Raw genomic sequence first — 163,374 nt, forward strand, 5'->3', positions numbered from 1 at the left:
CCTGTCCCTCGTCACCGAAGCTCAGGCCAACGGCCATGTGGGTTTGAGCACTTACGTGGGGGTAGGTAACGAGGCGGATATCCGCTTCGACGAGTACCTCGACTACTTTGCGGCCGATCCCAACACCAATGTGGTGATTGCCTACGTTGAAGGATTAAAAGACGGCCGCCGCTTTTTGAACGCCTTGAGGCGTATCTCGACAGAGAAACCAGTTGTCATCTACAAATCAGGTCGGACAAGTGCCGGGCGCAGTTCCGCGAAGTCTCATACCGGTGCTTTGGCTGGCGAATATGCGGTTAGCGAGGCTGTGCTGAGGCAAGCCGGCGCTATTCTTGCACATCGCTCCGATGAGATCCTGCCGATGGCGGAGGCGCTGTCGCTTTTGCCGCCCCTGCGTTCGCGGCGCCTCGCCATTCTGGCGGATGGCGGTGGTCACGCGACAATTGCCGCCGACGCCTTGTCGGAGCGCGGACTGGCGCTCGCCCCGCTGAGCGAAGAGACGCGGCGACGGCTTGCAGCGATACTTCCTGCGTCCGCGTCTGTCATCAATCCTGTCGACGTAGCCGGAGGCACGGATTCGGACCCCTCGGTTTTTGCGGCTTGCGCCGAGATTCTCTTGCAGGATCCGATGGTGGATGGACTGCTAATATCAGGACTCTACGGCGGTTACGCCGTCCGTTTCTCAGAAGACCTGCTCGCCGCAGAAATCGATGCCACGAACCTCATCAGCGCAATGGTACGCCGGTTCGACAAGCCCGTGATCGTACACAGTCTATACGATGCGCTTCAGGCAGATCGGCGGCCGTTGCCCCTCCTCGAGATGCACCGCGCGGGGATCCCAGTGCATAGCTCCCTGGAAACGGCGGTGCGATGCATGCAAGCTTTGGCGGAGTGCGGTGAGGTGGGCCGCGCCTTTGCAGCGCTGCGGCCACAGCGGGCGCAGCACGGGAAAATCTTCGAGCAGGTTCTTGCGCGATGCAGAGCCGAGGGTAGGCGCGTAGTTTTGGAACACGAAGGGCGAGCTAGCCTGCGCGACTTTGGCCTGGATCTCACACCGGCTTTGCTGGCTGCGGATGAAAACGAGGCTGAAGAGGCTTTTCGCCGTCTCGGCACAAAGCCCGTCGCGATGAAAATCGTATCTCGCGACATACTGCACAAGACGGAGGCGGGCGGCGTCCATCTCAACGTCCTCGACGTCGCATCGGTGCGCAGTGGCTTCCATGAGATCGTCGCCAATGCCAAGGCTGCGGTAACCAATCCAAACATTGCAGGCGTCCTCATCACTCCGATGGCAGCCAAGGGGGGCGTCGAGGTCATCGTCGGCGTCGTGCGCGATGTCACATACGGTCCCATCATGATGTTCGGACTGGGCGGGGTCCTCGTCGAAGTTCTTAAGGATGTGGTGTTCCGCGCGCTTCCGATCTCAAGAAACGATGCCTTTGCGATGTTGGATGAAATTAAGGCGCAAGCGATTCTCGATGGCATGCGCGGGGGAGCGCCCGTTGATCGAGACGCGCTTGCAGGTTTCATGATGAGTATCTCGGATTTGGTTGAAGCCTTCCCGGAAATCGACGAACTCGACCTCAATCCCATCCATGCCTATCCCGACGGTCTTGCCGTCTTGGATGTTCGCATCCTTCTCACCGCGTCCTCCACAACGCGATCGGTAGAGAAGCAAGGGATTGAAGCATGACCGATCTGCCGAAATTCATCGACTCGAAACTCGAGGTTAGCGACCGCGTCGCTATGCTCGTGCTTGACCGCGACGACGTCCGCAACGAACTGACCGGGACGGCCCTGATCGACGATATCGTGCGGACGGTCGACTGGATCAATGGTGGGGCTGCCGTCTCAGTATTGGTCTTGACGGGAGCTGGCAAGGCATTTTCCGCCGGCGGCAACGTCAAGGACATGCGGGACCGTAGGGGAAGCTTCGCTGGCGATGTGTTGGAGGTGCAAGAACGCTATCGCCGCGGCATCCAACGAATTGCGCTTGCCGTGCACCAGCTGGAGGTCCCCATCATTGCTGCGGTCAATGGGGCGGCAATCGGTGCCGGTTTCGATCTGGCAACAATGTGCGACATCCGTATCGCAGCTGAGGACGTGGTATTCGGCTCCACGTTCATCAATTTTGGCATCGTACCGGGAGATGGCGGTGCCTGGTTCCTGCAGGATCTGCTCGGTCCCCAGAGGGCGGCGGAGTTGATCTTCACCGGCCGTCTGGTGCGCGCCGAGGAAGCTCTACGACTGGGAATCGTCCTTGAGATCGCGATAGCGTCCGAATTGCAGTCGCGAGCCCTGCAACTTGCTGCAAGCATTGCAGGAAAACCTCCTCAGGCACTTCGACTCGCAAAACGGCTTCTGAAGGCAGCGCGGCGATTGGACCTGCCTGATTTTCTCGACCTCTGCGCGGTGTTTCAGGGCATGTGCCACAATACACAGGACCATGTTGAAGCGGTCGGAGCCTTCCTGGACAAACGTCCTGCCCTCTTCCAGGGCAGCTAACCGCCGCCGGTATCACTTGCGTAGCGTGCAGTCTGTGCCACTCGAAGCAGTTTCTCGCTGGCAAGCGGTGCACCAACGTTCGGGTGCTACTCACCGCTGTCCAGGGCCACACTGGCTCGCGCCCCGCATTCTTGACCTTGTGTGATCCATACGATTCGCGGGCACAAAATAGAAACACTTGTTGCACACCAAACCAAAGTCGTGTATCTTGCGACAAGAAATGAGGAGCTAATCCATGAAAGTAGCCATTGCTGGATTCTGCCTGGAATCGGTCAGCTTCCTGCCGAACCTCACAACCCGGGAAGATTTCAAGCGCAACGAGTCGCGCGGAAGCGAAATGGTGGGCCATCACCGTGGAACGGAAACGGTCCTCGGGGGCTTCATCGAAATCTGTGAGCGAGAAGGCATTGAGATGGTGCCGATTGTCAGCACGTCAGTCGGTGCGGCCGGGCCGGCCGCAGATGACGCGTTCGACCATTATTGCCAAGTCATTGGCGACGGGCTGAGAGCGTACCACGGATCGCTTGACGGCGTACTCCTCGATCTTCACGGGGCATGCACAACTCCGACGCGCCTCGATCCCGATGGCGACATCGTACGCGTGGTACGCAACGCGGTCGGACCCGATGTGCCGGTGATGCTTGCTCTCGACTACCACGGCAACTTGGACGCGTCGACGATCTCCGATGCAACAGCCACCTTCGGCTACCATTATTCTCCGCATATCGACATGGGTGACACCGGCAGGCGAGCGGCGGAATGCCTTGTCAGGACCATGCGAGGAGAGATAAGCCCCGTGACGGCGATCGCCCGACCAGGCGTGATGGTGCCTAGCATCTTTAGCGCGACGACTTTGCACCCGCTTTCGATCTTCGTCGCCCGCTCGGTCGAGCTTCCCCACAACACTCCCGGACTGTTGGACGTCTCGATATTTGCCGGGTTCTCTTATGCAGACGTGCCGAACTGCGGATTCTCCGTCGTCGTCGTTGCCGACGGCGATCGGAGTCTTGCCGAGCGGACTGCAATTGATCTCAGCGAAAGCATACGCCAGGCCCGTCGCGAACTCCACATTCCTGGACTGGTTCGAAATCTGGAGGATGGTGTGGCTTACGTGCTCGAACGGACAAAGTCGGCCAAAGCGCCGGTTGTCCTGCTCGAGCATGCCGACCGGATGAAAGATTCCACTCACGTGCTGCGTGAGTTAATCCGCAAGGGAGCGAGCAACGCCGCTGTGCCCTTCCTCTGGGACCCGCAAAGCGCAGCCGCTGCATGCGAGGCCGGCGTCGGAAAAACCATTCACCTAAATCTCGGTGGCCGCTCGTCGCCAAGGTCGGGAGGGCCGATCCCCGTCGAGGCGAGGGTTCTGCAGGCGGGCGAAAAGCGCTATTCAGTGACAGGTACGATGGGTCGCGGCGCCGAAGTCGACCTTGGTCCGACTGCTGTGCTTGACATCGGAGGCATCATCGTGAGCGTCACCACGAATCCTGTCACGGCGATCGACGAGGACCCGTTCATACAGTTTGGTATGCGGGTGGAGGACTTCGCCATCATCGTGCTTCGCTCGAAGACCCACTTCCGGGCGGTCTACGAGCCTCTGGCAGAGGAGATCGTCATCATCGACACGCCCGATTGGGGGCCGGCGGACCTCAAGACGCTGCCATACCGGCACGCTCCGACCGCAACCTCTTATCCGTTCATCGATCATGCCTGACAACTATGTCGCTCCTTTCCGCTCGTGACCTCTCGGTCTGGTGTTGTCACGTTACCTGGCATGCGGTTGCTTGCGTGTCGGATTGGACGCAATTTTTGGGTGATGCGATGCAGATATCAAATATCGGTTCGAACGACCAGCGAGCTAATCGGACTGGGCACAAAGCCTTTGTCAATCCATGGAGACTTACGAAGCAAAGCGTATTGCGAGAATCTTATCGACACAGCTATCAGCCATGCTGGCCGGTTGGATGTGCTGGTTAACAATGCGAACATCATTACGCGCGGTATCATCCTCGAAACCGGCGACGAGCGAAGGTCATGGTTTCGTCGGATTCCGGGATCCGATTGTGGTCTCATGACTCCTGGTTATCCGACGCACGACGAATACTCATTTGCCGTAAGCTCGCGGGTGTAGCATTACGATGTTGCGATGAATACCTAGGCGGGCAGCGTATCAGATTGCATGACATCGCTAGGAACTTTGACAGGAGAATGAACGAATGCCATCTAACGCTGCTTTGGACGAGCGCCGCATCGCGGCGCTTCCCCTTGGGGTGTCTTGTTCGAACGCAATATATGCTGATCGCGGCGAGAACGCCGAGCTTTGGGACGTCGAGGGCCGGCGATACATCGACCTAGTCGGCGGAGTGGGCGCGCTTGCGGTTGGACATTGCCATCCGAAGGTTATCGCTGCAATACAGGCCCAGCTTGGCCGGTTCAACCACACGTTTTTCGGGACCATCCCCTATGAGGGTTACATTGCCCTCGCAGAACTCTTGAACGAGAGATGTAAGGTGGGCGGGCGTGCCAAGACGCTACTTGTTACTACGGGTGCTGAAGCGATCGAAAATGCTGTCAAGATCGCTCGTGCGTACACAAAGCGACACGGGATTGTTGTTTTTGGCGGCTCCTTTCACGGCCGCACCCTATTGACGATGGCGATGACAGGAAAAGTAATACCATACAAACAGTCCTTCGGACCGTTTCCCGGCGGCATCTATCGGGCGCCTTTCCCAGATCTGTATAGGGGCATTGATGTCGAGCACTGCCTTTCGGCATTGGACACGGTCTTCGAAACGGAAATCGAGGCAACTGCGATCGCTGCCTTCGTCATCGAGCCGCTTCAGGGGGAAGGTGGTTTCATCCCTGCCCCAGCCGAGTTTATGAAAGGTCTCAGAGGGCTCTGCGACCGACATGGCATAGTGCTCGTCGTCGATGAGGTCCAGTCTGGCTTCGGCAGAACTGGTTCTTTGTTCGCCGTAGAACATATGGGGATTGAGCCAGATTTGATCGCCATGGGCAAAGGGTTGGGTGCAGGCCTTCCCATCTCGGCCGTGGTTGGAAGAGCGGAGATAATGGACGCTCCTGGCGTCGGAGGCCTTGGTGGCACCTATGCCGGCAATCCGCTGGCGTGTGCGGCTGCGTTGGCGGCAATAGACGTTTTGGATGCGGAGGGCTTGCTCGATCGGGCCCGCGCAATCGGCGCTCGTTTCACGGCTGGCTTTCAGCGAATTCAGAATAAGCATCGTTCGATTATTGGCGACATTCGCGGCTTGGGTGCGATGATCGGCGTTGAATTGGTCAACGATGCCGAGACTCGCTATCCAGCGCGATCCCTCACTGCTCAAGTGATCAAAGAGGCCGCCAATCGCGGCTTGTTACTGGTGTCAGCAGGTCGACACTTCAATGTCATTCGCCTGCTACTTCCGCTGACCATTTCTGATGCACTAATTGACGAGGCCTTAAGTATCTTCCAGGATGCGCTTGATGCTGTCGTCTCCGAGGGCGGAGCTTCCAACTTCCCTGCCGCCGTTCAGGTCTAGTAGGAACTGTAGACCAACAAGACGCATCGGGTCCAATCAATCAGGTATTCGAAAGGGGAATGACGTATATGACGAATTCCATGATAAGAACCGGAATTCGTAATTCGCGACGATTGAAGCGACTTGCGACGGTTGGGACAGACACCTGACTTCCTACGGCTCGACATGTATCAGAAAGAGCACCCTTGGAGCTGCTGTACGCGACTCCAGGGTGGTGTTGTGCGTCTTAGTAAGCCAAATCACAATTCGGTATTCGGTGAACTACGAGGACAATAAAGCCAGAGGCATCCTTAGTCGGCTGTTCCAATCAGCTCATGACGGCTAAGATTTTGGGCTGGGTCCACGCGTCAGAATTGATGAGGACATAATGCACGGTTTTATTTTGCGGCGTCTCGGCGTGATGGCGCTGACTATGCTCAGTTTGACGCTGATAGTCTTTTACATGGTAAACCTAGAACCCAACCTTAAGAAGCTGGCGCTGAGTCAGACGAATAATCGCGCCAACGCCGTGGACGTAGAAAAATGGCTTCAGGCAAATGGCTATCGCGAGCCGTTCTTCAAGCGCTACGCCGAATGGGTCGGCCTGTGGCCCAAAGATCCTAGCCTCGATCCGAACACGGGCAATCCGACACTCAGATTCGGCTTTTGCAGCGGATCCGAGTCTCGCCAGTTTTCCGGCGTGCTACAAGGTGACTTCGGCTGTTCGACCAAATTCAGGACCACCGTTTCCGCCAAAATTGTACCAGCGTTGGTTGCCACAAGTAAGCTGATGTTCTGGGCACTGGCGACGATCGTGCCGATTTCATTACTGATGGGCATTCTTGCCGGAATGCGCGAGGGGACTCCAACAGACAGGACACTGTCCGTCATCTCGATTGTAACTACAGCCACTCCTGAATACGTTTCCGGCGTCCTCCTCACAGTGATCTTCGCTTCCTGGCTCGGATGGTTGAACGGATCGGCGGCTTCGGCGGCCGGACAAGGCCTTACCTTCTACAATTTCGCATTGCCGGTAATAACGATGGCCATCGCCGATATAGGCTACATAGCCCGCATGACGCGAGCGTCGATGGTCGAAGTGATGACGCAGCAGTACATCCGCACTGCTCGACTAAAGGGCCTCTCTTTTCCCAGAGTGGTGTTCAAACACGCACTGCGTAATGCACTGATCACACCTTTCACGATAATCATGCTTCAGTTCCCGTGGCTGCTCACCGGCGTGGTGGTAGTGGAGACGATGTTTCGCTACCAAGGGTTTGGCTTTATATTGAACGACGCAGCGGCCAACAATGACACTGACCTCCTGCTAGGCTGCTCACTGGTGTCGGTGGTGGTTGTGCTGCTGACTCAGCTGATCTCCGATATTGGCTACGTTTATCTCAATCCGCGCATTCGTGTGCAATAGGAGGCGTCTGTGCAGTTTCAGATCATGGGATGGTTCAACATAGGCCTTGGGGTCCTGGGACAGTTCTTGCCGGTCTGGATCGCCATGGCTGTTTGGCTTGCGTTCAGCATAGGCTTTCGTAAACAGCTTGGACTCTATGGCGACCTTTTCAGAACGGGCGTCGGCCTCTGTGGCGTTGTTATCTGCCTCTTCTGGGTATTTACAGCCATCTTCGCTCCTATCATCGCGCCCTTCGATCCCCTCAGCCAAGTCGCGGTCATGAAGGGGGCGTTGCCGGGAACCATCGTCCCTGACGGCAGCGGAGTTTACTATTTTGGCGGTGACATGCTTGCGCGGGATGTGTTCAGTCGCATGGTCTACGGTAGCCGAATTGTGATGTCGATCGCACCGGCCGCCACAGCTTTTGCACTAATTGCGGGGATCGGCCTCGGCTTACCAGCGGGATATTACGGCGGCCGCGTCGATTCTATTTTATCCTTCTTCGTCAATCTGTTATTGGCATTCCCCGTCATTTTGCTGTTTTACTTGCTGGTGACGCCGGATGTTCGTGAGCTGTCGTTCGACAATTGGTTCAGCGAGGCGACAGGCATTGGAATGTCGATTGCTAGGTCGTTCGCGGCGGTCATCTTTCTGATTCCCATCGTATTCTTTTTGACCTTATTCCATACTCGATTCAAAAGCCGTCCGGATCGGTACTACTTTCTTACCGGGATTACTGTTCTGATCGGCGTCTGGATGTATATTGGCGTGATCTTCGACGCCGACCCGCTTGGCGTCATACACGTTAGTGCGAACTACCTTAACATTTTTGTAGGCGTGGTGCTCGGCTCTTCACCCAGCGTGTTTCGCATCGTACGCGGCCTCGTCATGGACATCAAAACGCGCGATTACATCGCGGCTGCCCAGACCCGCGGCGAGAGCGCCTGGTACATCATGATTTGGGAGATATTGCCAAATACTCGAGGCCCGCTGGTTGTCGATGCCTGCTTGCGCGTCGGCTACACGACGATCTTGCTCGGAACCCTGGGCTATTTTGGGCTCGGGGTCCCGCCTGATAGTCCTGATTGGGGAACCGCCATCAAGGATGCGAGCCGGTTCCTGCGCGCCTATATCCATCCGGCACTACCTCCGGCGATCGCGCTCATGTCCTTTGTGCTAGGGCTGAACCTTCTAGCTGACGCACTTCGCGAAGAATCGCTCAAAGATTGAGAGGCCGCCTATGAACGAAGCTGTCAAACTGATGTCTGTCGCAAGCGCCCAACCCATCATCGAGATCGAAAACCTGTCGATCTCTTTCTTTACCAAGAGCGGCGAGATTCCCGCCGTAATGGACTTTTCCTGCACCGTAATGCCTGGGGAGTCCATGGGGATCGTGGGGGAATCGGGCTGCGGCAAGTCTACGGTTTCGCTTGGTATCATGCGCGACCTTCCCGGCCTCGGGAAGATTGTCGGTGGCCGCATTAATTTCCAAGGCAGGGACATGGGCGACATGTCTGATGTGGAGCTCCGTGCGATCCGCGGCCACAAGATAGCCATGGTATATCAGGAGCCCATGGCGAGCCTGAACCCCGCCATGAATGTCGGGGAGCAACTGATGGAAGTGCCTGTCCTTCACGAGAAAGTGTCGAAGCAGGAGGCGTATCGCCGCTCGCTCGACATGCTGAAGGCGGTCCGCCTGCCCGATCCGGAACGCATAATGCGATCCTACCCCCACCAGCTTTCCGGCGGTCAGCAGCAGCGCATAGTCATCGGCATGGCGTTGCTCTCGAAACCCGCACTGCTCCTCCTGGACGAGCCCACAACGGCCCTCGATGTGACAGTCGAGGCAGGCATCATTGAACTGGTCAGGGATCTCGGTACCCGCTTCGGCACCTCGATGATATTCGTGTCACACAATCTCGGGCTGATCCTGGAGACCTGCGACCGGATCACGGTGATGTATTCTGGCGAGGCGGTGGAGACGGGTACAGTCTCCGACGTGTTCGACAGGATGCGCCACCCCTATACGCAAGGACTTTTTCGATCGATACCTCGGCCAGGGGCGGACAAAAATTCTCAGCCGATAGTCGCCATCCCGGGCCAGCTTCCTCTGCCGCATGAGCGGCCGCGCGGCTGCAATTTTGGTCCACGCTGCCATCACTTCGTGCGAGGCCGTTGCGACGCCGACGAAATCCCCATGATCCCAGTTGAGGGGCACGAGGGCCACTATAGCCGCTGTGTGAGGTTCAATGAAATCGATTGGGCTGCGCTTCCTGAGGGCGCTGAAAGGGTGCGCGAGCCGGTGAAGCCGGGCGCGCCAGTTCTCAAGGTTAGTAGCTTGAAGAAATACTACCACGTCGCGGCGAACTCGATCTTCGGCAGGGGGCAAATGCGCACCGTCAAGGCCATCGAGAATGTCACCTTCGAGGCGAGGCAATCCGAGACTGTGGCTATCGTCGGCGAGTCCGGTTGCGGCAAGTCCACGCTGGCCAAAGTGCTGCTCGGGCTCGAAACCGCAAGCGCCGGCACCGTGAAGCTTTGCGAACAGCAAATCCAGTCGACGGGCATTGAGGCGCGCGACGTGCAAACGGTTTCCTCCATCCAGATGGTGTTTCAGAATCCTTTTGACACTCTCAACCCAAGCCATGCGGTAGGCTCGCAGATCATCCGCACGTTGGAGAAGTTCAACGTTGGGAACACGCGGGCCGAGCGGCGTCAGAAAATGCTAGAATTGCTAGATCTGGTCAAGCTTCCGCGAGCTTTCGAGAACCGCAAGCCCCGCCAGCTTTCCGGTGGACAGAAACAGCGAATTGGCATAGCTCGGGCCTTCGCAGGCGGCGCTAAATTGGTCGTGGCCGACGAGCCGGTTTCCGCTCTCGACGTCTCGGTGCAGGCGGCGGTGACTGAACTGTTGATGGACATCCAACGCAGGAACAAGACGACGTTGCTATTCATCAGCCACGACCTGTCTGTCGTCCGCTACATAGCTGATCGGGTGGTGGTCATGTATCTTGGCCACATCGTCGAACAGGGCACGACAGACCAGATCTTTTCGCCTCCTTACCACCCCTATACGGAAGCGCTCTTGTCGGCGATCCCGATCGCTGACACCAGCGTGGTGAAAAAGCGAATCGTGCTCGAAGGGGACATCCCTTCGGCGATGAACCCGCCGCCGGGCTGTCCGTTCCAGACGCGCTGTCGATGGAAGAAGTTTGTTCCCGAGAACCGCTGCGAAAGAGAGTTGCCGCCTCTAAGGGATCTGGGAAACAACCATCGCAGCCTTTGCTGGCTCGACGATGATCAATTGGCTAGACAGGAGCCAGTGGTTAGATTCACTGCGCACGCTGTGGATACAGAGAAGCCGGGGCAATCGATACCGCGATAAGGGCAGTCGGAGGAGTGCGGATTATCCGGCGTTTTCTTCTGCATGCGCTCCCTGACGGCTTCTACCGCATGCGCCACTTCGGCTTTCTCGCCAATAGCCACCGACGGGATCGGATCGATCTCTGTAGGCAGATTCTCGACCAGCCATCAAAGGGTCAGACCGGAATCGGTGGCCGGCTTCATCGGAATACGCAGGCTACTGCGCGATCGCACTCTGAAGTACTTCACAACGAGTTCGTCCAGATACCAAACATTGCCGGGCGCGCCTGCCGTCGCCGCAGGTTGCATACGATCTGGGGTCCGAACTTGGCCGTCCAAACGGGGGACCGTTTCATATGACATCGATTCCATGTTCGAGCAGCATTTCCTCAACTTCACCCAGACTCAGGTTGAACCGTAGGTAAAGCCAGACCGCGTGAGCAACGAGCGGCGGAAACCAAGGACGTTTGAAACTGATATCTGATGTCTGCATCGCCCAAAATTGCGTTCAATCCGACACACAAGCAACCGCACGCCGGTTAACCTGACACCAAGAGACAGATATGACGTTAGCGCCGGCTCCGACCGAGTTGAAGCTGGCCCTTGAACATGGTCATGACCCCTGGTTATCCGATCCACCATTAATACTCATTTGATGTTCGATCGGTCGCTGTCCTAGAGTTCCCGCTTCGCTGGCTAGCAGCATCGCAAGGACAAGCTATGAGGTCGCTATGAACGATACCAAATTGGTTTCACCAGGTCCGGATGGGCTGCTCCTCCGTGACAACTGGAGTGACCTGCGGCAGTTTCGACCAATGCCGGATATTGATTTTCGAAGGCTCGATGGATACCGGAAGGCTCGCATAAGAGCGGCAATGCGTGAAGCCGGTGTCGCGTTGTGTGTTATAGTGAGTCCAATTACCATTCGCTATGCGGTCGACTACAATACTTTCCCGTTATATCAGTCACATATTCCCAGCACCTATCTCTTTTTTCCCCTCGATGGGCCAATCACGCTTCACAATGCATACAGCAAAGGATCTTCCGCGGACGGCGTCAGGCCGGGGAGACCGATTTCGTTTTTTGACGGCGGCAACGAACTGGTGGACAACGCGAGAATTCTCGCGGACGACATTGTTGGGTTCCTGAGCGAAATCGGTACAGCCAATCGCAAAGTGGCCGTGGAGTATGTCAACCCGAGCATAACCCAAGCGCTGCTTCAGCGCGGCCTCGAGGTTATTGACGCCGTCAACATCATGGAAGGGGCACGGGTTATCAAATCGGAAGACGAGATAGCCTGCATCCGCTGGGCATGCGCCGTAGCCGAGCACGGCATTGCGCGTATGCAGGCGAGCATGGGGCCAGGCGTGACGGAAGTGCAGCTTTGGGGACTTATCAACTATACCAACCTCGCCAACCAGGGTGGCTGGCATGAGGGACGGATGCTCGCTTCCGGGCCGCGCATTAATCCGTGGCTGCAGGAAGCCACCCAACGAGTCATCGAACCGGGAGACCTGGTAGGATTTGACACAGATATGGTGGGGCCATTTGGGTATTTCTGCGATGTTTCACGGACATTCTACTACGGGAAGGATCGGCCTAGCGCTCGGCAGCGGCAGCTGTATCGATTCGCCTATGACGAATTGCATACAAACATGAAGCTCATACGTCCAGGCGTCAGCATGAAGGATCTGCAGGCGGCAGCCTGGCCGGTACCCGAAGAATTTCGGCAGCAGGCTTACAGCTGCGTGATCCACGGAGTTGGAATGTGCGACGAATATCCTCAAGTTAAACCATCATTCCGTGGTCCGGTAGCGTACGATGCGACTCTCGAAGCAGGCATGGTCATATGCGTCGAAAGTTATATTGGTGCCGTCGGCGAAAGGGATGGTGTAAAGCTGGAGGAGCAGCTCCTTGTAACCTCCGAGGGGTATGAAGTGCTTTCAACATACCCGTTTGAAGAGCGTCTCCTGAGCTGATTCCAACCGAGATACTATCTGGGGTGTTGTCAGGTTTTTGGGCGATGCAGACATCAGATATCGGTTCAAACCCCATTGGTTTCCGCCGCAGATCGTTGCTTAGGCGGTCNAACCTGCGGCGACGGCAGGCGCGCCCCGGCGATGTTTTGTATCTGGACGAAGTCGTTGTGAAATGCGCTGGCAGGCAGTTCTGGCTCTGGCGCGCGGTGGATCAGGGCACCGTTCTCGTGGAAATCTCGCAGAAGCGACGCGACAAGGCGGCGGCAAAGCGCCTGCTGGTCACGTTGATGAATCTCTATGGTTTTGTTCCGAAGCGGATCGTCACCGAAAGCTTCGCTCCTACGGTGCGGCAAAGACTGAAGTGGCGCCCGGTCTTGACCAATTGGTCGCACAAGCGCCTCAACAATCGCGCCGAGAACAGCCATCTGCCGTTTCGAAAACGCGAACGAACCATGCAAGGCCACCGACGGCCGGGAGCGTTGCAACGTTTCGTCTCATGCACTCAGCTACCCGCAACTGCTTTTCAGTTCCCTTCTGCCGCAGTGCTGCACAACCAGTTCGCTACCATCGCCTCGAGGTCTTCGATGCCTGGAAAATTGCGGCCTGCGTCGCCTGAAAACTAAAGACGCCTCAAGGCTTCTCAGGCAGAGCGACTTAACGTGACAACACCGGCTGCGATCTCCAGGATGGAAACCGGCTTTCCCCCGATCGGAACAGTTGACTCAGGATCATCTGTATGCAACATTTGTTTCAATCCATATTTTGGGGTAATTTAGCATGTTGAAACGGGCACAGCTCCGCGATTCGGTACGGGGCGTCGGTGCGCACTCTAATGGCGCCCGGCAAACCGCAAATGTGGGAGGTGTCGTCGCCGCAGGTTCCGGACCCGCTGCAGTCGCGGGAGCGGAGATGCTTCGGATGGGGGGCAATGCGGCGGATGCGGCCGTAGCGGCAGCAATCGCCATGACTGTCACCGACCCTGCCAACACTAGTCTTGGCGGACGCTGCCATATCGTCATCCTGGGTCCTGATGGGCAAGTTAACGTCATTGACGGACGCAGCGCGCTGCCGCACGCTTGGTTGCCAGAGCCCGCCGAAATCGGGGCTAGAACCGTTCCGGTTCCAGGCATTCCGCGGGCCTTTGAGAAGGCCGTAGCAGAACATGGCCGTCTTGGCCTCAATGAGGTGGTTCAGCCGGCTATATGCCTCGCCAGGGACGGGTTTATCGTTCGCGCTAATCTCGCTAATGCATGGGCGCTGATGGCGCCAAGGCTTGCAACGCACCATGCCACAAAGGCCTTATTCCTTAAGCCTGATGGATCGCCTTGGCGATTCGGCGAGACTTTCCGTCAGCCGGAACTCGCGGATACTCTCGCTGCCTATGGAGAAACTGGCTCGGCCAGCATAATGGTCGGTACCGAACTGGAAAGCCTTCTTACGAAACTGGTGGCCGCGGGCAGCCGTCTCACAATGGACGATTTCGCCGCCTACCAAGCGCTTGACGCGGAGTCGGTGGAGTTCTGCTACCGCGGCTGGAAAGGCTGGACGATTGGACAGCAGGGTTACGGCTATGAGCAAGCCCATACCCTCGCTCTCTTCGAAGCCTTTGATTTTTCCAAGCTGGCCGATCCGGACCGCTGGGCGGTGATGCTTTTGGCGCAATCCATGGCATTTCGGGAGGATGAAGCTGGACTCGTACCCGATGCTCAGTCTCTGCTTTTAGAAGAATATCTCTCCGCTCAGGCCGGCACAGTCCGGGCGCTCCTGTCTGGACGCGGTGACCTTGCGAGTTGCTTCCCGAAGGCGCGGGCGCAGGTCGGTATAGGCGACACTACCCACATTTCGGCGGTCGACGGCAATGGCATGGTCGCCTCGATCACGACTTCCATTGGAGAGTGGTTTGGCTCTGCGGTCGCTACACCGGGTGGCTACTTGATGGCGCATAGCTATCAGATGACCGACGGCCGACGGCGTGCAAGCCGCGATATCACTCATCAGGCGCCTACAGTATTGGAATCGCCCATGGGCGATCGCGTCGCGCTAGGCGCCGCTGGGTCCGAGAAGATCACGGGTGCGGTGCTGCGCGCCATCGTAAACATCGTCGACCGCAACATGTCCGCGCAAGGTGCGGTCGCTGATCCGGCGTGCGTGTTGATCTCTGAAGGCCTCGTGCAGATCAGCACCGAACTTGATCGTGCCGTCGGCGGAAGACTTGCCGATATTGGTCTGCCGCTCCTCCCAAAATCGCGGAGTACCGGAGAACATTTCGGGCTCTTGCATCTCGCCTATCGTGACCGACGTGGTCGGTTGAGCGGTGGTGCGGATACGTACTGGGATGGTGGTGTCGAGTACGCTTAGTTTCAAGGCCTTTAAGGTAATGATACATCCGCGGGTAAGCGGTTGACCAGATATTATCCTACACACGTGGAGGCCCGCTATGGCCAGTGGTCCGAGTACTGAGATGACTGAACCGGGCTACTCATCTGGGAATGCCGGCACGGCTGCCGCCCGGGCAGCCTTGGTGGCTTTCGCTGGACGTTTCGACGTGGTGAGTGAGTTTTTGGACGCACCTTTCGGTCGCCACAGTGCCGATCTGAGCTTTGTCCTCGACGTCATGCGTTCCCAACCAACGGCCGGCAAGTGGTTCACGATAATGACCAAGCCCTACAGTGAGTGGCGCGCAGCGCGCTGGTCGCCTGACGGCTTGGACATCGCCGAAATGGCGCCAGTCTGTTTTCGAACACGTGAGGATGTTGAGCGCTGGGTCTTCAAGCAGCGTTGGCAACATCTGATCGGTGCACTCCCACTGCAGGAAAGTGACGATGAAGTCTGATCGCCCAGTGATTCTCGCTTATGCAGATCGCGACAGCGTCAAACCGGGCGAAAGTATCGGTTTTGCTGTGAGCTGCGTGAAACTCGACAGCTTCGAGTGCGATTTCGTCCGCTTGCTTGGTTGCGATGCCGGACCGGAAATGCCGCCCTTTCAGCCGTCAGTGATGACGGAATGCAAGCGTTACCCTGGTCGGGAGCAACCTATCCGGGCTGGTTCCTACATTGAGGTCGAGAACTCGCAACGCCTGGCGGACCTGGGCCCGATAACGATTTGCGCTAACATCCTGCCGACCCTTGTTAACGGCCAACCTCGTTGTCTGTTGAGTACGCTGACTGCTGACGGGTGCGGGGGACTCGCCTTGCGGCTCGATGCCGAGGGCTGCCTGACCGCAATCCTTGCCGACGCCGATGGGGCGCGAGTCTACTGCCTCGATCGGCCCTTGTCCATGCGTCGCTGGAGCTTCGTTGCGCTAAGCTATGATCCCAAACGTCATCACTTGCTCGTTGCGGTGCATCGCCTCGCTTCTGGAACGCACGACCACGCCGGCGCCAGCTGGCTGGCTGTGGATGATGTGCAGCCGCCAGCAAGCGGCGACGGTCACCTTCTAATGGCAGCGGAGCGGGGTGGCGACGGCTTTCCTTGCCACCTCTTCAACGGGAAAATAGAACGTCCCCGTATCTTGAGTGTGGCGCTGTCCCTCGACCAAATCAAGGATTTGGCTGCACGCAAGCCAGCCGAACCGGTCGGTTGGCCCTGCCTGGCCGATTGGGATCTGATGAATGAACCCGCATCAGACGCGGTCCAAGATCTTTCAGGCTTCGGTCACGACGGCTTGTGCGTCAATCAGCCCGCCCGTTATGTCCAGGGTTCGAACTGGGATAGCTCGACCTTGGATTGGCGCCGCGCACCTGAACAATATGGCGCTATTTACTTCCACCACGATGATATTGAGAGTCCCTGCTGGCAAGAAGACCTGCGGCTCACGGTGCCCGTTGAGTGGCCGAGCGGTTGTTATGCCGCCCGTCTGCGGGGCGACGATGCTGAATTCTATGTACCATTTTACATCCGACAACCAGCTAACGCTTCCAGCGACGTTGCTTTCCTGGCGCCTACTGCGACCTACGCAGCCTACGTCAACATGTTATCCCAGCATCAGAGAATAGAGTATGGTCTCGGCTGCCTTGGCGTCACCTTCACCCCACTAGACCTCTTGGCTGTAGGTCTTCAAGGTCCCGGCAGATCACTCTACGATCCGCACGATGACGGCAGCGGGCGCTGGATCGGATCGCTTCGCAGGCCAGTTCTGAACCGGCAGCCGGGAGGCTGGCTCTGGAATTTTCAGATCGACCTTTGCCTTCTCGGCTGGCTAGCCCGAGCTGCGCCCGATCACAACGTATTGACGGATGAGGAACTCGATCGCGAGGGTCTGACGGCCTTGGAGGGTTGCCGCGTGCTGGTGACTGGCAGTCATCCGGAGTATTGGTCTGTGCCGATGTTGCAGGCCCTCGACGGCTTCCTCGCCAAGGGTGGGCGGCTCATGTACCTCGGCGGCAACGGATTTTGGCATACCATCGATTTCCATCCCAGAAAGCACGGCTTGGTCGAGCTTAGGCGCCGCAAGTCAAGTATGGGCCGTGTCGACGCGGGCGACGCCTACAGCAGCTTTACTGGCCGGCTCTGCGGCATTTGGAGGGATCTGGGCAGACCCGAGCCCTCACTAGTCGGCGTCGGATATCGGACAGAGGCTTTTGACCGCTGCAGTTACTATCGTCGCCTGCCGGCAGGTGACGATCCACGGGCGCACTTCATCTTCGACGGGATCACCGAAACCATCATCGGGGATTTCGGTATTTTGGGCGGAGCGGCTGGTCTTGAGGTTGACGTGGTGGACCAAGAACTTGGCTCCCCACGTCATGCGCTCGTGGTTGCCGCCTCGGAGGGCCATACGAGCTCGTACATGCGAGGGATGAGGGGAACCGAGTTCTTCACGGCTCTCTGGAACGAGGCACCAAAAGAGCCCATTCGGGCTGATATGACGTTCTTCGAGACACCCGCAGGCGGCGCGGTCTTTTCTGTCGGCTCGATAGCTTGGGGCAGCTGCCTTCCGCACGCCGGCTACGCCAATAATGTCGCCCGCGTTTCTGATAACGTGCTACGCCGCTTCCGCGATCCGAGCCCTTTTCAAATGCCAGATTGAAGGGGTTGTCGTATATCTGAACCGATCGATCCTTTGATATCCGCGCCGCCAATCGATCGTGTAAGCCATGAGTCTTCATTGAAACCGGGATTGAGGCCGATGCTCGTTACTTCCGTAGAGGCACGCGAACCGTCATAGGCTTCGGAACGGCAGGTTTCTTTCTCCGATGAGGAGTGAAGCCTCAGGATCATGTGACGGAACAAAGGCCAGATATCCAGCCGAGGTGTGATCTAGGTGAACCAACCACTGACCTGTCCTGGGCTAGTTTAAACATCAAGAATGAAGCATCTGATGGCTCAGACCCCACCGCCTCACTGCTGGATCTCAAAGCCCTTACTATCGAAAAGCCTCAAGCAGATCTGGCTAACGGAACATACACGGCACAGACGCGGTTGCCTCGGCCATGGCGGTATTCGGATTGGCTGCGGAGACGGGGGGTCGATTCAAAATCCTGCTTCGGCACAGGATCTCGTTGGCGTCAAACCGACTATTGGCTTGGTGCCAAACGCCGGTCTTTTACCAGGATCGGGTTACCGAGACGTCATCGGCCCGCACGCGCGATGTGTGCGCGACGCAGCCATTTGCTTGGATGTGATTGCCGGTTACACGTCAGAAGATCCCAAGACTCTTGCAGCCGTCGGGAAAAAGCCGAAGGGGGGTACACTTCCAAGCTAACGGTTGATGCGCTCAAAGGTAAACGTTTGGCGCTCTATGGCAGCGGCTGGCGCGATCAGCCTCTTTCTTTCGGCGGAGGCGAGAGAACTCTACGGCAGAGCGAAAGGAGACCTCGAAAAGCTCGGCGCAATTCTGGTCGAAGATCCATTTGCCGGCTCCGGTTTTGCGAAGCTCCGCAAGCCGACTCCTCCGCTACGGGATTTCGACGCGCGAGGCCTTGAATCCATCCCCTACGATCTCCATCGGTACTTGCAACGACTCGGGTGCCCTGATCCACCGCGCGCCAGAGCCAGAACTGCCTGCCAGCGCATTTCACAACGACTTCGTCCAGATANGGTGCCCTGATCCACCGCGCGCCAGAGCCAGAACTGCCTGCCAGCGCATTTCACAACGACTTCGTCCAGATACAAAACATCGCCGGGGCGCGCCTGCCGTCGCCGCAGGTTGCATGCGATCTGGGGTCCGAACTTGGCCGCCCAACGGCGGACCACCTCATATGACACTCGAGCAGCATTACCTCAACTTCACCAGACTCACGTTGAACCGTGGTAAAGCCAGACCGCCTAAGCAACGATCTGCGGCGGAAACCAATGGGGTTTGAACCGATATCTGATGTCTGCATCGCCCAAAAATTACGTTCAATCCGACACACAAGCAACCGCATGCCGCCGATCGAGGCCCGACAGGGCCGGCAGGCTTTAGGCTGAAAGCCATGATGTTGCGCCAGCGCCAGCCGTGATCGGTTGTAGACGATGTGCCCCTCGGTATCTTCGCCGATGGCTACAAAAGCTTGGCGGTGGCAACGCAGCAGCGTCTGCAGGTCTTGATGCAGACGTAGCATGCGAAGAATCGCCGGGCGAAGGAGCCATCCACATGGGGTAATCGCGGGAGCGACGCGCCCTGGAACCGATCATAGCCTTGGAGGGTGGCTGTTCCCCGATAAGATGAAATACGGGCTCACGACTGGACGCCGGGCCCAGCATCAACGGAGAACAGCCATGGAAGAACATATCGGTCTCGACGTGTCGATGAAAGAGACGGCAGTGTCGATCCGCCGTGAAGGCGAACGGATCTGGCGCGGGAAGTGCGCATCTGATCCCAGGATCATTGCCGAGCTTGTCCGCAAGCGGGCGCCGGCCGCAAAGCGCGTCGTGTTCGAAACCGGCCCGCTGTCAGTTTGGTTCTATCATGCGCTGCGCGCCGAGGGATTGCCAGCCATCTGCATCGATGCGCGCCATGCCAAAGCCGCTCTCGATATGGCGGCGAACAAGACGGATGCGAATGACGCCGATGGTTTGGCGCGTCTTGCTGAAGCAGGATTCTTTCGCGAGGTGCGCGTGAAAGGCTTCGACAGTATGTTGACCCGCACGCTCGTGGCAGCACGCACTCGGCTGGTCCGGATCACCGTCGAGCTTTCCAACCAGATCCGAGGGATCATGAAAACGTTCGGCTTGCTCGTTCCCGCCGGTAAGGGAACTACATTCGAAAAGAATGTCCGGAGCCTTCTTATCGATCAGAGCGAGCTTGCTCCTGTCGTCCTACCGATGGTGGAAGCCTGGCGCAGCATTCGCATCCGTGCCGCCGAGCTTGGGCGCCAGCTTGTCGCAGATGCACGTCAAAGCCAAGCATGCCGCATACTCATGTCGATCCCCGGCATCGGCGCCATTACCGCAACCTCTTTCGCCACTGCCATTGAAGATCCGGGCAACTTCAAGAAGTCCCGCTCTGTTGCCGCTTGGATCGGCCTGACAACTCGCCGCTACCAATCGGGAGAAGTCGATTATGACGGCCATATATCCCGACGCGGCGATCGACATTTGCGGGGACTTCTCTATGAGGCTGCGGCGGTCATCCTGACACGCAGCCCGATCGACAGCAGCCTGCGCACGTGGGGCCTCAAGCTCCGGGAGAGGGTTGGCTTCAAACGAGCTGCCGTGGCTGTGGCGCGCAAACTGGCGGTGATAATGCATTCGATGCTCAAGACCGGTGAGTTCTTTGATCGAAATGCAGGCGCCACAGCATGAAATCTTGCGAATAGCGTTCAGGATCTGAGCGCCTGAGACGTCCCTGCCGGGACGTGAGCCGAGCCATTCCGCTGATGGGGTTGCACCGCTGTCTCAGCAAAGTGCGTCGTCCACATTGAAGGCTCGTCCGCGGAGCTCCATCATGCGGCGACTGATGTCGACCGCGAAGACAACCATGCACCCGGCAGCGTCGTCTCGACGCAATTACATGCTTGACGTCCCAGCGGCGATTAGACAACACCGTCAATCGAACAGCTCTTCGCCATACCCAGGCGTTGGCACAGAAGGGCCGCAAGACGCATCGTCGCAGCCGTTCTGCCAACCGGTCGGCCAGGGCTGCATCAGGCGTGCTTCCAATTGGACGTAACGGACTCTCGGAGGAAGCCCTTAGCGACGCGGTGTCCCGTTTTAGTGCTCGAAGCCCGCATTTCTTTCCCTATTCCAGCAGCTTAGCAGGCAGGTCGCGAGGACAGAGAATGTCCCAAACCATGTCTGTTTTGCGATATTAATACATTTGACTCATAAGAAGCGATATGCAACGGTTGTTTCGACCTGTTGATAGGACTGATGATGGTGAAACGCGGACAATCCCTGGAGCGAGGCTGCGGCGTCGAGTACCGCTTTCTATCAAAAGGTGGCAGAGCACGCGGGCTAGCCACTACATTGCGGCAATGGAGCCAAGATGTTGTGGCGGCGTTGTCGCTGCGGGTTCCGAACTTGCTGCTGAGGCTGGGGCGGACATGTTCGAATGGGGTGGCAACGTGGATGCTGCCGTGGCGGGCATCTCTGACATCGACGGTTGCATCGCGCTGCCACAGGCTTAGTCAGTCGATCGCTGACGCAGCCTCGCCCCAGTTCGCCTACGAATTGGATCTCCCTCATAGCTGGGCGGAGGTTCCGGAAAGGCATTGTCTGCGCGAGTGCAATTCCACACACTGAACCGGTTTGATGAATTATCGTCGGCTAACCAACCACAATTCTTCGGAGATTCAACAATGGGATTTTTCAACGGGACGGGCAAGCCTATGCCCAAAGTATTCGAGGCGCTCGCCCAAGAGGCGAGGACGGGTGGCATGGACCGGCGCGAATTCCTAGCGCTCGCTTCTATCTTTGGCGCCTCGACAGCTATGGCATATTCGATGCTGGGTGCGACGCTCCCGGCATATGCTGAGGAGGCACCAAAGAAGGGGGGGGTCCTACGAATTGCTGCGCCGGTTAATGCTCCGAAAGATCCACGCGTAAATGATTATCCGGATGTCAGTAACATCTACCGGCAGTTCCTGGAACCGCTCGTGAAGTACACACGAGACCACACGTTCGGACCGCGTCTCCTCGAAAGCTGGGATGTCAACGACAATGCCACGGAATACACGCTACATGTCCGGAAGGGCGTCAAATGGAATAACGGCGACGATTTTACTGCCGATGACGTGGTGTTCAACTTGCTTCGGTGGTGTGACAAGAACGTGCCTGGAAACACAATGGCCACTCGCATGGCCACACTGATCGATGAAAAGACAGGCAAGGCGGCGCAAGGTGCAGTCGCAAAGGTCGACGAGTCCACGGTCAAACTTATGTTGCTGAGGCCTGACATCACAATCATCGCTAGCTTTGCCGATTACCCGGCTTTGGTGGTTCACCGTGATTTCGAAAAGAACGGCTCGAATCTGGTTACCCATCCCGTTGGTACTGGACCGTATGAGCTCGTTTCATGGGACGTAGGCCAAAAGGCCGTGCTGAAGCGTCGGACAAGCGGTGAATGGTGGGGCGGTGAAAGCTACTTGGACGAAGTCCAGTTCATTGACTATGGCCAGGACCCTTCCACTATCCAGAGCGCCTTCGAATCCGGCGAAATCGATGCGAATGATCAGTCGTACGCAAATGATATTGCCACATATGACAAACTCGATCTGGTGAAGTCTGAGGCGGAGACAGCGACTACGATCCTGTGTGCCGCAAACGTTACAAGAAAGCCCTACGACGATCAGCGGGTGCGAAATGCGTTACAGTTAGCGGTCGACAATAACGCTGTGCTGCAACTTGGCTACAATGGTCGCGGCACCATTGCTGCGAACTATCATGTAGCACCAGCGCATCCCGAGTTTTACCCGGTTGCGGAAAAGAAACGAGATATCGAGGCTGCCAAGCGTCTAATGACAGAAGCCGGTGAGATGGACTTCGAACACGAGATTATTAGCCCCGACCCGGGGTGGGTTAAGGATCCGGCCGATGTGATTGCCGCGCAGTTGCGTGAGGCCGGCTTCAAGGTAAAGCGGACAGTCCTGCCCACTAGCACGTTCTATAACGACTGGATGAAATACCCACTCTCGGTCTTGAACTGGAATGGGCGGCCACTCGGCGTCCAAGTGCTGTCCCTCGCCTATCGCACTGGCGCTGTATGGAACCAGACGGCTTGGTCAAACCCGGAATTCGACAAGCTACTAGATAAGGCCTTGACGGTGCCGGACCCAGTGGGGCGTAAGGTGCTCATGAAGGATATTGAAACCCTTCTGCAGGATTCAGGCGTCATCATACAGCCTTATTGGCTTTCTTTGTTTTGCCATTCGACTAAGCACGTCAAAGGTTACGAGATGCATCCCACTAACGATATCGATCTCGAGAAGGTTTGGCTCGACCAAGCCGGCTGAATTTGTCGTGTTCACCGATCAACGGCCATGGCAGCAAATAGTCGATCCAGCTTTGTGAGGGGCCGGCGACTTTGTGGGTCATATGTTGGTCTGAGGCTCGACGGCACTTTGAGGGAGTCATCGTCGGAGCAGTGCTCATTCAAAGGCTAACTCGACGTTCCCCGCTCGCCGCCTCGGCGGGCAAGGCTGCCTTCTCTTGAAGCGGGTGCATAAGCAGCTGTTCGAGCGATGTTGTCAGGTTAACCGGCATGCGGTTGCTTGTGTGTCGGATTGAACGTAATTTTTGGGCGATGCAGACATCTGATATCGGTTCAAACCCCATTGGTTTCCGCCGCAGATCGTTGCTTAGGCGGTCTGGCTTTACCATGGTTCAACGTGAGTCTGGTGAAGTTGAGGTAATGCTGCTCGAGTGTCATATGAGGTGGTCCGCCGTTGGGCGGCATTCCAACGTCGCGAACTTGACGGCCTCGAAGGAGCGCCAAGGTCCGCGTCGGTGGATCACTTCGGCCGTGTAGAGACCGTTGATCGTTTCGGCGAGAGCATTGTCGTACCTATCGTCGACGCTGCCGACAGAAGGCTCGACGCGCTCGGTGTATCGAATGCTGACGTATTGAGAACTTCTGTCCGAATGATGCACCAGGCCGCCACGATGGACGGGCCGCCGTTCGTGCAGGGCCTGTTCGAGAGCATCGAGGACGAAGCTCGCATGCGCCGTCCGGCTCACCCGCCAGCCGACGATTCGGCGGGCATAGGTATCGATGACGAAAGCCACGTAGACGAAGCCTGTCCATGCACCTTGCGAACGCCGTAGACGCGGAAGTTCGCCTCGAACACACGCTGGACCTCGTCCTTCTTGGTGGCGTCGGATTTCGCGCGAGCCGAAAGCCTGGTAGGATCAGCCCGCTTCGCGACATGGTCGTGGTAGGTCGACGGGGCGATCGGCAGGACCTTGCAGATCGGCTCGACCCCATGCGCCTCACGGTGATCGTCAATGAAGGCGATCATGGCCTGAACCGGCGGTCGAGCTCCGCCTGGGCAAAATACGCGCTCGCCTTGCGCAGGATCTCGTTGGCCTGTCGAAGCTCGCGGTTCTCGCGCTCCAAGGCCTTGAGCTTCGTAAGCGATGCGCCGAGGCACCTTGCAACAGACCGATGAACATGGAGGTTTCGGGCCATGACGTTGGAACATGCAAGGGGCGATATGGTCGCCGAGTTAAGGGGTGCCGCGGCGGCGGCCGAAGATCTTGCAACCGTGCCGGGGCGCGCGCGGCAACGAACGTATGGCTGGATCGAGCGATCTTGGAAATGAAACGCCCACGACAGGCTTTCAACCATTGTGATGAAGGAGGTGCAGCGCATTCTTGGCCAATGCGATGAGGCAACGGTGAGGCATGGATACCGCCAGTAAATGCTTGCTTCAAATTCACAAATCGAACGTACAGTTCGTCTAAATGTGCAATACGTTCGATTTGTGCAAGTAATACTTGGAAAAATGTTGCATAAAGGCAACGCCTAATATATAAAGCTGGCAGCTAAACTTTTAACTTGCACAAATGAGCGTCGCGGATATGTTCACGCTGTGAAGCATGCACTGCGATGTGCGTCTGTTTCGACCGTGGGGCAAGACGGTCGTCCATTGATGTTCTTCCCTTTTTTAACGAGAGGCACAAGTTGCAGCCGCAAGACGGCGCTAGTGGATTGATCGAGACAAAGGAGTCCCGCAGGGATTCCATCCTGGAGCGTGGCATGCGAGGCTGCCGGGATGCGCACAGGTATCGGCATCGACGTAACGGCATCGGATAGGACGCGGCTTGAGGCGATCGTTTTGGCGCGAAGTTCGCCCCAGAAGCATGTCTGGCGTGCGCGGATCATCCTGCTGAGCGCCGATGGTCTGGGCACCGTGGCGATCATGGCGGCGACGACCAAATCCAAGACCTGTGTATGGCGCTGGCAGGAGCGTTTCATGGCCGAAGGTGTCGATGGCCTGCTGCGCGACAAGACTCGGCCGCCTGGCATTGCGCCTCTGAAGCCGGGGGTGGTCGACAAGGTCGTGGCGCTGACGCTGGAGCCGCCCGATCACGAAGCGACGCACTGGACCGTCCGTGCAATGGCCAAAGCGGTCGGCATCGCGGCGTCTTCGGTTGTGAAGATCTGGCACGACCACGGTCTTGCGCCACATCGCTGGCGTCGCTTCAAGCTGTCCAATGACAAGGCCTTCGCCGAAAAGCTGCACGACGTGGTTGGGCTCTACGTCTCCCCACCCGCCCATGCCATCGTTCTGTCGGTCGATGAGAAAAGCCAGATCCAGGCGCTTGACCGCACCCAGCCGGGGCTGCCCCTGAAGCCTGGCCGTGGCGGCACGATGACGCACGACTACAAGCGCCACGGCACCACCACCCTGTTTGCCGCGCTCAACGTGCTTGATGGCTCGGTCATCGGGCGCAACATGCAGCGCCACAGGCACCAGGAGTTCATCCGCTTCCTCAACGCAGTCGAGGCCGAACTCCCGGCCACCAAGGCCGTCCACGTCATTCTCGACAACTACGCCACCCACAAGCAGCCCAAGGTCCGCGCCTGGCTGGCCAGACACCCACGATGGACCTTCCATTTCGTGCCAACATCGTGCTCCTGGCTCAACGCCGTCGAGGGCTTCTTCGCCAAACTCACGCGCCGCCGCCTGAAATACGGCGTCTTCCACTCCGTCGTCGATCTCCAGGCCGCGATCAACCGCTTCATCACGGAGCACAACCAAGAGCCGAGGCCCTTCATCTGGAAGGCCGATCCCGACGAAATCATCGCTGCCGTCAGGCGCGGGCACCAACCGTTGGAATCAATCCACTAGGTTGCGAGCATACGAAAACGCAACACATCGTCGTCCCCCAAACTTCATGTCTTCAACGCTCTTTCGGCGGCTTGCTGGGGGAATGCTATTGGGAAAGCCACATATGTCCGCGTCGACTGATCTTGGGGATGAAAAGCGCAAGACCGAGTTTTCAAGCTTTGTCATGAGGGAGGTGCAGCGCATTCTTGCCCAATGCGATGAGGCGAAGAATGGTGACAAGGCTGCTGTTGCGCCTTCGGGTTCTCCTTCCAACGAATTGACCGCCGTGGCCGCCGAATTTCTTGGTAGGCTCGAGGCCGAAGCAGCGCGACGGCTAAACGCCCAATCGGCCTTGCGGCGGGCCTTGGCGGCGGATGCGCCATGCGCCCTGTCGGGCACCTTCACACGGCGCGGCTGACCGTTGAGCTCGAAGAACACGGTGACCATGCCCTTTTCGTCGACATCGCCGATGGCAAGGCAGCGCACCACCAGCGTCTTGCCCTTCTCGATGTCGACGAAGATCTCGTCTTCAGATTTCATGCCGTAGAAATAGGTCGGCGTCGGCAGCACGCTGACGGGACCGTAGGTCTCCTGCGCGCCGGCGAAATCCGTAAACACCTTCGGGTACATCAGCCACGAGGCGAATTCGAATTCTGAGAGTTTGCGCTCGAGCTTCTCTTCGATCTCCTTGCGGTTGGCCTTGAGGTCCGCCGGCTTGAGCAGCGAGCCGGGCCGCACGGTGATCGGTTTGTCGCCCTTCAGCACCTTCTTCTGCAGCTTCTCAGGCCAGCCGCCGGGCGACTGGCCGAGATCGCCGCGCAGCATCGACACCACGGAGTCCGGGAAGGCGATGTCCCTGCTGGGGTTCTCGACGTCGGCGACAGTCAGATCCTGGCTGACCATCATCAGCGCCATATCGCCGACGACCTTCGACGACGGCGTCACCTTGACGATGTCGCCGAACATCAGATTGACGTCGTGATAGGTCTGCGCCACTTCGTGCCAGCGTGTCTCCAGCCCGAGCGAACGCGCCTGCTCCTTGAGATTGGTGAACTGTCCGCCCGGCATTTCGTGCAGGTAGACTTCCGAGGCCGGTCCCTTGAGGTCACTTTCGAAGGCGGCATACTGGTTGCGCACCGCTTCCCAGTAAAACGAGATCTTCCGGATCCACTGCGGGTCGAGGCCTGGGTCGCGGTCGGTGCCCCTCAGCGCCTCGACTATGGAGCCGAGACATGGCTGAGACGTGTTGCCCGAGAGCGAATCCATCGCCGCGTCGATAGCATCGACGCCGCTGTCGACCGCCGCCAGCACCGTGGCTGCCGACAGGCCTGACGTGTCGTGGGTGTGGAAATGGATCGGCAAGTCGGTCGCTTCGCGCAGCGCCTTGAACAGCATGCGGGCCGCTGCCGGCTTCAAAAGACCAGCCATGTCCTTGACGGCGATGATGTGGGCGCCGGCCGCCTGCAATTCCCCGGCCAGGCCGACATAATATTTGAGGTCGTATTTCGCCCGCGCCGGATCGAGGATGTCGCCGGTATAGCAGATCGCCGCTTCGATCAGCTTGCCCTCGGCGCCGACCGCGTCCATGGCGACGCGCATGTTCTCGACCCAGTTCAGNTCAGCTTGCCCTCGGCGCCGACCGCGTCCATGGCGACGCGCATGTTCTCGACCCAGTTCAGGCAGTCGAAGACGCGGAACAAGTCGATGCCGCCAGCGGCCGCCTGTTTGACGAAATGCTGCACGACATTGTCGGGATAATTGGTGTAGCCGACACCATTGGCGCCGCGCAGCAACATCTGCAACAACAGATTGGGCGCTGCCTCGCGCACCAGCGTCAGCCGCTCCCACGGATCCTCGGTGAGAAAGCGCATGGCGACGTCGAATGTTGCGCCGCCCCAGCATTCGAGTGACAAGAGCTGCGGCAGGGCGCGCGCGTAAGTCCCGGCAATGCCGGCGATGTCATGCGTGCGCATGCGCGTCGCGAGCAGCGACTGGTGGCCATCACGCATGGTCGTGTCGGTGACCAGCACCTCTTTCTGGTCGCGCATCCAGGCGGCGAATTTCTGCGGTCCGAGCACATCGAGCTTCTGCTTGGTGCCGTCAGGCACATTGCCGTTGAGGTAGGGCACCAATGGTGCGGCCGCATCGGCCTTCGGCTGCGGCCGGCCGCGCGTCTCGGGATGACCGTTGACGCTGACGTCGGCAAGATAGTTGAGCAGCTTGGTGGCACGGTCCTGGCGCTTGACCTGCTGGAACAGTTCCGGCGTCGTATCGATGAATTTGGTGGTGTAGGAATTGTCGGCGAAGCTCGGGTGGTTGATGATCGCTTCGAGGAAGGTCAGATTGGTGGCAACGCCGCGGATGCGGAACTCGCGCAGCGCCCGGTTCATGCGGGCGATGGTCTCGGCCGGCGTCGGCGCCCACGCCGTCACCTTCTCCAGCAGCGGATCGTAGAAGCGGGTGATGACCGCGCCGGAATAGGCAGTGCCGCCATCGAGGCGTATGCCGAAACCTGTCGCGCCGCGATAGGCGGTGATGCGGCCGTAGTCCGGGATGAAGTTCTGCTCGGGATCTTCCGTGGTGATGCGGCACTGCAAGGCATGGCCGTTTAGCCTTATGTCCTTCTGCACCGGCACGCCCGATTCCGGCGTGCCGATGGCAAAGCCGTCGAGGATGTGGATCTGTGCCTTGACGATGTCGATGCCGGTCACTTGCTCGGTGACGGTGTGCTCGACCTGGATGCGCGGGTTGACCTCGATGAAGTAGAATTTGCCGGTGTCGGCGTCCTGCAGGAACTCGACCGTGCCGGCGCCGACATAGCTGGTCTCGCGGGCGATCTTCAGCGCATGGCCGCAAAGCTCCTCGCGCTGCGACATTGGGAGATAGGGTGCCGGCGCCCTTTCCACGACCTTTTGGTTGCGGCGCTGGATCGAGCAGTCGCGCTCGAACAGATGCACGGCGTTGCCATGGGTGTCGCCCAGCACCTGCACCTCGACATGGCGGGCACGCTCGATCAGCTTCTCGAGATACACCTCGTCCTTGCCGAAGGCGGCTTTCGCCTCGCGCTTGCCTTCCGTTACTTCACGGGCAAGGTCGGCTTCGGCGCGGATGGCACGCATGCCGCGGCCGCCGCCGCCCCATGATGCCTTCAGCATCACCGGATAGCCGATTTCCTTGGCCAGTTTCTTGACCGCACCCATGTCGTCCGGCAACGGATCGGTGGCGGGGATCACCGGCACGCCGACCTCGATGGCGAGATTGCGCGCCGCGACCTTGTTGCCGAGCCGGCGCATCGTGTCCGGCTTCGGCCCGATGAAAATGATTCCTGCCTCGGCGCAGGCATCTGCGAATTCAGGGCTTTCCGACAAAAGGCCATAGCCTGGGTGGATGGCGTCGGCACCGGACAGCCTGGCGACGCGGATCACTTCCTCGATCGACAGATAGCTTTCGATCGGCCCCATGTCCTTGGCCAGATGCGGCCCGCGCCCGACCTGGTAGCTTTCATCGGCCTTGAACCGATGCAGCGAATATTTGTCCTCCTCGGCCCAGATCGCCACGGTTTTGAGGCCGAGCTCGTTGGCCGCGCGAAAGACGCGGATGGCAATTTCGGACCGGTTGGCGACGAGGATTTTTGAGATAGGCATTCGGCCCCTCCAAAGGATGCGCGTGAAGATGCCGTCTGCGTTGTCGGTGTACGCATTGAGCATTGATTAGGCTGCTTGTGGATGCGATCCGGCAATTCAGTGCCCCAAAGGACCGGCCATGCGCTCACGCGATTCGGCTGGATCGCCTTTTTGGAGAGAATTACCGTCTACATCGCGAGCCACCTTCCTAAGTGAGCCTTTTCACAAGCGGATCAGCATGACCGGCACGTTCTATCTGAGGGGAGCCCAGGGGGTGAGAGTTTCACGCTGGGTTCTGCGAGAGGCTGCTGGCGTGATTCCATCGCTCTACTAACTGCTGCACCTTGTGCATTCCTGCGCGGTCCCAGCGCAGCCTATCGCTCTATGCCACCGCCTGTTGGCCCGGCCGAGACGGTTATGGCGTCATGGTTAGCTCCGTAAACCACTTCGTCATCGCGCTGTTGAGCGCATTTGTCCCGGTGTACGTACAACAAGCCTCAAGTAGCGCCAACTGCGACTTGGCTTCGGCCCCAAGGCTGCCGATTGTGCAACACGACGACAATCGCCGGACATGAAGCCGGCTGGTACACCCCCGCCGCCGATTGCTGTGATTGACCACCGTCAATCCGTGCGGGCCGAATGCGACCGTTGCAAGCGGGCTGGCGATCACCATAGCAAAAGGTGACCGGCGCTGCTTGGGAGCTCTTGATAGCGCCGGCCAGGCGGATCAATGTCCGCCGTAGGCCCAACAATAGTTGAGAAGCCTTATTGTCGATCACTCAAGCACTCAGGCCTTAGCTGGCCTCTAAGAGGTCTATGTGATCCTTTTAATAGGAGGCCTCATCGATCTTTTCCCGTTCGCAAACGGCGTGCTCATCGCCGCGCGCACCATAAACCCAGGTTCTGTCCGTCACCGCACTCTCCCGGCAAGGTAAAATTGTTTAACGCGGTAGGCATGGATCGCTTCGGAGTGCTCTACGTTGCCCCTTGAATTGCTGCCCTGTTTAATCGAGACCATTGATCGCGCGGCTAGCAGCCTGATCATTTCGATATTTAACATCGCGATCCTTATAAAGAGCGGAGGGCTGCACGCAATTTACTTTTTGTCAGCCCCGGGATAACAATTACTCATGTTGAAGGATCATGACGGCTCACGGAATTCTTCCGGCACCGGCCAAGCCAACGTCTGGAGGTCCTTCATAGTAACGCCCGGGCGCACAAGCTCCATGTTGGTGTGAAGTTCGTCGTAGGCGTACCGGTAGAGTTGGCGTTGTCGGGCGGTTGGCCGGTCCTTCCCGTAGTAGAACGTCCGCGAAATATCACAGAAGTAGCCGAACGGGCCAACCATATCGGTATCAAAACCCACCAGGTCACCAGGTTCGATGACCCGTTGGGTTGCTTCCTGCAGCCATGGATTGATGCGTGGTCCAGACGCGAGCATCCGCCCCTCATGCCAGCCGCCCATATTGGAGAGGTTGGTGTAATTGAGGATTCCCCAGAGTTGCACCTCGGTGACACCGGGTCCCATGCTGGCCTGCATGCGGGCGATACCATGTTCTGCCACGGCGCATGCCCACCGAATGCATTCGACCTCATCAGCCGATTTAATAGCGCGTGCACCTTCCACAATGTCGACGGCATCGATGACCTCGATTCCGCGCTGCAGCAGCGCCAGTGTGATACTCGGGTTCACATATTCAATCGCAACCCTGCGATTATTGGAACCGATCTCGTTCAAGAACTGAACAATATCATCCGCGAACAGTCGGGCATTTTCCGTCAGCTCACCGCCGCCTTCGAAAAACGAAATCGGCCGTCCTGGCCGCGACACGTCGGCGGAACATTCATTGCCAAGCCCGGCATGCAGAGCGATCGGCCCGTCAACAGGCATGAACACGTAGGTGACGGGGATATGGGACTGAAAAAGGGGGATAGACGTTGTAATCGATCGCATAGCGAAGGCTGATAGGGCTCACCAAGACGCCCATAGCGACGTCCGCGTCACGCATTGCAGCTCTGAGGCGGTCTTTGCGGTACTTGTCTAGCCTTTGAAAGTCTATATCAGGCATTTGCCGGAACTGCCTCAAATCACTCCAGTTGTCCCGGAGAAGGAGTGTGTCCTCTGGTGAAATCGCTTTGAAATCGCTCATGGTTGCGTCTTTGCTGTTCGAGGTGCCGTTGGTTCTGCCGAAGCGTGCCGCCAGGCTTCGGCACCGGTACACCAACGCCAAGGGCAGTTTATTGTCTGTAGGCGCTTAACAAATTACATACGTGACCAGAGCTTGCCGCCCGTGGCCCAATTATTCGGAGCGTACTCATCGAAAACGACATGAATCTGTTCTGGCTTCAGGTCGGACTTTTCGCAGAACAACCTCGTGATCTCGGCCGCAATTTCGGCCTTCTTATCGTCGTCAGCCTTAAACGTCTCGATGTGGATAACCGGCATAACCCGCTCCTTCATTGTCCACGGATAAGCTTGATCACAGCTTGTCAGGGCTACTTTCGCGGATCGTAGCACGAGCTAGGCCATGCGCGGCCACGCAGAACGCCGCGATAATGAGCTATAGGCAGCGGCAATCCCTCATTCAAATGAGTATTACTGCAGGGCCGGATAACCAGGAGTCATGGCTGCGCCACGGTCCCGCGTGGCGTGGTAGGCGCGTCATGACTTCAGCTTGTCTGGCGCATGACTTTTTGGTCGCTTGCGGAGGACCGGTGCGGGGCCCTAGATCACGAACTCTGCCCGGCGGCATTGCCCGCTAGGCCTAATCGTTTTTACGGGCAATCGGCATATGACGCATTCCAAGAAGATAGTGATCATCACGGGCGCAACGTCGGGAATAGGCGAAGCCGTCTCAGAGGCCTTTGGCACAGGAGGGGCGACGCTTGTACTGGTTGGCCGCGACCGGGACCGAGGTCAACGGGCCTTAGAGGCAGTCGAAAAGCTGGGCTGCACGGCATTGTTGATGCTGGGTGATGTGACGGACTCTTCATTTGCCGACCATGTGATCAGGTCCGCCGTCGAGAGCTTCGGAAGGGTAGACGTTTTGGTCAATAGCGCCGGGATAATCCGGCGGGGAAGTGCCGTCGACACCACGGACGACGACTGGCGGCAGACGTTCGACGCGAACGTCAACGGGGTGTTTTACTTCAGCCGCGCCGCCGTGAAATCCATGCGCACGACCGGCGGCGGAAGTATTGTCAACATAGCTTCGAATGTTGGTTTGGTCGGCTGCCCTGGGCTGGTGGCATATTGTGCTTCAAAAGGTGCAGTCGTTCTTATGACGCAGGCCATGGCTCTTGATCACGCCAAGGAGCAGATCACCATAAACGCGGTCTGCCCCGGCGCTGTCGATACACCAATGCTGGTCTCGGCCCACAGCAAGCCTGTTACAGCAGCAGAAATCCTGCAGAGAAACGTCGATTCAATACCCCAGGGCCGGGTGGCGACGCCCAAGGAAATTGCCAGTTTGACGCTTTTTCTAGCGAGCGAAGGCGCCCGGCACATCACCGGGGTAGCTATTCCCATAGATGGCGGGTTCACGGCAGGATAGGAGGATATTTTGGCTAATCGGGTATCAGGCAAGGTTGCCATCGTCACGGGCGGGAACCAAGGCATAGGGCGTGCGATAGCGGAGAAGCTCGCAGAGGAAGGCGCCATCGTTGTTGTCGGTGACCTGCGCGACGATCGTTCTTCCGATTCCCATGGCGGCGAGGAAATTACCTCTCTCTCCCTCGATGTCACCAAGGAAGTTTCGATCCGCACATTCGTCGATGAGGTACTCCAGAAGTTCGGTAAGATCGACATTCTGGTCAATAATGCGGGTCTTGTCATGCACAAGTCCATTGATGACCAGACAGCCGAAGAGTGGGACCGGCTCATGGCGGTCAATCTTCGCGGCCCTTTCCTGATGGCAAAATATGTGGTCCCGGAAATGAGGCGTCAGGGCGCCGGTGCCATTGTCAACATTGGGTCGGTCGAAGGGTACATGGTCAACCCATGGCACACTGCTTACGCGGCCTCGAAGGCCGGCGTGCACGGTCTCACGCTCGGGCTGGCCGTTGACCTTGGGCCCGACGGCATCCGTGTCAACACCGTTTGTCCGGGCTGGATCGACACCGATCTTAATCGTGCATACGTCGAGATGCACCCCGATCGAAGCTTGATTGAGCGGGAGTTGGGGCAGCTTCACCCGGTGGGAAGGATTGGCGCTCCGAAGGAGATAGCCAATGCGGTCCTGTGGTTGGCCAGTGACGATTCCAGTTTTGTGAGCGGTGAAATGATCTCCATCGATGGCGCGCGCACCAAGAAGATTTCCTTGCCAGCGATTTTGGATGAAGAGTATCGGGCCAAGCTGACGAAAGCCCAGGCATAACGGTGAGCCGGCGGCCTGGAACGCGTAGCGGTGGGTTGTTTGGCTCGCTGGAAAAAGCGGGGACGCCCATCGACGCCATCTACGCTTTTGCCGCGCTGGGGCTGCAGCACCTGCCCAACGAACTCCCGCCGAACAGCTGTCGGCGATGAGGAGAAAGATCAATCCCAAGCCGGTGTTCCTCGGGATCGACACCGGCGGCACCTACACCGATGCCGTGCTGTGGTCCGAAACGCAAGGTAAGCAAGAGGGGCCGAACAAGGGCAAGGTGCTGGCCAAGGCCAAGGCGCTGACCACGCGGCATGACCTGGCCGTCGGTATTTCCGGCGCGGTCGACGCGGTGCTCGGCAAGGCCGGCACGGATCCAGCCAACATCAAGCTAGTGTCGATGTCGACGACGCTTGCCACCAACGCGCTGGTCGAAGGGCAGGGCGGCCGGGTGGCGCTGATTATGATCGGCTTCTCAGAGGCCGACCTCGCCCGTGACGGGCTAAAGACCGCACTCGGCACCGATCCGGTGGTTTTCTGCCCCGGCGGTCATGATGTGCACGGCAACACCGCCGGGCTCGACCTGTCCGGACTGCTAGCCGCATTGCCTGAGCTAAGCGTCTCGGTCTCCGGCTTTGCTGTGTGTTCCTATTTCGCCACCCGCAACCCGGCGCATGAGATTGCCGCCCGCGAGCTGATCCGCGAAAAGACCGGCCTGCCGGTCACATCAAGTCACGAATTGTCGGCCAAGCTCGGCGGCCCGCGTCGCGCGCTGACGACGTTGCTCAACGCCAGGCTGATCTCGATGATCGACCGGCTGGTGGCGGCGACCGAAGGCTTTCTGGAAGCGCGCCAGATCGCGGCACCCCTGATGGTGGTGCGCGGCGATGGCGCGCTAGTCTCGGCGGCGTTCGCCCGTCAGCGGCCGATCGAGACCATTCTTTCAGGCCCCGCCGCCAGCCTGGTCGGCGCCCGACACATGACCGGACTCGACAATGCCATCGTCTCCGACATTGGCGGCACCACCACCGACGTCGCCGTGCTTGACGGTGGCCGGCCCAGGCTCGATCCGGAAGGCGCCACCGTCGGCGGCTTCCGCACCATGGTCGAGGCTGTCGCCATGCGCACTTTTGGCCTCGGCGGCGATTCCGAAGTGGCGCTGGAGGATGGCGCGCTCAACCCAAAAATCCTGCTCGGGCCGCGCCGTTTGGTGCCGCTGGCGCTGGCCGGCATGGAGCATGGCGCCGCGGTCAGGTCGGAGCTCGAACGGCAGCTGCGGGCGCCCAACCCCGGCCGCATGGACGGCCGCTTCGCGGTGCGCACCGGCGTGCCGGACAGGCTCGCCGCCGGGCNTCGCGGCCGGCCTCACCGCTCCGGAGGCGCGGCTATACGAGGAGATCGGCGCCGTGCCGCTCGCCATCGACAAGCTTTTGACCTCCAACGCCCAGAACGCGACGCTCAACCGCCTGGTCTCGCGCGGGCTGGTGCACATTTGCGGCTTCACCCCGTCCGACGCGGCGCATGCGCTGGGTAAGCAGACGAACTGGGATCCGGTCGCTGCCCGGATCGGCGCCGAACTTTTTGCCCGCAAGCGTGACGGCCGTGGCCATCCCATCGCCGCGTCGCCGGAAGCTTTTTCGGAGCGTGTGCTGGTGACACTGACGCGCTGGTCGGCCGAGGTCATCCTTGAGACCGCGTTCACCGAAGACGGACTCGATGGGGCCGCAGCAGTAGCGCACGCACTGGTGCAGCGTGCCGTCGACGCGCATCCTGGCATCGCTCGGCTGAGTGTCGCGCTCGACCGCCCGGTCATCGGCCTAGGCGCCTCGGCGCCGCTACACTACGCCGGGCTGCGGGGCCTCGTCGGCAATGACTGCGTGGTGCCGGAGGACACTGACGTCGCCAACGCGCTCGGTGCGGTTGTCGGACAGGTGCGTGTGTCGGCCGAGGCACAAGTCAGCCAACCCAAGGAGGGACTCTTTCGCCTCGCCTCCGGGGGAAGGGTACGCGATTTCCTCGACGAGCCGGCAGCGATCGCGGCTGCCCAAGCCGATGTCCGCGCTATTGTTGCACACACGGCAAGGGATGCAGGCACCGACAGTGCTGAGATCGACGTCACCACCGAATATCGGGTTTCGACCGTGGAAGGTCAGCGCCTCTTCATCGAGGCACAGGTGGTTGCGGTCGCCTCGGGGCGCCCTAGGATCGCGGTGTAGCCTGTTTGTTGCGCACAGTTGCAGGCCCCTTAAGGCTTGAGCGCGCTCCTATAGACCGGCAGCACGCCGACTGCGGTAGTGCAAACGGTAGAGGGACGCCCGCACGCGCGTTCGTACGGTTTCCCCTGAGTGAAGCTGGGCTGTCACCTACACGCAGTCGACGCCGATTGGACCAGCGCGGGCTGCGAGACACAGGGAGCCCCGTTCTCAATCAACCGAGGCCTGGCCCGACCCAAGCTGGTAGCGCGATACGGCATTGCTGGGGCGACACACCGTGGAAGGTCCTGAAACACTTTGCAAAGTGGGAAGCAGAAATGAACCCACAGGCCATTGCGATATCAATTATTGGCAAGCTTGTACCTTCAATCAGGCGCTTGGCGTGCTCGACACGGATACGAAGGTAATGACGCACAGGGGGCATATGCACGTGGTGTGCAAACAAACGCTCCAGCTGACGTCGCGATATTCCGACTCTACGCGCAACCTCGCTCATGCTCAGGGGATATTCCACGTACTCTTCCATCAGCCGCATGGCCATCAGAAGCTTATCGCTCGCACCCGCAAAGGCCAAACCTGACGGGCCGGTCTGGCGATTCGTACCTGAACGTTGACCTTCAACCGTTGCGTACCGGCAAACCTCCTGGGCGGCTAACCCACCGACATGACCCGCAATCAGATCGACGGCCAAGTCGAAGGCCGCTAGTTCGCCGGCACATGTCGAAAACTGACCGTCTTTCACAAATAGTGCATCACGGATCTGAGTCTGGCTGAACATCTCCGAAAATGCGGCTAGTCGCGACCAGTGAATCGTGCACCGCGTGCCTGCAAGCAAGCCTGTCTGCGCCAGAAGCCAGGTGGCCGTTCCAACCGCGGATATCGCAATTCCGCGCCGTGCAAATGCCCGCAGGACGTTATTGATCTGGGCGGGTAGCCTCCGCACCACCGGTTCGCCGGCAATGATTGCAAGATGATGGGGTCCCCGGCCGCCGATACATGTGTCCAATTCGTCGATCGTCATATCGACGGCCACCGAGATGCCGCTGGCACCCTCGACCGGGCGCGAGTCTAGTCCAGCTATTCGCCAGCGGAACAGCTTCGCCTTCGCAAGCATATTGGCGATACGAAACGGCTCAAGGAATGCGTGGAGTGCCAGCTGCGAAAACCCTGGCACCAGCAAAACAACCAGCTCGACCGGGTTGCCACCGCGCAACTGATCGTCAAGCGTGAACAGCGGCTTCATGGCATTCATGTCAGGAGGTGCGTTCATCAGCTTCTTCCATACCTTCGGGAAGGACTCGCCCGGCATTTCCCCGGCAAGCCTGGTGCGTTTTCGGCTAAGTCTAGAGCAGGCGGTTCATCGGCGGGCGGCGGCAGCCAATCGCCGCCTGCGGCGTATGATCGTTCTCGGTGCGTAACACGCCCCTAGGTTTACTTCCGCCCGTCTAAAGGACAGCGTCGCCGATCTGAAGTTCCTTGCGTTTCATGAAGTCGAGAAGCTCTTCATCGATGGCTTCGTCAAGCGGCGGGCCCTCGTATTCCCTGAGTGCCTTTTCAGCGGCGTCGCGCCCTCGCGTGTCGGCGTCCCTTGAACCTGCAAAGGTCCACTGCTCGTAACTGTCGTGGTTCATAAGGTCAGGCACAAAAAACGCCTGCTCGAAATTCTTCAGCGTATGCGCGGTTCCGAGATAATGGCTCCCCGGCTCACTCTGTCGAATCGCATCGAGCGTCTCATCCAGTTCGCTCATCACCAAGCCCTGCCCAAGCTTGTAGAACATCACCATCTGCTCCGCATCAAGCATGAATTTGCTGTAGCTTTGGGTCAGGGCGCCCTCAAGGTAACCGGTGGTGGAAAGAACGAAGTTCGCTCCAGAGATCAGCACGCCGTACATATTGCGGGCTGCCTCATATCCGGCCTGTGCGTCGACCAACTTCGAGCTCGTGCACATGCCGCTGCAACGCCAGGGCAGCTTGTAATATCGCGCGAGCTGGCCAACCAACATGTTCATGTGGTCAATTTCCGGCGTTCCCGCCATCGGTGCGCCGCTCTTCATTGAAACGGTCGCCAACCACTGGCCATAGATGGCAGGGGCTCCAGCCCGGACGAGCTGCGCGAAGGCTACGCCGGCCAGGGCCTCGGCATTGAGCTGCGCGACGGCCGCCAGAGTGCTTGCCGGTGTGCTGGCGCCTGCTAACACGAACGGGGTAAACAGGATCGCCTGATTACTCGCGGCATAGACTTTGACGGCATCGAGCATCGTCGAGTCCCACACCAACGGTGAATTGCAGTTGGCAATCGACACGGTGACGGTTTTGTTGTGGACAAATTCGTCACCGAAGACGATTTTGGCCATCGATACGGTGTCTTCCGCCCGCTCGCGCGACGTCACCGCGCCCATGAACGCTTTGTCAGAGTACTTGATCAGGCTGTAGTTCATATGCAGATGCCGCTTGGGGACTGCAATGTCCATCGGCTCGCATAGGACACCGCCCGTCATATGCATGGCAGGCGCTTGATAAGCGAGCTTTGCAAAATTCACAAAATCGGCAATCGTCGAGTTGCGCCGCTTGCCTTCGAGATCCAGCACGTTCGGAGACCCGTATGCCGGCGTAAAGATGGTTCTCCGGCCGCCAAGGGTGACCGTCTTGGCAGGGTTTCGCGCGTGAACCGTGATGGTTTCTGGAGCCTTTGCGACAAGTTCCAGGAGAAGATTTCGATCGATCCTCACGCGCTGGCCGGTCACGTCGGCCCCAGCCGCTTGCCAGAGAACAATGGCCTCGTCATCGCGGAATTCGATCCCAATCTCTTCAAGTATCTGCATCGAATAGTCATGCAGCCGCTGCAACTCGTCCGCGCTGAGCAAATCCATATACGGCAGACCTCGGTCCATCGGAGGCATGTATGTTACAGCCCGTTCTGAACGCATTTTCTGACGAGCGTCCCGGCCACCTGATCGTGCAGACATACTTTTGATCCCTATTTGACGTTAGAATGTAATGCACAAACTAGCTGATCACTAACAATAAAAAATCATCTTGGTTATGAACTGAGGTTATGCGCATAGGCGCCTGACGGCCTAAAGTCTTTCCTGGATTCCACGCAATAGGGAGGATGCGGTAACAATTCCAACGTCAACTCCGGCCTCATCGACTACAACAAGCGGCATGTTTTGATTTCGGTTTGACAACTCAACCAGTTCCTTGATGGGAACGTTCAGCTTGATCCTTGGAGCGTCTGCCAGCGCGATGCCATCGCCGGAATTCTCATAGTCGCTAATGGGGAGAATGACCGACTCGGCTTTCAGGAGCTTCAGGCGGCTACTGCCTTGGACAAATTTCTCGACATACGGATCTTTCGGGTTGCCGAGGATGTCTTCAGCAGATCCGATTTGAAGCATTTTTCCGTCTTTCATGACCCCGATATGGTGGCCGAGCCGCACTGCTTCATCCAAATCATGCGTGATGAAGAGCGTCGTTTTGTTCAGCTTCGTTGACAGTTCCCTGAACTGATCCTGGAGCTCACGCCGGATAAGGGGGTCGAGCGCTGAAAATGGCTCATCCATCAACAATATGGCAGGATCGGCTGCCAGTGCCCGGGCTAGTCCTATGCGCTGCTTCATTCCTCCCGAGAGCTCATCAGGATACCTGTCGCCCCATCCGGACAACTGCACCAGCTCAAGCTTTTCCTCAGCTATTTCATGGCGCTGCCGAGCATTGATCTTCCGAAGCTCCAGGCTCAGGGCAACATTGTCGCGGACGGTGCGATGAGGGAGCAGAGCGACATTTTGAAAAACCATTCCCATTGAACGGGCACGGAGTTGTCGCATCTCGTCTTCTGACTTTAGATTGATGTCTTCTCCGCCGACAATAATCTGCCCGGCACTGGGTTTGATCAATCGGTTGACATGCCGAACCAAGGTCGACTTGCCGCTTCCGGATAGACCCATCACACAGAAGATCTCGCCAGCCTCGACCTTGAACGAGACTCCGGCCACGGCGACTACGCAACCATGTTTCTCAAGCAGCTCAGCCTTCGAAAGATTGTCGCCTTGGACGCTCGCAAGGTTGAATTTCGGGCTTGTCCCGAAGACCTTCCATACGTCTTTGAATTCTATTGCATGCGCTTTCAAGTTAAGCTCCAAGGTTGAGAGGTGTCGCCCGGTACCGCATAGGATCCCGGGCGACTATAAATCCTCGCAGTTCAGCTTACTTGGCGGCTGCCTGTTTCGCCTGCGCTATCCAGGCATTCCATTGGTCGAGATGGGCCTTCTTCCAGGCCTCGGCATGACCATGGATCGCCTCGTTGGTCTTTTCACCTTTGTGGATAAGCAGGTTCTCATCATCTATGTCCTGAATCGGTATCGTGACCTGTTCGAACCACTTGTTTGCGGCTGGATTTTTCTCCAGAAAAGCCGTGTTCGCAAAGACATGATGGCTGTTCACGGAGAAACCCATGTTTCCGATGCCCGGGACTACCGTGTCGGCCCCAGTCTGCTCATCCGGCAACGCCGTAAACGGTACCGTCAGCCAGACCACTTCCTGGCCATGCCGAAGAACCCCGTTTACCCACATTGGGACCCAGCCATAATACAACGTTGGTTTACCAGACTGAATTCTCTGGATGACATCCGCCAAGAGCGCGAAATACTCGCCCTGCTTGTGCGTCACCGTATCCCGCAGGCCATACGCATCAAGGTGGTGTTCGATGATACGTTCGCAGCCCCAGCCCGGATCACAACCATAAAGGTCGGCTTTGCCATCCCCATCGACATCGAACAGTTTGGCGAGTTTGGGGTCTTTGAGCTGATCGATCGTCTTGATGCTGTATTTGTCGGCTGTGGCCTTGTCGATCGAGTATCCTTGGATTGAGTTCTTCGCTAGAGTCCCAACCCGATGAGCCTTGGCGTCCCCGCCGGCCTTTTCGGCGAACGTTATGTGTAGGGGATACCAGTGCGGCGTGTAGTAATCGGCATCACCGCTAGCTACGGCCAGGTGGGCGAGAGGAATCTGCGCCGATGATGGCTCCTGGACCGTATAGCCCAGATCTTCAAGGCCGATTTTGACGATGTATGCCTCGAACATTTCCTCGGCAATGCCATTGACCAGAGGCTTTACTGTAACGCCTTTGCCCGGAAGATCCTCAGCAGAAGCGTACCCCGCAGATAAGGCGAGAGTGCCCAGCACGGTCAAGGCTGCGGTGAATCCCCGAAAACGCTTCTCAATTTTAACCCGATTGCTCATAAGTCGCTCCCATTAATGTTAGTCGTTGTTCGTCGCTAATTTCTGCCGACTGTTGTTTAATCCCCCATGTCCCGCCGGCGAGGTTTGGAAGTTCCTGAAGAAGGCGGTGAAGAGCGCGGCTGGGCCCCGCCTGTGCCACGCAACACCCGCAAAGCTTCGCCGCCGTGACATCGCGGATTGGGCCAAGCGATCTAGAATAACCGCCAGGAAGACAATGCCGATCCCGCCGGTTGCAGCCAAACCAATGTCTAGGCGTCCAATGCCGCGGAGTACCATCTGCCCAAGGCCGCCGACGGCGATCATGGAAGCTACAACAACCATCGAAAGCGACATCATCAATGTCTGGTTCACACCCGCGACGATGCTCGGAAGAGCCAGAGGCAATTGTGCTTTGAAAAGAAGCTGCCGGTTGGTTGCTCCGAAAGCACGCATAGCTTCGACCACTTCCTCAGACACCTGCTGGATACCCAGTGTTGTCAGTCTGATAACGGGCGGAAGCGCGAAGATGATTGTGACGATGACACCGGGGACGTTGCCGATACCGAACAACATGACCACTGGCACCAGGTAGACGAACGAGGGTATGGTTTGCATTGTGTCGAGGATCGGTCGGCAGATGGCAGCTGCGCGGTCGCTTCGAGCGGCGAGCACGCCCAGCGGTATGCCGATGATCGTGCATACGAGCACCGCAGTGAAAACCAGCGACAATGTTGTCATTGTTTCACCCCAGATGCCGAGGAAACCGATAATCACCAGCAAGCCTACGATCTGGGCAGCAAGCCGCCATCCAGCCAGTTGCCACGCGACCAGACCGAAGCAAACAATCGTGACCACGGGTGGAATGCCATTGAGTGCAAGATCAAATGCGGTCAGAAGCTTGTCGATGGGCCACTTCAAGGTTTGAAAGAACGGACGGTACTCTTGGACAATCCAGCCCAGTCCGGAATCTACCCAGTCACCAAACGGGATGTGCCACTTCTTGAACGGGTCTAGTACATCTTCAGCGTTCACAAATCGTCCTTTCAGCCAAGATCCGAAGGTGCGGTGGTGCAAGCGCTCAGGATTCCGGTAGCTAGCCTGCGGCCGCCGCTAAACCACGTCAACTTTACGGCTGGGAGCGCTTAAAGCTGAGCTAGCGCGGCATACCCGGACTTGGGGTATAGGTGTCCTGGCCCTGCACCGTCAGCCCGGTCGGCACCGGAGCTTCAGCAGGGCTTGAAGGCCTTCCGTCTGACTGTTCTAAGGACGCTACCGACGCGGTGGCTACAAAACAACCGTATAAAAAGTTATGCCGCTGAGGAATAAATGTTATCAGGATGATAGCCGTGGATCAGGGCTGGGCCGAGAGCCAGGGGGGCAGGTAAGCGTCGTTTCGGATTGCGTCACCGTACGTTTGATAAGCTACCTATCGCCATGACCCCTGGTTATTCCTCTCTGCATGAAAACTCATTTGAAACGAGGTGAGTGGCTGTTTATAGATCGGTCATGAGAGCCTCGCGCTAGGCTGGGCTGCCATTAATAGAACGGCTCTGGGGAAACACTTGCGCAATAACAGCCTATTGGATCAGGTTGTCATCGTAACAGGCGCCGCCGGTGGCATCGGGAGCGCAATTGCTTGGGTGTTTAACCAGTCGGGGGCACGCATGGTGCTGGCCGATTACGATCATCACAGCGTTTCCAGGTTAGCCACATCGCTGGACCCGTCAGCGGAGCGCGTGATCGCTATCAGATATGACGCTAGCAACCCGTCTGATGCTGATGCGGTCGTCTCGGCTTGCCTGGCTCAATTTCAATGTATTGATCACGTCGTACCCGCAGCTGGGATTTACGACGAACAGCCCGTGTCGACCTTGACGGATGCAGATTGGCGCCGAACCATATCCATCAACCTTGACGGAGTGTTCTATATCTGTCGACGGGCCATTCCCCATATGAGAGCAGGCGGGACAATTGTGACCATCGCATCAGGCGCCGCACATCAAGGCTGCTCGCCCGGCGGCCATTACGCTGCATCAAAAGGAGCGGTCCTTGCGCTCAGCAGATCACTAGCCAAGGAACTTGCTCCGGCAATAAGGGTCAATACGGTTTCTCCGGGCACCATTAACACCCCCATGATCGAGGATTTGCTCCGCCAGAACGGGGATAAGTTCCTGGACGCGACGCCCGCCGGTCGTGTCGGATCCGCCGAGGAAGTTGCTAATGTCGTAGCGTTTCTGTGCAGCAGCGCGTCTAGTTATATCGTGGGCGAAGCCATCCACGTGAACGGCGGATATTACATGGGTTAGCTCAGCACGGCCTCGCTCCTGCTGCGCGACGGTGGCGTTTTGTCCACTCCAATGCATGTGCCCGAGGCCACCAAGGACCATCCGGAGAAGGTCATTTTGTACCTTGCTGAGATTTCACCCTCACCGCCTGATAGCGCTACCGCATTGCTCAGACGATGGCTAATCCTCTGGCGGCAGGCCATGTTCGCTCGAGGTTGCCTGTGTCTGACTGATTACCATCGAGTCTGCAGCCGCTGCCGGCGGATTAAGGTCTTCGACCTGTGCAATCAACCAGTTGCGGAATATCTGAACATCTTCCCGCTCGATGGCTGTGTCTGGGATGACGAGATGATGTTTTCGCCCGGTGAGGCAGCTTTCAGTCAAAGGCCGGATCAGCGTCCCCTCTTTGAGGAAATCGCTGACCAGATGACGCCAGCCAAGCCCTATGCCATGGCCTCTGATCACCGACTGCATCATCGTTGGGTAGTTGTTGAACGTGATAATACGCTTGAAGTCTGACGAGATCCCGAACAGTCCGAGCCAATGGGTCCAATCAAAAGGGGACCATGGGTAGGCGGACCAATGCTGGTCATCCATAACAAGGAGGACCTCGTTTACCAAGTCCTCCGGAGTACGGATTCCCTCAGAATGGGTCTGATAAGACTTGCTGCAAACTGGGAAGACTTCCTCTCCAAACAGTTCCGTTGCCGTGAAGCCTGGGCGCGCCAGATACCCCATAACCACGGACACATCGAAACCATCTGTCGCGGGGGCCGGGCTCCGTTCAAGCGAAACCAGGTGTAGGTCGACATCCGGGTTGTTCGCTACGAAATCACCAATTCGATGGCTCATGAACAGCGTTGCGAACGACATTGGCATGCCGACCGTCAAGCGTCGGGCTTTCTCGCGTCGCTTCACACTGTCGAAGGCTGCTGCAATATGGGCGAGGCTCAAGGTCGCAGCTTCAAATAGCTCCTCGCCAGCCGGCGATAACGACACCTTTTGGTTACCGCGGTTAAACAGCTGAATGTCGAGATGGTCCTCTAGCGTCAGAATATGACGACTGACCGCCGCTTGAGTAACCGAAAGCTCGTTGGCAGCCTTGGTAAAACTCATATGCCGTGCGGCAGCTTCAAATGCGCGTAATGCGCTTAACGGAAGCCGTCGGTAGTTGGACATGGATAACTGTTACTCCTGCGCTGCATTGAAGTAAATTCAGGCCTCAGTTTTTCGCCGCGCCAGACCGTATGCGGCCGCCGGGCACTGAGTGCCCGAGCTAGTCATTGGCAGTTTTTTCGCTCTTGACCTGCGGTGCTTCCGGGTCGCCGCTCCATGGAATCCAGTTGAAGGCTGTCCACCCGCCATCAGGTACGATGACTTGTCCGGTTACGTAACTGGACCGGTCAGACGCAAGGAAGAGAACAGCTTCAGCAACATCACGGGGCTGGGCCAAATCGGCGCATTGGCAAACGGTCCATGTAGGCATCGACATCCATATGGCCGTCATCGACAGCCTTCCTGAGCATCTCTGTTTCAATCATGCCTGTGGCCACTACGTTTAGCGGATCGGGTAGCCGGCCCATTCGATGGCGAGCACCTTAGTCATTGAGATGACGGCGGCCTTGGCCGCGTTATAAGCGAGCCGCATTGGGACATTGGAGAACCCATTAATCGACGAAATGTTGACAATGCCTCGCCACCGCGCCCGCGCATAATGTTTCCAAATTCACGGCTGCAGAGAAATACGCCGGTGTCATAACGGCGAAGGACGCTTTTAGCAGGAAGCTCATGCTAGGCCCGATAGGGGCAATACCCGCATTGTTGACAAGGATGTCCACGCCGCCGTGATCGCGGGCGATCATTTGTGCGACAGCTACAACTTCCTGCTCACTCGTCACATCAAGACCATAGAATGGGATGCCGGCTTCGATTGCTGGCGGATCGCGATCGAGATTGATTACCTTACCGCCGTGGTCGGCAAAGAGCGCACAGATTGCGGCACCGATCCCTCGGCTGCCTCCGGTTACGACGCAGACCTTCCCTGCAACCTCGCCGCTCATCCGACCGCCTGTCGCGCACGCAGGCTTTTCGAGCGCCCTTCGATAACAAAGCCCCTGTAGCCGTCGGCCGCTACTTCCTCGCAGATCTTCTGGTAGGTTGGCACCCCGCCGACATAAGGCATGAACACAGCGGGTTTCCCGGGCACGTTAACGCCGAGGTACCAGGACTTCGCCTTGGTGTACAACGTGCCTTCAGCCGCCTGCCCGACATGCTCCATCCAACCTTCTTCGGCAGAGGCCGTTGCTTCGATAGTCTCTGCGCCCCGCGTTTTGAGGTAGGCCAGGCAATCAGCGATCCATTTGACATTATCTTCGATGGCTACGATCACATTAGTCAACACCGACGGGCTCCCCGGCCCGGTAACGATGAACAGGTTGGGAAATCCCGATGTCATCAGGCCCAGGTATGTGTTCGGGCCGTCCCGCCATTTCTCTTTTAGCGTAAGGGCTTGGCGACCGACGATTTCGATCTTGCTCAGCGCGCCGGTAATGGCGTCGAACCCTGTAGCGAGCACCAACGTATCGAGCTCATAGAATTGGGAGCCCGCGGTCAGGCCGTTTTCCGAGACCTCCTGTAGAGGATTGGAGCGCAGGTCAACCAGGGTCACGTTTTGCCGGTTGAACGTTGAAAAATAGTTTGTATCAGCGCAGATGCGCTTGCTACCGATTGGATGATCGACCGGCGCCAGGAGGTTAGCGACGGCGGGATCGGTGACAACCTCGCGAATTTTTTTCCGGACGAACTCAGCAGCTGTGCTGTTGGCGTCCTCATTCTTGAGCAAATCGGAATATGCGCCGGTGAATCCGGTGCCCCCTGCAGCCCAACGTCTCTCATATTCTAGCAGGCGGTCATCCGCAGATACGGCCAGCGCAGAATTGGTGCCGATGTCAGAAAAAATCCCCGCCGGCATCGTGCGGGCCGCCGTGCGCCGTTGCGCATAGCTTTGCTTCCACTCGGCTTCGTAGGCGCTGTCCATGGGCTGATTGCGTGCTGGGATACTGAAATTCGGGGTCCGTTGGAAAACGTGAAGATGTTTTGCCAGTTTCGCGAGCTCGGGGACCACCTGGATCCCCGACGATCCCGTACCAATGGCGCCGATTTTTCGGCCGGCCAGATCTACCGGCTCTTGGGGCCAATTTCCCGTGTGATAAATTTCGCCTTTGAATGTACCCAAGCCTGGGATGTTCGGGCGCTGGGCAGCGGACAAACAGCCGGTCGCCATAACGCACCATTTCGCACGATAATGCTCTCCACCATCGGTGGAAACCTGCCAGACATCCTCCCCTTCGTGGAAAATTGCGCTTGCTACTCGCGAGTTGAATCTGATGTCACGGAGAAGATCGAATTTGTTCGCGACGTGGTTTGCATACTTCAAAATTTCAGGCTGCGATGCGTACCGTTCGCTCCAGTGCCACTCTTGCTGCAGCTCCTCGCAGAACGAGTAGGAGTATTGCATGCTCTCGACGTCACACCGCGCCCCGGGATATCGGTTCCAGAACCAGGTCCCACCCACGCCCGGCGCAGTTTCCAGAATCGTGGCTGTGAGGCCAAGTTCCCTCGCGAGATGAAGCATGTACATTCCGGCAAAGCCGGCACCCACAATGATCACGTCAAATGAAGGCGCCCGCCGGGGTGAGGATTGAAACACCGTGTCTGGCTCCATCCGTTGGAAGACCCTGGGAAATGCCTCAGGCGTCAACGCTTATGGCGTTTCCTATCTTGACTCATGATGTTTGTCTACAATATGTCTATTATGAAAATTGAGGAGCCGCAATGAGCTTGGTCGAACCTGCCGCCTCGGACCGAAAGGGCATTCTTGCCGAAACGCTGGTGCATCGTATCCTGACGATGCAGCTCGAGCCGGGGGCGGTTCTCGACGAAGTCGCTCTCAGCGAGGAATTCGGCCTGTCCCGTCCGCCGGTCCGCGAACTCATGCGGCAGATGGCGGGCGAGGGTTACGTCGATCTTGAGGCAAACCGCGCTGCGCGCGTATCGGTAATGTCTTACCAGACGCTTCGGGATTTCCTGATCGTTGCACCGATGATTTACGTCGGAACGACGAAGCTCGCCGCTGTCAACCACAAGCTTGGAGACCTCGAAGTCCTCAAGCGCACCCAGCAGAAATTCCGGCAGTCCATTGCCGATGGCCACGTCGAGAACAGGGTGATCTTCAATCACCAGTTCCATCTCAATATCGGCAAGATGGCACACAACCCTTATCTGCTTCCCAGCCTAAAGAAGCTTCTCATCGATCACGCCCGGATCGGAAAGATCTTCTATCGCCAAAACGGCGGTCCCCGAATCCAGAAGGACCAGGAAACCGCCGCGCGGCAACATGACCAGATGATCGAGGCCATCGAAGCCAGGGACGCAGAGCGGGCCGGCGAACTGGTGCGCGCCCATCTTGAAATTTTCCGAAACGACGTGGCCCTCTATGCCGTGCCCAACGGCATGCAGGGCGAACTCGAGGGATAATCATTGCGAGTGTCAGTGGGACACGTGGGAGAACAGAAATGCTGAACAAAGTCGACTACAAGACGCAGGCAACCGCTCTCAAATTGCCGAACAGGATGATCGTGGACGGAGAGCAAACGGCCGCCCTCTCCGGTAAAACATTTCCGACGATAAACCCGGCGACGGGCAAGGTCCTAGCGGAGCTTCCGGCGGCTTCGGCGGCGGATGTCGACAAGGCGGTCGCTGCCGCTCGGCTAGCGTTTGAGGACGGCCGTTGGTCTAAGTTGCCCCCAGCAATCAGGAAGAAGGTGCTTCTTAAGCTGGCGTCCGTTATCGAGGATAACGCGCTCGATCTGGCGCTGATGGAAAGCCTCGACAGCGGCAAAACCATTAGCGACTGCATCAACATTGACGTGCCCGAGGCGATCAACAGCCTCAGATGGCATGCTGAAGCCGTGGACAAGATTTACGATCAGGTTTCCCCTGCAAACGATGCGTCGCTCGGCCTTGTTGTCCGCGAGCCGATCGGAGTTGTCGGCCTGGTCCTTCCGTGGAACTTTCCCCTTCTGATGCTCGCATGGAAGATCGGCCCAGCGCTTGCCGCAGGGTGCACGATTGTGGTCAAGCCGGCTGAGGAGACCTCGCTTACCACATTGCGCGTCGCTGAACTCGCTTTGGACGCGGGCCTGCCGGCTGGCGTGTTTAACGTCTTGACGGGTGACGGCCCGGACGTTGGTGAACCGATTGGCCGGCACCCCGATATCGACGCCGTTTCATTCACCGGCTCCACCGACACCGGCCGCCGCTTCCTGAAGTACTCCTCCGAAAGCAATTTGAAGGAAGTCGTGCTTGAAATGGGCGGCAAGAACCCTTGCATTGTCATGGACGATGTTCCCGATCTCGACGCGGTGGCCGCTCATATCGGCAACGGCGCATTCTGGAATATGGGCCAGAATTGCTCGGCGATCTCGCGCGTATTCGTCCACAATGACGTGAAGGACCGCCTCCTCGAAAAACTGACGGAAGTCGCCAAGTCCTGGACCGTAGGCGACCCGCTTGATCCCGACACGCGCATCGGCCCGCTGATCTCTGCCACCCATTTCGGGAAGGTTAGTGGCTATCTGGGAGGCGAGGGAAGGGTTGTGGCTGGCGGCAAGGTCTTCAATGGGACCACGATCGAACCCACGATCATTGAATTCGACCGCCACGATAGCAAGCACGTCCGGGAAGAGATATTTGGGCCAATCGTCTCTGTGATTGGGGTGCAGTCCCTCTCGGAAGCGGTCTCCCTCGCCAATGAAACTGAATATGGCCTCGCAGCGTCAGTTTTCACGGCTGACGGAACACGAGCACTGCGGGCCGCACGGGCGATCAAGGCCGGGACCGTCACCGTGAACTGTTACGGAGAGGGGGACGCTGCAACCCCGTTCGGCGGCTACAAGCAGTCGGGCTTCGGCGGCCGCGACAAGTCCCTGCACGCTCATGATCAGTATACCCAGACCAAAACGCTCTGGATCGACCTGAGCAGCTCAAATGAAGGTTTCTGAAATGTCATCATTCGCCTTTCCCGGCCTCAATCTCGCAATCACGGCGCCGTTCGACGCCAACGGCCGCATCGATTTCGTGCGGTTCGAGGAGCTCATTGAACGGCATCTGGCCGCAGGCGTCGACGGTTTCGTGTTCAGCTCCGGCACAGGTATGCACGCTTACCTGACACCGGAGGAATCGAGGTCGCTCATTGAGCGCGGTGCGCGCGTCGTTGCCGGGCGGGCCAAGGTGGTCGCCCAGGCATCTGCCTTGCTTACTGGCGACGTCGTCGAAAGAACCCGTTTTGCGAAGGGTTCTGGAGCAGACGGTGTGATGGTCCTTCCGCCATTCTTCGAAGGTCCATCCGACGATGACAGTGTCTTCGATTTCTACAGCGAGGTCGCTGGGGTCGGATTGCCTATTATTGGATATAATGTGCCCCAGGCGGTGGGTGTACGTATTACACCGCGTTTGCTGCGCAGGCTCTGCGAACTACCCGAATTCAAAGCCGTTAAGGACAGCAGCGGCGATTTGGTCGGCCAAGTCAGGTTGATCGATACTGGTCTCAATGTCATCAATGGGGCCGATCCGCTGGTGCCGTTCTCCCTGTTCGCCGGCTGCTCCGGCTTGATTTGGGGCGGTGCGAACATTGCGCCGCGCACCTGCGTTGCCATCGTCAGAGCTGCGCAGCAAAAGCGGTGGGACGACGTGCAGTCGCTCTGGAAGTTGCTGGAACCGATCATGTCGCTTCTCTGGGACGGTGACTATGTTCCGAGCGTTTATGCGGCTTCGGAACTCACCGGATATGGCGGCGGCAGCGCCCGGAAGCCGTTCCGCCTCCTTTCGTCGGACCGCATCTCCGCGCTTCGCACGGCCCTCGGCCCGCTGATTGAACAAGAAGCGGTATGATGGCCAGCAAGACTTACCGGGCACGTCGCCTTCCCGCCCACGGCGTGGAGTCCGGCTGGGAGGCCTTGCTCCCGGCGCGGATGTCAACACCCGCACTCGAACGCGCGATCACTGTCGATGTCGCCATCATCGGTGCGGGCTTCGCCGGATTGGCCGCCGCGGTGCGACTGGCCGATCTCGATCCCAAGTTGTCCGTGGCCATCATTGATGCTGACAAAGTTGGACACGGGGCCAGCGGCCGGAACTCGGGATTCCTTATTGACCTGCCTCACGACATCTCATCGGGCAGTTTCGGGGCGGACGCCGTAGCCAAAAGCCACAATGAGATCCTGGTCGCGCGGACCGCAATTCGACATTACGCCCGCCTGGCAGAGGCGCACGGCTGGGACGAGAACGTCTTCGATCCCAGCGGCAAATACAGTGTCGCCATGACCGATGCCGGTACGGAGCACCTCGAAGCGTACTCCTTGCAGCTCAAGTTCTTGGGGGAACCAAATCAGCTTCTTAACGCTGCAGAGGTCGAGGATATCACCGGGACGCGATCTTATAAGTCTGGGCTTTTCACCCCCGGTGCGGTCATGGTGCAGCCGGCGGCGCTCGTGAGGGCCATTGCGGATGTGTTTGAGGAACCCGTGAGGCTGTACGAGCGCACGCCCGCACTTGCTATCGAAACCTCCTTAAACGGCTGCTCCATCAAGACACCCAAGGGAGAGATTAGGGCGGGGCGGGTCATCCTGGCGACAAACGGCCACGCGGAAAGCTTCGGATTCGGAAAAGGTGAGCTTCTTCATGTCTTCACGCACGCCTCGCTCACTGAGCCGTTTGCTCCTTCCACGCTAGGCGGATATCGGAAATGGGGAGCCACGCCCGCTTCCCCAATGGGGACGACGGTGCGGCGCATTAACGGATCTGATGGCGATCGCATCCTGATACGGTCACGCTACACCTACCATCCAACCATCGAGGCCGGGGCGGCAACAATCAAAAGCGCGGGTGATTTGCATGACCGCAAGTTTGCGGACCGCTTTCCAGGCCAGCGTCACCTGAAGATGCAGTATCGATGGGCAGGCGCTATGGCGCTGACGCGGAACACAGTGCCGCTGTTTGGGGAAGTTGCGGACGGTATCTTTGCTGCGTGCGCCTGCAATGGCATCGGTGGGACCAAGTCTACCGCCGCAGGCATTGCGACTGCCGAACTCCTACTCGGGCACCGCTCAGAGCTCGGCGAAATATTCCGTTCGTTCGAAAAGCCGCAGACCTTGCCCCCGCGGCCTTTTACCGACGTGGGCGCTCGACTGAACCTGGCCTACAGAGAATGGCGCGCGGGACGCGAATAGGCGTGCCCACGGCATCGCTACGGAAAAGCCTCGACCGCAATTTGTTCCGACCGATAGTGAGGTACCTAGCTTTATCCATTTTGAGTGATCTCAAAACAGGATGGAAACGAAATTATGCACCACAAACTTCGCGAGACCTCCATTGAAAAGCATTGTCGTCCAAGGGCCTGCGGCTCCCATACCCCTGACGTTTCATCCGCGGATCATGAGGTCCGTGGTGGGAGGAGGATGAAGACTCATGGCTGTTAATTGCCGCCGCTGTCTGGTCGCCACGCGGCGGCGACCCTAAGCGCGGCACGCCCTGCCGGTGCACCTCCCCGCCGGCAGGGCTAGGTTCTCAACGCTGGATGAGGCTGGCTGCAGCGCGTCATGCAAGGCTGGAGAAGGAGAGCGACGTATGTTCGTACGACACCTCGAGCTTCTCCATGTCCGCTATGAAGATACTGCCGCCCCGTATGGACTGCGCCACATGGAGGCTGTGTCCAAATGCCCGCGAGACAGGCCACGGTCAGCCCCGTAGGCTGACATTTGGTGCCTGCGCGGCCGGGTGACGGTAACAGGCATATCGAGGCCATGGAGTTCATGGGATGGCGAAGGACATGCGAATTGTCTTTGAGACATTCCTGGAAAAGTTGTCGGCAAGTGTCGATGACGGCGACTTCCGTGCAGCCCTGGCCGATGTCGCCTCAAGTCTCGATCTACTCGCCTTTGCCTACATCTCCTTGCCGCCGGGGTCTAATGGCAAGCCCATGCTGATCTCGAATTATCCGGCGCTCTGGACAGCACGCTATCTTGAGAACCGGTATCAGCGTGTCGACCCGGTCATTGTGCGTGCACGCTCTGGCGAGTCCCCATTCCAATGGCGAGTTGATAGCTTTGATCTATCCAGGCCTCAGCTTAGGCTTTTCGAGGAAGCAGCGCAGTTCGGCATATGCTGCGGTGTGACGATCCCGATCATTGATGGCTGCGGCAATTTTGCGGCGGTGACCTTTGCCGCTGACAAGCCCGATCCTGCATACTTTCGCGTGGCGGAACGCTACGAACAAGGTCTTCCGCTTTTCGCGAGCTGTTTTCATACATTCGTCCGCCGCAGATTGTCGGGCGATCGAATAGTCGACGGTGTGTTGCTGACGCCGCGCGAATACGAGTGCTTACAATGGGCGGCCCGCGGCAAGTCCGATTGGGTGATCGGCCGCATCCTGGGGATCACGCGGCGCACGGCCGCGTTTCATCTGGGCAACGCTCGACGGAAGCTTGGGGTGACGACCACCAAACAGGCAATTGCGCGCCTAGCCGGTTCGGGTTTTTCAGTTCCCTGAACGTTAGCTTCACCTGTGAAGGGGAATTTTCCCGGCGAGGAGGCCCTTCGCGCCCCTGCTACGATGACCTTGCTGACGAACTGCATGCAATGCGTCGCCTACGATTTGGCGTCTTCAAGGAACGTCTCGACTGGGACGTGCGAGTCTATGGCGGCTATGAGGTCGTTTTCGTTTACGCGCTCATACCGCACTACCTCTTGCTGCTCGGGTTCGAGGGGCGGGTTCGAAGATTGCGTCCGCCTTCTGCGCCGGCGGGCCCTGCTATGCTTCCCGGCTCTTTTCCGGTGCTGTTGGAGGGAAGGCTGCACCTGAGGATCCGAGCGTCTGGGAAAGCAGCAAGTTTCGCGCTCGACATAGCTTCCTCCGCGAAAAAAGGGAGCGGACGTATTGCTCTCGGGAACTACGGGCTCTTCGAGTTCGGCCTCTCACGCCGGCTGAGCCATCCGTGAGGGCCGCCGCCGTGCACACGGAGCACATTCTTCGTCGCGCTGGCTGGCCGCTTGAGCGGATCGGGCGATCGGCGCCTCACGCGCACTGGCGGCCATCTAGAAGTGCCAAAGGAGACTCTACACCGTGCGACAGCAGCGGCATTAAGGGTCCAGTACTTGGACACCGGTGCTTCGCCGTGCGGCGTGATCTTTCCGGGCCGCTGGGGCGGGCAGGGTAGCGCGGTCATGCGCATCTGTAGCGACAGTGACCGATCCGCCCGACTGGTTGAAAGATCACGTTACTATACCGCTCAGCTAACGCTGCGTGCCTGAGCTTGGGAGTTCTTGCGGCGCAGTCCCACATTCCAGCATGATCTGCTTGCTGCGCGCCAGCAGGCCAACAATTTGTCGCGTCGAGCCACCGTCGACCTGATCGCGTCGGCCGGCACCTGTCGCGTTGCGGTGTTTTGTTTCGCTGAGTCTGGCGGGCGCAGTGCGGCCGTGTTTTGGTCTCCGCGCCGGTGCGCAAACGTGTTGCCGGTCATTGCGGAATAGCTGCCTGCATGGTCGACGATATTGCCGTTCTACCTGACGGCATTGCAATGTGCGGCGCAGTCCTGCTGATGCCGAAAAGAGAGTCAGCATCTTCTTCTTCGTCATGCGGAGCGCAACCTTCAATTCGCCGTCGTGGGCGCGGATACCTGCACCCTGTTTAGAGCATAACAGTCGGCGCTGTGCGTCAGCCGGCGAACAGTTCCTTGTAGCCGGTCGTCACCATCCAGTTCGCACGGTCGATATGGCTGCGAAGAGCCTTGAGGGCGCGGACCGGGTCAATGGACGGGTCGATGCCGAGAATGCGCTCGGCCATCTCCTTTTCGCTAGCATTGTCGGCGCAGGCATCCAGGATCCGCAGGTAGATCGTGAAATGCTCCCTGTCGTAGCTCGTAAGGTTCTCCGACCAGGGGACTTCGTCGGCAATGTTTGGGTTCATGTCCGCTCTTTCGCTGTTTGATCTCAGGCGGATGGTGGCGGGCGGCCGGTTGGGCCCGAGGGAGTCCGTTCACCAACTGGCCAACTATAAAGAATAGGAACGATCATTCCTAGAACGATAATTCCTTTTCAGCGCCTATCTCGCCCGTGGATCTCAAAGAGGTCATGGCGATTAACATGCGTCGCTTGCGCCATGAACAAGATCTGACGCAGGAAGAGTTGGCTGCACGCGCGGATCTTAGTATGCGCTATGTGGGCTCGATCGAGCGCGCCCGCGTCTCTGCAAGTGTGAGTGTGCTTGGACGAATCGCGGAGGCATTCAACGTTGACCCCTGCGAATTAATAAAGCCGCCGCGCAAAGTGTAGCATTCACAATCAGCTTCGACCGAAGACCGAAGCGGGAACTTCGGCCAGCTCTTAACGACGCCCGCGCGCCTTCGGTCGGGCGGTGGGCGCTTGTGAACCGGGCGCATTTCTTCTGCGCGCTGAGGCGGTCTCGGTCGTATGGTTACAGCGGCAGCCACAAGAGCCCAAAACAGGACCCATGGCGATTAAAACCGCCGAGGATCTAATCGCCACCCGATGAAAGTTCCGTGGAAGGCCAGTTGTGGTGAGCAATGCTCCACCAAGCGTGTAACTCAGGAATGACGTCTAGGAGACGTTGTCGGTAAACAGTCTGGCCGCAGCATTCCAACAACAACGGCAAAGCCATCCTGCTCCGAGGCGCGTCTAAGCACTTTGTTTCAGGCGTTAGTTGGGGCCACATTGAACAAGGCAACCCTCCTGGTCCGGTGAAAGCGGGGAGGCTCCGCCTTCCACAACGGCCTCTCAAGTACGCCCAAAAATCGGCTGCTATGCGTCGCGCGGTCATCGTTAAATTGATCAGAACGTTCCTCCTTTCGGATCACATCCCCCGTCTAAGGGATAAAAAGGCCGCCTCCTCGAATGATCCGGGTCGAGTCGCCTGCGCAGGGACGACCGTAAAAAGGGCGCGCAAGGCGCCCTTCATTTCAGATCGGCTACCAGCAGCCGCCTTCATTTTCGTGATCAGAAGCGGTAGGTGACACCTGTGCCAATCAACCAGGGATCGAGCTCCGCCTTCCCCGTCAGCTTCGCGCCGCCTACCGTGACGTCGAAGTCTGGCTTCAGGAAGAGCTTCTTCACGTCGAAGTTGATGCCCCAGTGCTGATCCACCATGTAGTCGAACCCGACCTGCAGCGCGGTGCCGAACGTGTTCTTAACCTTGAGTGCATCGGCGCTGCCGGTATCCTGGTTATAGAAGATCGTGTAGTTCACGCCGGCACCGAGATAGGGTTTGAAGGCGCCGAAATTGGTAAAGTGATACTGCAATGTCAGCGTAGGCGGCAGCAGCCAAGCCTTGCCGATACTGCCTAGCCCGCCGATCGTATCTTGGCCCCCGATGTTTGCATAGGTGGTGCCGAGTATGAGCTCGGCGGCGATGTTCTCCGTGAAAAAATACGAGATATCGAGTTCCGGAACCACCGTGTCCGAATAGGAAAGACCGGAGCCGGGCACCGTGTTAACGTAGCCCGAATTCTCAGTGATGACCCCCAACGCGCGAAGGCGAACCTGCCAAGGGTTTGGTTCCGTGACCGCGGCTCCCGGCTGCGGGACCCTCGCGGCTTGCGCAAGGTCGGCCGCGACGGCCTGCTGTCCCGCAAGCACCAGGATGATGGCCGCTATTACGCGACGTGCCACGCCCATTTGCTTTCTTTCCATGATGGTCTCTCCTTAATCGTCAGAAATGATACATTTCATTATGGCTAATCTTGCTAGGCCACCGCACCGCGAAGGAAATGGTGCCCAAGACAATGAATGCGGCCCACTCCCGATTATTCTTGCCGTAGCCGTGCCCGCCCGCTCCGAGCTCGTTGAACTAAGCGGGATAGCCAAAAGCCTGCAGCCTTTGCGGCCATCTTGCGCGCGCCGGCCGGGATGGACGCGGCTGTCCCGCCTCGTCGTGGCAAGCAGGATCGGCGGTCCCGGCGTCGTGGCGTGATAGGCGGAGATTTCTTTGGGAAATCCATTCCTCCGCCTGTCGCGATCGGCATATTCGTCAATCCAGCTCGCGCCCGCCCCAAGCTTGGTGTAGCGGCGCATATCGACGAGCGGCATTATGAAGAACAGCGCGCCGATCCGCCCAGGATAGCCAGTAAGCATACTGGCGATTAGAAGGGCGCCATTTGAGCCGCCCTGGGCGGCAATCCGCCTCTGCAGCGTAGTGCCCCCGTCGTGGTCCCGCTCGAATTGCGCTCCACCGAAGTGCTCCAGGGGCCTGGCCGACTGGCTGGCGGCCCAGTCAAGTGCCCGTTCGCCTTCTACATCTTCGATCCAAAGATAGGGATGGGCCGGAGCATTCGACGTTCGGCGGAAATCGAATGCGGTCACGTCCGGATAACCCGAAGAGTGATGTAGCCGGGAAAACAGGCGCAAAGCTTTCCGTGGGCCGGGGAAAGCTCAATTTTCGGGGCTGCGGCCGAAGGTTCGGCGAGCTTGATCATGGCATGATTTCTCCTCAGTGTTTGCCGCAGCACGTTTGAGGATAGCCATGCACGTGTCGTGCCAAGCGAGAAAATCATTTCAGGACAATGACGGGGACCAAATTGCGGTGTGTCTCACATCCGACTTTGTCGAAGACCCGACAACGAGCGCAGCCGCGACCGCCTGATCAAACCTCCTGTGCGAGGTCGCTGGGGAATAGCAGTGAAGCTCACCGCTAAAACTGGCCCAGCTTCGGATCGACATCGGGGACGGCGCGATCGACAGCCACTACGTCGCCGGTGTTAGGCGCGGCACGCCCTGAGGACTCCGCGCGGCGATCAAAATAACTGCCCTTTACGACGGCTCCATTCCTGGCCGACCGGTGGCCTGCACAAAACTGCTTTGCGGCCTCATCCCTCCACCTGGATTGAGTCGCAGGGACCGAAAGGCGTCGTGCTCTTGGACCGGCAGAGCAGTCATTGCGCAATTCTCTTCCGGGCTATTTTTACCGAGATCCAGTTGGGTGAAGGTCTCAGATTGCGCAATCATTGATGCACTTATGTCTGGGCATGCGCCGATCGGCAACCATCTCATCAAGAGCATCGATCCGACACCAACATAGACAATCGCTTGATCATAAGAGAGGGGTCGCGGCGGAAGGTTAAGTTACCGTCCGTTTATGAAGGTTCGTGCTGGTCTCAATAAGAGAAGTATTCTGGTGCAGAAACGTGCCCGATTTGCCATTCGAAAAGGCGATATCGACGTGAATATGGGCGCGGCCGTGAGCGTCCCACTCAATGTCGGATTTGCGACAGGACAGCAAATCCGCGAATCGTTGTCTAATAAGGCTTTCCTTCTCTGGCATGGCTTATGCGCGGAATTCTGCGAATGCATCAACGAGACGTCCTCAATGATCATGCGCACCGAAAATGCCGTCGCCGCAGTGAAACCGCGCTCTCGGCTGCTATCGAGTCGCCGAAAGGCCGGCGCGCCATGCTTGAGGCGGGCGATTGCGCCGGCTTCAAGCAGCTTAATAGACTTGGAAAGCGTCTCGCGTGACGGCGCGGGCATCCAGGTGGGCGGAAAGGACATACAATGACCCGTCGATTGTCACTGCGCTGGAATGCTCGAGTATACATGCGCCGACCCGAACGCGGTGGACAAATCCTCGCAAACCCGGTCGTCACCGGGGCTCGCAAACGGCTCGCGAGGAGCCCAATCGCTGTGGCCGATATTCGCCGCGAACAAGCCGCCTTCTGGGAAGACTCTATAGGAGGAAAGCAGGTGGAGTTATCTTGCGTTGGGATCGGTGCTGGGCCGTCCAATTTGAGTCTTGCGTGTCAAATACACGAGCAAGTTGGGCAAGGGGCACTGTTCCTGGATCGGCAGGTCGACTTCCGCTGGCATCCAGGCATCGCATTCGATTCCTCGGAGCTCCAGGTCAGCCACTTCAAGGATCTGGTCACGCTGGTGAATCCCCGATCAGACTACACTTTCGTGAACTTCCTGCACGAGAACGGGCGTCTGTATCACTTCCTGAACGCACAGTTCGAAGCCGTGCTCAGAGTTGAGTTCGAGCAATACCTGAACTGGGTCTTCCACAGGAACCCACTTGTGCGTGGCGGCGAGACGGTGCGCGAGATCCGCTTTGACGGCGAGTTTCGGGTGCGCACGGATAAGGCGGTTCTCGGCGCCAGAAACGTCGTGGTCGGCATTGGCAAGCAGGCGCAAATTCCGCCTCAATTTCAGGGTTGGACTGGACGCAACCTGTTCCACTCATCTGTTTTACTGCACATCCATCCTGAGGTGCGAAGAAAGCATGTCTGCGTGGTTGGCGGAGGCCAGTCGGGAGCCGAGGTGATGTTGCACCTTGTTGGCCTGCCGAAAGAACGGCGGCCTGCCTCGATCACTTGGGTCTCGCAGCGTGAGAACTACCTGCCTCTCGACGACAGCCCGTTTACAAACGAGTTGTTTATGCCCTGCTTTTCGGATCGCTTCGCGGCGATGAGCGAGTCGCAACGCAAGCTGATCCTGCGGCGTTTCGTGCTTGCTTCGGATGGCATTTCGGAAAGCACGTTGCGCGCGATCTATCAGGCGCTGTACCGTCACGCGTTTTTCGAGCCAAACCGATGCGATATCACACTGCGGCCGGGCTGCACCGTCTCGCACTGCATCAACGCAGGACCAGGTCACAGGCTGGCCCTGCAACACGGCATGGACGAGGTCGAAGTCACGGCTGACGTCGTCATCCTGGCCACCGGTTACGAGAACGCGGTGCCAAGCTTATTGGAACCGATCATGGACCGGTTGGAGCAGATCGACAATGAACTAGCTATACGCGAGGATTTTTCTGTGAGCTGGGACGGACCGTGTGACAGACGCCTCTTCGTACAAAATGCGAGCCTCGGGCAGCGCGGCCTGGCCGATCCGAACCTAAGCTTGCTGGCCTGGCGCGCGCGCCGCATCCTCGATAGCCTTCTTGGGCGCGCGCCATGCGCGAACCCCGCGCATCCTGGCTTCACCACCCATACCTCGGTCGAGAGCTGGCCCGACCACGCAGCCGAAGAAATGGGCAGCGGGATATGACTCGTGCACTTTTGATCATCGGCGGTGGCATCCTAGGAATGATGTCCGCCTGCGCTGCGGTGAAGGCCGGAGGCTTCTCCGATATCATCGTGACCGCCCTTGGACCAAGCGGCGCATCGCATTATTCTGGGGGCGTGCATTTCCCCTACGGTTGCCAAGGCCGTACCAAGTCGCTCACTCGAAAGAGCGCCTTGGTCTTGGCGGCCATGGGTGGGTCGGCAGTTAGTGGATGGTGCCGACCTTTAGCGATGCGTGTCGTGGCTGGACCGGGTGAAGCGATTGATCCGGCCCAGATTACGGAACCCCTGGACCCGACTGAGCCTGACATAGGGAGGCTCGCTCCGAGCTTCTGCGGACAATCTCCGCCGGAGTGGAACGCACTTAGCATCGCCGTCCCACATGACGTGAGTCCGTCTCCGTCGACCCGCAACTTGACCAGCGCCCGACTGCCCTAACTGGGACGTCGATCAACCAGTCTTTCCAACCGGAGGCTTTTCGCATGTTGACGGATGCACAAAGAGAAAAGTGGCAGAAAGATGGATACGTCAGGCTCGAAAGATTCTTCGCTCCAGCGGCTCAGGAAGATATCTCTATCTTTGTCGAAGATATGTCACGCTGGGATGTCAGCGATGATAAATGGCTCATGTGGTTCGAGAAGACGACGGACAATCGAAAGATCACCTCCAAGATCGAGAATTTTCTCGACTTCCATGATCCATTGCGTCGTTTGCTGTTAGAAGATCAGCGCATAAAATCAGCGGTCGAGGATTTGCTTAGCGAAGATACGCGCAGGCTCAAGGAGCTGCTGATTTTCCACTACCCCGACAGCGGCGGCTATCTCCCGCATCAGGACATTTATCACATCCCACACAAACTCCCGGACCGGATGGTCCATGCGGTGGTTGCCATAGGCATCGACGACTCCGACCCGGAAAACGGCGGGCTTTTCTTCAGTCCCGGCAACCACAAGAAGGGGGTGTTTCCCATGGATGCCGGTGGGGTGATCGACCCTCAAGTCGCCGAAATGTTCTCCTGGGATGCCGTAGTATGGAAGGCTGGCGACATCTTCATCTTCGACGATTACGCACCGCACTACTCACGACTGAACAAAAGCAATCGTTCTCGGCGGACACTCTACTTGGTGTTCCAGCGTGCTTCAACTGGTGGACCGACCCGCGCTGAGTATAACGTGCTTAAGCGCGCCCTTAACCCGCCCGAGGGCAAAGTGGCTGATCTCGACAAGCTCAAGCCCCCAAATGGCATTTTCTATCGAGATTGAGCTCACCCAGCCAGGCGGAGTCCGCAGCCGGTTACGACGCTTCGGCACATGCATTGTGGAGGTGGTCGCAGGGCGGTCTTCTACGCCTACAGCCCGACTGGCGCCCCCCTCGTGGCACGCCTGGCTGCCCAGAGCCGCATTATTCTGGCCGGGGCCGCCAACGGGGCGGGCTACCGTTTCTTTCCACGAACTGCACGGTAGGCTGTTGCGTTGGCAGCCGAAGTCTCACTGCTTCAACAGGTTAGGTTCGGAGTCATGCGCAAATACTCGTTTTGTCGAACGGAGCTGTCGCGGGCTTTCGGTATCGACACGGCCACGCTTGGAACGGGCAGCGCTCGCGCGGGGTTTTCACTCGGAAAGGTTAGACCCGGCGTCACATCCGAGCCCCATCGGCACGACGAAATCGAGGCCTTCGTGATCCTGTCTGGTGCGGGCAAGGTCAGGACCGACCTTGGGGAAATCTCGGTCGAGGCCGGCGATGTCGTTCTGTTCCACCCTTTTGAAGCGCATGTGCTGAGCAACGACGGAAACGAAGACCTAGATTTCGTCGATGTCTACTGGCGTGATGGCGAGGCCGCCCTTCATGTCGCTGCAAAGATCACGGCACCACGCGGGCCGACCTTCGTCTTCTCAGCGCCGCCAACGCCAAATGGCGATCTGCATCTGGGGCATCTTTCTGGCCCCTATTTCGGCGCTGACGTCTATACTCGTTTCCTCCGCATGAAAGGAGCCGAGGCCTATCACCTGACCGGAAGCGACGATCACCAGAGCTACGTCGCGACACGCGCCGATGCCGATCAATCGACGCCTGCAAACGTGGCGGGCTACTACGCCGACGAGATTCGCGCCACGCTTGCACTTCTCGATTGTGACGTCCACAGCTTCCAAGCCACAATGGGCGATGAGGGTTACGGCGAGTTCCAAGCCGCGTGTTTCCGGAGTCTTCTGAGCAGCGCGGCGGTAGATTTGCGCCAGAGCCCTGCGCTTTTCGATGCTGTGACAGGCCACTATCTTTACGAGCCGGATGTTGGCGGCCTCTGCCCCGATTGCGGCGGCTCCGCCGCTGGCAACATCTGCGAGGAATGCGGTGCCCCAAACCTTTGCCACGACTTAGGTGCAGCGCGGTCACGGCAGTCTGCCGAGGCGCCGCTGGTCGGCTCCCTCCGCCGTCCGGAACTTGCCATGGACCAATGCTACGACAATATCGATCGGCATCTAAGGGCGTCGGGCGTTCCGCTACGGATCTTGGATCTCTTCGCGCGCCTACGCGAACGCGGCGACTTTTCAGTGCCCATTACCCACCCCTCGGACTGGGGCCTGCCGGCCGAAGGGTTCCCGGGGCAAGTGATCTGGGTGTGGCCGGAGATGGCATTCGGTTTTCTTTACAACATCCAGGCGCTCGGCCGCTCGCTGGGTCGCGACTGGAAGGCCGAGATGCCCGGCAGCGATTGGCAGATTGTCCATTTCTTCGGCTTCGACAATTCCTTCTACCACGCGCTACTCTACCCCGCTCTTTACGCCGAGGTCTTCTCCCACTGGACGCCACGCATCCGCTATCACGTCAACGAGTTCTACCTGCTCGACGGCAAGAAGTTCTCAACCAGCTGCCGCCATGCGGTCTGGGGCAAGGAGGTTCTGAGCCCAAAGACAGTTGACGTCGTGCGCCTCCATTTGGGGCTGACACGCCCGGAAGGTGAGCGGACGGATTTCACGCTGGACGCGCTGCGCCGCACCGAGAACGAGGTGTTCCAAAGCATCTGGCTGAACTGGCTTGAGGCGTTGAACCAGGAAATCAAGCAGGATTTTGCCGGCCGTGTACCCGATGCAGGCGACTGGAGCCCGGTCGACCGCGCCTTCTTTGCTCGCATAGAGATCTATCGCGCTGCGATGGAGCGCGCCTATTCGGACGAAGGCTTCTCGGTTCGGCGCGCGGCCACTCAGGTCTGCGAATTCGTGCGCGATTGCGTGATCTACCGCGGGGCGCGAGACTTTGCGGCGGCGCGACGTTTCTATCCTGCCCGCAATCGGACTTTGCTAGCCCTTCAGACGACGGCCGCTGCGATCCTGGCACCGACACTCGCTCCGCTGATGCCCCGCTTCGCCAGAACGCTGGCGCGAGGCATCGATGGCGCCTCAACCGAAACATGGCCCCGGTCCGTCCAGCGCCTTGCGCCCGGGACGCGCTTTGATCTCGGACCCGTGTTGGTGTTCTACGCCAAATCCGGCAATCCTCATCTCGACGACGAGGAAACACTATGAGCCCAAAGGTGCACCAGTGAGCTGTCCCCATCTCGACCAGATCTGCGCGGCAATCAAAGCCGACGACGCCAAAAATCTTGACTCGCTGTCACTGGCGAGGGAAGCCGCTCTGAACGGTAGAGACTAGATTAGCGCCTGAATCAACGCGTCGTCAAACAACCCTGGCCCGCGCCTTCGAGGACCGCTCGGCCGATCGCTTCCCAGCCCTTGCTGTTCGTGCCGACAATGCCGTGTGGGCTCGACTGAGCTGACCAACCTCTTCGGCATCGGGATTTCCGTCCTCCAGCCGGTCAAGGCTGTAATGCGGTTCGACCCGCTTGGTCAAGCTGGCGCGCCCTGGACCGCGCGCCGATCACCAATGTGGATGCGAATGCCGCGTGATAGTACCTGCGATTCTGTCCGAGCGTGTACCGGCGCGGCAGTCAGCCGAAGAACAGCTGAGCTACTGATATCGGAATGGAGCAGGTCCAAATTGTGCCCCTGAAGCCGGATATTGCTCAATCAGCGTTGACGATGGCTTGGTGCACAAGCTTCCAACCAGACCCGCGCAACGACAGCCCGTCGCCTGAGGGTAGTCGGCGAGGGCCGCCAAATCGCAAGCGTATCCTCCGTCGCATGCGCGCCGTCTTCGCCGAAAATGCAGACGCTTGTCCGTCGAGAGATACATCCAGCTATTTTAGGGGGCTCCTCAGGATTGCGTGTTTGCTCGGGTGCGGACCGCCCCTCAGTTCCCAATCGAGGAGCGATTCTACAATTCACATGTTTGGAGATCGCTCGCTAGGTAACCCGTCTGTGAACCCTGCAAGCCGATGCTTCAGATGCCGCCCATGCAGAGGTATTTCATTTCGAGGTAGTCCTCGAGGCCATGGCGGGATCCCTCACGACCGATGCCGGACTGTTTTATCCCACCGAACGGCGCCGCTTCCGAAGACATCCGGCCGGTATTTACCCCGACCATTCCATATTCCAAGGCCTCGGCGACACGCCAGACACGCTTCAGGTTCGAGGCATAAAAATAGGCCGCGAGGCCGTAGATCGTTTCATTGGCATCACGCACGACCTGATCCGCATCTTTGAAGCGAATAATCGGTGCGAGCGGCCCGAATGTCTCTTCTCGCGCGACGGCCATCTCGCTGGTGACACCGGTCAGGACCGTTGGTTGGAAAAACGTGCCATTCGTGCCGAGGCGTTTGCCCCCGCATCGAATTGCGCCGCCTTTAGTTACGGCATCGGCAATATGGGATTCAATCTTGGCCAGAGCCTGCTTGTCGATGAGGGGTCCGATGTCCACTCCGGGCGCGAAACCGTCACCAACTTGAAGTTGGCGAGCCCGTTCCCCGAATTTCTCGACAAACTCGTCGTGGACGCGCGACTGGACGTAAAGGCGGTTCGCTGAAACGCAGGTCTGGCCGGCATTGCGGTACTTCGCCTGGATCGCACCGTCAACCGCGGCATCGATATCGGCATCATCGAAGACGATGAAGGGTGCATTGCCGCCGAGCTCTAGGCTGACTTTTTTGATCTGGTCCGAGCACTGGCGCATGAGTAGGCGCCCGATCTCAGTAGACCCGGTGAAGCTGATCTTGCGGACCTTGGGATTTGTGCAAAGTTCGCGGCCGACCGCGTCACCTTCGGACGCATAGATCAGGTTGACGACGCCTTCGGGGAAGCCTGCCTGATGGGCGAGGGCGAACATTGCTCCAGCCACGAGCGGCGTCTGTTCAGCGGGCTTGAGGACGATCGTGCAGCCCGCTGCCAAGGCTGGCGAGATTTTGCGCGCCACCATCGAGGCTGGGAAATTCCATGGCGTTATCGTGCCGACGACCCCGATGGGCTGCTTGATCACCAACATTCGGCGGTCCGTCGATGGCGCGGAGATCGTCTCGCCATAGACGCGATTTGCCTCCTCGGCGTACCATTGCAGATACGCCGCAGCATGCGATATCTCCGATTTGGCCTCGGCAAGCGGCTTGCCCATCTCCGCGGTGAGAATTGCAGCGAGATCGTCGGTGTGGTCGATGATCAACTCATGCCATCGCCATAGAACATCGCTGCGCTGACGTGCGGTAAACCCTGCCCATCCAGGCTGCGCGACATAGGCCTTCTCGATTCCAGCGCATGTCTCTTCGACTCCCATGTCAGGTAGTTCTGCCAGCACTTCGCCGGTCGACGGGTTGAGGACCTCGAATGTCCGCTCTCTAATCCGCGTGCCAAGTGCCGGCAGGCGATCGATGGGTCCAAACAGGTCAGGGGATCTCAGGTGACGGATCATCGGCGGGCACAGGGGCAATCGGTTTCCTCCTCAACGCCAGGCGTATATAGCAGGTTCGGTGTGTAGTCCGGACGTCCAAGCTCCTCATAGGACCTCGGCCAGACAGCTAGCAGACCACGGTTCCCAACTGGAAAGGGAGAATACCTGAATTCGCTAGAAGATGAGTCACGGTTCTACTAGCCGGGCTCGACCGGCGGTTGCGCGCGGGCAGGTCCGGCCTGCGCACAACCCTGCCAAAGGTCTTCGCGGCCAGCGCCTGGTTCTACGTGCCGGCCACCGCGTCGTTCGGTCGGCAATATTTGTTGTAGATCGTGAATGCTTCGGTGCCGTTCAGCTTTTCCATCTCCTGCATCCAGCCGTTTGACCGGAATGCGGTAGGGCTGATTCGGCCGCAATGTCGTGTTGACCTCCTCGTCCAGCAGACCTGCGGGTTCGTCTCTCTGCGCCAACGGCGCTCCTCCAGGATCACATTTCGCTCGGTCTTGATATCATCCTCGTTGAGGATGAGGTTGAACATGCGATCGGCCTCGAAGCCCATCATCTCGCCCAAAACGAGTCATAGGCGGTGAGGGCGTTATTGTAGCCGCCACTCACTTAGACGGCTCGGTGAACTCGCTGTCGGCGCGGTTGGTGGTCGCTTTGAAGATCAGACGCTCGAGGAAATGGGCAAGTCCGGATTTGCCGGGTGCTCGTCGGCGCTGCGGACCTTGTGCCAGACCATATGAGTGACGATTGGCGCGCGGTGATCGGGGATGTCGACCCATGCCATTGCCGAGCAGGAAATCCGCGATCTTGCCGCCGTCGGTGGCGGCCAGAGCCGGAGCGGTCGTCACCAGGGCCAGGGCGGTGGCAGTGAACGCCTTGCGCAGCTTGGGGGGCGATCGATGGCTGCGTTTGGCAAGGCAAAGGGTTCGAGGCAAAAGTGATTTGGTCCTCATTTTGATGAACGCTGCGTCTTCCCCTCCCCGTGGGAGGATCGGCGGGCAGCGCCGAGTCAGATGAATCATGGGCCCAGGGCTCACTCGAGCCTCACCTTCGGATGGACCCAGGAGACCTGCGGCGGTGTTCTTGGGGAGGTGGCCATTGGAGGGATTTTCCTTGGTCCGCGACGTCTTGCGGATGACCAGGCATGCACCGTGCCAGATCAGAAAACCATTGGAGGCTGTTGACAAATCGGGCTCTGCCATGTTGCGCATCCGACATTGTGGGCGATTGAACAGGGCTGAAGGCGACGCGAGCACGGCTGAGAATATCTTCTTCCTTCGGAAGCGATTAGGCGCGCTGCCGGGGAGGGGTACAGGATGCGCTTCGAAGGCCGCTGCACCGACGGTCAGAATTGAAATGTTGTCGCTCCAGCGGACCGATGTCCTCGACAGTCCGGGCGGTGCTGAAGGGTAGAGGCGTGAGCAGCGTAGCTAAGTGGGCGCGGAGCCAGCTCGCGCGCGAAGACGGACCTGAAAAAAAACGGCGGGTGGCGACATTCGCGAGGCGCTGGAAACGAGGTCGTAGGACTGGGCGGGAAAAACGATGCCGTTGCTCTCTTCTGGCGTGATGGCCTGCCGCGAGGCCGTTGAACGTGATGAGTTGCTGCGGGAAGGGGAGTGTTTTCGCGGGACCTTGGTCAACGTAAGAAACAAACGTCGAGCTCGCCTTGGATGGGGGCATGCAGCACATTTGCCGCTGCAGGACAGCAGCACGGAAGCTGTCCGCGCTTGCCGTCGTCCCTGGGAACCAAACAGCAAAATTTAGCGGTCGCGACTGATTTCATGTGCGTAAAATACCGCCTGGTGCGCTCGGCTGCAAATGCATGCTTGGCGGAGTGGTCGCTTAGGTCAAGAGCATCGCGTGAGTAACAGCCTGACCTTGCTCAATCTGATGCGCGCTAACCGCCTCGCCGGATTGTGGAACTGCTCGCGGGTGGCTTCTACCACAAACAGCAAGGTCATGAAATCAAGCAGGAAGTCGTCAATCGCTTGGGCGATTGTTTCTGACTTGCCCTTGAACTGGTCCAGCAAAACGCGCGCGCTATCGATCGCTTCCACGCTGGTCGCATCGATCAACCCCTCGACCCTCTTGAAACAATCCAACTCGAAACTCCTTAAGGCGCTCCCGAGGTGTTATGCACGAAGGCAGATCCGTGAACTACCCGGCCTTTGACCTGGCGGCACGAGCAGCGGTCGGCCTTACGTCCCACGCCTCCAAACACGAGCCATCGACGTGGCGCTGAGGAGCGTTGGAAGAAATCGGGCGCTTCCGGCCATGCTCGAGCGGTAGTGTAGGACAGTGCTTGCTGGCGGCTACGCTACAATGGAGTGCGCCAGCTGATCGGGGCTTAACAATTTTTCGCTTTTTGCTGCGCCCAACTCTCGGCTATGACTCGGACAGGCCTAATGGCCTGCCCACGTTGCATTGTAAAAGAAGGAACAAGTATATGCCGACTGGAACGGTAAAGTGGTTCAACAGCACCAAAGGGTTTGGATTTATCCAGCCCGACAATGGCGGTCCGGATGTTTTCGTCCACATTTCCGCTGTCGAACGCGCGGGCCTCTCGACCCTCGCTGACGGCCAGAAGATCAACTATGAGATCGAGCAGGATCGCCGCACTGGCAAGTCCTCCGCTGGCAGCCTGAGCAAAGCTGGTTGAAATTTTCTCCTGCGTCCTGGCAAGAGTAGGCACGTAGATCCTCACGGCCGCTCGATGGGACCGAGCAAAAACTGAGGGCAGCAGATTGCTGCAGGCGTCGCGAATTCCTCATGAAACAAAGTTGTTTGAAAGGAAGGCGGGGTTGGCCCCTGGGTTGGCCCCGCCTTTTTATATGACGCGCAGATTAAGCCGATGGCTGCAACGCTCCAGAACGAATCTCGATTGCCGAAATCAAGCCGCGACCTTCTTGCGGGTTCGCTTCGTCGGCGCAGGCTCCGGCGCTTCCGGCGCCTTCGGTTTGCGGCCGAGCCCCATCGTCTTGGCCAATGTCGAGCGCGCCGCGGCGTAGTTCGGCGCGACCATGGGATAATCCGCCGGCAGGCCCCATTTGGCCCGATATCCATCCGGCGTCAGCCCATAGTGGGTCGACAGATGGCGCTTTAGCGATTTGAATTTCTTCCCGTCCTCAAGGGAGATGATGTAGTCCGGTGTCACCGATTTCCTGATCGGGACTGCAGGCGTAAGGGCAACCGGCTCTTGCGCAGAGACACCTCCGGCCGTCGCTGTCAGAGCCGCATGCACTTGGCCGATGAGGGCAGGGAGATCCCCCACCGGGATCGGATTGTTGGAGACATAGGCCGACACGACATCGGCGGCAAGCTCAATGAGGGGGTCGACGTTTTTTCCGGCTTCTTCTGTCATGAAACTCTCCAGGCGGTGAAACATAGTCAGCGAAGCGTCGCTTCATAGGGCCGGTTGCCGCTGAAAGCAACAATGTCTCGACAGCGTTATTGCCAATGCTCGTCCAGAAGCGACATCGATGCGCCATATTTCCCGTCGTGACCGCTGAGCCACTCGTTGTTGGCGACCCTGCCGTGGTGCGTGGCGCGTCCCGGCTGTAACTTTGCGCCGAAGTTGCTAGTAGTCGAGGCTAAGCGCGCTATTTGTGTCCCGCTTTACTTCTTTGGACTGTGAAATCGAGGGATCGTGATCGCTTGCTGGTGGGCGTCAGGACGATGGACGTTCATTGGCAATGGCCAAATGTAAGTTCATCGCCCGGTGAGCCGCTCTTCCAAGGGGCTGGGAACCGCCGTTGGTAACCAAGGACATCAATGTATTTCGAGGCGTTTCTTAGCCGGTCCTCGAGAGACGGCAATCGTTGCGGACGACACCTGTTCCACGATATCGAACAGCGCGGCGACACGGGCAGCTTCTCAAATCTGGAGCGGCTTCTCGCAAGCTGGCGCCGTGCCGAGAGGCCGGGCAAGGACAGTGCGTCGCCTGCTTCAATCATACGCGTCAAAAAGCCAGCGACGCTGTCCCATACGGAATCCCGCGACCGGCCGTGTGATCTCGCCGGTAGTCGCCCCGGCCCTCTGCACGAAGCTCGGGATGTGCTGACGATCAACCAGGCCACAAAGGTCGACGTCCTGAAGCAGGGATCACATGAGTTTGCCACTATGCGCAGGCTTGCCATGCGCTTCCGCGGCATTTTGCCGGGCCTGTGAATTCGGCAAGCTCGACACTTCGATCGACGTGGCGTCAACTCCGGGCTCGTCGCCATCACGCGTTTCGGTCTGGTCCTACGCCGTGACGTTGACGCCGTTCGCGATGCCATTGAACTACCGCGGAGCAACGGCCAGGCGAAAGGGCTGATCAACCGCCTGAAGACGATTAAACGTACGATGTAGGCAGAGCGGGCTGCGAACTCCTTAGGGCACGCATGCTGCCACTCAGCCGGCCTGATCACCGCACAAAGCGAGGAAGAACCTGGTCAAGTGCAAAGCGACAATTGCCTCGACAGCGGGTCCCGGAGGGTTTATGCTGCCCAACGTTACCGCAATCCGGAATGGCCATTGAGTACCTTCACGAGTGAGGGAGTGGAACTGCTTTGTCGGCCAAATTGTTGACGGAACGCCCGGCGCCCATTGTCGCTACATGTCTAGATTCTTGGGGCGTTTTGGATGATGCAATCCACCATCTCACTCCAAAGGGCAGTGGAATCTGGAACAATGTCGCTTTTGTTCGCACGACATCCTTCGTGCCCGATTGGCATATCGTCTTTAACTCTGCTTCTCTTTTTGGGCTCCCTGTTGATATCGAGGCGAGCCCAAACAGGACAATTTTTGCAATCGGCGAACCGCCGACGAAAGCTCATCGCGCGTTTCATGAAGGGCAGGGGAAAAATACTATCGTCCTGACGTGTGACGCAGAGCTGGCTGCTCGGCAGAATGCAGCGCGCCGATTCGTTTTGTCTCCACCTATCACTCGGTCTTGGTCTGTAAACAAGACATATGACCAACTTCTGGTCAGCGAAGTCGTGGATAAGCCGCTTCGGCTCTCATGGATTACCAGTGACATCGCCCTGCTTAAAGGACATCGATATCGGCTGGCGTTTCTGGAGCGGCTGAGAAAGGAGCTCGATTTTGACCTGTTCGGCCGAGGTTTTCGGCTGATTGGGGATAAATGGAACGCACTCGCACCTTACCGTTACAGTATAGCGTTCGAGAATACTCGTGCTGATTACTATTTTACAGAGAAGCTTATGGACTGCTTCGTTGCTGAAACAATGCCGATCTATTACGGCAGCCCGGCAATCACGAGGTTCTTCCCTTCGGACTCTATGGTTCTGATTGACCCAGAGGACAAGAACGTAATCCCAAAAATTCAAGAAATCATCGACTCGGACCTCTGGAAGGAACGTCGCGGCGCAATAAGAGAGGCGAAGCGGTTGGTCCTCGAGAAATACAATACGTTTGCTTATCTCGCGGGCTTCATCGAAAGCGTTCAGGATAAACCCTTACCGCCGGAAATTATACACATCGATTCGCCTGAAGTCGATTTTGCAATGGACGAATGAAGTACTCCAACGCTCGCTTCGCGTGCCCGGCGGTTGGTGGTCTGGCGAGATCGGGATGGCGTACGGAACGCTCGGCGGAGAATGCCTGCTGCGCAGAGGGGCTGCACGGGCGCACGAGGTCATACGACCCCGGCTGCCGCTGATCAGACGAACTGGGGAAGGCCAGGAACGGAATTGAGGACCTCGTCCACGAGTTCGTCGCCGGCATGTTCCTTGGCGCAGGCGATCGTCTCGTTGGCGAGGCCGGCGATCTTTGCCATGCTGAGACCCTCACTCATCAATTGCTGGCCGAGCCCCATAAGGCCGCCACCCTCTGGGTCGTCGCCACGATACTTCGCTACTAATTCCGAAGCTCCCGGAATGGCCTCGATCATGCGCGCAACGGGACCGTCGGCCGCGTGGCTTTGCAGGAAACCCAGCATTAATCCAACGCCCTTCTCTGCGAGAGCCGGGCCGATGCCGGCACCAGTGGCGATGCGCGGTAAGAATTCTTCCATGCAGGGTCTCTCTCTCTTTAATGAGGTTTACCGGCGCCGGTCCGGCGCCCCGCGCCGTTGGCCGAACCACAATTGAACTCCACAAAAATAGGCCGGCGGAAGTGCTATTGCGCGTAAAACCGCCTCTGTCAACGCAAGCTGCGTCGGACGTGCGTGTTTCGCAACCGAAGATCATTCCAATTCACTTCATTACGCATTGGCAACCGCACAGTTTGCGGTGGCTCGCTTATGGGCCAATGCCCCGCGTCCGTCAAATGATGACCACAACGTGGTTATCTGCTAGGATCTGTGGATCAAGGTGTGAGGCAGTTACAGCCGGTGGACCTGCTCAAGCGTCGCGCCGGCACAAGGGCTAGATTGGCGATACTGCGCGTGTTGGCCATGTCTTTCCTCGCGTGATGGCCATGTCTTTCCTCGCGTGATGGGATGTTCGTAGAAGCGGAGCTATATGCCGGTGTGACGATCGACAAGGCGGACCGGCTATTCCGATAGGACATCTATACTATCGCATAGACCGTCGCTGCTTAGGTATTGAAACCGCCATCGCTGGTGACATCACAATGTGCAGTCGGCGGGTGCCAATAAGGCCGATTCACGCAATCAGCAGGTCAGGAGGAACGAATGAACCCTGAGGTTTCAGAAGCTCACTTTTCGCAAGGCGTGCAGCGCACATCGTGCAAGAGATTGCCAGTCTTGCGGATGCTATCGACTTTCTCAACGATGGCGGGAGGATCGCAGTGACCGAATCTACGAAGCCGCCACCAGGGCGTGCTTTGATGCATACAAACGGCGCCGAGCAGGGGTACTCCTTCCCCCTGAAGTCCAATGGAGAAGAGCGATCACTTCCAAGAGGGTCCCAGCTCAGCCGCGAAAACAGGTGTCAGACCCCGGTCCTCTCCCTCAGCTGATCTAGCTCAGGGCGTTCATGAGCCGCAGATCGCATAGTGGCTGCGTGCACGACGCAGGAAGACCATTTATGAAAATCCTATTCAGAACGATGGCTGTCACCTTGCTGGCACCCGCCGCCTTTGCTGCGGATTCGATCCCCACCGACCTCAGAGATACGGCATTGGCCACCTTCAGGGCTTTGCCATCCACCACGCCGACAGTCGCCAACAACCCGATCACCCCGGAAAAGATTGCTCTCGGGAAGGCACTGTTCTTCGATCCACGCGTCTCGGCGTCAGGCGTCGTGTCGTGCAACTCGTGCCACAACCTGGCCACCGGCGGCGACGACAATCACGAAACCTCGATCGGCCATGGTTGGCAGAAGGGACAGCGCAACGCGCCGACTGTACTGAACGCTGTCTTCAACATCGCTCAGTTCTGGGATGGTCGTGCCGCAGACCTGAAGGCTCAGGCGAAGGGACCGGTCCAAGCCGGCATCGAAATGGCCAATACACCGGACCAAGTCATCGCCACGCTCAAGTCCATGCCGCAATATGTCGAGTGGTTCGATGCAGCTTTTCCGGCTGAAGCCGATCGGGTCACCTTCGACAACTTCGCCAAGGCAATCGAAGCCTTCGAGGCGACACTGGTCACACCGGCCCCGTTCGACAGCTTCCTGAATGGTGATGAGGTTGCCATGACTTCCGAACAGAAACAGGGCCTGGCGCTTTTCATGGACAAAGGCTGCTCGTCCTGCCATGCCGGCATCAACGTTGGTGGGCAAGCCTATTTCCCATTCGGCCTCGTGGAACAGCCCAGCGCCGTGGTCCTGCCGGAAAAAGACAAGGGCCGATTTGCGGTCACCAATGCAGCCGATGACTACTATGTTTTCCGCGTGGCGCCGCTGCGCAACGTTGCACTCACCGCGCCATACTTTCATTCGGGCAAGGTTTGGGATCTGAAACAGGCCGTCGCTATTATGGGGACCACCCAGCTTGGCGTAGTACTGGCGGACGAAGAAGTAGACCTGCTTGTTGCCTTCCTCAACTCGCTGACCGGAGAGGCACCCGAGGTCGCCTATCCCATCTTACCCTCCGAAACGGCGACAACGCCCCGGCCTGTAACGCAGATCTCAGGAAAATAAAGGGCCAGCTGGCTGCGGACGTGGCAATCGACAATGATGCGACTCTTACTTGGACGGACGAATCGCGAGGTCCATTTCCGAATTGGCGGGACGCTAGCAATACCCGAAACCTGCCACCTCGCCCGTAGTCTGCGCGAATCAACTGGGGAAGCGGACAGACGCGCAGCATCATATATTGTCGCCGCCTGAGCGAACGCGCCAAGCAGTCTACTTTGAGAAACGACGGTAACCGCCCGATTGTCACCGCCTGCCTGACATCGTCGTGATGTCCTATGACACGTGTTTAACGACGTCGTTTGCGACGTGTCTTGTGCGAGGTTTGCGATGCGTGTCGAGATTCTTGGTGCTGAACGGCGTCGTCGCTGGGGTGATAAGAAGAAGCTCGACATCGTCATGTCGGTTGGAATTGACGGGGCGACTGTGACTGAGGTTGCCGAGCGGCATGATGTGACACGGCAGCAGATTTACACCTGGCGGCGAGAGCTGAGGAGGAAGGGGCTCCTGTTGCCGTCGGCGGGTCCCATGTTCCTTCCCGTGGACATGCCCGTGGCGCGGAGCGAACTCTGTATGGGCAAAGGCACCGACAGATTGTCAGCGCTGGTCGAATTGCAACTATGCTGTGGGCGCAACCTGCGCTTTGACAGAGAGATCGATACCGCCACTCTGACTCGGCTTATCCAGGCGGTTGAGATAGCATGATCGGACCGGGAACTGGGGTTCGGGTGTACCTTGCCTGCGGGTTCACGGACATGCGCAAAGGGATCGAGGGTTTGGCTGCACTGACGCAGGATGTGTTGCGCCAGAAGCCGACGGGAGGCGCGGTCTTCGCCTTTCGGGGAAGGCGTGGCGACCGTTTGAAGCTTCTTTATTTTGATGGCCAGGGGTTCTGTCTTTATTACAAGGTCTTGCAGAAGGGCCGCTTTCCGTGGCCGTCGGCGGCCGACGGGACGGCCCGGCTGACGTCAGCGCAAATGGCGATGTTGTGGGAAGGAATTGACTGGCGACGCCCCAATTGGGGTGCGCCGCCGGCGCGTGTCGGGTGATTTATCTCTCTGAATCTAATGGTTTTTATGGCTACTCGTCCTGACTTATGGTAGTCAGGTGCATGCCGAATGTCGCCGAAAATCTTCCAGACGATCCTGCCTTTCTGAAGGCGATGATCGCCGCCTTGCAGGCGGAAAATGCGAAGATGTCGGCGACGTTGCAGGCGCATGACCAGTTGATCCAGGCCTTGCGGCTGCGCATTGCCCGGCTGAAGAAACAGGTCTTCGGCAAGTCTTCGGAAAAAGTCGAGCGGGAAATCCAGCAGCTGGAACTGGCGCTGGAGGATCTTTTGATCGCCGCGGCGGAGAGCAATGCCGGGCCAATCAATGAGGCCGACGAGGCAGCGTCTCTCGCGCCTATGACGAACGCGCCCGAAAGGATCACGCGCCGGCGTCCGCGCGTGTCGCACAAGGCAGTTCGCGAGCGCAGGGAGCTCGATCCCGGCGCCTGCTGCCCCGCCTGTGGCGGTGAACTACGTCTTGTGGGCGAAGACACAAGCGAAATCCTCGACATGATCGCCGCGCAGATGAAGGTCATCGAGGTCGCTCGGTTGAAGAAATCCTGCCGCTGCTGCGAAAAGATGGTGCAGTTGCCCGCGCCCAGCCGTCCGATACCAGGCAGCATGGCGGGAGCCTGCCTTCTGGCTTACATCCTGGTCTCGAAGTTCGACGATCACCTGCCATTGTATCGCCTGAACGAAATCTTCGCCCGCATGGGTGCCGACATCCCCGACAGTACGTTGGTCGATTGGTGCGGTCGCGCCATGCAGGTGCTTCAGCCCCTGATCGAGCGGATCGGAACCGTGATCATGGCCAGCGACCTTCTTCATGCCGACGATACCCCGATCCGGGTGCTGGATCGCTCCATGCAGGACAAAGGGCTGGGGAAAGGCGTAAAGAAAGGCAGGATCTGGACATATGTCCGCGATCAACGCCCATGGGCGGGCGGCGCTCCGCCTGGCGCGGTCTACTACTTTGCTCCGGACTGGAAGGAAGACCACGTCCTCCGCCATCTGAGGCAGACAAGCGGCATCCTCCAAGCTGACGGCTACAAAGGCTACGGCAAGCTTTATGAGCCTGGAGCCGATGGAAAATCCCGCTTCCGAGAAGCGGCATGCTGGGCGCATTGGCGACGCGACTTCCATGATATCTGGACCTCGAACAAATCCGAGATCGCATGCGAGGCTCTCGACCGTATCGGTGCGCTTTATGACATCGAGCACGGCATTGCGGGTCAGCCTGCCGATGCCCGCCTTGCCGCACGTCAGAAGCATAGCAAACCAAAGATCGGGGCATTCCGTGTCTGGATCGAAACGCAACTGACCCGCATTCCGGGCAAGAGCGATTTGGCAAAAGCCTTCCGTTATGGCCTGAGCCGCTGGCCATCATTGTGCCTGTTCCTCGAAGACGGCCGCGTCGCCATGGACAACAATGCCGCCGAGCGAGCCCTGCGCCCGATTGGAATCGGAAGAAAAAACTGGCTATTTGCCGGCGCCGACACCGGCGCGGAGACCCTGGCTCGCGCCATGACAATCATCGAGACGGCCAAGATGAACGGCATCGATCCGCAGGCATATCTCGCAGACGTGCTCGACCGCATCCAAGATCACAAGATCAATCGCCTCGACGAGTTGCTTCCCTGGAATTGGTCACCTGTCACCGCCATCTCCGCCGAGGCTGCCTGATGGCAACGGTGACCCATGTGTTCAGCATCGACTACGTCGCCAAATTGCTCGATGAAGATGCCGAACTCCTTCAGGCGATCGTCAGCAATGATGACAACCTGAGCTACGGCAGCATCATCAGCGTCTACACCGGACCGGACGAGGCAATAACTTCGCTCACCCGCGACGGAATGGAAGAGCTGGAGCAAATGCTTACCCATGCGCGCCGCACCGCTGACGAATGGAGTGACTTCCTCGAAGCCTTCGTCGATGACCAGGAACTCATCGCTCGCATCAAAGCGAAATCTCCGCGGTAACAACCGGGCGGTTACAAACGACGTGTGTACGATTTGTTCGAGGCGCGGGGCCGGTATGTTCCCAAGGACCAATACTATAGCGTAGTGTCACATTTATATTTCTGCGGGATGAGGACACGTGCCGAAGGAAAATTGCACATTTTCGCCGTGTGGCTTATTTCCAAGAGTGTGATCGGTTTGGCATATTCCCGGCCGACATCCGCCAGCCGGCAACTCCCCACACTGTGAGGAAGAGAAGCCTCACGCCTGCACTTTCTGCCGGAGCGCGCGTGCTGCAGCGACCATGTTCATGAGGGCAGGGCGGACCTCCTCCCATTTGCGTGTTTTGAGGCCACAGTCCGGGTTTATCCACAGTTGGCCATCGGACAGTCGCTCGCGGGCAAGCATGACTAAGTCCGAAATCTCGCCGACTTCCGGGACGCGTGGTGAGTGAATATCATAGACGCCGGGACCGATTTCGTTCGGATATTTGGAGTTCGTGAAGGCGTCCAAAAGTTCCATCTTCGAGCGCGACGTCTCAATCGAAATGACATCCGCATCCATTCCAGCGATCGCGTGAATGATCTCGTTGAACTCCGAATAGCACATGTGGGTATGAATTTGAGTCGCGTCCTTTACACCCGTTGAAGCGATCCGGAAGCATTCGACAGCCCAGTCGAGATAGACTTTCCAGTCAGATTGGCGCAGTGGCAATCCTTCGCGAAACGCGGCCTCATCGATCTGGACCATCCTTGCGCCGGATCTTTCGAGATCCGTCGCTTCGTCGCGGATGGCGAGCGCGATCTGGCGGCAGGCTTCGGAGCGGGGTACGTCGTCGCGAACAAAAGACCAGTTGAGAATGGTGACTGGGCCTGTGAGCATTCCCTTCACGGGCTTTTCCGTAAGCGACTGCGCGAATTGCCACCAGCGCACTGTCATCGGATTGCGCCTCGATACGTCGCCGAAAATGATGGGGGGACGCACGTAGCGCGACCCATAGCTTTGTACCCAGGCATGCTGGGTGAAGGCGAAGCCAGACAGCTGCTCGCCGAAATGCTGTACCATGTCGTTTCGCTCGAATTCACCGTGCACCAGCACGTCCAGCCCGATCTCTTCCTGCCAGCGAATTGCAGCCTCGATCTCCTTCCTCAGGAACGTCTCGTAGTCGACATAGCTCAGCTGGCCCTTCGCATGAGCGGCCCGCGCCTTGCGTACCTGCGGCGTCTGCGGGAAGGACCCGATGGTCGTCGTCGGGAACGGCGGCAGCCCGAGTGAGCCGGCTTGGACTCTGGAGCGCTCGGCAAAAGCGCTCTCTCGTCGCTTCGCGCTGTCGTCAATGCTAGCGATCCGCCCCTGAACAAGCGGGTCATGGATCCTCGTGGATGTCACGCGCGTGGCGGCAGCCTCGGCAGACGCTTTCAACGCGCCAGCCACCGCATCTCTGCCTTGGGACAGGGCCCGGGCCAGCAACACCAATTCGTCAGTCTTCTGGGCCGCGAAGGCGAGCCACGAGCTGATGTCGGCGTCGAGTTCCGTCTCCATGCGCAGGTCGATCGGCACATGCAGCATCGAGCAAGAAGGCGCGATCTCGACGCGGTCCAAGGGCCAGCCGGCGACGATCGGTTTGATGCGGTCGAGAATGGCGGGCAGGTTCGCACGCCAGACGTTGCGGCCGTCGATCAAGCCAAGCGAGAGCACCAGATCCTTCGGAGCGAGCCGACCCACCGTTTCCAGCTGCTCGGGAGCGCGCACGAGATCAATATGCAGCCCGGCCAGGGGCAGAGAAACCGCGGTTTCGAGATTGTCTCCCAGATGCCCGAAATATGTAGCCAGCATGATCTTCAGCTCGGGCGCGGCTTTCGACAGCTGGCCATAGGCGAACTCGAACGCAGCTCGTTCGTTGGAGTTCAGATCGAGGACAAGCGCTGGCTCATCGATCTGCACCCAGTCGGCTCCCGACAGCTTCAGCCTCTGCAGGAGTTGCTCGTAAACAGGCAGCAGCCGCGGTAGGAGCGCGATAGGATCGAACCCTTCGGCAGGCGATTTCGCCAGCTTGAGGAAGGTGATGGGTCCAAGGATGACTGGGCGTGTGTGAATGCCGAGAGCTTTGGCCTCGAGGAAGTAATCGACGGGTCTCGTCGACGAGAGGGCGAACGTCTGATCATCATCCAGTTCCGGCACAATGTAGTGGTAGTTTGTGTCAAACCACTTGGTCATTTCCATCGCGGTTACACCGGGCCCATGAGCCGCCTCCTGGTGACCAGCGTGTGCACAATCCTCCGTCTGACCCTGGTTGCCGCGCGCCATTGCGAAGTAGATGTCAAGTGGGACCTCGCCGCTATTCCAGCCGTAACGGGAGGGAATGGCGCCGACCATAGCTGCGGTGTCGAGCACATGGTCGTAAAGCGAGAAGTCGTTTGACGGTATTTTCGACACGCCGCGATCGCGCTGCTCCTCCCAGCTAGCGGCACGGAGTGCCTTCGACGTTCCAAGAAGGTCGCCAGCGGACGATTTTCCGGACCAGTAGCTTTCAAGGGCGAATTTCAGTTCTCGCCGACGACCGAAGCGCGGCACGCCGAGCGTTGCTACAGGAATTTGCTGAGAGACAGTCATGTCATACCCCGATGGTTGGGGGCGTCGGTGACAAGGAAGGCGCTAGCAGGCCCGGCACGCCCGGGTTGCAGCGGCCACCGAGACACCCCGCCCGTGGACGTAATTCGTCGTGGCAGGTCTCCTGGCTCGCGGGGTCATAGCCTCTACCCGTCTTCCCGAGGGTATTCGCCTCAGTGACATGAGTGGGGTTGGCTCGCCGCTAACAGTTGCGGGGGCAGCGCCGGCATCGCACCGGCTTCCCTCTTAGCTCCGCTGCGGCAGCGCCGCACGCGAGAACCACGACACGCCAGACAATCACAGCAATCCCTTCTCTTGTCAATGGCGCATAACGAAATGTTTATGTGGTTATGTCATCGCGCTTTTACGCTTGTCTAACATTGTGAAACAGTGAGTCGTCCATTTGCCGCCGCTGCACCGCTGCCCCCATTGTCCAACTAATGGAGGCCGTGCGGAGCCACAACAATCGGAGGACTTTAACCTCAACCTGAAAAGCGCTACCGCTCAAAGGACGCTGGTGATCCGCGAGCGCCGAGCCAACACCGAGGCTGCGGAAAGTGTGCAGGATGAGCCCCAACCGATTTCGCGGTGCGGTAGGTGTCAAACGGCCCTTTAATTGCGGGTAGTTGTCAATCCGGATCTCGCACTGCCATCGCCGGGGTCATGGTCCTTTCCGAGGTCGAATGCCTCATGATGATGTTCGGGTCGGGCGCCTCAACGTTTCCAACGAGATGCAGGTAAACTGCTGTCAGCCGTTTGACCGAGGTCGCCGCAACCACCGTCCCGGCGGGGACATCACGAGTTCCGCGTTGATAGCGGCCCGAGAACTCGTTTGGGGTGGAGTCGACTAAGCCATCTTTTCGTTACCCCACTCAAAGCTGGTGCCGTCAACCCAAATGCAATGAAGGAGAACGGCAATCTTCCGTGCGACCGCCACATTTGCCTTCTTCAAACCGATCCGTCTTGACAGACGCATCCCCCAGGCTTTCAGGGTGGACCATTTCTTCGTCCGGTGCAGGAGCACGCTGGCCGCCTCGTACAGGTAGGTTCGCAACAGCCGATCGCCCCAGCGTGAGACGCGGCCATTGATATCCGTTTCACCGGACTGCTTTCGTCGCGGCGTTAGGCCGAGATAGGCACCCACATTGGCGGCCGAGCGAAAGCGCGAGGGATCGTCGATCGTGTGGCGGAAAGTGAGCGCAGTCACCACGCCGATGCCGGGGACAGGCCGCGGGCATCGTTCTCATCGCTCTTGTTCATTCGGACTGAAAGCGCTGCCTTTGCATGCCGAGCATCAAGGCAGACGACCGGCAGTCCGACCCTTTTCAGCTCGTGCCAGAGCCAGCTGGACATGGCACCAGTCTCAAATCCGATGCGCTCGGCGTGAGGCGCACGTTTATGCAGCAGCTCCGTCAAGGCTCCTGGATCGGACTTTGCCTTTCCCTGGAACACCGTCTTTCCACTATCGTCGACCACGCAGACGCTTGTCTCCCTCTGCGACACATCCAGTCCGACATATTGCTTCACTGCGGCTCCTCGATCTCAATGGTCGGCGGCTTTTGCCGTCAGCCGAATCTTCGTTCAAAGGAGCGACGGCAGCAATTACGTCATCGTTTCCAAAACTGACCCCCGTGTCGCCGCGCCCGAAGGAGCGGGCATGTTCGGCGACGACAACGCCGTCTTGCCGGATGACGATGCGGCCGGCATAGGCCTGGATCTCGACGGGCCTTCCGACCGCAGTCGACAGCACCGAGTATTTGTTGTTGTCGAAGCGCACCGTGCAGGTCTTCGACACCGAGGCCGGCATCACATGAAATCCGTCGAAGGGGCCGCGATATTCGAGTAGCTTGCCGCGCTCCTCCTCGAACACGTTCCAGATCGTTCGTTCCGGTTGCTCCACGTGACGATGCGCCTTGGCGTAGGCGACGCACTTGTCATGCAGCCAGGCGTTCAGCTCCTCATAGGTCTTGAAGCGCAGCCGCGGCGTGAAGAAGCGCTCGCGCACCAGCCCGACCTGGTTCTCGACCTGACCCTTCTCCCAGCCTGATGCCGGCGTGCAGGCGACCGGCTGCACCAGATAATGGCTGCACATCTGCAGGAAGCGGCGACGTGCAGGCGCCCCCGAAGAAGGCGAAGGCCCGGTCGTGGGCGTCGGACACCATCTCCTGCGTCTCGCGCGGATAGGCCCTGACGAACATCATGCGGCTGTGGCAGAGCCGGACATGGGCGACCTTCACGGTCACCGTCACGCCGTTGATCAGGACGATCTCGTGGCTCCAGTCGAACTGGTAGGCCTCGCCCGGCGCGAAGAACAGCGGCACATAGGCGTCCGCCATCGCCGACCCTCTCGCCTTCGCCCAGTTCTTCGCGTATCGGCGGACGGCGTCATAGCCTCCCTCGTAGCCGAGGCTGCAAAGCTCCTCGTAAATCCGACATTGGTTTTATGCGCAAAATTTAGGCAAACAGTCGTGACCCAGCACCGAGGATATGGGCAAAAATATCAGGGCAGGGATGTTGCAAATCTCGTGAGTTTTGACAGAGCAGGGGAGGCGCATGTGAATGAAGTACGGGTATGCGCGCGTCTCGACCGACGGCCAAGACCTCGGGGACCAGCTCGACCGCCTGAAGGCTGCCGGTTGCGAACGCATGCATCTACCACGAGAAGAAAAGTGGCAAGGATGCGCAACACCCAAGGCTAAAGGCCATGCTGCGCCAGCTTCGGCCAGGCGACCAGGTGCTGGCGATCGCAACCGACCGTGTAGCCCGCAATCCCCTTGACCTGCTGACGATCTTGCGTGCCATCCAGCGCAAGGGTGCTGGTCTCCGACTGTTGGACGAGCCGTTCATAGACACGACCTCGGAAATGGCCGATCTCATCATGTTCGTGGTGGGTTGGGCCGCGCACTGGCAGCGCCGCAACATCCTCCGCTGTACCGCGATCGGCCGCAAACGAGCGATGGAGCGCGGCGTGAAATTCGGCCGGAAGCCGAAGCTCACTGCGCAGCAGCGCCAGGATATCGCGCCAAGGTTCGCCGCCGGCGACAACATCCGTCAGCTGGTTGCCGACTATCAGGTGAGCGAAAGCACCCTTGCGCGGGTGCGACGGACGGAGAGTTCGACGGCCACATCCTAATTCGCGATATTGAAGCTGCTGCGGTGGTCTGGGCCGATGTTGGTGTATGAGAGAGGTACCGATGAAGCTGATGAGCAAAGAGGACATCCCGGCCTTCGTCCAAGACATCTTAGAGACTGGCTGCGATATGTGTGCGGTGGATTACGACGGGTATATGATTGGCGACGCTGATCTGCCTCCGGCCAAGAGGAACAAGGTGCAACCTATTCTCAGGAGGATTTCCGTGGGTATGGCGAGCGCGACCATCTTCGCCGGGAAATTGTCTTACATCTCCGCTCCCTCGGTCGCTTCTGGAGAGCGGCGCAATCCACTGAAAGCCGGATTGCATCTGCAAAATTCCGGCGTATCCTGCTCCTGCGCACGTGAGCATAAGGTGGCGCCTGGCGCTTTGGACTAGCCACCACACTAACCAGCACCGGCCTGGCGACCGAAAATGCTGAGGTAAGAAACCGCCGTTCCCATAAGGAAACAACCGTCATGGATACCCATGCCGTTATTGCGTCCCTGCCTGTTGCCGGGGCCGATCGTACCGTGCTTATCGATGCCGCTAACGCTGCTTTCGAAAGGATTATTGGGCGGATGGAGCCCGCCAACGAGAAGCTGACTCGAAGCCTTTGGGATCCCGAAGGCTATATAGATAGTGAGATCACCGCAAACATGTTGCCGATCTCACGAGACGAGGCCGCGTACCTCGTTGATGTATTCTTGTTGCATCACGTTGTCGAATTGGCTGTCGCAGCGGACAACGAGGCCGCCGAATCCCGGCCCTGAGCCGCGCCGCCTGCAACTGGGCCTGCCGGCGCTTTTGGCGGTAGGCCGATCAATACCGTGACCTTTACCGCCACCTCTTCGAGCGTGGCGGTAAGGCGCGTTAGGTGTGAAGCGGTTGCGGCCATTTCTGGCCCATAGCGAGTTACGAGGTATTCACGGTTCTGACTGAGGGACTGAAGATGCTTGGCGGTCTTCGCGCGAAGTAGCAACCCCGCTGCCAAGGTATGTTCCGTCCGCGCCGACAGGTCGTGCTGCATTTTGCGAAGCTGATTGGGGTTGTGCCCGCGGCGGAGCAAAAGCGCCGTCAGGTAGAGTTCGATCGCGTGTATGGCGCACAGTCTAAACGGCGCTCGAGTAAGCGGCTTGCCGGATCGGCCGAGTTTAAGGAGCTCGGTTGCGGCTCTGCGGTACTCTTCAGCCAGTTCATAAATCTGCTCCGGGGAGGCCAGCTCCCCCGGATATTTGCCCTCTGTCATCGCCCCTACGCAATATGGAATGTTACCGTTTGCGGTAGTAAGCATCCCACGCCAACCCGATATCGGCAAATGTCCATTCGCGCCGCCGGCCGTAAGCGGGGCTTTGGCGAGTAAAACACTCGTGCAGGCCGGTTTGCCTCTGGAACTTCATGAACCACGCCGTGGATCTTGGCTTTCCGCGTGAGGTAACCTGAATCCGGCGGATCAGCCCGCTGTCTGCCCAATGGTCATGGGGATTGGAAAGGGAAGCCGGTTCGGTCAGGTAGCTTCGGAGCTTCTGTAACGTAGCATCTTCGGGCGACTGGCGAAGATCAGCGCGGAGCTCGGCTACGGCGAGTGCCGCCCCTTGTCTCGCAGCGTCCGTCAGCATGTCACGCAATTGCGTGCTGGTCAGCACCAGCGCTTGCAGGGCTTCCATAAGCCGTACTTTCTTTTGGTGGGATTTGCAGCCGAAATCGCCGTTGGTTCATTGCGTCACAGTCAAAAAATGACGTTAAGCGCTGATGTCAGAAAAATCCGCGGTAAAAAGGGCGTTTCAGAATTGCTTCCCTTCGTCGATAAGCTTCATGATCTTAGTAGCGGCCTCTTTGAATCTAGGTTTCGACGCGAGTGCCTTTATTCGCCCTGTTGCCTGCTCGTAGTCAAGAAATGGCTCGATATTTTCTCTAGACAGCACCGTGACGATTCCCCTATCACTGCTGTTGATCTGAGAGGTGAGCCCTTCAAGAGTTTGTAAAAGCCCCTCGTCCGATTTGCTGTGAGTGCCCAACAACCGCCGGGGGCCTTCCTCATCGCCGGCTTGCTGCCATGCGAAGAGAAGGCTTAGCGGGCGAGGGGAGTGCAAAATGTGTTTGAGGGTCATTGCATTGTACCGCGAGAGCATGATGCGGATAGCATCATCCACCTGCTGCTCCGTTGCCAATACCCAGTCGCTCTCGTTACGACTCCGATCTCCGAACCGGCCATGGGCAAAAATCTCATGCCGAAACACAAAAGTAAGCCATCCGATTGCAGCGCCCTCTGCGAACATGTCACGGGTTGTGGTACTGCGTTGAGCGGGTTTCAGCCGCGCCAAAAGCAGGGCTACGAGCGGAAGCGTCCTGTCCCACAATGAACTGAAAGCAAACCCGTCGAACGGACGAAGACGGTATGCCTCGTCCATGCTGTTCGCCAAGGCCATAAGAAGGTTTCGACATTGCTTCCCGTCTAACAGTTCGTAGGCGCCACCTTTCATCCGCTCGATCATCAAGTCAGCCTTGGTGAGAGTTCCAGCCGCATTTTGGCTTTGCAACGTCAACAGCACCGCTGTCGTTTTATCGGGACCAACTGTCAGTGCGTCCCGCAAGGCATCGAAATCACTTTGCGTCAGAGCGTGGGATGGTGTGGCCATCGCGAAGTAGAACCTGTAGTGGTCGGGGCTGGCCAGGCGCCGACCTTGAATCGCCTCATCTCTCGTTCGGTCGTCAACTCTTTCGAAAAGCTGGAATGCAGGTCCGGCTTTTGAGAAGTTCGGGGTAACGCCAGCAAGCTGTTCCGAGAAAGCATGCCGATAGAGATGGTCGTCAAAGACGCTTTTACCGGCTGCGGCCTCAAGTGAATCCACCTGCTGGCTTTTCTCCGCTTCATCCACCCGGGCCGTTCCCAAGGACAGGGCCGCCGCCGTTCCGCAGTATTCTTCGATCCATCGATACAACGCCGGATTGCCGTCTTTAATCAGCTGCAGCCAGACCAGATCCGCCAGATCGGCGCCAATTTCCCGGAGAGGGGGCCAAAAGAAACGAACTGAATCTAATGCCCGAACCACCGATCTGGGAGTCCGCAATTGCCGGCCGCCCTCGTGATCGATGACCTTGCGTAGCCGCTCGCGCTCGTCCTCATCCTTAGCTGTTCCAATTTGTTGTAGTGCCTCGGCAAACCACTGGCGTAATTGGAAAGCTTCCGGCTTGGGCACCATCACGGTCAGTTGGACGATCTTCTCGAGAAATGCCCCGCCGTTCTGGACACTGGCGGCTTCCTGAATGCTATGTGCCAGCACTTCGCTATCGTAGCAGAGCAGATAGATTACGTTCGGAAGATCGACAACAGACCTTACCAGGCGCAGAATTTCCAAAATTTCAGTTGGTTCCAACCGATCCACGTCATCAATGGTGACGACAAAACGGTGACCAAGATCGCGCAACGACGCGACAAGTTGGTCCTTGAGAGTGGCCAACTGAGGATCGGCTTGTTTTCCGGCCATGTCGCCTGCGGCTTTCAGGCCTTTGCCCGCGAGCTTAATCGCGCCAATCCCTGCAAAATCCCCTGCAACTTCAATGAGTCCTCCAGCCTTGCTTAATCCGCCCATGAAGCTGCGCAGGGCTTTGCCGGCGTTTTTAGCCTTTTTGATTGAGATTGGCGTAGCGTCCCCAGCTGCGAGAGCCAGTCGATCCAACTGGTTGGAAAACTCGCCGAAAAGGCCAACGATCAGGGCGTCCCGATTGCCGATCAGCCAAGGTCGAAAATGAATGACTGTCGGCCTTCCCTCGGGAGGTAGGTTGCCGAGCTCATCGCCGACCAAAAATAGCAGGCTCGATTTTCCAGAACCCCAAGCCCCCTCAAGTCCGACGACTAGGCCGTCCTCAGATGCCCGGTCGACCAATGACGTAGCAATACGCTTGGCCACCCCTCGGAAGCCAAGTTTATCTTGATCGCCCGCGCCTAAGGCGCGGTCGCCTCGTACCGAGTAACTTTCAGAAGATGACATGGCATAATCTAGCCTGATATCGATGGAGATTTGTATCTTATTTCATCGGCTAAAGGGTTAAGTATTCGGCGTCGGAGCCTATATGCCGAGCAGGGCGCCGAGTCTTTCGGTGACGGGGCGCAAGGGATCGACGAGACCAAGGTCGTAGATCATGGTCGTTTCCAGATTTCCCTTGTGGTCGACGTAGTGGGATATGGCTTCGTGCGACACGCCCTGGCGAGTCAGCATGAGGAGATCGCAATCCGCTTAAGATCGTAGAGCTGGAAATACTCCGGCACACCGGGAGGGCCTTAAACCGCTCCAGCCCCTTACGGAAATTGTCGCGGGGCTTGCTCTGGTCGGTATGGGACGGGAACAGCAGCTTACTTTCGGGCCAGCGGAGGCGCTGGGCCTGCACCATGTCGGCAACCCGGGAATGGATCGGCACCGAACGATAGGCATACTCGTAAAGCTGAGCTTCTGGAAAATGCCGGTGGCGATCTCGATGACTGAATGCCGTCAAGGCAAGCCCGCCTTGCACCGCCTTCCAGCGAGCTTCACGGCAGCAGCATCGGTCAGTTCTCCGAAGCGAATGGCTGTCGCTATCAGCGAGCTTTGACACAGTTCCGCCACTGCGATGATCGCGTCGGTAGGGCAGCTGGTTAGTTGCCCGCGCATCTACAGCAACCCAGCCCGTTCCGCCTCGCGGCGCAAATTCTGCCTTGGCCTTGGGCCGATCTGCTGGATCACCAGGCCGGCCGCCAGCGAGCCAAGGTCGCCGCAGGTCTTGAGGTTGCGGCCCTGCGTGTAGCCATGCAGGAAACCGGCGGCGTAGAGATCGCCGGCTCCCGTCGTGTCGACCAGCTCCTTGATGGCGGTCGCCTCGATGATCACGGTCTCGTCGCCGCGCACGATCACCGAGCCTTTTTCCGAGCGGGTGACGGCGGCGATCTTGCAGTCCTTGCGGATCTGCGCCAGCGCCTCGTCGAACGACGATGTCTGGTAGAGCGACTTGATCTCGTGGCTGTTGGCAAAGACGATGTCGACCGTGCCCGAACGCATCAGCTCAAGGAATTCGTCGCGGTAGCGGTCGACGCAAAACGAATCCGACAGTGTCATCGACACTTCGCGCCCGGCCTCGTGCGCGAGCTTCGCCGTCTGCCGGATCGCCTCCTTGGCGCGCGGCGGGTCCCACAGATAGCCCTCGAAATAAGTGACCTTGGCGCCCGAAGCCTTGTCCGCTTCGACATCCTCGGGGCCGAGTTCGATGCAGGCGCCGAGATAGGTGTTCATCGAGCGCTCGCCATCGGGGGTGACGAAGATCATCGAGCGTGCCGTCGGCGGCTCGCCCTTGAGCGGTTTGGTGTCGAAGGCGACGCCCTGCGCATGGATGTCGTGCGCATAGATTTCGCCCAGCGCATCGTTGGAGACCTTGCCGAAGAAGGCGGCGCGTCCGCCGAAGCTGGCGACGCCGGCCGCCGTGTTGCCGGCACTGCCGCCGGAGGCCTCGATCGCCGGGCCCATGCGGCTGTACAGCAGCTCGGCGCGCCTTGTGTCGATCAGGTTCATCGCGCCCTTGATGATGCCGTTGGTCTCCAGGAATGCCTCGTCGCACTGGGCGATGATGTCGACAATGGCATTGCCGATGCAAAGCACGTCATAATCCGGCATCAAAATCTCCGCCAAAAACCCGAGTCGGCTTCTCGCCACGCCTGCCAGGCGCGGCTCTGCCCGGTGGGAATGGGCTTTCCGCTTGCCAATCCGTTCGCCGGCGGCTTCACGGGGCGGCGAGACCTGCCTCGCGACGCAATTCGTCCGCCCTGTCTGTCTTCTCCCAGGTGAAATCAGGCTCTTCACGGCCGAAATGGCCATAGGTCGCTGTATTGCGGTATATAGGGCGTAAGAGATCAAGCATCTTGATAATGCCTTTCGGTCTGAGATCGAACAACTCAAGAATGAGGCGCTCGATCCTGCTTTCCTCAACCCTGGCTGTCCCGAACGTTTTGACCATGACGGAAACCGGACTGGCCACGCCGATTGCGTAAGCAAGCTGCACCTCGCACACGTCCGCAAGTCCGCTAGCGACGATGTTCTTTGCGACATAGCGGGCCGCATAGGCAGCTGAGCGGTCAACCTTGGACGGGTCCTTGCCCGAGAAGGCGCCGCCGCCATGACGACCCATCCCGCCATAGGAATCGACGATGATCTTGCGTCCAGTGAGACCGCAGTCGCCGCGCGGCCCGCCGACTACGAACCGCCCCGTCGGGTTGACCAGAATTCTGATGCCTTCCGTCTCCAGGTGGGTCGGCAGGACAGGCTTTATGATTTCCTCAATGACGCCCTCGCGGACAGTCTCTTGCGAGACCTGCTCGTCATGTTGCGTCGACACCACGATCGTATCCAGGGCGACCGGGCGAAACCCCTCATAGCGCACTGAGACCTGGGATTTCATGTCAGGACGCAACCAGCCAAGCTGTTGTGCCTTCCGGACATACGCCTGCCGTTTCGTCAAGCGATGAGCGAGCTGGATCGGCAAAGGCATCAGGGTATCGGTTTCGCGGCATGCGTAGCCGAACATGAGGCCCTGATCTCCCGCTCCCTGCTGGAGATCTTGCCCTCTTCCCTCGTCAACGCCTTGGCTGATGTCGGGCGACTGCTCGGTGAGGGCATGAACGACGGCGCAACGCCGGCCGTCAAAGCCGACGGCCTCGTCGTCGTACCCAATGTCGAGAATCGTATCGCGCGCAACTTGGCTATAATCCACCTGCGCATCGCTGGTAATCTCGCCAGCCAGAACGACTATCCCTGATTTTACCAACGCTTCACAGGCGACGCGCGCCTTGGGATCTGTGCGGAGGATGGCATCGAGGATGGCATCCGAGATGTTGTCGGCCAACTTATCCGGGTGCCCCGCGCCAACCGATTCGGAAGAGAACACGAACTGCCTAGCCATGAATACCTCGCTTCGGGTGTTGGATGTGGTATGGGCATTTTGCTTGGCCGACCTTACTTGTCGCAGATGCCCGGGACCTCGAACGCAGCGCACAAGTCGGCAACGTCTCTTCGCACGCAGGCATGGAGATCTTCGTCGTCTGGCCGCTGGAGGACGGAGTCAATGAAGCCAGCAATTTGCACCATTTCCACATCGCGCATGCCCATTGACGTCACTGCTGGCGCCCCCAGGCGAATTCCGCTTGTGACCGCCGGATGCCGCGGGTCGCCAGGCACCATATTAAAGTTTGTGATGATTCCTGCCTTTGCTAGTCGCTCGGCATAGGCCTTGCCCGATAGTGGCCGATCGCGAAGATCAAGGATCAGCATGTGATTGTCCGTCCCCCCGGTCACCAGGTCATAACCTCGCTCAAGCAGTGCATGTGCCAGAGCCTTGGCATTCTTGACCGTCTGTTGGCCGTAGCTTCGGAAGGACGGGTTCGCGGCTTCGTGCAAGGCAACCGCTAGCGCAGCGATGGCATTCATGTGGGGCCCGCCTTGCAGGTGAGGGAAGACCGCCCGGTCTATTCGTCTGGCGAGATTGTATTTGCTCTTTGTATGATACAGCGACTGATAGCGATCTTCGTTCCTTGACAAAATGAAGCCACCGCGGGGACCGCGGATCGACTTGTGGGACGTGCTGCTGACCACGTCGCAATGGCCCACGGGATTCGGGTGCGCTCCTGCGGCAATCAGGCCGCTGATGTGCGCAATGTCGGCTACGAGATAGGAGTTCGCTTCCAGGGCGATTTCTGCCATTGCCGCGTAGTCAAAGACACGCGGGTAAGCAGTTCCGCCGACCCAAATGAGCCGCGGCCGTTCCCGCTTGGCTGTCTCGCGCAAGCGGTCATAGTCAATCTGCTGTGTCTTTTCATCTAGTCCATAGGGCACGCGTTGATAGTCAGTTCCGGAAAAGTTGATGGCCCAACCATGAGTCAGATGGCCCCCTTCCGGAAGGGGCAAGCCCATGACTTTGTCACCGGGACTCAAAAGCGCACGATAGACAGCCTGGTTGGCCGGCGAGCCGGAATAAGGCTGGACGTTGGCATGCTCGCTGCCAAATAATGTTTTCAGGCGCTCAATGGCCAGATTCTCAAGCTCATCAACGATCTCGTTTCCAGCGTAGTAGCGCGCACCGGGGTACCCCTCGGCGTACTTGTTCGTGAAAATCGAGCCGTTCGCTTCCAGAACGGCCGAGGACGCAAAGTTCTCTGAGGCGATGAGCTTGAGGGTCGTCCGCTCCTGCCGCTCCTGTCTCAGAAGCAGCTCGTGAACGCGGCAATCAACCGCGGCCAAGGAAGACCGCCCGTGGGTGTCGGGCTGTGCGATCGCGCCGTCTGCGGAGTTGTCCATGGTAGCTTCGCGCTCCAATTGAATTGACCTATTTCACGATCAAGCACGCGGTCCCCTTCGGCCGCGTGTCTCGCACCGCTTCGAGCCGCTGCAGGTCCTGTTTATGATAGCCGTCGCGATGGGGCAGGAGATCGACCAATAATTGAACCAGCCCGCCGTCGTTGGATCCTGCTTTGAGATGGTACGAGCGCCACGGAGGCTGTTCGTTGCAGCAAAGAAAGTCGGCTCTGGCGAGCAGCCGGACGTGTCGCGCAACCCGCTCTCGACACACGCCCAGAATCTCCCCTAGCTCGCAGACAGTTAGGTCCGCATGCGCACAAAGGCCCAGGATTCGAAGGCGGTCAGGATGCGCTGCCATGCGTAGGCGACTAACCAGTGTCATCATGGCTCAGGACCAAGTCCTACCGAATTTCTCATTTCGCGTTCTCCACAGAAGTTGCAGATTTCGAAGGTTGTCCAACGACCGGACAAATCTCGGTGGCCGTGACGACCGTCGATATCCTGTGTCCAACAAACAAATGGGCGCTCTTCCTGCCTTTAGCCGAACTTGCAGGCAGTTCGGCGAGTCGAAGATAAGCGGGGCCACGGTTTGGAACCACTGACCTCAGACGTTGCAATAAGCCTACCATTCACAGCGAGCCGGAGTTGCTAAGAGTCTATGAATTTCCTTGAAGGATCTGTTGCAACGTTTGCCCAGCCTGGCCTGCTCCCGGTTTGCAGCGGTCATGGTCAGGCGATCCATCGCCTCTGCGAGCACGATCAGGAATTTGCCCTGCATCGCATCGCTGATCAGCTCCTGAAGGCCGGGACGCAACAGCGACGCGCCGAAGATCGCGCGGTGGGTATTGCTGTCGACGACTGTCCAGCCTTGCTTTTCAGCACGCAAGCAGCAGAGCCAACTGATCCTCGATCGAGGCGTCTCGGTGATTGTCAGTTGAGTAGCGAGCGCCAAGCGCGACCTTCATGAGGCGGCCCCTTACTCCGGGACGCGGTCTCGCGTCTGGCTATCCGTTTCGGCTTGAACGAAATCCCGTGCGGCCGGTCGCGCCAGCAGCCGGACCAGATTGACGAAGCGTCGATCGGGCTTCGGCGACGCAGGCACAGCCGATTCGCGGGCCGCGCCGGCGACCACACGAAGCTTTTCGGCTGTTGCACGCTTCGGTCGCGCTATGATCGCGTTCCTGTCCTGACGCGAAATACTCCGTTTCGCGACAATGATGCCAAGTCACAGTGCTTCGACAAGCTGGAAATTCTCTGTGATCAATAACGCGCGTCGCGCAGGAGCCAGTGCTGGCCGATGACGGGCACCTTGTGCTCCGAAGAAGCCATGGCTATATATCCGGATAGAGAACGAAGGCACGCGATGGGCAACACTGCACAGAAGAGAGCCATCGAGAATTATCGGTCTCGCCTGGCTGAGCGCGGCATCGCGCGGTTCGAGATCCTGGCGTTCGACGCAGACCGCGATCTACTGCGAACTCTTGCCCGAAAATTAACGGAGAGCGGGCCGGATGCCCGACAGCTTCGTCGGACCATACAGCAAGCGGTGGCGGGTGAGCCACCGAAAGCGGGCAGCATTCTCGCCGCGTTGCGTCGATCGCCTCTGGTTGGCTCCAATCTCGACCTCAGCCGGCCGCGCGAAGAGGGGCGCAAGATCGACCTGTGACGCGCTACCTTCTTCATACCAATATCATCAGCAACGTCATAAAGCCGGAGCCTTCGGGCTCGTTGCTGGCCTGGATGGGCGCGCAGAAGGACGAAGACCTCTTCATTGCTTCGCTGACTGTCGCCGAAATTCGCCGAGTCATCCTAGAGAAGCCGAAGGGGAAAAAGCGCAGCAGCCTTGAAACTTGGTTCGAGGGCTCCGAAGGCCCGCAAGCGCTGTTCGCTGGCCGCGTGCTATCGTTCGACGAGAAAGCTGGCCTCGTGTGGGCGCGGCTGATGGCCAACGGCAAAGCCAGAGGCTGTTCGCGGAGCGCCCTAGACACAATCATTGCCGCTGTAGCCGAAGCCAACGAGTGTGTCGTAGTGACCGACAATGAAAAGGACTTCGAGGACGTTCAGATAATCAACCCGCTCCGTAGCTCTGGAAGCCAAGCGGGTGATGATAGCTCCAACAGTCCGGCCGATTCAATTTGAGGATTTCAGCGGCACGGAGTCCGAACGTCTCGAGTTCCGCTTTAATGCCATCCCGGTTCATCTAGTCAGCTCGATCTACCAACAGTTCGCACGCACGAGCGCCGCGGACAAGGCGCGATCGCAGGGACTGCGCGATATGCGTGTCGAGCTCGTCCATCTTACACTCGATCTCGTCTTCGAAGGCCTCTCGCCAAACGTAGTCGATGCCGCGCGCGGCTCGGGGCCTTCTCATCGAGGCTTTCTCGCGACTGGTCTGGCGCGCTACCAATGGCAAATTCGCCCGCCGGGAACTCGTCGGTCTGTACTCCCAGCTCTGGGCGTCCACATCAACTGCGGAGCTCTTGGCATCGCCGTGTTCTGCCTTTAGCTGGCAGCTCTCGAGCTCGACGAGCAGCCGATCAGCGACACCCGCGACCTCAAGTTCGACCCGGTTAACTCTAACACCCTATTGGCAGATTCAGTCGGGGAGGATCTGCCCACTCCGATCACAAGCCGATCTTTCGACCCCGTGGTCGGGAATTCTCCATGGACTTCGTGAAGAAGGAATGCAGCGCCGAAAGCCGAAGCGCTTCCGATACATCGACGCCCCTTCCGAGACGGAGCCCCGATTAGGCATTCCTGCCACTCTATCTAGCCGACCCCCGTGGCCGCGTTGCCGATCGGTGCGCACTGGTCGCCTACATCGCCCCGGCACGTGAAGATCGTCTCTGCTGACGCTCGTTGACAATTCAGGCCGCCTCCGGCTGGCGTTTGATCAGCGTCAGCGTCAACCAGCGCGCGGTCAGCGCCGGCTTTTTCGAGCCCTCGATCTCAATCGTCACGCCCAGCGCCGTCTGCACCCAGCCCGACGGCCTGACCTTGACGTCGGCCAGTACGAAACGGGTGCGGATGCGCGATCCGGTTTTCACCGGCGCCAGGAAGCGCAGCGATTCGAAGCCATAGTTGACACCCATCTTGCAGTTTTCGAGCGGCCGCATGGTCTCGAAAGTCATCGCCGACAAAAGCGAAAGCGACAGGAAGCCATGTGCGATGGTGCCGCCGAACGGCGTCTCGCGCTTGGCGCGCTCCGGATCGCAGTGGATGAACTGGTGGTCATCGGTGGACTCGGCGAACTGGTCGATCATCCGCTGTGAGACCACCCGCCACGGCGACACGCCGACTTCCTTGCCGACGCTGGCCAGAAGCTCGTCGAGACTGATCGGTTCCAAGCTAATGTCCTCCATTTCAACCGTCCGAAGCGCGACGGCTTCATTCCGTGAACAGTGTCAGCCCATGCTGCACCGACTGCCGGCCATCGATCGGCAGGATGGCCCCGGTGAGATGACTGCCGTCACAGCTGCACGAATAGAGCGTTCCGCCGGCAATCTCATTCGGCGCACCGATGCGGCCGATCCGAACATGGCTGCAGACGAGCCGGCTTGTACTCGGTCGCGGTGCGCGTCCTGCAGGCCGCCGAAAGCAGCTCGTCTTGCTACGGATGACCATTCCGCCGGCGCCGCTATGCGGTATTGTCGCAGATTGATAAAATCAATTGTCTGGATAGGAACCATCCGTGTCTCGAATGGTGGAGGAGTAGTCCAGCAGACGGGGTGGCTTGTGGTCCTTCTTGAAGCGCGCCGACCTCATTGGCCGCTAGCTCTGAGCCGGCAAGAAGCGCCAGTTCAATGACATTGGGTGTCGACACGGCAAAGCGGCATCAGATGCTACTTCATGATGCGGGATGGCGCTTGCTTCAAGAAGCGCTCGGCCTGACGTGGAAGCCAGCACCGGATCTGGATTGTCGATATGCGCCCGATATTCGCGCAGCACAGCGGCAACCGCAGCGACGATGATCTCAGCCGTTGCGAGCATGCCAACCTTGGTGCCGGCCACTCTGTTAGCTTGAAGCGCAGCGCGCATTTGATCCGTCACCAGACCGGGTTGCGTAACTTGGATTTCCAAGGCGTCTTCCTGGGTTTGCACCGTCAGCGCGCTGACAGCAAAGGCAGGTGCGCACGTCAAGGCAAGCGATCGTCTCGATCTCGCGGGCAATTCCAGCCCCACCGCGGGAATCTGACCCGACAACAACGAGCAGATGCGGTTCTCGCCCCAGCGCCATTGTTCTGTCTTTCGATGCATTCTCGCGTGCGCGCTTCTGGGGCGTCGTTCAGCGCAAAGTCGGTGACCACGGCTGCGCTTTCCGCGCCAGCCTCGAAAAACGCCTTCGAGCCGGTCAGGTTGAGGCCGCCGATGGAGACCAATGGGATCGGCGCGACCTGGTGCTTCCACTCGCTGATCCGCTTGAGCCCTTGCGGCGCCCATTTCATCTGCTTCAGGCTAGTTGGATAGATGGGCCGAGCGCCACATACTCCGGCTCGGCCACTGGCGCCGTTTCCAGTTCGGTGTGATCGTGGATCGAAAGGCCGAGCTTCAATCCGGCGTATTTAATCGTCAGCATCGGCGGCAGCCAAATCCTTTTGACCAAGATGGACGAAGTCGCAGCCTTCCTCGATTGCCGTGCGCCAATTGTCGTTGACGCTCACTTGGCAACCATGGACCGCGCAGGCGTCGTTCGCGCGGCGGATTTCCGTCTGCAGTCCTTTCTCGTCCATATCCTTTATCCGGAGCTGCAGCAGACTCACGCCGAGCGGCGCCAGCCCGTCAACCCAGCCGGCACGTCGAAATTCAGATAGAAGGGATCGAGCTTCATGAGAAGACAGCCCTGCCGACCGTCGGTGAGTAGCGCGGTTCGAGCATTCCAGTGCTAGCTTCACGAATGGCATCGACCGCCCTTGCCGAACGCACGCGCCATGCCGACCGGATCGGCCGCCCTCGGGACCGCCGTGTTCAGGAGCACGGCGTCGAACCCGAGCTCCATGACGTCGCCGCGTACGACGGCCGTCCGAGCCACGCATCCACAATCAAACGGAATGTAGGGGAAATGTCCGCGCATCAACTGGACCTCGGAGCTCAACGCTTCATCGCATTAGAATGAGCGTTCGAAACGCAGGATACCGCCGACACTGCTCTTCTTGTTGGCATTGGCCCAGTTCACTTCGGAAGCTTTCACCTTTCCGACGGCGGAGCCTCCGTAGCGGTCATAGTCGAGTTCAGCCGTAACTGTGAAATCTGGAAGAAGCGCGTAGGCGACGTTCGCAGCGGCACCATAGTTCTTGAGCTGATCACCCGAGAGCTGAAGGTTGAACGAAGTTGTCTCGTTGAGCTCGTAAGCGGCGCCAGCCCAGAAAGCCCAGTTCCCGCCCCAGATCTTATAGAAGCCGCGACCATGAGCGTCGATCGCGTTCATGGAGTCGTCGTTGAGCTTGCCATTGGAACCGTAGCCGAACATTCCGAACAGCAACAGTTCGTCGGTGACATTGATGTCGACACGGACCTTGACGGCTACCGATTCGTAGTTGCTATCATAACCAGCAACGCTGGTGATCCCTCCCCAGCCATGTGTGTATTTCAAGCCGCCGACTATGTGCGGAGCGTAGTTGTCGATTGTGCCGACCACGCCTGAGCCTTCTTCGAGCGAAACCACGGCCGAAAAGCCGTTCGCGGCGTCGAAGTAGTACTGGACCACATTGGTATCCAAAGCGCCGTACGGAACCGGCGTCTGGTTGAGTACGTCACCCGCGCCGCCAATAAACATGTCGAAGGCCGACCAGTCCTTACCAACTCGGAGGCCACCAAGCTGAATCCAGGCGAAAGTCAAGATGCTGTCTCCGTTGAAGGCATAGGACCGAGAACTGTCCGAAACCGAAGTGTGGCGGTTACCGAAATTCACGCGGGTTTCGGTGTAGGTCTTCAACGTGCCGAGTTCGGTCTCCTGGCCGGTCCAAGCTTTCAGTGTGAAGCGCACGTTGTTTTGCCATGTACCCTGATCCTCACCAGTCCTCACATCCGAGGTTCTTGCGTGGTCAAACAATCCGACATGGCCCAAGCCGACGTTGTAACTGACATAGCCGCCGATGCGCAGGCAGGCCTCGGTGCCTGAAATATAGACGTAGCTGGAGCCGTAGACGTCGCAGATCTTGAGGTACTCAGTCGGATCAGGCTGGGGGACGATGATCACGGCGCGAGCGTCGGAAACGGCGATCAGTGCCGCAGTTGAGCCGAGGAGGAGGCTCCCAATGGTCATTGTTGATCTCCGTATAAATAGTAAAAGGAATCGAGACCGATAAATGATTCTTGCTAAAACAACGATTGATAGCGCATCAAGCTGAATTCTAGGGGTGTTGCTGCACCTGTCGTGCTAATGCTCAGGAGAATTTAGAATGTGATTGAGACTTGTTGTCACATATATTAAGTAGTTATCACTCCCAGACGGTCATACAACATTTTTGTACAACCACCCTTTTCACCTCCGCGGCGGGCCTCACAAAGGGTGCTACTGCAAATGACGTGCCACCCTGACGACCCAGCTGCGGCTTGAAGCTCAAATGTGCGGGCGGACCTTGGTTCGCGCTTCCGTTCTTTTTGCCTTGCGGATCCACCCAAGCACGAACGGCAAACGGTTCGTCTGTTCGCTTGGCGACAGTTTGGCTTAATGGCGACGGCATTGTTTGCTGTGAGCCCCGCCGTTGAGGCATCATGCGGCGGCCACCGCTCGGTACGACGCCGTCACTTTGGCGAGCTGATGGTCGATAACCACGCGCCGCAGCCTTGCACCACTGAGTCGGTAGGCGCCAGCCTTGGCATTGCGGCGGACCTGGCGGTCGCGTCGAGCAGGTTTTCGTGCTGAAAGCGGCGCGGCACAGCTAATGCTTCTTGCCAGCAATTCACACAACGAGCTCATCGAGACGGCAGAGATCATTATGGGCGGCGCTAGCTGGCGTGCAAAGTCTGGACCCAACACCGTATTGTCTCATCGGATGCGGCATCTGCGCTCAGAAGAGTCTCCCACGCGCAGATGAAGGGAAGGGACGGTGGAACAAAACGGTGCGCGTGAGGGTTTCGGCGGGAACACCATCGTCAGTCGCTGACCGAGTGCGCTCAGACCATCGCTGTCCAGCCAAGACTGAACGGCGCCCATTGCTAAAAAATTTCGAGCCCAAAGCGGAACGGACTGACATAGCGCAAAGACGCAGGCGAGCGCAGCGGTAAGGTTGGATGTTATCAGCATGGGACGGTGACCGTTGCAGACCACGAAATTTCGAGAGGCCCGGCTGCCTTGGTACACTATCTATCCGGCTGTGTCGGAGTTCTCTGGGGCGGTCGGCGCCGAGGCTTATGAGGAATGGCTCAGGAACCTGCCGGCTGATGATCCGGTGTCACTCTACCTGCACGTTCCGTTCTGCCGATCAGCCTGCTGGTATTGCGGCTTCCCAACCACCATCACCCGCCGTGATGCGCCCATCCTCAACTATCTGGCGGCGCTGCGTGACGAGATCCGTCTGGTTTCGGAGCGAGTGCCGAAGACGTTGCCCGTGAGCGACATACATTTCGGCGGCGGAACGCCGTCTCTCATCGGACCAGCCGAGTTCCTCGCTCTGATGGAGTTCCTGCGATGCCGCTTCGCCATCTCGAAAACAGCTACGGTCGCCATCGAGATCGATCCACGAACACTCACGCCCGAGATGGCGGAAGGCTTGGGAGCGGCCGGCGTGAACCGCGCGAGCCTGGGCGTACAGAGCTTCGATCCCATTGTTCAAAAAGCGATCAACCGAATCCAGAGCGAGGCCCAGACGTCGGCTGCCGTGGAAGTGCTGCGCCGGCATGGAGTAAGCCGCATCAACTTCGACCTCATCTACGGCCTGCCGCGTCAAACGGTGGAGTCGTGCGTAGAAACAGTGAGGGCGGCGGTCGCCATGCGCCCCGACCGGCTTGCCTTGTTCGGCTACTCGCACATCCCATCCCAAGTAAAGAATCAGCGCCTCATCGAGGCGGAATTTCTTCCCGACAGCGCTGCCCGCGCTGAACAGTATGCGGCTGTCGCCGTGACGCTGATTGCCGCCGGCTACCGACAGATCGGGCTCGACCATTTCGCCTTGCCGGACGACGAGCTCGCGCTGGCACAGGAAACAGGTCGCCTGCGACGTAACTCGTTGGGCTACTCGGCCGATACCTGCAGAACCCTGATCGGTTTCGGCGCGTCGGCTATCGGCCGCATCGGCCAGGGATACGTTCAAAACGAAGTTACACGGGATTCCTACATCCAGCACATCGCAGCTGGCCGACTGGCTACATCGAAGGGCCATCGCCTCACAGACGACGACCGCGTGCGAGCCGCAATTATCGAGCGATTAATGTGCGATTTCGAGGCTGACGTGCCGGCAATCTGTGTCGCCCACGGATCTGATCCGATCCGTCTTCGCGATTCGGCTGAGCGCTTGGCCATGCTGGCCAAGGACGGGATAGTGGACTTCGAAAACGGCTTTGTCCGGGTACGGCGGGAGCATCGCTTTGGGATTCGCGCTGTCGCTGCCGCATTCGATGTGTTTAGGGATGGCGTTACGTATATCCCGCAGCAGCTTAATGCGATGCAAAGCACGACATAGTCCGGCATCAATGTCTCCGCTTGGAACCGCCGGCCTACTTGCCACGCCGGCCGGGCGCTGGTCTGGCAAGTGGGCTTTCCGTTTGCCAATGCGTTCGTTCCCGGCCCTCACGGGGCGGCGAGTCCCTGCCGTGAGCGCCTCACCCGCGAGGCTACATGGCGGCCGTGGAGATTACCTCAGCAGCGGCGCCCGATCGGAAACCTTAGCACCTCAGCGCTTTGGCGTGGCTGCTTGAACTCTTCGACGGCAACCGCCTCAATTAGCAGGTCCAAGGCTTCGCGGCCCCTTTGACTCATCGGGTCATCCCCACAAAGGTAGTCATACGCTCGATCTAAATGCACTCGGGCGGCGGAAAAATCGCTTGTCATATCATAGAACCCTCTCTACCCGCCCGCATTGCCGTCTACGAGGTGAAGGTAGTGCAATCGTCAATATATACAGACAAATTTGAATTAAATCGGAGATGATCATGGAGGCCGAGTTCCCTGACCTGATGCCGCCATCGAGCCCGCCGACGACCACTCGCTGGCGCTCGGTCGCTTCATAAACGCCGAGCACCCCGTCCCGAGACCACCTCTGACCTCCCTCCTTCGATGCTAGACGCGTGGAAGACATGGCTGCGCCGCCGCTGCGAGAAAGGCGTGTCCCGTCGCGCGGCGGCTGCATAGTGGGCAGCCAGCGCCGGGAGCTAATCGGCAAAGCCGCGTGTGGCGATTTTGCATAGCGGGCGCAGGCGAATCGCCACGCCCGTCCAGCATGTCCGATGCCGCGTAGGCCGCCAGGATCCCTGAGCGGAGTGCATGCACGATCCCGCGTGATGACAGTGGATCGGCACAGAACAGGCAGTCGCCCGCCGCGACCCAGCGGTCACCGGCGGCGGGATCGATCGTTGCGGTTCCCGCCGCCTTGATCATGCTGGCGGTCTCGATTGCGTTGGGCGGCACGAGCGGCGCGACGGACTGCGTTGCGGCTAAAGCGCGGTACCAATGTCCGGCTTTGCGCAGTTCGCTGCCCAGATCCGGATCGGTGAGGCACGCGCAAGTCGGCGCTGTACCACCAGCCTTCGGGACGCGCCTCGACGACCATGCTGCAATCGCCCGGTGCGCGGTCGAAAAAGCGTGTGTAGGCGGCAAGATGTCCGTGCATGGTGAGCTTGGCGCCGAAACATCGGGCCAGCCTCCAACTGGACCGGTCGCCCAAACCACGGCGCGGGCAACGATAGCTTCATCGGCCAGCTTGAGCAGCCAGCCTTGATCGTCGCGCACTGCCGAACCCACGGCCGAGCCAAACCGCGTGTCCACACCTGCCGCCTTGGCCGCCTGCACCATCAGCCGGTCGAATCGCGTCCGGTCGAGCTGCCAGCCGGCACCGTGAGCGGAAAACATGCCGTGCCGCTCGCTGGGAACTTCATTGGCCCACACCGAAACAAGGGCACGATTTTCAACGAAGCCGGCCTCGGCGAACGGCGTCCAGACACCAAGCTGACGCAGCAGCCCATTCGCTACTGCCGGCAGCACCTCTCCCGGCTTTGGCCGATCATGCCTTCCTGCTTCCAGCAACAGCACGCTCCGCGCGGGTGCATCGTTGCCAACGCCAGTCCGGATGTGGTCGCCGCCGAACGTGATCGTCTCAGCGAGCTGGCGGGACAAAATGCCAACCTCAAGATAGCGTTGGCCCGGATCAGCGAGGCGGACTGAGGAAGACTTTAAATTCAAAAGGTGACACGCGGCAATAGTCGCGTGCCGCTGTAGCCCCAGGCTCCGCTTCACCGTGGGGACCGATCGGTCGCACTCTCAGCCTGGGGTTCTTCTCTGCCACCCATCATCGAATTTTGGTGGATTGTCCGTCTCCCGCACCGGTTTGAGCGCGATAGACAAGAATCGCGTTTTCTGTGCCGGCCGGGCTTCAATGAGGGGGATGGCGAAAAGCTGAGTGCTCGGGCTTGCGGGCCGAGCTTGTCGGTCGCTCGATGGAAAGTGTCATCTGAGGCGCTTCCTCTCCCGCGTGCAACTGGAAGACACGCTCGTCCAGTTCCTTTTCCACTTCCGTCAGACGATGATTGAGGCGAAGGTAGTCCGTCCAGGTCGGCGTGCGGAACGTTTCCGTCCAATGCATAGGCTTCTGCAAGTTCCGCTGGAGCGTCCAATTCCGAGCACCGACCCGGCTGTGTACATGACGCCGCTGCCGCATGAGGTCGAGGAAAGCCTCGAGATTTCTCTCGGCTATCAGATATTCGATCTTGACCACGATCGGGCCGCTCCTCGGCTTCAAGTTGAGAGAGACAGCTGGGGCATCGAATTCCTCCAAGGGATCGGGCTCGGAGTCGCGGCGCTCTCGAAGAGGAAAGAGAACGCCGGCTGCAGCGGAGATCAACAGGGCTCCAGCGGAGCCCTCCAGCGCCCAGGTCAACGAATGGTTTTCGGCCACCGTGCCCCACACCCAGCTGCCGAGCGCGATGCCGCCGTCTATCAAAGCATAGTAGATCGAGATGGTGCGCCCCACGACCCAGCGCGGGCTTGCCAGCTGCACGCTCACACCAACCCCGGACCAGGCGGTCACCCAGCCCGCGCCGCCCAAAGCGAGTGCAATTGCCGCCACCCCGATCGAAGTTGTCAGTGCCAGGGAAAGTGAGCACGCCGCGCAGGCGACGCAGGAGAGCCTCATCAGCCGCTCCTGCGACAAGCTCCGTCTGAACAGGCTGTTGGAGAGGCCAGCGAAGACGGCTCCGGTCCCGAAGCCCGCCATGAGCGCGCCATAGGCGAGCGGGCCTCCTCCCAGCTGATCGCGGACAACCACCGGCAGCAGCGCGAGTATGGCGATGCTCGCCAAGCCAAAGAGGGTTCCGCGCGAGATCGCGGCCTTGATTTCCGATGACATCGCCGTGAAGCGCAGCCCGTCATAAATTGCCGTCCTCATCGACTCGCGTGGAAGAGGGGACGAGCGAACCTTCCACTTGCAGCGCCAAATAGTGGCCAAGGGTACGAAATAGGTGAGCGTGGTTACGGCGAATGCCGCCATAAGGCCAAATGAGGCAACCACAATGCCGCCGAGCGCCGGACCCACAGTCCGGACGGTGTTGAAGCCAACAGAAAGCAGGGTGACGGCAGCGGGAACATCGCGTCGATCCACGATATCGCCAACCGACGCTTGCCAGGCCGGATCATTGAGAGCACCGCCGCTTGCGATCAAGAAGCTGAAGCCGAGGATCATCCACGGACTGACAAAGCCCAGCGCCACGGACGCGGTCAGCATCGCGGACGCAATCACCATAAGGCACCGACCGGCGAACATGACCCGGCGCCGGCTGAAATTGTCGGCGAGAGCTCCGGCAAAAACGGACAGGACGAAAGCGGGCAGGTTCGATGAAGCCTGAACCAACGCAACCATCAGATCGGAAGTCGAGATCGTTGCCATCAGCCAGCTGATGGCGACAGTCTGCATCAACCAGCCGAGGCTTGAAACCTGCGTCGCGAGCCAGATCGAGCGAAAGGTCGGCTGCAGAAGTGGCCCAAAGGTCCTTGGTGCAGCCAAATCTTCGTTTGATCCAGCCACCCTACTCATTTTGCGAACCTTTGCTTTCCGTTATTGTCGCTTCCCATGTAATCTAGGCTGAACCGTGGCGGCTGGAAGAATAGATGGACCCATTTGTCTCCGACGATGTGGCCACAGTTCCTCCTGACCAGTGGTCTGGCGGCCGGGACGCAGACATGGGCCGGCTCACTCGCCTTCGACGACATGTTGGTGAGCCGGAATTCACATGTCATTTGAGGCATCATGCTCGTTCGACGCGCTGCGAGCGATTTTTCGCGAAACGTTACCCTGTTCTTTTGTTGGAAACTCACTCATCAGCGGCGTTCGATGCTGAGTGCGGCTTCCGAAAAGTGAGGACCCTTGCAGATCTTTGACAGGATCAGTTCCCTGATAGATGCAGACGATTGCCAGGCCGCGATCGAGACGCGCGCGCCCTGCTCCTTCAGTTCGGACAAAAGTCTGATGCGCTCACACATGCGATCGACGAGTTTCTGCTCGACCTGATGACATTGGCTTTCATCGTCGAATGTTACGGACGCGGCTTTGAACTTTTGGCGCGAACGCTTGCCCGTAGAAGGCTGGCGAAGGTCAGACTGTTGTCGGGAGGGGTCGGCCGGGCAGAACGGGTTCCAAAGCCTGATGGCTGAACCGGCGATCGAGCCGCGTTCCATTAACGACGTGGCGACCGCCAAAAAAAGGGCATCGGAAAACCGAGGCCCTTTAGGTGTAAAGTCAAAACCTTCAGAGGGGAACAGCTGATACCATGGAATGGGAGGAAACCATCGCGTGCATCAGCTGTAAGCTTAATGGCTAAAAGTTGTGCAATGCGCAAACACATTTTGTGCAATGCAGCTATGCAGTAACGCAAAGCCTCAAGTTGCAAGATCGATTTTGGAAATGTTTGCTGCTCGTACGGTGATGGGCGAGATCCTTAAGCGTATGTACGGCGGCATGATGGACGCTTGCAAGCAGCCAGACAAGATTATCGCGAAGCTAAAATAAGAGGTTCGATCCAATCGGCGATGCTCAATACCCGCGCCATTCTGGTTCAGCCGGGCGTTACATCGCCTCGCCAAGTTGAGGATGTATTGGTCGCGAGCAGCCGCGCGCCAATTTGGAACCCACGACCATATGCAACGATTGGGCACTGTCCGAAGAAGGCCGAGAACGGTTGAAAGTGCGCTAGATGGAGATATTCTGAATTGGAACGGGGGCCTGGTTCATCGCCAAAGCGAGACATGGATGAAAAGCAGATCGCGCCCAACGCCTGATCCAACCATTGCAACGGAAGTCCCCTGGTCGGAAAGCCTAACCGCATATGATGACAAGCATTTCGAGCTCTATTTGAAGCTCATGGACGCTTGCGCCGACAGTGCCAGCGAAGAGGAGATGGCGCTGGATGTACTGGGTATCGATCCGGTCAAAGAGCCAATCCGCGCCCGTAAGGCCCTTCGCAGTCACCTCAAACGGGTGCTCTGGTTTATGCATGAGGGCCATAAGGAACTGCTTCCAAGCCGGCCGCCTCAATAACTGCGGCGCCGAACAAGGTTGCCCGAGAGATCAGGTGGCGCCCTCGGGGGATGCGAGGACACTTGAAAGCCGCAATCGGGTTATCATCTCCATACTGCGTGATCTCTCGGTGTACTACGGTCCCGACTTTACGGATGTCACCCCCGTCGGCCTGGGGCACCCCTTCAAGGTGACATTCACGTCGGCCCCGGATTTGTCTGGCACCTACGAGAACGTTGCAGGGAGCGGCTCGGTAAGCGGCTTTGAACGACCCGGTCAACTCGTAATGACCTACTCCGGAGCAGATGGGATGTCCCATGGAGTTGCCATTCTCCAAGACATTCAGACCCACCTTTCTTCCAACAACGTCGAGCATGATTACGTGGGAGCCGTTTTGGTCCACGCTTGCTATAAGGCGGACACCCAGCAGTGCGATGCCGCCAAATCACGCAATATAAATTCTGCAGGGCGATTTTGTCGAAAAACAGGGAACCCGACAAGGATCCTTCCCTCAAGGGTTACTCGACGAACCATGTTCGGCTTTTCAGAACGATCTGAAGCTGAAGCTTAGCCCGACGGCACAGCTTTAGGCACGAAGGCGCTCACCAGGGTCGCAGCTCAAAGAGAACGGCGCCCTTCGCCGGGGGGCCGTCCGTTCCGCATCCCGCCTGACGGCGGCGCGTTGCTGATGCTCCTACGGCCGCCCTGTTGAGCCGGTCTCAGGGCCACGGTCTTTCTCCTGCACCGATCTGACTTGGTCCCGCTGGCGGGCATTTAGGTGCTTCCGTTTTGTACGCTCTTCTTTCTTGGGCCGCTTCGCGGCACGGCTGCGCCGACATGGATGTGCCTAGCGGCACCTCTCCTATGTAGCGGGAAGAGAGGCGCGCGGCCCTCTCTCCCCAGCAAGCCGCCGCGGGCGGGTTCCCCCATCTTCCTCCGCTTCGCTAGGTGCAGACCGGGGAGACCCCTCCGCCCCCGGGACTTGCCCCCCCCTCGCTCCCCGCTACTCGCCGCGAGGCAGGGGTTCAGGGGACCTGAACCCATCAGGTCAATCCCTGAAATCGACACGAGCAAGTCCATGAATACCGCTGTTATCACTATCCCGCCCGCAGGTAGGGCCGAACTGGCCGCCAGCATCGAGGCCCATGGCCTCATCCATAACCTTTTGACCCGCAAGGCCCCGAAGGGAGCCAAGTTCGAAGTCGTCGCCGGAGGGCGGCGACTGGGGGCGTTGCGGTTGCTGCTGGACGAGGGCCGCACCGTACAGGGCGTGGCTGTGACCAAGAATTATCCGGTCAACCGCTGGCTTGAAGACATTACGGCAGTTGCCGGCCATTATGCGTTTCTCCCTGAAGTCGACCTGCCAGATTTACTCAACGGCTTAGGCTACCGAAGCCTGGGGATGAGGATCTGGAGGGCATTGCCCAAACAGCGCGAGAGCACTGGGGAATCGGATTGCGACCGACCCCAACGTAGTTGCTCTGCTGGAGCAGATCGGCGTCGTCGTGGCGAGCGAACCAATGGAAACCACACAGTTGGATGGGCTAAGCAGGTGGGGATCTGATCGTCGCCCACACGTACTTCTAGCGCAGTCATTCGCGCGAAGACAATTTGATGCCGCGCACGAGTTGGCCCACCTCTTGCTGCACCGCTGCACCGTGCAGTGTCCGAGGATGAGCTTGTCGAGAACTTCAAGCTGATCCAAGACCAAGCTCATCGGTTCGCTTCAGCGTTGCTTCTGCCGGCGAGTCAGTTCTCGGCTGAGGTCACTAGTGCCTCGTTTTGGGAGCTGGAGCGTCTGAAGGTTCGCTGGCGCGTGTCCATCAAGGCTCAGATCATGCGTCTCCAACGCCTCTGCATTGTCGATGCCGAGGGAGCGACCCGCCTTTATCGTAGCTACAGCGCCAAGGGCTACTCAGGATCCGAGCCCTACGATGACGTTTGGCCGCTGCAGCAACCTACGTTACTGGCTGATGTATTTCGGACCGTGGTGGATGACGGGGGCTGTCCAAGGAAGAGCTTCGGCACGATCTGCCGTTGTTCGCTCATGATGTTGAGAGCTTGGCTGCACTTCCTCCGGGCTGGCTCTCGCAAGAGCCTGCTCGCGTCGTGAAGCTGAAGCTCGTGGCGCCGACCCGCGGTGAGGGGCCGTCCGGCCAGCTCGGCGAGGTCATACCAATGTCGCGCCGACAATAAGCGACGTCCGAAACAGCGGTGGTGTGCTTACATATGGGCAAGCTGCCGTTGAGATAACCGTCTGCCTGTGCCTAGGCTGCCCTATAGCCGACAGGGAAAATGCGCTGGTGTTTCTTCTTGTAGATGCAGTAAGTGAGCAGATCGTAGGTGTTTGAGAAGCTGTGCAACCAGAATACATGGGGTTCGCCGTTCGCATCATAAAAGATGCTTTCGCCTTCGCCTACTGGACCCCGTTTGCGGTTCGTTGCGTGATCGCAGATCGCGGAATAGGCAACTGTGGTGGTGATTCCGGGAAAGTGCTCAGCTAAAGCTATCGATCTTGGAAAATATGCCACATTGTCATTCCCCGCCTTCTCGCAAATATCTCTGTGATACGGATGCCGACTGACAACGCCGAAGGCAGGAAACTCCGGGTCGCGTTCACAAACCATTTGCCAAAGTGTTGTTGTAAGTGTGTTCCCATAGCGCTTGCGAAGCTGCTCGATACTCTTCCATTCCAATGAGCAGTCCAGCGCTTCCGGTCGAAACCTTCCTCCGAGAAACAAGAGATGGCGTCCGCCATAGTTGGCTTCTGCTTCCATTGCCTGATGGAATGTTGGGTTCAGCGTGGACTCGTTGTCGCCCAGAAGCAGGGAGCGATGCCACGGTAGAAGGTCATGTGTAATTTCATGTGCGATGAGGAAGCGTCGCTTTAGCTCGGCTACCTCGTCATCGATGAAGATTCTTTTGTCGCCTTCCGTCAACATTAGGATACCACGAAGGCCATATTGCTGGACTACATCGACCATGCGCTTAGCCGTGCTGGTGATCTCGTTCCCAGCCATTCGCGCCCTGTGGGCGATCTCATCTAATAGGCTCAAGTTCGCCTTGCTATAATAGGTAAGGTCAAGCTTTTGCAGCGCGCGCACCTGCTCGAGCCTTAATGGGGGCTCTGGATTGCCGAGATCACGTAGCAAACGTGATATGTGCTCATGGATATCTCGGCGCTCAAAGTTCCCGATTATCGGCTCAATCGCAGACATGGTCATCCATTCTTCTTATCGATTGACGCCAGTACCTTAACGAAATCGTTGAGGTCGCGCCTTTCAGCCTGGCTTAGTTTCGATAGGTCGTCTGAACTCGCAGCAAAACGATGCACCGCTTCGGTGAGATTGTCATTCTGCGCGGACGCCGCCGCAGTCAGCAGTCCTACAGCACGTGCTGAAACCCCAATAAACTCGGCTAGCTGATGAACGGTACGCGGGCCTGGAACATAGTTGGGATCCTTCTCCACCTGCTCCAATTCCGCCGCATCAACACGAATTTTGGCAGCCAACTGCGCAATGCTTAAACCGTCCTTGCGTCGAAGCTGATGCACCAACTTAAACAACACAGCAGATTTCTGTTCGGGGGCAGCCGAATTAGGCTGCCCCGCAGTTGCTTGATGACGAGACTTCTCCTGCATAAGACGCTCAAGCGGAGCTGCGTCGCGGAGCGGGAGCCCCACGTCGCAATCGACATCCGGATCATGTTCGATATGGCTGCGCAGCCAATCGGCAGTGAAATGTAATTTCATGGTCGACTCCTCTTGTTAGTGTTGCACGGATAGGAAAGTCGCAGCATCCCTGCTGGAAAGCTCGAAGTATCTAAGTCCTTTATGTACTCCTTCGCTATCCGTTCCGAAATCCGTCATTCCGATCGCATCCCGGTAGAAAACTTCTGCGCCACGAAGTGAATGCAGACCAATTCGGCCACCAAATTCCTCTTCTAGGCTCAAGCTGACGGCCGTACCGATGAGCACACGGCCCGCGCCCTTGTAAGTCGGGTCAGCAACCAACTTTGGTCGGTTCCATGGAGCCGTCGCCAAAAACTCCACGTAGATCAGCGGCGCTCGCTGATGCTCGGGGTGGCGACTGAAGCAATCCTGACCGCCTTTGCGCGTCATCATGATGGCTTGGGTACTGCCACCACATTCAAGCACGAAGAAATCGAACAGGAAGGGGTCGTTCAGCGCAACCAGCGCCTTCTTGCCCCATTCCCAATGGGCGTCTTCAGCATTGACCTCTGCTAACGTCTGAAGGGAAGCCTTAGCCTCCCTCCGACGCAACTCAAAAAGAGGTCGCCAGCGTCCTTCGATATGCGCGAGATTCGTGCTGTCCAAGCCATGATACAGGTGTGCATCTTCGTACAGGCCTGTGGCACGATTTTTGAGAAAGACTCGATCGATCAGCCCTTTCATAGAACCATAAGCTCTACTTTTTCTGATTTATCCGCGCTTTCGACGAACACCTTTTCGCCCCGCGCCAGTCGATCATCGACTGATTTGTAGAGCCGCAGCGCTTGGCGAACGAGTGCGGTTTTAGACAACCCTTTTTCTTCACACATGGTTTCAAGGACGCTCATTTCTGCGTCCGACAAATTAAGCGTCATCGTACGCTTCACAGGCGCTTCTCCCTAACCAGCACTCTCCATGTAGCTATAAAGTCCATACCTGTCAATCAAAAAACAATCATTAATTAGCCAATTAATAGCTAGACATTGGCTAAAAACTCCATATATGATTTGTGCAGAATGAGAAACAAGGAGGGTTCAATGCCTGACGTAACGAACTTTACATATAAGCTGGATGGTCGCGTGATCGCCACCAATGACGCCATAATCTCAGGTCGCGAGGTCCGCACCATCGGCGGGCTCAATCCAGCTAGCGGTTATATTCTCATCCAGATTGCGGACGGGTCGACGCGTTCGATCGGGCTTGAGGAGCCGACCGACCTGCGACAGATGCCGCAGCCTGAGTTCCTTTCATTCGAAGGTGATCGGACCTTCTCCCTCACCGTCAACGAGCGCGGCTGGGAATGGGGGGCGGCCAAACTCTCCGCAGCTGACATCTACCGTTACGCCAGCATCGATGAGGAACTCGAGCTAATCCTGGACAGCGCCGGCGACGCGGTCATTCCCGCTGATGGCGAGGTGACTCTGGGCGGACAGGGAGTCGAGCGCATCCGCAGCCGCGAAGCGAAGACGGTGGTCATCAAAGTCAACGGGCGACCGCGTACGGTGCCCAAGAAAAAGCTCAGCTATCGTGAGGTTGCACTTCTCGCCTACCCTGACGCCGACTTCGAGAAATTCAAGTACACGATAACTTACCTGAAAGGTGTACACGGCGCGGAAGGTGATCTGGTGGAGGGCGAAAAGATCGAAGTCAAGAATGGGATGGTCTTCAATGTCCGCCGATCTGATAAGTCGTGATCCACATCTGAAGCAACTGCTGGACGAGGGGTTTGAGCTTGAGATGCGCGACCTCGTCCTCCTCGTTCACAGCGTGCCCTATGTGAAGCGGGACATGTCGCTTGGTCGAGGCACACTTGTCTGCACTCTGTCGCTGGATACGGAAGGCCTGACCTCGACTCCACTGACGGACCACACCATGTGGTTCGCCGGCGAGACGCCTTGCCATCGCGATGGCACGCCAATGACAAATATCATCCATAATAGTCAGGAAGCGACTGTGGGGTCGGACATCAAGGTCCACCATTATTTCTCGTCGAAGCCAGAAGGCACCGGCCAGTATGCCAACATTTACGACAAGGTTGTCACCTATGAGTCTCACCTCGGTGCTGCTGCGCGGTCTCACGACAAGACCGCCAACGCGCGTACAGGCGTCACGTTGGCCAGTGCGGAGGACGATAGTCCCTTCGCGATTCCCGATTCTGCGTCAGTCCGCTACGGAATCCTCGCCGCCAACCGCAAACTCAGGGGCAGCATCGCGATCATCGGCCTCGGCGGAACCGGTGCCTATCTGCTCGACCTCGCCGCCAAGACCCGTGTTGCCGAGATCCACATCTACGATGACGACCAGCTTCTCAACCACAATCTTTTCCGTTCGCCTGGTGCTCCCGAACTGGTGCTAGCGAAGAATTTCCCCCGCAAGGTAGATTATTACGCTGCGCTCTACGCGCGCATGCACAAGGGCGTGAAGCCGCACACCACTCGAGTGACGGCTGACAACATTGACGAATTTTCAGCCTATGACTTCGTATTTGTCTGCGTTGATAAGGGATCGTCGCGGCGCGTGATTGCCGAAGGGCTGGTTCGCCTGGGCATTGCATTCGTCGACACTGGCATAGGTATAGGGCTGGACGACAACACGCTCGACGGTTGCGCAAGGGCAACGTTTATTGCCCCTGGCATGCCGTGGGCGGAAGTGGCTACCCATCTGTCGTTCGGTGACGACGACGAAGAGGCCGATGTGTACGGAACCGAAATCCAGATCGCCGAACTCAATTCTTTGAACGCGATTATGGCGGTCATGCGCTGGAAACGCTGGCTGACCTTCTATCGTGATGAGCGCAACGAAAGGAACGCGACATACATGATCGAGGGCAACAATATCACAAACCGGGTGACATGATGGCTCGGGTGGATTGTCTTACAACGGTCTTCGTCGAAGACATTCCGGAACAACTGGAAGACGGTGTCCTTTACGTGTCGCGCGAATGCCACGTCGCGCTGCATAATTGCGCGTGTGGGTGCGGCGAGGAGGTTTCAACACCGCTCGTTCCGACTGAATATGACCTCATTATGGAAGACGAGGGAGCCTCGATATGGCCGTCGATCGGCAATCACGACTTCCCTTGTGGCTCGCACTACATCATTAAAAGCGGCCGCATCCAATGGGCCGGCAAGATGTCTCGCGCGCAGATCGAAGCGGGCCGCGTCCATGACCGTCTGCTCAAGCGCGGCGCCCAGCCGAAGGGGCTCAGGGCCATCGTCGCATGGTTCAAGCGCCTGTGGATCAAGTTCATTGGCTAATCAACGTTTGCCATGGGGTCGGCCGCAATTTGCGGTCGGGCTGGCGCCGACACGGCTGTCCTCCGATTGGCTCCAAGTAGGTCTAGGAAGCCGGTAGTCGTTGATGTTGCAAATCTGAATGAAGGGCAGGTTTCAGGGAAACGGTTACCTGGCGGCGTTGTCCAAATGAGGCGCGAAGCCCGATCTTTCATCCAGGAGCACCCGGACAACGCCGAAACTCGCTCGTCAGGGCCGGAGATCGCTTCGTTTTCTGTGAAGTCGGTCGATTAGGGATTCATTTTGGTCGGTACCCATCCAATTCTGAATGAACCGAATTTGGCGGTCTGACCGGCCGAACAGATAGGTGTCTGCTGACCCAACGACGTGTTCGTTTATTGGCCTAATGCCAAACCCAGACGCTGCCGCGCGCGGGATCATGTCTGTACCGCAATGCGGGCAAGAGCCCCCGAAACCCGCTTGCGGGCGGAATCTTCGCCCATCGACCAATGCGTTACGCATGGCACCTTTCCCGGCAATGCAGATATGTGGCCTGCTGCCGGTTCCATGGACACCGAGTTAAGGTGTTGAAGATGGAACCGGAGTTTTCCCATGGAGAGAAGAAAGTTCAGCCGCGAGTTCAAGCTTGAGGCTGTGAGGCTGGTGAAGGAACGCGGTGTTGCGGTCGCGCAGGCGGCGCGGGATCTGGACCTGCACGAGAATGTGCTGCGCAAATGGATACGTGATCTGTCGGCCGATCCGCAGCATGCGTTTCCCGGCCACGGCCAAATGAAGCCGGAGCAGCTCGAGATCGACAAGCTGCGTCGCGAAGTGGCGAAGCTCAAGGCGGAGCGCGACATCCTAAAAAAGGCCGCAGCCTACTTCGCGAGGGAAGTGACATGAGGTTCGCTTTCATCGCGAAACACCGGAGCATCTGGCCGGTGGCATGGCTGTGCAGTGCGCTGGATGTGTCCCGTTCCGGCTTCCATGCCTGGCTCAACCGAAGCCCCAGCGCCCGGTCCCGGTATGATGAGGCTCTTCTTGTCGAGATAGATCGAAGCTTCAAGAGCAGCGACCGCACCTACGGCACACGCCGGGTCTGGCACGATGTCCTGGCGGAGGGGCTCTCTTGCGGCCTGCATCGCATCGAACGGCTGATGCGGGAGAACGGCCTGAGAGCCCGGCCACGTCGGCGTGGCCTGCCGAAGGATGCTGGGGAGCGGCTGGTCGCGTCAGTGTCGCACAACATCCTCGACCGTGCCTTCGAGGCATCGGCGCCGAACCAGAAGTGGGTGGCCGACTTCACCTACATCTGGACCGCGGAAGGCTGGCTCTACGTGGCTGCAGTCGTCGACCTGTTCTCCCGGCGCGTTGTCGGCTGGTCGATGAAGGCAGAGATGACGGCCCAGCTCGTCACCGACGCCCTCATCATGGCGATCTGGAGGAGAGGCAAGCCCGACAGTCTGCTGCATCACTCGGACCAGGGTAGCCAGTATACGAGCGAGCAGTTCCAGCGGTTGATGGCCGACCATGGCATCACATGCTCGATGAGCAGATCCGGCAATGTCTGGGACAATGCGGCGATGGAGAGCTTCTTCTCGTCGCTCAAAACCGAAAGGACGGCCCGCAAGGTCTACAGGACGAGGGACGCAGCCAGGGCGGACGTGTTCGACTACATCGAGCGCTTCTACAATCCCAAGCGGCGCCACTCGACGCTGGGTTATCTCAGCCCAGTTGAGTTCGAGGAAATAGCGATGTTAGCTTAAGTGCCTTGTCCACTGAACTGGCAGCAGGCCAATGTGGCAGAATTTATGGCCGGGAGCGGGAGCGAAGATATATGCGAGGGTAAAACCTTGGCATGCTTATCGTTGGGCGCGATCACTGAGAATGGCCTTTCAAACCAATCAGGAACCTGTTGCTGCCACCTACGGCATTGCCGGGACGTCGCGCCAGAACGCGACAATCGCGTCTGAGAACGTCTGGAACTGGTCATCGCTCACCTTGAGGTGCGTGTGGTTCAGCAGTTTCTCTGACCACGGCGGCCGAGTGCCTTTGAGCGGATCGTCTAGATACTCGGAGCAGGTTTTCTTCAGGTCATCCAGCGATTTTCCGGCGCCGTGCTTGTAGACGTTGACCACCAACCGGCACGCATCGAGCGTCTTGAAGTAGTCCGTGCTTCGGACTTTCCAGCCGAAACTTTCCAGGAGGTCTGCAATCTTGGCGAAATCCGCTGACCAGACCTTCGCAGCTGCCGTATCCCCTCGATGCCAGTTTCGTAATTCGCGGACCAGCCAGTCCCGCAGCTGTTTGTCCCACTCGTGGAACATCCCTGCGGTGACACTCAACCGGGTTTGGTCGCGTATGCCGCTCAGGAGCTGGTAGAACTCAATGCCGGCGTCGCGAGCAGCCTCGTAGAAATCCCCGGAATCGTCTCAAACCGGCCTTTGCTTTGCTCCAGCACTGCGGGGCCAGATCCGGCGGCCCCCGCCGCGCTGAAATGCCTCGCTCCTGCGGCCTCACACTCGCCAGGAGGCACAAGTGCATCCCCATGCGTGACTGGCAGTGCGCTTCGCCGCAGGAAGAGTCCCGTTACTTTCCCGGCCTGGCAGGGCAGCTTGTCTCGGCGCCGCTGAATTCCGATCTGCAAAGCGGCCTCATCCCGTCACGCGCTGTGAAAAAAGGGCAGGAGGGCTACGGCTTCCATTTCAGCGTCAGCCGCTGAACGCTTGAGCCGGCTCTACGGCTATTCGGCTGGGGTTTTCCGAAGCTTTTCTAACACAAAGAGCTTGCCCTGGCGCACGGCGTACTCGATTGATTGCGCCTTTGCCAGATGTGCCGCAATCGAGCTGGCCAGCATGCAGCCCGTCCCGCGCATCGATGCGGCAAGACGCGGCGTGTCAAAGCGGACTGGTTCGTGATCGGGGCGCAACAGAATATCGGTTGATTGCGGTCCCGATGCATGGCCGCCCTTGATCAGCAGGGCCTGCATCCCGGCCACCAGCAATTCTTGGCCTTGCCACACTACGCCGTCCTCATCCACTGCCCGCTCCGAGCCAACAAGGAGTGCCAGCTCGAAGAGATTGGGGGTGACCAGACGGCAAAATGGCATCAGATCGCATTTCAGGGCGGCGATGGCGCCGGCTTCCAGGAGCGCCCGGCCTGACGTCGAGGCCAGCACCGGGTCGAGCACTGCCGGCACCTGCGGATTTTCGCGCAGCACTCCGGCAACCGCAATGACGATCTCCACCGTGGCGAGCATCCCGATCTTGATGGCCGCCACTTTGTTGGCCTGCAGCGCGGCGCGCATCTGATCGGCCACAAGATCGGGCTGCGAAGGATGGATTTTCATCACGGCTTCGTGCGTCTGCACCGTCAGCGCTGTGACGGCCAGGCAGGTGCGCACGCCAATGGAAGAGATCGTCTCGATATCGCGTGCAATTCCAGCCCCACCGCTGGAGTCTGATCCGCCGACCACGAGCACATGCGGTTCTCGGCTCAGCGCCATGGCTTTGTCTTTTCGATCCATTCTCGCGTGCGCGCTTCGGGATCGGCATTCAACGTGATGTCGGTGACCACCGCCGCGCTGTCCGCACCAGCCTCGAAGACACCGTCGAGCCGGTCGGGGTTGAGGCCGCCGATGGCGACCAATGGGATCGGCGCCACCCGATGCTTCCACGCGCTGATCCGCGCGAGCCCTTGCGGCCCCCATTTCATCTGCTTCAGGATGGTGGGATAGATGGGGCCGAGCGCGATATAGTCGGGCTCGGCAGCGATCGCCGTTTCCAGTTCGGGATGATCGTGCGTGCTGAGCCCGAGCTTCAATCCGGCGTATCTAATCGCCAGCAGGTCGGCCGCAGCCAAATCCTCCTGGCCGAGGTGGACGAAGTCGCAGCCTTCCTCAATTGCCGTGCGCCAATAGTCGTTGACGATCAGTTGGCAGCCATGGATCGCGCAGACGTCGTTCGCGCGGCGGATTTCCGACCGCAGCGTGGTCTCGTCCCTATCCTTGATGCGCAACTGAACCAGCTTGACGCCGAGCGGGACCAGCCGCTCGACCCAGTCAGCGCTGTCGACGATCAGGTAGAAGGGATCGAGCTTCATGAAAAAACTGCCCTGCCGATGGTCGGTGTCGATGGCACGGCGACGTCGCGCGGTTCAAGCATACCCGAGCTGAAAGCTTCACGACCGGCCTCGACCGCCTTGCCGAACGCACGCGCCATGCCGACCGGATCGGCCGCCTTGGCGACCGCGGTGTTCAGGAGTACGGCGTCAAAGCCGAGCTCCATGACGGTTGCCGCGTGCGACGGCCGTCCGAGCCCCGCATCCACGATCAGCGGAACATCAGGGAAATGTCCGCGCATCGAGCGCAGCGCCGTGATGTTGATCGGTCCGAGAGCGGAACCGATCGGCGCGCACCACGGCATCAAGACCTTGCAGCCCGCCGCAAGCAGTCGCTCGGCGACGACAAGGTCGTCGGTGGTATAGGGGTATACAGCAAAACCGTCCTCACACAGGATGCGGGCGGCTTCGACCAGACCGAACACATCCGGCTGCAGCGTGTCGTGGTTGCCGATCACTTCGAGCTTGACCCAGTTCGTACCGAAGACTTCGCGCGCCATTTGTGCGGTCGTGACCGCTTCCTTGACGGAGTGGCAGCCAGCAGTGTTGGGCAGGATTCTGACACCAAGCGAGCGGATCAACGACCAGAATTTTTCGCCGGCCCTGCCGCCTGCCATTTCACGGCGCAACGAGACGGTCACCACCGCCGTGCCCGATGCCCTGACTGCATAAGCAAGGATGGCCGGCGAAGGATATTGAGCCGTGCCGAGAAGCAGGCGGGAGGGAAGCGTCGTTCCAAGAAGGTCGAACATGCTAGCCTCCCTGCATGGCCGAGAGGATTTCGATCCGGTCGCCGTCGTTCAATTGGAATTCCGCCCGGTTGGCTTTGTGCACGAGGTCGTTGTTGACGGCGGTCGCGAGCCAATCGCCCTCATAGTCAAGCGCGGCAAGCAGCTCGGCCAGCGTGGTGGCGGCAACCTCATGCGCTTCGCCGTTGACCATCAGTTTCATGAGCAAGCTCCTTGGTTCTGTCTTGACTGAAAACCAGGTCGGCAGCCTGGCGCGCCATGGCGGGAGCCAGGAGAAAACCGTGACGATAGAACCCGTTGATCGCGATGATTTCACCCTTGGTTTCGACGCGCGGCAAATTGTCGGGAAAGGCTGGGCGGACGCCGACACCGGTTTCAACGATCTCGGCCTCGCCAAAGGCCGGGTGGAGGGCATAGGCGGTACCCAACAGTTCCATCATCGAACGCGCCGTAACCGGTCCGACGGACTGGCTTTCAATCATCGTCGCACCAATCATGAAACGGTGGTCGGTGCGCGGCACTGCATAGAGTGGAAAGCGCGGATGCAGCAGCCTGACGGGGCGCGACAGCGAGATATCAGGGGTACGCAGGATGAGCATTTCGCCGCGAACGCCGCGCAGCCAGTCATTTTGCGCCGCCATTCCCGTACAGTCGATCTGAGGATCGAAACCAAAAACATGCCGGGCGTCGGCGCCGAAGTGGAATTCAACACCCATGGCCGCGAGCTTGTCATGAAGTGCTGCCATCGCCTGGCGTGGATCAAGATGGCCCTCATCGGGGAAGAGCAATCCGCGGCGGAAGCGGCCGGCTAGGTCGGGCTCCAGCAAGGCAATTTCATCTTCCTCGACGCGCCGATAGCCCGTCGTGCGGCTGGCGAACCGGTCGAGCTCGCCCGCATCGCGCGGCGCGGCCAAGACCAGCGTTCCCCGTCGTGCTACCAAGCCGGGCGTTGCGGCGTCCCACCAGTCGGCGGCGTCACGTCCGAGATCCAGCACCGGCTGCTCGGCGCTTTCACGCTCGCACCACGGCGCCAACATGCCACCGGCGAACCACGACGCATTGCCGCCAAGGGCAGGCCTTGTCTCGGCAACGGTAACCACCGCGCCGCGTGCGGCGAACTCGAAGGCGACGGTGAGGCCGGCAACGCCGGCCCCTTTGATCAAGACCTTCATGATGGCTCACGTGGCTGAGGTATGAGCGGTGCGCCGGTCTCGTCCGCCGGCAGGTAGAGATCGCCGCCTTCGCGGTATTTCGCCGCCATCGCCGCCATGCCCTCTTTTTGTGCCTCGGCGCGTATGTCGTGAGAGATACGCATGGAGCAGAATTTCGGCCCGCACATCGAGCAGAAATGCGCCACCTTGTGCGCCTCCTTGGGCAAGGTCTGGTCGTGGAAGGACCGCGCCGTTTCGGGATCGAGCGACAGGTTGAACTGGTCCTCCCAGCGGAACTCGAAGCGCGCGCGGGAAAGGGCGTCATCCCTGACTTTCGCCGCCGGATGACCCTTCGCCAGGTCGGCGGCATGGGCGGCTATCTTGTAGGTGATCACGCCGATCTTGACGTCGTTGCGATCGGGAAGACCGAGATGCTCCTTGGGCGTGACGTAACAGAGCATGGCGGTGCCGAACCAGCCGATCATGGCAGCCCCAATGCCTGAGGTGATGTGGTCGTAGCCCGGCGCGATGTCGGTCGTCAGCGGTCCAAGCGTGTAGAACGGCGCCTCGCCGCAGACGGCGAGCTGCTTGTCCATGTTCGCCTTGATCTTGTGCATCGGCACGTGGCCGGGCCCCTCGATCATCACCTGGCAATCCTTCGCCCAGGCGATCTTCGTCAGCTCGCCGAGCGTTTCCAGTTCGGCGAATTGCGCCGCGTCGTTGGCATCGGCGATCGAGCCCGGACGAAGGCCGTCGCCGAGCGAGAAGGAGACGTCGTAGGCTCTGGCGATGTCGCAGATCTCCGCGAAGTGCTCGTAGAGGAAGCTTTCCCGGTGATGGTGCAGGCACCATTTGGCCATGATCGAGCCGCCGCGCGAGACGATACCCGTGACCCGGTCGACGGTCAGCGGGATATAATGCAGCCGCACGCCGGCGTGGATGGTGAAATAGTCGACGCCTTGCTCGGCCTGTTCGATCAGCGTGTCGCGGTAGACCTCCCAGGTTAGATCCTCGGCAATGCCTCCGACCTTTTCGAGCGCCTGGTAGAGCGGCACCGTGCCGATCGGCACCGGCGCGTTGCGCACGATCCAGTCGCGGATGTTGTGGATGTTGCGGCCGGTCGACAGGTCCATCACCGTATCGGCGCCCCAGCGGATCGCCCACACCATCTTTTCGACCTCTTCCGCCATCGACGATGTGACGGCGGAGTTACCGATATTGGCGTTGATCTTGACCAGGAAATTGCGGCCGATGATCATTGGCTCGCTCTCGGGATGGTTGATGTTGGCGGGAATGATCGCCCGTCCGCGCGCCACCTCGTCACGCACGAATTCGGGCGTGACGAAATCGGGCAGCGTCGCGCCGAAAGCCTCGCCGTCGCGCTCAAGCTTGCCGTGCAGGATCTCGCGACCAAGGTTCTCGCGAATGGCAACGAACTCCATTTCGGGTGTGATGATGCCGGCGCGCGCATAGGCAAGCTGCGTCACCGCCTTGCCTGCTTTGGCCCTGAGCGGTCGGTGGCGGATGGGAAATTCCGGCGTCAGGCGTTCGCCCGTCGCGAATCCGTTGTCCTCCGGCCGGACATGGCGGCCGTCACAGTCCTCGACATCGCCGCGGGCCAAGATCCATTCGTGGCGAAGCCGGGCCAGGCCTTTTTCGATGCTGGTTTCGACAGCCGGGTCGGTATAGGGGCCCGACGGATCGTAGACGGTAACGGGCGGCTCGCCGGCTGTCGGATGGACGGAGATTTCGCGCATCGGCACCCTGATCTGTGGGTGGAGAGCGCCCGGCTTGTGGATCTTACGCGAGGCGGGCAGCGGTCCCGTCGAGACGGCGGGGGTGAGGGCATTCATCTTGAGGCTCCTTTGCTCTTGCATTGGAGACCCAGTTCTGTGCCGGAAGGATGAAAAGACGCTTCTGTCGACCTGCCGAAACAGGACCTCGGGCGTAAACTCCCGCAAAGCGCTTGCACCGTCCCTACGCCAGTATGAACTGGATCAGGTTCAACGGGTCACTGCGCCGCGAAAGCCAGCAGTATCTCAGCCCCTTGCCGGGACTCCCCTGGTGAATGCCTCAGGTTGAACGGGCCGGGGTTGTCTTGTCAAGCGCATGTTCGTCCTGCGGCGGCGGTGGGCGGCAATCAAATTGGGCCCAAATTGGGCCGACGGCCTCGCCACGGGTCGCGGAGAAGTTCCGCGGGAGATAGGGCAGGTGTGGCCAAAGCTGCATTTGCCTCGTCAAACTTGATGTGACATTGACGTAGACGGAACTGCTGCGTTTCAAGGATCTTAAGCCGTCAATGCCTGATCGGAACAGAACTGGTGGGCCGCCCGAACGCCCCACAAACATCGTGCTCTCGATCACCTCCTATTGTCGCCGGAAAAGGGGTGATCGACCAATCGATCAAGTCGACCGCTCGCTGAAGGGCGCCCTCGGTTTCAGCACGGCTGGGCGAAGTGGCAATGACATGTCCAATCCAGTCTCGGAAATCCCCCTTCCTGACGATCGGTGTCTTGGGTTCAACATTCAATTTGACCTCGGCCACACCTGATATAGCAGCTGCCTGAGTGTCGCCACCAATCCAGTCCAGGGTGCCATCTTGATCAGGAAGCAGGAATCGCGCGGCCGCAGTATGTGAATGCTTTTTGCGCAGATCCCATTCCTCGCCAATGACAAGCTTGATGTGCTCGGTGACGAGGTCGACACCGTAAGCTAACTGGACCAGTTGAGGGTCGGGCGCGCCACTAAGACGCGGATTGACTTCAATGACAACTGGACCGCGTTTCGTGCACCGGAGTTCAATGTTAGTTGGCCCCCAGCCAAGGCCGAGAGCCCGCAAACAGCTCAGCGAAACATCGGCGATGCGCTCACGCTCCTGATCGGTTAGCAGGGCCGGATATGTCACCTCACGTATGACGAAATGGGGGAGGGGACCAAAGTCATTGGCGCAAATCGCAACGACCTCATTCCCCATAACATTAATGCTATAGAACGGGCCCTGTGCGAATTCTTCGACGAGTATTTTCGGTGTAGACCGCCATATGTGCTTTCCGCCCAATAGATAGGTCGTATGTTCGGCTACGTCTTCGAGGCTGCGGCACAATCGGACACCGATGCTGCCGCTGCCTACTGCCGGCTTAAGAATCACGGGCAGGCCGATCTCTGCAGCCGAGCTTTCTACCTCCGCCGCATTCGTTGCCAACCGATAAGCCGGTATTGGAACGCCGGCCTGCGCGAGGAGTTGGCGTTGCTTGAATTTGTCGCAGCTTCGTTCAATCGATTCAGGGTTCGGTCCCGGTAGATCGAAATGCCGGCAAAGCTTGCCAACTGTCGCATAGATCGATTCATGGTCCCCGGCAAAGCCAGTAATGCCAGCAATGTCGTGGGTAGCACGCAGCCGCGAACATTCGCGGACCAACGCTTCGAGATTGCCAGTGTCGACACGGATTGCCTCAACGTTTTCCGCCGAAAGATAGTCGTACCGAGGTGGATCAGCCGTCAGAGTAATTGGATGAAGACCAAGACACTGAGCCGCTTGGACGTATAGCTGACCAGTACCCCTATGGCCTTCGACCAATATGAGCGCTCTTCTTCTTACCATTGCTGTTAATCCCGATGTTGCGTGCTGGCGGCGGTCCGAGGGTACCGGCGTCACTTTTATGGCCGTGCCGGACCTCAGACTCGCGGTGCCGTACCATTGTCAACGACTGACGGTTGTAAAAATCTTGTAAATTGATTTGAAGGATCTGTTGCAGCGTTGTTGATTAGGGCGGCGTCGGAGGCTTGCTCCGTTCAAACCAGGTTAGCTGGGGTTGGTGTGTGATCCCGTGGGCCTGGGCGTGACCTACCCCTCGGGTAGGGCACGCCAAGCCACATCAAACTCGCAGCACAAGAACATGCGCTCTGGTCATACCGGCTCATGGTGAGCCCTGAATCTGGAACCGGCCCGATGTGTAAGCAGCGAGTCGTCAAACGGCCCCATTCAATCATGGAGTCACATCATTTAAGATCGCGAAAGCTGTCATTGCGGGTTACGGAACTGCTTTCCGTTGACATTCGAAGATGCGATCGGGCGTCAGAACCGGATCGCGGACCGCCGCTTCCACCTCGGCGAGCCCGGCTGATATAATCAGGTCTGAGGCTGCGCGCCCTGTCGTTCCCAGCATTTACATTAGGCAGCCTTGCCAAGATTGTCCCGCTGCAGAACCTGCCTGAGCGCATCGACGAACGTCCGAATATCTGTCGTACTATGGGCAGGCGTAACCGTCACCCTGAACCGCTCGGTTCCCACCGGAACACTCGGCGCCAGAATTGGCTGAACGTATATTCCATGCTGATCTAGAAGCTGGCGGGACGCTTCCTTGCAACGGAATGGATCACCAATAAGCACAGGAATGATGTGGCTTCGGGTCGGCATGACGGGGATGCCCGCCTCTTTCAGCAATCCGACTAAAAGTTTCGTTTTCCGGTGCAGATCAATTCGTTCTGAATCTGAATCGCGAAGATGGCGCAGCGCTGCCAGCGCACCAGCCGCTAGGGCTGGCGCAAGCGCCGTGGTGAAAATGAAACCGATCGAGAAGCTTCGTATGCTGTCAACAATGGAGGCAGGTCCGGTCACATAACCCCCCATCGAGCCGAACGCCTTACCTAGCGTTCCTTCGATGATGGTTGGACGATCCATGATGCCAAGTTCCGCGGCAATGCCGGCGCCTTTCGGACCGTACATTCCCGATGCATGAACTTCATCCAGAAACGTCATTGCGCCAAATTCGTCCGCCATGTCACAGATATCTTTGATCGGTGAAATGTCACCGTCCATTGAATATACCGATTCAAAAACAATGATCTTGGGTCTTGCAAGATTTACACTGCGCAGAAGCTCCCGCAAATGCGCAACGTCGTTATGCCGGAAGACGCGCTTTTCGGCCCGGCTGTTGCGGCATCCACTAATAATTGAAGCGTGGTTGTGCTCGTCAGAAAAAATAATTGTGTCCGGCATCAAAGATGCCAATGTACTCAATGATGAATCGTTTGAGCTGAAGCCGGAAACAAAAATCAATCCTGCTTCCTTATTGTGGAAACCTGCAAGCTCCCGCTCGAGCAACACGTGATAATGGTTGGTGCCACCAATGTTGCGGGATCCTCCCGATCCTGCGCCGTTGGCATCGATGGCGCGCTTCATTGCCGATAGCACTTTGGGGTGCTGCCCCATACCGAGATAATCATTAGTGCACCAAATGGTTATCTCTTTTCGGCCGTCGGGCCTATTGAGCCAGGCCTTTGGGAAGTTGCCAGACTGACGCTCCAGATCGGCAAATTCACGATACCCGCCACGGCCTTTGAGTTGCTCGATTCTTCCGGCGAAATACTGCACATAATCCAAATCAATCTCCTGTTGGGAAGCCGTTTTTCGGCGCGCTCAGTGCTGCTTCACAGCGCACCTGCGCCGGCCCATCGCGTCGCATCCCTCGACAAGCACCAGCAAGATTGGATTTCGACTACGCGCTTGATCTTGCGGGGGTTTCGGCCGCTCCAGCTAATTCGGGTAACGCGCCCCAAAGTGCAAGTGAAGAGAATGTTAAATCTATTTGTTACTGAAATGTTTGAAATTGCATAGTGTCGCAAGGGATTTCATAATTCTGGCCAGTCGTCGTTCGATTCCTGTCGCGGCCTTGTCAGAGCTGCGCTCGGCGGGCTTTCGGCCCGAGAGCCGCAATGCGCGAGGGCCGCGTCTTGTCGCGCAACAGCCCTTGAAGCCCTTCGGCGGCGAAACGCTCTGCAAACGCCATACGCAGCTTTTGGACTTGCTGGCCTGCCGGATCATCTTGACGGTGCCGACGTCATCGTCGGTCCAGCCGGTTCGGAGTCGCCTCAGAATCGGAAATTTCTGCCCATCAGACTGGAAATTGACATGTAAGCTTCCCGGCTCCTTCAGATGTCATCATCTCTCGCACACCAACTCATGCCACGCAGATGAGATCGCGCCTTTTTCTGTCGTCACATTCCATTGTCAGAATCGGAAAAGAAGGGTCTCCTTGTTTTTATAAAACAAAATTTCACAAATAATTATGAAAACGGACATGTTTCCTGCAGACAATTAACGTGCACGTACTTGTCTGCCGCTGAGTAACAAAATATAGGCAGCGATTATAACTTATAAACGTAGTGAAACGCGTCAATCGACATTTCCGTACATCTGCAGCAGAGACGAGGGGAGTCCCATGGGCCCTATGAAGATGCAGCCCGAGGAGATGGGCAGCCTGTCCGCGCGGATTTACAGCAAGGTGCGGGATGGCTTGATCATCGGCAATTTCGCGCCGGGCGATCGTCTCCTTATGCAGGATCTTGCCGAGCAGCTCGGAACCAGCATTACGCCGGTGCGCGAAGCCTGTCTGCGGCTCGTCAGCGAGCAGGCGCTCGAGTTGCGCTCCGGCAGGTTCGCCGCGGTGCCAGACCTCAGCCGCGCCCGCTACATTCAGATCAAGCTGATCCGCGTGGCACTTGAAGGGCTTGCGGCAGAACACGCTGCCGACCATTTTGCCCCCGCCGATCTCGAACAGCTTGAGACCTTCCGCGCCTCATTTGTAGAGAGCCATAAGGCCGGTAATATCAAGGAAGCGCGATCCTCCAATCGCGCTTTCCACTTCGGCGTCTACCGCCTGTCGCGTATGCCGATGCTGATCGGACAGATCGAAAGCATGTGGGCCTCGATGGGTCCAATCCTTAACGTTTACGATCGGGAAATTCCGCGCGGGTACACCGGCGCGGAAGAACATGACCATCTCATCGAGGCCTTGAGGGCTGGCGACAGGAAGAGGGCCCGCGAGGCGATCGAGAACGACATCCAGCGAGGCTCACATGGTTTTCTGCGCTATTTCGACGAGCGCGGCTCCGGCTGAGCTGAATTGCCCTAAGCACCATCGATCTGCGCGACGCGCGGTGTGCGCAGGCCGGCTGTTTCCCCGCCGTCTACAGTCACGACCGTGCCGTTGACATAGCTCGATTGATTCGAAAGTAACCAAGCGACCACATCAGCGATCTCTTCAGGGGCACCGAAGCGGTTGGCAGGGATCCGCAGTTCGAGCTGCTTCTTGCGCAGTGCATCGCTTATGATGTTGCCCATCATGCGTGTTTCGATCTGGCCGGGGCAGACAGCGTTGAAGCGGATCTCCTCGCCGAACTCCAGCGCGAGTGCCTGCGTCAGCCCGATGACCGCGGCCTTTGAGGCGCAGTAGGCAGCGAGCCCTTCTTCGCCCGTCTTTCCGGCGATGCTGGCCATGTTGACGACTGAACCCCTCCCGAGCCGCAAGCCGTCCAGCGCATGACGGATGAAGAAAAAGACGCTGCGTGCATTAACCGCAAGGATCTCATCCCAATCGTCCTGGGTGGCGGTGGCGAAGGCAATGCGCTTCGACATGCCGGCATTGTTCACGAGCCCCGCGAGCCGGCCGTTGCCAAGTTCAAGCGCACGGTCGACGACACGGCGGCAATCGTCTTCACGGATGATGTCACCGGCAACGAACGTGACACCGTGATTGGCGCGTTCGAGCGCCGCGCCCGCTTCTGCATCTCGGCCGGTCGCCACCACTCTGGAACCGGCAGACGCAAGTTTCTCCACGCAGGCCTGCCCAATCCCGTGCGTGGCGCCTGTTACGATGATCATTCCAATTCACTCCATTGCGTATTTGGCAACCGCACAGTTTGGGGGGCTCGCTTTTGGGCCAATCCCCGCCCCATCAAATCATGACGAACAACGTTGTCGTCACCTAGGATCAGTGGATCAAGTTGTGACGCAGGTTAAAGCCGGTGGACTGGCCCAAGCGCCGGGCCGTCGGCCCAACGGCTAGATTGGCGATACTGCGCATGTGGCCATGTCTTTCCTCGCGTGATGGGGTGTTCCCTAGAAGCGGAGCGATATGCGGGTGTGACCGATAAGGCGGACCGGCTATTCCGATGGGGACATCCATACTGTCGCATGACCGACTCGTCATCCCCGCAAGGCCAGTAATGCCAGAAGTGCTGCACAATACGCCAAGAACGCACACCGACCAATCAGTGTTTCGACTGTTCGCCGAACACGGGATCGGCCTCTCAGCTGGCAAAACCATGTCGCAATGGCTGGACGTGCATCGCGATTTGCGAGTCTGGTGACGCGGGACTTGCGCCGGCACGCTATCAAGGGAACCGGCCGCGACGGCTTGCCGGCGGAGGCTGTGCTGCCCTGCCCCTGCTCAAGCAGCACCACCCACTAAGCATCGGGAACCCGCGTTCCATTTAGAAGCCTCCACGTTGCGGGCCTTTGCCCGGCTGCCGGGAGAATGAAGTCGCAAGACAACACCCGCAATCCGGGCGCCGACCTCTAGGACGAGCTCAGGCTGGCAAGCGCCAGACGAGAGAAGTTGGAAAGCGGCACGGTCGTGCGCGGGGAACCGTCATTTCAACAATCATCCGACCGCAGCGTGTTATGGCACGCTGCCGTGCGGTTCAGCGCGGCTGTTGCAGCACGCGAATGCACTGGGCACATCTCCCTCCCTAAAGACCTATGACGATTTGGTCGATAGCGAAGTGCGGTTGCTGACCAATGGCTCTGTATTCGAAGGCCACGCTGATCGCTTTGACTTATTCGCCGGCGCTTGATGTCAGGCAACTCGATCGACAAGCCGCTACCCGTCGGTCGCGAGGAAGCCCACATCGTCGAGGCCAGTTGCATGGCTGCTGTCTCGACCTCGTTTTTCGTCAAATGGATTCTGATCCCGGTCGAGGCAGCGAAACCGCGATTGAAGACACCTTCCCGGCTGAGCACCGGCTAATGAAAACCCTATTGACTTATAACTTATAAGTAGTACGGTAGCGCTGTGAATGAACAACGGCGCGGATGGCCCTGAAGGCGAACTCGCCTAGACGGTACTGCGATCCGCCAGCAAGCCTCTGCTCCCAAGGCAGACCGCGGAGCCGGCGAAATCGCCGGCTCCGGACCCGGGAACACACGAAAATGGGGAATCACATGACCAAGAATCACGCTTTCCGATCCATCCTCGCGGTGGCTTTCGTCACCGGCGTGGCCGTCCTGCCCAACGCCGCCGAGGCCAAGGATTGGTGGCCCTTCAAGATCAACGCGGCCAAAGGCGGCGATCTGAAAAAAGTCGAGGCACTTGACTATGTGCCGCTGGAAAAGGCCGAGAAGCCCTGGAACCTGTGCGTCTTGTTTCCGCACCTCAAGGACAGCTACTGGGTCTCGGTGGACTACGGTATCGTTGAGGAAGCAAAGCGCCTGGGTGTCAAAGTGACGGTCCTGCAGGCCGGCGGCTATGACGCACTGCCCAAGCAGCTGTCGCAATATGACGATTGCGTCGCATCCGGCGCCCAGGGCATCCTCGTCGCAGCCATCTCGGAAGCCGGTCTGGCGGCCAAGCTGAAGGAGGGCGATGCCAAGGGTCTTGTCCAGATCGCCGTCGCCAATCCCATCCTGGAAACTCCGATCACCGCGCGCATCACTCCCGATACCTACCAGAAGGGTTTTCAGGAGGGTGAGTACCTCAAGAAGTATCTCGGCGACAAAAAGACGACCGCGATCGGCCTGCCGGGTCCGCAGGGATCGGGTTGGGCGGAGAGCTATATGGCGGGCTTTCGCGACAGCACCAAAACCGGCAACATCAAGCTCGCGGCCGAGCTCTATGGTGAGCCCGGCGTTCCGCAAAGCCTGCGCCTCGTCGAGGACGCGTTGCAGACCTATCCGGATCTCAATGTCATCTGGGGCGGGGCCGCGGCGGCGGAAGCGGCCGTCAGCGCCGTCGCCGACGCTGGCCGCGACGATGTCGTGATCATGTCGTCTTACGAGAACCAGACGATGCTGAAGCTGGTCAAGGAAGGCAAGGTGCTTGGCTTTGCCGCCGAGTATCCGGTGATGATGGGCCGCATCAGCGTCGACCTCGCGGTGCGCGCCTTGGAAAAGAAGGACTACGAGAAGGTTCTGCTGGTCGCGCCGGGCATCGTGACCAAGGACAACGTCGACAAGATCGACCCGACGCAGATTTTTGCGCCCGATGGGTGGAAGCCTGAATTTTCGGTACAATAGTCGCATCTTCGATGGGCGGCAGACCTCGGCCTTGGCCTGCCGCCCTTTCTGCTTCGATCTCGGTGGTGTCAAAAGATGCTTGAACTTACGGGTATGACGAAGCGTTTCGGGGGTGTGGTGGCGCTTGACGGCGTTGATTTCTCGCTGTTGAGCGGCGAGGTCCATGCCCTTCTCGGCGAAAACGGCGCCGGCAAGTCGACACTCATCAATCTGATAGCGGGAACCTATGGCTGGACCGAAGGCTCGTGCCGTATCGACGGCCAAGCCGTTTCCGCGCTGACCCCACAGAAATCCCGCGATGCCGGGGTGGCGGCTGTGTTCCAGGAATTCAGTCTTGTCCCCGACCTCACGGTCGAGGAGAACCTGTTTCTTGGACGCGAGATCAAGGGAAGGCTTTTCCTAAATCGGCGCGCGATGCGTGCCCGCGCGGAAGAACGCTTCCGCGACATTGGCTTTCACGTCGAGCTGGACAGCAAGATCGAAACGCTGACCCGGGCCCAAAAGCAGATGGTCGAGATTGCCAAGGGCATGCTTTCGGATGCCAAAATCCTCATCCTCGACGAACCGACCGCGTCGCTTACCGACGGTGAAGCGGAAAAACTGTTCGCCGCCATCGCGGGCCTCAAGGCGCGGGGCGTCGGCATCATCTATGTGTCGCATCGCATGGCCGAGATCCGTCGGCTCGCGGACCGTGTCACGGTCTTGCGAGGAGGGCGCAAGATCGACACAGTGGCCATCGCCGCGGCATCGGACGCGACCCTGATCGAGATGATGGTCGGCCAGCCGGTCGAACGACTTTATCCGTCAATTAGCCAGCGCCCCGCCGAAATCGTGCTGGCGACCAGGGGGCTGCGTGTCTCCGGTAGCGTGTCGGACGCCTCCATCACGGTCAGGGCTGGCGAAATCGTCGGCCTGGCGGGCCTGGTTGGCTGCGGTCGTAGCGAACTTTGCCGAGCCGTGTTCGGCCTGGAGCGGGTGACGGCCGGTGAGATCGAACTCCATGGCGCGGTGGTCAGAGCGCCGGTGCCGCACAGCATGTTGCGCGCCGGACTTTGTTACTATCCAGCCGACCGCGGCGCCGAGGGACTGGCGCTTGGCCGGCCAGGCCGCGAGAATGTGACCATGGCCGCGCTCGACGACCCGAGACTGTCCCAGCGCGGCATGCTCAAGTCCTGGCGCGAGCGCCGGGCGATAGCCGCTCCGTTGAAGACACTGGGTCTCCGGCCGATGGCGCCCGAACGGGCGGCCGCGTCATTTTCGGGAGGAAACCAGCAGAAACTCGTGCTGGCGCGCGGTCTGATGCGCCCGGTCTCGGTCCATATTTTCGATGAACCGACGGTTGGCATCGACGTCGGCGCCAAAAGCGAGGTCTACAGGCTGATGAAAACCCTGGTGGAGAATGGCGCGGCTATTCTGCTGTCATCGTCCGAACTGCCAGAGCTCGTTCATCTGGCCAACCGCGTCTACGTCATGCGCGAAGGGCGCATAGTCGCCGAACTCAAAGCCGACGGCATCACCGAGGCCACTGTGCTGCGCCACTATTTCGACGCCGAAACCGGCGCCACGGAGGCGGCATGAGCCCTGACACGCTGCGGCGACGTTTTGTGGAAACCGGCGGGATCGTCATCCTGCTTCTGGTCGCGGTTGCGGCCGCGGCCGCGATCATCGAACCGCGTTTTCTGAACCGCCTGAACATCCTCAACGTCCTGCGCAATTTCTCCTTCCTGGCAGTTCCGGCGATTGGTCAGATGATCGTCATGACCACCGGCGGTTTTGATCTGTCGGTCGGCGCCACCATGGCCTTGGCCTCAGTGGTCACTGCCGCGGCGATGGCCGCGATGCCCGATGCGCATGGGCTCCAGCTGCTGGTGCCCGTAGCGCTGGCCTTGGCCAGCGGCGCCTGTGTTGGCCTGGTAAACGGCACGCTGGTGGCGCGGCTTTCCCTATCACCTTTCATGGTGACATTGGCATCGTTGTCGATCGTCGCGGGAATTACGCTCTATTACACGCAGGGTATCCCGATCTATGGCGTTTCCGACGCCTTCGTCGGTGCCATCGGGCGAGGGCAGGTGCTTGGCCTGCCGCCGGTCTTGCTGCTGGCGATCGCGGTGATCGCCATCGCCATCATTCTGCAGCGTCGGACCGCGCTCGGGCGCCACTTCTACGCCGTCGGCGGCAATGTCGGTGCCGCCCGGCTGTCGGGAGTGCGCACATACCGTGTGCTGATTACCGCCTATGTGCTCTCCGGTCTTCTGGCCGCGTTCACCGGCGTGCTGATCACCGCTCGCATCGGGTCCGGCCAGTCCACGATCGGCGGCACGCTGGGACTGGAGACGATCGCCGCAGCGGTGATCGGCGGCGTTTCATTGCGCGGCGGCTCAGGCCGCGCCGAGAACGTCGCCATGGCGGCGCTGTGCCTGGCGATCATCGCCAATGCGATGAACCTCACGCAGATCGACAGCAAATTCCAGACGCTGGTTCTCGGTTCGGTGCTCATCGGCGCACTGGCTTTCGACCGAATTGTTCAGGGGAGGCGGGCCAATGTCTGATCGTCCAGACATGGCGGCTCCGGTTGTTCTTGACCGCGCTCGCCCGGACATCCGCCAGTTCGCGGTGCAGGCCAAGCTGCCGGGGCTCGTATTCCTGGCCCTGCTGGTTCTCGGTCTGCTCGACCCGCGCATCGTTTCAAGCGGCAATCTCTGGAACATCGCGATCCAGACCAGCTATCTCGCACTCTTCGCCATGGCGCAGACCATGGTGCTGCTGACGCGCGGCTTCGACCTGTCGCTTGGTTTCACCGTCTCGCTCGTCAGCGTCATATCGGCGATGGTGATGACCGGAACCGGCGATATGCCCATCCTGTGGGGAATCGCCGCTGGCCTTGGCGTCGGGCTGCTGATCGGCGGGCTGAACGGCGTCCTCATCGCCGGTATCGGCATCAACCCGTTGGTGACGACGCTCGGCATGGCCAACATTGTCATGGCGCTGGCGTCAACCGTCAGCGGCGGCTTTCCCGTGCCGGGCATTCCCGAAGCCTTCACGGAGGCCTTGGCGGAGGGACGGGTGATCGGCATTCCGGTGCCCATCGTGTTCGCCGCGCTGTGTTTCGCACTGCTGTTCCTGGTCCTGCGCTTCACCGTGTTCGGCCGCAGCCTGTATCTGATCGGCGCCAACCCTCGCGCGGCGAAGGCGGCGGGCGTTCGCACCGGACGTGTCGTTGCGATCGACTACGTGGTCTGCTCGCTGCTGGCCGCGATTGGCGCCATGCTGCTCACCGCGCGCACCGGATCGGGCGAGCCCAATCTCGGCGGCAACCTGACCCTGGAATCGATAGCGGCGGCGGTGGTCGGTGGCGTGCGGCTGACCGGCGGAGAGGGAGGCGTCACGGCGGCTCTGCTCGGTGCCCTGTTCATCACGATCATTTCCAACGCCATGAATCTCATGCAGGTCGACGGCTATCTGCAGCAGGTTCTTTTGGGCCTCATCATTCTGGCCAGCCTGATACTGGGCCGCGATCACAAGAAACGCTAACAGCTCCGGACCTTAAATGGCTTATCAAGTCTGCATCGATATAGGCGGAACTTTCACCGATTGCCTGGTTTCCGAGCCCGGTGGGAAAATCTCGATCTTCAAATCGCCGACGACCCCCGGCGAATTCGAGAAGGGGTTCATCAACGTGCTGCACGTCGCGGCCGCCGGATACGGGCTCGATCCCGCGACGTTCATGACCGCGATCGATTTGATCGTACACGGCTCGACCGTCTCGACCAACGCGCTGGTCGAGCGCAAGACCGTCAAGGTCGGTCTGATCCTCAACGAAGGACATCAGGACATCCTCGTCCTGCGCGAGGGCCCGCGCAAGGGCGCCTTCCAGTGGCGGCTCGACTATCCCGAGCCCTATGTCCCGCGCCACCTGACGAAGACGGCGCGGGGCCGCGTCGATGCGCGCGGGCGGGAGCTCACGCCTCTGTCGAGATCCGATGTCGAGGCGGCGATAGCCGATTTCCGGCGCTATGGGGTCGAAGCGATAGCGGTCGGTCTGCTTTGGTCGGTCGTCAATCCCATTCATGAAACAACGGTGCGCGAAATCATCGCGCAGGCATGGCCGGAGATGCCGGTGACGCTTAGCCATGAAGTCAATCCGATGTCGCGCGAGTATAAGCGCATCATCGCGGCCGCTATCGACGCGTCGATCAATCCGATCGTGCGCACCTATATCGAGGACTTGCGGCAAGCACTGTCGCAGGCTGGTTTCCAGGGCGAGCTGCTGCTGGCCAACTGCGTCGGTGGAATGATGCCTCCCGCCGAGATGCTGCGGCGGCCAATCTACAGCGTCATGTCGGGGCCGACGCTGGCGCCGATGGCGGCGCTGGCGCTGAGCGACGAAGCCAACGTCATCGTCGGTGACATGGGCGGCACCACCTTCGACGTCTCGGCTTTGCGTGACCACCAGATCATCGTCACCCCGGACAGCATGATCCACGACGATTCACTAGGCATCGCGAAAGTTGATGTGAGATCGGTCGGCGCCGGCGGCGGGTCGATTGCCTGGGTCGATGATGGCGGCCTGCTGCGGGTCGGCCCACAGAGCGCTGGCGCGCGGCCGGGGCCGGCATGCTACGGAGCGGGCGGCACCGCGCCGACGGTCACCGATGCCAATGTCGTGCTCGGCATCATTGATCCCGATTATTTTCTCGGCGGCCGGATCAAGATCAGCCGCGAACTGGCCGAGAAAGCGGTCGCGAGCATCGCGACGCGGCTCGGCATCCCGCTGCTCGACGCGGCTTACGCCATCCAGACCACCAGCAACCACAACATGGTCGGGGCCATCGAGGAAATCACCATTCGCGAGGGCATAAACCCACGCGACAGTTTCTTTGTCTGCGGCGGCGGTGCGACCGCCATCCACATCGCCGAGATGGCCGACATATTGGGCTTGAAACGCTACATGATCCCGCGCTTCATGGCTGGGTTGAGCGCGTTCGGCGGGTTGATCTCGGATATTACGCGCGAGGAAAGCGCGGTTTTCCTGACCTCGACCTCGACCCGGCGCTTCGACGCCGCTGGCGTCTCCGACATCCTGGCGCGGTTGAAGGTGTCGGGCGAGGCATTCCTCGAACAGGCCGGCGTTGAGCCCGAGCTGCGGCGTTTCGAGTTCTCCTTTCTTGGTCGCTACGAGTACCAGTCCTGGGAAATCGAGGTCCATTTCGAGGCCAATGAGCCGCGCCTCGAAGCGGAAAAACTCCCAAGTCTCGTCGAAGCGTTTCATCAGATGCACGAACGCATTTATTCGATCAGATCCGACCGCGACATTGTCGAATTCACCAACTGGAAGCTGCGCGCGGTGGGCAAGCGGGCTAACCAGGATGCCTGGAAGGATTTCAGGCTGGCCGACCAGGCGACGGCGCCGGTCGCCAAGACCCATCGGCCAGCCTATTTGCATGAAACTCGGCGGACGAGCTCTCTGCCTGTTTACGACATGGACCAGCTTGGCGCGGGGGCGGCGCTTGATGGGCCATGCCTGGTGGAGTCGACGACGTTCACCGCCTTCCTCAAGGACGGACATCGCGGGCGCGTCGACCCACAAGGCAACATCGTCGTGACCGTCGATTGACACCAACCTTCCCGAGCAAGGCATCATAAAATGAATTCACCTGTCATTCGCCTGGAGACGCCAACGCGCCGCGTCGATCCGTTCCTGATGTCGGTTCTCAAAAGCCGGTTCGAGGCCGTCGTGCGGGAAATGACGCTGGTCGTGATGCGGGCCAGCCGCTCGGCGGTGATCAAGAACGCCCGCGACCTGAGCTGTGCGATCCTGACCTATGATCACCGCCTCGTTTCCACCGAGGACGCGCTGCCGATCCACGTCATGTCGATGGATCTGGCGACCCGTCCGATAACGGAGTTGTTCGACGATATCGCCGACGGCGACATCTTCCTCAACAACTGCCCATACACGGGCGGCACCCATCATGCCGACCTGATCATGGCGATGCCGATCTTTTTCGGTGGCATGCCGCTGTTTTGGGCCGTGGCGCTTTCCCATCACGCCGATACTGGCGCGCCGACGCCTTCGACCTATCTGCCATTCGCCAAGAACGTTTATGAGGAAGGCATCCACTTTCCCTGCGTGCGCGTGGTCGAACAGCACAGGGAGAAGCAGGACATCCTGCGCATCGGCATGATGCGCAACCGTGTTCCAGACATCTGGCTGGGCGACGTGCGCGCCCAGATCGGCGCCTGCAGGACCGGTCGACGCCGTCTGTTGGAACTGCTTGAAAAATACGGCCGCGACACGCTGCTGGATTTCGTCGAGGACTGGTTCGACTACGGTGCACGTCGCGCCATGGCCGAGATCGCCAAATTGCCGAAGGGCAAGTTCACCTACGAGGTCCGCCATGACCCGGTCCCCGGCGTGGCGGAAGAGGGCATCCCGGTCAGGATCACCATCGATGTCGACCCCGAAGCCGGCGAAATCACGGTCGATGTGCGTGACAACATGGATAACGTCCCTGGCGGTCTCAATCTGTCGGAAAACACCTGCACGGGCTCGTGCCGCATTGGCGTCTTCAACAATCTCGACGACGGCATCCCGCACAACGAGGGCGCCAAGAGCCGGATCAAGGTGTTGATGCGGGAGGGAAGCGTGGTTGGCAAACCGCGCTACCCCGTAGGCACCTCGGTGGCGACCACCAATGTCAACGACCGCTTGATCATCGCCGGCAACTGCGTGTTCTCGACCATGGGAGAACCTTATGGCCAGGCCGAGAGCGGCTCGCACCTGCCAGCGGGGATCGGCGTGATTTCAGGCAAGGATCCGTTCAAGGATGGGCAGCCCTACGTCAACCAGGTCTTCATTGGCTACGCCGGCGGCGGCGCGCGTCACGGCTATGACGGCTGGCTGACATATTGCGGGCCGGCGAATGGCGGTCTGATCGCGCTGGATTCCGTGGAGGTGGACGAATCCATGTATCCCATCATCATTGAATCGCGCGGCGTGGTGGCGGACACGCAAGGCATTGGCGAGTTCGAGGGCGCTCCCGCGGTGGGCGGTGTCTTCTATCCCGTCGACCACGAGATGACACTGGTCTACTCGGCCGATGGCACAACCTTTCCGCCGCGCGGCGTGCTCGGCGGCGGTGACGCCAAGGCCAGTCGCAGTGCCAAGCGCGGCCCGGACGGCAAGCTGGTGGAATTGCCTGCGTTCCATGAGGAGGCGTGTCGCGCCGGCGAGCGCATCGAGTTCGTTGCCTGTGGCGGCGGTGGCTACGGCGACCCGACCAAGCGCGATGTCAGCCGTGTCGCGGCCAGCGTTGACCGCGGCTGGCTAACGAGCGAAGCGGCTCGCCAATCCTACAAGGTGGCCCTGGTGCTGGACGCCGAGCAGGGCGTCTGGGTCGTCGACCGGGATGCCACCGCGCGCCTTCGGGCGGCCTGAGCCAGCGCGAAGAGAGGTCGCCAGCAAATGACCGGCGGCTTCGATCACGCCCGCTTGGCGGCCGCGTCCTGCTCGTCGAAATACCGCAACAGGTTCATGCCACCGCGCACGATGTCGCGTTCGATCGCCTTACGCGCCACCTTCTTGTTGCGGGTCCGGAACGCTCCGATCAGCGTCTCGTGCTCCTCCGCGCCGATGTAATCGTTCTCGGCCTGCAGATAATACACGTTGAGGATAGGGCCCATCGAGACCCACAGGCTTTCGATCTGGGCGATCAGCATATCCATCTTGGACAGGCGGTAGACGCCGAAGTGGAATTCACGATTGGCGCGACGGGCGCGGTCAGCATCGCCGGACGTTTCGCCGGCCACGAAATCGCGATGGATCTCGACCAGTTTTGCAATGTCCTTCTCCGAAACATGCTCGACGGCGAGTTCGGCCGCTAGTCCCTCGAGCGCGATGCGAATGAGCCGGACCTGCCAGTAACGCGACCGGGTCAGCTCTGGAACGGTGATGAACCGCCCCGACCGCAGTTCCAGCGCCTGCTCGCTGACGAGCCTGAAACAGGCCTCTCGCACAGGCGTGACGCTGGTGCCCAGCCGTTGCGCCAAATCCTGCATCAACAGCCTTTCGCCGGGCCGGAAATTGCCGGCGATCAGGGCTTCGCGCAGCGAGATATAAGTTCTCGCCGACAGACTGCCTTGCTCGATTGGCTGCATCGTGCTCATGGTCCACCGCTGCAATCTTGGCCGCACCGAATCGGCAACGGATAGTGCGAGACGCTCTTATATCCTATAAGTCCGTTGCGAAACATGGCTAGGAGCTGGCGGGTTTCCCGGCGGAGAGCTTGCGCAGGATAGTCTCGATGATATCCAGCGATTTCTCCACTGTCGCCCGGTCATGGCTCCCTGACAGGTAGAGACGCTTGAGCGCGAGCGGCTGGCCGATCAGCCGGTTCGCCACCATCTCTCTGCGGAATGCAAGATCGAAGACATCGTCGTTGCGCAGCAAGTCCTGATAGTCGCGGTAAGGCCCGCTGAGGAAATAGATCAGCCAGACCGAGCCAAACCCGGCGCTCTGCGCGGGCAGGCCGAGGCGATCGATAATGCCATCCAGCTGCGTGCGCATGAAAGCGCCGAGGGCGAAGAGACGGTCGTAGAAGCCTGGTTTGGACAGCTCCTCGATCGTCGCCTGCATGGCGGCGAGCGTCGACGGCGTGCCGTTGAAAGTACCGCCCATGAATACGGAGCCTTCCCCGGTCCGACCGACGAGCTCCATGAGATCGCGACGACCGGCCACCACGCCAACGGGATAGCCTGACGAGGCCGCCTTGCCGAAGGTCGCGAGATCAGGCGTGACGTCGGCGATCGACTGATAGCCGCCAAGCGCGTGGCGAAAGCCGGTGATGACCTCGTCGAAGATCAGCACGACACCATGATCGCTGGTCAGGCGACGTAGGTCGCGCAGGAAAACATCCGTGGCCATCAGCGACCCGATATTGTGAGCGATTGGCTCGATGATGATCGCCGCGACCTCGCCCGGATTGGCCTTGAGATAATCCTCGACGGCGCCGGCATCGTTGTAAGGCAGCACGATGGTGTGACGGGCGGCATCCTCGAGGATGCCGGCGCTGATCGGGTCGTACTTGCCGATCGCCTGCGCGTGCGACTGTACGTTCATGGCGATATAGTCGTGCCAGCCGTGATAGCCGCCTTGGAACTTGATGATGCGCTTGCGACCGGTTGCGGCGCGGGCAAGGCGCAGGGCGTGATAGGTCGCCTCCGATCCGGAATTGCAGAAGGCGACCAGATCCGCGCAAGGGATGCAGTCGACCAGCGCCTCCGCCACCTCGATCTCCAGCCGCATCGTTCCCGCACCGACAAGATCGATGTCCTGGGAGACCGCGGCGATGCGTTCACGCACCGCCGGATGACAGTGGCCAAGCACATTGGCGCCGAAGCCGCAATGGAAGTCGGTGTACTGGTGTCCCTCGACGTCGTAGAGAAACGCACCCTGCGCCCGGGCAAAGACATGCGGCGCGCCGAGCCTGCGGCTCGGGCTGAGCAATCCGCCCGGCATCACCGCGCCGGCGCGCTCAATGAGTCGGGAGGTGTTATTCTGATCGGTCATCGGAATGTCCGTGCATGGCTATGGTTGTCCGCCGGCTCAGCCGAGGGCTTCAAGAACGGTGGCCTCGATCCCCGCCGCGTCCAGCCGGTAGTGCTTGTAGAGATGCGTTGGCGGCGCAATCAGGCTGTATTCGTCGCGGATGCCATGGCGTATCAACCGTGCCGGGCTGCCCGCCTCCGCCAGGATTTCCGCCACGGCGCCGCCCAGACCGCCCAGGATATTGTGTTCCTCGATGGTTAGAATGAAGCGGGAGTGAGCCGCGGCCGAGAGCACTGCCTTCGTATCCAGTGGCTTCACCGTATGCATGTCGATCAGTCCGACGGATTTGCCCGCCGCGCGCAGCGCGCGGTAAGCCTCCCTTGAGGGATGGACCATCGAGCCACAGGCGATGATGGTCAGGTCCGATCCTTCGCCGTGAACGATCGCCTTGCCGAACTGGAAGTCGACGCCGTCGTCTTCATAGACCAGCGGTTCCTGGCCGCGGCCAATGCGGAAGTAGATTGGCTGGGCATGATTGACAGACGCCTTGACGGCGGCCGCCAGTTGCGGGCCGTCAGCCGGCGCGACGACCGTGAGGTCGGCGATGCTTCGCATGATGGCAAGATCTTCCGTCGCATGGTGGGAGGTGCCGTAGAAGCCGAGTGAAATACCGGCATGATGACCGATCAGCCGCACCGGCAGCGCCGAATAGGCGACGTCGGTTCTGATCTGTTCGCAGCACAGCAGCGCCAGGAAAGAAGCGAATGTAGCGACGAACGGCATGGCGCCGGTGCTGGCCATGCCGGCAGCAGCCGAAACCATGTTCTGCTCGGAAATGCCAAATTGCGTGAAGCGTTCGGGAAAGCGTTGCGCGAACCGCACCAGCCCGTTGGAATATTGAAGGTCGGCCGTACCGGCCACGACCGGATAACCGTCGTCGACCAGATCAATGAGCGCATTGGCCAGGTAACTCAGGCCAGGCGCGCGCGCGTTGATCTGGCGGTACTGCCAGGAGTTGGTATCGATCGGGCCGTTCATTGTGTTTTGCCTCCACGCTTGATCTCTTCGGCGGCCAAGGCCTCGTCCGATGGCGCGAGATAGCCCAGATGCCAGCCGGGTTCGGTTTCCATGTAACCAACGCCCTTGCCTTTGGAGGTCTTGGCAATGATGCAGACGGGCCGGGTGCGGTCTGCCTCGGCCTTCAACTGTCGCAGCAGCGTCGCGAGAGCGACGACGTCGTGCCCATCGACCTCGTGCACCTGCCAGCCGAACGCCGCCCATTTGTCGGCCAACGGTTCGATGCCGATGATGTCGTCGACCTGCCCGTCGAGCTGGTATCCGTTGCGGTCGACGATGGCGATCAGATTGCCGGCCCTATGATGGGCGGCGGACAGCGCCGCTTCCCAGACCTGGCCCTCCTGCATCTCGCCGTCACCGAGCAGGACATAGACATCGAAGCGCCGGTTGGCCGCACGGGCGCCGAGCACCATACCGAGGCCGCCGGACAAGGCATGACCGATCGAGCCGGAGCTGAAATCGACGCCGGGCACCTTGCGCATGTCGGGATGATCGCCAAGCGGATTGCCGAGCCGGGTGTAGCCATCGAGGACGTCCTTGGAGAAGAAGCCCCAGTCGACCAGCAGCGGGTAAAGGCCGACCGCGGCATGTCCCTTGCCCATCAGGAAGCGGTCGCGATCCGGCCATTGCGGCTCGCCGCGCCTGAGCCGCATCGCATCGTAGTAGAGCGTGGCGAATATTTCCGCGCAGGAAAATACTGACGAATAATGCCCAACCTTGGCGATCTGGATGAGGCGCAGCGTCTCGAGCCGTACGAACTCTGCCCTGTCGCGCAACAGGGCGATCCGCTCCGCGTCGGGTGGCAGGGCGTTGTTTGAGGGAGTGGGTGGGGTGGCCATTGGGCGTCACTCTCGGGATCATTTTTCTCGACAACTTATAAGTTATAAGATATTCCTGGCCGACGCAACCGCCTATCTGGTCGCAAGGAGAATTTTGATGAACAACGAATCGCGCGTGCTGGACATGGCCAGGCACTTTCATTCCCAGACGGATCCACGCCTGCATGAGGATCATGGTCCGTTGACGATCGTCGCCGGCGAAGGCGCGACCGTCACGGATGACGCGGGCAACCGCTATATCGAGGGCATGGGCGGACTCTGGTGCGCCTCGCTTGGCTTCAGCGACAGCCGGCTGGCTGTCGCTGCTGACCGCCAGATGCGCAAGCTCGCCGTCTACCACACCTTCAACCACCGCTCGAACGAGCCCACCGTCGAACTCGTCGAGCAGCTTACCGCGTTGGCGCCGTTCGACAACGCGCGCGTTTTTCTGGTCGGCTCCGGTTCCGAAGCCAATGATACGATGGTCAAGCTCGCCTGGTACTACCAAGCCGCGCGGGGGCGCCCGGAGAAACGCAAGATCATCAGCAGGTTTGGCGCCTTCCACGGCAGTACGATCATGGGCGCGGCGCTGAGTGGCCTGCCGCATATGCACAAGTCCTTCAACCTGCCGCCGCTTCCCGTCATATTCGCGGCGCGGCCATTTCACTATCTCGACGGTCTGCCGGCCGAGGCGGAGCATGACTACGCCACGCGCCTGGCCCAGGAACTCGAGGCCCTGATCCTGGCGGAGGGGCCAGAGACGATCGCCGCGATGATCGCCGAGCCAGTCATGGGCGCCGGCGGCGTGCTGGTACCGCCGGAGGGTTATTTTCCAAAGGTTCAGGCGGTGCTGCGCAAATACGACATCCTGATGCTGTCCGACGAGGTGGTCTGCGGCTTCGGACGCACCGGAAATTGGTTCGGCAGCCAGACTTTTGGCATGGAACCGGACATGCTGTCGGTCGCCAAGGGGCTTTCATCCGGTCATCTGCCCATTGGCGGCGTCATTATCTCCGACAAGGTCTACCAGTGCGTCGCCGATGAGGCCCACAAGGTCGGCGTGTTCGGCCACGGTTTCACCTATTCCGGCCATCCGGTGACAGCCGCCGTCGCCGCCGAGGCGATCAGGATCTACCGCGAGATCGATCTCGTGAGCCAGGCGCGCCGTCTCGGCGATTATCTGCATGCAGCGCTCGCGGACGCGCTCAACGACCATACACTGGTCGGCGAGGTCCGCGGCCGCGGTTTTATAGCGGGGATCCAGATCGTCGAGGATCGCGCCACCCGTCGCGCCTTTGCGCCGGAGCTGCGAATTGGCACCGATGTCGAGCGGCGGTGCCGCGAGCACGGAGTCATGATCCGCAACATGGGCGACGTGCTGGCAATCTGCCCGCCCTACGTCATCGCCCCTAAAGAGATCGATTACATGGTTGATGGCATTCGCGCGGCGCTTGATGAGACCGCGGCGGAGCATCTTCGGACTGGCCAGTTGGCTTGAAGCCGCGGCGGCGCGGCGAGACGTCGCGCATAGCTGAAGCGCGGCCGGCGGTGTCGTTCTGCCGCGCGAATAGGGCGCTTCGGCAAAGGCGCTAGCCGCAGCCAGCATACAGGATCCTGATTGTCTTATCCGAACGGAGGCCAGACCATGCTTCAGAAAACCAGCCATTTCATGCGCCAGGCCAATCTCATAAACGGCGAGTGGGTGCAGGCCGATAGCGGCCAGACGGTCGACGTCAACAATCCGGCCACCGGCCTCAAGATCGGCACCGTGCCGAAGTCGGGCAAGGCCGAGACCCGCCGCGCCATCGAAGCCGCCNCAACCCGGCCACCGGCCTCAAGATCGGCACCGTGCCGAAGTCGGGCAAGGCCGAGACCCGCCGCGCCATCGAAGCCGCCGCAGAAGCTTTCAAGACCTGGCGCAAGACGACCGCGCTCGAGCGCTCGAAGCTGCTGCGCAAGCTGCATGACGCGATGATGGACAATCAGGACGTGTTGGCCGAACTGCTGACCATCGAGCAGGGCAAGTCGCTGTTCGAATCGAAGGGCGAGATCGGCTCGGCCGCGGCCTACATACTGTGGTTTGCCGAAGAAGGCCGCCGCACCTATGGCGACGTGGTGCCGTCACCCTGGGCGGATCGCCGCATTCTGGTGACCAAGGAGCCGGTCGGCGTCATCGCCGCGATCACACCGTGGAATTTCCCGTCCTCGATGCTGGCCCGCAAGCTCGGCCCGGCTCTCGCCGCTGGGTGCACCGCCGTGGTGAAGCCCGCCTCGCAGACGCCTTATTCGGGTCTTGCCTGGGGGGCGCTTGCCGAGGAAGTCGGCTTCCCCAAGGGCGTCGTCAACATCCTGACCGGCGCCGCCGGCGAGATCGGCGACGAGATCTGCGCAAATCCGCTGGTGTCGAAGATCACCTTCACCGGCTCGACGGAGGTCGGCAAGCTTCTCATTCAGAAGTCGTCGGTCACCGTCAAGAAGGTGTCGATGGAGCTCGGCGGCAACGCGCCGTTCATCGTCTTCGACGACGCCGATCTCGAACGCGCCGTCGCCGGTGCGATCACCGCCAAGTATCGAAACTCCGGCCAGACCTGCGTCTGCACCAACCGTTTCCTGGTTCAGGCCGGCATCTATGACAAGTTCGTCGAAAAGCTGGCCGCCGCCAGCAACGGGTTGAAGGTCGGTTCCGGCCTCGAAGAGGGCGTGCAGCAGGGGCCGCTGATCGACGAAAAGGCAGTCGAGAAGGTCGAAGAGCTGATTGCCGATGCGACGTCCAAGGGTGGCAAGGTTGTCGCCGGCGGCAAACGCCATGCGCTCGGCGGCTCGTTCTTCCAGCCGACCGTCATTGCCAACGCGACACCCAAGATGCGCTTCATGAAGGAAGAGATTTTTGGCCCGATCGCCCCGGTGTTCAAGTTCGAGACCGAAGAGGAAGCCATCGCGCTCGCCAACGACACCGAGTTCGGCCTCGCCTGCTATTTCTACACCGGCGATCTCGGCCGCGCCTTCCGCGTCATGGAAGGGCTGAAATACGGCATGGTCGGCGTCAATGAAGGCCTCATCACCACGCCGGAGGCACCGTTCGGCGGCGTCAAGGAATCCGGCCTCGGCAAGGAAGGCGGTAAGCGCCACGCCGATCGCCTATGGATTTGGGCTTGACGTTTTCCGGAATCGCCAGGGCATGAGTTGCTCGATCTGGCTCTGTGGATGGCCGTTGATGATGGCGTCGAGAGTTTCGGCGAGGTAGGCAACGGGATTGACGTCGTTGAGCCTGCAGGTGGCCACGACGGATGAGAGCAGCGCCCAGTTTTCGGCCCCGACCTCATGGCCAGCAAACAGAGCATTTTTTCGGGTCAAGCATACTGGCCGGATGGCGTTTTCGACTGGGTTGGTGTCGAGCTCGAGCCGCCCGTCGCCGAGGAAGCGCGTGAGCCCTTCCCAATGGGCAAGACCATAGCGGATGTCTTCGGCCAGCTTTGAGCCCGAGGAGATCATCGACAATTGCTTTTCAAACCACGGCTTCAAAGCGGCGATGATCGGGGTGGAGTACTGCTGTCGGGCGGCGAGCCGAGCTTGTGGCGTCATGCCGCGCACCGTCGCCTCGACGGCGTAGAGCGTGGCGATCTGGCGCACGGCGGCTTCGGCGATCGGGGACTTGGTGTTGCGCGCCAGCTTCACAAAACGTCGGCGCAGATGGCTCCAGCAATGGACGAGCATCCACGGTCCTTGCGGCCGTTCCAGGCGTGTCAGCCGGTCATAGCCCTCATAGGCGTCAACCTGCAGGAACTGTCCGCCGAAGCCTTGAAGGAAGCGTTCGGCATGCTCGCCGCCGCGCCCCGGCGCATAGTGGAACAGCACGATGGGCGGGCCTTGGCCACCATGGCCGCGGTCATCGGAGGCGATTGCCCAGAAGAAGCCCTTTTTGACCTTGCCGCGTCCGGGATCGAGCACCGGCGCGGTGGTCTCGTCCATGAACAGGCGATCCGCGCCAGCCAGATGCCAGCTCATGTGACTGGCGATGGGCTTGAGATGGAAGCAGGCCCGGCCAGCCCAATTGCCCAGTGTGGCGCGATCCAGTTGGATGCCCTGGCGAGCGTAGATCTCGGCCTGCCGGTAGAACGGCAAGTGATCGCCAAACTTGGCGACGATGACCTGGGCAATCAATGCCTCGGTCGGCAGGCCGCCAGGCACCACATGCTCGGGCGCATGGGCCTGCACGACCGCGCCCGAGCAGCGGCGGCAAGCGTATTTCGGGCGGCGCGTGACCAGCACGCGCAACTGCGCCGGGATCACGTCCAGCCGCTCGCTGACGTCCTCGCCGATCCTGGCCATCTCGCCGCAGCCGCACGGGCACAGCGTGCTCTCGGGCTCGATGATCCGCTCCACCCGCGATAGATGGGCAGGCAAGTGACCACGGTTGCGCAGGCGCAAACCGGAGGCGCCGTCCGAACGACCCTGGATGACCCGCTGCGCCTTTTCCTGCGCGGCATCGAGCACGCCCTGCGCGATCTCCACGTCTTCGAGCGGCAGGTGGTATTGATCCGGATGCAGCTTCTCGGACTTGGCGCCGAACTTCTCGTGATTGAGTTGACCGACGATGGTCTCCAGGCGGCGCCGCGCCTCTTCGGATGCAGCCAAGGCAGCCTGGTGCTCGGCCAGGGTCGCTTGCGTCTGAGCCAGGAGCGCCTTCAAACGCTCGTTCTCTTCCTGGAGAACCGTCAGATTCATGCACTAAATCAACCACATGATCTCCGAGAATGCCATCGGAGACAACGCAGCTGAGTCACTGTGTCACACTCATCCGGCCAACTGCGGACGCCGTGCCCGCTCGGGGCGAACCAGTCTCCAGTCCAGCCCTTCGAACAAGGCCGCGAACATCGCCGGCGACATCCGCATCACACCGTCGCGAACCTGCGGCCAAACGAACTTCGAGCCCTCGAGCCGCTTGTGAACGAGCACAAGGCCGGTGCGATCCCACACCAAAATCTTGATCCTGTCAGCCCTTTTGGCCCGGAAGACGAAGGCTGCCCCACAGTATGGGTCGAGGCCTAGCATCTCCTGCACAGCCAATGCCAATCCGTCCATGCCGCGCCGGAAGTCAACCGGCCGGGTCGCCACGTAGATCTTCAGATCGGCACCCGGTGCAATCATCGCGAGGCCCGCACCGCACGGATCACCTGCGCCAGATGCTCGAGGTCAACCGCTGTTCGGATCACCATGTCGTCGATCACGATTTCCACCTTCGCTGGCGCCGGTTTCGGTGGCCTCATCGTCCGCTGAGGCGCCGATGGTTCTTCCAGGCGACGCCGCCAATCGTAGATCTGCCAGCGGGTCGCGCCATGCTTGCGGGCGACCACCGCCACCTGTACCCCCGGCATCAGGCTCTCGGCCGCAATCCGGGCTCTGTCGGCCTCCGAGCGAACCCGACGCCCCGTCGGACCTTCCAGAATCTCCAGCCGGCCTGCGTAGCCAGCTGTTGGGACGTCCAAATGGACGTCCATTTTGCCGTCTGCTCCCATGTAGGCCCTCCGTCTCTCGCGATCGGGGGGATTCTTGGCACATTCACCTCATGCGCCGCACGAGGGGAGCGGCGTGGCGCTTACGGAAGGCGGACATCAGGGCATCGAGGATTACCTCGATACCAAATATGTCTGCATCGGCGGCCTCGGCTCTAGTGCGCCGGCTTTTCCCGCGTCTCAGAACGCGGAATGACGAACCCGCGGGTGATCCGGTGAAAATCTTTACGATGCCGAGCAGAAGGGACTTAAGATCGTGAGCGCCCTATGCTCTTACGTTTCCGGAAAAGCTTAGCAAACAGCGCGCTCAGACTGGCCATTTCCGAGAAATCGCAGACCGAGCTTGCCATGCTCCCCTTACCAAAAGGTTTGCCACAGAGCCCCCTCGGCCCAGGTGATGGCAACACGTGACGAGTTTGCGCGGCAATCGAGGTGAGCTTTGCCAGGCCGAAACTGGCGCGTTCCAGCTGGTGCGAGTCCGGCCGGGGTAAGGGATAGCGCGCTCGGTAGCGACTGTTGCGGCGTGGGAGGTGACGACCGGCAAAGCGTACATAGCAATCATGTGGGTGGGGAAATGAGCCAAGATGTGTAAGATTGCAGGGGCCGAGACGTTCTCATCCGTCGAAGGCGACATGTGCGGAGGCGATAAGCGAGGAGCCGTCGCCCTGCCGGAGCCTAGCGCCATCAAGCATGAAAGGAACACGTCGGAACCTGGGATATAGCTTGCCTGGCCGGGCGGCGATAGCCTTGTCGGCGCGGGCGAGGAGCCGTAGCCGATGATGAACACAGGAGAAGTCTGGCGTGAATGGGGCGATGATTGTCAAGCTTTGCTCCCGAGTCAGTTCGTCAACCATCTTGCCTGACCGATTGGCGACCATCTCCTCGTCCCGACCTTATATTACCGTCGCCTATCGCCGCGAGCGCGCAGTGACTGTCAAGGATGGAGGCCTGCAGACCCCATCGCGCGGGGACTTGTCCTTGACGGTCACGAGCACGGCGGCAGGTTTGCCGTGGTCGGGGAGCCCTTTTGTTGGGCGGAAGCCGACGACAGTGTTCGAGGGGAACTCGCCATGAGCCGGGTGCGCAGAGATCGTCCGACGCTCTTGTATTTGCTGGATCCCAGCCGGCTCCGCCTCCGATTGCCTCGATAGCTCGGTAGCCTGAGCGCGTCGGCGGCATCATGCCACTATCATCGTACGAATTGCATGCTCCATCGTCCTGGGCGAGACCGGTTTGGCTAGCCAAAGGACGAAGGTCTGATTACCAGATGTGATCGGCATGGGGTCGTTTCCACCAACGACGATGATGGGCACCGTCATCAGGGTGGGACATACGGCTTCGGCCTGTCCTCGCCCTAGGAAAGTCGCTTCATCGAAAATTAGGAGGTCGGCTGCCTTCCCGCTCTCGATCCAGTCGCAAAGACTCTCGAAGGTCGCGAAGCCGACCGGCTTATAACCCAGCGCGGCGATCTTATCCTTGTAGATCTCCAACGCTGCTGGATCGGGGTCCACGACTGCAATGATTTCTCCGTTGCCAAGTGATCCATCGTATGGGCCGAAAGCGCTATCAGCTCTGACCTGCTCCTCAGCGCAGGCCGGTAAGTAGAGATCGAAGCGTGTACCTCGGCCAACAGCCGAGGTGACGTCAAGGCATCCTGCGAGCGCGCTCACATGGCGGTCCACTGCAGCAAGACCCAGTCCGGTCCCGCCGACGCGAGAGCGCGTGGTAAAAAAGGGCTCAAAGATATGCGGAAGCACCGAACTTGCGATTCCTTGGCCATCGTCGCTGATGGAGAGGAGAACGTAATCTCCCGGTTTCAAGGTGCCCTTAGCCACGGACTTCGTTTGACAGACGTGAGCGCGAGAAACGCTAACCTCGACACGGCCCTCATTCAAGAGAGCCTCCGACGCGTTCTTGCATAGATTCATAAGGATCTGCTGTATCTCGGTTGGGCTGCCCTCGATCACCGTTTGCCACTCGTTGATCTTGAGGTTCAACTGAACATCCGCACGAAGTGTAACTCGCAGCAATGGCGCCAGATCCATTACAATCTCCGCGACGTCGAAAGGCATCGTCACGCGCTTCCGATTTCGGCTTAGTGACAAAATTTGATCAATAATAAGCTTGGCTCGGTTGCTGGCCAGGATAATTTGGCCGATGTGGCCCCGAATTCTCGAGGGGCGGCGCACAAGACCTTTAGCCATCTCTGCGTAGCCGACTATTGCTCCTAGAACATTATTGAATTCATGTGTAACGCCGCTTGCGATTGTGCCGACAGCCGTCAGCCTTTCCGCATGCTCCCATCGACTCTCAAAAAGGTTACGTTCCGTGTGTACACGTTGCATTTCAAGATGGTTGCTTAAACGCACAGTAGCGCTTGCCAGAACCGGGAGGTCGTCTGTGGAGGGTGGTGAGCGATCTCCTTCAAAAACAAGGATACAAACCGCAGCCTGCTGATCGGAGGCCCTGCAACCAACAATTTGACAAACACCGGAAGTGCCTACGGCAGTCCGAACCACTTCCGACGCCGGAACGACGCGAAACACTGGCTGTTCCGCGTCTACAAGTGAGACGACTTCATGGATTAGCGTGGCGTTCCAGACGCGCATGCGCTTGTTCGCGACAAAGTACTCGGTATTCCTGCTGATACTCGGATCCACCAGAGCAAGCGCGCATTGATCCGCATCGAAAACGCATTGAATGAGTCTAAGCGCTGCTTCGGTGGAGAAGCGCCGCGAAGCCTTCGTTGCTTGACTGTCGATGAAGCAAGCTTCGATCTCACTCATTGCCGCTTCAAGCTCCAACCGCCTTTCCAATCGCTTCGTCCGCACATGCAGCGTGGAGGCTCGAATGGTCGCAAACAAGCAGAGGCATATGGACACCAAGCCAAAGAAAAGTCGTGTACGCTGCGCTTGCGCGCTCGCGAAGCTGTAGGCTTTCAGATGTTCTCGCTCCAATTCGGCGGCCTTGGCGAGCGTGTCGAAGGATGGGATCCGATTGACAGCGCGGTCCAACTTCAACATTGAGGACAGTATAGCGCGGCCCTCGCGGGCAACATCCTCCGTGACTTGGTCCTGGCTAGGAGGAAGTCGGCCGAGAGACTGATCGATTTGTAATGCGAGGCTGAATCCCGGTCTGGCCGAAAATTGAAGGATCAGATTGGAAAATTCAGGCCTGTTCGACACTCCCCCCCGAAGGCGATTGGCCGAGCGAGCAAAGCGTACGAGAGAGCTTTGCAGAAGCTCATTTTGCGCGGCCGAGGCCGAGATGGCAGCTTCTGTGTTTTCGAGGGACTTTTTGAGCTGTGCAACCAACCTGGAGTGCACCCCGGAGCTCTCATTGGGCGAAATCTCAACAAGGCGTTGGTAGTTTTGAAGGTTCCTTTTTAATGCTTGCCCGGTAGAAGCAACGGAACGGAAGTCCAATACCATGTCGGCGCGGGCGACGTCTCGCTGGAGCAATGCGTAGTTGATCTGAATCGTCCGCAGTTCGCTTAGGACCGCCTCGTTGATCTGGGGGTCTTGCCACTGTATCGCGACCAAGAGCGCAACCGAGGCCACTAGGGCCATTACAGAAGCTTTGTCGGTACTGAGCCATTTTTCCCAAACGAACGGCGTTTGAGCCGCGGTGCGTGCCTTGCGAAGGTCCGATTTGAATTCTAGCTCCCCATCGCGTCGGTGTGCGGCCGGATGCTGCTGGAACAGGAAAGCCAAGTGTACCTCTCCCCTCAAATAGGCGGTGTAGACACCGTTGCACTCTGCCCCCATGGCCCGCTGACCTTCCATTGATTCGCGGGCGTTTCGACCTCGACGGCGAGGCGGCAGCACAAGGCGGGCAACTGATCGCAGTTTTCGGAACTGGTCTTCCGAGAGATCATCGAAGGGGCATACAAGCGCACGCCTGCAGCAGCCGAGGATGATACCGGCCGGTCAAACGCAACTGGCGAGGGCCGGATCTGCTGTTGGCTGGCAGCTAACACTGGCGGGGCGGCGGCCTCAACTACGGCGTGCCTAGAGCCGGCTGCTGCGAAAGCGTCCGACACGCTTCCCTTGGGGTCATCCCGTCCAGCGGGCATTCTTGGATCGCTGAAAAAAGACGAGGCGGCTTGATGATCCTGCCCTCGCTGAAGCACCTCGCGAAACCCCTTTTCCAGTCGCAGAAGCTCCTCTGGACCGGTAGGCGGCTCGTCAGCTCGACCATCGAACAGCGGCCGGAGCGCCTCGGACACGTGCTGCTCAAAGCCCACTCGCCGGGCCTGGACCGCTTGCCCGTCTTCCAAGCCGGCGTCCTGCACCTGCGACAAAGCTGTTACACGGGATGGATTACTATTTCGCGGGTTCATACTAGCCTCACATCAAACTGTATCGTCAAAGTCCTGCGCCAATTCACACAGCGGGTCATCGAGTTGAGATTCTGCGGAGAGCGCCTCCTCTGCTCCCGTCAAGGGCGCCGGCTCCGGGAGGGCGCCTGTCTGGCTTTCAAAGATGCGTTTCAGAATGCGATCCGAAAATCGCACCTTCCTCAATTTTAATGGTGGCAGACCTTGATGAGAACGATTTCGTACTCGTCATTGAGCAGCCGCACCTGTTCGGGACGCAACAGCGGTGCACCTTGATGTGAATTCTGAACGTTCCAATCGAACGTTCGCGCCTGGCTGTAGGAAATCGATTGGGCTTGAAATGTGAATCCACCGATAGCTTCGGAAATGTAGTTCGGAGTCTCGTCATCTACCTCGATGTTCCTAGAAGCGCGCCGGCAGCCCGGGCGGGGGGCTTGGGGTTAGACTGCCAGCGCACGCCACTCATAAAGAGCGGCCTCTTTTCGCGGTTCGGACACCCATAGTCAACCCGGCAACGTCTGGATGCCCGCTGTGCTTTTTGCAGAGCGGCGATGCCGGGCATATCGGCCGATCCTGGTCTAGGATGGTGTGGCCACTCTCGTCGGCCGAGTTGATGCTCCAGCCAGTATCGCCTTGCCGACCAGCATGAGTTCGCCGTTAGCAATCCATCGTTGCGAGCCGAGACCGAGGTAAAAAGGGCGTGTTATCGACTATGTAGCTGACGCTCCCGCTGACGCCTTCGAGTGCGCACGCTATGCCCCGTTCGCACCCTCTTGTGAATAGTACTGCCCCATGCACCTGAAACGGCCTCCTGGGACCAAGCTTGCTCAAGCCATTGATTCAACACGATTTATCCGACGCCAAGGGAAGCGGTTTCGAGGTGCCGCAGCGCGTACATGATGATGACCGCCGCGGGGGCCTCGCGGACTTCGAGAACCTTTTCACCGGTTGAGATCTGTTCGAGCCCGGTTGCTGACATACTGGCTCTTGCGGATGCTGATCGACTTCAGTGCTCGTCGCGATGCCGCAAGCGATTTTTTGCGGCAAATGACCTTTCCGAAAAGTTTGCGACAGAACCCGCCGACGCCGCTCTCATCGAAGCGGATGAAGCTCAGCGGCCTCCCCTGTCCGACAATTTGCGTCGGTTTGGCGATTTGACGACACAGGCTTGTTGGTCGGGCCAGAGCAGAACGTTTGGGGCGGGGGACGAAGAGGTTGCGGAGGGCTGACAAGGTCGAGACGAAGCGTTGCAGGCCTCCCGGCGATCGGACCCCTGCATCATCCGCTCCCGTTTTCGCGGCGGCACATGGGAATTCTCCGCTCCGTTGTTCAACCCCTTGTGCGACCGGTGCTTGACGTCCGGCATCACCTGTCGCTTTCCCGCTCCATACGAGCGCAGCTAGTCGGTGATCATGCGCTTCGGCGCGAGCCCCTGCTTCTCCAACAGCCGCGTCAGCAAGCGCTTGGCGGCCTTGGTGTTGCGGCGGTTTTGCACGATTTCGTCCAGCACATATCCATCCTGGTCGACGGCGCGCCACAACCAAAGCTTTTTGCCGGGCGATGGTGACGACCACTTCGTTCAGGTACCAGACATCATTCCGGCACGGCGGCTTGCGGCGCAAGCAGCGAGCGCAGTCCAGCCCGAACTTGATGCCCCACCGGCGACTTGTCTCATACGAAACCACGATGCCGCGTTCCAGCAGCATTTCCTCAACCAGGCGCAGGCTCAGCGGAAACCGGAAATAAAGCCAGACCGCGTGGGCGATAATAGGCGGCGGAAATCGGGGGGCGTGTAGCTGACGGCGGGCGTATTCATGCCCCCCGGCGTCCATGTCGCAAATCTTGACGATTGCTTTGTGTGTCAAGCCCGCCGCAGGTCTCAACGCGTTCATATGCAGACATTGTGAAAATCGCCCTATTCCGCCTTTTTTTACCGCCCCTTAAGTCCCCCGCTCGCATGCTTGTCGATGCCATTGAACTCATAGCCATCGGCCAAGGATTTTGGAAAATATGTTTCCGCTCGCAGCAGAAAACGTGAGAGTCGCTGTAGGCCTAACGTTAAGGGGAGAGAGCGGTTTGATTGGACGAAATGGGTACCGGAGTACCGAGTCATGAAGCCACGAGGTAATCTGGTCCGACTGAAGCAATTTCAGGTGAATGAGAAGCAGCGACAGTTGCACCAGCTAGACATCATGATTGCCGATTTCGAACGCATGGCGCGAGAACTGGACTTCCAGATAAACGCCGAGGAAACGAAGGCCGGCATTTCCGATGTCAATCATTTCGCTTATCCGACGTTCGCCAAGGCCGCTCGCCTACGTCGTGACAACGTCAAGAATTCGCAATCGGACCTTCTGCGGCAGAGAACCGCAGCCGAGCCATGCCTCGCCGAGGCTGAAGCAGAGCTCTCCAAGGCGCAAATGCTAGAATCGCGCAGCGGCAGAGGCCACGACCTCGAACCCGGCAACCGAAGCGCCATGATCGGCTGAGCCGGACGGCTTCAGCGCGCCTCATTCGCGACACCCGACTGGCCGTTGGCGCGCGAGAGGCGTGCGGGCACTGTAAAGATACCAGCGTCTTGATGCAGCGATAGCTGGTCGGGACGGCTGTCATGCTGCGGCGACATACGCGATTTTGTTCCAAATTTGCATGGCGGCGTTACGCAGGTATGGGGGGAAGTGGAACTGGTTGGCAATCGGATCATCGGTGGAAACGAACCGCTGCCGGCGGCCCGGCGCCTGGCGGCAACGCCTGGCGCTTTCGGCGGCGGCGGTAACGGCAAAGCAGGCTGGCCGCGTCGAGGATGAAGCGGCACCTGCGCGATGCCGTTCTGCTCACGGCCGGGAGACGGGGTCGGCCCCGCCGGCCGGATGCTGCTCGCTTGGCGCGGCATCGTAAAGTCAACCGACAGCTTATGAAGATGTGCGTACATTGGGCCATGTCAGAAGTTGCTCGTGATCCGCTCTATGGTCGCCACCGCTTTCCCGCCGAGATCATTGCGCACGCGGTATGGCTCTACTTTCGCTTTCCGCTCAGCCTGCGCATGGTTGAGGACATGCTGGCGGCCCGCGGCATCATCGTCACGCATCAGACCGTTCGAAGCTGCGCGGAGAAATTCGGACGGCATTTCGCCCAGGAGATCAATATCAGCCGGCTGCCTGGGCGACAAATGGCATCTCGACGAATGTGTCGTGGTTATCAGTGGCAAGAAGCAGTGGCTCTGGCGTGCCGTCGATCAGGACGGCTTCGTCCTCGAAGTGCTGGTACAAAGCCGCCGAAATGCCAAGGCGGCAAAGCGTCTGATGCGCAAGTTGCTGAAAGCTCAAGGGCGGACACCACGGATCATGATCACCGACAAGCTCCGATCCTATGATGCCGCCATGCGCGACCTCATGCCCGACGTCGAACACCGGTCGCACACAGGCCTGAATAATCGAGCGGAAAATTCGCACCAGCCGACCCGACGACGCGAAAGGATCATGAAACGCTTCAAGTCGGCACGCCAGCTTCAGCGGTTCGTTTCCATCCATGATCCGATTGCCGACCTGCTCACTTTCCCTGCAATGCGCTGTCATCGGCTCAACATCGAGACCTGCGTACCGCCCCCATGCAAATCTGGAACAAAATCGCGTGTGTCGCCACAGCGTGACAGCCGTCCCGGCCAGCTATCGCTGCATCAAGCCGCTGAAACTTACAGTGCCGGGCGCGCTGCTACCTGAATTTCCTTACCGCTCAATCAATGTGACAGAGCCGATTCTTCTCAACCGCGGCATGCCCTAAATCGTCACTTGCGTTCCGATCTCGACGACGCGTCCGGTCGGGATCTGGAAGTACTCCGTCGCGTCGGCCGCCGTGCGCGCCAGGCCGATGAACAACCGGTCCTGCCACACCGGCATGCCGGAATTGGGCGAGGCCTTGAGCGAACGCCGTGACAGGAAGAACGAGGTCGTCATGATGTCGAACTTCCAGCCCTGCTTGCGGCAGATCGCCAGCGCGCGCGGGATGTTCGGCTGCTCCATGTAGCCGAAGGTCAGCGTCACCCGCATGAACAGCTCGTTGACCGTCTCCACCTTGACCCGGTCGCTGTCGGGCACCACCGGTTGCGGCGCGGTCACCACCGAAAGGATGACGTTCTGCTCGTGCAGCACCTTGTAGTGCTTCAGGCTGTGCATCAGCGCGGTTGGCGCGCTGAGTGGATCGCTCGTCAGGAACACCGCGGTGCCGGACACCAGCTGCGGCTTTTTCTTCAGGAGATTGCCGGCGAGGAAATCGAGCGGGATTTCGTTGCGGCGGGACTTGTCGAACAGATAGCGGCTGCCGCGCACCCAGGTCCACATAGCCAGCACAATGGTGAAGGCCACCGCCAGCGAAGCCCAGCCACCCTCGAACACCTTGACGATGTTGGAGGCAAAGAAGCCGATGTCGATGAAGCCGAACAGCGCCGTCATGGCGACCGCCACCCACAGCCGCCATTTCCAGATCCGGGTCATGACGACGAACAGCAGCACCGTCGTCACCAGCATGTTGCCGGTCACCGAGATGCCATAGGCGGAGGCCAGTTTGCTCGATTCGCCGAAACCGGCGACCAGCAGCATCACCGCCAGCGCCAGCAACAGATTGACGCGCGGCATGTAGATCTGGCCCGACTGCCGTTCCGAGGTGTGCAGGATTTCGAGGCGCGGCAGCATATTTGAGCTGCACCGCCTGCCGGGTCAGCGAGAAGGCGCCGGAGATGACCGCCTGGCTGGCGATGACAGTCGCGGCCGTCGCCAGCACGACCATCGGGATCAGCGTCCAGCCTTCGTTCATCTCAAAGAATGGATGGCCGACGACGCCGTTCTTGGCCAGCACGAAGGCGCCTTGCCCGGCATAATTGAGCAGCAGGCAGGGAAACACGATCGCCAGCCAGGCCAGCACGATCGGCTTGCGGCCGAAATGGCCGAGATCGGCATAGAGTGCTTCGGCGCCGGTGACGGCGAGGAAGATGGCGCCGATGGTCACGAAAGCGACGTCGGGCGAATTGATCAGGAAGGCGACGATGTAGTGCGGGCTCACCGCCCACAGGATTTCTGGATCGGCGATGATGTGGTTGAGACCGGAAAGGCCAATTGCCAGGAACCACACCGCCGTCACCGGGCCGAACACCAATCCTACCCCGCCCGTGCCGAAGCGCTGCACCGCAAACACCATGGCAAGAATGACCAGTGTCAGCGGCACGACATAGGGCTGGAAGGTCGGCGTGACGACATTCATGCCCTCAACCGCCGACAGCACCGATATCGCCGGTGTGATGACGGCATCACCGAAGAAAAGCGATGCCCCGACGATGCCGATGCCGAGCATCAGCGCCGAGCGTTTCGGGAAACTGCCGCGCGCCAGCGCCATCAGCGACAGCACGCCGCCCTCGCCGCCGTTATCGGCGCGCAGCACGAACATGATGTACTTGATGGTGACGATGATAGTCAGCGACCAGATGATCAGCGACAGCACGCCGAGGATATCGCCGCGCTCGGCGACATTGCCGCCCGACGACGCCACCAGCGCCTCACGGAACGCGTAGATCGGGCTGGTGCCAATATCGCCATAGACAACGCCGAGCGCGCCTAGGATCAGCACCTTGGGGCTTTGCTGTTCGATTGCCGGATGGCTCGACTGTTCGACGGGATCTGCCTCGCTACCAGTATTGGTAAGGACCATGGACGACACTCCGATAAGGGGCGGCCCTCTACCTTTGCTGCACTGCAATATCAAGTGCCGCGACGTAATGGCTCCGTATGCGGACCGCATTTGTTGCCGCACCGGCGGATTGTCTCATACGAAACCACGATCCCGCTCCCGGGCCATTTCCTCGACGAGACACAGGCTCAAGGGGAACCTGAAGGAGGGCCAGACCGGATGGGCGATGATCTGCGGCAGGAAACGATGGCGCTGCTTGTAGCTGACGGCATATCTTTCTCCTTTGTGTGTCTGCCAGACGAGCGGGCGGGCACGGAAGTGGTCGCGCTCTGGCTGCCAGACATACTCGTCGAACCTGATGAAAACCTGACTTGTACACCCAGCCCAAACAGGTGCGAGGGGTCGGTCTATTACCAAAGGCTCTGAGGGCTGATTCTCTAGGGTTCCCGCCCAGATTGATTCGTGATCCTTGTTTGTGCACCGCCCCGGGTTGATCGGAGGCTCCATGTGTGGATGCCCCGTTTCATGCAAGTGCCTTTCGCGTCTTCGAGCATGTGATCGGGTGCGGTCATGTGTCAGGCCTGTGATGCGGCGTCGAGGTGCCGCTGGCCGTCATGGAGATACGCGGATCAGGCGCAAATCAACTCGACGAGCTTTTCGCTCTTGGAGCCTCGGTGCATTTCCTGATCCCGATCAGACCGATCATTTGCCCTTGACGTTCACGACCTCCTCACATGCCGCCCATCATGGCGTCGCAGTCGCCGAGTAAATGCTCAGGCTACTGCGCTGCCAAGATCCCGGTAATCCTCTTTCTTCGTCAACATTGCCCACACCGAGCGAGCCATCTTGTTGGCCAACGCCATGGCAACCAGCATCAGCGGTTTGCGATCCAGCATTCGGGCGAGCCATGAGCCGGGTCGGGCGCCGCGGCGGGAGGCCCACTGTATGACGGCCATGGCGCCGATGATCAGCAGCCGTCGGATGTCCCGCTGGCCCATTTTCGACGTGCGGCCGAGCCGCTGCTTTCCGCCTGTCGAATGTTGAACCGGCACCAGCCCCAGCCAGGCGGCGAAGTCGCGACCGCGCTTGAAGGTCGCCATTGGGGGCGCGAACGCTTCCACCGCCATGGCCGTGATCGGGCCAATTCCCGGCATGGTCTGAAGGCGGCGTGTATCCTCCCCACACTGAGCTTCGCGGCGAAGGATCTTCTCAAGCTCTGCAATCTCGCAGCTCAACCGGTCGACCTGCTCCAAGTACACGCGACCAACGTCGAGGACCAGTTGGGGCATCGTTGGCTCGGCCGCACCCATCACGGCAGCCAAAGTCTTCAGATGAGCCGGACCTTGCGGTGCGATGACACCGTGTTCGGCAAGATGCCCGCGCAATGCGTTGATCAGCTGCGTGCGCTGGCGCACCAGCAAATCGCGCGTTCGGAACACCATCGACCTCGCTTGCTGCTCTTCCGTCTTCACCGCCACGAACCTCATCGTCGGTCGTGATCCTGCTTCAGCTATGGCCTCGGCATCAGCGGTGTCGTTTTTCTGGCGCTTTACATATGGCTTGACGTAGTTGGGCGGAATGAGCCTCACCTCGTGGCCCAGCTCCTGTATGGCCCGGCCCCATTCGTGGGCGCTCGCGCAGGCCTCCATGGCGACCACACAGGTCGGCTGTCGGGCCAAAAACGGGACGACCTGAGAGCGAGCAATTCTCTTCCGGAATGCAACGCTGCCGTCGGCGTGCGCGCCATGAGCGTGGAAGACGCGCTTCGCCAGATCGATGCCGATGATGGTGACGGTGTTCATGTTGTTCCTCCTGATATCCGCAGCCCATTCTACGATCGCAACTCTGCCACGCCGTTGGCGGGAGGGGCATCCACTCCATCAACTCCTGAGAAGGTGGAACCATGACAAGCAAGGCGACCAACAAGTTCTCTCCCGAGGTCCGGACCCCCCGCGGTGCGGCTGGTTCTGGATCACGAACGCGAGCATACGTCGCGGTGGGCGGCGGTTTCATCGATCGCCGCCAAGATCGGCTGCAAGAAAGCCGAGCGTGACGGCGGCGTGCGCGCCGGAGTTCCCACGGATGCTGCGACGAAACTGAAGGCTCTGGAACGCGAGAGCCGCGAGCTTCGCAGGCCAACGAGAGCAAGGCTTCCGCGTATTTTGCCCAGGCGAAGCTCGACCGCCGGTTCAGGCCACGATCGCGATCATCGAAGATCACCGCAAGGCGCATGGGGTTGAGCCGATCTGCAAGGTGCTGCCGATCGCCCCGTCGACCTACCACGACCATATCGCCAAGCGCGTCGACCCCTGCCGGCTGTCGGCTCGGGCAAGATGGGATACAGCCTCGAAGGACGAGGTCCGACGGTTTGAGGCGAACTTCCGCGTCTACGGCATTCGCAAGGTCTGGCGGCGGTTGCGTCGCGAGGGCTTCGAGGTCGCCCGCTGCACGGTTGCCCGCTTGATGAAGGCCATGCGCCTCGAAGGCATCGTCCGCCGATCCGCACTACGGTGAGCGACAAGGCCGCACCTTGCCCTCTCGACCACGTCAACCGCCAGTTCCATGCTCCGGCGCCGAACATGCTGCGGGTCTCCGACTTCACCTGCGTCGCGACCTGGACGGGCTTCGTCTATGTCGCCTTTGTCATCGACACCTATGCCCGTCGGATCGTCGGCTGGCGGGTGAGCCGGACGGCGCATGCAGCCTTCGTTCTCGATGCCCTGGAACAGGCTCTCCATGATCGGCGGCCCGTGCAGGGAGGCGGGCTCATCCATCACAGCGATAGAGGCAGCCAAGGCGGATTCAACCGGATCGTCGCAACACCGGCATCATACTGTCCCCCAAGGAGCTGGTCGAGGAGTTCGGCAGGTGTTTTCCAGCCGAGCGTTTTGCGCGGTCTTGTGTTGATAGCATGGGCAACTGCGTCCAGTTCCCGGGCTGTGTGTCGACTGAGATCCGTGCCCTTTGGAAAGTACTGTCTCAGCAAGCCGTTGGTGTTTTCGTTGGAGTCTCGCTGCCACGGGCTTGGGGATCGCAGAAGTAAATCTCGAGCCCCGTGTCGATGCGCAGGTCGGCTGCTGCGCCATTTCCGCTCCATGGTCCCAAGTCAGCGACTGACGCAGTTGCTCGGGAAGTTTGCCCATGGATCGGGCTATGGCTCTGCGGACTGCTTCAGCGCCGTGGCCGGCAAGTGGTGGACCGTTCTTGATGCGCAGGCTCTGCTGATAGCCGTGCATGCGCGGCAGGTGAAGCACGCATTGTGAAGCGTGAACTCGTTCCACGAGCGTACCGATCGCCTAGCTTCCGAGGCCAAGGATGAGGTCGCCTTCCCAATGTCCGGGGACAGCCCGATCGGCAATTTCGGCCGGACGGTCGCTTATTATAAGGGCGTCTCCAATGAAGGACTTGTTGCGAACTCGGGCCCGTTCGCGCGGTACGCGCAACGCTCGGCCTGAACGCAGACATGCGGTCAGTCCTCGGCGCAATGCTCCGCGTCCTTGAATGTACAAGGACTGATAGATCGTCTCGTGGCTGATCCGCATGGTTGATCCTCTGGGTAATCGATCTGAAGCCGATTTAGCGATCTGCTCGGGGCTCCAGGCTGCCGACCACCTCCGGCTCTGTCGTTTTTTCCATACCCACCTTGGGGCCCTCGAATGAGGCGCCATTGGGGTTGGTGACTTTGCCGGCCAAGCGCTCCTCAACATATTCACGCAGAGCCGGATTGACCGCCAGCTTGCCAGGAGGCCGCCGGGACTCACGATCGGCGTGCCATTGGGCGGCACTGGCCGGTAATCCAGATTGCCGCTGCGCGTCGCGGCATTGCGCCTGACCTCCCGCGAGATTGTGCTCGGCGGCCGACCTAGCTTACGAGCAATGGCCCGGATGCCGATTCCCTTGGCAAGCTCAAGCGCAATATCCTCGCGCTCCCGAAAGAAAGATATCGCCCCGAAGGCGGCTTCGCCCACGGCGCCAAATGCGTTGGCGGCATCCCTCCTGCACTCCGAAACCAGCGCGGACCAAGAGGCGTTGATGTACCGGCATCCAGTGCGGCCTCCTCGCTCGAATGTCCCAAGGCAATAGCTTGCCAGAACCGGAAGCGATTCTCACGCTGCCAGGCAGGCGGACGCCCGGGCGAATCTAGCTTCTTTCGAGTGCACCGATCTGAAGCGCGTTGGTGAACCGTCATTGCAACCTCCAATCCCTTGGTGTTGCGACGACCGGTTGAATCCGCCCAACACGTCAGCATTCAATACACCGAGCGCTTGGCGGAGGCCGGCGTCGAACCCGCAGTGGGCAGTGTCGGCCACTCTTTCGATAATGCTCTCGCGGAAACGATCAACGGTCTTTACAAGGCCGAGGTGATCCATCGACGCGGACCCTGGCGCTCATTCGAGGCCGTCGAGTTCGCCACGCTCGAATGGGTCGACTGCTTCAACAATCGCTGGCTGCTGGAGCCCATCGGCAACATCCCGCCGGCCGAAGCCGAGGAACGCTACTACGCCATGTTGGATGAACCAGCCATAGCCGCGTGACTCAAACGAAACGGCCTCCGGAATGCCCGGGGCAGTTCACATCGCATTTGATGCCAGCTTCATCGTATTTTCTTCGGCTTGGACGGGCACTTGGCAGACCCACAGAGCTGGGAACCCTTTGCCATACTACAACTGTAACATCATATCGGTTTAGCAGGTCAAGCTTCGGTGGTAACCTCATTGGGTAGAATAACTACTTTGGAGGCGAGCAATGGATCGCGATAACAAACGGGCACGTGCAGCTGCAAGATCATCTCAAGGCGTGGGGAGCAGTAGCCTCCGTGACGTTCCAGAGGGGCCATTGAGCGATGTTGCAGAACGGCTGGTAACCGCTAACCCGCGCGATACAGCGCGAAATCTTGGGGGCTTCAAAGGCCTCGGGACGCACGAGCGAACAGCCGTTCGGGGCACTCAACCCGGGCCAGAAACTGACCTCGCGAGATTTGAAAGGCGGACCAATCGGCTTGGACGATCAGCCATCAATCTGGCCGCGACATTAACAGCCGAATTGGGGTACAGCACGGATGACATAGCATTGCAGAAAGTCGGAGCGGCCAGTAATCTAGGCGATTACCTAACGCCAGGGCTGCAAGATGCTATTGTTAATCGCATTGGCAACATGGATCCGCCGTCGCAAGCTCTCGGAGCTTATTACGTTGCGCCACACTTCAGTAAGTTTACTGACGAAAACAAATCTCGCATTCTTGATCAGGCCATTGGATTGGCTTCTTCTGATCCGGATGGCAATGTCAGAAACATGGCATCCAATGCTATTCTCAACATGTATCACCAGTTCGACGCAAATCAACAGGCCCAAGCTCACTCAGTTTTTCCCGGCATGCAAGACATCTTGCCGCACATGCCGCCGCCGCAGCATGCAGCAGAGGAACGGAGTGCGAATCTGGACGGCCACATAGCAGGTATTGAGGCTGCAGTCCGTGATACAGTAGGCCCGCAAACCTCCTATGAACAGCTGCAGCGGGGTGCTCAAGTCGGGCGGTCCATAAGCCAAGCCTACAATCACGCCCGAGAGGACCTAATGGAGGCCACCAGAAGCAGAGATCGCTCCGGCCGTTGATGTCTCGGCCATGGTACAGTGACGCTTTCTCTCCCGAATTCCGTCTACGGCCTTGCCGTTTCCAATTCGCTGGCCGTTGACGTACCTGCTTAGTGTAACTTTCAAAAACCACGTCTGCCGGGTGATGCGCTGCAAGCATCGCACCACCCACTGCGGCATCGATCTGTCGAGCGGCGACATCGCGCGACGCCGGTTCGGTCTCTGAAGCACGCGCAGCATTAGCTACGGCTAATCCGGCAATGGAACAATGCTTTCAACAAAAACGACGCCCCCCAACATAGCCATTAGCATCGCGTGCTCACTCGCCGTGGGCTTCTGTGCGGCAAGTCTTTACGCAACCTTCCGCCACGGCGGCAGCGGCGAGGCTCTGATGGCGTTTGATGTCCGTGCCTTTTGGTTTGAGACGCCCTTCTATTTGGGTTTCGCAACCCCCGTTTTCTATCGGGGCGCGGCTATCGTGCTCTCGACGTCCGCGGTCGTCTTGCTGATTCAGCAGATCGTATTGCGCCGCAAGCTCGAACACCACGGGACGGCTCGTTGGGCTCGAGTGGATGAAATGCGACGCACGGGATATCTGCGACGATACCGTGGCGTGACAGGGCCGGTGTTTGGGAAGACAAGTGGCCCTTTCTGGCCTGGCTACTACCTGACCAATGGCGAGCAGCCTCACAGCCTCATCGTTGCACCGACCCGCGCTGGCAAGGGCGTCGGCATAGTCATTCCAACGCTACTTACATTCAAAGGCTCGGTGATAGCTCTGGACGTCAAGGGGGAGCTCTTTGAGCTCACCTCGAGGGCGCGCAAAGCCGCAGGTGACGACGTGTTTAAATTCGCGCCGCTGGATTCGGAGCGGCGCACAAACTGCTACAATCCGCTGTTGGATCTTATAGCGCTGCCTCCACAGCAGCAATTCACCGAAGCCCGCCGCTTGGCCGCAAACCTGATTACGGCCAAGGGGGAGGGCGCGGAAGGTTTCGTCAGCGGCGCGCGAGATATCTTTGTCGCGGGAATCCTTGCCTGCATCGAGCGGGGCACGCCAACAATCGGCGCCGTCTATGACCTCTTCGCCCAGCCGGGGGAGAAGTTTAAGCTCTTCGCGCGACTCGCCATGGAGACTCAGAACAAAGAGGCACAACGCATCTTCGACGACATGGCGGGGAACGATACGAAAATCCTAACCTCCTACACTTCCGTGCTCGGCGATGGCGGGCTCAACCTGTGGGCGGATCCCGCTGTAAAGGCGGCCACAAGTCGCTCGGACTTTTCGGTCTATGATCTTCGCCGTCGCAGAACGTGCATCTATCTTTGCGTTGGTCCGAACGACCTTGAGGTGATCGCGCCTTTGATACGCTTGTTTTTTCAGCAAATCGTTTCAATTCTGCAGCGGTCGCTGGCCCGCCGGGATGAAAAGCACGAGGTTCTCTTCCTGCTCGACGAGTTCAAGCACTTGGGTAAGCTGGAGGCGATCGAGACCGCAATCACGACTATCGCGGGCTACAAGGGGCGTTTCATGCTCATCATCCAAAGCCTTTCGGCACTGACGGGGGCTTATGGAGAGGCTGGCAAGCAGAATTTTCTCAGCAATACCGGACTGCAAGTGTTCATGGCCACGGCTGATGACGAGACTCCGAACTACATTTCCAAGGCCATCGGTGAATACACGTTTGAAGCCAAATCGATTTCCCACAGCCAGGCGCGAACGTTCGACTGGACCATTCAGAATTCACATCAAGGTGCGCCGCTATTGCGTCCCGAACAGGTTCGGCTGCTCGATGACGACTACGAGATTGTTCTCATCAAAGGTCTGCCACCATTAAAATTGAGGAAGGTGCGTTATTTCTCGGATCGCATTCTGAAACGCATCTTTGAACGCCAGACAGGCGCCCTCCCGGAGCCGGCGCCCTTGACGGGAGCAGAGGAGGCGCTCTCCGCCGAATCTCAACTCGATGACCCGCTGTGTGAATTGGCGCAGGACTTTGACGATACAGTTTGATGTGAGGCTGGTGTGGACCCCGCGAAAAAATCCATCTCGTGTAACAGCTTTGTCGCAGGTGCAGGACGCCGGCTTGGAAGAGGGGCAAGCGGGCCTAGCCCGGCAACTTGAGCAGCACGTGTCCGAGGCGCTCCGGCCGCTGTTCGATGGTCGAGCTGACGAGCCGCCAACCAATCCAGAGGAGCTTCTGCGACTGGAACAGGGGGTTTCGCGAGGTGCTTCAGCGAGGGCAGGATCATCAAGCCGCCTCGTCTTTTTTCAGCAACCCAGGGATGCTCGCTGGACGGGATGACCTCAACAGAAGCGTGTCGGAGGCTTTCGCAAGCTCTGGGACGCCGGAGTTCGGGCCGCCGCCCCCAGTCTTGGCTGCCAGCGAACAGCAGATCCGCCCCTCGCCGGATGCGCTTGACCAGGGCAACCACCTGCCACCCGAGTGAGTCGTCCCAACAATGAACATTCCACAGCGCTGTTGTGGCCAGCGGAGACGCATAGGGCCCTGAATACGCCGCAAGCCGTCGCCATTCAGCAGCAGCTGAGCGAAATCGGCAATTCAGGCGGCCGCGTGCCTATGCAGAGAGGCGCTGATGCGATCTCCGGACCGGTAGCTCTCGCCGTAATTGATCAGGCTGGTACTGTTGGAAGGCTTGATCAGCCTCGTCACCCCAGTCTCNCAGACCGGTAGCTCTCGCCGTAATTGATCAGGCTGGTACTGTTGGAAGGCTTGATCAGCCTCGTCACCCCAGTCTCCAGCATAGCTCACTGTCACGCGGCCAACGTGCCTCCGTAGCTAACATCTACGTCAGCGTTGAAGAAGTACCCTGCGCCACGGGATGTTTTGACCAGGCGAGGGTTGGCCGCATCAGCCTCCAGCTTTCGGCGCAAGCGCATGATTAGGACATCGATACTTCGATCGTACACCTCTTCTCCACGCACACGGCTCGCGAGCAAAAGCCGTTCTCTGGATAGCACGTTGCGGGGGTTCTCCAGAAATGCGATCAAGAGATTGAACTCACATGCGGTAAGCTTGACCTCGCCACGCTCCGCACAGATCAGTCGCCGCTGCTTCACGCTGAGCTTCCAGGCCCCAAAGCGAAATGAGCGCTGCTCTCTGGTTCGCGGACTAGAAATGCGCTCGCGTAGCGCTACTCGAATGCGGGCCAAGAATTCGCGCATCCCGAAAGGCTTGGGAATGAAATCGGTTGCGCCGAGCTCCAGTGCAACCACTTTTTCCGCCTCATCAAGCCGGTCGCCGCTGATCACTATGATAGGAACATCCGATTTTGTCGCCAGATTGCGGACGATCGCAAGTCCATCCTCCCGGCCTAGGTTAAGGTCAACAACCACGAGATCGACTGGCTCACGTGAAAGAACATAGTCAAACTGCTTGCTATCGTGGACT

118 protein-coding genes, 26 pseudogenes, 2 riboswitches and 2 other annotated features (1 of these 148 only partly in view) are annotated in these 163,374 nt (G+C 59.2%); of the genes and pseudogenes, 73 read left to right on the plus strand and 71 right to left on the minus strand.

Annotated features, from left to right (window positions below):
* The 9 genes and pseudogenes from X741_RS151120 to X741_RS1000000171670 form a co-directional block, all read left to right on the plus strand.
* Positions 1–1,693, plus strand: the 3' portion of a protein-coding gene (locus tag X741_RS151120; protein ID WP_023778289.1) for an acetate--CoA ligase. It extends 500 nt beyond the left edge of the window; 1,693 of the gene's 2,193 nt are visible here — the last part of the coding sequence; its start codon lies beyond the left edge, outside the window; its stop codon occupies positions 1,691–1,693.
* Positions 1,690–2,505 carry an enoyl-CoA hydratase-related protein gene (locus X741_RS151115; protein WP_023778290.1) on the plus strand — a complete coding sequence of 272 codons (816 nt, stop codon included), beginning with the start codon at positions 1,690–1,692 and terminating at the stop codon, positions 2,503–2,505. The genes X741_RS151120 and X741_RS151115 overlap by 4 nt, the downstream gene beginning before the upstream one ends.
* Positions 2,506–2,740: 235 nt before the next feature.
* Positions 2,741–4,216 carry a M81 family metallopeptidase gene (locus tag X741_RS151110; protein WP_023778291.1) on the plus strand — a complete coding sequence of 492 codons (1,476 nt, stop codon included), beginning with the start codon at positions 2,741–2,743 and terminating at the stop codon, positions 4,214–4,216.
* A 102-nt stretch (positions 4,217–4,318) separates the two neighbouring features.
* Positions 4,319–4,633, plus strand: coding sequence for an SDR family NAD(P)-dependent oxidoreductase (locus X741_RS1000000169825; RefSeq protein ID WP_245272733.1), 315 nt, complete (start codon positions 4,319–4,321; stop codon positions 4,631–4,633).
* A gap of 85 nt (positions 4,634–4,718) precedes the next feature.
* Positions 4,719–6,041, plus strand: coding sequence for a 4-aminobutyrate--2-oxoglutarate transaminase (gene gabT / locus X741_RS151105; protein WP_023778292.1), 1,323 nt, complete (start codon positions 4,719–4,721; stop codon positions 6,039–6,041).
* A gap of 367 nt (positions 6,042–6,408) precedes the next feature.
* A complete protein-coding gene (locus tag X741_RS151100; RefSeq protein ID WP_023778293.1) occupies positions 6,409–7,446 on the plus strand; it encodes an ABC transporter permease in 1,038 nt (345 codons plus the stop codon).
* Positions 7,447–7,455: 9 nt separating this feature from the next.
* Positions 7,456–8,655, plus strand: a complete 1,200-nt coding sequence (locus X741_RS151095; RefSeq protein ID WP_023778294.1) for an ABC transporter permease — start codon at positions 7,456–7,458, stop codon at positions 8,653–8,655.
* 10 nt (positions 8,656–8,665) lie between these two features.
* The gene (locus tag X741_RS151090) at positions 8,666–10,810 is read left to right on the plus strand and encodes an ABC transporter ATP-binding protein (RefSeq protein ID WP_023778295.1); all 2,145 of its coding nucleotides are present in this window, start codon (positions 8,666–8,668) and stop codon (positions 10,808–10,810) included.
* Positions 10,756–10,932 (plus strand): annotated as a pseudogene (locus tag X741_RS1000000171670) (transposase); the annotation flags it as partial. The gene X741_RS151090 and the pseudogene X741_RS1000000171670, both read left to right, overlap by 55 nt.
* Before the next feature lie 214 nt (positions 10,933–11,146).
* Here the strand turns inward: X741_RS1000000171670 and X741_RS1000000170405 are convergent.
* A pseudogene (locus X741_RS1000000170405) lies at positions 11,147–11,245 on the minus strand (IS6 family transposase); the annotation flags it as partial.
* A gap of 274 nt (positions 11,246–11,519) precedes the next feature.
* Here X741_RS1000000170405 and X741_RS151085 point away from each other — a divergent pair.
* The 6 genes and pseudogenes from X741_RS151085 to X741_RS1000000168510 all read left to right on the plus strand — a co-directional run.
* The gene (locus X741_RS151085; protein ID WP_031250134.1) at positions 11,520–12,767 is read left to right on the plus strand and encodes a Xaa-Pro peptidase family protein; all 1,248 of its coding nucleotides are present in this window, start codon (positions 11,520–11,522) and stop codon (positions 12,765–12,767) included.
* Positions 12,768–12,811: 44 nt separating this feature from the next.
* Positions 12,812–13,390 carry a DDE-type integrase/transposase/recombinase gene (locus tag X741_RS01000000166730; protein ID WP_084018624.1) on the plus strand — a complete coding sequence of 193 codons (579 nt, stop codon included), beginning with the start codon at positions 12,812–12,814 and terminating at the stop codon, positions 13,388–13,390.
* 295 nt (positions 13,391–13,685) lie between these two features.
* Positions 13,686–15,125: a gamma-glutamyltransferase gene (locus tag X741_RS151080; RefSeq protein ID WP_031250135.1), complete on the plus strand. Its 1,440-nt coding sequence runs from the start codon at positions 13,686–13,688 to the stop codon at positions 15,123–15,125.
* 103 nt (positions 15,126–15,228) lie between these two features.
* Positions 15,229–15,600, plus strand: coding sequence for a hypothetical protein (locus tag X741_RS0134985; protein WP_156937897.1), 372 nt, complete (start codon positions 15,229–15,231; stop codon positions 15,598–15,600).
* Positions 15,590–17,797: a N,N-dimethylformamidase beta subunit family domain-containing protein gene (locus tag X741_RS151075; RefSeq protein WP_023778299.1), complete on the plus strand. Its 2,208-nt coding sequence runs from the start codon at positions 15,590–15,592 to the stop codon at positions 17,795–17,797. The genes X741_RS0134985 and X741_RS151075 overlap by 11 nt, the downstream gene beginning before the upstream one ends.
* A 388-nt stretch (positions 17,798–18,185) precedes the next feature.
* Positions 18,186–18,736 (plus strand): annotated as a pseudogene (locus X741_RS1000000168510) (amidase family protein); the annotation flags it as partial.
* Between the two features lie 412 nt (positions 18,737–19,148).
* On the opposite strand, the pseudogene X741_RS1000000169835 reads toward X741_RS1000000168510, so the two are convergent.
* Positions 19,149–19,301, minus strand: a pseudogene (locus X741_RS1000000169835) (IS21 family transposase); the annotation flags it as partial.
* Positions 19,302–19,470: 169 nt separating this feature from the next.
* Between X741_RS1000000169835 and X741_RS151070 the strand changes: the two are divergent.
* A complete protein-coding gene (locus tag X741_RS151070; RefSeq protein ID WP_023778300.1) occupies positions 19,471–20,496 on the plus strand; it encodes an IS110 family transposase in 1,026 nt (341 codons plus the stop codon).
* Positions 20,497–21,491: 995 nt separating this feature from the next.
* Positions 21,492–23,144: an ABC transporter substrate-binding protein gene (locus tag X741_RS151065; RefSeq protein WP_023778301.1), complete on the plus strand. Its 1,653-nt coding sequence runs from the start codon at positions 21,492–21,494 to the stop codon at positions 23,142–23,144.
* A 442-nt stretch (positions 23,145–23,586) separates the two neighbouring features.
* Here the strand turns inward: X741_RS151065 and X741_RS1000000168520 are convergent.
* A pseudogene (locus X741_RS1000000168520) lies at positions 23,587–24,259 on the minus strand (DDE-type integrase/transposase/recombinase); the annotation flags it as partial.
* Positions 24,075–24,191: a sequence feature (AL1L pseudoknot), on the minus strand. It overlaps the preceding pseudogene by 117 nt.
* Before the next feature lie 646 nt (positions 24,260–24,905).
* On the opposite strand from X741_RS1000000168520, the gene X741_RS151060 reads away from it, so the two are divergent.
* Complete coding sequence (locus tag X741_RS151060; RefSeq protein ID WP_023778305.1) at positions 24,906–25,985, plus strand: IS630 family transposase; 1,080 nt, start codon at positions 24,906–24,908, stop codon at positions 25,983–25,985.
* Between the two features lie 324 nt (positions 25,986–26,309).
* Here the strand turns inward: X741_RS151060 and pyc are convergent.
* From pyc to X741_RS151055, 3 genes and pseudogenes are all read right to left on the minus strand, one after another.
* Positions 26,310–29,608 (minus strand): annotated as a pseudogene (gene pyc, locus X741_RS01000000166745) (pyruvate carboxylase); the annotation flags it as partial.
* Positions 29,609–30,728: 1,120 nt separating this feature from the next.
* Positions 30,729–31,478, minus strand: a complete 750-nt coding sequence (locus tag X741_RS01000000166750) for a M24 family metallopeptidase (RefSeq protein WP_245272734.1) — start codon at positions 31,476–31,478, stop codon at positions 30,729–30,731.
* A 372-nt stretch (positions 31,479–31,850) separates the two neighbouring features.
* Positions 31,851–32,033 (minus strand): 4-oxalocrotonate tautomerase family protein, encoded by a 183-nt coding sequence (locus X741_RS151055; RefSeq protein ID WP_023778307.1) that lies wholly within the window; start codon positions 32,031–32,033, stop codon positions 31,851–31,853.
* 346 nt (positions 32,034–32,379) lie between these two features.
* On the opposite strand from X741_RS151055, the gene X741_RS151050 reads away from it, so the two are divergent.
* The 3 genes and pseudogenes from X741_RS151050 (at position 32,380) to X741_RS01000000166755 (ending at position 36,164) form a co-directional block, all read left to right on the plus strand.
* The gene (locus X741_RS151050) at positions 32,380–33,141 is read left to right on the plus strand and encodes an SDR family NAD(P)-dependent oxidoreductase (protein ID WP_023778308.1); all 762 of its coding nucleotides are present in this window, start codon (positions 32,380–32,382) and stop codon (positions 33,139–33,141) included.
* A gap of 9 nt (positions 33,142–33,150) precedes the next feature.
* A complete protein-coding gene (locus tag X741_RS151045) occupies positions 33,151–33,963 on the plus strand; it encodes an SDR family oxidoreductase (protein WP_023778309.1) in 813 nt (270 codons plus the stop codon).
* A gap of 145 nt (positions 33,964–34,108) precedes the next feature.
* Positions 34,109–36,164: pseudogene (locus tag X741_RS01000000166755) on the plus strand (hydantoinase/oxoprolinase family protein).
* A 211-nt stretch (positions 36,165–36,375) separates the two neighbouring features.
* Here X741_RS01000000166755 and X741_RS151040 read toward each other — a convergent pair.
* The 5 genes from X741_RS151040 to X741_RS0135025 all read right to left on the minus strand — a co-directional run bounded on the left by X741_RS151040 (position 36,376) and on the right by X741_RS0135025 (position 42,413).
* The gene (locus tag X741_RS151040) at positions 36,376–37,431 is read right to left on the minus strand and encodes a GlxA family transcriptional regulator (RefSeq protein WP_198023967.1); all 1,056 of its coding nucleotides are present in this window, start codon (positions 37,429–37,431) and stop codon (positions 36,376–36,378) included.
* A gap of 175 nt (positions 37,432–37,606) precedes the next feature.
* Positions 37,607–39,127, minus strand: coding sequence for a trimethylamine methyltransferase family protein (locus X741_RS151035; RefSeq protein ID WP_031250140.1), 1,521 nt, complete (start codon positions 39,125–39,127; stop codon positions 37,607–37,609).
* A gap of 111 nt (positions 39,128–39,238) precedes the next feature.
* A complete protein-coding gene (locus X741_RS151030; RefSeq protein WP_023778312.1) occupies positions 39,239–40,291 on the minus strand; it encodes a betaine/proline/choline family ABC transporter ATP-binding protein in 1,053 nt (350 codons plus the stop codon).
* Between the two features lie 76 nt (positions 40,292–40,367).
* Positions 40,368–41,402 (minus strand): glycine betaine/L-proline ABC transporter substrate-binding protein ProX, encoded by a 1,035-nt coding sequence (gene proX / locus X741_RS151025; RefSeq protein ID WP_023778313.1) that lies wholly within the window; start codon positions 41,400–41,402, stop codon positions 40,368–40,370.
* A gap of 18 nt (positions 41,403–41,420) precedes the next feature.
* Positions 41,421–42,413, minus strand: coding sequence for an ABC transporter permease subunit (locus X741_RS0135025; protein ID WP_031250142.1), 993 nt, complete (start codon positions 42,411–42,413; stop codon positions 41,421–41,423).
* 530 nt (positions 42,414–42,943) lie between these two features.
* On the opposite strand from X741_RS0135025, the gene X741_RS151020 reads away from it, so the two are divergent.
* Positions 42,944–43,687 (plus strand): SDR family NAD(P)-dependent oxidoreductase, encoded by a 744-nt coding sequence (locus tag X741_RS151020; protein ID WP_245272722.1) that lies wholly within the window; start codon positions 42,944–42,946, stop codon positions 43,685–43,687.
* A gap of 159 nt (positions 43,688–43,846) precedes the next feature.
* On the opposite strand, the gene X741_RS151015 is transcribed toward X741_RS151020, so the two are convergent.
* The 3 genes and pseudogenes from X741_RS151015 to X741_RS151005 form a co-directional block, all read right to left on the minus strand.
* Positions 43,847–44,845, minus strand: a complete 999-nt coding sequence (locus X741_RS151015; RefSeq protein ID WP_245272723.1) for a LysR substrate-binding domain-containing protein — start codon at positions 44,843–44,845, stop codon at positions 43,847–43,849.
* Between the two features lie 97 nt (positions 44,846–44,942).
* Positions 44,943–45,726: pseudogene (locus X741_RS1000000171675) on the minus strand (SDR family oxidoreductase).
* Positions 45,723–47,390 (minus strand): NAD(P)/FAD-dependent oxidoreductase, encoded by a 1,668-nt coding sequence (locus tag X741_RS151005; RefSeq protein WP_023778319.1) that lies wholly within the window; start codon positions 47,388–47,390, stop codon positions 45,723–45,725. The pseudogene X741_RS1000000171675 and the gene X741_RS151005 overlap by 4 nt, the downstream one beginning before the upstream one ends.
* A 110-nt stretch (positions 47,391–47,500) precedes the next feature.
* Between X741_RS151005 and X741_RS151000 the strand changes: the two genes are divergently transcribed.
* The 6 genes from X741_RS151000 to X741_RS1000000171010 all read left to right on the plus strand — a co-directional run bounded on the left by X741_RS151000 (position 47,501) and on the right by X741_RS1000000171010 (position 53,722).
* A complete protein-coding gene (locus X741_RS151000; protein ID WP_023778320.1) occupies positions 47,501–48,202 on the plus strand; it encodes a GntR family transcriptional regulator in 702 nt (233 codons plus the stop codon).
* A gap of 38 nt (positions 48,203–48,240) precedes the next feature.
* Positions 48,241–49,728, plus strand: a complete 1,488-nt coding sequence (locus X741_RS150995) for an aldehyde dehydrogenase (protein WP_023778321.1) — start codon at positions 48,241–48,243, stop codon at positions 49,726–49,728.
* Position 49,729: 1 nt separating this feature from the next.
* A complete protein-coding gene (locus X741_RS150990) occupies positions 49,730–50,617 on the plus strand; it encodes a dihydrodipicolinate synthase family protein (protein ID WP_023778322.1) in 888 nt (295 codons plus the stop codon).
* Positions 50,614–51,954, plus strand: a complete 1,341-nt coding sequence (locus X741_RS150985) for an FAD-binding oxidoreductase (protein WP_023778323.1) — start codon at positions 50,614–50,616, stop codon at positions 51,952–51,954. The genes X741_RS150990 and X741_RS150985 overlap by 4 nt, the downstream gene beginning before the upstream one ends.
* Before the next feature lie 587 nt (positions 51,955–52,541).
* A complete protein-coding gene (locus X741_RS150980) occupies positions 52,542–53,273 on the plus strand; it encodes a LuxR family transcriptional regulator (RefSeq protein ID WP_032927923.1) in 732 nt (243 codons plus the stop codon).
* A gap of 89 nt (positions 53,274–53,362) precedes the next feature.
* Positions 53,363–53,722, plus strand: a complete 360-nt coding sequence (locus X741_RS1000000171010) for an acyl-homoserine-lactone synthase (RefSeq protein WP_051410466.1) — start codon at positions 53,363–53,365, stop codon at positions 53,720–53,722.
* A 294-nt stretch (positions 53,723–54,016) separates the two neighbouring features.
* Here the strand turns inward: X741_RS1000000171010 and X741_RS1000000169845 are convergent, their stop codons facing one another.
* Both X741_RS1000000169845 and X741_RS150975 read right to left on the minus strand, forming a co-directional pair.
* Positions 54,017–54,361: a hypothetical protein gene (locus X741_RS1000000169845; protein ID WP_156937898.1), complete on the minus strand. Its 345-nt coding sequence runs from the start codon at positions 54,359–54,361 to the stop codon at positions 54,017–54,019.
* Positions 54,362–54,440: 79 nt separating this feature from the next.
* Positions 54,441–54,692, minus strand: a complete 252-nt coding sequence (locus X741_RS150975; protein WP_031250145.1) for a DUF2285 domain-containing protein — start codon at positions 54,690–54,692, stop codon at positions 54,441–54,443.
* 146 nt (positions 54,693–54,838) lie between these two features.
* On the opposite strand from X741_RS150975, the gene X741_RS1000000168535 reads away from it, so the two are divergent.
* Complete coding sequence (locus X741_RS1000000168535) at positions 54,839–55,057, plus strand: helix-turn-helix transcriptional regulator (RefSeq protein WP_023778327.1); 219 nt, start codon at positions 54,839–54,841, stop codon at positions 55,055–55,057.
* A 681-nt stretch (positions 55,058–55,738) separates the two neighbouring features.
* Here the strand turns inward: X741_RS1000000168535 and X741_RS150965 are convergent.
* Complete coding sequence (locus X741_RS150965) at positions 55,739–56,431, minus strand: OmpW family protein (RefSeq protein WP_023778328.1); 693 nt, start codon at positions 56,429–56,431, stop codon at positions 55,739–55,741.
* A 19-nt stretch (positions 56,432–56,450) separates the two neighbouring features.
* A pseudogene (locus X741_RS150960) lies at positions 56,451–56,923 on the minus strand (prolyl oligopeptidase family serine peptidase); the annotation flags it as partial.
* 988 nt (positions 56,924–57,911) lie between these two features.
* Between X741_RS150960 and X741_RS0135035 the strand changes: the two are divergent.
* The 4 genes from X741_RS0135035 (at position 57,912) to X741_RS150945 (ending at position 63,317) form a co-directional block, all read left to right on the plus strand.
* Positions 57,912–58,292, plus strand: coding sequence for a hypothetical protein (locus tag X741_RS0135035; protein WP_156937899.1), 381 nt, complete (start codon positions 57,912–57,914; stop codon positions 58,290–58,292).
* Between the two features lie 125 nt (positions 58,293–58,417).
* Positions 58,418–59,779, plus strand: coding sequence for a lysine N(6)-hydroxylase/L-ornithine N(5)-oxygenase family protein (locus X741_RS150955; RefSeq protein ID WP_245272724.1), 1,362 nt, complete (start codon positions 58,418–58,420; stop codon positions 59,777–59,779).
* Between the two features lie 499 nt (positions 59,780–60,278).
* The gene (locus X741_RS150950) at positions 60,279–61,058 is read left to right on the plus strand and encodes a phytanoyl-CoA dioxygenase family protein (protein ID WP_023778332.1); all 780 of its coding nucleotides are present in this window, start codon (positions 60,279–60,281) and stop codon (positions 61,056–61,058) included.
* Positions 61,059–61,313: 255 nt separating this feature from the next.
* Entirely contained in the window at positions 61,314–63,317 is a 2,004-nt protein-coding gene (locus tag X741_RS150945) for a class I tRNA ligase family protein (protein ID WP_023778333.1), read from the plus strand.
* Positions 63,318–64,131: 814 nt separating this feature from the next.
* Here the strand turns inward: X741_RS150945 and X741_RS150940 are convergent.
* From X741_RS150940 to X741_RS150935, 3 genes and pseudogenes are all read right to left on the minus strand, one after another.
* Positions 64,132–65,589 (minus strand): NAD-dependent succinate-semialdehyde dehydrogenase, encoded by a 1,458-nt coding sequence (locus X741_RS150940; protein ID WP_198023968.1) that lies wholly within the window; start codon positions 65,587–65,589, stop codon positions 64,132–64,134.
* A 193-nt stretch (positions 65,590–65,782) separates the two neighbouring features.
* Positions 65,783–66,431: pseudogene (locus X741_RS1000000171015) on the minus strand (pitrilysin family protein); the annotation flags it as partial.
* A 990-nt stretch (positions 66,432–67,421) separates the two neighbouring features.
* A complete protein-coding gene (locus X741_RS150935; RefSeq protein ID WP_023671853.1) occupies positions 67,422–67,676 on the minus strand; it encodes a hypothetical protein in 255 nt (84 codons plus the stop codon).
* A gap of 344 nt (positions 67,677–68,020) precedes the next feature.
* On the opposite strand from X741_RS150935, the gene X741_RS150930 reads away from it, so the two are divergent.
* Positions 68,021–68,233 (plus strand): cold-shock protein, encoded by a 213-nt coding sequence (locus X741_RS150930; protein WP_023679670.1) that lies wholly within the window; start codon positions 68,021–68,023, stop codon positions 68,231–68,233.
* Positions 68,234–68,464: 231 nt separating this feature from the next.
* Here the strand turns inward: X741_RS150930 and X741_RS150925 are convergent, their stop codons facing one another.
* Positions 68,465–68,935 carry a MucR family transcriptional regulator gene (locus tag X741_RS150925; protein ID WP_023778337.1) on the minus strand — a complete coding sequence of 157 codons (471 nt, stop codon included), beginning with the start codon at positions 68,933–68,935 and terminating at the stop codon, positions 68,465–68,467.
* A gap of 413 nt (positions 68,936–69,348) precedes the next feature.
* Between X741_RS150925 and X741_RS1000000171020 the strand changes: the two are divergent.
* Positions 69,349–70,109: pseudogene (locus X741_RS1000000171020) on the plus strand (hypothetical protein); the annotation flags it as partial.
* A gap of 15 nt (positions 70,110–70,124) precedes the next feature.
* Positions 70,125–71,093, plus strand: a complete 969-nt coding sequence (locus X741_RS1000000168545; RefSeq protein ID WP_084018634.1) for a glycosyltransferase family 10 — start codon at positions 70,125–70,127, stop codon at positions 71,091–71,093.
* A gap of 143 nt (positions 71,094–71,236) precedes the next feature.
* On the opposite strand, the gene X741_RS150920 is transcribed toward X741_RS1000000168545, so the two are convergent.
* Positions 71,237–71,590, minus strand: a complete 354-nt coding sequence (locus tag X741_RS150920) for a hypothetical protein (protein ID WP_023778338.1) — start codon at positions 71,588–71,590, stop codon at positions 71,237–71,239.
* Positions 71,591–72,566: 976 nt separating this feature from the next.
* Here X741_RS150920 and X741_RS150915 point away from each other — a divergent pair.
* The 5 genes from X741_RS150915 to X741_RS150895 all read left to right on the plus strand — a co-directional run bounded on the left by X741_RS150915 (position 72,567) and on the right by X741_RS150895 (position 76,646).
* Positions 72,567–73,622 (plus strand): cytochrome-c peroxidase, encoded by a 1,056-nt coding sequence (locus X741_RS150915; RefSeq protein WP_023778339.1) that lies wholly within the window; start codon positions 72,567–72,569, stop codon positions 73,620–73,622.
* Between the two features lie 324 nt (positions 73,623–73,946).
* Entirely contained in the window at positions 73,947–74,321 is a 375-nt protein-coding gene (locus X741_RS150910) for a transposase (RefSeq protein ID WP_023778340.1), read from the plus strand.
* Entirely contained in the window at positions 74,318–74,665 is a 348-nt protein-coding gene (tnpB, locus tag X741_RS150905) for an IS66 family insertion sequence element accessory protein TnpB (RefSeq protein WP_023778341.1), read from the plus strand. Before X741_RS150910 ends, tnpB (X741_RS150905) begins: the two co-directional genes overlap by 4 nt.
* 62 nt (positions 74,666–74,727) lie before the next feature.
* On the plus strand, positions 74,728–76,350 hold the full coding sequence (locus tag X741_RS150900) for an IS66 family transposase (protein ID WP_023778342.1): 1,623 nt from the start codon (positions 74,728–74,730) through the stop codon (positions 76,348–76,350).
* The gene (locus X741_RS150895) at positions 76,350–76,646 is read left to right on the plus strand and encodes a hypothetical protein (RefSeq protein WP_023680922.1); all 297 of its coding nucleotides are present in this window, start codon (positions 76,350–76,352) and stop codon (positions 76,644–76,646) included. The genes X741_RS150900 and X741_RS150895 overlap by 1 nt, the downstream gene beginning before the upstream one ends.
* Before the next feature lie 240 nt (positions 76,647–76,886).
* Here the strand turns inward: X741_RS150895 and metE are convergent, their stop codons facing one another.
* The 3 genes and pseudogenes from metE to X741_RS01000000166785 all read right to left on the minus strand — a co-directional run.
* A complete protein-coding gene (gene metE / locus X741_RS150890) occupies positions 76,887–79,238 on the minus strand; it encodes a 5-methyltetrahydropteroyltriglutamate--homocysteine S-methyltransferase (RefSeq protein WP_031250155.1) in 2,352 nt (783 codons plus the stop codon).
* A 93-nt stretch (positions 79,239–79,331) separates the two neighbouring features.
* Positions 79,332–79,534, minus strand: a riboswitch (cobalamin riboswitch).
* Between the two features lie 548 nt (positions 79,535–80,082).
* Positions 80,083–80,762: pseudogene (locus X741_RS01000000166780) on the minus strand (transposase).
* A gap of 109 nt (positions 80,763–80,871) precedes the next feature.
* Positions 80,872–81,667: pseudogene (locus tag X741_RS01000000166785) on the minus strand (IS21 family transposase); the annotation flags it as partial.
* Positions 81,668–81,794: 127 nt separating this feature from the next.
* Here X741_RS01000000166785 and X741_RS1000000171495 point away from each other — a divergent pair.
* From X741_RS1000000171495 to X741_RS150880, 4 genes are all read left to right on the plus strand, one after another.
* The gene (locus tag X741_RS1000000171495) at positions 81,795–82,013 is read left to right on the plus strand and encodes a recombinase family protein (RefSeq protein ID WP_280940337.1); all 219 of its coding nucleotides are present in this window, start codon (positions 81,795–81,797) and stop codon (positions 82,011–82,013) included.
* Positions 81,940–82,368: a recombinase family protein gene (locus X741_RS01000000166790; protein ID WP_280940338.1), complete on the plus strand. Its 429-nt coding sequence runs from the start codon at positions 81,940–81,942 to the stop codon at positions 82,366–82,368. The genes X741_RS1000000171495 and X741_RS01000000166790 overlap by 74 nt, the downstream gene beginning before the upstream one ends.
* Before the next feature lie 61 nt (positions 82,369–82,429).
* A complete protein-coding gene (locus X741_RS01000000166795; protein WP_348625686.1) occupies positions 82,430–82,765 on the plus strand; it encodes a hypothetical protein in 336 nt (111 codons plus the stop codon).
* 80 nt (positions 82,766–82,845) lie between these two features.
* On the plus strand, positions 82,846–83,139 hold the full coding sequence (locus tag X741_RS150880; protein ID WP_023778348.1) for a hypothetical protein: 294 nt from the start codon (positions 82,846–82,848) through the stop codon (positions 83,137–83,139).
* A 498-nt stretch (positions 83,140–83,637) separates the two neighbouring features.
* Here X741_RS150880 and X741_RS150875 read toward each other — a convergent pair whose 3' ends face one another.
* The 7 genes from X741_RS150875 to X741_RS0135075 all read right to left on the minus strand — a co-directional run bounded on the left by X741_RS150875 (position 83,638) and on the right by X741_RS0135075 (position 91,567).
* Entirely contained in the window at positions 83,638–84,033 is a 396-nt protein-coding gene (locus tag X741_RS150875) for a hypothetical protein (RefSeq protein WP_023778350.1), read from the minus strand.
* Between the two features lie 117 nt (positions 84,034–84,150).
* Positions 84,151–86,358, minus strand: a complete 2,208-nt coding sequence (locus X741_RS150870; RefSeq protein WP_023778351.1) for a P-loop NTPase fold protein — start codon at positions 86,356–86,358, stop codon at positions 84,151–84,153.
* A 78-nt stretch (positions 86,359–86,436) separates the two neighbouring features.
* Positions 86,437–86,586 carry a hypothetical protein gene (locus X741_RS1000000171025; protein WP_023778352.1) on the minus strand — a complete coding sequence of 50 codons (150 nt, stop codon included), beginning with the start codon at positions 86,584–86,586 and terminating at the stop codon, positions 86,437–86,439.
* Between the two features lie 429 nt (positions 86,587–87,015).
* Positions 87,016–88,008: an adenosine kinase gene (locus X741_RS150860; RefSeq protein ID WP_023778354.1), complete on the minus strand. Its 993-nt coding sequence runs from the start codon at positions 88,006–88,008 to the stop codon at positions 87,016–87,018.
* 106 nt (positions 88,009–88,114) lie between these two features.
* On the minus strand, positions 88,115–89,290 hold the full coding sequence (gene metK / locus X741_RS150855) for a methionine adenosyltransferase (protein ID WP_023778355.1): 1,176 nt from the start codon (positions 89,288–89,290) through the stop codon (positions 88,115–88,117).
* A 53-nt stretch (positions 89,291–89,343) separates the two neighbouring features.
* Positions 89,344–90,681: a serine hydroxymethyltransferase gene (glyA, locus tag X741_RS150850; RefSeq protein ID WP_023778356.1), complete on the minus strand. Its 1,338-nt coding sequence runs from the start codon at positions 90,679–90,681 to the stop codon at positions 89,344–89,346.
* Positions 90,682–91,303: 622 nt separating this feature from the next.
* Positions 91,304–91,567 (minus strand): recombinase family protein, encoded by a 264-nt coding sequence (locus tag X741_RS0135075; protein ID WP_023778358.1) that lies wholly within the window; start codon positions 91,565–91,567, stop codon positions 91,304–91,306.
* Positions 91,568–92,044: 477 nt separating this feature from the next.
* On the opposite strand from X741_RS0135075, the gene X741_RS150840 reads away from it, so the two are divergent.
* The gene (locus tag X741_RS150840) at positions 92,045–92,347 is read left to right on the plus strand and encodes a hypothetical protein (protein ID WP_023778360.1); all 303 of its coding nucleotides are present in this window, start codon (positions 92,045–92,047) and stop codon (positions 92,345–92,347) included.
* The gene (locus tag X741_RS150835; protein ID WP_023778361.1) at positions 92,344–92,820 is read left to right on the plus strand and encodes a type II toxin-antitoxin system VapC family toxin; all 477 of its coding nucleotides are present in this window, start codon (positions 92,344–92,346) and stop codon (positions 92,818–92,820) included. Before X741_RS150840 ends, X741_RS150835 begins: the two co-directional genes overlap by 4 nt.
* 728 nt (positions 92,821–93,548) lie before the next feature.
* Here X741_RS150835 and X741_RS150830 read toward each other — a convergent pair.
* The 5 genes and pseudogenes from X741_RS150830 to X741_RS150820 form a co-directional block, all read right to left on the minus strand.
* Entirely contained in the window at positions 93,549–94,043 is a 495-nt protein-coding gene (locus X741_RS150830) for a MaoC family dehydratase (RefSeq protein WP_031194149.1), read from the minus strand.
* Between the two features lie 409 nt (positions 94,044–94,452).
* Complete coding sequence (locus X741_RS1000000168565; RefSeq protein ID WP_023778364.1) at positions 94,453–94,938, minus strand: bifunctional hydroxymethylpyrimidine kinase/phosphomethylpyrimidine kinase; 486 nt, start codon at positions 94,936–94,938, stop codon at positions 94,453–94,455.
* 101 nt (positions 94,939–95,039) lie between these two features.
* Positions 95,040–95,582 (minus strand): annotated as a pseudogene (locus tag X741_RS01000000166800) (thiamine phosphate synthase); the annotation flags it as partial.
* Positions 95,506–95,761 (minus strand): annotated as a pseudogene (locus X741_RS1000000168570) (thiazole synthase); the annotation flags it as partial. The pseudogenes X741_RS1000000168570 and X741_RS01000000166800, both read right to left, overlap by 77 nt.
* 24 nt (positions 95,762–95,785) lie before the next feature.
* Positions 95,786–96,943, minus strand: coding sequence for a porin (locus X741_RS150820; protein ID WP_023778366.1), 1,158 nt, complete (start codon positions 96,941–96,943; stop codon positions 95,786–95,788).
* A 997-nt stretch (positions 96,944–97,940) separates the two neighbouring features.
* On the opposite strand from X741_RS150820, the gene hemN reads away from it, so the two are divergent.
* Entirely contained in the window at positions 97,941–99,302 is a 1,362-nt protein-coding gene (gene hemN, locus X741_RS150815; RefSeq protein ID WP_023778367.1) for an oxygen-independent coproporphyrinogen III oxidase, read from the plus strand.
* 176 nt (positions 99,303–99,478) lie between these two features.
* Here hemN and X741_RS1000000171030 read toward each other — a convergent pair whose 3' ends face one another.
* The 4 genes from X741_RS1000000171030 to X741_RS150800 form a co-directional block, all read right to left on the minus strand.
* Positions 99,479–99,670, minus strand: coding sequence for a hypothetical protein (locus X741_RS1000000171030; protein ID WP_023727257.1), 192 nt, complete (start codon positions 99,668–99,670; stop codon positions 99,479–99,481).
* A 228-nt stretch (positions 99,671–99,898) separates the two neighbouring features.
* Entirely contained in the window at positions 99,899–100,951 is a 1,053-nt protein-coding gene (locus tag X741_RS150810; RefSeq protein WP_023778368.1) for a hypothetical protein, read from the minus strand.
* A gap of 256 nt (positions 100,952–101,207) precedes the next feature.
* The gene (locus tag X741_RS150805) at positions 101,208–102,863 is read right to left on the minus strand and encodes an MFS transporter (RefSeq protein WP_031250162.1); all 1,656 of its coding nucleotides are present in this window, start codon (positions 102,861–102,863) and stop codon (positions 101,208–101,210) included.
* 284 nt (positions 102,864–103,147) lie between these two features.
* The gene (locus X741_RS150800) at positions 103,148–103,525 is read right to left on the minus strand and encodes a hypothetical protein (RefSeq protein ID WP_156937900.1); all 378 of its coding nucleotides are present in this window, start codon (positions 103,523–103,525) and stop codon (positions 103,148–103,150) included.
* Positions 103,526–104,075: 550 nt separating this feature from the next.
* Between X741_RS150800 and X741_RS1000000168580 the strand changes: the two genes are divergently transcribed.
* The 3 genes from X741_RS1000000168580 (at position 104,076) to X741_RS1000000170420 (ending at position 106,455) form a co-directional block, all read left to right on the plus strand.
* Positions 104,076–104,363, plus strand: coding sequence for a hypothetical protein (locus tag X741_RS1000000168580; RefSeq protein ID WP_081726247.1), 288 nt, complete (start codon positions 104,076–104,078; stop codon positions 104,361–104,363).
* A 1,057-nt stretch (positions 104,364–105,420) separates the two neighbouring features.
* Entirely contained in the window at positions 105,421–105,906 is a 486-nt protein-coding gene (locus tag X741_RS1000000171680; RefSeq protein WP_156937901.1) for a ParB N-terminal domain-containing protein, read from the plus strand.
* Between the two features lie 99 nt (positions 105,907–106,005).
* A complete protein-coding gene (locus X741_RS1000000170420; RefSeq protein WP_023778374.1) occupies positions 106,006–106,455 on the plus strand; it encodes a hypothetical protein in 450 nt (149 codons plus the stop codon).
* 154 nt (positions 106,456–106,609) lie between these two features.
* Here X741_RS1000000170420 and X741_RS150790 read toward each other — a convergent pair whose 3' ends face one another.
* From X741_RS150790 to X741_RS150775, 4 genes are read right to left on the minus strand one after another with little or no spacing between them, the layout of a single operon-like run.
* The gene (locus X741_RS150790) at positions 106,610–107,566 is read right to left on the minus strand and encodes an ImmA/IrrE family metallo-endopeptidase (protein ID WP_023778375.1); all 957 of its coding nucleotides are present in this window, start codon (positions 107,564–107,566) and stop codon (positions 106,610–106,612) included.
* On the minus strand, positions 107,563–108,093 hold the full coding sequence (locus X741_RS150785; RefSeq protein WP_023830723.1) for a helix-turn-helix transcriptional regulator: 531 nt from the start codon (positions 108,091–108,093) through the stop codon (positions 107,563–107,565). Before X741_RS150785 ends, X741_RS150790 begins: the two co-directional genes overlap by 4 nt.
* Before the next feature lie 15 nt (positions 108,094–108,108).
* Positions 108,109–108,756 (minus strand): hypothetical protein, encoded by a 648-nt coding sequence (locus tag X741_RS150780; RefSeq protein ID WP_023697175.1) that lies wholly within the window; start codon positions 108,754–108,756, stop codon positions 108,109–108,111.
* Positions 108,753–108,959 carry a ribbon-helix-helix protein, CopG family gene (locus tag X741_RS150775; protein ID WP_010913797.1) on the minus strand — a complete coding sequence of 69 codons (207 nt, stop codon included), beginning with the start codon at positions 108,957–108,959 and terminating at the stop codon, positions 108,753–108,755. The genes X741_RS150780 and X741_RS150775 overlap by 4 nt, the downstream gene beginning before the upstream one ends.
* A gap of 150 nt (positions 108,960–109,109) precedes the next feature.
* On the opposite strand from X741_RS150775, the gene X741_RS0135110 reads away from it, so the two are divergent.
* From X741_RS0135110 to X741_RS150755, 4 genes are all read left to right on the plus strand, one after another.
* Positions 109,110–109,766 carry a multiubiquitin domain-containing protein gene (locus X741_RS0135110; protein WP_032898264.1) on the plus strand — a complete coding sequence of 219 codons (657 nt, stop codon included), beginning with the start codon at positions 109,110–109,112 and terminating at the stop codon, positions 109,764–109,766.
* A complete protein-coding gene (locus X741_RS150770; protein ID WP_023697173.1) occupies positions 109,741–110,928 on the plus strand; it encodes a ThiF family adenylyltransferase in 1,188 nt (395 codons plus the stop codon). The genes X741_RS0135110 and X741_RS150770 overlap by 26 nt, the downstream gene beginning before the upstream one ends.
* The gene (locus X741_RS150765) at positions 110,928–111,329 is read left to right on the plus strand and encodes a DUF6527 family protein (RefSeq protein WP_032898265.1); all 402 of its coding nucleotides are present in this window, start codon (positions 110,928–110,930) and stop codon (positions 111,327–111,329) included. Before X741_RS150770 ends, X741_RS150765 begins: the two co-directional genes overlap by 1 nt.
* 588 nt (positions 111,330–111,917) lie before the next feature.
* Positions 111,918–113,071 (plus strand): IS3 family transposase gene (locus tag X741_RS150755; RefSeq protein ID WP_156937902.1). Its coding sequence is split into 2 segments (ribosomal slippage): positions 111,918–112,167 and positions 112,167–113,071, totalling 1,155 coding nucleotides; the frame shifts between segments, so codons are not numbered across the junction.
* A gap of 159 nt (positions 113,072–113,230) precedes the next feature.
* Here X741_RS150755 and X741_RS01000000166810 read toward each other — a convergent pair.
* Positions 113,231–113,650 (minus strand): hypothetical protein, encoded by a 420-nt coding sequence (locus X741_RS01000000166810; RefSeq protein ID WP_245272726.1) that lies wholly within the window; start codon positions 113,648–113,650, stop codon positions 113,231–113,233.
* A gap of 203 nt (positions 113,651–113,853) precedes the next feature.
* On the opposite strand from X741_RS01000000166810, the gene X741_RS1000000169855 reads away from it, so the two are divergent.
* Positions 113,854–114,027 (plus strand): hypothetical protein, encoded by a 174-nt coding sequence (locus X741_RS1000000169855; protein ID WP_023778378.1) that lies wholly within the window; start codon positions 113,854–113,856, stop codon positions 114,025–114,027.
* Between the two features lie 21 nt (positions 114,028–114,048).
* On the opposite strand, the gene X741_RS150750 is transcribed toward X741_RS1000000169855, so the two are convergent.
* The 8 genes from X741_RS150750 to hemA all read right to left on the minus strand — a co-directional run bounded on the left by X741_RS150750 (position 114,049) and on the right by hemA (position 122,707).
* Positions 114,049–114,810, minus strand: coding sequence for a hydroxymethylpyrimidine/phosphomethylpyrimidine kinase (locus tag X741_RS150750; protein ID WP_023778379.1), 762 nt, complete (start codon positions 114,808–114,810; stop codon positions 114,049–114,051).
* Positions 114,801–115,406 carry a thiamine phosphate synthase gene (locus X741_RS150745; RefSeq protein ID WP_023778380.1) on the minus strand — a complete coding sequence of 202 codons (606 nt, stop codon included), beginning with the start codon at positions 115,404–115,406 and terminating at the stop codon, positions 114,801–114,803. Before X741_RS150745 ends, X741_RS150750 begins: the two co-directional genes overlap by 10 nt.
* Positions 115,403–116,176 (minus strand): thiazole synthase, encoded by a 774-nt coding sequence (locus tag X741_RS150740; RefSeq protein ID WP_023778381.1) that lies wholly within the window; start codon positions 116,174–116,176, stop codon positions 115,403–115,405. Before X741_RS150740 ends, X741_RS150745 begins: the two co-directional genes overlap by 4 nt.
* Position 116,177: 1 nt before the next feature.
* Positions 116,178–116,375: a sulfur carrier protein ThiS gene (gene thiS / locus X741_RS150735; protein ID WP_023778382.1), complete on the minus strand. Its 198-nt coding sequence runs from the start codon at positions 116,373–116,375 to the stop codon at positions 116,178–116,180.
* The gene (thiO, locus tag X741_RS150730; RefSeq protein ID WP_023778383.1) at positions 116,344–117,345 is read right to left on the minus strand and encodes a glycine oxidase ThiO; all 1,002 of its coding nucleotides are present in this window, start codon (positions 117,343–117,345) and stop codon (positions 116,344–116,346) included. The genes thiS and thiO overlap by 32 nt, the downstream gene beginning before the upstream one ends.
* Complete coding sequence (thiC, locus tag X741_RS150725) at positions 117,342–119,177, minus strand: phosphomethylpyrimidine synthase ThiC (protein ID WP_023778384.1); 1,836 nt, start codon at positions 119,175–119,177, stop codon at positions 117,342–117,344. The genes thiO and thiC overlap by 4 nt, the downstream gene beginning before the upstream one ends.
* Before the next feature lie 103 nt (positions 119,178–119,280).
* Positions 119,281–119,397, minus strand: a riboswitch (TPP riboswitch).
* 223 nt (positions 119,398–119,620) lie between these two features.
* A complete protein-coding gene (locus X741_RS150720) occupies positions 119,621–120,925 on the minus strand; it encodes an acetyl-CoA carboxylase biotin carboxylase subunit family protein (protein ID WP_023778385.1) in 1,305 nt (434 codons plus the stop codon).
* Positions 120,926–121,495: 570 nt separating this feature from the next.
* Positions 121,496–122,707 carry a 5-aminolevulinate synthase gene (hemA, locus tag X741_RS150715; protein ID WP_023778386.1) on the minus strand — a complete coding sequence of 404 codons (1,212 nt, stop codon included), beginning with the start codon at positions 122,705–122,707 and terminating at the stop codon, positions 121,496–121,498.
* Between the two features lie 847 nt (positions 122,708–123,554).
* Here hemA and X741_RS150710 point away from each other — a divergent pair.
* Positions 123,555–124,223, plus strand: a complete 669-nt coding sequence (locus X741_RS150710) for an FCD domain-containing protein (RefSeq protein ID WP_032904552.1) — start codon at positions 123,555–123,557, stop codon at positions 124,221–124,223.
* 11 nt (positions 124,224–124,234) lie between these two features.
* On the opposite strand, the gene X741_RS150705 is transcribed toward X741_RS150710, so the two are convergent.
* Entirely contained in the window at positions 124,235–124,987 is a 753-nt protein-coding gene (locus X741_RS150705) for an SDR family oxidoreductase (protein ID WP_023778387.1), read from the minus strand.
* A gap of 363 nt (positions 124,988–125,350) precedes the next feature.
* On the opposite strand from X741_RS150705, the pseudogene X741_RS1000000171040 reads away from it, so the two are divergent.
* From X741_RS1000000171040 to X741_RS150675, 7 genes and pseudogenes are all read left to right on the plus strand, one after another.
* Positions 125,351–125,747 (plus strand): annotated as a pseudogene (locus X741_RS1000000171040) (ISNCY family transposase); the annotation flags it as partial.
* A 581-nt stretch (positions 125,748–126,328) separates the two neighbouring features.
* The gene (gene torT, locus X741_RS150700; RefSeq protein WP_031250164.1) at positions 126,329–127,399 is read left to right on the plus strand and encodes a TMAO reductase system periplasmic protein TorT; all 1,071 of its coding nucleotides are present in this window, start codon (positions 126,329–126,331) and stop codon (positions 127,397–127,399) included.
* Positions 127,400–127,474: 75 nt separating this feature from the next.
* Positions 127,475–128,977 carry a sugar ABC transporter ATP-binding protein gene (locus X741_RS150695; protein WP_023778390.1) on the plus strand — a complete coding sequence of 501 codons (1,503 nt, stop codon included), beginning with the start codon at positions 127,475–127,477 and terminating at the stop codon, positions 128,975–128,977.
* On the plus strand, positions 128,974–129,948 hold the full coding sequence (locus X741_RS150690; protein ID WP_023778391.1) for an ABC transporter permease: 975 nt from the start codon (positions 128,974–128,976) through the stop codon (positions 129,946–129,948). Before X741_RS150695 ends, X741_RS150690 begins: the two co-directional genes overlap by 4 nt.
* Positions 129,941–130,930 (plus strand): ABC transporter permease, encoded by a 990-nt coding sequence (locus X741_RS150685; protein ID WP_031250165.1) that lies wholly within the window; start codon positions 129,941–129,943, stop codon positions 130,928–130,930. The genes X741_RS150690 and X741_RS150685 overlap by 8 nt, the downstream gene beginning before the upstream one ends.
* A gap of 16 nt (positions 130,931–130,946) precedes the next feature.
* Positions 130,947–133,013: a hydantoinase/oxoprolinase family protein gene (locus X741_RS150680; protein ID WP_023778393.1), complete on the plus strand. Its 2,067-nt coding sequence runs from the start codon at positions 130,947–130,949 to the stop codon at positions 133,011–133,013.
* Positions 133,014–133,043: 30 nt separating this feature from the next.
* The gene (locus X741_RS150675) at positions 133,044–134,837 is read left to right on the plus strand and encodes a hydantoinase B/oxoprolinase family protein (RefSeq protein ID WP_023778394.1); all 1,794 of its coding nucleotides are present in this window, start codon (positions 133,044–133,046) and stop codon (positions 134,835–134,837) included.
* Between the two features lie 44 nt (positions 134,838–134,881).
* Here X741_RS150675 and X741_RS150670 read toward each other — a convergent pair whose 3' ends face one another.
* From X741_RS150670 to X741_RS150655, 4 genes are all read right to left on the minus strand, one after another.
* Positions 134,882–135,565, minus strand: a complete 684-nt coding sequence (locus X741_RS150670; protein WP_023778395.1) for a GntR family transcriptional regulator — start codon at positions 135,563–135,565, stop codon at positions 134,882–134,884.
* 88 nt (positions 135,566–135,653) lie between these two features.
* Positions 135,654–136,967, minus strand: a complete 1,314-nt coding sequence (locus X741_RS150665; protein ID WP_023778396.1) for an aspartate aminotransferase family protein — start codon at positions 136,965–136,967, stop codon at positions 135,654–135,656.
* Positions 136,968–137,003: 36 nt separating this feature from the next.
* A complete protein-coding gene (locus X741_RS150660; RefSeq protein ID WP_023778397.1) occupies positions 137,004–137,984 on the minus strand; it encodes a transketolase C-terminal domain-containing protein in 981 nt (326 codons plus the stop codon).
* Positions 137,981–138,799: a transketolase gene (locus X741_RS150655; RefSeq protein ID WP_245272727.1), complete on the minus strand. Its 819-nt coding sequence runs from the start codon at positions 138,797–138,799 to the stop codon at positions 137,981–137,983. The genes X741_RS150660 and X741_RS150655 overlap by 4 nt, the downstream gene beginning before the upstream one ends.
* On the opposite strand from X741_RS150655, the gene X741_RS150650 reads away from it, so the two are divergent.
* Positions 138,741–140,339, plus strand: a complete 1,599-nt coding sequence (locus X741_RS150650; RefSeq protein ID WP_245272728.1) for an aminotransferase — start codon at positions 138,741–138,743, stop codon at positions 140,337–140,339. The two genes, X741_RS150655 and X741_RS150650, sit on opposite strands and share 59 nt — an antisense overlap.
* Before the next feature lie 147 nt (positions 140,340–140,486).
* Positions 140,487–141,997, plus strand: a pseudogene (locus X741_RS0135125) (NAD-dependent succinate-semialdehyde dehydrogenase).
* Here X741_RS0135125 and X741_RS150645 read toward each other — a convergent pair.
* From X741_RS150645 to X741_RS01000000166815, 6 genes and pseudogenes are all read right to left on the minus strand, one after another.
* Positions 141,980–143,566, minus strand: a complete 1,587-nt coding sequence (locus tag X741_RS150645) for an IS66 family transposase (RefSeq protein WP_023778400.1) — start codon at positions 143,564–143,566, stop codon at positions 141,980–141,982. The pseudogene X741_RS0135125 and the gene X741_RS150645 sit on opposite strands and share 18 nt — an antisense overlap.
* Before the next feature lie 69 nt (positions 143,567–143,635).
* Positions 143,636–143,989, minus strand: coding sequence for an IS66 family insertion sequence element accessory protein TnpB (gene tnpB, locus X741_RS150640; protein WP_008878295.1), 354 nt, complete (start codon positions 143,987–143,989; stop codon positions 143,636–143,638).
* Positions 143,986–144,339 carry a transposase gene (locus X741_RS150635; RefSeq protein ID WP_245272729.1) on the minus strand — a complete coding sequence of 118 codons (354 nt, stop codon included), beginning with the start codon at positions 144,337–144,339 and terminating at the stop codon, positions 143,986–143,988. Before X741_RS150635 ends, tnpB (X741_RS150640) begins: the two co-directional genes overlap by 4 nt.
* A gap of 1,193 nt (positions 144,340–145,532) precedes the next feature.
* Positions 145,533–148,067 (minus strand): two-component system VirA-like sensor kinase, encoded by a 2,535-nt coding sequence (locus X741_RS150625; protein ID WP_031250167.1) that lies wholly within the window; start codon positions 148,065–148,067, stop codon positions 145,533–145,535.
* A 641-nt stretch (positions 148,068–148,708) separates the two neighbouring features.
* A pseudogene (locus X741_RS1000000168600) lies at positions 148,709–149,082 on the minus strand (type IV secretory system conjugative DNA transfer family protein); the annotation flags it as partial.
* A gap of 789 nt (positions 149,083–149,871) precedes the next feature.
* A pseudogene (locus X741_RS01000000166815) lies at positions 149,872–150,474 on the minus strand (IS6 family transposase); the annotation flags it as partial.
* Between the two features lie 330 nt (positions 150,475–150,804).
* Here X741_RS01000000166815 and X741_RS150615 point away from each other — a divergent pair.
* The 3 genes and pseudogenes from X741_RS150615 to X741_RS1000000168620 all read left to right on the plus strand — a co-directional run bounded on the left by X741_RS150615 (position 150,805) and on the right by X741_RS1000000168620 (position 152,412).
* Entirely contained in the window at positions 150,805–151,182 is a 378-nt protein-coding gene (locus X741_RS150615; RefSeq protein WP_023778407.1) for a hypothetical protein, read from the plus strand.
* Between the two features lie 160 nt (positions 151,183–151,342).
* Positions 151,343–151,587: pseudogene (locus X741_RS1000000171045) on the plus strand (DUF1403 family protein); the annotation flags it as partial.
* Positions 151,588–151,631: 44 nt separating this feature from the next.
* Positions 151,632–152,412, plus strand: a pseudogene (locus X741_RS1000000168620) (IS6 family transposase).
* A 57-nt stretch (positions 152,413–152,469) separates the two neighbouring features.
* On the opposite strand, the pseudogene X741_RS01000000166820 reads toward X741_RS1000000168620, so the two are convergent.
* From X741_RS01000000166820 to X741_RS150600, 3 genes and pseudogenes are all read right to left on the minus strand, one after another.
* Positions 152,470–154,330: pseudogene (locus tag X741_RS01000000166820) on the minus strand (potassium transporter Kup).
* A 143-nt stretch (positions 154,331–154,473) separates the two neighbouring features.
* Positions 154,474–154,609 (minus strand): annotated as a pseudogene (locus tag X741_RS1000000171050) (IS6 family transposase); the annotation flags it as partial.
* Positions 154,610–155,142: 533 nt separating this feature from the next.
* A complete protein-coding gene (locus tag X741_RS150600) occupies positions 155,143–156,171 on the minus strand; it encodes an IS110 family transposase (protein ID WP_023778411.1) in 1,029 nt (342 codons plus the stop codon).
* Between the two features lie 101 nt (positions 156,172–156,272).
* Here X741_RS150600 and X741_RS01000000166830 point away from each other — a divergent pair.
* A pseudogene (locus X741_RS01000000166830) lies at positions 156,273–157,164 on the plus strand (IS3 family transposase); the annotation flags it as partial.
* Positions 156,524–156,640, plus strand: a sequence feature (AL1L pseudoknot). Its footprint overlaps the pseudogene before it by 117 nt.
* Here the strand turns inward: X741_RS01000000166830 and X741_RS1000000168625 are convergent.
* Positions 157,143–158,558: pseudogene (locus tag X741_RS1000000168625) on the minus strand (IS30 family transposase). The pseudogenes X741_RS01000000166830 and X741_RS1000000168625 overlap by 22 nt on opposite strands.
* A 43-nt stretch (positions 158,559–158,601) precedes the next feature.
* On the opposite strand from X741_RS1000000168625, the pseudogene X741_RS150595 reads away from it, so the two are divergent.
* The 3 genes and pseudogenes from X741_RS150595 to virD4 form a co-directional block, all read left to right on the plus strand.
* A pseudogene (locus X741_RS150595) lies at positions 158,602–158,904 on the plus strand (integrase core domain-containing protein); the annotation flags it as partial.
* Positions 158,905–159,439: 535 nt separating this feature from the next.
* The gene (locus tag X741_RS1000000171055; RefSeq protein WP_245264091.1) at positions 159,440–159,982 is read left to right on the plus strand and encodes a hypothetical protein; all 543 of its coding nucleotides are present in this window, start codon (positions 159,440–159,442) and stop codon (positions 159,980–159,982) included.
* 247 nt (positions 159,983–160,229) lie between these two features.
* Complete coding sequence (gene virD4 / locus X741_RS150585; RefSeq protein WP_023709052.1) at positions 160,230–161,975, plus strand: type IV secretion system ATPase VirD4; 1,746 nt, start codon at positions 160,230–160,232, stop codon at positions 161,973–161,975.
* A gap of 762 nt (positions 161,976–162,737) precedes the next feature.
* Here the strand turns inward: virD4 and X741_RS150575 are convergent.
* Positions 162,738–163,374 (minus strand): winged helix-turn-helix domain-containing protein (locus X741_RS150575; protein WP_023778414.1); only part of this gene is annotated, 637 nt, incomplete at its 5' end.

This window comes from Mesorhizobium sp. LNHC221B00 (genome assembly GCF_000502935.1).
Taxonomy (GTDB): Bacteria; Pseudomonadota; Alphaproteobacteria; order Rhizobiales; family Rhizobiaceae; genus Mesorhizobium; species Mesorhizobium opportunistum.

Bases quoted from the DNA above. Each gene is read 5' to 3' on its own strand.
- X741_RS151115 (WP_023778290.1), top strand. From the start codon at position 1,690: ATGACCGATCTGCCGAAATTCATCGACTCGAAACTCGAGGTTAGCGAC.
- X741_RS151110 (WP_023778291.1), top strand. From the start codon at position 2,741: ATGAAAGTAGCCATTGCTGGATTCTGCCTGGAATCGGTCAGCTTCCTG.
- X741_RS1000000169825 (WP_245272733.1), top strand. From the start codon at position 4,319: ATGCGATGCAGATATCAAATATCGGTTCGAACGACCAGCGAGCTAATC.
- gabT (WP_023778292.1), top strand. From the start codon at position 4,719: ATGCCATCTAACGCTGCTTTGGACGAGCGCCGCATCGCGGCGCTTCCC.
- X741_RS151100 (WP_023778293.1), top strand. From the start codon at position 6,409: ATGCACGGTTTTATTTTGCGGCGTCTCGGCGTGATGGCGCTGACTATG.
- X741_RS151090 (WP_023778295.1), top strand. From the start codon at position 8,666: ATGAACGAAGCTGTCAAACTGATGTCTGTCGCAAGCGCCCAACCCATC.
- X741_RS151085 (WP_031250134.1), top strand. From the start codon at position 11,520: ATGAACGATACCAAATTGGTTTCACCAGGTCCGGATGGGCTGCTCCTC.
- X741_RS151080 (WP_031250135.1), top strand. From the start codon at position 13,686: ATGGGGGGCAATGCGGCGGATGCGGCCGTAGCGGCAGCAATCGCCATG.
- X741_RS0134985 (WP_156937897.1), top strand. From the start codon at position 15,229: ATGACTGAACCGGGCTACTCATCTGGGAATGCCGGCACGGCTGCCGCC.
- X741_RS151075 (WP_023778299.1), top strand. From the start codon at position 15,590: ATGAAGTCTGATCGCCCAGTGATTCTCGCTTATGCAGATCGCGACAGC.
- X741_RS151070 (WP_023778300.1), top strand. From the start codon at position 19,471: ATGGAAGAACATATCGGTCTCGACGTGTCGATGAAAGAGACGGCAGTG.
- X741_RS151065 (WP_023778301.1), top strand. From the start codon at position 21,492: ATGGGATTTTTCAACGGGACGGGCAAGCCTATGCCCAAAGTATTCGAG.
- X741_RS151060 (WP_023778305.1), top strand. From the start codon at position 24,906: ATGCGCACAGGTATCGGCATCGACGTAACGGCATCGGATAGGACGCGG.
- X741_RS01000000166750 (WP_245272734.1), bottom strand. From the start codon at position 31,478: ATGCCTGTTGACGGGCCGATCGCTCTGCATGCCGGGCTTGGCAATGAA.
- X741_RS151055 (WP_023778307.1), bottom strand. From the start codon at position 32,033: ATGCCGGTTATCCACATCGAGACGTTTAAGGCTGACGACGATAAGAAG.
- X741_RS151050 (WP_023778308.1), top strand. From the start codon at position 32,380: ATGACGCATTCCAAGAAGATAGTGATCATCACGGGCGCAACGTCGGGA.
- X741_RS151040 (WP_198023967.1), bottom strand. From the start codon at position 37,431: ATGAACGCACCTCCTGACATGAATGCCATGAAGCCGCTGTTCACGCTT.
- X741_RS151035 (WP_031250140.1), bottom strand. From the start codon at position 39,127: ATGTCTGCACGATCAGGTGGCCGGGACGCTCGTCAGAAAATGCGTTCA.
- proX (WP_023778313.1), bottom strand. From the start codon at position 41,402: ATGAGCAATCGGGTTAAAATTGAGAAGCGTTTTCGGGGATTCACCGCA.
- X741_RS151015 (WP_245272723.1), bottom strand. From the start codon at position 44,845: ATGTCCAACTACCGACGGCTTCCGTTAAGCGCATTACGCGCATTTGAA.
- X741_RS151005 (WP_023778319.1), bottom strand. From the start codon at position 47,390: ATGGAGCCAGACACGGTGTTTCAATCCTCACCCCGGCGGGCGCCTTCA.
- X741_RS151000 (WP_023778320.1), top strand. From the start codon at position 47,501: ATGAGCTTGGTCGAACCTGCCGCCTCGGACCGAAAGGGCATTCTTGCC.
- X741_RS150995 (WP_023778321.1), top strand. From the start codon at position 48,241: ATGCTGAACAAAGTCGACTACAAGACGCAGGCAACCGCTCTCAAATTG.
- X741_RS150990 (WP_023778322.1), top strand. From the start codon at position 49,730: ATGTCATCATTCGCCTTTCCCGGCCTCAATCTCGCAATCACGGCGCCG.
- X741_RS150985 (WP_023778323.1), top strand. From the start codon at position 50,614: ATGATGGCCAGCAAGACTTACCGGGCACGTCGCCTTCCCGCCCACGGC.
- X741_RS150980 (WP_032927923.1), top strand. From the start codon at position 52,542: ATGGCGAAGGACATGCGAATTGTCTTTGAGACATTCCTGGAAAAGTTG.
- X741_RS1000000171010 (WP_051410466.1), top strand. From the start codon at position 53,363: ATGCGTCGCCTACGATTTGGCGTCTTCAAGGAACGTCTCGACTGGGAC.
- X741_RS1000000169845 (WP_156937898.1), bottom strand. From the start codon at position 54,361: ATGACGAAGAAGAAGATGCTGACTCTCTTTTCGGCATCAGCAGGACTG.
- X741_RS150975 (WP_031250145.1), bottom strand. From the start codon at position 54,692: ATGAACCCAAACATTGCCGACGAAGTCCCCTGGTCGGAGAACCTTACG.
- X741_RS150965 (WP_023778328.1), bottom strand. From the start codon at position 56,431: ATGGAAAGAAAGCAAATGGGCGTGGCACGTCGCGTAATAGCGGCCATC.
- X741_RS150950 (WP_023778332.1), top strand. From the start codon at position 60,279: ATGTTGACGGATGCACAAAGAGAAAAGTGGCAGAAAGATGGATACGTC.
- X741_RS150945 (WP_023778333.1), top strand. From the start codon at position 61,314: ATGCGCAAATACTCGTTTTGTCGAACGGAGCTGTCGCGGGCTTTCGGT.
- X741_RS150940 (WP_198023968.1), bottom strand. From the start codon at position 65,589: ATGATCCGTCACCTGAGATCCCCTGACCTGTTTGGACCCATCGATCGC.
- X741_RS150930 (WP_023679670.1), top strand. From the start codon at position 68,021: ATGCCGACTGGAACGGTAAAGTGGTTCAACAGCACCAAAGGGTTTGGA.
- X741_RS150925 (WP_023778337.1), bottom strand. From the start codon at position 68,935: ATGACAGAAGAAGCCGGAAAAAACGTCGACCCCCTCATTGAGCTTGCC.
- X741_RS150920 (WP_023778338.1), bottom strand. From the start codon at position 71,590: ATGGAAGAATTCTTACCGCGCATCGCCACTGGTGCCGGCATCGGCCCG.
- X741_RS150915 (WP_023778339.1), top strand. From the start codon at position 72,567: ATGAAAATCCTATTCAGAACGATGGCTGTCACCTTGCTGGCACCCGCC.
- X741_RS150910 (WP_023778340.1), top strand. From the start codon at position 73,947: ATGCGTGTCGAGATTCTTGGTGCTGAACGGCGTCGTCGCTGGGGTGAT.
- tnpB (WP_023778341.1), top strand. From the start codon at position 74,318: ATGATCGGACCGGGAACTGGGGTTCGGGTGTACCTTGCCTGCGGGTTC.
- X741_RS150900 (WP_023778342.1), top strand. From the start codon at position 74,728: ATGCCGAATGTCGCCGAAAATCTTCCAGACGATCCTGCCTTTCTGAAG.
- X741_RS150895 (WP_023680922.1), top strand. From the start codon at position 76,350: ATGGCAACGGTGACCCATGTGTTCAGCATCGACTACGTCGCCAAATTG.
- metE (WP_031250155.1), bottom strand. From the start codon at position 79,238: ATGACTGTCTCTCAGCAAATTCCTGTAGCAACGCTCGGCGTGCCGCGC.
- X741_RS1000000171495 (WP_280940337.1), top strand. From the start codon at position 81,795: ATGAAGTACGGGTATGCGCGCGTCTCGACCGACGGCCAAGACCTCGGG.
- X741_RS01000000166790 (WP_280940338.1), top strand. From the start codon at position 81,940: ATGCTGCGCCAGCTTCGGCCAGGCGACCAGGTGCTGGCGATCGCAACC.
- X741_RS01000000166795 (WP_348625686.1), top strand. From the start codon at position 82,430: ATGAAGCTGATGAGCAAAGAGGACATCCCGGCCTTCGTCCAAGACATC.
- X741_RS150880 (WP_023778348.1), top strand. From the start codon at position 82,846: ATGGATACCCATGCCGTTATTGCGTCCCTGCCTGTTGCCGGGGCCGAT.
- X741_RS150875 (WP_023778350.1), bottom strand. From the start codon at position 84,033: ATGGAAGCCCTGCAAGCGCTGGTGCTGACCAGCACGCAATTGCGTGAC.
- X741_RS150870 (WP_023778351.1), bottom strand. From the start codon at position 86,358: ATGTCATCTTCTGAAAGTTACTCGGTACGAGGCGACCGCGCCTTAGGC.
- X741_RS1000000171025 (WP_023778352.1), bottom strand. From the start codon at position 86,586: ATGCTGACTCGCCAGGGCGTGTCGCACGAAGCCATATCCCACTACGTC.
- X741_RS150860 (WP_023778354.1), bottom strand. From the start codon at position 88,008: ATGCCGGATTATGACGTGCTTTGCATCGGCAATGCCATTGTCGACATC.
- metK (WP_023778355.1), bottom strand. From the start codon at position 89,290: ATGGCTAGGCAGTTCGTGTTCTCTTCCGAATCGGTTGGCGCGGGGCAC.
- glyA (WP_023778356.1), bottom strand. From the start codon at position 90,681: ATGGACAACTCCGCAGACGGCGCGATCGCACAGCCCGACACCCACGGG.
- X741_RS150840 (WP_023778360.1), top strand. From the start codon at position 92,045: ATGGGCAACACTGCACAGAAGAGAGCCATCGAGAATTATCGGTCTCGC.
- X741_RS150830 (WP_031194149.1), bottom strand. From the start codon at position 94,043: ATGGAGGACATTAGCTTGGAACCGATCAGTCTCGACGAGCTTCTGGCC.
- X741_RS1000000168565 (WP_023778364.1), bottom strand. From the start codon at position 94,938: ATGCATCGAAAGACAGAACAATGGCGCTGGGGCGAGAACCGCATCTGC.
- X741_RS150820 (WP_023778366.1), bottom strand. From the start codon at position 96,943: ATGACCATTGGGAGCCTCCTCCTCGGCTCAACTGCGGCACTGATCGCC.
- X741_RS1000000171030 (WP_023727257.1), bottom strand. From the start codon at position 99,670: ATGACAAGCGATTTTTCCGCCGCCCGAGTGCATTTAGATCGAGCGTAT.
- X741_RS150805 (WP_031250162.1), bottom strand. From the start codon at position 102,863: ATGAGTAGGGTGGCTGGATCAAACGAAGATTTGGCTGCACCAAGGACC.
- X741_RS1000000168580 (WP_081726247.1), top strand. From the start codon at position 104,076: ATGAAAAGCAGATCGCGCCCAACGCCTGATCCAACCATTGCAACGGAA.
- X741_RS1000000171680 (WP_156937901.1), top strand. From the start codon at position 105,421: ATGAATACCGCTGTTATCACTATCCCGCCCGCAGGTAGGGCCGAACTG.
- X741_RS150790 (WP_023778375.1), bottom strand. From the start codon at position 107,566: ATGACCATGTCTGCGATTGAGCCGATAATCGGGAACTTTGAGCGCCGA.
- X741_RS150785 (WP_023830723.1), bottom strand. From the start codon at position 108,093: ATGAAATTACATTTCACTGCCGATTGGCTGCGCAGCCATATCGAACAT.
- X741_RS150780 (WP_023697175.1), bottom strand. From the start codon at position 108,756: ATGAAAGGGCTGATCGATCGAGTCTTTCTCAAAAATCGTGCCACAGGC.
- X741_RS0135110 (WP_032898264.1), top strand. From the start codon at position 109,110: ATGCCTGACGTAACGAACTTTACATATAAGCTGGATGGTCGCGTGATC.
- X741_RS150770 (WP_023697173.1), top strand. From the start codon at position 109,741: ATGTCCGCCGATCTGATAAGTCGTGATCCACATCTGAAGCAACTGCTG.
- X741_RS150765 (WP_032898265.1), top strand. From the start codon at position 110,928: ATGGCTCGGGTGGATTGTCTTACAACGGTCTTCGTCGAAGACATTCCG.
- X741_RS1000000169855 (WP_023778378.1), top strand. From the start codon at position 113,854: ATGCGTGACTGGCAGTGCGCTTCGCCGCAGGAAGAGTCCCGTTACTTT.
- X741_RS150750 (WP_023778379.1), bottom strand. From the start codon at position 114,810: ATGGCGCTGAGCCGAGAACCGCATGTGCTCGTGGTCGGCGGATCAGAC.
- X741_RS150745 (WP_023778380.1), bottom strand. From the start codon at position 115,406: ATGAAGCTCGATCCCTTCTACCTGATCGTCGACAGCGCTGACTGGGTC.
- X741_RS150740 (WP_023778381.1), bottom strand. From the start codon at position 116,176: ATGTTCGACCTTCTTGGAACGACGCTTCCCTCCCGCCTGCTTCTCGGC.
- thiS (WP_023778382.1), bottom strand. From the start codon at position 116,375: ATGAAACTGATGGTCAACGGCGAAGCGCATGAGGTTGCCGCCACCACG.
- thiO (WP_023778383.1), bottom strand. From the start codon at position 117,345: ATGAAGGTCTTGATCAAAGGGGCCGGCGTTGCCGGCCTCACCGTCGCC.
- thiC (WP_023778384.1), bottom strand. From the start codon at position 119,177: ATGAATGCCCTCACCCCCGCCGTCTCGACGGGACCGCTGCCCGCCTCG.
- X741_RS150720 (WP_023778385.1), bottom strand. From the start codon at position 120,925: ATGGTAAGAAGAAGAGCGCTCATATTGGTCGAAGGCCATAGGGGTACT.
- X741_RS150710 (WP_032904552.1), top strand. From the start codon at position 123,555: ATGAAGATGCAGCCCGAGGAGATGGGCAGCCTGTCCGCGCGGATTTAC.
- X741_RS150705 (WP_023778387.1), bottom strand. From the start codon at position 124,987: ATGATCATCGTAACAGGCGCCACGCACGGGATTGGGCAGGCCTGCGTG.
- torT (WP_031250164.1), top strand. From the start codon at position 126,329: ATGACCAAGAATCACGCTTTCCGATCCATCCTCGCGGTGGCTTTCGTC.
- X741_RS150695 (WP_023778390.1), top strand. From the start codon at position 127,475: ATGCTTGAACTTACGGGTATGACGAAGCGTTTCGGGGGTGTGGTGGCG.
- X741_RS150690 (WP_023778391.1), top strand. From the start codon at position 128,974: ATGAGCCCTGACACGCTGCGGCGACGTTTTGTGGAAACCGGCGGGATC.
- X741_RS150685 (WP_031250165.1), top strand. From the start codon at position 129,941: ATGTCTGATCGTCCAGACATGGCGGCTCCGGTTGTTCTTGACCGCGCT.
- X741_RS150680 (WP_023778393.1), top strand. From the start codon at position 130,947: ATGGCTTATCAAGTCTGCATCGATATAGGCGGAACTTTCACCGATTGC.
- X741_RS150675 (WP_023778394.1), top strand. From the start codon at position 133,044: ATGAATTCACCTGTCATTCGCCTGGAGACGCCAACGCGCCGCGTCGAT.
- X741_RS150670 (WP_023778395.1), bottom strand. From the start codon at position 135,565: ATGAGCACGATGCAGCCAATCGAGCAAGGCAGTCTGTCGGCGAGAACT.
- X741_RS150665 (WP_023778396.1), bottom strand. From the start codon at position 136,967: ATGACCGATCAGAATAACACCTCCCGACTCATTGAGCGCGCCGGCGCG.
- X741_RS150660 (WP_023778397.1), bottom strand. From the start codon at position 137,984: ATGAACGGCCCGATCGATACCAACTCCTGGCAGTACCGCCAGATCAAC.
- X741_RS150645 (WP_023778400.1), bottom strand. From the start codon at position 143,566: ATGAATCTGACGGTTCTCCAGGAAGAGAACGAGCGTTTGAAGGCGCTC.
- tnpB (WP_008878295.1), bottom strand. From the start codon at position 143,989: ATGATTGCACCGGGTGCCGATCTGAAGATCTACGTGGCGACCCGGCCG.
- X741_RS150635 (WP_245272729.1), bottom strand. From the start codon at position 144,339: ATGGACGTCCATTTGGACGTCCCAACAGCTGGCTACGCAGGCCGGCTG.
- X741_RS150615 (WP_023778407.1), top strand. From the start codon at position 150,805: ATGAAGCCACGAGGTAATCTGGTCCGACTGAAGCAATTTCAGGTGAAT.
- X741_RS150600 (WP_023778411.1), bottom strand. From the start codon at position 156,171: ATGAACACCGTCACCATCATCGGCATCGATCTGGCGAAGCGCGTCTTC.
- virD4 (WP_023709052.1), top strand. From the start codon at position 160,230: ATGCTTTCAACAAAAACGACGCCCCCCAACATAGCCATTAGCATCGCG.